This window comes from Lysinibacillus alkalisoli, from assembly GCF_014643595.1.
GTDB lineage: Bacteria > Bacillota > Bacilli > Bacillales_A > Planococcaceae > Metalysinibacillus > Metalysinibacillus alkalisoli.
Window position 1 is genome coordinate 1 of sequence record NZ_BMJT01000005.1, and the last position, 230,686, is coordinate 230,686.

At 36.3% G+C, this 230,686-nt stretch carries 220 protein-coding genes, 18 tRNA genes, 1 rRNA gene, 1 other RNA gene, 2 pseudogenes, 1 riboswitch and 1 other annotated feature (1 of these 244 cut by a window edge); of the genes and pseudogenes, 178 read left to right on the forward strand and 64 right to left on the reverse strand.

All coding sequences use genetic code 11. The features are described from left to right. Positions 1–160 precede the first annotated feature (160 nt). From rrf to nagB, 18 genes are all read left to right on the forward strand, one after another. Positions 161–275 (forward strand): 5S ribosomal RNA (gene rrf, locus IEW44_RS08115). Between the two features lie 11 nt (positions 276–286). Continuing rightward, positions 287–361: transfer RNA gene (locus IEW44_RS08120), tRNA-Asn, on the forward strand. A gap of 5 nt (positions 362–366) precedes the next feature. Next, a tRNA-Ser gene (locus tag IEW44_RS08125) sits at positions 367–459 on the forward strand. A 22-nt stretch (positions 460–481) separates the two neighbouring features. Then, positions 482–556 (forward strand) — tRNA-Glu (locus IEW44_RS08130). A 17-nt stretch (positions 557–573) separates the two neighbouring features. Beyond that, positions 574–649, forward strand: a tRNA-Val gene (locus tag IEW44_RS08135). A gap of 20 nt (positions 650–669) precedes the next feature. Continuing rightward, positions 670–744: transfer RNA gene (locus IEW44_RS08140), tRNA-Met, on the forward strand. 3 nt (positions 745–747) lie between these two features. Continuing rightward, a tRNA-Asp gene (locus tag IEW44_RS08145) sits at positions 748–823 on the forward strand. Between the two features lie 12 nt (positions 824–835). Beyond that, positions 836–911, forward strand: a tRNA-Phe gene (locus tag IEW44_RS08150). A gap of 25 nt (positions 912–936) precedes the next feature. After that, positions 937–1,012 (forward strand) — tRNA-Thr (locus IEW44_RS08155). Between the two features lie 6 nt (positions 1,013–1,018). After that, positions 1,019–1,102: transfer RNA gene (locus IEW44_RS08160), tRNA-Tyr, on the forward strand. A 7-nt stretch (positions 1,103–1,109) separates the two neighbouring features. Beyond that, positions 1,110–1,183: transfer RNA gene (locus IEW44_RS08165), tRNA-Trp, on the forward strand. Between the two features lie 20 nt (positions 1,184–1,203). After that, a tRNA-His gene (locus tag IEW44_RS08170) sits at positions 1,204–1,279 on the forward strand. 34 nt (positions 1,280–1,313) lie between these two features. After that, positions 1,314–1,389 (forward strand) — tRNA-His (locus tag IEW44_RS08175). 7 nt (positions 1,390–1,396) lie between these two features. Beyond that, positions 1,397–1,469, forward strand: a tRNA-Gln gene (locus IEW44_RS08180). Between the two features lie 4 nt (positions 1,470–1,473). Then, positions 1,474–1,548: transfer RNA gene (locus tag IEW44_RS08185), tRNA-Gly, on the forward strand. Positions 1,549–1,556: 8 nt separating this feature from the next. Further along, positions 1,557–1,630 (forward strand) — tRNA-Cys (locus IEW44_RS08190). Positions 1,631–1,668: 38 nt separating this feature from the next. Then, a tRNA-Leu gene (locus tag IEW44_RS08195) sits at positions 1,669–1,750 on the forward strand. A 180-nt stretch (positions 1,751–1,930) separates the two neighbouring features. Continuing rightward, positions 1,931–2,647: a glucosamine-6-phosphate deaminase gene (nagB, locus tag IEW44_RS08200; RefSeq protein WP_188614567.1), complete on the forward strand. Its 717-nt coding sequence runs from the start codon at positions 1,931–1,933 to the stop codon at positions 2,645–2,647. Between the two features lie 210 nt (positions 2,648–2,857). On the opposite strand, the gene IEW44_RS08205 is transcribed toward nagB, so the two are convergent. Together IEW44_RS08205 and IEW44_RS08210 are read right to left on the reverse strand one after the other, a co-directional pair. Continuing rightward, positions 2,858–3,361, reverse strand: coding sequence for a DIP1984 family protein (locus tag IEW44_RS08205; RefSeq protein WP_229704195.1), 504 nt, complete (start codon positions 3,359–3,361; stop codon positions 2,858–2,860). After that, positions 3,358–3,888 carry a hypothetical protein gene (locus IEW44_RS08210; RefSeq protein ID WP_188614568.1) on the reverse strand — a complete coding sequence of 177 codons (531 nt, stop codon included), beginning with the start codon at positions 3,886–3,888 and terminating at the stop codon, positions 3,358–3,360. Before IEW44_RS08210 ends, IEW44_RS08205 begins: the two co-directional genes overlap by 4 nt. 53 nt (positions 3,889–3,941) lie before the next feature. On the opposite strand from IEW44_RS08210, the gene queG reads away from it, so the two are divergent. Continuing rightward, the gene (gene queG / locus IEW44_RS08215) at positions 3,942–5,066 is read left to right on the forward strand and encodes a tRNA epoxyqueuosine(34) reductase QueG (protein WP_188614569.1); all 1,125 of its coding nucleotides are present in this window, start codon (positions 3,942–3,944) and stop codon (positions 5,064–5,066) included. Next, on the forward strand, positions 5,063–5,533 hold the full coding sequence (trmL, locus tag IEW44_RS08220) for a tRNA (uridine(34)/cytosine(34)/5-carboxymethylaminomethyluridine(34)-2'-O)-methyltransferase TrmL (protein WP_188614570.1): 471 nt from the start codon (positions 5,063–5,065) through the stop codon (positions 5,531–5,533). Before queG ends, trmL begins: the two co-directional genes overlap by 4 nt. 89 nt (positions 5,534–5,622) lie before the next feature. Here the strand turns inward: trmL and IEW44_RS08225 are convergent, their stop codons facing one another. Then, positions 5,623–6,471, reverse strand: coding sequence for a VOC family protein (locus tag IEW44_RS08225; RefSeq protein WP_188614571.1), 849 nt, complete (start codon positions 6,469–6,471; stop codon positions 5,623–5,625). A gap of 359 nt (positions 6,472–6,830) precedes the next feature. Here IEW44_RS08225 and IEW44_RS08230 point away from each other — a divergent pair, with 359 nt between their 5' ends. Together IEW44_RS08230 and IEW44_RS08235 are read left to right on the forward strand one after the other, a co-directional pair. Further along, positions 6,831–6,995: a hypothetical protein gene (locus IEW44_RS08230; protein ID WP_229704196.1), complete on the forward strand. Its 165-nt coding sequence runs from the start codon at positions 6,831–6,833 to the stop codon at positions 6,993–6,995. A gap of 38 nt (positions 6,996–7,033) precedes the next feature. Beyond that, positions 7,034–7,864 (forward strand): aldo/keto reductase, encoded by an 831-nt coding sequence (locus IEW44_RS08235; protein WP_188614573.1) that lies wholly within the window; start codon positions 7,034–7,036, stop codon positions 7,862–7,864. A 51-nt stretch (positions 7,865–7,915) separates the two neighbouring features. Here IEW44_RS08235 and IEW44_RS08240 read toward each other — a convergent pair whose 3' ends face one another. Then, entirely contained in the window at positions 7,916–8,725 is an 810-nt protein-coding gene (locus IEW44_RS08240) for an RluA family pseudouridine synthase (protein ID WP_188614574.1), read from the reverse strand. After that, positions 8,725–9,141, reverse strand: coding sequence for a disulfide oxidoreductase (locus IEW44_RS08245; RefSeq protein WP_188614575.1), 417 nt, complete (start codon positions 9,139–9,141; stop codon positions 8,725–8,727). The genes IEW44_RS08240 and IEW44_RS08245 overlap by 1 nt, the downstream gene beginning before the upstream one ends. Before the next feature lie 160 nt (positions 9,142–9,301). Here IEW44_RS08245 and IEW44_RS08250 point away from each other — a divergent pair, with 160 nt between their 5' ends. Next, positions 9,302–10,414, forward strand: a complete 1,113-nt coding sequence (locus IEW44_RS08250; RefSeq protein ID WP_373286136.1) for a GAF domain-containing sensor histidine kinase — start codon at positions 9,302–9,304, stop codon at positions 10,412–10,414. 11 nt (positions 10,415–10,425) lie between these two features. Continuing rightward, the gene (locus IEW44_RS08255) at positions 10,426–11,070 is read left to right on the forward strand and encodes a response regulator (RefSeq protein ID WP_188614577.1); all 645 of its coding nucleotides are present in this window, start codon (positions 10,426–10,428) and stop codon (positions 11,068–11,070) included. Between the two features lie 205 nt (positions 11,071–11,275). Here IEW44_RS08255 and IEW44_RS08260 read toward each other — a convergent pair whose 3' ends face one another. The 3 genes from IEW44_RS08260 to IEW44_RS08270 all read right to left on the reverse strand — a co-directional run bounded on the left by IEW44_RS08260 (position 11,276) and on the right by IEW44_RS08270 (position 13,905). After that, complete coding sequence (locus tag IEW44_RS08260) at positions 11,276–12,139, reverse strand: cation diffusion facilitator family transporter (protein WP_188614578.1); 864 nt, start codon at positions 12,137–12,139, stop codon at positions 11,276–11,278. A gap of 94 nt (positions 12,140–12,233) precedes the next feature. Continuing rightward, positions 12,234–13,622, reverse strand: a complete 1,389-nt coding sequence (locus IEW44_RS08265; RefSeq protein WP_188614579.1) for a hemolysin family protein — start codon at positions 13,620–13,622, stop codon at positions 12,234–12,236. Between the two features lie 79 nt (positions 13,623–13,701). Further along, complete coding sequence (locus IEW44_RS08270) at positions 13,702–13,905, reverse strand: YheE family protein (RefSeq protein ID WP_188614580.1); 204 nt, start codon at positions 13,903–13,905, stop codon at positions 13,702–13,704. 134 nt (positions 13,906–14,039) lie between these two features. Here IEW44_RS08270 and IEW44_RS08275 point away from each other — a divergent pair, with 134 nt between their 5' ends. The 8 genes from IEW44_RS08275 (at position 14,040) to IEW44_RS08310 (ending at position 21,913) form a co-directional block, all read left to right on the forward strand. After that, complete coding sequence (locus IEW44_RS08275) at positions 14,040–15,182, forward strand: DUF445 domain-containing protein (protein ID WP_229704197.1); 1,143 nt, start codon at positions 14,040–14,042, stop codon at positions 15,180–15,182. A gap of 18 nt (positions 15,183–15,200) precedes the next feature. Next, complete coding sequence (locus tag IEW44_RS08280; protein ID WP_188614582.1) at positions 15,201–15,545, forward strand: YlbF family regulator; 345 nt, start codon at positions 15,201–15,203, stop codon at positions 15,543–15,545. A gap of 97 nt (positions 15,546–15,642) precedes the next feature. After that, a complete protein-coding gene (locus tag IEW44_RS08285) occupies positions 15,643–17,142 on the forward strand; it encodes a coproporphyrinogen III oxidase (protein WP_188614583.1) in 1,500 nt (499 codons plus the stop codon). Next, on the forward strand, positions 17,142–18,311 hold the full coding sequence (locus tag IEW44_RS08290) for an MBL fold metallo-hydrolase (protein ID WP_188614584.1): 1,170 nt from the start codon (positions 17,142–17,144) through the stop codon (positions 18,309–18,311). The genes IEW44_RS08285 and IEW44_RS08290 overlap by 1 nt, the downstream gene beginning before the upstream one ends. Further along, complete coding sequence (locus IEW44_RS08295) at positions 18,298–18,549, forward strand: DUF3006 domain-containing protein (protein WP_188614585.1); 252 nt, start codon at positions 18,298–18,300, stop codon at positions 18,547–18,549. Before IEW44_RS08290 ends, IEW44_RS08295 begins: the two co-directional genes overlap by 14 nt. Before the next feature lie 57 nt (positions 18,550–18,606). Next, positions 18,607–19,395 (forward strand): HAD family hydrolase, encoded by a 789-nt coding sequence (locus IEW44_RS08300; protein ID WP_188614586.1) that lies wholly within the window; start codon positions 18,607–18,609, stop codon positions 19,393–19,395. 163 nt (positions 19,396–19,558) lie between these two features. Continuing rightward, positions 19,559–20,497, forward strand: coding sequence for an ABC transporter substrate-binding protein (locus IEW44_RS08305; protein WP_188614587.1), 939 nt, complete (start codon positions 19,559–19,561; stop codon positions 20,495–20,497). A 6-nt stretch (positions 20,498–20,503) separates the two neighbouring features. Beyond that, positions 20,504–21,913, forward strand: a complete 1,410-nt coding sequence (locus IEW44_RS08310) for an AraC family transcriptional regulator (protein WP_188614588.1) — start codon at positions 20,504–20,506, stop codon at positions 21,911–21,913. A gap of 93 nt (positions 21,914–22,006) precedes the next feature. Here the strand turns inward: IEW44_RS08310 and IEW44_RS08315 are convergent, their stop codons facing one another. The 6 genes from IEW44_RS08315 to IEW44_RS08340 form a co-directional block, all read right to left on the reverse strand. Next, entirely contained in the window at positions 22,007–22,972 is a 966-nt protein-coding gene (locus tag IEW44_RS08315; protein ID WP_188614589.1) for a metal ABC transporter solute-binding protein, Zn/Mn family, read from the reverse strand. Between the two features lie 24 nt (positions 22,973–22,996). Continuing rightward, entirely contained in the window at positions 22,997–23,857 is an 861-nt protein-coding gene (locus IEW44_RS08320) for a metal ABC transporter permease (protein WP_188614590.1), read from the reverse strand. Continuing rightward, the gene (locus IEW44_RS08325; protein ID WP_188614591.1) at positions 23,854–24,600 is read right to left on the reverse strand and encodes a metal ABC transporter ATP-binding protein; all 747 of its coding nucleotides are present in this window, start codon (positions 24,598–24,600) and stop codon (positions 23,854–23,856) included. Before IEW44_RS08325 ends, IEW44_RS08320 begins: the two co-directional genes overlap by 4 nt. 210 nt (positions 24,601–24,810) lie before the next feature. Continuing rightward, the gene (locus tag IEW44_RS08330) at positions 24,811–25,653 is read right to left on the reverse strand and encodes a hypothetical protein (RefSeq protein ID WP_188614592.1); all 843 of its coding nucleotides are present in this window, start codon (positions 25,651–25,653) and stop codon (positions 24,811–24,813) included. Then, on the reverse strand, positions 25,646–26,140 hold the full coding sequence (locus IEW44_RS08335) for an RNA polymerase sigma factor (protein WP_188614593.1): 495 nt from the start codon (positions 26,138–26,140) through the stop codon (positions 25,646–25,648). Before IEW44_RS08335 ends, IEW44_RS08330 begins: the two co-directional genes overlap by 8 nt. A 95-nt stretch (positions 26,141–26,235) precedes the next feature. After that, entirely contained in the window at positions 26,236–26,763 is a 528-nt protein-coding gene (locus tag IEW44_RS08340) for a DUF2179 domain-containing protein (RefSeq protein WP_188614594.1), read from the reverse strand. A gap of 153 nt (positions 26,764–26,916) precedes the next feature. Here IEW44_RS08340 and IEW44_RS08345 point away from each other — a divergent pair, with 153 nt between their 5' ends. Then, the gene (locus IEW44_RS08345) at positions 26,917–27,681 is read left to right on the forward strand and encodes a tyrosine-protein phosphatase (protein WP_188614595.1); all 765 of its coding nucleotides are present in this window, start codon (positions 26,917–26,919) and stop codon (positions 27,679–27,681) included. Between the two features lie 23 nt (positions 27,682–27,704). Then, the gene (locus IEW44_RS08350) at positions 27,705–27,923 is read left to right on the forward strand and encodes a hypothetical protein (protein ID WP_188614596.1); all 219 of its coding nucleotides are present in this window, start codon (positions 27,705–27,707) and stop codon (positions 27,921–27,923) included. A gap of 70 nt (positions 27,924–27,993) precedes the next feature. Here the strand turns inward: IEW44_RS08350 and IEW44_RS08355 are convergent, their stop codons facing one another. Continuing rightward, positions 27,994–29,145: an acyl-CoA dehydrogenase family protein gene (locus tag IEW44_RS08355; RefSeq protein ID WP_188614597.1), complete on the reverse strand. Its 1,152-nt coding sequence runs from the start codon at positions 29,143–29,145 to the stop codon at positions 27,994–27,996. 104 nt (positions 29,146–29,249) lie between these two features. Here IEW44_RS08355 and IEW44_RS08360 point away from each other — a divergent pair, with 104 nt between their 5' ends. From IEW44_RS08360 to IEW44_RS08395, 8 genes are all read left to right on the forward strand, one after another. Then, complete coding sequence (locus tag IEW44_RS08360; RefSeq protein WP_188614598.1) at positions 29,250–29,864, forward strand: lysophospholipid acyltransferase family protein; 615 nt, start codon at positions 29,250–29,252, stop codon at positions 29,862–29,864. An 86-nt stretch (positions 29,865–29,950) separates the two neighbouring features. Beyond that, a complete protein-coding gene (gene ypfJ, locus IEW44_RS08365; RefSeq protein WP_188614599.1) occupies positions 29,951–30,805 on the forward strand; it encodes a KPN_02809 family neutral zinc metallopeptidase in 855 nt (284 codons plus the stop codon). A gap of 83 nt (positions 30,806–30,888) precedes the next feature. Continuing rightward, positions 30,889–31,608, forward strand: a complete 720-nt coding sequence (locus IEW44_RS08370; RefSeq protein WP_188614600.1) for a YebC/PmpR family DNA-binding transcriptional regulator — start codon at positions 30,889–30,891, stop codon at positions 31,606–31,608. Between the two features lie 183 nt (positions 31,609–31,791). Continuing rightward, positions 31,792–33,531, forward strand: a complete 1,740-nt coding sequence (locus tag IEW44_RS08375) for a methyl-accepting chemotaxis protein (protein WP_188614601.1) — start codon at positions 31,792–31,794, stop codon at positions 33,529–33,531. A 97-nt stretch (positions 33,532–33,628) separates the two neighbouring features. Further along, positions 33,629–35,326 (forward strand): M3 family oligoendopeptidase, encoded by a 1,698-nt coding sequence (locus IEW44_RS08380; RefSeq protein ID WP_188614602.1) that lies wholly within the window; start codon positions 33,629–33,631, stop codon positions 35,324–35,326. A 25-nt stretch (positions 35,327–35,351) separates the two neighbouring features. Next, positions 35,352–36,431 (forward strand): AI-2E family transporter, encoded by a 1,080-nt coding sequence (locus tag IEW44_RS08385; protein WP_188614603.1) that lies wholly within the window; start codon positions 35,352–35,354, stop codon positions 36,429–36,431. 118 nt (positions 36,432–36,549) lie between these two features. Continuing rightward, positions 36,550–36,996: a hypothetical protein gene (locus IEW44_RS08390; protein WP_188614604.1), complete on the forward strand. Its 447-nt coding sequence runs from the start codon at positions 36,550–36,552 to the stop codon at positions 36,994–36,996. Positions 36,997–37,008: 12 nt separating this feature from the next. Continuing rightward, positions 37,009–37,182: a hypothetical protein gene (locus tag IEW44_RS08395; RefSeq protein ID WP_188614605.1), complete on the forward strand. Its 174-nt coding sequence runs from the start codon at positions 37,009–37,011 to the stop codon at positions 37,180–37,182. 100 nt (positions 37,183–37,282) lie between these two features. Here the strand turns inward: IEW44_RS08395 and IEW44_RS08400 are convergent, their stop codons facing one another. Continuing rightward, positions 37,283–39,400: an MMPL family transporter gene (locus IEW44_RS08400; protein ID WP_188614606.1), complete on the reverse strand. Its 2,118-nt coding sequence runs from the start codon at positions 39,398–39,400 to the stop codon at positions 37,283–37,285. 160 nt (positions 39,401–39,560) lie between these two features. Here IEW44_RS08400 and IEW44_RS08405 point away from each other — a divergent pair, with 160 nt between their 5' ends. Further along, complete coding sequence (locus IEW44_RS08405) at positions 39,561–40,244, forward strand: ABC transporter ATP-binding protein (protein WP_188614607.1); 684 nt, start codon at positions 39,561–39,563, stop codon at positions 40,242–40,244. After that, on the forward strand, positions 40,244–41,539 hold the full coding sequence (locus IEW44_RS08410) for an ABC transporter permease (protein WP_188614608.1): 1,296 nt from the start codon (positions 40,244–40,246) through the stop codon (positions 41,537–41,539). Before IEW44_RS08405 ends, IEW44_RS08410 begins: the two co-directional genes overlap by 1 nt. 71 nt (positions 41,540–41,610) lie before the next feature. Here IEW44_RS08410 and IEW44_RS08415 read toward each other — a convergent pair whose 3' ends face one another. Further along, positions 41,611–42,762: a class I SAM-dependent methyltransferase gene (locus tag IEW44_RS08415; RefSeq protein ID WP_188614609.1), complete on the reverse strand. Its 1,152-nt coding sequence runs from the start codon at positions 42,760–42,762 to the stop codon at positions 41,611–41,613. 77 nt (positions 42,763–42,839) lie between these two features. On the opposite strand from IEW44_RS08415, the gene hflX reads away from it, so the two are divergent. From hflX to IEW44_RS08460, 9 genes are all read left to right on the forward strand, one after another. After that, entirely contained in the window at positions 42,840–44,126 is a 1,287-nt protein-coding gene (gene hflX, locus IEW44_RS08420) for a GTPase HflX (RefSeq protein WP_188614610.1), read from the forward strand. 177 nt (positions 44,127–44,303) lie between these two features. Next, positions 44,304–45,467: a M20 peptidase aminoacylase family protein gene (locus IEW44_RS08425; RefSeq protein ID WP_188614611.1), complete on the forward strand. Its 1,164-nt coding sequence runs from the start codon at positions 44,304–44,306 to the stop codon at positions 45,465–45,467. Continuing rightward, a complete protein-coding gene (locus IEW44_RS08430) occupies positions 45,445–46,260 on the forward strand; it encodes a GNAT family N-acetyltransferase (protein ID WP_188614612.1) in 816 nt (271 codons plus the stop codon). Before IEW44_RS08425 ends, IEW44_RS08430 begins: the two co-directional genes overlap by 23 nt. 13 nt (positions 46,261–46,273) lie before the next feature. Beyond that, positions 46,274–47,395, forward strand: a complete 1,122-nt coding sequence (gene menC, locus IEW44_RS08435) for an o-succinylbenzoate synthase (RefSeq protein ID WP_188614613.1) — start codon at positions 46,274–46,276, stop codon at positions 47,393–47,395. 627 nt (positions 47,396–48,022) lie between these two features. Continuing rightward, positions 48,023–49,048 carry a siderophore ABC transporter substrate-binding protein gene (locus IEW44_RS08440; RefSeq protein ID WP_229704198.1) on the forward strand — a complete coding sequence of 342 codons (1,026 nt, stop codon included), beginning with the start codon at positions 48,023–48,025 and terminating at the stop codon, positions 49,046–49,048. A 19-nt stretch (positions 49,049–49,067) separates the two neighbouring features. Continuing rightward, the gene (locus tag IEW44_RS08445) at positions 49,068–50,081 is read left to right on the forward strand and encodes an ABC transporter permease (protein WP_188614614.1); all 1,014 of its coding nucleotides are present in this window, start codon (positions 49,068–49,070) and stop codon (positions 50,079–50,081) included. Next, entirely contained in the window at positions 50,081–51,145 is a 1,065-nt protein-coding gene (locus tag IEW44_RS08450; RefSeq protein ID WP_188614615.1) for an iron chelate uptake ABC transporter family permease subunit, read from the forward strand. The genes IEW44_RS08445 and IEW44_RS08450 overlap by 1 nt, the downstream gene beginning before the upstream one ends. Continuing rightward, positions 51,142–51,894, forward strand: a complete 753-nt coding sequence (locus IEW44_RS08455; RefSeq protein WP_188614616.1) for an iron ABC transporter ATP-binding protein — start codon at positions 51,142–51,144, stop codon at positions 51,892–51,894. Before IEW44_RS08450 ends, IEW44_RS08455 begins: the two co-directional genes overlap by 4 nt. 122 nt (positions 51,895–52,016) lie before the next feature. Beyond that, positions 52,017–52,628 carry a phosphatase PAP2 family protein gene (locus IEW44_RS08460; RefSeq protein WP_188614617.1) on the forward strand — a complete coding sequence of 204 codons (612 nt, stop codon included), beginning with the start codon at positions 52,017–52,019 and terminating at the stop codon, positions 52,626–52,628. 54 nt (positions 52,629–52,682) lie between these two features. Here the strand turns inward: IEW44_RS08460 and thrB are convergent, their stop codons facing one another. Together thrB and thrC are read right to left on the reverse strand one after the other, a co-directional pair. Next, positions 52,683–53,579: a homoserine kinase gene (gene thrB, locus IEW44_RS08465; protein ID WP_188614618.1), complete on the reverse strand. Its 897-nt coding sequence runs from the start codon at positions 53,577–53,579 to the stop codon at positions 52,683–52,685. After that, complete coding sequence (gene thrC, locus IEW44_RS08470) at positions 53,576–54,628, reverse strand: threonine synthase (RefSeq protein ID WP_188614619.1); 1,053 nt, start codon at positions 54,626–54,628, stop codon at positions 53,576–53,578. The genes thrB and thrC overlap by 4 nt, the downstream gene beginning before the upstream one ends. 192 nt (positions 54,629–54,820) lie before the next feature. On the opposite strand from thrC, the gene IEW44_RS08475 reads away from it, so the two are divergent. The 5 genes from IEW44_RS08475 (at position 54,821) to IEW44_RS08495 (ending at position 58,990) form a co-directional block, all read left to right on the forward strand. Beyond that, the gene (locus IEW44_RS08475; protein WP_188614620.1) at positions 54,821–56,023 is read left to right on the forward strand and encodes an MFS transporter; all 1,203 of its coding nucleotides are present in this window, start codon (positions 54,821–54,823) and stop codon (positions 56,021–56,023) included. A gap of 131 nt (positions 56,024–56,154) precedes the next feature. Then, on the forward strand, positions 56,155–56,421 hold the full coding sequence (locus IEW44_RS08480) for a MurR/RpiR family transcriptional regulator (RefSeq protein WP_188614621.1): 267 nt from the start codon (positions 56,155–56,157) through the stop codon (positions 56,419–56,421). Positions 56,422–56,494: 73 nt separating this feature from the next. Beyond that, complete coding sequence (locus IEW44_RS08485; protein WP_188614622.1) at positions 56,495–57,421, forward strand: manganese-dependent inorganic pyrophosphatase; 927 nt, start codon at positions 56,495–56,497, stop codon at positions 57,419–57,421. Positions 57,422–57,534: 113 nt separating this feature from the next. Next, positions 57,535–58,233 carry a DsbA family oxidoreductase gene (locus IEW44_RS08490; RefSeq protein WP_188614623.1) on the forward strand — a complete coding sequence of 233 codons (699 nt, stop codon included), beginning with the start codon at positions 57,535–57,537 and terminating at the stop codon, positions 58,231–58,233. 118 nt (positions 58,234–58,351) lie between these two features. Continuing rightward, positions 58,352–58,990, forward strand: coding sequence for an FMN-dependent NADH-azoreductase (locus IEW44_RS08495; RefSeq protein ID WP_188614624.1), 639 nt, complete (start codon positions 58,352–58,354; stop codon positions 58,988–58,990). A 44-nt stretch (positions 58,991–59,034) separates the two neighbouring features. Here the strand turns inward: IEW44_RS08495 and serA are convergent, their stop codons facing one another. After that, a complete protein-coding gene (gene serA, locus IEW44_RS08500) occupies positions 59,035–60,636 on the reverse strand; it encodes a phosphoglycerate dehydrogenase (RefSeq protein ID WP_188614625.1) in 1,602 nt (533 codons plus the stop codon). 71 nt (positions 60,637–60,707) lie between these two features. Further along, positions 60,708–60,915: a binding site (T-box leader), on the reverse strand. A gap of 369 nt (positions 60,916–61,284) precedes the next feature. On the opposite strand from serA, the gene IEW44_RS08505 reads away from it, so the two are divergent. Further along, the gene (locus IEW44_RS08505) at positions 61,285–62,064 is read left to right on the forward strand and encodes an enoyl-CoA hydratase (protein ID WP_188614626.1); all 780 of its coding nucleotides are present in this window, start codon (positions 61,285–61,287) and stop codon (positions 62,062–62,064) included. Between the two features lie 117 nt (positions 62,065–62,181). On the opposite strand, the gene IEW44_RS08510 is transcribed toward IEW44_RS08505, so the two are convergent. Beyond that, on the reverse strand, positions 62,182–63,096 hold the full coding sequence (locus tag IEW44_RS08510) for a PD-(D/E)XK nuclease family protein (protein ID WP_188614627.1): 915 nt from the start codon (positions 63,094–63,096) through the stop codon (positions 62,182–62,184). 87 nt (positions 63,097–63,183) lie between these two features. Here IEW44_RS08510 and IEW44_RS08515 point away from each other — a divergent pair, with 87 nt between their 5' ends. Then, complete coding sequence (locus IEW44_RS08515) at positions 63,184–63,753, forward strand: DUF1269 domain-containing protein (RefSeq protein ID WP_188614628.1); 570 nt, start codon at positions 63,184–63,186, stop codon at positions 63,751–63,753. A gap of 42 nt (positions 63,754–63,795) precedes the next feature. Here IEW44_RS08515 and IEW44_RS08520 read toward each other — a convergent pair whose 3' ends face one another. Then, positions 63,796–63,981 (reverse strand): YhzD family protein, encoded by a 186-nt coding sequence (locus IEW44_RS08520; protein ID WP_188614629.1) that lies wholly within the window; start codon positions 63,979–63,981, stop codon positions 63,796–63,798. A gap of 178 nt (positions 63,982–64,159) precedes the next feature. On the opposite strand from IEW44_RS08520, the gene IEW44_RS08525 reads away from it, so the two are divergent. From IEW44_RS08525 to yhaM, 9 genes are all read left to right on the forward strand, one after another. Continuing rightward, entirely contained in the window at positions 64,160–64,522 is a 363-nt protein-coding gene (locus IEW44_RS08525) for a hypothetical protein (RefSeq protein WP_188614630.1), read from the forward strand. A gap of 9 nt (positions 64,523–64,531) precedes the next feature. Next, the gene (locus IEW44_RS08530; protein WP_188614631.1) at positions 64,532–64,735 is read left to right on the forward strand and encodes a helix-turn-helix transcriptional regulator; all 204 of its coding nucleotides are present in this window, start codon (positions 64,532–64,534) and stop codon (positions 64,733–64,735) included. After that, on the forward strand, positions 64,735–65,040 hold the full coding sequence (locus tag IEW44_RS08535; RefSeq protein WP_188614632.1) for a DUF2178 domain-containing protein: 306 nt from the start codon (positions 64,735–64,737) through the stop codon (positions 65,038–65,040). The genes IEW44_RS08530 and IEW44_RS08535 overlap by 1 nt, the downstream gene beginning before the upstream one ends. 12 nt (positions 65,041–65,052) lie before the next feature. Continuing rightward, a complete protein-coding gene (locus IEW44_RS08540; protein WP_188614633.1) occupies positions 65,053–65,364 on the forward strand; it encodes a hypothetical protein in 312 nt (103 codons plus the stop codon). Positions 65,365–65,421: 57 nt separating this feature from the next. Then, a complete protein-coding gene (locus IEW44_RS08545; protein WP_188614634.1) occupies positions 65,422–66,321 on the forward strand; it encodes an ABC transporter ATP-binding protein in 900 nt (299 codons plus the stop codon). Beyond that, the gene (locus tag IEW44_RS08550; protein ID WP_188614635.1) at positions 66,314–67,555 is read left to right on the forward strand and encodes an ABC transporter permease; all 1,242 of its coding nucleotides are present in this window, start codon (positions 66,314–66,316) and stop codon (positions 67,553–67,555) included. Before IEW44_RS08545 ends, IEW44_RS08550 begins: the two co-directional genes overlap by 8 nt. 263 nt (positions 67,556–67,818) lie before the next feature. Then, a complete protein-coding gene (locus IEW44_RS08555; protein ID WP_188614636.1) occupies positions 67,819–69,015 on the forward strand; it encodes a metallophosphoesterase family protein in 1,197 nt (398 codons plus the stop codon). 11 nt (positions 69,016–69,026) lie between these two features. Beyond that, positions 69,027–71,690 (forward strand): ATP-binding protein, encoded by a 2,664-nt coding sequence (locus tag IEW44_RS08560; RefSeq protein WP_188614637.1) that lies wholly within the window; start codon positions 69,027–69,029, stop codon positions 71,688–71,690. Positions 71,691–71,695: 5 nt separating this feature from the next. Beyond that, positions 71,696–72,631: a 3'-5' exoribonuclease YhaM gene (gene yhaM / locus IEW44_RS08565; RefSeq protein WP_188614638.1), complete on the forward strand. Its 936-nt coding sequence runs from the start codon at positions 71,696–71,698 to the stop codon at positions 72,629–72,631. A 47-nt stretch (positions 72,632–72,678) separates the two neighbouring features. Here the strand turns inward: yhaM and IEW44_RS08570 are convergent, their stop codons facing one another. From IEW44_RS08570 to IEW44_RS08595, 6 genes are all read right to left on the reverse strand, one after another. Continuing rightward, positions 72,679–73,638, reverse strand: coding sequence for a peptidylprolyl isomerase (locus IEW44_RS08570; RefSeq protein ID WP_188614639.1), 960 nt, complete (start codon positions 73,636–73,638; stop codon positions 72,679–72,681). Between the two features lie 161 nt (positions 73,639–73,799). After that, positions 73,800–73,985 carry a hypothetical protein gene (locus IEW44_RS08575; protein ID WP_188614640.1) on the reverse strand — a complete coding sequence of 62 codons (186 nt, stop codon included), beginning with the start codon at positions 73,983–73,985 and terminating at the stop codon, positions 73,800–73,802. A gap of 69 nt (positions 73,986–74,054) precedes the next feature. After that, positions 74,055–74,600 (reverse strand): DUF3267 domain-containing protein, encoded by a 546-nt coding sequence (locus IEW44_RS08580; RefSeq protein ID WP_188614641.1) that lies wholly within the window; start codon positions 74,598–74,600, stop codon positions 74,055–74,057. Between the two features lie 74 nt (positions 74,601–74,674). Continuing rightward, positions 74,675–75,223: an HTH-type transcriptional regulator Hpr gene (locus IEW44_RS08585; RefSeq protein ID WP_188614642.1), complete on the reverse strand. Its 549-nt coding sequence runs from the start codon at positions 75,221–75,223 to the stop codon at positions 74,675–74,677. 169 nt (positions 75,224–75,392) lie between these two features. Next, the gene (locus IEW44_RS08590; protein ID WP_188614643.1) at positions 75,393–75,767 is read right to left on the reverse strand and encodes a YtxH domain-containing protein; all 375 of its coding nucleotides are present in this window, start codon (positions 75,765–75,767) and stop codon (positions 75,393–75,395) included. Positions 75,768–75,868: 101 nt separating this feature from the next. Beyond that, the gene (locus IEW44_RS08595; protein ID WP_188614644.1) at positions 75,869–76,285 is read right to left on the reverse strand and encodes an HIT family protein; all 417 of its coding nucleotides are present in this window, start codon (positions 76,283–76,285) and stop codon (positions 75,869–75,871) included. 103 nt (positions 76,286–76,388) lie between these two features. Between IEW44_RS08595 and IEW44_RS08600 the strand changes: the two genes are divergently transcribed. Both IEW44_RS08600 and IEW44_RS08605 read left to right on the forward strand, forming a co-directional pair. Then, positions 76,389–77,135, forward strand: a complete 747-nt coding sequence (locus IEW44_RS08600) for an ABC transporter ATP-binding protein (protein ID WP_188614645.1) — start codon at positions 76,389–76,391, stop codon at positions 77,133–77,135. Next, entirely contained in the window at positions 77,122–78,303 is a 1,182-nt protein-coding gene (locus IEW44_RS08605; RefSeq protein WP_188614646.1) for an ABC transporter permease, read from the forward strand. The genes IEW44_RS08600 and IEW44_RS08605 overlap by 14 nt, the downstream gene beginning before the upstream one ends. A gap of 180 nt (positions 78,304–78,483) precedes the next feature. Here IEW44_RS08605 and IEW44_RS08610 read toward each other — a convergent pair whose 3' ends face one another. Beyond that, the gene (locus IEW44_RS08610; RefSeq protein WP_188614647.1) at positions 78,484–78,996 is read right to left on the reverse strand and encodes an antibiotic biosynthesis monooxygenase family protein; all 513 of its coding nucleotides are present in this window, start codon (positions 78,994–78,996) and stop codon (positions 78,484–78,486) included. Between the two features lie 193 nt (positions 78,997–79,189). Between IEW44_RS08610 and hemE the strand changes: the two genes are divergently transcribed. The 9 genes from hemE to IEW44_RS08655 all read left to right on the forward strand — a co-directional run bounded on the left by hemE (position 79,190) and on the right by IEW44_RS08655 (position 89,286). Then, entirely contained in the window at positions 79,190–80,239 is a 1,050-nt protein-coding gene (hemE, locus tag IEW44_RS08615) for a uroporphyrinogen decarboxylase (protein ID WP_188614648.1), read from the forward strand. 20 nt (positions 80,240–80,259) lie between these two features. Next, positions 80,260–81,189 (forward strand): ferrochelatase, encoded by a 930-nt coding sequence (hemH, locus tag IEW44_RS08620; RefSeq protein ID WP_188614649.1) that lies wholly within the window; start codon positions 80,260–80,262, stop codon positions 81,187–81,189. 13 nt (positions 81,190–81,202) lie between these two features. Further along, on the forward strand, positions 81,203–82,612 hold the full coding sequence (gene hemG, locus IEW44_RS08625) for a protoporphyrinogen oxidase (RefSeq protein ID WP_229704199.1): 1,410 nt from the start codon (positions 81,203–81,205) through the stop codon (positions 82,610–82,612). A 113-nt stretch (positions 82,613–82,725) separates the two neighbouring features. Then, positions 82,726–83,709 carry a YncE family protein gene (locus tag IEW44_RS08630; protein ID WP_188614651.1) on the forward strand — a complete coding sequence of 328 codons (984 nt, stop codon included), beginning with the start codon at positions 82,726–82,728 and terminating at the stop codon, positions 83,707–83,709. After that, entirely contained in the window at positions 83,706–84,386 is a 681-nt protein-coding gene (locus IEW44_RS08635) for a response regulator transcription factor (RefSeq protein ID WP_188614652.1), read from the forward strand. The genes IEW44_RS08630 and IEW44_RS08635 overlap by 4 nt, the downstream gene beginning before the upstream one ends. Next, the gene (locus tag IEW44_RS08640) at positions 84,383–85,777 is read left to right on the forward strand and encodes a sensor histidine kinase (protein ID WP_188614653.1); all 1,395 of its coding nucleotides are present in this window, start codon (positions 84,383–84,385) and stop codon (positions 85,775–85,777) included. The genes IEW44_RS08635 and IEW44_RS08640 overlap by 4 nt, the downstream gene beginning before the upstream one ends. A 1-nt stretch (position 85,778) precedes the next feature. Then, positions 85,779–86,240, forward strand: a complete 462-nt coding sequence (locus IEW44_RS08645; RefSeq protein WP_188614654.1) for a FixH family protein — start codon at positions 85,779–85,781, stop codon at positions 86,238–86,240. Positions 86,241–86,402: 162 nt separating this feature from the next. After that, a complete protein-coding gene (locus IEW44_RS08650; protein WP_188614831.1) occupies positions 86,403–86,975 on the forward strand; it encodes a TetR/AcrR family transcriptional regulator in 573 nt (190 codons plus the stop codon). A 106-nt stretch (positions 86,976–87,081) separates the two neighbouring features. After that, on the forward strand, positions 87,082–89,286 hold the full coding sequence (locus IEW44_RS08655) for a YhgE/Pip domain-containing protein (protein WP_188614655.1): 2,205 nt from the start codon (positions 87,082–87,084) through the stop codon (positions 89,284–89,286). Positions 89,287–89,524: 238 nt separating this feature from the next. On the opposite strand, the gene yhfH is transcribed toward IEW44_RS08655, so the two are convergent. Further along, positions 89,525–89,650: a protein YhfH gene (yhfH, locus tag IEW44_RS08660; protein ID WP_188614656.1), complete on the reverse strand. Its 126-nt coding sequence runs from the start codon at positions 89,648–89,650 to the stop codon at positions 89,525–89,527. A 139-nt stretch (positions 89,651–89,789) separates the two neighbouring features. Between yhfH and lplA the strand changes: the two genes are divergently transcribed. The 8 genes from lplA (at position 89,790) to IEW44_RS08700 (ending at position 98,363) form a co-directional block, all read left to right on the forward strand. Then, positions 89,790–90,782: a lipoate--protein ligase gene (gene lplA / locus IEW44_RS08665; RefSeq protein WP_188614657.1), complete on the forward strand. Its 993-nt coding sequence runs from the start codon at positions 89,790–89,792 to the stop codon at positions 90,780–90,782. A 142-nt stretch (positions 90,783–90,924) separates the two neighbouring features. Continuing rightward, positions 90,925–91,629, forward strand: a complete 705-nt coding sequence (locus IEW44_RS08670; protein ID WP_188614658.1) for a response regulator transcription factor — start codon at positions 90,925–90,927, stop codon at positions 91,627–91,629. After that, entirely contained in the window at positions 91,629–92,627 is a 999-nt protein-coding gene (locus IEW44_RS08675) for a sensor histidine kinase (protein ID WP_188614659.1), read from the forward strand. The genes IEW44_RS08670 and IEW44_RS08675 overlap by 1 nt, the downstream gene beginning before the upstream one ends. Beyond that, positions 92,620–93,030 carry a hypothetical protein gene (locus IEW44_RS08680; RefSeq protein WP_188614660.1) on the forward strand — a complete coding sequence of 137 codons (411 nt, stop codon included), beginning with the start codon at positions 92,620–92,622 and terminating at the stop codon, positions 93,028–93,030. Before IEW44_RS08675 ends, IEW44_RS08680 begins: the two co-directional genes overlap by 8 nt. 11 nt (positions 93,031–93,041) lie before the next feature. Further along, positions 93,042–93,818, forward strand: coding sequence for an ABC transporter ATP-binding protein (locus tag IEW44_RS08685; RefSeq protein ID WP_188614661.1), 777 nt, complete (start codon positions 93,042–93,044; stop codon positions 93,816–93,818). After that, positions 93,790–95,712 (forward strand): FtsX-like permease family protein, encoded by a 1,923-nt coding sequence (locus IEW44_RS08690; protein WP_229704200.1) that lies wholly within the window; start codon positions 93,790–93,792, stop codon positions 95,710–95,712. The genes IEW44_RS08685 and IEW44_RS08690 overlap by 29 nt, the downstream gene beginning before the upstream one ends. Before the next feature lie 115 nt (positions 95,713–95,827). Further along, the gene (locus tag IEW44_RS08695) at positions 95,828–97,366 is read left to right on the forward strand and encodes a fatty acid--CoA ligase family protein (RefSeq protein ID WP_188614662.1); all 1,539 of its coding nucleotides are present in this window, start codon (positions 95,828–95,830) and stop codon (positions 97,364–97,366) included. A 346-nt stretch (positions 97,367–97,712) separates the two neighbouring features. Next, a complete protein-coding gene (locus IEW44_RS08700) occupies positions 97,713–98,363 on the forward strand; it encodes a DedA family protein (protein ID WP_188614663.1) in 651 nt (216 codons plus the stop codon). 45 nt (positions 98,364–98,408) lie between these two features. Here the strand turns inward: IEW44_RS08700 and IEW44_RS08705 are convergent, their stop codons facing one another. Genes IEW44_RS08705 through IEW44_RS08720 form a run of 4 tightly spaced genes read right to left on the reverse strand, consistent with a single transcriptional unit; the run spans position 98,409 to position 100,849 of the window. Continuing rightward, positions 98,409–98,981 (reverse strand): hypothetical protein, encoded by a 573-nt coding sequence (locus IEW44_RS08705; RefSeq protein ID WP_188614664.1) that lies wholly within the window; start codon positions 98,979–98,981, stop codon positions 98,409–98,411. 2 nt (positions 98,982–98,983) lie between these two features. Continuing rightward, positions 98,984–99,649, reverse strand: a complete 666-nt coding sequence (locus IEW44_RS08710; protein ID WP_188614665.1) for a hypothetical protein — start codon at positions 99,647–99,649, stop codon at positions 98,984–98,986. A gap of 2 nt (positions 99,650–99,651) precedes the next feature. Then, positions 99,652–100,485, reverse strand: a complete 834-nt coding sequence (locus IEW44_RS08715) for an ATP-binding cassette domain-containing protein (RefSeq protein ID WP_188614666.1) — start codon at positions 100,483–100,485, stop codon at positions 99,652–99,654. After that, positions 100,478–100,849, reverse strand: a complete 372-nt coding sequence (locus IEW44_RS08720; RefSeq protein WP_188614667.1) for a GntR family transcriptional regulator — start codon at positions 100,847–100,849, stop codon at positions 100,478–100,480. Before IEW44_RS08720 ends, IEW44_RS08715 begins: the two co-directional genes overlap by 8 nt. A gap of 178 nt (positions 100,850–101,027) precedes the next feature. Between IEW44_RS08720 and IEW44_RS08725 the strand changes: the two genes are divergently transcribed. The 6 genes from IEW44_RS08725 (at position 101,028) to IEW44_RS08750 (ending at position 105,822) form a co-directional block, all read left to right on the forward strand. Next, positions 101,028–102,257 (forward strand): EAL and HDOD domain-containing protein, encoded by a 1,230-nt coding sequence (locus IEW44_RS08725; protein ID WP_188614668.1) that lies wholly within the window; start codon positions 101,028–101,030, stop codon positions 102,255–102,257. Positions 102,258–102,377: 120 nt separating this feature from the next. Further along, positions 102,378–102,725, forward strand: coding sequence for a cytochrome c551 (cccB, locus tag IEW44_RS08730; RefSeq protein ID WP_188614669.1), 348 nt, complete (start codon positions 102,378–102,380; stop codon positions 102,723–102,725). A gap of 139 nt (positions 102,726–102,864) precedes the next feature. Then, the gene (hprK, locus tag IEW44_RS08735; protein ID WP_188614670.1) at positions 102,865–103,803 is read left to right on the forward strand and encodes an HPr(Ser) kinase/phosphatase; all 939 of its coding nucleotides are present in this window, start codon (positions 102,865–102,867) and stop codon (positions 103,801–103,803) included. Between the two features lie 17 nt (positions 103,804–103,820). Then, positions 103,821–104,639, forward strand: a complete 819-nt coding sequence (gene lgt / locus IEW44_RS08740) for a prolipoprotein diacylglyceryl transferase (RefSeq protein ID WP_188614671.1) — start codon at positions 103,821–103,823, stop codon at positions 104,637–104,639. Positions 104,640–104,651: 12 nt separating this feature from the next. After that, on the forward strand, positions 104,652–105,293 hold the full coding sequence (gene ppaX / locus IEW44_RS08745; RefSeq protein ID WP_188614672.1) for a pyrophosphatase PpaX: 642 nt from the start codon (positions 104,652–104,654) through the stop codon (positions 105,291–105,293). A 1-nt stretch (position 105,294) separates the two neighbouring features. After that, entirely contained in the window at positions 105,295–105,822 is a 528-nt protein-coding gene (locus IEW44_RS08750; protein WP_188614673.1) for an acyltransferase, read from the forward strand. Between the two features lie 36 nt (positions 105,823–105,858). Here IEW44_RS08750 and IEW44_RS08755 read toward each other — a convergent pair whose 3' ends face one another. Continuing rightward, a complete protein-coding gene (locus IEW44_RS08755; RefSeq protein ID WP_188614674.1) occupies positions 105,859–106,791 on the reverse strand; it encodes an AraC family transcriptional regulator in 933 nt (310 codons plus the stop codon). Positions 106,792–107,346: 555 nt separating this feature from the next. Between IEW44_RS08755 and IEW44_RS08760 the strand changes: the two genes are divergently transcribed. The 15 genes from IEW44_RS08760 to IEW44_RS08830 all read left to right on the forward strand — a co-directional run bounded on the left by IEW44_RS08760 (position 107,347) and on the right by IEW44_RS08830 (position 120,204). Further along, positions 107,347–108,507 carry an ATP phosphoribosyltransferase regulatory subunit gene (locus IEW44_RS08760; protein WP_188614675.1) on the forward strand — a complete coding sequence of 387 codons (1,161 nt, stop codon included), beginning with the start codon at positions 107,347–107,349 and terminating at the stop codon, positions 108,505–108,507. Then, complete coding sequence (gene hisG / locus IEW44_RS08765; protein ID WP_188614676.1) at positions 108,504–109,136, forward strand: ATP phosphoribosyltransferase; 633 nt, start codon at positions 108,504–108,506, stop codon at positions 109,134–109,136. The genes IEW44_RS08760 and hisG overlap by 4 nt, the downstream gene beginning before the upstream one ends. Further along, on the forward strand, positions 109,136–110,407 hold the full coding sequence (gene hisD / locus IEW44_RS08770) for a histidinol dehydrogenase (protein ID WP_188614677.1): 1,272 nt from the start codon (positions 109,136–109,138) through the stop codon (positions 110,405–110,407). Before hisG ends, hisD begins: the two co-directional genes overlap by 1 nt. Beyond that, entirely contained in the window at positions 110,404–110,994 is a 591-nt protein-coding gene (gene hisB, locus IEW44_RS08775) for an imidazoleglycerol-phosphate dehydratase HisB (RefSeq protein WP_188614678.1), read from the forward strand. Before hisD ends, hisB begins: the two co-directional genes overlap by 4 nt. Beyond that, positions 110,991–111,587, forward strand: a complete 597-nt coding sequence (gene hisH / locus IEW44_RS08780) for an imidazole glycerol phosphate synthase subunit HisH (protein ID WP_188614679.1) — start codon at positions 110,991–110,993, stop codon at positions 111,585–111,587. The genes hisB and hisH overlap by 4 nt, the downstream gene beginning before the upstream one ends. Then, positions 111,584–112,324 carry a 1-(5-phosphoribosyl)-5-[(5-phosphoribosylamino)methylideneamino]imidazole-4-carboxamide isomerase gene (hisA, locus tag IEW44_RS08785; RefSeq protein WP_188614680.1) on the forward strand — a complete coding sequence of 247 codons (741 nt, stop codon included), beginning with the start codon at positions 111,584–111,586 and terminating at the stop codon, positions 112,322–112,324. The genes hisH and hisA overlap by 4 nt, the downstream gene beginning before the upstream one ends. Continuing rightward, complete coding sequence (gene hisF, locus IEW44_RS08790; protein WP_188614681.1) at positions 112,318–113,079, forward strand: imidazole glycerol phosphate synthase subunit HisF; 762 nt, start codon at positions 112,318–112,320, stop codon at positions 113,077–113,079. Before hisA ends, hisF begins: the two co-directional genes overlap by 7 nt. Then, the gene (hisIE, locus tag IEW44_RS08795; protein WP_188614682.1) at positions 113,076–113,690 is read left to right on the forward strand and encodes a bifunctional phosphoribosyl-AMP cyclohydrolase/phosphoribosyl-ATP diphosphatase HisIE; all 615 of its coding nucleotides are present in this window, start codon (positions 113,076–113,078) and stop codon (positions 113,688–113,690) included. Before hisF ends, hisIE begins: the two co-directional genes overlap by 4 nt. Before the next feature lie 81 nt (positions 113,691–113,771). Beyond that, positions 113,772–115,265 (forward strand): tetratricopeptide repeat protein, encoded by a 1,494-nt coding sequence (locus IEW44_RS08800; RefSeq protein ID WP_229704201.1) that lies wholly within the window; start codon positions 113,772–113,774, stop codon positions 115,263–115,265. Between the two features lie 128 nt (positions 115,266–115,393). Further along, positions 115,394–116,347, forward strand: coding sequence for a thioredoxin-disulfide reductase (trxB, locus tag IEW44_RS08805; RefSeq protein WP_188614683.1), 954 nt, complete (start codon positions 115,394–115,396; stop codon positions 116,345–116,347). A gap of 237 nt (positions 116,348–116,584) precedes the next feature. Continuing rightward, on the forward strand, positions 116,585–117,052 hold the full coding sequence (locus IEW44_RS08810; RefSeq protein WP_188614684.1) for an 8-oxo-dGTP diphosphatase: 468 nt from the start codon (positions 116,585–116,587) through the stop codon (positions 117,050–117,052). 17 nt (positions 117,053–117,069) lie between these two features. Further along, entirely contained in the window at positions 117,070–117,954 is an 885-nt protein-coding gene (gene rapZ, locus IEW44_RS08815) for an RNase adapter RapZ (RefSeq protein WP_188614685.1), read from the forward strand. Position 117,955: 1 nt separating this feature from the next. Further along, on the forward strand, positions 117,956–118,948 hold the full coding sequence (mgfK, locus tag IEW44_RS08820) for a gluconeogenesis morphogenetic factor MgfK (RefSeq protein WP_188614686.1): 993 nt from the start codon (positions 117,956–117,958) through the stop codon (positions 118,946–118,948). Positions 118,949–118,985: 37 nt separating this feature from the next. Beyond that, positions 118,986–119,933, forward strand: coding sequence for a DNA-binding protein WhiA (gene whiA, locus IEW44_RS08825; protein WP_188614687.1), 948 nt, complete (start codon positions 118,986–118,988; stop codon positions 119,931–119,933). A 16-nt stretch (positions 119,934–119,949) separates the two neighbouring features. Next, positions 119,950–120,204 (forward strand): HPr family phosphocarrier protein, encoded by a 255-nt coding sequence (locus tag IEW44_RS08830; RefSeq protein WP_188614688.1) that lies wholly within the window; start codon positions 119,950–119,952, stop codon positions 120,202–120,204. A 106-nt stretch (positions 120,205–120,310) separates the two neighbouring features. On the opposite strand, the gene clpP is transcribed toward IEW44_RS08830, so the two are convergent. Then, complete coding sequence (clpP, locus tag IEW44_RS08835) at positions 120,311–120,895, reverse strand: ATP-dependent Clp endopeptidase proteolytic subunit ClpP (RefSeq protein ID WP_188614689.1); 585 nt, start codon at positions 120,893–120,895, stop codon at positions 120,311–120,313. Positions 120,896–121,057: 162 nt separating this feature from the next. Between clpP and IEW44_RS08840 the strand changes: the two genes are divergently transcribed. Beyond that, positions 121,058–121,129, forward strand: a tRNA-Arg gene (locus tag IEW44_RS08840). Positions 121,130–121,503: 374 nt separating this feature from the next. Here the strand turns inward: IEW44_RS08840 and IEW44_RS08845 are convergent. Next, positions 121,504–122,373, reverse strand: coding sequence for a TetR/AcrR family transcriptional regulator (locus tag IEW44_RS08845; protein ID WP_188614690.1), 870 nt, complete (start codon positions 122,371–122,373; stop codon positions 121,504–121,506). Between the two features lie 150 nt (positions 122,374–122,523). Here IEW44_RS08845 and IEW44_RS08850 point away from each other — a divergent pair, with 150 nt between their 5' ends. From IEW44_RS08850 to IEW44_RS08915, 15 genes are all read left to right on the forward strand, one after another. After that, positions 122,524–123,987, forward strand: a complete 1,464-nt coding sequence (locus IEW44_RS08850) for a DHA2 family efflux MFS transporter permease subunit (RefSeq protein ID WP_188614691.1) — start codon at positions 122,524–122,526, stop codon at positions 123,985–123,987. Positions 123,988–124,138: 151 nt separating this feature from the next. After that, positions 124,139–124,387, forward strand: a complete 249-nt coding sequence (locus IEW44_RS08855; protein WP_188614692.1) for a glutaredoxin family protein — start codon at positions 124,139–124,141, stop codon at positions 124,385–124,387. Between the two features lie 107 nt (positions 124,388–124,494). Next, positions 124,495–125,505: a type I glyceraldehyde-3-phosphate dehydrogenase gene (gap, locus tag IEW44_RS08860; RefSeq protein ID WP_188614693.1), complete on the forward strand. Its 1,011-nt coding sequence runs from the start codon at positions 124,495–124,497 to the stop codon at positions 125,503–125,505. 217 nt (positions 125,506–125,722) lie between these two features. Next, complete coding sequence (locus tag IEW44_RS08865; protein ID WP_188614694.1) at positions 125,723–126,910, forward strand: phosphoglycerate kinase; 1,188 nt, start codon at positions 125,723–125,725, stop codon at positions 126,908–126,910. Positions 126,911–126,921: 11 nt separating this feature from the next. Then, positions 126,922–127,689: a triose-phosphate isomerase gene (gene tpiA, locus IEW44_RS08870; RefSeq protein ID WP_188614695.1), complete on the forward strand. Its 768-nt coding sequence runs from the start codon at positions 126,922–126,924 to the stop codon at positions 127,687–127,689. Beyond that, positions 127,682–129,217: a 2,3-bisphosphoglycerate-independent phosphoglycerate mutase gene (gene gpmI, locus IEW44_RS08875; protein ID WP_188614696.1), complete on the forward strand. Its 1,536-nt coding sequence runs from the start codon at positions 127,682–127,684 to the stop codon at positions 129,215–129,217. The genes tpiA and gpmI overlap by 8 nt, the downstream gene beginning before the upstream one ends. 2 nt (positions 129,218–129,219) lie before the next feature. Next, on the forward strand, positions 129,220–130,515 hold the full coding sequence (gene eno / locus IEW44_RS08880) for a phosphopyruvate hydratase (RefSeq protein WP_188614697.1): 1,296 nt from the start codon (positions 129,220–129,222) through the stop codon (positions 130,513–130,515). Between the two features lie 170 nt (positions 130,516–130,685). Beyond that, the gene (secG, locus tag IEW44_RS08885; RefSeq protein ID WP_188614698.1) at positions 130,686–130,913 is read left to right on the forward strand and encodes a preprotein translocase subunit SecG; all 228 of its coding nucleotides are present in this window, start codon (positions 130,686–130,688) and stop codon (positions 130,911–130,913) included. 63 nt (positions 130,914–130,976) lie between these two features. After that, positions 130,977–131,723, forward strand: coding sequence for an alpha/beta hydrolase (locus IEW44_RS08890; protein WP_188614699.1), 747 nt, complete (start codon positions 130,977–130,979; stop codon positions 131,721–131,723). 21 nt (positions 131,724–131,744) lie between these two features. Then, on the forward strand, positions 131,745–134,135 hold the full coding sequence (rnr, locus tag IEW44_RS08895) for a ribonuclease R (protein ID WP_188614700.1): 2,391 nt from the start codon (positions 131,745–131,747) through the stop codon (positions 134,133–134,135). Positions 134,136–134,181: 46 nt separating this feature from the next. Continuing rightward, entirely contained in the window at positions 134,182–134,646 is a 465-nt protein-coding gene (gene smpB / locus IEW44_RS08900; RefSeq protein ID WP_188614701.1) for an SsrA-binding protein SmpB, read from the forward strand. A gap of 141 nt (positions 134,647–134,787) precedes the next feature. Continuing rightward, positions 134,788–135,145: a transfer-messenger RNA gene (gene ssrA / locus IEW44_RS08905) on the forward strand. A 162-nt stretch (positions 135,146–135,307) separates the two neighbouring features. After that, a complete protein-coding gene (locus IEW44_RS15895; protein ID WP_229704202.1) occupies positions 135,308–135,808 on the forward strand; it encodes a site-specific integrase in 501 nt (166 codons plus the stop codon). A gap of 46 nt (positions 135,809–135,854) precedes the next feature. After that, the gene (locus IEW44_RS15900; RefSeq protein ID WP_229704211.1) at positions 135,855–136,286 is read left to right on the forward strand and encodes a tyrosine-type recombinase/integrase; all 432 of its coding nucleotides are present in this window, start codon (positions 135,855–135,857) and stop codon (positions 136,284–136,286) included. Positions 136,287–136,340: 54 nt separating this feature from the next. Next, positions 136,341–137,078, forward strand: coding sequence for a S1 family peptidase (locus tag IEW44_RS08915; RefSeq protein ID WP_188614702.1), 738 nt, complete (start codon positions 136,341–136,343; stop codon positions 137,076–137,078). A gap of 470 nt (positions 137,079–137,548) precedes the next feature. Here IEW44_RS08915 and IEW44_RS08920 read toward each other — a convergent pair whose 3' ends face one another. Next, positions 137,549–137,797: a hypothetical protein gene (locus IEW44_RS08920; protein ID WP_188614703.1), complete on the reverse strand. Its 249-nt coding sequence runs from the start codon at positions 137,795–137,797 to the stop codon at positions 137,549–137,551. Continuing rightward, complete coding sequence (locus tag IEW44_RS08925) at positions 137,794–137,964, reverse strand: helix-turn-helix domain-containing protein (RefSeq protein WP_188614704.1); 171 nt, start codon at positions 137,962–137,964, stop codon at positions 137,794–137,796. Before IEW44_RS08925 ends, IEW44_RS08920 begins: the two co-directional genes overlap by 4 nt. A gap of 408 nt (positions 137,965–138,372) precedes the next feature. On the opposite strand from IEW44_RS08925, the gene IEW44_RS08930 reads away from it, so the two are divergent. The 3 genes from IEW44_RS08930 to IEW44_RS08940 are packed head-to-tail and all read left to right on the forward strand — an operon-like array spanning position 138,373 to position 140,299. Further along, entirely contained in the window at positions 138,373–139,209 is an 837-nt protein-coding gene (locus tag IEW44_RS08930) for a ParA family protein (protein WP_188614705.1), read from the forward strand. Between the two features lie 21 nt (positions 139,210–139,230). Further along, the gene (locus IEW44_RS08935; protein WP_188614706.1) at positions 139,231–139,608 is read left to right on the forward strand and encodes a hypothetical protein; all 378 of its coding nucleotides are present in this window, start codon (positions 139,231–139,233) and stop codon (positions 139,606–139,608) included. A gap of 4 nt (positions 139,609–139,612) precedes the next feature. After that, positions 139,613–140,299 (forward strand): hypothetical protein, encoded by a 687-nt coding sequence (locus IEW44_RS08940; RefSeq protein ID WP_188614707.1) that lies wholly within the window; start codon positions 139,613–139,615, stop codon positions 140,297–140,299. Positions 140,300–140,658: 359 nt separating this feature from the next. Here the strand turns inward: IEW44_RS08940 and IEW44_RS15905 are convergent. Both IEW44_RS15905 and IEW44_RS15910 read right to left on the reverse strand, forming a co-directional pair. Further along, a pseudogene (locus IEW44_RS15905) lies at positions 140,659–141,225 on the reverse strand (site-specific integrase). A gap of 105 nt (positions 141,226–141,330) precedes the next feature. Continuing rightward, a complete protein-coding gene (locus IEW44_RS15910) occupies positions 141,331–141,747 on the reverse strand; it encodes a tyrosine-type recombinase/integrase (protein ID WP_229704203.1) in 417 nt (138 codons plus the stop codon). 1,348 nt (positions 141,748–143,095) lie between these two features. On the opposite strand from IEW44_RS15910, the gene IEW44_RS08950 reads away from it, so the two are divergent. The 4 genes from IEW44_RS08950 to drmB are packed head-to-tail and all read left to right on the forward strand — an operon-like array spanning position 143,096 to position 150,852. Then, positions 143,096–144,064 carry a hypothetical protein gene (locus IEW44_RS08950; RefSeq protein ID WP_188614708.1) on the forward strand — a complete coding sequence of 323 codons (969 nt, stop codon included), beginning with the start codon at positions 143,096–143,098 and terminating at the stop codon, positions 144,062–144,064. Next, entirely contained in the window at positions 144,051–145,544 is a 1,494-nt protein-coding gene (locus tag IEW44_RS08955; protein WP_188614709.1) for a DISARM anti-phage system protein DrmE domain-containing protein, read from the forward strand. The genes IEW44_RS08950 and IEW44_RS08955 overlap by 14 nt, the downstream gene beginning before the upstream one ends. A gap of 2 nt (positions 145,545–145,546) precedes the next feature. After that, a complete protein-coding gene (locus tag IEW44_RS08960; RefSeq protein WP_188614710.1) occupies positions 145,547–149,017 on the forward strand; it encodes a helicase-related protein in 3,471 nt (1,156 codons plus the stop codon). Beyond that, the gene (drmB, locus tag IEW44_RS08965; RefSeq protein ID WP_188614711.1) at positions 149,014–150,852 is read left to right on the forward strand and encodes an MrfA Zn-binding domain-containing protein; all 1,839 of its coding nucleotides are present in this window, start codon (positions 149,014–149,016) and stop codon (positions 150,850–150,852) included. Before IEW44_RS08960 ends, drmB begins: the two co-directional genes overlap by 4 nt. 126 nt (positions 150,853–150,978) lie before the next feature. Here drmB and IEW44_RS08970 read toward each other — a convergent pair. The 3 genes and pseudogenes from IEW44_RS08970 to IEW44_RS08980 all read right to left on the reverse strand — a co-directional run bounded on the left by IEW44_RS08970 (position 150,979) and on the right by IEW44_RS08980 (position 155,104). After that, positions 150,979–152,111 (reverse strand): annotated as a pseudogene (locus tag IEW44_RS08970) (IS3 family transposase). 245 nt (positions 152,112–152,356) lie between these two features. After that, entirely contained in the window at positions 152,357–153,472 is a 1,116-nt protein-coding gene (locus IEW44_RS08975; RefSeq protein ID WP_188614712.1) for an HNH endonuclease, read from the reverse strand. Positions 153,473–153,622: 150 nt separating this feature from the next. Further along, positions 153,623–155,104, reverse strand: coding sequence for a Sau3AI family type II restriction endonuclease (locus IEW44_RS08980; RefSeq protein WP_188614713.1), 1,482 nt, complete (start codon positions 155,102–155,104; stop codon positions 153,623–153,625). A 136-nt stretch (positions 155,105–155,240) separates the two neighbouring features. Between IEW44_RS08980 and dcm the strand changes: the two genes are divergently transcribed. From dcm to IEW44_RS08995, 3 genes are all read left to right on the forward strand, one after another. Continuing rightward, positions 155,241–156,458, forward strand: coding sequence for a DNA (cytosine-5-)-methyltransferase (dcm, locus tag IEW44_RS08985; RefSeq protein WP_188614714.1), 1,218 nt, complete (start codon positions 155,241–155,243; stop codon positions 156,456–156,458). 195 nt (positions 156,459–156,653) lie between these two features. Continuing rightward, positions 156,654–157,028, forward strand: a complete 375-nt coding sequence (locus tag IEW44_RS08990) for a DUF3846 domain-containing protein (protein WP_188614715.1) — start codon at positions 156,654–156,656, stop codon at positions 157,026–157,028. Positions 157,029–157,032: 4 nt separating this feature from the next. After that, entirely contained in the window at positions 157,033–157,215 is a 183-nt protein-coding gene (locus tag IEW44_RS08995) for a hypothetical protein (protein WP_188614716.1), read from the forward strand. Positions 157,216–157,485: 270 nt separating this feature from the next. Here the strand turns inward: IEW44_RS08995 and IEW44_RS09000 are convergent, their stop codons facing one another. Then, entirely contained in the window at positions 157,486–157,728 is a 243-nt protein-coding gene (locus IEW44_RS09000; RefSeq protein ID WP_229704204.1) for a DNA-binding protein, read from the reverse strand. 1,515 nt (positions 157,729–159,243) lie between these two features. On the opposite strand from IEW44_RS09000, the gene IEW44_RS09005 reads away from it, so the two are divergent. The 3 genes from IEW44_RS09005 to IEW44_RS09015 all read left to right on the forward strand — a co-directional run bounded on the left by IEW44_RS09005 (position 159,244) and on the right by IEW44_RS09015 (position 162,744). Beyond that, a complete protein-coding gene (locus IEW44_RS09005) occupies positions 159,244–159,399 on the forward strand; it encodes a hypothetical protein (RefSeq protein WP_188614717.1) in 156 nt (51 codons plus the stop codon). Between the two features lie 189 nt (positions 159,400–159,588). After that, complete coding sequence (locus IEW44_RS09010) at positions 159,589–160,992, forward strand: S-layer homology domain-containing protein (RefSeq protein ID WP_188614718.1); 1,404 nt, start codon at positions 159,589–159,591, stop codon at positions 160,990–160,992. 186 nt (positions 160,993–161,178) lie between these two features. Beyond that, entirely contained in the window at positions 161,179–162,744 is a 1,566-nt protein-coding gene (locus IEW44_RS09015) for a DUF2075 domain-containing protein (protein ID WP_188614719.1), read from the forward strand. Between the two features lie 163 nt (positions 162,745–162,907). Here IEW44_RS09015 and IEW44_RS09020 read toward each other — a convergent pair whose 3' ends face one another. Genes IEW44_RS09020 through dndC form a run of 4 tightly spaced genes read right to left on the reverse strand, consistent with a single transcriptional unit; the run spans position 162,908 to position 167,997 of the window. Further along, positions 162,908–164,032 carry a cysteine desulfurase family protein gene (locus IEW44_RS09020; RefSeq protein ID WP_308421635.1) on the reverse strand — a complete coding sequence of 375 codons (1,125 nt, stop codon included), beginning with the start codon at positions 164,030–164,032 and terminating at the stop codon, positions 162,908–162,910. Beyond that, a complete protein-coding gene (dndE, locus tag IEW44_RS09025; RefSeq protein WP_188614721.1) occupies positions 164,032–164,406 on the reverse strand; it encodes a DNA sulfur modification protein DndE in 375 nt (124 codons plus the stop codon). The genes IEW44_RS09020 and dndE overlap by 1 nt, the downstream gene beginning before the upstream one ends. Then, positions 164,403–166,388, reverse strand: a complete 1,986-nt coding sequence (dndD, locus tag IEW44_RS09030; RefSeq protein WP_188614722.1) for a DNA sulfur modification protein DndD — start codon at positions 166,386–166,388, stop codon at positions 164,403–164,405. Before dndD ends, dndE begins: the two co-directional genes overlap by 4 nt. 13 nt (positions 166,389–166,401) lie before the next feature. Further along, complete coding sequence (dndC, locus tag IEW44_RS09035) at positions 166,402–167,997, reverse strand: DNA phosphorothioation system sulfurtransferase DndC (protein ID WP_188614723.1); 1,596 nt, start codon at positions 167,995–167,997, stop codon at positions 166,402–166,404. Between the two features lie 295 nt (positions 167,998–168,292). Here dndC and IEW44_RS16005 point away from each other — a divergent pair, with 295 nt between their 5' ends. Together IEW44_RS16005 and IEW44_RS09040 are read left to right on the forward strand one after the other, a co-directional pair. Beyond that, positions 168,293–168,418, forward strand: coding sequence for a hypothetical protein (locus IEW44_RS16005; RefSeq protein ID WP_268236362.1), 126 nt, complete (start codon positions 168,293–168,295; stop codon positions 168,416–168,418). 82 nt (positions 168,419–168,500) lie between these two features. Next, positions 168,501–170,438, forward strand: coding sequence for an AraC family transcriptional regulator (locus IEW44_RS09040; protein WP_229704205.1), 1,938 nt, complete (start codon positions 168,501–168,503; stop codon positions 170,436–170,438). 83 nt (positions 170,439–170,521) lie between these two features. Here IEW44_RS09040 and IEW44_RS09045 read toward each other — a convergent pair whose 3' ends face one another. Further along, a complete protein-coding gene (locus IEW44_RS09045; RefSeq protein ID WP_188614724.1) occupies positions 170,522–171,301 on the reverse strand; it encodes a class I SAM-dependent methyltransferase in 780 nt (259 codons plus the stop codon). A 145-nt stretch (positions 171,302–171,446) separates the two neighbouring features. Between IEW44_RS09045 and IEW44_RS09050 the strand changes: the two genes are divergently transcribed. From IEW44_RS09050 to IEW44_RS09070, 5 genes are all read left to right on the forward strand, one after another. Then, on the forward strand, positions 171,447–171,740 hold the full coding sequence (locus tag IEW44_RS09050) for a cupin domain-containing protein (RefSeq protein ID WP_188614725.1): 294 nt from the start codon (positions 171,447–171,449) through the stop codon (positions 171,738–171,740). Between the two features lie 100 nt (positions 171,741–171,840). Next, positions 171,841–172,503: a Crp/Fnr family transcriptional regulator gene (locus tag IEW44_RS09055; RefSeq protein WP_188614726.1), complete on the forward strand. Its 663-nt coding sequence runs from the start codon at positions 171,841–171,843 to the stop codon at positions 172,501–172,503. 95 nt (positions 172,504–172,598) lie between these two features. Beyond that, on the forward strand, positions 172,599–174,590 hold the full coding sequence (locus IEW44_RS09060; protein ID WP_188614727.1) for a DUF8426 domain-containing protein: 1,992 nt from the start codon (positions 172,599–172,601) through the stop codon (positions 174,588–174,590). Next, positions 174,587–175,840 carry an McrC family protein gene (locus tag IEW44_RS09065; RefSeq protein WP_188614728.1) on the forward strand — a complete coding sequence of 418 codons (1,254 nt, stop codon included), beginning with the start codon at positions 174,587–174,589 and terminating at the stop codon, positions 175,838–175,840. Before IEW44_RS09060 ends, IEW44_RS09065 begins: the two co-directional genes overlap by 4 nt. Before the next feature lie 13 nt (positions 175,841–175,853). Next, on the forward strand, positions 175,854–176,324 hold the full coding sequence (locus tag IEW44_RS09070; RefSeq protein WP_188614729.1) for a peptide-methionine (S)-S-oxide reductase: 471 nt from the start codon (positions 175,854–175,856) through the stop codon (positions 176,322–176,324). Positions 176,325–176,377: 53 nt separating this feature from the next. Here IEW44_RS09070 and IEW44_RS16075 read toward each other — a convergent pair whose 3' ends face one another. After that, positions 176,378–180,004 (reverse strand): S8 family serine peptidase, encoded by a 3,627-nt coding sequence (locus IEW44_RS16075; protein ID WP_188614730.1) that lies wholly within the window; start codon positions 180,002–180,004, stop codon positions 176,378–176,380. 283 nt (positions 180,005–180,287) lie between these two features. Next, entirely contained in the window at positions 180,288–180,749 is a 462-nt protein-coding gene (locus tag IEW44_RS09080) for a GNAT family N-acetyltransferase (protein WP_188614731.1), read from the reverse strand. An 85-nt stretch (positions 180,750–180,834) separates the two neighbouring features. On the opposite strand from IEW44_RS09080, the gene IEW44_RS09085 reads away from it, so the two are divergent. Then, entirely contained in the window at positions 180,835–182,547 is a 1,713-nt protein-coding gene (locus tag IEW44_RS09085; protein WP_188614732.1) for an ABC transporter ATP-binding protein, read from the forward strand. 156 nt (positions 182,548–182,703) lie between these two features. Here IEW44_RS09085 and IEW44_RS09090 read toward each other — a convergent pair whose 3' ends face one another. After that, positions 182,704–184,002: a globin-coupled sensor protein gene (locus IEW44_RS09090; protein ID WP_188614733.1), complete on the reverse strand. Its 1,299-nt coding sequence runs from the start codon at positions 184,000–184,002 to the stop codon at positions 182,704–182,706. A gap of 150 nt (positions 184,003–184,152) precedes the next feature. On the opposite strand from IEW44_RS09090, the gene IEW44_RS09095 reads away from it, so the two are divergent. From IEW44_RS09095 to IEW44_RS09105, 3 genes are all read left to right on the forward strand, one after another. After that, on the forward strand, positions 184,153–184,590 hold the full coding sequence (locus tag IEW44_RS09095; RefSeq protein ID WP_188614734.1) for an OsmC family protein: 438 nt from the start codon (positions 184,153–184,155) through the stop codon (positions 184,588–184,590). Further along, the gene (locus tag IEW44_RS09100; RefSeq protein ID WP_188614735.1) at positions 184,587–185,468 is read left to right on the forward strand and encodes a 5'-3' exonuclease; all 882 of its coding nucleotides are present in this window, start codon (positions 184,587–184,589) and stop codon (positions 185,466–185,468) included. The genes IEW44_RS09095 and IEW44_RS09100 overlap by 4 nt, the downstream gene beginning before the upstream one ends. Before the next feature lie 107 nt (positions 185,469–185,575). Then, complete coding sequence (locus IEW44_RS09105; RefSeq protein WP_188614736.1) at positions 185,576–187,729, forward strand: acyltransferase family protein; 2,154 nt, start codon at positions 185,576–185,578, stop codon at positions 187,727–187,729. Between the two features lie 117 nt (positions 187,730–187,846). Here the strand turns inward: IEW44_RS09105 and IEW44_RS09110 are convergent, their stop codons facing one another. Beyond that, positions 187,847–188,317: a C39 family peptidase gene (locus tag IEW44_RS09110; RefSeq protein ID WP_188614737.1), complete on the reverse strand. Its 471-nt coding sequence runs from the start codon at positions 188,315–188,317 to the stop codon at positions 187,847–187,849. Between the two features lie 78 nt (positions 188,318–188,395). Here IEW44_RS09110 and IEW44_RS09115 point away from each other — a divergent pair, with 78 nt between their 5' ends. Continuing rightward, positions 188,396–188,905 (forward strand): DUF4303 domain-containing protein, encoded by a 510-nt coding sequence (locus IEW44_RS09115; RefSeq protein ID WP_188614738.1) that lies wholly within the window; start codon positions 188,396–188,398, stop codon positions 188,903–188,905. A gap of 55 nt (positions 188,906–188,960) precedes the next feature. Continuing rightward, positions 188,961–189,031: transfer RNA gene (locus IEW44_RS09120), tRNA-Thr, on the forward strand. A 53-nt stretch (positions 189,032–189,084) separates the two neighbouring features. On the opposite strand, the gene IEW44_RS09125 is transcribed toward IEW44_RS09120, so the two are convergent. After that, positions 189,085–189,402 (reverse strand): thioredoxin family protein, encoded by a 318-nt coding sequence (locus IEW44_RS09125; protein WP_188614739.1) that lies wholly within the window; start codon positions 189,400–189,402, stop codon positions 189,085–189,087. A 196-nt stretch (positions 189,403–189,598) separates the two neighbouring features. Here IEW44_RS09125 and IEW44_RS09130 point away from each other — a divergent pair, with 196 nt between their 5' ends. From IEW44_RS09130 to IEW44_RS09205, 16 genes are all read left to right on the forward strand, one after another. After that, complete coding sequence (locus IEW44_RS09130) at positions 189,599–192,022, forward strand: 3-hydroxyacyl-CoA dehydrogenase/enoyl-CoA hydratase family protein (RefSeq protein WP_188614740.1); 2,424 nt, start codon at positions 189,599–189,601, stop codon at positions 192,020–192,022. Positions 192,023–192,042: 20 nt separating this feature from the next. Then, a complete protein-coding gene (locus IEW44_RS09135; RefSeq protein WP_188614741.1) occupies positions 192,043–193,215 on the forward strand; it encodes an acetyl-CoA C-acetyltransferase in 1,173 nt (390 codons plus the stop codon). Between the two features lie 21 nt (positions 193,216–193,236). Further along, on the forward strand, positions 193,237–195,009 hold the full coding sequence (locus tag IEW44_RS09140) for an acyl-CoA dehydrogenase FadE (protein WP_188614742.1): 1,773 nt from the start codon (positions 193,237–193,239) through the stop codon (positions 195,007–195,009). A 185-nt stretch (positions 195,010–195,194) separates the two neighbouring features. After that, positions 195,195–195,551: an arsenate reductase family protein gene (locus tag IEW44_RS09145; protein WP_188614836.1), complete on the forward strand. Its 357-nt coding sequence runs from the start codon at positions 195,195–195,197 to the stop codon at positions 195,549–195,551. 79 nt (positions 195,552–195,630) lie between these two features. Continuing rightward, entirely contained in the window at positions 195,631–196,011 is a 381-nt protein-coding gene (gene gcvH / locus IEW44_RS09150) for a glycine cleavage system protein GcvH (protein ID WP_188614743.1), read from the forward strand. A gap of 124 nt (positions 196,012–196,135) precedes the next feature. Then, positions 196,136–196,513 (forward strand): toprim domain-containing protein, encoded by a 378-nt coding sequence (locus IEW44_RS09155; RefSeq protein ID WP_229704206.1) that lies wholly within the window; start codon positions 196,136–196,138, stop codon positions 196,511–196,513. After that, entirely contained in the window at positions 196,485–196,784 is a 300-nt protein-coding gene (locus tag IEW44_RS09160) for a thioredoxin family protein (RefSeq protein ID WP_188614745.1), read from the forward strand. The genes IEW44_RS09155 and IEW44_RS09160 overlap by 29 nt, the downstream gene beginning before the upstream one ends. 57 nt (positions 196,785–196,841) lie before the next feature. After that, positions 196,842–196,943: riboswitch (SAM riboswitch) on the forward strand. A gap of 77 nt (positions 196,944–197,020) precedes the next feature. Further along, complete coding sequence (locus IEW44_RS09165; protein WP_188614746.1) at positions 197,021–198,049, forward strand: methionine ABC transporter ATP-binding protein; 1,029 nt, start codon at positions 197,021–197,023, stop codon at positions 198,047–198,049. Then, positions 198,039–198,707, forward strand: a complete 669-nt coding sequence (locus IEW44_RS09170; protein WP_188614747.1) for a methionine ABC transporter permease — start codon at positions 198,039–198,041, stop codon at positions 198,705–198,707. The genes IEW44_RS09165 and IEW44_RS09170 overlap by 11 nt, the downstream gene beginning before the upstream one ends. 50 nt (positions 198,708–198,757) lie before the next feature. After that, positions 198,758–199,636: a MetQ/NlpA family ABC transporter substrate-binding protein gene (locus tag IEW44_RS09175; protein ID WP_188614748.1), complete on the forward strand. Its 879-nt coding sequence runs from the start codon at positions 198,758–198,760 to the stop codon at positions 199,634–199,636. Positions 199,637–199,921: 285 nt separating this feature from the next. Next, complete coding sequence (locus tag IEW44_RS09180; protein ID WP_188614749.1) at positions 199,922–201,226, forward strand: nucleotide sugar dehydrogenase; 1,305 nt, start codon at positions 199,922–199,924, stop codon at positions 201,224–201,226. An 11-nt stretch (positions 201,227–201,237) separates the two neighbouring features. Further along, positions 201,238–202,656, forward strand: coding sequence for a polysaccharide deacetylase family protein (locus tag IEW44_RS09185; RefSeq protein WP_188614750.1), 1,419 nt, complete (start codon positions 201,238–201,240; stop codon positions 202,654–202,656). Then, positions 202,656–204,476, forward strand: coding sequence for a glycosyltransferase (locus IEW44_RS09190; RefSeq protein ID WP_188614751.1), 1,821 nt, complete (start codon positions 202,656–202,658; stop codon positions 204,474–204,476). Before IEW44_RS09185 ends, IEW44_RS09190 begins: the two co-directional genes overlap by 1 nt. Continuing rightward, the gene (locus IEW44_RS09195; protein ID WP_188614752.1) at positions 204,473–206,221 is read left to right on the forward strand and encodes a polysaccharide deacetylase family protein; all 1,749 of its coding nucleotides are present in this window, start codon (positions 204,473–204,475) and stop codon (positions 206,219–206,221) included. Before IEW44_RS09190 ends, IEW44_RS09195 begins: the two co-directional genes overlap by 4 nt. Continuing rightward, the gene (locus tag IEW44_RS09200) at positions 206,222–207,238 is read left to right on the forward strand and encodes a glycosyl hydrolase family 18 protein (protein ID WP_188614753.1); all 1,017 of its coding nucleotides are present in this window, start codon (positions 206,222–206,224) and stop codon (positions 207,236–207,238) included. Positions 207,239–207,400: 162 nt separating this feature from the next. Then, positions 207,401–208,555, forward strand: a complete 1,155-nt coding sequence (locus IEW44_RS09205) for a dicarboxylate/amino acid:cation symporter (RefSeq protein ID WP_188614754.1) — start codon at positions 207,401–207,403, stop codon at positions 208,553–208,555. Between the two features lie 212 nt (positions 208,556–208,767). On the opposite strand, the gene gltC is transcribed toward IEW44_RS09205, so the two are convergent. Genes gltC through IEW44_RS09230 form a run of 5 tightly spaced genes read right to left on the reverse strand, consistent with a single transcriptional unit; the run spans position 208,768 to position 212,636 of the window. After that, positions 208,768–209,670: a glutamate biosynthesis transcriptional regulator GltC gene (gene gltC, locus IEW44_RS09210; RefSeq protein WP_188614755.1), complete on the reverse strand. Its 903-nt coding sequence runs from the start codon at positions 209,668–209,670 to the stop codon at positions 208,768–208,770. 54 nt (positions 209,671–209,724) lie between these two features. After that, on the reverse strand, positions 209,725–210,681 hold the full coding sequence (locus tag IEW44_RS09215; RefSeq protein WP_188614756.1) for a DUF2705 family protein: 957 nt from the start codon (positions 210,679–210,681) through the stop codon (positions 209,725–209,727). Continuing rightward, on the reverse strand, positions 210,674–211,573 hold the full coding sequence (locus IEW44_RS09220) for an ABC transporter ATP-binding protein (RefSeq protein ID WP_188614757.1): 900 nt from the start codon (positions 211,571–211,573) through the stop codon (positions 210,674–210,676). The genes IEW44_RS09215 and IEW44_RS09220 overlap by 8 nt, the downstream gene beginning before the upstream one ends. Positions 211,574–211,584: 11 nt before the next feature. Further along, complete coding sequence (locus tag IEW44_RS09225) at positions 211,585–212,274, reverse strand: ATP-binding cassette domain-containing protein (protein ID WP_188614758.1); 690 nt, start codon at positions 212,272–212,274, stop codon at positions 211,585–211,587. After that, complete coding sequence (locus IEW44_RS09230; RefSeq protein WP_188614759.1) at positions 212,274–212,636, reverse strand: GntR family transcriptional regulator; 363 nt, start codon at positions 212,634–212,636, stop codon at positions 212,274–212,276. Before IEW44_RS09230 ends, IEW44_RS09225 begins: the two co-directional genes overlap by 1 nt. Positions 212,637–213,713: 1,077 nt before the next feature. Here IEW44_RS09230 and sufC point away from each other — a divergent pair. From sufC to sufB, 5 genes are read left to right on the forward strand one after another with little or no spacing between them, the layout of a single operon-like run. Continuing rightward, on the forward strand, positions 213,714–214,496 hold the full coding sequence (gene sufC, locus IEW44_RS09235) for a Fe-S cluster assembly ATPase SufC (protein WP_188614760.1): 783 nt from the start codon (positions 213,714–213,716) through the stop codon (positions 214,494–214,496). A gap of 18 nt (positions 214,497–214,514) precedes the next feature. Continuing rightward, a complete protein-coding gene (gene sufD / locus IEW44_RS09240; RefSeq protein WP_188614761.1) occupies positions 214,515–215,819 on the forward strand; it encodes a Fe-S cluster assembly protein SufD in 1,305 nt (434 codons plus the stop codon). After that, positions 215,819–217,051, forward strand: coding sequence for a cysteine desulfurase (locus IEW44_RS09245; protein ID WP_308421636.1), 1,233 nt, complete (start codon positions 215,819–215,821; stop codon positions 217,049–217,051). Before sufD ends, IEW44_RS09245 begins: the two co-directional genes overlap by 1 nt. Continuing rightward, positions 217,041–217,475, forward strand: a complete 435-nt coding sequence (gene sufU, locus IEW44_RS09250) for a Fe-S cluster assembly sulfur transfer protein SufU (RefSeq protein ID WP_188614762.1) — start codon at positions 217,041–217,043, stop codon at positions 217,473–217,475. Before IEW44_RS09245 ends, sufU begins: the two co-directional genes overlap by 11 nt. Positions 217,476–217,517: 42 nt before the next feature. Continuing rightward, complete coding sequence (gene sufB / locus IEW44_RS09255) at positions 217,518–218,915, forward strand: Fe-S cluster assembly protein SufB (RefSeq protein ID WP_188614763.1); 1,398 nt, start codon at positions 217,518–217,520, stop codon at positions 218,913–218,915. Positions 218,916–219,022: 107 nt separating this feature from the next. Here sufB and IEW44_RS09260 read toward each other — a convergent pair whose 3' ends face one another. From IEW44_RS09260 to IEW44_RS09270, 3 genes are read right to left on the reverse strand one after another with little or no spacing between them, the layout of a single operon-like run. Further along, the gene (locus tag IEW44_RS09260) at positions 219,023–220,138 is read right to left on the reverse strand and encodes a DUF418 domain-containing protein (protein ID WP_188614764.1); all 1,116 of its coding nucleotides are present in this window, start codon (positions 220,136–220,138) and stop codon (positions 219,023–219,025) included. 11 nt (positions 220,139–220,149) lie between these two features. After that, positions 220,150–221,322, reverse strand: a complete 1,173-nt coding sequence (locus tag IEW44_RS09265; protein WP_188614765.1) for a sensor histidine kinase — start codon at positions 221,320–221,322, stop codon at positions 220,150–220,152. Continuing rightward, positions 221,322–222,032 carry a response regulator transcription factor gene (locus IEW44_RS09270; protein WP_188614766.1) on the reverse strand — a complete coding sequence of 237 codons (711 nt, stop codon included), beginning with the start codon at positions 222,030–222,032 and terminating at the stop codon, positions 221,322–221,324. The genes IEW44_RS09265 and IEW44_RS09270 overlap by 1 nt, the downstream gene beginning before the upstream one ends. Positions 222,033–222,293: 261 nt before the next feature. On the opposite strand from IEW44_RS09270, the gene IEW44_RS09275 reads away from it, so the two are divergent. Further along, complete coding sequence (locus tag IEW44_RS09275; RefSeq protein ID WP_188614767.1) at positions 222,294–223,613, forward strand: S-layer homology domain-containing protein; 1,320 nt, start codon at positions 222,294–222,296, stop codon at positions 223,611–223,613. 33 nt (positions 223,614–223,646) lie between these two features. On the opposite strand, the gene IEW44_RS09280 is transcribed toward IEW44_RS09275, so the two are convergent. Further along, positions 223,647–224,231, reverse strand: coding sequence for a Cap15 family cyclic dinucleotide receptor domain-containing protein (locus IEW44_RS09280; RefSeq protein ID WP_188614768.1), 585 nt, complete (start codon positions 224,229–224,231; stop codon positions 223,647–223,649). Positions 224,232–224,726: 495 nt separating this feature from the next. Between IEW44_RS09280 and IEW44_RS09285 the strand changes: the two genes are divergently transcribed. The 5 genes from IEW44_RS09285 to IEW44_RS09305 form a co-directional block, all read left to right on the forward strand. Then, positions 224,727–226,220, forward strand: coding sequence for a peptide MFS transporter (locus tag IEW44_RS09285; RefSeq protein ID WP_188614769.1), 1,494 nt, complete (start codon positions 224,727–224,729; stop codon positions 226,218–226,220). A 146-nt stretch (positions 226,221–226,366) separates the two neighbouring features. After that, positions 226,367–227,662 (forward strand): acetamidase/formamidase family protein, encoded by a 1,296-nt coding sequence (locus IEW44_RS09290; protein ID WP_188614770.1) that lies wholly within the window; start codon positions 226,367–226,369, stop codon positions 227,660–227,662. A 123-nt stretch (positions 227,663–227,785) separates the two neighbouring features. Next, entirely contained in the window at positions 227,786–229,141 is a 1,356-nt protein-coding gene (locus IEW44_RS09295; protein WP_229704207.1) for an MATE family efflux transporter, read from the forward strand. Positions 229,142–229,510: 369 nt separating this feature from the next. Beyond that, the gene (locus IEW44_RS09300; RefSeq protein WP_188614771.1) at positions 229,511–229,951 is read left to right on the forward strand and encodes a MarR family winged helix-turn-helix transcriptional regulator; all 441 of its coding nucleotides are present in this window, start codon (positions 229,511–229,513) and stop codon (positions 229,949–229,951) included. 3 nt (positions 229,952–229,954) lie between these two features. After that, positions 229,955–230,686, forward strand: partial view of an ABC transporter substrate-binding protein gene (locus tag IEW44_RS09305; RefSeq protein WP_188614772.1) — the beginning only. Its footprint extends 804 nt past the window's final position; only the first 732 of its 1,536 coding nucleotides appear in the window; the start codon lies at positions 229,955–229,957; the stop codon falls past the right edge of the window.

Here is a 230,686-nt window from a genome sequence, read left to right on the forward strand (position 1 = left end):
AGTATGGCGACATATGCAGCTGACGAATACTAATCGGTCGAGGACTTAACCAACTTTTCAATGTGCATTTATCCAGTTTTGAAAGAATAATTCTTTCAAATTATAGCTTGTATTAATACATAAATATGCTATAATATAATTTGTCTTTACGTTAAATAAGTCTAGTGGCAATGGCAAAGAGGTCACACCTGTTCCCATACCGAACACAGTAGTTAAGCTCTTTAGCGTCGATGGTAGTTGGATGTAGGTCCTGCGAGAGTAGAACGTTGCTAGGCTATAATATTAATCCGAAGTAGCTCAGTGGTAGAGCAATCGGCTGTTAACCGATCGGTCGTAGGTTCGAGCCCTACCTTCGGAGCCATTCTTGGAGAGCTGTCCGAGTGGCCGAAGGAGCACGATTGGAAATCGTGTAGGCGGTTAATTACTGTCTCAAGGGTTCAAATCCCTTGCTCTCCGCCATATAAGATTAGCTATGTTTAAAGGCCCCTTGGTCAAGCGGTTAAGACACCGCCCTTTCACGGCGGTAACACGGGTTCGAATCCCGTAGGGGTCACCATTATATTATATATTCCCGGAGAATTAGCTCAGCTGGGAGAGCATCTGCCTTACAAGCAGAGGGTCGGCGGTTCGAGCCCGTCATTCTCCACCATTTATATTAATAAGTATTATCGCGGGGTGGAGCAGTGGTAGCTCGTCGGGCTCATAACCCGAAGGTCGTTGGTTCAAATCCGGCCCCCGCAACCAAAAGGTCCCGTGGTGTAGCGGTTAACATGCCTGCCTGTCACGCAGGAGATCGCCGGTTCGATCCCGGTCGGGACCGCCATTTTTATAAAGTGGGTCAGTAGCTCAGTTGGTAGAGCATTAGATTGAAGCTCTAAGTGTCGGCGGTTCGATTCCGTCCTGACCCACCATATTTTATCATATAAAACATCATTTGCCGGTGTAGCTCAGTTGGTAGAGCAACTGACTTGTAATCAGTAGGTCGTGGGTTCGACTCCTATCGCCGGCACCATTTGATGGAGAGGTAGCGAAGTGGCTAAACGCGGCGGACTGTAAATCCGCTCCTTAGGGTTCGGCGGTTCGAATCCGTCCCTCTCCACCAGTTTTATAGGGGCATAGTTCAACGGTAGAATAGAGGTCTCCAAAACCTTTGGTGTGGGTTCGATTCCTACTGCCCCTGCCAATTTAAATAATTAAGCTGCGGCGATTGTGGCGAAGTGGTTAACGCACCTGATTGTGGTTCAGGCATTCGTGGGTTCGATTCCCATCAGTCGCCCCATTTTTTTATTTACAATTTAATTTAGGGTATTATGGCGATTGTGGTGAAGTGGTTAACACACCTGATTGTGGTTCAGGCATTCGTGGGTTCGATTCCCATCAGTCGCCCCATTTTTATTGGGGTATAGCCAAGTGGTAAGGCAGCGGATTTTGATTCCGTCATTCCCTAGGTTCGAATCCTAGTACCCCAGTTTTGCGGAAGTAGTTCAGTGGTAGAACACCACCTTGCCAAGGTGGGGGTCGCGAGTTCGAACCTCGTCTTCCGCTCCATTAAATAAGGCGGCATAGCCAAGTGGTAAGGCACAGGTCTGCAACACCTTTATCACCGGTTCAAATCCGGTTGCCGCCTCCATTTTTAAATCGGAATACCGATTTTTTTTGTCTTTTTTAGCCGGTGTGGCGGAATTGGCAGACGCGTGCGACTCAAAATCGCATTCCTTCTGGAGTGCCGGTTCGATCCCGGCCACCGGTATTAAATTTTTTGATTTGAAAAGATTCTAACTATACAGTTAGAATCTTTTTTTGGATAAAATGTTCGCATCTGTACGAAAAAAACTGTAAAATAAAAAGAAGTGTAAATAATATGCAACTAAATATTAAAGATATACGTTATTATAAGTAAATGTTGTGTAAAAGGAAGGATACTTAACGAATGGTTAAATGGATTGAAGTAAATACATACGAAGAAATGAGTCGTATTGGCGCAGAGATATTTGTAAAACAATTAATGAATAAACCAAATAGTGTTTTAGGTTTAGCTACGGGAGGCACACCTGTTGGGCTATACGAGATCCTTGTTCAGCAGAATAAGGAGGGCAATATTAGTTTTAAAGATGTCGTGACATTTAACTTAGATGAATATGTGGGCTTATCACAGCAAAGCAAAGCAAGCTATTGGACGTATATGCATGAAAATCTATTTAATCACGTTGACATTGAAGAAGAGCATATTCATATTCCAAATGGTATCGCAGAAGATTTAATAATAGAATGTAAAGAATATGAACAGGCGATTGAAAGTGCAGGAGGTATTGACCTTCAACTTTTAGGTATTGGTGTAAATGGTCACATTGGCTTTAATGAGCCAGGTACTTCATTTAACTCTTTAACACATGTAGTGGAATTAACAGAATCAACAAGAACAGAAAATGCGATTTATTTTGAAGAAGGCGAAGAAGTGTCAACACATGCCTTGACAATGGGAATTCAAAGTATTATGAACGCTAAGGAATTAGTCTTGTTAGCATTTGGCGAACGTAAACTAGATGCCATGAAAAAGTTACAAGAAGGTGTAATCGATGAACAGTTCCCAGCAAGCCAATTAATAACACATCCTAATATTACAATTATTTATGGTGGTACAAAATAAAGTCATGATAAAAGCGCTTAGCAGTAGCCAAGCGCTTTTTTTTTGCTGTGATAAAGTAAGAGAATTTACGACAAGTATTAGTTTAAGTTCCATTGTCTCTGGATGGTCATTGGTCAATAGTAACTTAAAAAGAGGTAACAGGTCATTGGTTTTCAAGAAATCATTTATCACAGCTCACCTAGCTAAGACTCTCACCTTGCTAGGCATACATTAAAAATAGAAAGAATCATCGAAATCGATAATAATAGTATAATTTTTAGCGTTGATCGCATTTGATAAACGATGGGCTTTCTTTTCTAATACGTCTGCACGTTCCCGATATTCATCAGGCTCGTATTGAGCTACACGATATAAAATAATATCACCTGTATTATTCTCTACAGTTTGTTTAGCTTGCTCGCTGAAATGACGGAACAGGCTAGCTTCTTCACGTAGTTGACTAGCTAATTCAATTGCTTCTACTAATGCCCACTCTTTATCTTCGAATGTAACGTGGTTTTTAGTATTCGCTTCATAAACAAGACGATCTAATGTGCGAATATCTTGTCTAATGCGCGCCAAATCCTTTTCAACTTCAGACATGGAGCGAAATGTATTTGTAGCTTCTTCGCCTTTTTCTACTGTAATAAAAGCGACGCGATGAAGTTCCTCTGTATACTCATAAAATTTAGATTTTAAAATACTTTTCAATTTGACAGCTTCGGCTAAATTCATAATGTATCCTCCTTAAGCGATATAATAAACTCACCACCATTAATTTGTGTAAACATTTTTGCTGCTGCTTGTAATAACGCTTCGGCATTAGTTAATGATAGCGAAGGTGGTAAGTAAAAAACTTGCGTGATATTTGTTGTTTGCGTTGTAATAGGTGCAATTGTATTTTTATAGAGCACTTCTTGAATAGTAATTGGTGTGCTTAACTGATCGGTATCGAATACTTGAATAGGTGTCTCGTATTGGAGCATAAAGAAATGGTTAACATCTTGTACACCATTGGTCGATGGTAAAAAATTGCCTTGTTTGATTTTTTCAAAAAGTGTTATAAAATAAGGTGTTTGTACAGGTTGTAATATAGATAACCATTGTTTAATACCTTGACGCTCTTCAATGGGGGTTTGTTCCATTTCAAGAAAGAGATTTTCTTGATATAATCGAACACGTCCTTTAATCATTTGAGGGGCATCAGCGATCGTAATATTGTGATAATAAATGGTACCAACTTTAATCATAGGTTGTTGCATAATAATTATCCCCCTTTAAGTAATATTTATTATAACATATAGGAGGCGTATAAATGAGCATACAGCTGTTACAACAAGAGCTTGTTGCTTATGCCCATGAAATAGGAATTGATAAAATTGGCTTTACTACAGCAGCTTCTTTTCCTGATTTAAAAACGCGGCTTTACACACAACAAAAGTTAGGATTTGCATCTGGATTTGAAGAGAGTGATATTGAGCTTAGGACGACACCAATCAAATTATTGCCAAATGCAACAAGTATTATAGCTATTGCTGTAGCATATCCCTCAAAAATGAAAGAGAGAGTTGTAGGCAAAAAGGGCGCAAGACGAGGTATCTTTTGTCGAGCATCATGGGGTATTGATTATCATACAGCGCTTAGAGAACGTTTAGCGAAATTAGAAGTATGGCTTAAAGAAAAAGTACCAGAAGTTGATATTTTATCAATGGTAGATACAGGGGCACTCGTAGACCGAGCTGTAGCAGAACGAGCAGGTATAGGTTGGAGTGGTAAAAATTGTTCGATTATTACCCATGAGTTTGGCTCCTATGTTTATTTAGGTGAATTAGTTACTAATATTCCATTCGTTCCCGACGAGCCTATAGAAGAGGCTTGTGGGGATTGCACGTTATGTTTGGATGTTTGTCCTACAGGAGCACTTGTAAATCCTGGACAGTTGGATGCACAGCGTTGTATCGCTTTTTTAACCCAAACAAAAGGTGTAATGCCAATGGAATTTAGAAAACATATCGGTAATCGCCTATATGGTTGTGATACATGTCAAACCGTATGCCCGAAAAATAAAGGTAAGGTGAATTGGATGCATGAGGAGTTTACACCAGACCCTGAATTAGCAAAACCATTATTAGAGCCTTTATTGCATATGACAAACCGAGAATTCAAAGATAAGTTTGGTCATGTATCAGGTTCTTGGCGCGGTAAAAAGCCCATTCAACGTAATGCATTAATTGCTTTAGCTAATTTTAAAGAGGAGAGTGCTGTACCAGCCATTATTGATGTATTACACAATGACCCAAGACCCGAAATACGCGCAACAGCAGCATATGCACTTGGGGAAATCCCAAACGATAAAGTAGCTTTACAAAATGCATTGTTAAAAGAACAAGAAGATATGGTGTTACATGAAATTAAATTAGCTTTAGGAGAAGAGTTATGACGTTAAATATTGTATTGTATCAACCTGAAATACCCGCCAACACAGGTAATATTGCACGCACATGTGCAGCTACTCATACTGCCTTACATTTAATTCATCCTTTAGGTTTTTCAACGGACGACAAGATGTTAAAGCGGGCGGGATTAGATTATTGGGAGAGTGTTCATGTTATACACCATGAATCGTTAGAAGCTTTTTTAGCTTATGCGCACCAAGGTTTAATTTATTTAATTGAGACTTACAGCGATAAACCTTACTCAGCGCATGATTTTACAGGGGAAAAGGATTTGTATTTTATGTTTGGTAGAGAGACCACAGGCCTACCTAAAGATTTTGCGGAGGAGCGAAAAGAGATGTGTTTGCGCATTCCTCAAAGTGATAATGTGCGTTCGCTAAATTTATCGAATAGTGCAGCTATTATTATTTATGAAGCATTGAGACAACGACAATTTCCTCGTTTACATTAAGAAAAAATTGCAAGTAGTTAAGACAAAATAAGTGGTAAAAGGCAGCTGCCTTTTACCACTTATTTGCTTTTATCTAATAAGACGACAAATTAAGAAAACGTGATATGAATAGTATTGCCTGAAGGGTCAACAGTACTAAAACCAAATTGTAATGGTTGTATTGTTGCGCCCAACGCTAGTAAACGTTCTTTAAGCTCGTGAGCTGTTTGTTCATTGGCAGTATCAATCGTATAGCTTGCCATCCCTGTTTGATTAGGTTTTTTAGGCGGGGCGTTTAAAGACTCCCAAGTATTCATTCCGATATGATGATGGTAGTCATTTGTAGATAAGAAGAGGGCTTGATTCCCGTAACGAGTTACCACTTCATAACCTAAACCTTTTGTATAAAAGTCATGCATAGCTTGCAAGTTAGCAACAGATAAATGAATATGCCCAATCACAGTGTTAGTAGGCATACCATTCCACTCACCATTCACTTGTTGTAATAAATCTTGTACCTGTAAATAAGTTGTCCCCATTTTTACGGTATGCTGATCGGTCCATTCCCAAGTTTGTGCATCACGGTCTACATAAATTTCAATGCCATTTCCTTCAATGTCATGTAAATACAATGCTTCACTAACATCATGGTCAGAGGCACCTAAGCGAATACCTAGTTTCTCAAAGTGAACGAATATGTGAGCTAAATCGGCACGGGTGGGTAACAAGAAGGCAATATGATAGAGCCCTGTTGTGCGTGAATGATGTGCCTCAGGTGAAGGTAAGGGCACTAGTGTTAATAAAGTTTGTGTACCATCTGCACTCAAATGGACTTCATCTGCCGTTATTGTAGCTTGCATGCCAAGTACATTAGTATAAAAATTTGTCATAGCTTCTAAATCAGTGACATGTAAAGTCATATGTTTAATGAATTGAGCGGGTTTTGTATGAAAAGTCATACATATACCTCCTAAAGTATAGTTAATTACTAAGCATTATAATAGCATGTGTTTGTTAAAAGAGATATGAATTACACTCAAGAAAAAAAGAATCGCAACAAATATGCGATTCTTTTTGCTTATGACAATTAATTGTCAAGCGTAGCTTTACCTTCGTAGCCTGCAGTAAAGATGGCAGATAAGAATGCTACAGCTACACCAATAATAAGAAGTAATTTCATGGAAGTAACCTCCTCAATTAGTCAACATATAAAATAAGTATAGCGCATATATGCTCAAATGCAAACGCCATTATGCGTTAAAATATGGCGTAAATCGTTCAAAAGCGGGAATAGAAATAAAAAATGAGGAGGGGTAGCATGAATAAGAAGAATGGTGAAATGACGAATGACTTTGAGGATATTAAAAAACTAGGAAAAGAAATGGAAAATATGCATGATGAAACAGAGTTAGCAGAGGAAAATAAAATTGCAGATCCTAGACAATTTACTGAGGAAGAACATCATATTAAGCACAAAAAGTAACAATGCATTACAATGGTAACAAAGGAGTGTGAGTGACTATGGAGTTCAAAACATTAATGAATGGGGTATGCATGCCTAGAGTCGGTTTAGGTGTGTATAAAATGACAAATCGTGATGAAACTTTAGCTGCTATTGAAGAGGCAATCCGAGATGGTTATCGTGCAATCGATACAGCGTCTTTTTACAAAAATGAACGAGAAGTTGGTGAGGCAGTCCGCATAAGTGGGATACCTCGAGAAGAATTTTTCATCACAACTAAGGTGTGGAATGATGATCAAGGTTATGATGAGACGTTGCGTGCATTTGAACAGTCCTTAAAAAATTTGGACATGGATTATCTTGATTTATATTTGACACACTGGCCAATCGAAGATAAGTATACGCATACATATCGTGCGATTGAACGTCTTTATGATGAGAAATTAATACGTGTACCAGGCGTATCTAATCATCATCAAAAGCATTTAGCAACATTGGAGCAGTTTGCTAATGTCATGCCAATGGTAAATCAAATTGAAATGCATCCTTACTTACAACAACAAGAATTGCGTGCGTATTGTAATGAACGTAATATCGCATTGACAGCATGGTCTCCGTTAGGGAGAGGGGCTGTTTTAGAAGATGCAGACTTAATCCAATTAGCTGAACAATATAATAAAACACCTGCACAAATTATTTTACGTTGGCATATTCAACGCGACGTGATTGTGATACCTAAATCTGTAACGCCTTCACGTATTAAGGCAAATATTGAGCTATTTAATTTTGCACTCACTAACGAAGATATGCAACGTATTACAACATTAAATAAAAATAAACGTTTCGGTGTAAATCCCGAACATGAAGGTTTTGAAAAACATTTCGGTTAACATAGCACTAAAAAAGAACGGTTGAAAAATACATTTTCAACCGTTCTTTGTTTATAAATGATTCGTAATTGTTGTGAGCTTTTGGGTGATGGGATGATGGAAACGAACCGTTTTTGCTCTTAATTCGTAATGGTCTTGTTGGACTGTACTCCCATACAGAACATCACCTATAATAGGGTGCCCTAAGAAAGCAAGATGCACACGTATTTGGTGGGTACGGCCAGTAACTAGATTAAGCTCAATCACAGACCGCTTACCATGTTGTAGTGTCTTATAGTGTGTAATAGCAGATTGCCCTGTACGGCTTACTACACGGCGAGTATTATGATGTCGGTCACGCCCAATGGCTTGATTGATAGTGCCTTCAGCAGGCTTTAATTGCCCTTCGATAACCGCTTCATAAATACGTGTTACTTGTTGTGTAGCCAGATCATAATCAAGCTTAGCTTTCACTAGTGGGTTTTTAGCCATCAGTAATACGCCACTTGTGCCTGCATCTAAGCGTTGTACATGCTCAACATAACCTTGTACATGCCCTGCAATATGATTCATACAAGTATTTTGCTGTGTAGGCTCATTAGGGTGCGTAGGCATGTTATGAGGCTTTACAGCGACTAATACTGCATCGTCCTCATAAATAATAGGGATAGCACAGGCAACCGCTGTGTAGTTGGAATTTATGTTAGGCATGGCAATTTGTAATGTAGTGCCTATAGGGAAAGTAATATTCCAACGAGGTACCTCATCATTTATAGTAATCGCCTTTGCCATTCGCAGCTCATGTACGAGCTTTTTGCCTGCATGAAAATAATCACGTAATACTTGTTCAATTGTCATAGGAGCTTGTAAAGTAAACTGCATTATTTCGCCTCTTTAACAAGCAAAATAGAAGCCACAATAATAACTACAAATGCTACTAAAGATAAGAATGGGATTGTGATAAATCCTAACCAATTAATATACTCTGCTGTGCATGATACTGATTTACAAGCGGGTGCAGTGGATGCTAAAAAGCTTAGTTTTTGAATGCCATAATGATAAATGGCAATAGCACCACCAATAGCAGAGAATGCGAGGGTCGTCATGGCAATTTTGGCGTTTTTTTGCCAGATAGCAATGGTAGTAATAAGTAAAATTGGGTACATTAAAATACGTTGGTACCAACACATTTCACAAGGTAAATAGTGTCGTACTTCGGAAAAATAAAGCGAGCCTAAAGTGGCTACTAATGATACAACCCAAATGAGAAGTAGTAGATTTTCTGATTTCTTTGACATACGTCACCTCCGTGATATCGCTATTGATTATAAATCTTACAAAAAAGCTTGTAAATAAAAAAGATACAAGTTAAAAACTTTCGGTCGAAAGTATGAACATTTTTTTACACGTCTTAAAACAGGAAGATGATATGATTAAGACAAAGGAAAGGTGTATGTGATGCAAAAAGAACAAGCAAACGTTTTGCTATTAAAAGAGATAGCAGAGCTATTAAATGAAGGTACAGAAATGTTTGCCATGTTAGAAACAGCACTGAAAAAATTCTTAATGGGTACAAATTTTGAAACGGGCTGGATTTTTTTTATTGATGAAAAAGGCCGTACTCAACTTGTAACGCATGTGAATTTACCAGAGGCATTAAGTCATAATAATTGCCATTATTTAAAAAAAGGTGGCTGTTTCTGTGTTTCTAGTTATCGCAATGAAAAATTAGACAAGGCATCGAATATTATTGCTTGTCAGCGGATTGAAAGCGCAATAGAAGCGAATAATGGTTCTAGTAATGCGATTACCCATCATGCAACAGTGCCACTGCAATCGGGACAAGAACGCTTTGGTTTGCTCAATGTAGCATCTCCTAACACCATCCGTTTTACAGATGCAGAGCTTGCTTTATTAGAGTCTGTGGCTTTTCAAATGGGTTCTGCCATAAAACGCATCGGTTTAACTCAACAAGCACAAGAAGTAGCGCTTGCTCAAGAGCGAAATCGTCTGGCGAGAGATTTGCATGATTCTGTGAATCAGTTATTATTTTCTGTTACGTTAACAGCACGAGCTGGCGTTGAAATGAGTCAAGATGCATTGATTAAAGAAACCTTTAAAGAAATACAGCAACTTACGCAAGATGCCTTAACAGAGATGCGCGCCTTAATTTGGCAGTTGCGTCCTAAAGGGTTAGAAACAGGTTTAATGGAAGCTATTAAAGCTTATGCAGAGATTGTTGGCTTAACATTAAATGTAACAGTATCAGGCGTGTTACAATTTCCTTCACGCATTGAAGAAACATTGTTTAGAATTGCACAAGAAGCATTAAATAATGTGAGAAAGCATGCTGGAGTAACAGAGGCTAGCATTTATATTACAGTAACGGCTACAGATATTTTATTAGTTGTTCGAGATAGTGGCAGGGGATTCGACTTTGACGCTAGTGAACAATTATTATCTATGGGATTACAGTCTATACGAGACCGTGCCAAGGAGATGGGGGGCACAGCAGACTGGGTAAGTGCTATTGATAAAGGCACAGAGCTACTTATTCGGCTACCATATTAGGAGGTGTTAAGATGATTCGTGTATTAATTGCTGACGATCACCATGTCGTTCGACGAGGATTATTATTTTTTTTGAAGACACAAAAAGATATTGAAGTGATTGGCGAGGCTAGTAATGGAGCAGAGGCTGTTAAATTAGCAGCGCAACTTATGCCAGATATTGTGCTGATGGATTTAATTATGCCTCAAATGAACGGGATTGAAGCGACCATTCAAATTAAAGAGAAGTTCCCTACAATGGAAGTGTTAATGTTAACGAGCTATTCCGATCGTGACCATGTGATTCCAGCGCTAGATGCAGGCGCAGCAGGTTATCAATTGAAAGATATTGAACCAGACGACTTAGTAGACTCCATACGTAAAATTATGCGTGGTGAAAATATTTTACATCCTGAGGCGACTACTACATTAGAGCGTGAACAAGAAGAAATGGAAAACGCTCCTCATCTTTTACATCCCTTAACCCCAAGAGAACGGGATGTATTATCGGAGTTAACAAAGGGGAAAAGTAATAAAGAAATCGCAGCTTCTTTATTTGTTACAGAAAAAACGATTAAAACCCATATTTCTAATATTTTTCATAAATTAGAAGTACAAGACCGCACACAAGCGGCATTATATGCTGTTAAACATGGCTTAACAGAGGGAATGACATAAAAAAATGCCTCATCGTTAGGTGAGGCATTTTGTTTTGCATACATCGTATTATTTTGTTTCTTGTTCTTTCACTTTAGCTACTAAACGCTCCGTCATATCTTCTACTTGCATTAAAGAAGAGAGTGGGTCAGAAGTGATACATTCTATTTGCGTTACAGTAATAAAACTATGTTGCCATAAATAGTATATGTTGTTAAATCATCCTTTATTCAGGTTCAATATGGACATGCACATGGCTATAAACATATTTAGTTTGAACATGTTGTTCAATTTGTTCTGTAATATGATGGCTCTCAACGACATTTAAATGGGTAGCTACAGTAATCGTAACATCAATGAAATACATGTTGCCATGTGTACGTCCGCGTATATTTTTAACGCTACATACTCCCTCTACTTCTGCAATTAAAGCTGTAAGCTCGGCAACGTCTTTAATCTCAAACGCATCGGTTAATGCTTTCACAGCATCCCAGAAAATTTCAATCGCTGTTTTAATAATAATAGCAGCAACAAGTACGGCTGTAATACTATCAATAATCGGAAAACCTAAAATGGCTGCAATAATACCAACGGCTGCCCCTAGACTTACTAAAGCATCTGAGCGATTGTCCATAGCGGCAGCTTTTACAGCAGCACTATTAATACGTGTAGCAAGTGCTAAGTTATAGCGGTATACGAGATACATAATACCACCACTAATAAGTGCAACGTAAGCTGTTAAAGAAGAAGGTGTCGTTGTATTGCCTTGCCACATATTTTGTATGGCGCTTGATAACACTTCTAATCCTACTAATAACATAATAAAAGAAGCGACTAGTGAAGCAATAGTTTCAGCTCTTAAATGCCCATATTGATGGTTGGCATCAGGTGGTCGCTGTGAGATGCGCAAACCAATAAGTACAGCGATTGAGGCGATAATATCCGTCGTATTATTTAAACCATCTGCGCGCAATGCTTCAGAATTCCCCGTAATGCCTATAGTGAGTTTCACAGTGCTCAACACAAGATATGTAATGATAGAGAGCCATGCCCCTTTTTCACCTTGTTTTAAATTACTATATAAATCCATGGAATATTGCCTCCTTAGCAAAAAGTTTCCCCTAAACAAGACCATTAAAAACAGCGAAGGAGGAGCCCACAATGGACTCCCCCTACTTTAACAATCAGTCAATCATAACTGGGCTCTCTTCTTCTGCAGGTGGTAATTTTTTAACCTCAACGTATAAAATGTGGTGTCCGTCGAGTTCTTTAGCAGTAAAAGCATAGCCTTGTTCTTCAATTGTATCGCCTTCTAAAGCATTGAAATGATTCGTCATAAACCAACCACCAATAGTATCAACATCATCATCTTCAATGGTGATGCCTAATAAGTCATTTACATTTTCCACAATAACTTTAGCATCTAAAATATAGTGGTTAGCCCCTAGTTTACGTACTTCGGGTACTTCATCAGCATCAAATTCATCTCGGATATCACCGACAATTTCTTCAATAATATCTTCAATAGTAACTAATCCAGAAGTACCGCCGTACTCGTCAATTAAGATAGCCATGTGGATGCGTTCACGCTGGATTTTTAATAGCAACTCACTAATCGGCATTGTTTCCATAACACGAATAATGGGTTGCATATATGCTGTTATCGGTTTGTCACCATTGTTAGGATTTTTAATATATGCCGTTAAAATATGTTTCATATTAACAAGACCAATAATGTTATCTTTATCGCCATCAATAATAGGGTAACGTGTATATTGCTCTACCCCCATTAATTCAAAAACTTCTTTAATGGTTAACTCTTTTTCTAAACCGACGATTTCCGTACGAGGTACCATCGTCTCTTTGGCTAAACGTTCAGAGAATTCAAAAATACTATTTACATATTTGTATTCGGAGTTATTAATTTCGCCGCCTTTATAACTGTCTGCTAAAATCATACGTAACTCTTCTTCTGTATGTGCTGCATCATTTTCTGAAACAGCTTTAAAGCCAAATAGTCCAGTTAAAGCACGTGCAGAGCCATTCAATAATTTGATGAATGGATACATAATATTATGGAATAAAATAAGCGGGCCTGCTAATGTTAATGTTAACTTTTCAGCCTTTTGAATAGCAATTGTCTTTGGCGCTAATTCTCCAATTACAACGTGTGAGAATGTCACCAATGAGAATACGATTAAAAATGAAAGTACGGATGTAATGCGAGCATCTAAATTTAAAAAGTCAAATAATGGCTCTAAGATGATAGCAAATGTAGGTTCACCAATCCAACCTAATCCTAACGCTGTCATTGTAATACCTAACTGACAGGCAGATAAATATTCATCTAAATTTGATACAAGTTTCTGTGCCTTTAAAGCTTTTTTGTTTCCTTCAGCTGCAAGCTGGTCAATACGTGTCTTTCTTACTTTTACAATCGCAAACTCTGATGCGACAAAAAAAGCTGTTAAGGCGATTAAAGCAGCAAATACTGCCAATCTAATGGTTAACACCAATATGTCTCCGTCCAAATAATCGCTTTGCCCTCTACGTTTTGCGCAAGAACAAAGCATACACCTCCTGTAAGTGAAAAAATGTTAGCTGATATAATAATAAAATATTTATAAGTAAAATACAAATAATGAATAGCGATTACTCATAGACGTGAAACAGCATTAATTCATGAATCATTTCTTTTACCTTTTGTTCATTCGATGGCGGAGCAGTTAGCCATTTGATTGAGCCATCTTTCTCATACTCTGCCTCGTAACGTTGTCGCTCATAAAAAAATTGTAAGCGCCAACCTGGTAACTGTGCATTTGCATATAATGGTTTGTAATTAAAATGTTGGATCATAGTCATTCCCCCTTGCTTCTTTATTATGACGGATTGCTAGCTTACTGCCAACTACGTAGTGTATTTATTTTCTTTTCTAGCATATGGTTTGTTATAATGACTACAGCAAAAAGAGAAAGTGAGGCACGATGCGTGTGAAAATCCTTTTTACCATCTCCTTTATGGCATTGATTGGCGCAATCATTGGGGGTATTACGAATCACCTTGCAATAAAAATGCTATTTCGACCACACCATCCCATTTACATTAAAGGTAAGCGTTTGCCTTTTACACCAGGTCTTATACCTAAGAGACGTGATGAATTAGCCAAACAATTAGGGGACACAGTTGTAAACTATTTATTAACACCAGAAACCATTCATAAAAAGTTTTTTTCACAGGATATTAAAGATAAAGTTACTCTATTTTTGGAGGATAAGTCAGACCAACTCCTTTTTACACCTGATAAAACGATTCAAGACTGGTTAACACAAGCTGGTTTTCCACATATGGCTACTGATGTCGAACAAAAAATTGATCAAGTTATTGTACAACAATTTGGTCATTTACATCACACCTTATCGACAAAGGCAATCGAACAACTTCTTTCTGAGGATGTTAAAGCAACTATTGATCATAAAATACCAGAAGCGGTTAACCATATGTTAGATAAGGGACGAGATTATTTTGTGTCACCTGAAGGGGAATTGACGATTAAAAATATGATTGATAGCTTTTTATCTTCAAAAGGCTCGCTTGGAAATATGATTCATATGTTTGTTGGTGATTCAAATTCGCTTGTATTAAAGGTACAAAAGGAACTTGTTCATTTAATTCAGTCAGACTCGACAAGAGCTACACTAACCACAATCTTTATGACAGAGTGGCAAAATTTACAGAAGAGACCAGCAATTGATTTTATGCAAGATATTGCGTTCGAACCAATCGTAGAACGGGTGCAAAATTATGCTAAACAACAGTTAGCTATTTCATCTCGATTAGACCAACCACTTGTACATTATTGGAAAAATGGACCACAATATATGAAAACAACAATTATTCCACAGCTAGTAGAACGAGGATTTACTGAAGCAGAACATCGATTAGAAGATGTGTTACAACGCTTAAACTTAAGAGAAGTCGTGAGAGAGCAAGTTGACTCCTTCCCAGTTGCACAATTAGAAGACCTGGTGTTAGGCATTTCAAGGAGAGAATTTAAAATGATTACTGTACTCGGTGCTGTATTAGGTGGTTTAATAGGTATAGTACAAGGCGTAATCGTACATTTAATAGGGTAAAAAGAAAAGAGGCTAATTATGATTAACATTTATGATGACATCAATCGCTTAGAGGCGACAATGCGTAAGACAAACGAGTTTAAAACATTAGAAGAGGCTATTGTATTAGTAAAAGACGATGAAGAAGCGCGTACATTATTCACAAATTTCCGCGATGTACAAATGAAGTTGCAAGAAAAACAAATGGCTGGTGAAGAGATTTTAGAAGATGAATACCAACATGCGCAAAAAGTGGCTCAGCTAGCCCAACAAAACCCAAAGATTTTAACGATGTTAGAAGCAGAGATGGCCGTAAGCGGTATGCTGCAAGAGGTTAATCGTGTATTAACGAAACCGATTCAAGCAATGTATGACAATTTATAAGCAATCTTAAGATGTTCCCTAAAGCGCTTTAGGGACATCTTTTTTTTTGGTACAATAGAATATCATACTGATAAGCAAAGGAAGAACAAATAAGATTATGAAAATTATTCAAGTAGACCGTAGTTATCCAGAGGATTATATACGGGTATTTAATCATTTGGCTAATCTTTTTTTTGAAGATAGCAAGATCAAAGTAAAAGTTGAACAACCAGATATGCAAGTGACATTTACGTATCAAGTAGAAGCACAAACAATCATAACGAGTGCGCGATTAGTAGTGGCAGGGCAACAATATACTAGTCATTATCAAAAAACCTACGAGAATATGCATGACGATGTGCAAAATATTCGGATAAAACGAGCATTGTCTCATGTGTTTTTAACTGTATTAGAGGCGCACACAGGTATGATACAAGAGTGGGGGATCTTAACAGGGATTCGACCAACAAAGTTATATCATAAAATGCGTAAAGCAGGGCAAACAAAACAACAAATTGCACAAACATTACACGAAGATTTTCGTATTTCGCATGAAAAAATACGGTTGATGGAGCAAATTGTTGAGCGCCAACTTGTAACGATTCCCGATTTAGATACGCTTAATAATGAAATTAGCATTTACATAGGCATTCCATTTTGCCCAACAAAATGTGCGTACTGTACTTTCCCAGCTTATGCGATTGGGCATCATCGTAAAAAGGGTCGTGTAACAAGTTTTCTTGAAGGCTTACATTGCGAGCTACAAGCATTAGGAGAGTGGCTGACAGCGCATGATAAAAAGATCACATCAATTTATTGGGGAGGAGGTACACCAACTGCTATTGAAGCACATGAGATGGATGCGTTATATGCGACGTTACATCGCTATTTTCCCAATATGGCGGAGGTACGAGAAATAACCGTAGAGGCTGGAAGACCAGATACAATCACAAAAGAAAAGCTAGCCGTCTTACGAAAATGGCATATAGACCGTATTAGTGTGAATCCACAATCCTATACAAATGAAACATTACAAGCTATTGGAAGGCATCACACTGTGCAAGAGACAATCGACAAGTTTTGGTTAGCGCGTAATGAAGGTATGCGTAATATTAATATGGATTTAATTATTGGGTTGCCTAATGAAGGACTACCGCAGTTTGAGCACTCCTTAGCCGAGACAAAGAAAATGCAGCCAGAGTCATTGACTGTACATACGTTATCTTTTAAACGTGCTTCAGAGATGACACACAACAAAGAGAAATATCAAGTTGCTGACCGACAAACCGTAATTCAAATGATGAAAATGGCAGAAAAATTTGCGAAAGAAGAACAATATACACCGTATTATTTATATCGCCAGAAAAATATTTTAGGCAACTTAGAAAATGTTGGCTATAGTAAAAAAGGCGAGGAAAGTATTTATAATATTGTTATTATGGAAGAAGCTCAAACGATTCTAGGCATTGGGTGCGGAGCATCATCTAAGTTTATTAATAGCGAGGGGCGTATTACACAATTTCATAACCCTAAAGACCCCGCAGCTTATATGATGTCATTTGAAGAAGCGATAGAGAAAAAAATCGCATTACTAGAACAATTAGAGGGGGAGCAGTGATGAAACGATTATTATTCAGCACTGTCATGATGGTTGTGTTGTTGTTAAGTGGTTGTCAAATCGCACAACCTAAAAGCGCAGAGGGTGTTTTGAGTGGCGCCTTGTTTAATGTTCAATTTTTAGATGTAGGTCAAGGCGATAGTATCTTTTTACAATCACCAGAGGGCAAAACAATGTTAGTAGATGCAGGTACTAAAGGAGCAGGACGTAATATCGCGAACTATTTACAAGGTTTAGGTATTAAAAAAATTGATTATGTTGTAGCCACCCACCCTGATGCTGACCATATTGGTGGTTTAGTACCAATCTTAGAGCAATTTGAAGTGGGGACATTTGTAGATTCAGGTAAACCACATACCTCTCAGACGTTTATTGACATGTTGACACTAATTGATAATAAAAGCATTACGTATTATGTGCCAGCAACCGGCGACGAATGGTCCTTAGGCGATGCTAAAGTGGAAGTGTTACACGCTAACGAGAACGCTAAAGATAATAATGATGCTTCAATTGTTTTACGTGTACTGTATGATGAAGTATCCTTTTTATTGACAGGCGATGCGGGTATAAGTTTAGAAAAAGAAATGATGAAAAGTGACGTTAAGTCAACAGTTTTGAAAGCTGGGCATCACGGGTCAAATACAAGTAGCTCACCACAGTTTATCCAAGCGGTGCAACCAGAGATTGCAATATTAAGTTATGGTGAAGGCAATAAATACGGGCATCCACATGATGAAGTTATGGATGTATTAGCGCAACAAAACGTAAAGGTTTATGCTACAGCAACTCAAGGGAATATTATTGTAGAAACAGATGGTAAGCATTATAAAGTAGGGGCCGTACCATTAGAAATGATTGCACCTCAATCAGCAACAGGTGTTATTTTACAAAGTAAAGATGTAGTGAAAGAAGAAGTAGTTATTGCGAACACAAGTAATGAAGCTGTGTCATTAGAAGATTGGCAATTAGTTTCAGTTGAAGGCAATCAGATTTTCACCTTCCCTTCTGTTACTTTACAAGCGGGTGATACAATTACAGTAACAAGTGGCACAGATGCCATGGAAGACAAGACGCACATTAAATGGACTAATCAGCAAATTTGGCTTAACTCGGGTGATGCAGCACAGTTGAAGGATGCTAAAGGAGTTGTGGTAAGTGAACTCGATTAAATATACTATTGATCGCATAGAAGACGGATATGCGATCCTTTTACAACGAGATGATGAAGAACAACAGTTAGCTTTACCTGCTACACAAATTCCTTCTAGCTTAGCAGAAGGTGATATTGTGTCTATAACAACGGATGGCACTTTTTATTGTTTTGAAGCGCAACAAGATGAAACTCACCAAGCATTGCAAGATGCAATGAGTTTAATGGCGAAATTACGTAATAAGCATAAAAAATAAAAGTATAGTATGATACACTCATATTAGTAAATATACAAGGGTTAAGGAGATAGTATAGTGGCCATATCAACGATTATTTTTGATTTAGATGACACCTTATTATGGGATAAAAAGAGTATTCAAACGGCATTTGATAAAACATGTGCTTTTGCAGCTGCAAGTGTTGCTGTAAATGCTAAGCAGCTAGAAGAAGCAACACGGAAAGCAGCTCGTACGTTATATGAAGGTTATGAAACGTATGATTATACAGTCTTAATTGGTATTAACCCATTTGAAGGCATGTGGGGGACATTTGATGACCCAACACCAGCTTTTCAAAAAATGAAACATATTGTACCCCAATACCGAAAAGATGCTTGGACGGCAGGGTTAAAGGCTTGTGGTATTGACGATGCTGAATTAGGTGCAACATTAGGAGAATATTTTGTAGAAGCACGTAAAGAATCGCCATTTTTATATGAAGATACGTTTTCCGTTTTAACCCAGTTAAAAGAAAACTATCAATTGATTATGCTAACAAATGGTGCACCTAGCTTACAAAATTTAAAATTGCGCATCACGCCAGAATTAGTGCCATATTTCGATCATATTATAATTTCAGGTGATTTTGGTAAAGGAAAGCCAGATGCTTCGATATTTAAACATGTGTTGCAAACGGCTAATGTGACAGCTGATGAAGCATTAATGGTAGGTGACAATTTAAATACAGATATTTTGGGCTCATCACGTGTTAATATGCGTAATGTTTGGATTAATCGCGAAGGGCAAACACCAGATAAAGTAAAGCCCACATATGAGGTACAGTTACTATCAGAGCTTGTACAATTACTGGATACACTTAACTAAATAAAATACATCGCACATGTCCTATGAAGAAGGATATGTGCGATTTTTTTATTAGTATCACAAAAACATCGATTTCAATCACAAAAAGGTATTGTTATTATTTTAAGAATTATATACACTAATTTTGAAAATGATAATTATTATCAATAAGGAGCGTTTAATTATGTGGAGAAAAATGAGTGTTATCTTTTTATTGTTTGTGCTAACGGCTTGTAGTTCGGCATCTAATAATACTAGTAAAACAGAGGAGAAAGTGACTTCAAATAAAGAGGTTATTACGGTAGAAAGCCAATTTGGCGAGGTTGAGATACCTAAAGCGCCTAAACGTATTATGGCAATATATTTAGAAGATTATTTACAGGCCCTAGATGTTACCCCTATTATGCAATGGTATCATCCAGCGTGGGGCATACAGGAACATTTACAATTAGATGTACCAAACTTTGATATTACAGGTAGCATAGAGCCGCTAGTTGAGGCACAACCGGATGTGATTATTGTTGATGGTTGGGCGGATGAAAAAATTTATGAAAGCTTTACTAAAATCGCACCAACAGTACGTATTAAAGATGAGTATTTAGATGATCCTAAAATGGTGTTACAACAAGTAGCTAACATTGTGGGGAAAGCAGACGAAGCTGAAAAAGTCATACAAGAATATGAGCAACGTGCAACTACATTAAAACAAGAGTTAATGCCATTTAAAGATGAGACAGTAGCTGTTATTCGAGTGAATGTAGGTGAGAATGACTTAGCCTTATTTGGTACTAAAAATCGTTATATTGGCACCATTTATGAGACGTTTGGCTTAACACCAGTAGCACTTGCTTCTTCTATGAAAGAATATCACCAAATCTTATCAGAAGAATATATCCCTCAATTGGAGGCAGATCACATTATTGTATTCCCATCAAATGGAGATTGGGACACTAAAGAAAATCAAGAGGCGTTTAAGCTTTTAGAGGGGCCACTTTGGGCACATGTACCTGCTGTACAAAAAGGGCAAGTTTATCAAGCTAATCGTACGTACTGGCAATCAGGAGCCATTTTAGCGAATGGCATGAAAATGGACGATATTGAAAAATGGTTTTTAAAGAAGTGATGTATGATGTATAAATTTCAATTTCATACAATTACACAACAAGGCAAGGCGTCTATGTGTGAGGCGATTATTATCGTATTGCAAGGCAAGGTGACGCTGAATAATGATAGTGTATATGCAGGTGAGTACCGCTATTTTGCTTCAGTTGAAACCATATGTGCACAAGGACAGTATTATATTGTTTATTTTGAAACAAAAGCTGACATTAGATTTACAGAAGACATGGCATTTCACATGTCTTTTTCTGCTTGTTTGCAACATGTGAAAGATATTGCTACTGCTTTCACTAAAAAGGATCATATTCATGAATGGCAAACCGTTTTGCTCTTTGAGCAATGGTTATTTACACTGTGGCAGATGAGGCGTATGGGAGGCGATTTTTCGTATATTGAACAAAAAATAACAGGGCAAGATTTTGCTAACCTATCTGTGCAACAGCTAAGTATGGAGTTACATATGCATCGCAGTCAATTGACGAAACAGTTTAAACAGCATTATGGTATGTCGCTACAACAATATCTTGTATATCAAAAAGTGAAGGCTGTGAAACAATATTTGCATAATAACGAGAAGTTAATGACAATTGCCCATCATGTAAACTGGCCAAATGAAGGTTATGTAGGACAACAGTTTAAAAAATATACAGGTGTGACCGTATCACAATATCGACAATTGCTCTTATCACCAACGTTTTTATTTGCACCTTATCTTGAAGATTTTCTTGTTGCATTAGACATTGAGCCACAAGCACAATGCATCAATCCTATTTGGGGAAAACAAGAGTACTTAGGATTGACAGTACCTACCATTGATTTAACAAAAGATATGACAAGGCAAATAGAAAAGCTACAAATTCAGCATATGATTATGGATCATGGGGTTGAGCGCTGGTTTCATTCAAGTATAGATTTACCAGCTTCTCAAATCTATCTATCAGCTAAGGCATATCAATGGCGTCAAAATTTATTGCAATTAGGCTTATTATTTAATCGTGAAGAACAAGCACTGCAAAGAATTAAAGACTATGCAGCAACAGTTAATCATGTTAAGGAACGAATGAGACTATGGCAGAAGGCTAAAGTAGCTTGTATTCGTGTGTCAGAAAGCGGCGTGTATCTACACACTACAGCGCATAGTTATGTTACTGAAGTGTTGCACACCTTCTTTAAACCAACAAAATTTATGACAGCGAACCAACCACGTATTGCTTTATCAAGAGAAATGCAAATGCAAATGGATGCGGATTTTTTATTAATTACGTTTGAAAATGCGAAAAGCCAACAAAATCAAGCTTGGCAACATTTTGAGGCCGTGCAAAAAGGACAATATGCTATCGTGGATTTTTACACATGGATGAATTTTGGTGTCATAAGCAATCACAAAAAATTACACGATTTACAACGCATATTTTGTTAACGCATTACGTATTATGATATATAGACGACAACTAAGAAGATGAAGTAGCACTAAAAAACAGCAAACTGAAATTAGCAGTTTGCTGTTTTGCGTTTATTTTGTTAATCCTGCATGGATTTTTTCGATATTAGAGCGTAAAAACTTTGTATATGTCTCGCCATCTGTACCTGCTTTACCAAGTTCATCTGAATAGATTTCATCAGCGATTTCAACGCCTGTTTCTTTTGAAACGGTTTCCATAGGACGTTTATCAACATTAGACTCTACAAATAGCGCCTTCACCTTTTTCTCTTTAACAAATTCCACTAATGATTTAATTTGTTCAGGTGTACCATTTTCTTCTGTGTCAATTGCCCAAATATAACCTTCATCTAAGCCATAGTGGTCGTTCATATATTGGAATGCACGTTCACTTGTAACTAGAATACGGTCTTTCTCATCAATTTCAGCTATTTTTTCTTCATATAATGTGTCAATTTCTTTTAACTCTGTTAAAAATGTATCTGCATTTTTTTCATATTCATCTTTATGATCAGGGTCAATCTCTACTAAAGCATCACGTACATTTTCAACCATTTGAATACCTACAACTGGTGACAAGAAAGCATGAGGGTTCATTTCTTCATCCTTACCATCATCAGAAGATAAGAACATTGGCTCAACGCCTTTCATTACTTCAAAAATTTGCTCATCTTTTTTATTAACATTTTTCGCTAATTTGAAGAACCAGCCACTTTCGCCACCTTCAAGGTTTAAACCGTTATAGAACATAGCATCTGCATCTGTTGCTTTTTTAATATCTTCAGGAAGTGGGTCATATTCATGAGGGTCTTGCCCAATTGGCACCATACTGTGAACATCAACGCGGTCGCCACCAACTTCTAGTAAAATATCATTAATAATAGAAAATGTAGCAATGACGTGGATTTTGTCATCATCATCTTTTTTTACTGAATCATTATTACTTGTATCTTTTTTATCGTCGCCACCGCTACAAGCAGCTAGTGCGAATACTGCGACCATTGCTAATAAACTTACTTTCAACCAATTACGTAACATAATTTAAATCTCCCTTTTCTATTGCTATTGTAAAGCTGTTTTATGTTTTCGCGTTTTTAAGGAGCGCCAAACAATCCCATTACGAGGAGAGAATAGGAAAGCGACGATAAAGAACGCAGTTGTTACTAAAACGATAGCAGCACCAGAAGGCCAGTTATACACAAAGCTGATGTACAAGCCAATTGTTGCTGATAATGCACCTAAAATTGCCGAAATCGTAATCATAATAGATAGACGATTTGTTAATAAATAAGCTGTAGCTGCTGGTGTAATTAACATAGCCACTACTAAAATAATCCCTACAGTTTGTAAAGACGCTACAGTAACTAATGTGAGTAAAATCATTAGTAAGTAATGGATGATTTTATTAGGTAAGCCAAATGATGCGGCTAATGTAGGGTCAAATGTACTCACTAGTAATTCTTTGTAAAATAAAATAATGACTAAAAGAACAACAGCACCAACTCCTAATGTCATCCACATATCGGAGTCACGTACAGATAACACATTACCAAATAAAATACTCGTTAAATCAGTACTTGTATTCGCTTTGCCGATTAAAATAATCCCTACAGCAAAAAATGCTGAGAAAACAATCCCAATTGATGTATCGTTTTTTACACGGCTATTTTGCGTAATAAAGCCAATACCAAATGCCGTTAACAAACCAAAGGTAACTGCTCCATAAAAGTAGTTAATCCCAACCATATAAGACAATGCCACACCTGGTAGAACAGCATGTGATATAGCATCTCCCATTAAGGACATACCACGCAAAATAATAAATGAGCCTAAAACCCCACAAATAATACCAACAATGATGGAGGTGAATAGTGCTTTTTGCAAAAACTCATAAGTTTGAATGTCATGGATAAACGCACTCATGATGATGCCACCTCCATTGAATCCCAAAGCGCAAATTGTGTTTTAAAGGCTTTCTTCATCATATCAGGCACCATTACTTGGTTAACATCGCCTGCACCAACAATCTCACCATTTACAATGATTAAATCATTAAAGTAATCTTTGACTTTTGTTAAGTCATGATGGACAACTAATGCTGTTTTACCATTATCACGTAATTCTTTTAAGATACTAATAATAAGAGCTTCACTTGTGACATCAATCCCCACAAAAGGTTCATCTAAAAAGAAAATATCCGCTTGTTGAGCAAGCGCACGCGCTAAGAAAACACGCTGCTGTTGTCCGCCTGATAACTCACCAATTTGGCGTTTGGCGAATGTTTCCATGCCAACTTTCTCCAAGCATTGATAAGCCCATTCGCGATGTTTCTTTTTAGGGCGTTTAAATAGACCAAGGCTTGGATACGTGCCAAGTAAAACCGTATCTAATACAGTAATAGGAAAATCCCAATCAATCGTAGCACGTTGAGGTACATAAGCAATATGCTTGCGTATTTCAGCAATGGACTTGCCACCAATACTTACTGTCCCTTTATCGCGAGGAATAAGTCCTAATACAGCTTTCATTAATGTAGATTTACCAGCGCCATTTGGTCCTACAATACCAATAAGGCGTCCGGTTTCCATTGTGAAGCTTACATTTTTCAATACTTGTTTACCATAGTATGAAACATGTAAATCTTTGACTTCTATGGCATGCGCCATAACATCACCTTCTTCAATTAATATAAAAGTTTCGTGTAGGAAACTTAATGTTTAAAAAAACTCGTCTTTCCTAAAGGAAACTTTAACAGTAAAAAAATTTAAGTTTCCTTAACGCAACATTTATAGATGATGATAACGGATATCACTCGAAATGTAAAGCATAATACCTAAAAAAGATTCCACAATAGTTGTGAAATCTTTGATATGTTTTTAAAGATACACAGAGAGACCAAAGAAATAAATTCCAATAACACAAAGTGCATTACAAAGAGCAACACTTACAATGACAAGGATAGGCTCTCTAGCCAAGTATCTAAAAATGATAGAGAGTGTGGCGATCAGCAGTACAGGCCCTAGTAGTAACCATATAGAGAAAGGCTGATGCATGGTAGTCAAATACAAGACCCAACTAAAAGTAATGACACTTAACACCATTAAACAAATAACTTGTGGTAAGGTTGCAGCCCAAAAACGTGGTTTTTTGTCTAGGCGTTTTGTTAATATACGAAATAACCAAAAAGAGAGAAAAATACATGCCGTAGCTAACAAGCGATAAAGGGCACTTTGTTTTGTTGTCTCTAATAGGTCAGTAATAGGTTGCACAAATTTAAAAGTGTCTTGAGATGTTAAGTTGGTAATGAATTGTCCCGTACCATCTACACCGTAGTAAGTAAGCTCCCCGTCTTGCAGTGCAATGACTAATAAAGTACGTATTACAAAATCCTCTTCCGTTAGTTGTGCATGTGTTAGCGCTTGTTGAAGTGATGAAGTATGAGTAATCATGCGTTGATTAAAATAAAAAGGAGAATTTTTGGGCATATCTTGTGCTGTTACTGTGTCACTCCAAGTAGGGCTAAAATAAGCATGTTTAATGTCGTTAACTTGTTGTTGTGTAGAAAAAGGGAATAAAAAAATAATACTAGAACACAAAGTCAAAATGAGAAAGCTTAAGAGTAAATAAATCTGTCGCGGTTGTGTTTGATAGGTTGGCTGCATTCGCTCTTTTTGTTGTACAGACGGTTGTAATTGACGTAACTTCTCCCAGTCATTCATGATTTAGTCCCTCCATCTTTAGCGCTAGCATATGCAATGCACGACTCAATGTATTTTTTACTTTACTCTCACTCCATTGTAAAAGAGAAGCAGTTTCTTTAATGGATAAGTTCTCAATCTTGCGTAAAATAATTACCTCGCGATAACTGATTTTGAGTTGTGTTAATGTTTGATAAAGCATTTTTACCTCTTCTTGTTGTTCGAGATATGTAAGGGTATCTGTTCCGTCTGTTACTTCTTGTACGAGTGGTAGCCAATGGATAAGTCGCTGTCGCCTGTAATAATCATAAGCTAAATTACGAGCCACCTTACGCAACCAGTAAAGTGCTTCTGTATGATTGATAAAGTGCATGTTCTTTTCATAGCATTTTGTAAATGTTTCTTGTGTAAGATCTTCCGCTATCATTTGATGTTGTAACAGATAAAAGATATAACGATAAATAGGGGCATGATGTTGTTCGTAAAGCTCCTGAAAATAATTCTTCATGTAAAATCACCCTCCTCACTCTAATAACGAAGAAGTTAGGGAAAAGTCTGATATAAAAAGAGTGTCTAGTATATGTACACTAGACACTAAAGGCATTATTGGTTTTCAATTTTTCGTTTCATACGTTCCACTAAAAATCCACCTTTAAAGGACTTTGGCTCATAAGAAATAACAAATGCTTTTGGTTCGAGCTGTTCTACAATCGTAAATAACTCTTTCTCACGATTTCTTTTTGCTAATATCTCATATTTATAGCGTGCGCTGTCTCGCCCTTCGCCAACAAAGATAGTAACAGCAAACCCACTGTCACGTAGCACTTGAATGAGTTCGGCATTACGTGATTGTGTGTTAATGGTAACGTAAACATAACCAATGGCAAGTTTTTGTTCAATTCTTGTGCCAACAAACATACCTAAACCAAAACCAACAGCATAAACAATCATAGCTAGTACACTTTGGTCGCCATTAAAGACAAGCGAAAGGCCAAAAACATAAATAAACATCTCGGCTATACCAATGATCGCAGCTAATGATGTAATATTTTTCACTAAAAAGATCGTTCGTAATGTAAGTAAAGGCACATAGATTAGCTGAAGTAATAAAATTAATAAAATAGACTGCATTTCATCCCTCCACATGCATTGTACTGACAGTATAGCATTCCTATAAAAAGAAAAAACCATAAAATTGTTTACAACTTGTTAACATCGCTAAAGTGGAAAATAACAGCTTGATTCATTACTATTAAGGTAATGAGATAATAAAGGAGAAAAAACATGAATAATACAATCATATTTGATACAGTACCTAATTTTAGAGATATGGGTGGTTATAAAACAAATAGTGGTAAACAAGTAAAGAGGGGGTTATTTTATCGCTCTGCTGCATTAGGTAAAATGACAGCACAAGACCAACAGCGCTTTCAACAATTAGGCATTAAAACCATCTTTGATTATCGAGACGACTATGAAGCTGCTAAAAATCCAGACCCTATATTTGAAGGAATCGAAAATATCCGCATCCCTGCAAAACAAAATATTTTAGCCATGCCATCAACAGATAATACGCAACATTCTGCCCAGCAATTTTATCAGCAAATGACACCAACAAAGTTTGCTGATATGTACGTTGATATGGCTTTTGATAACCCTTCTTTCCAAAAATTAATGGCAGTAGCCACAACACCAGCTCAGCTCGGTTTATTACATCATTGTGCTATCGGAAAAGATCGTACAGGCATCGGTGGTGCTATGATTTTAATGGCTCTAGATGTACCAAAAGAGACAATATTTGAAGATTATTTAAAAACGAATAGCTTATTACAGGCAACGATTGATCAAATGGCAGCTAATGTTTTATCAGATGCAAGCCATGAAGAATTACAACAATTTTATGCGCTGATGGCAGCGAAGGAAGAGTACTTACAGGCTGTATTTGATGGTATTGACACAAGGTATGAGACGACAGCATCCTTTTTACTTGATCAATTTCAACTACATCCACATAACTTACAAGAGATGCATGACTTTGCGCTTGTATAACATAGTAAGGACAAATCTTAAAAATGATTTGTCCTTTTTTGAAGGTCAATCATTTAGTACAACCTATTTTTACTGAACCTAAGAAAATAGCAACAGGTGAACAATTTGTGATTGCAGCTTTTGCTATGGCAGAACAAGCTTATCGAGAGACACTTGAACAGACAACATTAGCAGATATTTTATACAATGCATTTGAAACAAAAGATATTCAACAATATAATTGGAATGCTCATCGTAGATAAAAAACTATCATAGCTAAAAGAAGAAAGACAGCTAACCATTATGCACAGGTTGGCTGTCTTTATATTGTGTTCAAAATGGTGGGAATAAAGCAGATGTTGCAAGTTTTTGAATGGTCATATCATCCATTGGCGGATTGTGTAGTCCAGCTCGTACATCACGATAATGTCGCTGTAATGGATTACTCAACTGTAAACTTTTAGCACCTACAATACGCATGGCATGGTCAACAATTTGAACAGCATGATTGGTTACAGTATATTTTGCTACAGCTAGTTCATTAGTTAATAGCAATCGTTTCTCAACATCATCGTAATAAGTAGCTACTTGATACAGTACAAACCGACTTTGATGTAGTAGCAATTCGATATGCCCGATATGTTGTTGTACGTTAGGTAATTCACTAATAGGGGTTTGTAAACTGTTTGGCTGATAATGTTGTGCGAACTGTACAGTATAATCTCGAGCCGCTTGCGCAATACCTAAGTAGACAGCTGGAATATGTAAAGACCAACCGTTAAGTTGTGACTTACGTTGCGTTAATAATTCAACCAAGTCGTCTGCCTCCACTTTAACATCACGCAATTGTAGGTTATGGCTACCAGAACTTCTCATCGCCATGACATCCCAGTTTTCTTCGATATGCACCCCTGGTATGTCGCGGTGGATTAAAAAATTACCAATCGTATCTTCTGCGGGAATATAGGCTGACACAATAAAATAATTGAGCATAGGAGCGCCTGTAGTAAATGTCTTACACCCATTAATCACCCAATAATTGCCTTGTTTAGTAGCAGTTGTTTGTGGTCGTCCACCTCGTGTAGGGCTCCCTGTAGCAGCTTCACTCACTGCTCTGTTAATAAGAGCGCCTTGTTGTAGTGCCGTAGCTAGCTCTTTTCTCTTTTCAGACGACCATAATTTACGTTCGAAAATTTCGCCCGCTACCCCTAAAGTCCAGCTCATAATGAGTGCCGTATTGGCATCATAACTAGCTAATGTTTCTTGCGTTAATAACATGTCATAGACAGAAAAACCCTCACCATGATATTGACTAGGCACTGTGACAGCGGGATAATTGATTTTTTGCAATGTGCGAATGTTTTCTATGGGAAAGCGAGATTCACGGTCATTTTTCTCTACATTCTGTAGTAAATTATCCTTAATACCATTTAGGTGCTCTTGCCATTGTTGTTGCTTTGTTGTACGAATAAATAACTTTTGCATCATTCATCCTCCTTATGTTTATTGTAACGAAACTTGTCTTGTATTGCATGAAACGCATGTAATCAGTACAATAAGATTAATCAAATATAAGGTAGGTATTGCGCGTGTATCAATTTGTAGGTAATGTAGCAAAAAGTATTTTAACATTGTCAGGTTCTAAGGCGAAGTTATATGAGACACAACATATTCCAAATGAAGGTGGTTTTATTATTGCCTGCACACATAATGGTTATGTTGATATTATTAATTTAGGTATTGCACTATTGCCACGCGAAATTCATTTTATGGCTAAAAAACAACTCTTTGATATAAAAGGCTTAGGTTGGTTAATTGATAACTTAAATGCTTTTCCTGTTGACCGAGATCATCCAGGGCCAAGTGTAATTAAAGTACCGAGAGAATTATTAAAACAAAATAAAATAGTAGGGATATTCCCTAGTGGCACACGTAATGCTGAGAGCAGTAACTTGAAGCAAGGGGCTATCTCCATTGCACAGTTAACAAAAGCGCCTATCTTGCCAGCAGCTTATATTGGTGCACGTAATGTAGGTGAGGTTTTTAAACGTAATAAAGGGTATTTAATCTTTGGTGAACCATTTTATGTGACTAGTAGAGGTAAAGAGGGTAGAGAAGAGTTCACACATATTTTAGAAGAAAAATTAGAGTCGTTAACACATGATTTAGAAGAGCGTGTTACAAAACGAAAGAAAAAATCCTGAATAACTCAGGTAGTAATGAGAGTCGCACTAAGTAAGAGGCGATTCTCGTTTTTGTTTCAAAGGCTAGGTAAATGGAGGGTGAGACGATGAAATATAAAGGCAGAAGACAAAGTAATAATGTAGAAGATCGACGTGGCATGAGCGCAGGTAAAGTAGGTGCAGGTCTAGGTGGGATTGGTCTTGTGCTAGTCATTGCCTTGACTTTGCTTAGTGGTGGTAATATCGGTGATGTTATAACCAATCTTATGGGTGGCCAAACCGCACCAACAACGAATGAACCGTATGTAAGCTCTACAGAAGAGGATGAGTTAGTGGACTTTGTTTCAGTAGTATTAGCAGACACAGAAGATATATGGACGACAATTTTTAAGGAGCAAGGTTTGACCTACAAAGAACCAACCTTAGTATTATTTACAGATAGTGTGCAATCTGCTTGTGGCGTAGCAGGCGCGTCTGTAGGCCCTTTTTATTGCCCTGGTGATCAGAAGTTATATATTGATTTAAGTTTTTATAAGGAATTAAAAACAAGATTTAAAGCACCAGGTGATTTTGCAATGGCATATGTGGTGGCACACGAGGTGGGGCATCATGTGCAAACATTACTTGGTACATCGCAAAAGGTTCACGCATTGAATGGCAAAGTGAGTGAAGCCGAGTATAATGCAGCTACCGTGAAGTTAGAGTTGCAAGCCGACTATTTTGCAGGTGTATTTGCCCATTATCAAAAACAAGCAGGCTATTTAGATATTGGTGATATTGACGAAGCACTAACAGCCGCTAATGCTATAGGAGATGATACGTTACAAATGCAAGCTAGAGGTTATGTTGTGCCTGAGAGCTTTACACATGGTACATCAGAGCAAAGAAAACGCTGGTTTAAAAAAGGTTATGATACAGGTACAATTGAAGGAGGCGATACATTTAACGCCAAGGAGTTGTAGCTTTTTATTTCACTAAAATTCATGTATACTATTACAGTAATTTTAGAGTACGACATAAAATAAAGAAAAGAGAGTGGAATCATATGGGTCGCAAATGGAATAATATTAAAGAAAAAAAAGCAGCCAAAGACCAAAGCACAAGCCGTATTAATGCTAAATTTGGACGAGAGATTTATGTTGCAGCAAAATCAGGTGAGCCTGACCCAGAAGCCAACCGCGCTTTAAAAGTAGTATTAGAACGCGCTAAAACATATAGTGTGCCTAAACATATTATTGAAAAAGCCATTGAAAAAGCCAAAGGTGGCGGCGAAGAAAACTTTGACGAATTACGTTACGAAGGTTTTGGCCCAGCAGGTACAATGGTTATTGTAGATGCATTAACGAATAATGTAAATCGTACCGCTTCAGAGGTGCGTGCTGCATTTGGTAAAAATAATGGAAATATGGGTGTGAGCGGTTCCGTTGCATATATGTTTGACTCAACAGCTGTATTTGGGTTAGAGGGCAAGACAGCAGATGATATTTTAGAAGTTTTATTAGAAGCTGATGTTGATGCACGTGATGTATTTGAAGAGGAAGATCACGTAATTGTTTATGCAGAGCCTGATCAATTTTTTGCGACACAGGAGGCATTGAAAGGTGCTGGCGTCGAAGAGTTCACCGTAGCGGAGTTAGCTATGTTACCACAAACTGAAGTAACATTAACAGGTGAAGATGTTGCGAAATTTGAAAAACTAATTGATGCATTAGAAGATTTAGAAGATGTACAATCGGTGTATCATAATGCTTCATTTGATGAATAATATGAGTAAAAACATGGACTACCCTTTTGGAAGTTCATGTTTTTTTATTGAAGAATTTTTTGATTTTTCGAGTGAAAAAGGAGAAGTATAGAGAAATTGTTAATAAATAGGTTGATTAAACCGCTTGTTAGGCGATAATATAATTATATTGTGATAAAAGGCTCATAGACAAGGGGGAGGAAGATGAGGTATTTTCAAACAATTCGAGGGAAGTTAGCTGTTATTTGTTTAGCATTATTATTAGTACCTAGTATGATTATTGCATTTATTAGTTACAGTCAAGCGAAAAATAGTTTAGAAGATTTGGGGAGTAAAGTATTACAAAACAGTGTTGAAACATCATTGCAATTAATTGAAGTAGCTAAAAGAGAATTTTATGCTGGTAATATGACATTGGATGAGGCACAAGAATTTGTAAAAGAAGAACTATTAGGGCCTAAAGCAGCAGATGGTACGAGAGAGATTACACATCCAGCTGATTTAGGAGAGTCAGGCTATTTATATATTATTAATAGTAAAGGTGTACTATTGATGCATCCTTCGCGCGAAGGCGATAGCCTTTGGGAAGAGAAAGATAGTGAGGGTAAGTATTTTATTAGAGAAGTGGCTGAAAAAGGAGAACAAGGTGGCTTCACACGTTACTATTTTAAGTTACCATATGAAGATCGAATAGCAGAAAAGATTACATATGCTAAAAAAGACCCTGATTGGGGTTGGACAGTTGCGGCAGGTACATATATGCAAGATTTCAATGCAGCAGCAGATGCATTATTTAAAACAGAGATGGTGATGTTAGTGATAGCTGTAGTTGTTGGCATTGTTGTAGTACGATTATTAGCTGAGCATATTGCTAAGCCATTGGCTCATTTAACAGCGCGTGTGAGGACAGTTGCTCATGGTGATTTAACCGTACCTTTAGCGCATATGACAAGAAAAGATGAGGTGGGGTCGCTCAATCGAGGGTTTAATCAGATGGTTATTCAGTTGAAAGATTTAATTGTAGATGTTGAGCAATCGATTACAATTATTAAAGACACTTCAACCAACTTATCAGCAGTGGCTGAGGAGACCACAGCATTTGGTGATGATATTGTGTATGCAGTTACAGAGGTGGCAAGTCGAGCAGAAGAGCAAGCGCAAAATGCAGAAGACACTCAAGAAACATCTCAAGATTTTACACAGCAATTGCAAATATTACAAGATAAAAATCAAGTGATGTATGAGGCTTCTACAGCTATGCAGTATTCCAATCAAACGGGTCAAAAAAGTGTGATAATTCTGAAAGAAAAATCAGAGGAAACATTTATTACTATTGAACATATGCGTTCGTTATTTGAACAATTAACGCATCAAGTGCAAGAGATCGAGTTAGTTGTGAACACGATTAATACGATCTCAGAACAAACAAATTTACTTGCATTAAATGCTTCTATAGAGGCGGCTAGAGCAGGAGAGCATGGCAAAGGCTTTGCTGTAGTCGCAGAAGAAGTACGAAAACTAGCAGAAGAAACCGTTATAGCTACAGAGGTAGTGCGCCAAACGCTTAGGGGAATTAGTGATGAAACAAATGCTGTGACCAAGGAGATGGAAAAAACATATGGAATTGTACAACAACAGCAGACATCTGTGACAAAGACTGAAAAAACATTTGATGAATTAACACAGTCTGTACGTGCTATTACAGAAGCTATAGAAGCCGTTTTATCAACGGTTACTTTATTGAGTGATTCTAAAAAAGTGATGGCAGATGCTATTGTTGGCATTGCTCAGCTGAGTGATATGAATGCAGCTGCATCAGAAGAAGTGACCGCTTCTGTGGAAGAACAGCAAAAAGCAGTGCAAATTGTCACCCAGTCTGCTACGCATTTAAGTGATGAAATTAGCGATTTAAGTGAGGCAATTAAGCGTTTTAAAATACGATAGTTTCCGTTTTAATTGAGTTAAGGTTGCAAAAGTGGGAGGATTCATAAATAATAAAAAAGTAGGAATATTCACGATATACGAAAGAGAGTGGTACAACATGCAAACATTTCAACAGTTTACGTATGAACGTCCAAACATGGACGAAATTAAAACAAAATTTGAGCAACTTATGCAAGATTTCGAGGTAGCTCAAACAAAAGAAATTCAAAGTGATGTTATTAATGCGTGGAACACTTTAGCTAATCATTATGCCACGCAGCAAAATTTAGCATATGTGAGAGCTACGATTGATACAACAGATGCGTTTTATCAAGCAGAGCGCGATTTCTTTGACGAACAAGGCCCAAATTTTGAAGAGATGCAGAGCATCTATTATAAACATTTAGTTGCGTCGAAATTCCGCACTCAATTAGAAGAGGAGTGGGGCAGTCAATTATTTGATCTTGCTCAAAATGCTGTGAAAGCTTTTTCACCAGCCATATTGCCGTTAATGCAACGTGAAAATAAATTAACATCAGCCTATCAAAAATTAGTGGCATCTGCTCAAATTGAATTTGATGGTCAAACCTTAACATTAGCGCAATTAGGCCCTTATGTAGAGTCAACGGATCGACAAGTACGTGAGGCGGCTAATAAAGCACGCTTTGGTTTTTATGAGCAACACCAAGCGGAGTTTGACCGCATCTATGATGAATTAGTCAAAACACGTGATGAGATGGCTAAAACACTAGGATATCAAAATTTCGTTGAGCTTGGGTATGTACGTATGAATCGCATTGATTATGATGCAGCTATGGTTAAAAAATTCCGTGACCAAGTGCGTGATGAAATTGTACCTGTAGCAACTAAATTATACGAGCGCCAAGCAAAGCGCATTGGTGTGGATGCACTAAAATATCATGATGAAGGATTATCTTTCTTAACAGGCAATGCTACGCCACAAGGCGATGCTGAGTGGATTGTAGAGAATGCCCAAAAAATGTACCACGAGCTATCGCCTGAAACGGCAGCGTTCTTTGATGTGATGGTCAATCAACAGTTAATGGACTTAGTAGCTAAAAAAGGTAAGGAGGGTGGTGGATATTGTACTTTTATTGAAGACTACAATGTGCCTTTCATCTTCTCTAACTTCAATGGTACATCAGGGGATATTGATGTTTTAACACATGAAGCAGGTCATGCCTTCCAAGTATACTCAAGTCGTAACATTGGCATACCAGAATATTTGTGGCCAACGTATGAGTCATGCGAAATTCACTCTATGAGTATGGAGTTCTTTACATGGCCATGGATGGAACTATTCTTTAAAGAACAGACAGAAAAATATAAGTTTGCGCATTTAAGTGGCGCCTTATTATTTTTACCATACGGTGTGGCAGTGGATGAGTTCCAACATGCCGTATATGAAAATCCAACGATGACACCAGCAGAGCGACATGCAAAATGGAAGGAAATCGAGGCGATTTATTTACCGCATCGTGACTACGATGGTGTAGATTATCTTGAACAAGGGGCCTTTTGGCAACGTCAGCAACATATTTATGCAAGCCCATTTTATTATATTGACTACACATTAGCTCAAATTTGTGCGTTCCAATTTTGGAAACGTTCACGTGAAAACTTTGAAGAGGCATGGAAAGATTATTTACATCTTTGCGGTTTAGGTGGCTCTATGTCCTTTACAAAGCTTGTAGCAGCGGCGAATTTAAACTCACCATTTGAAGATGGTACGGTTGCAGGTGTAATTGATTCCATTGAAACGTACTTAAATGCTGTGGAAGATGATAAAATGTAATCACTAAACGAAAGCAGGTGATTGCGTGACAAAGAAATTATGGTTCCAGGCAGGTGTAGGCATATTATTAGCCTTACTTATTATTAAATACTTTGTAGAAATCCAATGGATTTTTTCACCAGCCATTATTATTTTAAAAACAATTTTTGTACCGCTTTTACTCGGTGGTGTACTGTTTTATGTAACCGTACCATTCCAACGTTTTTTAGAGAATCGTAAATTCCCACGTTGGGCAAGTATTATTACCATTTTATTAACGATTGCAGGATTAATTACCGCTTTCATTATGATTGTAGGTAAGCCAATCAGTGATCAGGTAAATGCTTTAGTAAAAAATGCACCAAAGATTGGCAAACAATTAGAAGATGCTACACATTATGTGCTACGTAATAAAGACAATTTGCCGCCACAAGTGATTGATGTTTTTAATAGCCTTGTTGATTCGATTCAAGATATTGCGATTGCAGCAAGTGGCTGGTTAGTAACGTTTTTACAATCTGTTGTGCAAGTTTCCTTATTAGCTGTGCTTGTACCATTCTTCTTAATCTTTATGTTAAAAGATCATGAAAAATTAGCACCAAGCATTTATCGTTTTTTCAGTGGGCCACGTCAAGAATGGGTGAAAAAAACATTACAGGATATTGATCGTGTATTGCGTACGTATATTCAAGGTCAATTATTAATTAGTTTTTTATTAGCATTGATTATGTATATTGGTTATTTAATGATCGGGTTAAACTATGCCCTATTGCTCGTAATATTTGCTTTCTTTATGAACGTCATACCGTTTATCGGGCCTTGGATTGCTTTTACACCAGCACTCATAGTAGGTATTACACAAGACCCTGCCTTAGTGCTTTGGGTTTGTGTAGTAACATTAGTTGCTCAGCAGACAGATAGTAATTTTATTACGCCAAAAGTGATGGGAAAATCATTAGATATCCATCCATTAACTGTAATAACTGTCATTTTAGCTTCAGGCAAAATTGCGGGTTTCATCGGCATTGTGATTGCTGTACCGTTCTATGCTGTAATGAAGGTATTACTGACAAATATTTATCATGCACGTGAGTCGATCAAAAAATCTGCAACTAAATCGGTGTAGTAAAGTGGAGTTTGTCGTATTTCTGACAAACTCCTTTTAATTTATCTAAAAAAGATGTCTAGGCTCGAATAAGGTACGCTATACTATAAGAAATAAGTGAGAAAAAGGAGTTGGCAATTTGCTAACATTTGAGCAGAAAAAAGCAATTATTGAAACATTTCCCGAGTTAACCAAAAAAGAGATTTCCTTAAAACGTTTAAATTATCATTTTGAAGATAGTTTATATGAAAAAACAATTGTTGTTGAAAAACTACACCCGAATGGTAATGGATTTGTCTTCGTAGGGGATATGCCAAGTTATAGTGATGTAGCTGTAAAGGGCTTAGTTAATATTAGAGCGTTTAATGAGCAAGCCTTAAAAGAAATTATTGCGAAAGCTGTAGCTTATTTATCAGAAGATACTACTGTAGAAGAGCAGTGGGAAGATGCTAAAGGGCAAAAAGTTACGTTATTATTTGAGCAGCGTTCGTGGGTCGTTTATTTTGAAGGGAACTTTGAAGAAGCGTTTGGGACATATGAAGATGCTGTGCGTTACTTAAAAGACGATGGCTTTGATAAAAAGTAAAGGGGTTTTATAATGAACGGTAAGAAAATGGCAACTATTATTATTGCATTGATGCTTACAGTAGCTATTGTATGTGCACTCAGCATATACTTATTCTTTAAATATTACGAACCTAAAAAAGTAGACGATAGTGAAAATGTGAATGAACAAGCAACACAATTTGTTCAGCCACTCTATCATTACTAATAAAAGAGGCTAAGACATCACTTGTATACCTCAATGTGTTAATTATGTTTCCTAGATGAGAAAAAGCTAGACCGACATTATGCTGGTCTAGCTTTTTTATTTATTTTGTTGTACGACGTTTGAAGGGATACCACCAATTCCAGTCGCCTAGTAGCTTCATTAAACTTGGTACTAACATGAGGCGAATAATGGTAGCGTCAATAGCAATGGCAATAGCAATGCCAACACCAATTTGTTTAACAGGCATGACGTCTGTAAAAGCAAAGGCACCTGTTAAAACAATCATAATTAAAGCAGCCGATGTTATAATGCGACTCGTGGCAGTTAAGCCGTCAATCGTTGCCATCGTATTAGAGGCACCTTTTTCATATTCTTCTTGAATGCGAGAAATTAAAAATACTTCATAATCCATACTTAAACCAAAGACTAAACAAAAGACAATGACAGGGATAATCAAGACAATTGGACTTTGCTCCATGCCAAAGTGTCCATATTGGAAAATGTAAACGAGTATGCCAAAGGCAGAAGTTAACCCAATAATGTTCATTAAAATCGCTTTCAACGGAATTAAAATAGAACGGAAAGCTACCATTAATATAATAAAAGTAGAAATCATAATAATAAGTAAAGCATAGCCAATATTATCATAAATTTCGTCAAAAATTTCTTGGTTGAATTTTGGCACGCCACCTAGTGTGAAATCCACACCTAAATCCGCACGCATTAAATTACGCGTATACGTTTGTGCTTCACTAGATGCCCCTTCAACATTTAGTGTGATAGGGATGAATAATTGATTACCTTGTACAAATTGTTGCCACGCAGGCGCTAATTGTGCCTTCATTTCAGGTATGTTTAGCGCTTGTTCAAGCGCAGCAGCATCTTCTATATTAGCTACAGAATAAATAGTGTCTACTTTATCTACTAGTTGATCTTTTAGTAATGTCTCCTCTAATGCAGCGATTTTTTCATAACCACTGTCATGATCCCAACCGTCAGGACGTTCAGCGAGTAGATATAAGGTAGATGTTTTGCCAAAATCAAATTCGTCACTTAATTTCTCAAAGGCGAGACGAGAGTCGTAGGTTTTTGGTAGTGAATCTACTTTTGGTATGACAAGTTCCATATCCTTAATCGGAATCATACCAATACCTAATAAAACAAAAGCTACAATCGTAATCATGACAGGGAAGCGCATCACAAAGCCTGCAAATGTACGCCAACCTTTTGCACCACCTGCTTTAGGGCGGAAGATACGGCCTTTATTTAAGCGGTCACCAAGCATAACGAGAGTAGCTGGTAATAATGTTAAGCCTACAAAGACAGCTAAAAAGACAACTAGTGAACCACCAACAGCGATATTACGGAAAATCTCAACATCAATGACAGCCATTGCACCTAAACCAATCATCACACAAATTGCTGAGAATATAATAGAGCGTCCAGCCGTTTGAATGGCAATGCCAACAGCAGTAGCAATGTTATGTTGTTCACGTTCTTCGCGATAACGATTAATGAATAAGAGAGAGAAATCAATGCTGAGTGCTAAACCAAGCATCGGTACAATATTTAACACGAAAATGGAGAGTGATAAATAGTCGCTAAAAATCGTCAGCAAGCCAAGTGCGGTCACAACAGCGATAATACCTACAAAGATAGGGAGTACAGATGCCATAATGGTGCCAAAAGCTAGCAGTAAAACAATAATCGCAATAGGTAAACCGATAGCTTCCGCTTGGGCTAAATCTTTTTGACTGGCCATATTTACATCATAAGCAAATACAGGCTCACCTGTGAGCGTTGTATCCTTCTCATTTTTGAGAATGTCACGTATTTCAACAACTAGAGGATTGTAGTCAGTAATGTTATGCGTAAAGTGTAGCATGGCATAACTGGTCTTACCTTTTACTAACGCAGGATCACCAACAGGTGACACAATCGTGTCAATGTCCTTGACATCTTTCAATAATGCTAAAGTATGTTCAATTTCTTGATTAGTACGATTTTCAAAAACGACAAAAATTGTTTTTGCAGGTAAGTCAAAGTTTTTTGCTAATTCGTCCGTTACATAGACATGTTCATCATCTACAAAAAAACCATCACCTTCGAGTTTACTGGGCAACTGTACAGCGAAAATAGCCATCGCAATAAAAATGACAATCCACACAGCGAAAATAGCTTTAGCATACGTGGTAATAAAATGTGCAAATGCCTTCAAAGAATTGCCTCCTTTATGTTTCAGTTTAAGTATAGTGTATAGTATTTCGCCAAAATATGTATGGCTTAATCATGGATTCTTCATAAATTCTTCAGAAAGTTGTAGGTGTAATGTTAAGAAATGTTTTTTACACTTAGTATAACGAGAAAGGAGTTATACAATGATTGAGATTAAACATGTATCACATACTTTTAAAATAGGTAAAAAGGATAATGAGCAGGAGATTCCAGTGTTAACTGATGTGGCCTTACATGTACATAAAGGTGAAGTAGTTGCTATTGTCGGAAAAAGTGGCTCAGGTAAATCAACATTACTACAAACCATAGCAGGTTTTCTCCATGCGGATGTCGGTTCTATTCAAATTAATGGTCAAGAGACCATGCATTTTACAGAGGAGCAGCATGCAGCATTTCGCCTCGACAATTTCGGGTTTGTTTTTCAAAATTTTCAACTGATGCCTGGTTTAACAGCGTTTGAAAATATTGAGTTGCCTTTAATACTACAAGGCGTTCCTTCTAACGAAAGAAAGCAGCGTGTACAAAAGTTGATGGAGCAAATTGGCTTAACAGAAGTCGCAAAGCATTATCCGAATGAATTGTCTGGTGGGCAACAACAAAGGGTAAGTATCGGACGCTCTCTTATTACCAACCCTCCTATTATTTTAGCAGATGAACCTACGGGTAGTTTAGATTCTGAAACGGAGCAAGAGATTTTAGCTTTAATTAAAGATTTGAATGAGGCATTGGGCATTACATTTATTATTATTACGCATGATGACGAAGTGGCAAATGTAGCACATCGTCGCTTCCGCATGCATGATGGCATATTAAAGGAGGAAGCCTAATGTTATTTAAAGACCAAATTGCATTTGTTAGACAACATATACGAAAAAACAAAATGCGTGTTTTTATGACGGTATTAGCAGCAACAATTGGTTGTGCCTTTTTAATCGTTTTAGCTTCTGTCGGTTTTGGTATTCAACAAACCATGAATAATGAAATTTTACAAGATGAGCAAGTTACACGTATTCAATTTTATGACCAAAATGCAACAACAGAAGACTTGGACAAAATAAAACAACAAGACCATGTAAAAGCGGTACTTAAACATACAACCGTTCATTATGATGTAACAGCTTCTTTAAAAGACCGTGACGTTTACACAACCAATAGTTTTTATGATATGAAAGATTATCAAGCAGTAAAAGGCAAATTATTTGCAGGCACGTATCCTAAAAATGATAAAGAAGTTATTGTAGGTTACCATTTTGCACAAGGCTTATTGAATGAAAAAGAGCGTAATGCTATTAGTGACGCCGAACTCAATGTGAAAGAAGGCGAACAAGTTGATTACAGTAAATACGGTTATCAAGGAGACATTATTGGACAAACGATTAGCGTAGCCTTTAAAGATCAAGGGGAGGAAGGACAAACTCTTACTGAAACATTTAAAGTTGTAGGTGTCACAGACAAGCCAAGTTACGACTGGCAAAGAGATACCTCTCTTATTTTTAGTGACCAGGCATTGCCAATGATTGAGAAAACCTTCACTAAGACAGAGGACAATATCTCTGCAGAATATGTCATCCATGTCGACCATATGGAAAATGTTATGCCATTATTAAAGAAATTAAAAGATGATGGGTATCACGTATATTCTGTATTAGAGCAAATGGACCAAATTAATATGTTCTTCTTTGTATTTAAAGCAGGATTAATTTTTGTCGGGACAATAGCTGTACTAATTTCTTCAATTGGTATTTTTAATACAATGACGATGGCAGTCACAGAGCGCACACGTGAAATTGGTGTGTTAAAGGCAATCGGTGCAAGCCCTAAATTAATTCAACGTTTATTTTTAATGGAAAGTGCGTTTATTGGAATTTTAGGTACTGTACTAGCTGTTATTTTATCGTATATTATTAGTATCATTGTGAATATTACAATGCCCCTTATTTTACAAGCAGCAACAAACGAAGACACTTTTACAAAACAAGCATTTGTTTTCTCCGTTATCCCGTGGCAATTAGTTGTCATCGCTGCTACCATTAGTATTGGAGTAGCTATGATTTCAGGTTGGCGTCCAGCTCGTAAAGCGACAAAGATTGATGTGATTCAAGCATTACGACAAGAGTTATAATAAAAGAAATGAAACATATGGTTTATAGAAAACAGGCACTGACGATATATTACTCGTCAGTGCCTGTCTGTTTATAATTGTAATTCTTTAGCAAGAAAAGGTTCGGCATGTAATAAAGTAATAAAAGCTTCATAACGTTCGCGCTGTTGCAATGAGGGCTGTTTACCAGTATGGTAAGCTCGAATTAAGATGTTTTTGGGCGTATGTGCCATATCAATGAATTCTAATAATTGGGCATCGTAACCTACAAGCCCTAATATTTCCGCACGAATACTGTCTGTTGCAAGAGCCGCAAAACGTTCTTTCACTAGACCATGTTGTAACATAATGTCTAGTGCAGGAGCTTGTAGTTGGCGATTTAATTCATGTTGGCAACAAGGCACGCTCAAAATGACTTTAGCCCCCCAACGAACAGCCCTTGCTAATGCCATATCTGTCGCTACATCGCAAGCATGTAAAGTCACAACCATATCAATAGTTGTTGCCTCATTATAATCATTAATATCACCTACTAAAAATTCAAGTTGGTCATAATGCAAATCTTGGGCAATTTGTTGGCACTCTTCAATGACTTCTTTTTTTAAATCCAAACCTGTGACGTGAATGTCTAAACCTTTTTCGATTTTTAAATAGTGGTATAGTGCAAATGTTAAATAAGATTTGCCTGAGCCAAAATCTAAAATACGAATTGTACGGTCTTGAGGTAGATGGTGCAGCGTATCATCTATAAATTCAATAAAGCGATTAATTTGTTTGAACTTATCATATTTTTGTTGTTTGATTTTGCCATCCGTCGTTTGTACACCAAGACGAACTAAAAAAGGATGTATTTTGTGCTCATCTAAGAGATATTTTTTTTGACGATTATGTGTGAGGTTCGCTATCGTTTTTTGTGCGGGAGTGGCTTTCCATAACACTTTATTTTTTTTGGATAATTGCACGTGCACTTGCTCTTCTGTAAAGCGAATTTGAGCTTGTTTGAATTGTGCAAAATACATCGCTATTTTATCATCGAATTGCGATGCAGTAATATTCTCATGTTTTAATATACGCTCATATTGATACTCGGCTTGAATCATATATTCATTACGAATCGTAATAGGTTTTAATTTAATTCTTTTAATGGCAGAGGATTTTAGTCTAGGTTGACTAATTGTAGCATTAATAAAGTCATGCGCATGCACTCTTGATGTAATATGTTTTAGCATTTCAGCAAATTCCATGCTTACTCGCTCCTTTCTTCATGGGGATAAGTATAACATGTGTTAAGATGAATTTATATTGAGTTTGAGGTGAGCGTATGAAAACTACACAGCAAGTGGAACAATTACAGGAGTATGCCATTATTGTAGGTGTTCATTTACCAAAGGATGAACAATTTGACTATGGTATGGAAGAATTAAAAAACTTAGCACAAGCATTACATGTAGAAGTGGTTGGCACTATTACACAAAATTTAGAGAGAGCGAATAGTGCACATTATGTAGGCAAGGGGAAAATCGACGAGATTCAAGCATTGTATGAAGAGACAGGTGCAAATCTTGTGATTTTTAATGATGAGTTATCACCATCACAAATCCGCAATTTAGAAGCTGAGTTGATGTGTAAAGTGATTGATCGTACAATGCTCATTTTAGATATTTTTGCGCGTCGTGCTAAAACACGAGAAGCACAACTACAAGTGCAACTTGCGCAACTACAATATATGTTACCAAGATTAGTAGGCTTGCATGCTTCGCTAAGTCGCCAAGGTGGCGGGACGGGTGGAGGCTTTAAAAATCGTGGTGCTGGTGAGACAAAGTTAGAGCTTGACCGACGTAAAATAGAAAGCCGAATTAGTAAAATAAAAAAAGAGCTTGAACAAGTAAGTGCACAGCGAGAGACACAGCGTAAACAACGTGAGAAAAATGCAATACCTGTTGTATCATTAGTAGGCTATACTAACGCAGGTAAATCAACGATTATGAATCAACTGCTGTTAAAAACAGGACAGGATGAACATAAGCAAGTATTTGAAAAAGATATGTTATTTGCCACATTAGAAACGTCCGTCAGACAATTAGCGCTAGACGATCAAAAAAGTTTTTTATTAACGGATACTGTAGGGTTTGTTAGCAAATTGCCTCATCATTTAGTCAAGGCGTTTCGCTCTACGCTAGAAGAGGCAAGAAATGCAGATTTATTATTGCATGTAGTAGATGTATCACATGAACAATATCGTTATATGATGGAAGTGACAGAGCAAACACTACAAGCAGTAGGGGTAGAAAATATTCCAACCATCTATGTGTATAATAAGTGTGACCAAACTTCTTTGCCATATCCTGTGATGAGTGGTGAGCATATTTGGTTAGCAGCTAAAGAGGATAAAGGATTAACAGAACTTTTACAGATGATTCGCGGACAGGTTTTTACAGACTATGTTAAAGCTACTTTTGTCATTCCTTATCATGAAGGACATGTTGTTTCATATTTAAATGAGCATGCAACGATATTAAATACAACTTATGAAGAGCAAGGAACAATTATTAAAGCGGAGTTACGTAAAGCAGATGCTGAGCGTTTCGCTCTATTTCAGCAACTATAAACACAAAAATCGAACAAATCCTGTTCGATTTTTGTGTTTATAGTAAAAAGTATCGGGTAATCGTATATGAATTTTTGAATAACAAACATTTTTTAGTAAAAATAAGAGGCTACACTACATAATGTCATAATATTTTGTATATAATAAGCATACCATTACTTTGAAGGGATTGATGTTATGATTGAGGATTTGCACAAGTTACGACCGAGAATTATGAAAATATTTGAACATTTACACACACATCCAGAAGTGAGCTTTGAAGAATATAAAACAACAGATTATATTTTTAGATTGCTAGAAGAAGAAGGGTATCAACCAAAGCGTTTTAAAAATTGCACAGGTTTATATGTAGATGTAGGCTCTGGTGCACCTTATATTGGTTTGCGCGCCGATTTGGATGCACTATGGCAAGAGGTAGATGGTGTGTTCAAAGCGAATCATTCTTGTGGACATGATGGTCACATGACAATGGCGATTGGCACTTTATTATTACTGAAAGAGTTGCCTCATGACTGGGAGGGAACAATCCGTGTTATTTTTCAGCCAGCAGAAGAGAAGGGACTAGGTGCACTTGCTGTATTAAAGGAGGGCGTGATTGATGATTTAGATTATTTATTTGGCGTTCACTTGCGCCCCGTTCAAGAGCTTGGCGATGGTTCATACTGTGCCGCTTTATATCATGGTGCTTCTGTAACAATAGAGGGTGAGATTGTAGGGGAGGATGCGCATGCAGCACGGCCCCATCTTGGGCAAAATGCTATTGAAGTAGGTGCAGCCATTATTGAAGATTTACGCTCTACTTATACAAACCCTATGGTGCCTACATCAGTTAAGATGACAAAATTCCAAGCGGGTGGTACAGCCGCTAATATTATTCCTGGGCATGCAGCGTTTACGTTAGATGTACGCGCACAACAAAATGATGTAATGAAAGAATTAAAAGATAATATACAACGAGTGATGGACTCTGAACAATTGCTGTACCACATTAAGATTAATACAAAAGTTATTTCGGATATTGTAGCAGCTGAAGTGAGTGAAGAAGCAAAACAACTGATGGAGCAAGCCATCATTGCATCTGTTGGGCAAGAGCGTTTACGAGAGCCTGTTCATACACCAGGTGGTGAAGATTTCCACCACTATGCTGTGCAAAGACCTAAATTAAAAACAACGATGCTTGGCTTAGGTTGTGGGCTAGAGCCAGGATTACATCATCCCCATATGAAATTTAATCATGCTCGTTTAATTACGGGTGTCGAGATTTTGACAAATGTCGTACTACTCGCTTTAAAACAAGCGCAAAAGGAGAGAGAAGTTTATGTTACAAGAGGTGGAAATTAGAGAGATTACAACATCTGAACAGCTTCAACAATTACAAGCACTTGATTTAAAGATTTGGGAAGGGCAAGCTTTACCAACTCATCAAACATTAGGTGCTGCACGTAATGGTGGTATTTTATTAGGCGCTTATTTTCAAGAGGAGTTAATTGGCTTTAGTTATAGTTTTGTTGGCTATGAAGAAGAACAGATGTATTTATATTCGCATATGTTAGGTGTCGAGCAAACAAAACGAGAACATGGTGTAGGGGAGTTACTCAAGCATAAACAAAAAGAAATCGCGAAAGAAAAAGGGTATCGTTTAATTAAATGGAACTTTGACCCGCTACAGTCAAGCAATGCTATGCTAAGCTTTACAAAATTGGGTGCGATTAGTCAAACGTACGTGAATGATTATTATGGCAACTTATCAGATTTCTTTAATGCGGGTCTACCATCAGACCGTTTAACAGTGGATTGGTGGATTCAACGCGGTGAACTAACGAGTGTCATAGAAGAGTTAGTAGAGGAAGCAAAACCGATTGTTGACTGGCAGTTAACACCCGCAGGTTTACCAGCATTACAGGCATTCGACACTACCATCGACTATTTACAAGATGCTTATACTGTGCCAATCCCACAATATTTTCAAAAATTAAAAGTAGAAAGTGACACATTGGCTGAAGATTGGCGCTATAAAATGCGTGCTATTTTAACGACATTGTTCAATCAAGGTTATGCGATTGTTCATGTTATTAGAGGTAAGGAGCATGTGAATGAATATTTAGTTGTAAAGAAATCGATTTTAGCTTTATAAGGAAGTGTAACAATTGAAGATTCAAAAAGTCACGATTCATCACATTAAAATGCCATTGCAGTTTACCTTTGCGACAAGCTTTGGTGTGATGACAGAAAAAGAATTTCTTATTATAGAAGCAACAGCTAATGATGGCACTATAGGTTACGGGGAATGTGTAGCGTTTGCCGCTCCTTGGTATACGGAAGAAACTATTCAAACTTGTTGGCATATGTTAGAAGATTTTTTATTGCCATTATTACAAGATCAAGAAATTAATCATCCTGATGAGCTCCAAGCAATCTTTGCACCTATACGTTTAAATCATATGGCGAAGTCAGCTATAGAGGGCGCCATTTGGGATATTTATGCGCAACAACAAGGGATGAGTTTAGCACAAGCATTAGGCGCAACTCAAAATGAAATCCGTGTAGGTGTAGCCATTGGTTTACAACCTACAAAGCAAGCTTTATTACAACAAGTAGGTAAAGCAATCGCTATGGGTTACGGACGCATTAAAGTAAAAATCAAACCTGGTCACGATCTTGAAGTGATTTCAACAATTAGAGAGCAGTTTCCAGATGTGCCATTAATGGCAGATGCAAATGCAGCATATACATTAGATGATATGGCAAGATTACAAGCTTTAGATGCCTATAATCTCTTGATGATTGAGCAACCTTTGGCATTTGATGATTTAATTGAGCATGCCACATTACAAAGACAATTACAAACAGCCATTTGCCTTGATGAGAGTATACATTCATTAGAAGATGTAAAAAAAGCCATTCAAATCGGAAGTTGTCGTATTATTAATATTAAGATTGGTCGAGTAGGTGGTTTGACTGTCGCTAAACAAATTCATGATTATTGTAGACAACATGACGTGGGGGTTTGGTGTGGTGGTATGTTAGAGACAGGCATTGGACGCTTGCATAACATCGCATTAAACGCCTTACCACATTTTGTGTTACCTGGCGATTTGAGTGGCTCTCACCATTATTGGCAGCGAGATATTGTGAAGCCGCCTATTATGATGGCGCATGGTAAAATTCAAGTACCTATGGATAAAGAAACATATCCTGTTATTGATCATCAAGCATTGGCACAATATACTCTCACTAAAAAAGAATATGATGTAACAGGCTTAGTCTAGGAAGCATTGTTACACCACTCTAACAGGCACTGACGAGATTATTTTCGTTACTGCCTGTTTCTTTGTCATACGTAATAATAGAAAAGTAGAGCGTGTTGTACTTTCTCATTTACGTGATAATGTATTCGCAAATGCTACGATAGATGATGAGTTTGCCACAATGTTAAAATAGTATAGACTTTATATGAGGCAATTTTAGAATGACATGATAAAATTTATTAGATATGGTTACATCAAAAAAAATTACAAAAGTCCATAAATGTTATAAATGTATCAATATTAATACATATCAGATGTTTTTAAAATATAAAGGATAAAATTATCAATTTAATAAGGAATTAAGCTCAGTATATTTATATTATTATGTTATATTTTCTGTTTTTAAATCTATAATATAAAAAAAGTTTTACAAATAAATTATAAAAAAAGCAAATTAGCGGTTGATATTATAACTTAAGTTGCTATAATGAATATTAGTTGATGGAATTGATAATCATTATCATCTTGTGAAAGCAATTAGCATTGTACTATGTTAGACTTTGTCTCCGCTTATGGAGAAGAGTCACTACTCTATTATCATTCCAACAAATGTTACACCACACTATATATTTAGGAGAGATAAAGTATATGAAGAACTTTAAGTTACTAGTCATTATGGCTGTTTTTGCATTACTATTAGCGGCTTGTTCGAATTCAGGCGACGATAAAGCTGACACAAAGGAAGAACCAAAAGAAAAAGATAACGAGAAAACAGAAGAAGTTGCAACAACAGTAGATGTTACAGATGCGCATGGTACCGTTACAGTACCTGTTAACCCTGAGAAAGTAGTAGCGCTTGATAATCGTACATTTGAAACATTATCAGATTGGGGTATTGAGTTAGCGGCAGCACCAAAACCTGTAATGCCAGCAGACTCACCATATGTAGCAGATGAAAAAGTTGTGGATATCGGTAACCACCGTGAGCCAAAACTTGAAGAACTTGCAGCAGTAGATCCAGATTTAGTTATCGTAGGTCAACGTTTTGGTAGCTACTATGAAGACATTAAAAAACTAGTGCCAAATGCAGTCGTAGTAGACCTTAGTTTTGATGTTTCAGAAGATGCAGAAACACCAGGAGAGAACTTAGTAAACGGACTTAAAGATTCAACAACTATGTTAGGTCAAATCTTCGATAAAGAAGAAGATGCTAAGAAGTTAAATGAAGAGTTTGATCAGTCAATTGCAGATGCTAAAGAAGCATACAATGGCGAAGACACAGTTATGGGTGTTATTGTTTCAGGTGGAGATATTGGCTTCTCAGCACCAAGTCATGGACGTGTATGGGGCCCAATGTTCGATATTTTTGGATGGAAACCAGCTTTAGAAGTAAATAATACAAGTGCAGACCACCAAGGTGATGAAGTTTCTGTAGAAGCGATTGCACAAAGTAATCCAGACTGGATTTTTGTATTAGACCGTGATGCAGCAGTAAGTTCTACAGAAGATGCTGTTCCAGCACAAGATGTTATTGATAATGCACCAGCATTACAAAACACAAAAGCAATTACTGAAAAACAAGTAATTTATGCACCAGCTGACACGTATACAAACGAATCAATCCAAACGTTTATGGAGATTTTCCAAAACATGGCGAAAACTTTAGCTAAGTAGGGCAAAGGAGTTTAACATAGTGCAAAAGAATGCTACTACTGGAGTTGGGCTAGATCCCCAGCTCCAGCTTTCTAACCAAAATAAAATATGGACAAAATCATTCATACTAGCCATTTTTGTGGTTGGTATTTTGGCAGTTGTTTCGCTATTTACAGGTGTATATGATATCAGAGGACAAGATGACGGTTGGGAAATGTTCTTTATTACGCGGGTACCAAGAACTATTGCGCTAATGTTAACAGGCGCAGCCATGGCTATGACGGGTCTTGTGATGCAATTAATTACCCAAAACCGCTTTGTTGAACCGACAACAACTGGTACGATAGAATGGGCAGGTTTGGGCTTATTAATTGTGTACTTATTAGTACCTGCACCAAGCTTAACACTACGTATGCTAGGTGCTATTGTATTTTCCTTTATTGGTACTATGATTTTCTTTTTATTTTTACGAAAAGTAAAATTAAGATCGTCATTGATTGTGCCTATTATCGGTTTAATGCTAGGTGCTGTTATTTCAGCTGTCTCTACTTTTATGGGCTTATTTTTCCAAATGTCTCAAGTTGTAGAAAGTTGGTTTGTTGGTTCTTTTACATCTGTTCAAGCCGGTCGTTATGAATATTTATGGATTATTGTTATTGTCACTGTTCTCATCTTTATGTATGCGAATAAACTAACACTTGCAGGACTAGGTGAAGATGTAGCCAAGAGTTTAGGTGTTAATTATAATATGTTAATCCTATTGGCTAACGGTTTAATCGCGATAGCAGTAGGTATTGTAGCAGCCGTTATTGGGAATTTACCATTCTTAGGCTTGATTGTACCAAATATCGTCTCCATGTTTAGAGGCGATGATTTAAGGAGTAATTTACCTTGGGTTTGCGTCATAGGTATGGGGACGATTATGGTATCTGATATTATTTCACGTGCCATTATTATGCCATTTGAAGTACCTGTATCGTTAATTCTAGGCACATTTGGCGCAATCGTATTTATTGTGATTTTATTAAGACAAAGAAAAACGAGGAGGCTATAATGAAGGTATTAGATTATCAAAACAAAGAGCAGATTCAAACCGATACTAGCCTTCATGAGCGTTCAAGGTCTTCAAAAGCTTTCCGATCTAAAAAAGATGAGAAACGTTATTGGATCATATTAGTATCATTGATTGGTTTAGGGCTATTATCCTCGTATGGTTTATTAGTGTATAATAATCCAGTTCCTATAGACTCACCATCATTCATACCTGTAGTAACACGCAGAATTGATGCTTTAATTGCGATGTTAATTGCAGCTGTTTGTCACAGTTTAGCAACCGTAGCTTTCCAATCTGTGACAAATAATAAGATTATTACACCTTCACTATTAGGCTTTGAATCGTTGTACTCTGTTATTCAAACAAGTACAATGTTCTTCTTTGGTGCAGGGGCATTAATTAGCTTTACAGGCATTGGGCCATATCTTTTCCAAGTGGCTATTATGGTTGTGATGAGCTTGCTGTTATACGGTTGGTTATTGTCTGGAAAATATGGTGACCTGCAATTAATGCTATTAGTAGGTATTATTATCGGCACAGGTTTAAGCGCTGTATCAACGTTTATGCGTAAATTATTGGCGCCTTCTGAGTTTGATTTATTACAGGCACGTTTATTAGGGTCAGTAAATAATGCGGATTCGTCTTACTTCCCTATTGTTATCCCAATTATTATTGTGATTGCTATCTTATTATTCCTGTTTTCGAGAAAATTAAACGTTTTATCATTAGGTAGAGATGTAGCAACGACATTTGGTGTTAACTACAAACGAAGTATTATTTATACGCTTGTACTAGTTGCTGTATTAATGTCAATTTCAACTTCTTTAATTGGTCCATTAACCTTCTATGGTTTTTTAGTAGCTACTTTAAGTTATCAAGCAGCACCTACATATGATCATCGTTATATTTTCCCAATGGCATTAGCGATTGCATTTTGTATATTAACAACTGCTTATTTCTTAATGTATCATGTATTTGACTCTCAGGCTGTTGTTGGTGTAATTATTGAATTATTTGGTGGAATAATCTTTTTACTTGTTATATTAAGGAAGAGGTCGCTATGATAAAAATTACGGATGTAAAAAAAGCATATACAGAAAAAGTGAAGATTGGCCCTTTAAATATTGAGATTCCAAAAGCAGGGTTTACATCATTAATTGGTCCCAATGGTGCAGGTAAATCAACGACATTAATGATGATTGGGCGCCTATTAGATATTGACGAAGGACATATCGCTGTAGCAAATATGGACGTTACTTCTACTAAATCAAAAGATTTAGCGAAGGTCATTACGATTTTACGTCAAGAAAATCATTTTGTCACAAGATTAACAGTAAGACAACTAGTAGGTTTTGGGCGTTTCCCTTATTCGAATGGTCGTTTAACGAAGGAAGATGAAGTCATTATTTCGAAATATATTGATTTCTTAGACTTAACATCATTAGAAGGTCGCTACTTAGATGAGTTATCAGGCGGACAAAGGCAACGTGCTTATGTAGCTATGGTGCTATGTCAAGAGACGGAGTATGTATTGTTAGATGAGCCATTAAATAATTTGGATATTGCACGCTCAGTACAAATGATGGAGCATTTAAGACACGCTGCAGAATCTTTCGGACGAACAATTGTAACAGTCATGCATGATATCAATTTTGCGGCTAAATATTCTGATCGGATTTGTGCGATGAAAAATGGACAAATTGCTGCGTTTGGTACAGTCGAAGAAATTATGGATGCAGAGACATTAACAAATATTTTTGAAACGAATATTGAAATTTTAGAAGGGCCTTATGGTCCCATTGCGATCTATTAAATTGTATTATTTTTTGTATAAAAGAGGGTAAAGAGTATGTAAATGTTGTGTAATTGCAACATTTACATACTTTTTGCGTTATATGTCATGAGCATAGCACACGAATGAAAAGGAGAGGTATTATGGTTCGTAAGACAGCTTATTCACTAGCAATAGTGACTTTTTTTATTTTTTGTTTCATGTGGGTGAATTTAAATCATACAGTAGTACAAAATATTGATCGTATAGCCGTAGATTGGTTTAAAGATAATTCTTTTTTAGCTATCTTTCATTATTTTGGTGAACCTTGGTTTGTAGTGACAGTAGGTATTATTATTATGGTAGTATTATGGCTGAGAATGCGTGATTATCGTTTAATGTTATTTTTATTAGCTACATTTGGTGGTGGGGCAGCCTTAAATCAAATCCTAAAAAATATTATTGAACGTCCACGACCAGAGCGCATTGAGCAATTAATGTCTTATAGTTTTCCATCAGGGCATTCTATGTCCGGCATGATTTATTTGTTAGCAACAGTCTATATCGTTACAAAATACATAAATTTTGAACGTAAAGAATGGATGGTTTGGTTAGGTGCTTTTATTTTAGCTATTCTTATTGGTATTTCTCGAGTGGCAGAAAGTCGTCACTTTGGGTCAGATGTGATTGCAGGTTTAAGTTTAGGTTTTACATGGTTTATGCTTTGTGTATATTGGTATGAATTGCGTGATAAGGCGATAAAGCACACCACCTAATCTCATATGAAAATAGAAAAGTACAGCTGAAAAATCATTTTTCAGCTGTACTTTTTATTGTTGATTCACGCGAATACCATGCTCATCAGCTTTTGTTAAAATAACACGTAACTGAGGAAAAGCTTGTTGCATTTGTGTGGTAAAGGATTCAGCGATGGTATGTGGTACGAGTGAAATCATAGTAGGACCAGCACCGCTTAAAGCTGTACCATAGGCACCACTTTGTTTAGCATACTCTTTTAAAGCTGTAAAGTGAGGAATTAGCTGTGCACGGAAAGGTTCATGTAATAAATCACTTTCCATATAGTAACCAGCCCGTTCATAGTCTTTGATAAGTAAAGAAGCAGCTAGCATATTGGCATGTGCACTTGCTTCGACACTATATGTACGATCCAATTTATTAGGCAATACAGCCCGTGCATCAGCTGTCTTTAACTCAAAATTAGGAATATAAATAACAAAGGCAGCGTTAATGTCTGTTAAATGAATAGTATCTGTTGTTTGAATTGTAGGCATAGATGAGATAGTTAACCCACCTAAAACGGAAGCTGTTGCATTATCAGGGTGACCTTCAATCGCAGAAGATAAATTTAATTTATCTTGTAAAGTAAGCTGTAAGTTACATAATTGATTAGCTACTTCAATACCAGCTACAATAGCAGCTGCACTGCTTCCTAGTCCACGAGCTAATGGAAGTTCACTCGCCATTTCAATCCGACAAGCTGGCAACTCATGCCCGTATTGTTGAGCTGTACGTGTGGCAATTTGATAAATCAAATGTTCTTCCAAAATAACATCGGTAGGCCCATTTTGATCAAGATGAATAATCTCCCATTGGTCTTGTAGGGTAACGTCCAGCGTTAAGTACAAAGCAAGGCCAAGCCCAATGGAATCAAAGCCTGGCCCTAAGTTTGCTGTACTACCTGGCACAATGATGCGCCATTTACTCATAATACGCCCTCGATATAAGCACGAATCTCAGCTTCATCATTTTTTAAAGATTTTACTTCTACAGTAGATACATCCATAGCGGTATCGGGGTCTTTTAAACCATTACCAGTGAAAACGGTAACAACTTGTGATCCTTTTTCGATTTTACCAGACTTCACCGATTTAATAACACCTGCTAGAGATGCAGCTGAACCAGGCTCTACAAAGATACCTTCACGAGAAGCAATCAGTTGATAAGCAGCTAAAATTTCTTCATCTGTTACAGCATCAATAATGCCACCTGATTCATCACGTGCCGCTTCTGCCAACTTCCAACTAGCAGGGTTGCCAATACGGATAGCGGTTGCTACTGTTTCAGGCTGTGCAATAGGTGTGCCTGTAACGATTGCTGCAGCACCTTCTGCCTCGAACCCATACATTTTTGGTGTGCCACATTGTTTAGCTTCATGATATTCTTTAAAGCCCTTCCAGTAAGCTGTAATATTACCAGCGTTACCTACAGGAATACATAAGTAGTCAGGCGATTTTCCTAAAGCATCTACAATCTCAAAAGAAGCTGTTTTTTGACCTTCAATACGATAAGGGTTAACCGAGTTGACAAGGGCTACTGGTGAAGTTTCGCTTACTTGACGAACAATATTTAAGGCATCATCAAAGTTGCCATCAATTTCAATAATTTTTGCACCATACATTGTAGCTTGTGCTAGTTTACCTAGAGCCACTTTACCTTTTGGAATCACCACAATTGATTGAATACCAGCACGAGCTGCATATGCAGCAGCCGCAGCAGAAGTGTTGCCCGTAGAAGCACAGATTACACATTTACTGCCATCTTCAATGGCTTTAGCTACAGCAAATACCATACCTCGGTCTTTAAATGACCCTGTAGGATTAGCGCCTTCAATTTTACCGTAAAGTTCAATACCAAGTTCTTTTGATAAATTCACAAGGTGAATTAAAGGTGTATTTCCTTCATTGAGTGTCAATGCGGGTGTTTTTTCTGTTACTGGTAAAAATGATTTATATTCTTCAATTAAGCCTTTCCACATAACTAACGAGCTCCTTTTGTTCTTTTAGAAAGAACAGTTGTATTTGTATAAAGGACATTTTATCGCAAATAGCTTATATATTCAATAGGAAAAGATAAATTGTCGAAACAATGCGATAAATCGATTTGATATTGTCATGAAATTGAAACAGGTGTATAGTGTAAACAATACTGACAAGACAGGTGGAACGATATGAAAGAACAAAGTATTTCACGTAATAAATTATTAGGTATCGCAGGTATTGGATGGATGTTTGATGCTATGGATGTCGGCATTCTATCATTTGTTATTGCTGCTTTAACTGTGGACTGGGGATTAACACCTACACAGGCTGGCTGGATTGGTAGCGTCAATTCTATAGGTATGGCAGTAGGCGCCGTTGTATTTGGTGTATTTGCTGACAAAGTGGGGCGCAAACAAGTATTTATGGCAACTTTGATTTTATTTTCTGTTGCAAGTGGCTTATCAGCCTTTACGACAACACTGACCTTCTTTTTAATGTTACGTTTTTTCGTTGGGATGGGGCTAGGTGGTGAGCTACCTGTGGCTTCTACGTTAGTAGCAGAAAGTGTTGCAGCAAAGGAACGTGGTAGGGTAGTAGTTTTATTAGAAAGCTTTTGGGCAGCTGGCTGGTTAGTAGCAGCGCTCATCTCCTATTTTGTAATACCAAGTTATGGCTGGAGAGTTGCTTTGATTTTAACAGCTTTACCTGCTTTTTATGCCATTTATTTACGTTGGAGTTTGCCAGACTCACCACAATTTACAAAAAAGGTGCAGCATGCTAAACGTAGCATTTGGCAAAACGTAAAAGATGTTTGGGCAAAACCTTATACTAAATCGACTGTAATGTTATGGATTGTTTGGTTTACGGTAGTGTTTTCTTATTATGGCATGTTTCTTTGGCTACCGAGTGTAATGATGGGTAAAGGTTTTGATTTAATTTCTAGCTTTAAATATGTACTCATTATGACACTAGCACAATTACCAGGCTATTTTACTGCCGCTTGGTTGATTGAGCGTATGGGACGCAAATTTGTACTTGTTACCTATTTAATAGGCACTGCTATAAGCGCTATTATTTTTGGTAATGCAGAAACAGCCGCTACATTATTAATTGCAGGTATGTTTTTATCATTCTTTAATTTAGGCGCATGGGGCGCATTATATGCCTATACACCTGAGCAATATCCAGCCGTTATTAGAGGTACAGGTGCAGGGCTTGCCGCTGCGAGTGGGCGAGTTGGTGGTATTTTTGGACCGCTACTAGTCGGTACGCTAATGGCAAGAGGCTATGATATTAGCATTGTATTTACAATTTTTTGTATTGCTATCTTAATTGGTGTTATAGCTATTCTATTATTAGGTAAAGAAACGAAACAAATCGAATTAGAGTGAGTAAGCTAGCGCTTATTCACTTTTTTTCTTTATCTAATAGTCATTTTCTTTAATTATCAGAAAAATCATTGTTTTCAGATAAATAAAATGATATGGTGTTACATGAATATAAACAAGGAAGGACGTTTGACGTGACAGTCGAAGAAACTATTAAACAAAAATATCTTCGTTTATCGAAAGGTCAAAAGATTGTTGCCCAGTATGTGCTGAGTTATCCTAATCTCGTAGTAGAGAGCACCATTGCGAAATTGAGTGGTCGTATTGGTGTAAGTGAATCTACCATTGTTCGTTTTTGTTATGCAATTGATTTACAAGGATTTGCTACATTACAACAAGCATTAAAAGTTGATTTTGAGCGCCCTAAAAAAAAATCGACTTCAGAGAGTGTCCTTTGGTAGTCGAGCATTTCAAAGCTTTATAATTAATGATACTATATAGAAGAAATATAGATATTATTTAGGAGGCAATGAAATGAGCAAGATTTTAGTTTTCGGTCATAAAAACCCTGATACAGATACAATTACATCAGCAATTGTGCATGCTTACTTAAAACAACAGCTAGGTGTAGATGCAGAGGCAGTACGTCTAGGTGAAATTAATGGTGAAACACAATTTGCTTTAGATAAGTTTGGTTTTGAAGCACCTCGTTTAGTTGAAAAAGTATCCACAGAAACACAACAAGTGATGTTAGTAGACCATAACGAGTTTCAACAATCTGCAGATGATATTAGAGATGTAACTATTCTAGAAGTAATTGACCACCATCGTATTGCAAATTTTGAAACAGCAGACCCTTTATACTTCCGTGTAGAGCCTGTTGGTTGTACGGCAACGATTTTAAACAAATTGTTTAAAGAGCATAATATTGATATTCCAGCAAATATTGCAGGTTTAATGGTGTCAGCAATTGTATCTGATACATTATTATTTAAGTCACCAACATGTACAGAACAAGATGTAGCAGCGGCAAAAGAATTAGCTAAAGTGGCAGGTATTGACGTTAATGAGTACGGTCTAGCTATGCTAAAAGCAGGTGCAGATTTAAGTGCTAAAAAAACAGAGGATTTACTAACACTAGATGCAAAAGAATTTACATTTGGTAACTATAAAGCTATCGTTGCACAAGTGAATGCTGTTGATGTTAATGATGTTTTAGTGCGTCAGTCAGAAGTTGAAACATTAGGTCAAGCATTGATTGAAAAAGAACAGTTAGGTTTATACTTCTTTGTTATTACAGATATTTTAAATAACGATTCTGTAGCCATCGCATTAGGTGAGGCAAGTGAGGCAGCGGCAACCGCATTCCAAACAACGCTAAAAGATAACCGTGTTGTCTTACCAGGCATTGTATCGCGTAAAAAACAAATTGTACCTGCTCTAACAGAAGGTTTGCAATAATAAAGTAAGGCGGCCATCATAAGCCGTCTTTTTTATATGAAGAAAACACATGATTTGCTAAGTTGTATCTCACATGGTTACAATTAGCGTAATAATTAGAGGAGGTAATGGTAATGAAGATTGAGGTATGGTCAGATTATGTTTGTCCATTTTGTTATATTGGCAAAAAGCAATTAGAGATGGCAATTCAAGAGACTGGTATTAAAGATGTAGAGGTGGAGTATAAAAGCTATATGTTAGATCCCAACACGCCTGAGGATTCATCTGTTCACGTATATGATAGTTTGGCTAAAAAATATCAAACTTCAGTAGACCAAGCAAAAAACATGACGTCTAGTGTAGTAGCTCGAGCACAAGAGGTAGGTCTAGCATATGATTTCACCAATTTAATGGAAGAAAACACCTTAAAAGCGCACCGTTTAACAAAATGGGCTGCTCAGTATAATAAAGGTCAAGCCTTAACAGAAGCAATACTCCATGCTCATTTCATTAAGGGGCAACGCATTGGGCAAGATGCAGTTTTATTAGCAATTGTTAAAGAGGTAGGGTTAGATACAGCAGCGGCACAGCAAATAATAACTACCGATGCATTTACTGAAGAAGTGCACGCAGATATTGCGGAAAGTAGAGAGCTTGGTGTACAAGGTGTGCCATTTTTTGTGATTGATCGTAAATATGGTATTTCAGGTGCACAACCAGCAGAAGTATTTGAACAGACCTTGCGTAAAGTAGCTAATGAAAAGGCTAGTTCGTTACAAATGCAAGGGGATGGCAGTGCCGCTTGTGATGACGAAAAATGTGATTTATCATAACTCAGTCAAAAGTATGAAGTGTAACGCGTTGACTTTTCAACGCGTTTTTTTTATGATTAAGTTATTAATCTTGAATTCAAGATAAAAATGAGCTTTATGAAAAGGAGCAACAAAACAAATGAACGTATTAGTAATTAAAGCAAATAACAGACCCGCATCAGAGGCTATTTCAACACGCATGTTTGAAACATTTATGGAAAATGTAGAAGTAGAGAATATTAAAGTCTATGATGTGTTTGAAGAATATACACCTTACTTTGGTCAAGACTTCTTTACGATCTTTGGTAAACTTCAACAAGGTGAAACACTAACAGAGGAAGAACAGGCGATGTTAGCTGCGCAACAAAAAGCACAAGAGTTATTTAAAGAAGCAGATGTGATTGTTTATGCTTTCCCTTTGTGGAACTTAACAATCCCTTCAAAAATGCATACATTAATTGATTACTTATATCAAGCAGGATTTACCTTCCGCTACAATGCAGAAGGGCAATCAGTACCGCAATTACCAGGTAAAAAGTCAATTATTTTAAGTGCACGTGGAGGCTTCTATTCAACTCCTGAAACAGCACCTTTAGAAATGGGTGTGAATTATATGCGCAATGTTATCACAGGGGTATTTGCTCATGATATTCTTGAAGAAGTTATTATTGAAGGTCATAATGCAGACCCACAAAATGCAGAGAAAATTATCGCAGATGGTTTAGAACGTGTGAAAGAAGTAGCAAAGACAGTTTCACAACTACAAATCAACGCATAATAAAAAGCAGTAGCGAACGATAGTTCGCTACTGCTTTTATCATTTTATAATGTTAATGCTTTTACTTCATCAATATTCGTTAATTCGGCTACAAATGCTAAATCTTCATCTGTTACTTGGTTATCCACTGATAACATCATAACAGCTTTACCACCAACTTGCGCACGACCTACTTGCATCGTAGCAATATTGATATCTTTTTCTGCTAGTTTTGTTGCAACACGTCCGATGGCACCAGGTTTATCTGTGTTACGAATATATAATAAGTGCCCTTCTGGAATTACGTCTACTACATAGTCCTCTACTTTTACAATACGAGCACCTAATCCATTTAACAATGTACCTGCAACAGAGTGAACTTCATTAGCTGTTTTAATTTCTAATGTTAAAAGACTCGTAAATCCTTTAGCTGTTGTTGTTTTGTGTTCATTAATTTTAACGCCAATACGTTCTGTGAGGTAGCGTGCGTTAACATCATTAACATGGTTACCATGATTTTTAGATAATAACCCTTTTAACGCGTTAGATGTTAAGGGACGTACATCGTAGTTGGCTACATCTCCAGCGTAGAATAAATTGATTTCTTTGATTGGCTCAACTGTTAATTGTGTAACGAATGTACCTAACTTCTCTGCTAATTCAAAGAAAGGCTCTACTTGAGCTAATAGTTCTTTAGGAATAGAAGGCATATTAACAGGATTGGTTACTGTGCCTGTTTTAAAGAATTTAATAATGTCATTTGATACATCTACTGCTACAGACTCTTGCGCTTCAATAGTTGAAGCACCTAAGTGAGGTGTTGCAATAACTTGAGGTAATGTCAATAATTTATTGTCTGTTGCTGGCTCTTCAACGAATACGTCTAGAGCAGCTCCAGCTACTTTACCTTCTGTTACAGCATCATATAAATCATCCTCGTTAATAATACCACCGCGAGCACAGTTAATGATGCGAACGCCATCTTTCATCATAGCGAATTTCTCTTTATTAATTAAATTACGTGTTTCAGGTAACAGTGGTGTATGTACTGTGATAAAGTCAGCTGCCTCACAAATTTCATCAACTGTTGCTTTTGTTACACCTAATTCTTTAGCTCGCTCATCTGTTAAAAATGGGTCATAAGCAAGTACTTGCATACGTTGCCCTTTAGCGCGGAAAGCGACCTCCACACCAATACGACCAAAACCAACAACACCTAATGTTTTATTTTTCAGCTCTACACCAACATACGATTTACGGTCCCACTTGCCATTTTTTAGAGAGTTATAAGCTTGTGGAATGTAACGCGCTAAAGATGTCATCATAGCAATCGTATGCTCAGCAGCAGAGTTTGTATTACCGTCTGGCGCATTGACAACGATAATGCCGTGTTCAGTAGCAGCTTGTAAGTCAATATTATCAACACCAACACCAGCACGACCAATTAATTTTAAGTTTTTGGCTGCTTTAATTACTTCCGGTGTTACAGTAGTTTGACTTCGCACTAATAGGACATGGAAATCACCAATTTTTTCGATAAGTTGTTCTGGCGTTAGTCCAGTATCAACAACCACATTTAAATTTAATTCCGTTTCTTGACGTAATGGAAAAATACCATCCTCACTTAATGGGTCAGCAATTAAAATATTGATTTGTTCTGTAGTCATAATAGACGCTCCTTTTAATAATGTGATGAATAAAAAGCCTTCCACTCCTTACAGCACAAAAAAGTCGTGTTGTAAGGGGCGAAAGGCTATAAAATCGCGGTACCACCCTTATTTACCATAAAAGGTCTTAGCAATATGCGTAACGTGCATGCGACGAATCAGCATTTCCGCTGATCTACTCCAGAGTGGAACAACCTTAATCTTCATTGCTGATTTGCACCAACCATCAGCTCTCTGCGTATGAAAAAGTAAGATGTATGTCTCTTTCACTGTATTTTTTAGCTTGTTTTAAATTTTTATTAACAACTACATCATAAATGGTATCGTTCAGTTTTGTCAATGTTTTTTATAAAAAAATAAATATTTCTTTTTAATGTCAATCTTATAACGACTTAAAAGCGAATTATATATCTGTTTAAAGTTGTTATAATTCGTCTTTTTGGAGAGGACATGAAAGCGTTATCTCTTTTTAATAGAGAAGAAATGTACTTTAATACACTAAAAGGATGAAATTAAGAGAAGGGTATTCTTTCTGGAAAAATGAATAAACATTCAACTAAATAACAGTCATAATGCTATAATAAAATTAATATGCGCTTACGTGCGAAATATGCTCTTTTAAGCGTGTAATTGAAAAGGGGTGGGTGTATGTATAAGACAATTCAATTAGAGAAATTTGATCGAAGTGCCGTATTGCGTTTAAATCGTCCAGATGCTATGAACGCAATGGATGCTGTTATGATGCAAGAACTAACAGCATGTTTTGAACACCTTAAACAAGAATCTGCGATACAAGTATTGTTAATTCAAGGTGAGGGTAAGGTATTCTCAGCAGGTGGCGATATTAAAGCAATGTTAGATGCAGAGAATATATTTGATATTGATGAAGTTATGGGGTATCTATCACGTATGGTAGAGGCGTACTATACATTACCTATGATTACAATAGCCTCCATACATGGAGCTTCCGCTGGCTTAGGCTTTAGTTTGGCGCTTGGTGCAGATATTGTTATTGCAGAAGAAGATAGTAAATTAGCAATGAATTTCATAGGCATTGGGCTTGTGCCAGATGGTGGCGGGCACTTCTTTATGGCTGAACGCTTAGGTACAATGAAAGCTAAACAAATAATTTGGCAAGGTGAGCTATTAACAGCTAAGAAAGCATTGGCATTAGGTTTGATTGATTATATAGCAGATCCAGGGACAGGGCTCGCTATGGCAGACCAAATGATTGGTCAATTATTAGCTTCACCTATTTTAGCAATGATTGAAACTAAACAATTATTGCATGCTCAAAAATTACCGACTTTACAGGCTGTATTACAAGGAGAAGCTGCTGCACAATCACGTATGCGTAAAACAGCAGATCACAAAGAAGGTATTGAAGCATTTGTAGCCAAAAGACCACCTAAATTTGAAGGAAAATAACAGCCAACAGTAATAAAAAAGGGGTAGAGGGATAGTATATCTCTCTACCATTTTTACTTGAAGCGATATAATGTCTCTTGCAACCGTCTATACTTGTAAATACGTAATTAGATGCTGTTAATAACATAATTCATAATAGTTGCAATGCTGACATTGTGTTGTTTTCGTTTGTTCAAAATCGATTACGTCTAACGGTTCGTTTTGGATAATATCAGCCATATAACCTTTCATATGTTGACTGCTTTGTTTAAACGTATATAAGATATTATTTAACAAATAAGCATCGACATGAAAGGATGTAGTAGTGCCTTGTGCTAAGTATTCAATATGTAGTTGTATATTATCATAAGGGACACCGTAATGCAGATGTACATAATGCGCATATAACATCAATTGCTCGCGGTCATCTTCAGATGGTTTGCCTGTTTTCCAGTCTGTAATATGCCAAATATGATCTTTAACAGAGAGAAAATCAAGCACTACATAAACTTTAATGTCTTGTAACATCATGTAATTGAAATCTTCTAGCTGTTTGACTTCAACGATCTGTGTTGCACAATCTTTCACTGTAGGACTCATCATAAAGTGATGGATAATACGTGGTAGTAATGTATTGTAATAGTGGATAGCTGCAGTATCTAATTGTTTAAAATAATAAAGCTCTTGAAAAATAGGATGTTTTGAGGGACGTTTTATCCATAAATGTTGTTGTTTCGTACTTGTTTGGTATTTGATATTCAATGCCTTTTTTGCATATTGTATCATTTCTTCTGTTTGCGGAAGTTCACCGTATTTTATGAGAAATGTCATGGCTTTAGCTAAAATATCATGTAAGATTTCGCCAAAGGCTAATGGTAACGTCTGCATTTTCTTGAGCCGAAATAATAATTTTGCAGTAGCATCACTATTTTGTAGCCAGCCATTATGACTTCCATAGTATGTGTAATAATATTGACGTTTACAATGAATAAATGTTTTGTGACGGGAATATGACCAAGAAAAATCAGGAAAAGGTCGATAGTCAAAAGCCATAATTAGTAACCTCCTAACAATTTATGCTAAAATAATTGTAACCTCAAATCAATGGAGAGGCAAAATGAATGTTGGGAGATGCTATACATGGAAAAACGCGTAATTATCATGACATTTAAAGAAAATAGCCAAGCATATGAGGCTTTTTCGAAACTAAAAGTATTGCACGCTGAAGGTAAAGTAGAGATCGAACAATTAGCAGTAGTTGAAAATGCTAAAGACCAAGGTTTTCTCGTTCAAGATGCTATTGATTTAACAGGTAGTGACCGTTTCTTTGCAGGTGGTTTAATTGGGGCGTTTGTAGGGATTTTAGGTGGTCCATTAGGTATGTTATTAGGGTGGACAACAGGTTCAATTATTGGGAATATTAGTGATATTGATGAAGTGAAAGGTGCTATTTCAACATTTAAACAAACATCTAGTGTTTTAACAGAAGAGACAGTCGGTGTATTAGCTATTGCCTCAGAGTTTACAGAACATGTGATTGATGAATTAGTAAAAGAAGAGTTTGGTGGCGAGGTTGTAAGATTCTCAGCAGCAGCAGTTGAAGCTGAAATTGAAGAAGCGCGACAAGCCGAGAAAGCTTTGAAACGCGAAGCGCGTAAGCACTGGATTAAAGATAAATTTACACATAATGATGAAGAAAAGGAAGCCTAATATAAAAAGCGATACGACATATTGTCGTATCGCTTTTTATATTTAAACGTGGAATAAAATAAGTTTGCCTCGTGGTGAAACAACACGATGAGTTGATTCAAGCACGCCTAAATCAGCAAGTTTACGTTCTCCAACATCTTTTGCTGCGTCATCATTTTCAGCCTCAAAACTCTCGTCTACTACTAATTCCCCTGATGGCTTAAATGCTGTAATTTTGTATACATCCATAATGCTCACCCTTTCTCCCTTGATGTATTTAGTATACTAGATTTTTTACAAAAGATAAGTAAAGTTTCCTTGACATTATGTGAAATGTAAAGTAAGCTTTACGTAAAGTTTCCTTTACAATAATTTGTACATAAGTTTTTGATACGCAGTGTTAATTATTTAAAAAGGAGGAAGAAGAATGAAGAAAAAAAATTATCTGTTTTCTCTGCTAGGTAGTATATTTTTAGCAGTAGTTATAATAAAAATGTTGGCGGGCTCTATCGATCAAGAGTTATACACTTTGTTTTTGTTACTTGTGATCTGTGGTACTATGCCACTTTTAAATGACCACCTAGCTAAAAAAGATGAGCGAAGTCGTTACATACGCTGGAAGAGTTTAGGGATTACATGTATCGCAATGATGGTGATTTTATTTATCAGCCAAATCGCTTTCACACTTGAAGTCGTTACCATGCGCTTACAAACTTTTATTTCTTTGTTTATGACAACTTCTATGTTGATTATGTATGTGGCATTGTTAGTGTTAACACGTAGAATGTGAGGTGGCACAGTGAAGAATCATATTAAAGAGAAGCGTACAATCTATAAAATGACGCAAGATGAATTGGCAGAGTTAGTAGATGTATCAAGGCAAACGATCATCTCTATCGAAAAAGGGCGCTATAATCCTTCTTTACTTTTAGCTTATCAACTTGCCAAGATTTTTGAATGTACAATAGAAGAATTATTTGATTTTGAAGAGGGTGAAGCATAATGGAAATGAGCAGCTTTTATGGCGGCTTACTAGTAGGTATTATAGTGAGTTCGATTATAGTAGTAGTATGGTATTATATGGGTAAAAGAAAACGGAGATTTGATGAGCGCTATCAACAAATCAATCAAAAAGCAAATGCTATCACATATGGCATTACTATTATACTGCTGATCATGGCAGCACTGTATGCTATTATCCACCATAAAACATTACATAATGAAGCATTTATGTTAATTGCTACGGTGTATGTTGTTAGTATTTTAATTAAAGGTATTATTTTCGCGATTATGAAAAGAGAGGTATAAGGAGGTATTGTGATGTATGAAGGTTTTAATTGGTTAACATTTATAATAGGTTTGCCTTTAGGTTTACTCATCGTTTTCGCTGCGTTATTTATCCAAAAGCGCATACTACAAAAGAAGCGTGCTTATGACGAGAGGTACATAACGATACAAGTGTATGCACGTTCTACAGGTTGGCAAGTGACAACAGGCGCTATTATTATAGCGTGGATTTATATTCTTTTAACAGAACCTATTGGTAGTGCCTTCTTTGTCATTACATTTCTCTGGATTGCACACCAAATGGGCTATCTAATTGGCGCTATCCGTGCTAATGCAAAAAATTAGGAAAAAATGAAACAAAAGTATGAGTCGTTCGTATATGAATTAAAGGAGTGAATAACTATGACGTTAGAAATAAAATCCGTGACGAAAAGATTCGGTGATTTTACCGCTGTAGATAATTTAAATATCACCATTGGTGAGGGAAAGATGTATGGTTTATTAGGTGCAAACGGGGCAGGCAAAACGACAACCTTTCGTATGATACTAGGCTTATTAACGCCAAATGAAGGCGCTATAGGTTGGCATGGTAAAACAATTTCCTATGCTACTAGTTCTCAAATTGGTTACTTACCTGAGGAACGTGGTCTGTATCCTAAGATGAAAGTGGAAGACCAATTAATTTTTTTAGGTAAGTTACGTGGTATGAATGTGGCAGATGCTAAACAACAAATTACGTATTGGTTAGACCGCTTTGATATCCCTCAATACCGCAAAAAAAAGGTTGAAGAATTATCTAAAGGGAATCAGCAAAAGATTCAAGTCATTGCGTCTTTATTACATAAGCCTAAATTGTTAATTTTAGATGAGCCATTCTCAGGGCTGGATCCTGTAAATGTCGAAATGTTAAAATCAGCTATTTTAGACTTTAGAAACGATGGGGCTACGATTTTATTTTCTAGTCACCGCATGGACCATGTCGAAGAATTATGTGAAGAATTATCCATCATGACACATGGTCAACAAATTGTACAAGGTAGTTTGCGTGATGTGAAGCGTGGTTTTGGCAAACAAAATGTACGTATTAAATCCGATTTTGATTTAACAGAGTTAGGGCAAGTGCCAGGGGTATCTCATATGACAAAGTCTGTTGAAGGAGCCGTATTCCAAATTGAACAAGAAGCCGTAGCTAATGAATTATTAACACGTGCTTTACATTATGGGCCTATTCGACATTTTGAAATTGAAGAACCTTCATTGCACGATATTTTTGTAGCAAAGGTGGGGAAAGAACATGCGTGATTTTTGGATAATTGTTCAACAAACTTTTATGTCAAAAGTGAAGACTAAGCCGTTTATTATTACATCCATTGTTATGATACTAGCGGTGTTCGTAATGGCAAACTTATCTAAGATTGTGGATACTTTTTCAAACATGGGTGGAGATACAGCGAATGAATTAGTCGTGGTGATGGCAGATGATACTCTTTATCAAACGTTAGTGGAGCAAGTAAAGGATAAAGATATTGAAATAAAACGTAGTGAAAAATCAAATGAAGCATTAATAAAAGAAGTGAAAGACGAGAAGATTGAAGCATTTGCTACTATTACAGTAGATGAAAATGATATGATAGCCGTCACTTATCAAACGAATAAAATGATGGATGATAATGCCGTAGTATTAGAAGAAGCGTTAAATGTTATACAAACAGCAAAACAAACAGAAAAATTATCATTAACACCTGCAGAAGTGCAAACACTCTTTACGCCAATTGCATTTGATGAAAAGAATATTTCAACATCCGTTAAATCAGATGAAGAATTAGGGCAAGCCAGTGTATTAGTATATATTTTAACCTTTTTAATTTATATGACTGTTATTATGTATTCTGGCATGATTATGACAGATGTAGCCAATGAAAAGTCTTCGCGTGTTATGGAGATCTTAATTTCAAGTGTATCGCCAGTAAAGCATATGTTTGCCAAAGTATTTGGTATGGGTCTATTAGGGATGATGCAAATGAGTGTATTAGGTATAGCAGCATATATTGCCTTTACAACAAATAAAAGTGTAGGCACCATAGGAGAATTGTTTAAGTTTGACAATGTCAGCCCAATGACACTCGTATATTGTGTGATCTTCTTTATTTTAGGTTATTTCTTATATGCTATGTTAGCGGCTTTACTAGGCTCAATTATTAGCCGTACAGAAGACGCATCGCAAATGATGATGCCAATGACAATATTAATTGTAATTGCTTTTATCATTACGATGTCTGGTTTAGGAAACCCAGAGTTGGCATATATCAAATGGGCTTCTTATTTCCCATTCTTCACACCATTAGTGATGTTTTTACGTGTTGGCTTATTAGACTTACCCGTTTGGGAGCCACTATTAGCTATTGCTATTATGGTTGTGACAATCGGTTTACTAGGTTGGATAGGTGCACGTGTTTACCGTGGTGGCGTACTGATGTATGGGCCATCTCGCTCATTAAAAGATATTAAAAAAGCCATTCAATTAGGGAAGGAATAACCACTTTATAAGTGAAAGCGGCAAACTAACATCTGTTAGTTTGTCGTTTTTTAATGAATGTAACGAGTTGCTATCGTTTCTACTAGAGTGCTAATTATAAAGTATCTAAGCTATTTTGCGGATTTTATAAAGAAACATACTTCTTAAATGAATACCTCATATATTTAAAATCATGTCACCCCCTCTCCTTTTAGTACACCTTAGTGGAACTTTTAACACCAGCTTGTACGTCTTTTGTATAATAAGAAAGAGGAGTGATAAAGATGGTACGATTTTTGCATGCGGCAGACTTGCATTTGGACAGCCCATTTAAAGGGCTGAGCAATTTACCAGATCATCTAGTAAAAATGATTCGGAATAGCACATTTGAAGCGTTTAATAATATGATAACGTATGCTATTGAGCAACAAGTGGATATGGTGTTAATTGTTGGCGATATTTATGATGGTGAAAATCGTAGTTTACAAGCGCAAAAATACTTTGTAGATGGTATGCAACGATTACAAAAAGCGAATATTAGAGCTGTTATTAGCTATGGCAATCATGACCATCTAGGTGGGAAATGGGTGCGCTTTAACTTGCCATCAAATGTAGATGTGTTAGGAAACGAAGTAGAGACTAAGAAATTACATATTAATGATGAGGTCATTTATATTCATGGCTTTAGTTATCCAGAGCGCCATATTAAGCAGAAAATGATTGACGAGTACCCCGTAGCACAACAAAATGGACTTCATATTGGCATGTTGCATGGTAGTTTGGCAGGAGATGAATCACATGATGTATATGCACCTTTCACCAAACAAAGCTTATTAAATAAAAAATACCATTACTGGGCATTAGGGCATATCCATAAGCGACAAATTTTACATGAAACACCACCTATTATTTATCCAGGTAATATTCAAAGTCGGCATAGAAAAGAACAAGGTGAAAAAGGATTTTACGATGTACATTTACAAGATGACGAGTGCCACTATCAATTTATACGTGCAGATGTGGTACGTTATGAACAAGTGGTGATGGATGGTACACCAATAAGATATGCTAATGATGTTACGGCTATTTGTCATAAGGCATTACAAACAGTACGTTCACAAGGTGCAGCAATTGTAGAGTTACGGATTACTAATTTAACAGAGGAAGGTCATGCGTTATGGCAGCAAACTTCTCCTATGGAATGGTTAGCGTTACTAAGAGAGAGTGAGGCAGATGAGACGCCGATGGTTTGGGTTGCGAGTGTAACATGTGACGCTCCTAAAGAAGCTTTAACTAAAGCATCTGAACAAGTTCTTGCACTCATTGACGATTGGGATGAGGAGCGTTGGCAAGAAGTACTAGGTGAACTTTATCAACAAGCCAACGTCACACGCTTTTTACCACAGTATCAAACCATTCAAATAGATGAGATGAAAGCACAAGTAAAAGAAACCTTTTTACAAACAATGCGCAATAAGTGAGGTGAGTGAAGGTGCAATTATTAGCATTAACTATTTATGGGTTTGGCAAACATCAAGATAAACAAATCACATTAACAGATGGATTGAATGTATTTTATGGGGAGAATGAAGCAGGGAAAACGACTTTACAACAATTTATTTTACACATATTTTATGGTTTCCCTACTAAAAATCAAAAGCAACAAAATTATGAGCCTAAAAATGGACATAAATATGGTGGCACCATTACGATTAAACATCCCGATTATGGTGTTTGTACAATTGCACGTGTAAGAGGAACGAAAGTGACTGGTGATGTAACGATTACCTTACAAGATGGGACAATCTGTGATGAAGATTTTTTAGCGCAATTATTATATGGATACAATAAAGCGAGTTTATTAGCTATCTTTGCCTTTTCGTCACAAGAGTTACAAGGTATTGAGGCCTTATCCGAAGAGGCGCTGACACAAGTGCTATTAGCCTCTGGTACAACAGGTGTTAGCCAGCTAACACGAGCGACAAGTATATTAGAAAAACAGGCGCAAGAACGGTATAAAAAAAGTGGCAAGACCCCTATTATGAATCGCCAATTAGACCAATTGAAAGAGCTTGAACAAAATATTAAACAATATAAACGGAAAATTGAACAATATGCAACAGAAGAAGCACAGCTACAAGTTATAAGTGAAGAGATTGCTACACAGCAAGTAACCAAACAGACATTACAGCGACAATGGCAGGATTACACCTTATTACAACAACAGTTGCCATTATTGATTGAACAGCAAAAACTGCAACAAAATCTAGAAAAACTCCCTCAATATGATTTTACATTAGAAGATGAAAAACGTTATACCCATATAAGAGATGATGTTTTTACAATGCAGTTACGTATTAAACAATTACAAGAAGAACGTGCTATTAAGTCAACCGATTTACAATTTGATGAAGACCTCTATGAAAGAGCTAAAGAATTATTAGCTAAGGAGTCAACATGGCATCAAAACACAAGTGCCATTACACGACTAGAAGAAGAGATTTATACACTAGAACGTGAGAATGCAAAGCAATTTCGATTGTTAGGTATTCAGGACTTTGATACACAACAGCAATTGTTAAGTCAAAATGTGTCACTGCAACAAGAAGAACAATTCTCGCAAATGCTACAAGATGTAAAAAAGGTAGATGACCAAGTTTCTTTAAAGCTACACAGTCTAAATGATTTGCATAAGGAACTAGAGAAGTTAGAAGCGACAACGGATACAGAAGGCATTCGCAAGCGACGCAATCAAGAGCGAGAACAACGTACACGTCAAATACAATTTGTAAAATTTGTGGCTGCATTTGGTGCTATTTTATTTTTTATTATGTCAGCACTATGGCAAAATATATTTACGTTTATCGCAGGTGTAGCCTGTGTACTTGTATTCATTTATTTATTTTTACAGCGCTTAAAGGCAACACCTGAGCAGTTTGTTGAACAGCAAATTGAAATGACCAAACAGCGTTACGTGAATATGCAAGAAGAGATTAAACAGCTAGAGCAACAACAATTAACTTATGAAAATGCCTTACAAGAAGTCTTACAACGATTTTTTATTACACCTATTACAGACCGCGGGCTAATGAGTGATTTATTTAAACGTGTGAGGGCTTTGCAAGAAGCAGCAGAAACATTACACACAAAAGATATATGGTTAGCACAAAAGCGTCAAGAACAAGCACAGTTAATCGCAGAAATTGAAGAAGTAATCGATCAAGCGTTAATTAAAGAGTACAGTTATGCTCAACTGCGCACACAAGTGGAAGAATGGCAGAGAAAATATGTGTTATTTACAGAGGCAAAAGCACGTATTAAGGCGATTGATCAGGAGCTTGAACAGTTATCACAAACTATTACCGATCATGAAGCATGGCAAAGGGAATGGCTTCGCATGAAACAATTGAATGCTGATGAAGTCTTTCAAGCTTTTGAAATATGGCATAAAACTGAGCAAATAAACACACGTTTATTCGAAATTGATCAACAAATTACAATAACAGAGCCACCTACACTAGATTATGTCACCATTCAAGCAAAGCTAGAGCAATTAGCAGAAGAGCAAGCGCAGTTAGATGATGCTATGCAAGTGGCATTAGAAGAGCAAGCACAATTAAAAATATGGCTCGAACATACAATCAATGATGAGACGTATGGCGAGTTGTTACAACAGTATGAAGATAAGCTTGCAGCATTCACCGAACAAGCTAAAGCATATATGGCTGAGCGTGCCGTGCAAATCGCCATCGAAGAAACCTTCACCAAGCTACGTGAAGAGAAATTGCCACAAGTATTACGAGATGCTACAAAATATTTTACGTACTTAACTAATACACAATATACAAAGCTATTTGTTAATAATAGTGGGTATTTCGAAGTTGAGGGTGCACATGGTCGCTTTCATATGTCAGAGTTATCACAAGCTACTAAACAACAAGCATATGTGGCATTGCGCTTTGCATTAGCTAATACATTAACGAATGCCCCATTACCTTTTATTATGGATGATCCATTTGTTCATTTTGATCGAAACCGCTACGAACACATGTTACAATTAATACGAGAATTGAGTCAAAAACGCCAAGTTATTTACTTTACTTGTCAGTCAACATCATGGCAAGATACAGAAATGATTAAGCTAGGAGAGGAGTAAGTGTTATGACAGGTATAACAACATTACAAGTAGGCGAAGCTGTAAATCAACATCTTTTAATTAAGCAAGCAAGTTCAGGTGTTACAACAGTAGGTAAGCCATTTATGTCACTACTTTTACAAGATAAGAGTGGTGATATTGAAGCTAAACTTTGGGATACAAAAGAGGAACAAGAGCAGATGTATCAAGCAGGGACCATTGTTTTTGTTGGGGGTGAAATCCACGACTACCGCGGTAAGAAGCAATTGCGTGTAAAAGCGATACGTGTAGCAGAAGATGAAGGGGTAACGATTACTGATTTAGTACCATCATCAGCGACACCAAAAGAACAATTATATGAGATGGTAATTCAATACTTATTCGAAATTAAAAACCCTAAAATTGCACGCATTACGCGTTATATTTTAGAAGCACATAAGGACAAATTCCTTGTTTATCCAGCAGCTATGCGTAATCATCATGACTATGCGTCAGGATTAATTGATCATGTCGTATCTATGTTGAATTTAGGTAAATCCATCGCCACATTATATCCAACATTAAATACCGACTTATTGTATGCAGGTATTATTTTACACGATGTTGGTAAAGTTACGGAATTATCAGGCCCTGTAGGCACGCATTATACTGTAGAAGGTAATTTAATTGGCCATATTACTATTATGGTATCAGAAATTGCTGAAGCCGCGAAAAATCTTGGCATTGAGGGAGAAGAAGTTGTTTTACTCCAACATATGGTGTTATCGCATCACGGTAAAGAAGAATGGGGAAGCCCTAAAAAACCAATGTTAATGGAAGCAGAAATCTTACATTATATTGATAACATTGATGCAAAGATGAATATGTTAAATCGCGTGATGCGTCAAACGGAAGCAGGAAGCTTTACAGAGCGCCTCTTTGCATTTGAAAACCGTTCATTTTATAAGCCAACAATTGAATAATATACAAAAAGCGTAAGAAGAGCCCAGCTCTTCTTACGCTTTTATTATTATTTTTCTTCTTTATCTTTTTCATCGGCTTTAGGTTCTTCTTTATCATCTGATTTCTTATCATCAGCTTTGTCTTCTTCGCCAACAGTATTATAGATGTTTAAAGACTCTTTTAATAGCTTATCATCTGTTTTAAAGCCAGCCTCTTTTAATAGCTCACCTTGAAGCTCTTCAAGAAGTGCACCAGCTTCACCAGATTGTGTTAAACCGGCTAAGATGCCTTCACGGATTTCTTTTTCTTTATCTTCAAATTTAGGGTAGTCTTTTACTTCACGTTTATCAGTGATTTCAATGATATGGAAACCGAATGAAGATTGAACAGGTTCACTTACTTTATTTAATTCCAATTCGTAAGCTGCGTCATTAAACTCAGGTACCATTGTGCCTTGTTGGAACCAATCCAAGTCGCCACCTTTATCTTTTGAGCCTGGGTCTGTAGAGTATTCTTTCGCTACATCTTCAAACTTTTTACCATCTTTTAATTCTTTCATTACTTTGTCAGCTGTTTCTTGGTCTTCCACCAAAATATGGCGACCTTTTAACTCATATTTACCTTGCTCATATGTTTTTTTCACTTCTGCTTCGTCAACAGCTTTATCTTGTAATAATTTTTCTTGCATTAATTGTAAACGTAATGTCTTTTTGAAGCCTTCAACAGTAAGACCGTTTTTAGCCAGTTCAGCTTCAAAATCATCACCATACTGCTCTTTTACAGGTTTCATTGCTTCGTCAAGATCTTTATCTTCAACTTTATATTTTTCACCCAATACTTTTTCTAACATTAACTGTTTAAGTACGTAAGGGCCAGTTAATTCGTGTGAAGCCTCGTTAAATTCAGCAGTTGTAATATTCCCGTAGTCCTTTGAAGTAACGAGATTTGTTTTATCGTCGCCACCACTACATGCTGCTAAACCTAATACTGAAGCTGCTAAAGTAACGGACAAAATGGTTTTTTTCATAAACTTTTTTCTCTCCCAACTGTTCATTTCATGCAATTTACACTATAACATAAACGATATCAAAACTAAAATAGTTCCCTCGTAAAAAATGGAAATATAAAAGGGTAGATACACATAATAATAGAGCTATTAAGAAAATGCCTTAAATAGCTCTTACATGTTTACATTGCTGTAACAACCTCTAAGTAAAAATTCAACAATAAAATAGTGATAAGTACGTTAATCGTACGATAAATTTTAGGTTGTTTTTCCTCAGGGATTTCTTTACGTTCACACAACGTATGTGTTAAACGATTAATTTGGAACAAATAAATAATTGAGAATAGAATTATAGAAGCAATTAACAAATCTATTCCTCCCCTCTTCTACTTGTTATAGAATATCAAATATAGGAATTAAAAAACAAGTATGTTCTACTATTTTACATGTGGTGGTACTAAAATTTCAAAGCCACGTGGTGTTTCTTCAATTTGTGCCTCTTTTGGCGAATGGATGACATTTTTTACATATAAAATGTCAATCACACACATGCTCATATGTGTAGCGAGTAAAATAGAGCCATAATGAATAAACTGGGGAAAGAAACACATCGTTATCACTAAGACTAGATTAATGACGATAAAAGGTGCTAGTCGTGTGCGTAAATATACTTGCTTAGGTAATATTTCTTTTATTTGTAAATGAATAGTTGGCACATAACCATACATTTTTTTAAATTGCAATTCAATATCATCTCTATGTTGAATTAAGGTAAGATAATGAATGAATTTATGAATGGGATATAAAAAAATAAATAGCGTTGCAAATACTATAAAATAATGGTCAGTAAAGGATGGTCTAAAAATAAACCCAAGTGTTAAATAGCTAACACAAAGCGTTAATACAAACGCAATAGCAGACCACAAAACGATGCGTGGCGAGCCGTATTGTTTATAAATATTTAAAATTTTCCAGCAGTGCATGTCATCACCTCTTCACTATTATAGAAAAGAAAAAAAGGAATGTTAAGCGTAGATCGCGTTACATTCCTTTTTTATTATTGATTCTCTTCTAAACGGTCAAAGGATTCTCTAAAGTTTTGGAAGGAACGTTCAAAAATATCGATGAAATCTTCGCCATAAATATTACGAATGACAGCCATGACATCTAAAAATTCTGGGAAGCGTCCATATAAATCTTTTAAAGCTAAAGAGCCATTTAATACAGCATGTTGTGTATTATGATAATTTGCATTCAGTTCTAAAATTAAGTTTTTCCCCTCAGTGGTCAACTCCACATACGTGTTGCGTTTATCATCATCACGTTTGGAAAACGATAATAACCCACGTTCTTCAAGTTTTTTTGAGAAGTTAAAGGCTGTAGACACATGCATTACGCCAAATTTCGCTACATCGGAAATAGAGGCTCCTTGCAAATGATAGGAAATCCATAAAATATGGTGTTCATTAATATTTAAGTCATATGGTTTAATCCAATGCTGCCAATCTTTCTCCACTGCTTTCCACAGCGCTTTTGATAGTTGTGCAATGCGCTGACTGTAAAGCATTGCCTCTTTTTTTGTATATAACTCATCTGACATAGCCATCACCTACTACTTTCTTAAATGCATTTTAAAATATTATAGCAATAAAGGAAAAAAGTTTAAAGTTAGAAAAATAAAAAAAATGAATGACGCTATAAAAATATCAATTATAACGGCATTCAAATCATTTAAATACTATATACATGTGGTTTGTGGGTACAAAGTTTTATTTTTATTTTTGTGTTTTTTCTTTTAATTCACTAACATTTTTCTCGATTTCGCCTATAGATTGTTGCAACACGCTAATTTCTTGTTGTAAATTTTGTTTTGAAGGTTCAATCTCTTTTTGGAAACGTTGTAAAGTTTCTTTTAATTCATTTACTATTTGAGGGATATTATTCTTTGCAACGGAAGTGAACTCATTAATGGACTGCTTAACATTGTTCGCTTCAAAACGTGTATCAGCAATACGTTCACGTAAATGAGTAGAATTTGTTTTTAATGTGTTACGTAACTGTTGTCCAGATTGTGGAGCGGTTAGAGACGCAACGGCTAAACCTCCTACAATACCAGCTGTTAAACCAAAAATAAATTTTGATACTTTCATGTGACATTCCTCCATAAATTCGATTATCTCTATCATACCGATATTTCTATGAAGAGAAAAGAAAAACACTGATAAAGTTTATTGCTTTATCAGTGCAATGATTATGCATTTAATTGGGCTGTAATAGCTTGTGCAGCTGCTTGGAGTTGTTCTTGAGAAGGCTGTGTTGTTTCCCAAACCCATTTTAGACCTTCTTCACCGTAGCGAGGAATAAAGTGTAAATGATAATGGAATACAGTTTGACCTGCTGCTGCTCCGTTATTATTTAAGGTATTCATGCCGTCTGGTGTAAAAGCATTATATATAGCTTTAGCTACGATCGGTGCGACACGGTATAGATGACTGGCTAATTCAGCAGGCATATCTAGTAAGTCTTGAACATGTTGTTTTGGGATAAGTAAAGTATGACCTTTTGATAAAGGGGTAATATCCATAAAAGCATAGACTTGTTCATCTTCATATACTTTAATACTTGGGATGTCACCATTTATAATTTTACAAAAAATACAATCATTCATAAAAAAATCCCTCCTCCAATTAATTATTTACATTCTAACATATAAATAACTGAACACTTCGGCTAATTTTGTTAAAATGAACAAAGAACAGGAGATGAATAGCATGGCGATTTTGGAATTAACAAAAGTTACAGGTGGTTATACAAGAAAACCAGTAATTCAAGATGTCAGTTTCTCATTAAATAAAGGCGAACTTGTTGGCTTAATTGGGCTAAATGGCGCTGGAAAGAGTACAACAATTAAACATATTATTGGCACATTACTCGCTAAAAGTGGCGACGTACATTTAAACGGTGTGACTTTACAGGAAAATATGGAGAAGTATCGCACCTCTTTCTCTTATATACCAGAGACTCCCGTTTTGTACGATGAATTAACATTAAAAGAACATCTTGAGTTAACGGCAATGGCATATGGTTTAGATGAGTTAACATTAAAAGAGCGTTCCGCCTTACTATTAAAAGAATTTAGAATGGAACGCCGCCTCAATTGGTTTCCTTCCCATTTTTCTAAAGGTATGCGTCAAAAAGTGATGATTATGTGTGCATTTTTAGTAGACCCACCACTCTATATTATTGATGAGCCATTTGTAGGCCTTGACCCATTAGGTATACAGTCTTTACTTGATCAAATGAATGTTAAAAAGCAAGAAGGTGCAAGTATTTTAATGTCTACGCATATTTTGTCAACAGCAGAGCGCTATTGTGACCGAATTATCCTTTTGCATGAGGGGCGTGTACGTGCACAAGGAACGATGGACGAGTTACGAGCTATATTTCATATGCCAGATGCAACGCTTGATGATATTTATATTGTGATGGCTAAGGAGCAGGACCATGCAACACATTAAACAGATATGGCAATTGCGCCTTGCCCATTATAGTAGTGAACTACAAAAATACATGCGTTTTATTTTTACAGGGCATATTGCTATAGTGATTGTCTTTTTATTGGGAGCTGGCGGTTATCAATACAGCGAATGGCTAAAAGTAGTAACATCTGATTTTCCAGTGGCATGGGTGATGGGCGGCATACTCGGTTTTGCGATTGCATGGAGCCATCCAGTCACCTTATTAAAGGAGCCAGATGCTGTTTATTTATTACCATTAGAAGAAAAGATGCCTAGCTACTTCTCAGCAGCAAATCAGTTTACCTTCTTCTCAAAGATTATGATTAGCATTGCTTTGTATATAGCAGCTATTCCACTTTTGAAAGTTGTTTCTCCCATAACGATTCAAATGATTTGGTTAGGTTTAGGTATTGTAATTGTTTTAAAATATCTTCATGTACAAATAGAGTTCGCTTACCGTTATGTGACAAGAGGAGATTTGATTTGGCTAGACCGTTTATTGCGTTTTATAGGTAGTGGATTTACCGTAATGACATATTTAAATGGCTGGTATTATGTGACAGTTTGTCTATTTTTACTACAGCTAGTTTATCTCATATGGCTAAAAAAGAAGATGTATGGTTTGCCTGTGCCTTATGAGCATTTTATTACGATTGAACAGAATCGTATGATGCGTTTTTATCGCTTTGCCAATTATTTTACGGATGTCCCACATCTGAGAGGTGCTGTACGTCGACGTCAATGGTTAGATATGAGCTATCGCCTTGTACCATACCAACAAAAAAAGGCACAACACTATCTCGTGTGGCGTACATTTATCCGCACAAATGATCACTTTTATTTATGGCTCCGTTTAACAGTCATCTCAGCTTTGGTTGCGGCCTTTGTCGATATTACGATGGTGCGTTTTATTATGGCGGGTGCTTTAGCTTTTGCTACAGCCATTCAATTGCAACAGGCGCTCACAAAAGCAGGGGCATTTCGTATGGATATGTTATATCCTTTACCAGACTGGGCACGTAAACAAGCAGCAACAAGTGTGGTAAGGCTCATTATCATCTTACAAGCGGTTATTGTCATGGTAAGTCATATGTGGCAACCTTATTTTTATATTACAGGTATTATTATAGTAACAGTAGGGTTCGTTACGCAAAAAATGATGAAATAATAAAGAAAAATGAAGCTGGGACATAACTCGATTTTTTGAGAAAATATAAAACTCGCTTATTAATTTCCTTAGCTATTTTATTAATTAAATGCGTTGAAAACCAAAAAAATGTGAGAGGATTTTTAAAATCTTCTCACATTTTTTCTTTTGTCCCAGCCTCGTTTTTTGAATGTTAGCGATTTATTCTTCTTCAGGTTTTGCAGTAGTATAAGTTGTTACATAAGAAGCAGCTGCAAAAATATTAGTCGGTGGTGCAGCGTTAGCAGGTTTTTCGCCATGCGACTTTTTAAATGACTGAGATGTGCGCCATGCGTTAAATGACTCAGGGCCAGCCCATTCAGTTAAAACGATATAAGTCTCATCATCAAGCGGGCGCAATAAGCGGAAGGCAACGAAGCCAGGCTCATTCTCTACAACGCCTTTACGATTTAAGAAGCGGTGTTCAAAAGTAGGGCGGCCTTCATCTGTTACAGGAATATTATTTAAAACGTAATAGCCCGTACCCTCTAATGAACCAATACTGTCAATCACTTCAAATTTGCGCGGTGTTTGAAAAACGGTATCGCCTGTTGTTTCATGCACAAGTACAGCATTACCTTCACCGTATAAAACGACCATATCTTCATTTGGATAACGATTGCGTAACTGTTCCATAAAATCAGGCGTACCTGACGTTAAATAAATATTTGTCATTCGATCTCCTCCATTTTTAAAGCTAACTCTATTAAAGAGGATAGGACTAGATTTTGTCAAAAGAACCGCGCATAACGAACAATTCTATGACAATTAAGCGCTTGCACTATACAATCAGGTAGTAAAGTGTTTATATTGATAGCGGACTGTATTTTGTCGTTACTAGTAAATACAAAACGAAGGGATGAAAGACATGACAAAATTTAATGATACATTGTTGCGTGCAGCACGTGGTGAGTCTGTCACACACACGCCAGTATGGTATATGCGTCAGGCAGGGCGTTCACAAGCGGAGTATCGTGAAATTAAAAAGAAGTACTCCTTAGAAGAAATTACAAAGCAACCTGAGTTATGTGCTTATGTAACACGTTTACCTGTAGATAATTACAATGTAGATGCGGCTATTTTATATAAAGATATTGTGACACCTCTACCAGGCATGGGGATTGATGTTGAAATTAAAGCAGGGATTGGTCCTGTGATTTCTAATCCTATTCGCTCAGTGGCTGATATCGAAAAATTACGTGACTTTGATGCACAAGAGCATACACCGTTTGTGTTAGAGACGATTAAAATGCTAACAGAAGAGCAATTACAAGTACCGTTAATTGGTTTTGGCGGCGCACCATTCACATTAGCAAGTTATATGATTGAAGGCGGTCCTTCAAAAAACTATAATAAAACAAAGTCATTTATGGTATCAGAGCCTAAAGCTTGGTTTGCATTAATGGATAAATTAGCAGATATGATTATTGCTGATATTACAGCACAAGTCGGTGCAGGTGCAAAAGCGATCCAAATCTTTGACTCTTGGGTAGGGGCATTGAATGTGGAAGATTATCGTGTATTCATTAAACCTGTAATGACACGTATTTTTGGCGAGTTACGCAAATTAAACGTACCACTTATTCAATTTGGTGTAGGGGCGAGTCATTTAGCTAATGAATGGTATGACTTACCAATCGATGTTGTTGGTTTAGATTGGCGTTTACCTATTAAAGAAGCATTAGCTAGAGGCATTGATAAGCCTGTTCAAGGGAACTTAGACCCAGCGTTATTATTAGCGGATTGGTCTGTTATTGAGGCACGTGCAAAAGATATTATTGACCAAGGTTTATTAGCAACAGGTCATATTTTTAATCTAGGGCATGGCGTATTCCCAGAAGTGAACCCAGATACTTTAAAACGACTAACAACATTTATTCATGAGTATAGTGCACAACAAATCGCAACGCGCGGTTAAACTTATAATGAGGTGAAACTATGAAACAAGTAAGAGGCTTATTAGTTATGGCGTATGGTACGCCTTACAAAGAAGAGGATATTGAACGTTATTACACACACATCCGTCGCGGGCGCAAACCGTCAACAGAACATTTAGAGGACTTGCGTAGTCGCTATGAGTTTATTGGTGGTATATCGCCATTAGCAAAAGCGACAGAAGCACAAGCAGAGGCACTTTGTGCTCATTTAAATACGGTACAAGATGAAGTGGAATATAAACTATACATTGGTTTAAAACATATCGAACCTTTTATTGAAGACGCTGTAAAACAAATGCACGAAGATGGTATTACAGAAGCGGTTTCTATTGTATTAGCGCCTCATTTTTCAACTTTCTCGATCAAATCGTATAATGGCCGTGTGTTAGAAGAGGCTGAAAAAGTAGGTAATTTAAAAGTAACTTGTGTAGAGTCATGGTACAATGAACCAACTTTTATTGAGTATTGGAAAAATAAAGTGAATGAAACATTCGATGCAATGTCTAATGAAGAACGTGAAAAGGCGTGCTTGATTGTATCGGCTCACTCACTACCAGAAAAAATAAAAGAGTTAGGCGACCCATATGAACAACAACTTCATGAAACTGCTAAATTGATTCAAGAAGCAACAGGCGTTAAAAATGTAGAAGTAGGTTGGCAATCAGAAGGACAAACACCAGACCCATGGCTTGGACCAGATGTACAAGATTTGACGCGCACGCTATATGAACAAAAAGGCTATCGCTCTTTTGTTTATACACCAGTAGGCTTTGTTACAGAGCATTTAGAAGTGTTATATGATAATGACTACGAATGTAAAGTCGTATGTGATGAGTTAGGGGCAAAATATTACCGCCCTGCAATGCCAAATACAGACCCACTATTTATTGAAGCTATGGTGAATGCCATTCATAAAAAGCTTACAAATTAAGGTGGTTTAAGTGATGGCAGATCAAGAGCAACGACGCAAAATTGTAGTCGTAGGTGGGGGTATTACAGGTTTGACCACTGCCTATTACTTACAAAAGCAAATACGTGAGCAATGTTTGCCTATTGACGTCTTGTTAATTGAAGCCTCTCTTCGCTTAGGTGGCAAGATCCAAACCTATCGTAAAAACAATGTCATTATGGAGAGAGGACCAGAGTCTTTTTTTGACCGTGAAGGGCATATACATCAGTTAGCAAAAGAGTTGAAAATTGATTCGCAGCTAACTGCAAATAAACTGGGGCCTACTTATGTTGCAGTAGGCTCTCAGCTTTATCCCATACCTGAACGATTAATGGCTGGCGATGCTCCGCATGTCTCATCTTTTATTACATCAGGGTTATTTTCAATTAGTGGCAAGATACGTGCTTCAGGCGATTTTGTAATTTCTCGTACAAAAGAGAAAATTGATCAACCTGTAGGCCCATTCTTCCGTCGTCGTTTTGGTGCTGAAATTGTAGAAAATTTAGTTGAACCATTACTAGCTAGTGTTTATGCAGGTGATGTAGAGCAATTAAGTTTACAATCCACTTTCCCGCAGCTTTATCATCTAGAGCAACAACACCGTAGCTTATTACTAGGGATGCGTAAAGAGCAATCAAGTATTTTTTATGGCTCTCCGTCTAAAAACGAAGATGAGGGTATATTTGAAACTTTTACAAACGGTTTAGAAACATTAGTAGAAGCGATGGAACATGCTCTACTGCCTCAAACCGTGATGAAAGGCATAAAAGTAGAGCGAATTGAAACAACAACAACGAAAACAGCAGTTGTTTTAAGTCATACAGCACCCGTCATGGCAGACCAAGTTGTAGTAGCAACACCCTTTTACGTAACAGAACAATTGTTAGCCGCCTATCATATAAAACCGTTACAGCAAATGACAGCAGCTACCATGGCGACCGTGAATATGATTTTCCATAAAGACCAAGCGCTAGATTGGAATGCACTAGCCTTTTTTGTATCTCGTAATAGTGATTTTGCGATTACATCATGTACGTGGAGCAATTTAAAATGGCCTTTAACTGCTAATAAAGAGCAAGTATTATTGCGAATTTATATTGGTCGTGTTGGCGATGAGACTATTGTGGAGTTATCAGATAAGGAGATTGAAGAGACGGTTCTTCAAGACCTTAAAAAGACAACAGACATCACAGGTAGACCGCAGCAAACCGTTATTACAAGATGGAAAAAAGGCATGCCACAGTATACAGTAGGTCATCAGCAACGTGTAGCAGAAATAAAGCAAATATTACAAAAAGAATGCCCTAGCATCCATGTGGCTGGCAGCTCATTTGAAGGGATATCTATTCCTGAGTGTATTGCGCAAGGAAAGCAAGTAGCACAGCAACTTTTAATGAAGGAATGATCGAAGTGTAAATAGCACTTCGATTTTTTTATGTTTAAAAAATGTGAACGAATTATGAGCATATAAGGAGATTTTTAAATTCACTTATGGTCTTTCATGGAAACTTCACATTTATGAAGTATGATAAAGATGAAGAGGTGAAAATGGTGCAAAGACTCCTATTTATTGCAGTAGTAAGTGGATTATTACTATTATTAAGCGGTTGCAATAAAGCTTCATTTGATGCAGTACCAGATAAGGACGTTATGGCTACCGTAAATATTCAAGAGCCGTCGCTTACTTTTTTTGATATAGAGGGTAATAATGTGGCAACATGGCCATTAAAAAAATCATATACGGGCGCAACATTGTGGCAAGATAATACGGTTGTGTTATATGGTTTTGGCTTAGCAAAAGCAAATGTATATGGCTTAGATGGTGAGCATTTATATGACCTTAAAACAGGTACAGGTGTTACTAATATATATGTGAAAAATCATAAGGCTTACGTAGCTAATGGCGAAACAAATCAAGTGCAAGTATATGATGCCAATGGTGAACTGATTGCTGAACATAAAGTAGGTAATTATCCCATGTCTATGTATGAATATGAGGGTAATTTATATGTGATTAATTATAAAGATACGACATTATCCGTTCTCGATGCAGAACACTTACAAATCCAGCAAGAGTGGTCAATTGATAAATCAGCCAATGGTTTAATCGTACCCGAAAAAACAAATGAATTATGGATTGGTGGGCATGGTGAAGGCGCTAAACCAAACCGTTATGTTAAAAAATATGATCTTAAAATAGGCGAATTAATCGGTACGATAGAGATGCCTCTTATGCCTATTGAGTTTGCACAAGACCAAAAGCTTATTTATACCGTAAGTCATGGTACCAATGATATTTATGCTGTGAATCATAAAGGTGAAGTAAGTTGGCGTATGCATGTAGGTGCTAATCCATTTGCGATTGCCACTTTTAAAGACTATGTCATTGTGGCAGGTTATGATGATCATACTTTATATATGATACAAAACGGGGAAATAATAAGAGAGATACCTGTCGATAAAGGACCATTTAAGTTATTGGTGAGGGAGGGGTCAATGTGACCAAAGTGTTGATTGTGGACGATGAGCGTGATATGCGCAATTTAATTGAAATGATGCTAAAAAATTCGAGGTTTGAAACATTGACAGCAAGTAATGGTAGTGAGGCATATACATTACTACAACATCATAAGGTAGATTTAATCTTATTAGACGTAATGATGCCGCATGAAAATGGTTTTGAAGTATGTGCTCGCATTCGTCAAATGTCAAAAGTACCTATTATATTTTTAACAGCACGCGATGCTAATGATGATAAGGTGAAAGGCTTAACACTAGGAGCGGATGATTACATTGTCAAACCATTTACGATTGATGAGCTTGTAGCACGTATTAATGCGGTATTGCGTCGTTCTGGTACACCGTTAGAAATGCAACAAAAATATATTGCCATAGACCCTATTAAAATAGATGAAGCCTCTCGTAAAGTGTATGTAGAAGAAAAAGTTGTGCCATTAACGCTTAAAGAATTTGAGTTATTGTATTTATTTATGCAAAATCCTGGTACAGCTTATTCAAGAGAGCAACTGTTAGAACGCATTTGGGATTTAGATTATGCAGGTGGCACACGCACAGTGGATACACATATTAAAACATTGCGCTTAAAATTAGGTAAACAAGCAAGCGAATACATACAGACCGTATGGGGCGTAGGTTATCGCTTTGAGCCAAAACGATGAAGCGCATTGCAACACGTATTTGGCTTCTTATTGTGACATTTATTGTGCTCACAGTGTTATTTATGTATTTTCTAACGCAATTTCTATATTTACAATTATATGTAGCTGATGCTGAGCGCTCGATGGAAGAAATCGGTGTCAAATTACAAACAATGTATAAGGGCGGCCGAGTAGAAGATCAGTTAATTGATGATATCGAAATCTATAATAGTCATTCTAACTATAATGTTTTTGCGGTGCGTAACCCGCGTGAATTAAGTGCGTGTGTACCATTTGATATTGACTATGATGCATTAATTGGTGTGGAGCAAAGAGAACAATTATTAGCAAATGAAAATGTTTCAACCATTGGGTATGAGCCTCGATTTGAGCGACAGGTAATTTCTGTTATGGTGCCTTTAGTTGACCAAAATCGCTTAGAGGGTATTATTTATTTGTACTTCCCACTAGCAAAAATCAGTGAATTAACAAATAAAGAAATATTAGCTTTACTCAGCAGTGCATTTGGCTTCTCATTAGTTATGGCTTATTTAGTGTCGAAGGGGCTACGTCATATTATGCGGCCTTTAAGAGATTTACAAAAAGCAGTGGATCAAATGGCAGGGGGGAATTACGATATCCATGTTCCTGTTACCTCGATTGATGAGATTGGCAAGTTATCACAAACATTTAATGATATGGCAGTTTCTATTCACAAGGAAGATGAAGCGCGTAAAAACTTCTTAGCAACAGTATCTCATGAGTTACGTACCCCTATTAGTTATGTAAAAGGGTATAGTGAAGCGATGCAAAATGGTTTGATTAAGGACGAAGATAAAGAAGAGACGGTGCGATTAATCGTACGTGAAACAAATCGCATGGAGCGGTTAACAAATGAATTATTACAATTAGCACGCATGGAAAATGAAGCTACAGAAAAAGTAAACTGCTATCCTATCCCATTAGCAGAGACGTTACGGGAGGTAGAATACTTAATCCAACCTGCCTTAGCTAAAAAGAATATCTCTTTACATCTACAAGTAGAAGAAGACAGCATTGTGATGGCAGATGAAGAAAAATTGAAACAAATTTTTATTAATCTAATTGAAAATGCTATTAATTATTCAGAAGCGGGGCAAGCTATTCACCTGACAATGTTGACAACAGCAACTCATGTGACTGTTCAAATTAAGGATTTTGGACAAGGGATACCAGCAGAGGATTTACCTCATATTACGGAGCGCTTTTATCGAGTGAATAAAGCGCGTAGTCGTATTGATGGTGGAAGTGGCTTAGGATTATCCATTGTTGAACAATTAGTGAAGCAATTAAATGCAACAATGCGTTTTGAAAGTGAACTTGGAATTGGTACAATAGTTTTTGTAGACATACCTTTAATGGAGGAATTATAAAATGAAAAAATGGTTACTAGCAGCAATAGCAACAAGTGCTTTACTAGCAGGATGCAATGATAATTCACAATCAAAAGAACCAGAAGTACCTACGATTGTGGAAGTTGACATTCAGACGCCAGACAAAGCGCCAGTTGAAACGTTAACGCTAAAATCAAAAGTAACACAAGGCGATAAAAATATAGAAGATGCAGATGTACAGTTTGAATTTTGGGAGTCAGGTATGAAAGATCAAGGACAAATGCTTGACGGGGAGCATAAAGGCGATGGTGTGTACGAAGCAACTGTTGATGTAGAGCATGCGGGTGTGTATTATATGTTTGCTCATACTACAGCACAAGGTATGCACGTTATGCCTAAGCAGGAAATTATCATAGGTGAGCCAGATATGAGTAAGGTGTTGCCAGAAGATGATAATCAACACGATAGTATGGATATGAATATGGATGAGGAAACAAAATAAATGTAAGAAGCGGCGATTGATTATGCAATGAGGTAATCAATCGTTTTTCTTATGCATTTGTAAGAAAAAAGCTTGCAAAATAAAAAGAGATGCTGTATTGTAATGACTAGTTGACTGAAATCGTTTTATGGTCACAACGTTATAAGAGGAGGTGTGATGATGATTGACCGTAGACAAGAAATTATAGCAGCCGCTACAAAATCTTTTACATTGTTTGGTTATAAAGCTACTACAATGGATCAAGTTGCTAAAATTGCAAATGTCGGAAAAGGTACGATTTACACATTCTTCTCCAATAAAGAAGAACTTTTTCAAGAGATTGCGATGACATTAATTAGAGAGATGCGCATACAAACAAGCGAAGTAATCACAGATGAGGCAAACTTTATGGACAATGCGCATGCAGCTTTAATGAAGTTACTCGAATTTCGTGAAGAACATTTATTGTTTGCCAAATTAATTGAAGAAGAAAAAGAATTGCGTACACCTATTGTGAGGCAGGTACTTATTGATATTGAGTCAGCAATTATTGTTTATATTGCGGCTTATATTCAAAAGGCGATTGACCGAGATGAAATTTATCCATGTGATACAGAACTGGTGAGTTACTTATTATTTAAAGGTTATTTGGCATTTGTGGTGGACTGGAGCGAGTTGCACGATGAAATTTTGCCAGAAGGGCGCATTTTAAATTTATTTAAAGATACGATTTTTAAAGGGTTGATAAAAGCATGAGTACTCATGCTTTTCCAACGCTATAAAAATAAACGTCAAATCATAATTTTTTTAGCTAGATTTGACCAATTGACCTAAATGGTCATATATTCAAGGAGGTAAAAGTATGATAAAGGCAGAATGGGCTAAAATATTAACAACCCGAAAAATGCTGATATCGGTAATTGCGGTATTGTTCATCCCTGTAATGTATGCAGGCATGTTTTTATGGGCATTCTGGGACCCTTATAAAGGGCTAGAAGATTTGCCAGTAGCTGTTGTCAATGAAGACAAGGGCGCTGAAATGGATGGCAAAAAGTTAAAAATTGGTGAGGAATTAATAGATAAACTCGTCGATAGTAAAGAATTTGATTTTATTGAAGTATCTAAAAAAGATGCAGAAAAAGGTTTACATGGTCGTACGTATTATATGATGATTGAGATTCCAGAAAACTTTTCGGAACATGCGACTACATTATTAGATGACCATCCATCAAAGTTAACGATTAATTATGTACCCAATGAAGGGCTTAATTTCTTAGGTGGACAAATTGGTGAGACAGCGATGGAATTAATTCGAGCTGAGGTAAATACAAAAGTAGCTTCAACCTATGCTGAAACGCTGTTTGATTCTATTTCAGAGGCTGGAGAGGGCTTAGCTAAAGCAGCTGATGGCTCAACAGAATTAGACGAAGGTGCTAAAAAATTAGCAGATGGTACAGGTGACTTAAAAGGTTACTTAGAACAATTAGCTTCAGGTACTGTCCAATTATCTGATGGTACAAATCAACTAGCACAAGGGGTGCAAAAAGCACAAACTGGCGCTAATGAATTAGCTGGAGGTATGGGCAAATTACAAGACGGTGCAGCTCAATTGCAACAAGGTGCACAATCCGCAAGTGAAGGTGCAGGTAACTTACATCAAGGTGTATCAGATTACACAGCAGGTGTAGGGCAAGTTGCAGCAGGTTTAGCCACAATAAATGAAAAGAGCGGTGCACTAGTATCAGGTGCAGATCAATTAGCATCTAGTGCAGGTCAATTAAGTGGTGCAGCAGAGCAATTGTCAGGTGGTGCAAGTCAAGTAACAAATGGTATTGGTGCATTATCACAGCAATTAGAGGCTGTTATGGGCGCTCTACCAGAAGAACAAGCAGGTGCATTACGTCAATCTTTGGCTCAGCTACAACAAGGTAGTGCTCAAGTTAGTGGTGGCTTAGGTGAGTTAGCAGGCGGTGCAGCGCAGTTACAACAAGGTGCACAGCAATTAAATGGAGGCGTTCAACAACTAAGCCAAGGTAATGCGCAAGCTTTAGGGGGCGCACAACAATTAGCAGAAAAGAGCGGCGCATTAGTAGCAGGCGCAGCACAATTGCAACAAGGGAATGCTACGTTAGCTAGTAAACTAGGCGAATTTAATGCAGGCGTGCAATCAGCAGCAGCAGGTACACAACAACTCGCTTCTGGTTTAAACCAATTAGCAGGCGGTACTTCTACGTTGCAATCAGGTACTTCTGAGTTAGCTTCTAAGTCTGGTGAATTGGCAAATGGTTCAGATGCTTTAGTTGATGGCTCCAAAAAATTATCAGATGGTACAGGTGAGTTATCAAATAAATTAGGTGAAGCTAGTGAAAAAGCTAATGATGTTAAATCAACAGATGAAACATATGACATGATGGCGAATCCTGTAACTGTAGAGAAAGAGTCATTAAATCCAGTTAAAAACTATGGTACAGGTTTCTCACCTTACTTTATTTCATTAGGTTTATTCGTTGGTGCATTATTAATTTCCATTGTGTTCCCATTTGTAGAGCCAGCTGTTCGTCCTACTTCAGCAACAGCTTGGTACACAAGTAAAGTATTTGTATTAATTGTTGTTGGATTTATCCAATCTATTATTACTGTACTTGTAGTAAAATATGCGCTAGGTTTAGAAGTGGTAAGTATGCCTTACTTTATTTTAACAGCATTGATTACAAGTTATACGTACTTGTTTATGATTCAAATGCTCGTATCAATTGCAGGAGACCCTGGACGTTTCATTGCGATTATCGTGTTAATTTTACAATTAACGACAAGTGCGGGTACATTCCCATTAGAGTTAATTCCAAAACCATTACAAATCTTTAACACAGTATTGCCTATGACATATACTGTTTCAGCATTTAAGGCGAGTATCTCAACAGGAGATTATTCATTCTTATGGACAAATTACACCGTCTTGCTTAGCATGATGGCAGGTTTCCTAGTTATTACATTTGGTTACTTCTTATTGTTATACAAGAAACGTTATTCAAAAATTGCCGAAGAAAACGAAACTGCAAAAGCGTAATAACGTTGTGTAACATCATAACGCAAAAATAAGTGGTAAAGGGAGAGGTTACGTTCCCTTTACCACTTTTCTATCTGTATGTACAAATAAAAACCCCTCTTCATTTGAGCGAATGAAGAGGGGTTTAAGTGTAAGAGATTTAATTAAACATTCACCAGCTGTAAAGGGTACAGCTTATGAAGGGGTCTATTGTTTTAGGGAAGAACAACAGACATGAATCAGTTAATAGACAAATGCCTTATAGAGAATTACATTTCTCACAAGTGTTGCTGTAGCATTCGCTTTGTTCTTCAATTTTTTCACCGCACTCTGTGCACTGTTTTGATGGTAAGTTTTTGAAAAATTCTACAACGTTTTCTAGCATAATGTTTGCCTCCTTTAAGGTTATCTGTACTATTACTGTTTTGATAATTCTCATTGTATTATAACAGTTTGCATTCGTCAACAATAAATTGCTATTTTGTTGTAAAATAAAAGAGATTAACCAAAAAGGAGCCGATTTCATGCTATTTGTAGACAATAATAAAAATTATGATCCTCGTATCAATTTAGCGATAGAAGAATATTTACTAAAAACAATGGATGTAGAACAAGAGCCCATCTTACTGTTCTATATTAACCAACCATCTATTATTATTGGTAAAAACCAAAATACAATCGAGGAAATTAATACAGATTATGTGGAGGACAATGATATTATTGTTGTTCGTCGTTTATCGGGTGGTGGCGCAGTGTATCACGACCATGGGAATTTAAACTTTAGTTTTATTACAAAAGATGATGGCGAAAGTTTTTTAAATTATAAAAAGTTTACACAACCTGTAGTAGATGCGCTTGCTAAAATGGGTGTGAATGCCGAATTATCTGGTCGTAATGATATTTTAGCTGAAGGACGTAAAGTATCAGGGAATGCCCAATTTTCAACAAGAGGCCGCATGTTCAGCCATGGTACACTGATGTATAACACAGAAATTGATGCTGTAGTATCAGCATTAAAAGTAAAAAAAGAAAAAATCGAATCAAAAGGCATCAAGTCAATTCGTTCACGTGTGGCTAATATTGCAGAGTTTATTGACAATCCTATGGATGTTGAAGCATTCCGTATGGAGATTTTAAAGTCTATATTTGGTGGTGAAGAAAAGATTCGCTATTATGAATTAACAGATCAAGATTGGCAAAATATTTATGCCTTGTCAGAGGAGCGCTATCAAAAATGGGAGTGGAATTATGGCAAGTCGCCTCGTTTTAATACACAACGTACGAAGCGTTTTCCATCGGGGAGCATTGATATTCGATTAGAAGTAAACAAAGGTATGATTGAAGATATCACAATCTTTGGGGACTTCTTTGGTGTGGGTGATGTAGGTGAAATTGCACGTGCATTACAAGGAATTCCGTATAGCCGTCAAGCTATTGCGACAGCCATTGCACCTTTTGATATTGCCACATATTTTGGCGGTGTAACGACCGAAGAGTTTTTGCAATTGATGTATTAAATAGAGATGGATTGATGGGTGATAGTATTCTAACGGGAATGCTATCACTTTTTATATTGTATTTTATGGTAAGAGATAGGGTTAAACATGTAAGGTACATCATTAGTTTGCTATAATGTAAAAGAGAGAAGGAGGCGTTGTTGTGGATAAGCATCGCATTTTTATCGTAGAAGATGATACAAAAATCGCTTCATTACTTGCAGATACTTTACGCAAGTATCAATATGATGTCGAAGTTGTACAAAACTTTGAAAACTTAGTGAATGAATTTTTGGCCTTTCAACCACATTTGGTGTTATTAGATATAAACTTACCTGCCTATGATGGCTATTATTGGTGTCGTCAATTACGTCAACATACAACATGTCCCATTATTTTTATTTCCGCTCGTTCAGGCGAGATGGATCAAGTTTTTGCATTAGAAAATGGTGGCGATGATTTTATTACAAAACCTTTTAATTATGAGATTGTGTTAGCTAAAATTAAAAGTCATTTGCGCCGTACATATGGTGAATATGCTTCTAGACAAGAAGAACGCACAATTAAGCAAGGACAGTTAACGTTACACTTAGAGCGCATGGAGTTACATACAAAGCAAGAAGAAATACCGCTCCAAAAGAAAGAGTGTGTTATTTTAGGCTTGTTAATGGGGCAAGCCCCTAAAGTAGTGTCGCGTGAACAATTGTTAGAAGAGCTTTGGGATGACCAAGCCTTTGTGGATGAGAACACATTAAATGTTAACATGACGCGTGTGCGTAAAAAATTAGCAGATTATGATGTGCAATCAACTATTGAGACAGTGCGTGGAGCGGGATATCGCTTTTTACTGCATGAGGAAGAAATCTGATGAATAGTGTGAAGTTATTTTTACGAGACCATGTTTCGTTTATTATTTTTGAATTATTACTTGTCGGATTTATCGTGATTTTATATTGGTTAGATGGCTTACGCAATATTGATACAGCCATTTACTCTATCGTAATTAGCTTAGTATTATTAACGTCATTTTTAGTCTTTCGTTGTATGTTAAGACAGCGTTATTATAAAAAGATTGTACAATTGCCAACTGCAATGGAAGATGCGTTACAGAAAAATGCGAAGACAGCAGAGGCTAGAAGTGTTGAGGCTTATTTGCAAACCTTATACAAGCTTTATCAAAGAGAAGTGCAATCTTTATATGCTAGTCAAAAAAGACATGACCAATTTATGAATCAATGGGTACATCAAATGAAAACACCCATCTCCGTTATGGAGCTTTTATTGCAAGAGGATGAGGTTTTAGATAAGAAAAATGTACAAGAGGAAATCGACCGCTTAAAACGCGGTTTAGAGATGGTACTTGTCAATGCTCGCTTGGAGAGTTTTGAAGATGATATGCATGTAGAACAAGTCGATTTGAAACAATTAGTGACGATGGTCGTCAATGAAAACAAACGTTTATTTATTGCAAAAAGAGTGTATCCCGCTATCGAAATAGAAGATAATTTGCAAATTGCCAGTGACTCGAAATGGTTGCGGTTTGTCATAGGACAGTTCGTAACAAATGCGGTGAAATATACATTTGAAGCAAACAAGAAAATTGTGTTACGTGCTTATACAGAAGAGCAGCAAGTTATTTTACATGTTATTGACGAAGGGATTGGCATACCTAAATCCGATTTAAGCCGTGTCACTAAAGCTTTTTTTACAGGCGAAAATGGGCGCAAAACAGGTGAGTCAACAGGGATGGGTTTATATTTAGCAGAGGAGATTTGCGAAAAGCTAGGTCATACCTTAACAATCACATCAGAAGTGGGAAAAGGCACAGATGTAATGATTACTTTTAAGGGGGAATTGTATGACTGATGTTACAATCCAACATTGGCATTTGAAAGTTGACCATGAAGCAACAAAAAAAGCGTATCAAGAGGCTGACGAACAATGTATTTGTTTAGAATGTCAAAATTTCAGAGAGGCAAGTGCACAATTAGATGATGCTATTTTACAATTCGCAACGCAATTAGGCATTGATCTTATGAATCCTTGTCGTTTAAGCGCATTTGAAGTAGAAGGTGATGCAGTGATGTATGCAGGCCATTATTGTGTGCAAGGTGAAATTATACAAGGTGAGATTGATGCGTGGGATATTATTGTAGGCCAACATTGTTTTGCTTTAACACAAGAAGGCGATGTGACAAAAGAATTTTCTGGAGAAACTTTTGAGATTTCATTTGAAGTTGTTTTTCCTAAAGTATTAGTAACGAAGTGAGGTTTTACACTATGCCAATTTTAGAAATCGATAATATGACGAAGGTTTATGAAGGAAAGGTAACACATCGCGCGATTAATCAATTGAGTTTTACAGTTGAGGAAGGCGAGTTTTTAGCGATTATGGGACCATCAGGAAGTGGCAAAACAACCTTATTAAATATGATTTCGACCGTAGATGAGCCAACGTCAGGTACGATTTTAATGAAAGGCGTAGACCCTCATCAGTTGCCCGAAAATGAATTAGCGTATTTTAGAAGACGAGAGTTAGGTTTTGTTTTTCAAAACTTTAATTTATTACAAACGTTAACAGTAGAAGAAAATATTGTTCTCCCATTAACATTAGATAATCAGTCTGTCGATGAGATGGAGAAGCGTTTAACAATGATTACAGAGCGCTTAAGTTTAACACAAATTTTGCATAAGCGCCCCAATGAAATCTCTGGTGGGCAAGCTCAGCGCACAGCTATTGGGCGTGCATTAATCCATCGCCCAAGTTTAATTTTAGCGGATGAACCAACAGGTAATTTAGATTCTAATACGTCTAAAGATGTGTTGGAATTACTAATGCAAGTTAATCAAGAGCAGAAAACAACGATTGTGATGGTAACCCATGACCCCATCGCTGCAAGTTATTGTGACCGCGTATTGTTTATTAAAGATGGCGAATTCTTTAATGAGATCCATAAAGATGATCGCCGCCAGATGTTTTTCCAGCGCATTTTAAATGTGCTAAGTTTACTTGGAGGAGGACAAGTCGGTGACCTTTCGACAATTCGCTTACCGTAATGTAATAAGAAACGGTCGCATATATGCCGCATTTTTTATGGCGAGTTGTTTTTCTGTATCTGTATTTTTTATTTATTCTATGTTGATGTTCCATCCGGATTTAGGCAAGGGGATTTTAGGTGATGTCTCGATTGTAGGTATGGCTGGTGCAGAAGTTATTCTTGTACTGTTTACCTTATTCTTTTTATTTTACTCGATGAGTGCATTTCTAGCTGCCCGTTCACGAGAATTTGGCATTTTATTGCACCTTGGTATGGAAAGACGCCAGTTAAATCGTCTTATTTTTAGAGAAACGATGTTAATCGGTGTGACGTCTATTATTATAGGTATGATATTTGGTTTCTCATTCTCTAAATTTTTCTTTATGATTGTTCGAGAGATGCTACAGTTAGATAGCTTGCCACTTTATTTAGCGTGGCAACCTTTTTTATTAACATTAGGTGTATTTTTTAGCGCTTTTATGATGATATCTTATGTCAGTGTCTCATTTTCAAAAGAGCATAAAGTATTAGACTTACTACGCGGTGTAGACCAAGTAGAAGCTGTGACACCTTATTCTAAAGCGAGGGGTATTAAAGGGTTTGTCTATATTATACTCGCTTATTTGTTAGCTATGTTAGCCCCACATGTTAACTTTCTTGTCACGTTAATCGTTTTTATACCTATTTTAGTAACATTCGGTACGTATTACTTTTTTAGTGACACTATTTTATTAATTTTAGCGATAATTCGCAAACAGCGAAAACTGAATTGGAAACGTTACCGCTTACTCGCTATAGCTGAACAGACGCATATTATGAAAAATAATGCAAAGATGTTTTTTGTGGTCACTATGGTATCAACATTGGCATTTTTATCTGTAGGTGTACTTGCTGCGATGTCATCATATACGACGCAGTACAATTTAGTAAATCCGATGGGTTTGATTTATAAAGGAGATGCCAATAATCCTTATGAAAAAGAGCATATTAATTCGTTACTTAATCAACTAGAAGAACGAGGGTTATCTTACCACTTGACGCGCTTTGATGTGGTTAAACAAACATCAACAGCGACTAATCGTCAAGTAGAAGTGCTGAGAGAGTCCGATATTAATCGCCTTTTATATTCGAATAATTATCCCATTGTTAGCCTAGCAAAAGGTGAAGGGATGTTTATTCCTAACACAGAAGAAGATTTAAAGATTTTAAAGAATAAAAGAGTAGAGACCGTATTACAAGAAAATGATATTCCTATAACGATTGACCGCGTGTATCCAAGAGTGATTTTTCCCAAAGCGATTATTAGCGTCAATGCGATTATCATTAGCGATGAGGATTTTGAAAAGCTTTGGTATATCACATCAAACCCCCATATTAAACAGCCTGTGTATCATTTGTTCACATTTGATATTAATCGCTGGGTAGAGACAAAAGATATTCGATTAGAGCCTGACCCTTATGAAGGCGTATTTAACGAAGAAGCACCTTATTATTTAGAAAATGCAGGTTTAAATTATTCCTACATTGTAGCCACTTACTCTTTATTTACTTTAGTTGGCTTACTTGTAGCTACTGTATTTTTATTAGCCTCTGGAAGTTTTATTTATTTTAAATTACATGCTGCTTTAGAGCGTAATCAGCAGCAATTTGAAGTACTGCAACGTATGGGGTTATCTGATTACGAAATGAAAAAATTAGTGAATCGCTATTTATTCCCCCAATTTTTTGTGCCATGGGGATTAGCGCTATTACATTGCACATTCGTTTTTGCAGCCTTACAAGTTTTCCTAAAAGATTTGATTAATATTTCTATTGCTAAAGAAGTTATTTTAGCCTTTAGTTTTTTAGTATTAATTCAAGTAGTGTATTTTTATTTGATTAGATGGCGTTATTTATCCCATATGCGTCCTTGAATTACGGAATAAAGCAGAAAAAAACAACCTAAAACACAAATTTAGGTTGTTTTTATTTGATTATTTTTATATAATATTTGTGAACGGTGATTCATTTACAAAGGGGATGGTAGCCATGAATTTAGTATCAAGCTTAACGGAGAAAGCGCAACAACAACCAAATAAAGTTGCTTATCATTTTATGGGGAAAGATACGAGTTATGGAGAGTTGGAAGTAACAATCGCACGCTTTGCAACAGCTATGCATGAAGCAGGCATACGAAAAGGTGACCATGTGGCATTGTTGTTAGGTAATACGCCACACTTTATTGTAGGCTTATACGCCACCATGCGATTAGGGGCAACAGCAATTCCAATTAATCCAATATATACACCAAATGAAATTGCCTATATCGTTAATAATGGCGATGTCAAAATGGTCATTGCACTCGATATGTTGATACCACTTATTACAGAAGGGCAAACATTATTCCCAAAAGTAGAACGTTACGTAATTTGTGAGACAACGCCTGATGTGCAAGACAAATTCCATGCGTTACCAGAAGAGGTTAAGGCAAAAAGTACACTCTTTATGCCCATGTTACAACAGGCACAACAAGCATGGCCAGCTGAAGCAGTAGCGCCTGATGACACGGCAGTTATTTTATATACATCAGGGACTACAGGTGTGCCTAAAGGCGCCATGTTAACCCATGAAAATATGTACTCTAATGCAAGGGATATCGGTGCTTATTTATTATATACATCAGAAGATAAAGTGATCGCTACTTTACCAGTTTTTCATGTATTTGCACTAACAGTAGTAGTGAACGCACCTTTAATTAGCGGTGCAACGGTATTGTTAGTACCTAAGTTTAGTCCAGCAGGCATTTTTGAGTTGGCACGTGAACAAGGTGCAACAGTATTTGCAGGGGTGCCTACTATGTATAATTTCTTATACCAATTACCAGATAGTAATCCCGAAGACTTCTCGACAATTCGTGTGTCTATTTCTGGAGGCGCCTCCTTACCTGTATCATTATTGCATAATTTTGAAAATAAATTTAACGTGCGTGTATCAGAGGGCTATGGTTTATCCGAAGCCTCACCTGTTACTTGTTTTAACCCTTTAAATCGTGAACGCAAAGCAGGCTCCATTGGCATGTCCATTAATAATGTAGAAAATAAAGTAGTAGATGAAAATGGTGAGGAAGTGCCAGTAGGTGAAGTTGGGGAGTTAATCGTACGTGGACCAAACGTTATGAAGGGCTATTATAAAATGCCAGAAGATACAGCCGTAGCGTTACGTGATGGTTGGTTATATACTGGTGATTTGGCTCGTATGGATGAGGAAGCCTATTTTTATATTGTGGATCGTAAAAAAGATATGATTATTGTAGGCGGGTATAATGTATATCCGCGTGAAGTAGAAGAAGTATTCTATGCCCATCCGGCAGTGGTAGAGGCAGCAGTAGTAGGGTATCCAGACCCTGACTTTGGAGAGGCTGTCCATGCTTATGTTGTAGTGAAAGATAAGACAGTAACAGCGGAAGATTTAATGGCATACTGTAAAGAACATCTAGCTAAGTACCGTGTGCCAAAAGAGATTGAGTTAATTGACGAATTACCTAAAAATACAACAGGTAAAATATTAAGACGCTCACTCAAAAAATAAGGTATTCCTAAGTTAAGTGAAAAATGTTAGACTGATGCATTTCGGTCTAGCATTTTTTTATTGAATAAGCCATATACTATAGACTTAAAGTGGGAATAAGAGACGTTGTTTTTCAAGGAAATGTGGTTAGATTCTCTTTCTTTTCAATAGGAGCCATATGCGTTTATTTTTAGATGTGTTAATTTCGTGAAATTCGCTTGAACAATGTGCATACGGGTATACAATAAAGGCATTATTTTTACAAATGTATGCCAAAAAATATGCTATGATGATGAAGCGAAACCTTTTGTGTTAAGAAAGCGTTTTACATGTAAACAGACGGATTTTAAATGAAAGTGAGAGAGTTATGGAGATTATAAAAAGTTTATTCGATTTTATTATGCATATTGATGTGCACTTAGGCGAGATTATTCGCGACTTTGGCGCCTGGTCATATGGGATTTTATTCGCTATTGTATTTGTTGAGACAGGTGTAGTTATATTTCCATTTTTACCAGGTGACTCTTTATTATTTGCAAGTGGTACATTTGCCGCTTTAGGTCATTTTAATTTACCATTACTCATCATTGTATTTTTAGTAGCCGCAATTTTAGGGGATACAGTAAACTATCATATTGGGCATAAGGTGGGTTTATCCATACCTGAAAATAGCTTTATTGGTCGTGTGATTAATCGTGAACGACTAAAAATTGCCGAGGACTTCTTTAATAAACATGGTGGAAAAACGATTGTTATTGCACGTTTCATGCCATTTATTCGTACGTTCATTCCATTTGTAGCCGGCGCAAGCCGTATGAATTACCGCTATTTTTTAATGTACAATGTAGTAGGTGCATTTTTATGGGTATTCATTTGTACCTTCCTAGGCTACTTCTTTGGAAATATCCCAATTGTTAAAGATAACTTTTCAACAGTATTATTAATTATCATTTTCTTATCGGTATTACCCGCAATCTTTGGTATTCTTCAAGCAAAGTTTGGAAAGAAAAATAAATAATAAAAATTGCGAATTTGAACTGCACCCCAATTAGAGGTGCAGTTTTTATTTTGGCAATACAAAGCTACCGAGATTAACCGTTATATTTTCTGGTACAGTGATGATAACTTCAATTGAAGATGCTGAGATAGTAGGTGATATAATAGCCGTATTGAGAGGGGCTACAATAATTTTTTTATCATAAATAAATTGATGTTGAGAGAACGTTAATTGATTATCCTGAAATGAAGTGGAGAATACATTGTCAGTTAAAGGAATAAAATCATTTTCTTGATTGAGAGCGGTATTATAAACTTCAATAGTCCCTTCATCGATTAAAGTGTTAGATTTTTTAACAGCAGTATCAGAGTAAAACATCCCCATATTGACGTCCAAGGTACGATCTTGTAAAGGAAATGTTTCTTTCATCACGAGTTGTTTCCCATGCTGGCTAATTGCTTGATAAGGCTGTGTAACACTATGGACAGCAATAATACTTGCTAAACCAAATACGACAAAAAGTGTTGTAATCCCTGTAATAAGACGAGCAGGAATGCGATTGGTCGTATACTTTTTAGTCACAATAAAAGCAGCTAAAAATAATAAAAGAATAACACTACTAATAACAGCAGAAAGCATGGTCACGTAACCTCCAAACGTTGACTAAGTGTAAATAAGATATACATTAAAAAGATACTAGCAATAACAACGATGCTACTTAACCAAAATAACGATGAAATATAAGTGAAGCAGAGATAGCCACACATTATGCTCAACATTAAAAATAATAAACGATATTTTTTAGGTAGCAATTGTTTAATGTAAATAATTGTAGGTAAAGTAATGAATAAGATAAGTGGCAAAGCAATATTGTGAGCAAGCGTAAAAGGATATAAAAATAAAGGATATCCCGCAACAAAATATAATAAAGCTGTCACAATATACATCGAAAAAATGGCAAATAATATGCTGATTATAGCGAAAACCATAATAATTATCATATTCACTTTCAGTAATAGTATCGGAGTCATCACGTGATTAAAGTAAACTTGAGTAGCATGTGAATTCGTTATTCTATTTGTTAAAAATAGAAGCCAAATTAAACTGAAAATAAGAAAAAGTATAGGGCTTATCGCATGCACACTCACTTGTAAATTTGTCATTGTAAAGGAAAAAACCGTATCAAAACTGCCGATTAACAAAGCACAAATCAACAATGAATGAATGAGTAGCAAAGAGAGTAAACTAACACGATATTGTTGATATTGCCATTTTACATGTGCACGTAATAATTGAAATTCAGTCATAGTTATTGCAGCGCTCCTTTACTAATGTAGTAATAGATTTCGTGGAGATCTAAAGTTTCATACGCCCACGTCTCCAGCCAGTCTTTATGTTGTAGATCAATAATAGAGAAACTTTGTATCGGGTGCTCCTCCATATAAATTACAGGGTACTGGTGTTGCAAGGGGGGGTGATGTGATACTTTTACAAAACGCTGTTGTAAGATATGAATATTTTCATGCAAATAAATAGTATGTTGTTTTAAGATAATCAGTTCTTCTAATAAATGTTCGATCTCTTGTAAATGGTGACTTGCAATAACAAAAGTTCTAGGGTGTTGTATGTAGTCTTTTAATAATATTTCGTAAAGTTGTTTACGAGAGATTTCATCCACACCATCTAACGGTTCATCTAATAAAGTGTAAGTGGCGCGTGTACAAAGCGCATAAATAAAGCTAAAGATTGCAGCTTGACCTTTTGATAATTCATAGTAAAAATAGCTAGGTTGTAATTTTACTTGTTGTAGCAAATGATTAGCTTGCACCCAATTAAAATGAGGGAACACATCATTGCCATATTGAAGAATCTGTGCCAAGTTGAAATGATCAGAGAATGTAGGTTGCTGGGATAGTAAAAAAATATGCTGTGCTGCATGCACATTATGACGCACCGGTTGACCTTCATAAAGTACATGTGTACTAATCGTTAACCTTCCAGCTATGGCTTGCAATAATGTTGATTTCCCCACACCATTTTGCCCTACTAATCCAATAATTTTTTCGTTAAGGATTTCGAGTTGTATGTTGTCTAATACGGGCTGATGACGGCTTGTTTTTGACAAATTACAAATTTTAATCACGTGCTCCCTCCTCTTGTAACGTTTTAATTAATTGAATGAGTGCCTCGTCTGTTAATTCCACTCGTCTCGCTTCTGTAATTAAAGCTTGTGCTAACTCAGTTAATGTCACATGTTGCCTTTTATACTGTAGGCGTTGCTGTGCGTCCTCTACCACAAACATACCTAACCCTCTTTTTTTATATAAGATGTTTTGTTCGAGTAATAACGTCAACCCTTTTCCAGCCGTGGCAGGATTAATTGTAAACAATTCAGCTAATTGATATTGTGAAGGCACGCGAGCATGCGCTTGATAATGCCCGGTTAGGATTTCGTTTTCTAACCAGTCGGCCACTTGTTGATAGATTGGTGTATGATTAACGGTCATATTTTCACATCCATTTAAGTGCATTAGTTATGTAATGTACTATAGTTGTTAGTTAAAATGAAGTCAAGTGTTATTTCAGCGTTAAAATTGTAAAATGTAAGCAGATAAACGATAAGTAATTTATACTGATAAATGCTATAATAAAGGGAGTATCATGTAAAAAAGTGAGGAACAAGACGTGGAAGTTTTTATCGGTAGACAACCTATTTTAGACTTAAATGAGAAAGTAGTTGCATATGAACTTTTATATCGCAACAAAAGTACTAACTTTTTTCCAGAAGTAAATTCCGATATTGCAACAGTTGATGTGCTCATTAATACATTTATGTCTATGGGCATTAATGAAGTAACGAAAGGTAGACCAGCCTTCATTAATTTTACTGAAAAGTTATTGATGAGTGATATGACAGATTTTTTAGACCCATCTAAAATTGTTATTGAGATTTTAGAAGATGTTGCCATTACTGAGGAATTGATTCAACGCGTCATACAATTAAAGCGTCTAGGTTATAAAGTAGCTTTAGATGATTTTATTCTCGATGAAAATATCACGATTTATGATAAGTTATTTGCCCACGTTGATTATATTAAGGTGGATTTTTTGTTAGCTTCTTTAAAGCAGCGCTTAGAAATTGAACACCGTATTAAGAGCACTTTTCCACATATTAAATTATTAGCTGAAAAAGTGGAAACGCGAGAGGAATTTGAGATCGCTAAAGTGTCAGGTTATGAATTGTTCCAAGGGTACTTTTTTGAACAACCACAAGTATTAAAAACAACAGAGATCCCTGTGAATACAATACAATATTTGCAGTTAATGACGTTATTACGGGATGGAGAACCGAATATGACGAGTGTAGCAGAGAATATTGAACGCGATATTTCTCTCAGCTATAAATTATTGCAATTAATTAATACCTCACCACGTAGACGAGCAAAAGTACGCTCGATTAAGCAAGCTGTCATGATGCTAGGTATCGCCCAGTTGCGTAATTGGGTATCTTTATTAGCGATTCGAGAAACAAATAAAAACCATGATACTGATGTTTTCTCTGAAGTCATGCACTCCGCATTATATCGTGCCAAAGTATGCGAAATCTTAGCTAAAAATCAACAGCAAGCCAATTATTCTGAGTATTTTTTGATTGGTATGTTTTCACTAATGGATGCATTACTACAACGACCAATGTCTCTCGTACTACAGCAAATCCCATTCTCTGATGAAATATGCCAAACACTATCTGGTGGTGATACAGTCATGACACCTTATTTAAATTTGGCAATAGCAATGGATAAAGTAGATTGGAAAAATATTGATGAAGGTGTGACATATTTTGAGATGACCACACAACAACTAGAAACCATTCATAGAGAGGCTTACGAGTGGGCTGAGCATGCATTTATGTGACGAATTTGAGACGGTTTGGTTACTAGCTTGTGAATAATAAGCGCTTTCACAACACCTAAAATTTTTTGTTTGTTATAATGTCCTATGTACACTAAATAAAATCATTTTGGAGGGGTTCAAATGAAAAAAGTACTTTTAACAGCTGTATTTGGTTCTGCATTATTTTTAGCTGCATGTGGCGGTGGAGACGATAAAGCTGATGACGCTACAAAAGACACAGACACAGGTTCAGAGACAGCTTCTGTAGATGTAGGCGAAGGCGAGAAAATCGCTAAGCAAAAATGTATCTCTTGCCATGGCGGTGATTTAACTGGTGGTTCTGCACCGGCAATCGATAAAATCGGTGGCACATTAAAAGAAGATGAAATTTTAGATATTCTTGAAAATGGTAAAGGTGGCATGCCAAAAGGTATCGTTTCAGGCCAAGATGCTGAAAACGTTGCTGCTTGGTTAGCAACACAAGAATAAAATAATGGCGTAATGCGCATACTAAACGAAGGTTCTTTTTATAGAACCTTCGTTTTTTTATGGAAAGATGAAAAATTTTTCGTCATACTATAGAGGCATGTTAAAATAAAGCATATTCGGTAAGTAAGGAGATGAAGAGGTGGTAGTAGTATCAGTAAAAGATGTAATGGAAAAATTCAATCTTACACTCGTGAGCGGGGAAGAAGGAATAGGGCGTTACATTGGCACAAGTGATATTTCAAGACCTGGTTTAGAAATGGCAGGCTATTTTACGCATTATCCTGCAGACCGTATTCAATTGTTAGGGAAATCCGAAATTTCCTTTTTTGAAATGTTAGAAGAGCGTGTTAAAAAGGAGCGTATGATCAAATTATGTGCACCTGATACACCTGCGATTGTTGTATCAAGAGATATGCATGTACCAACAGCATTAATAGATGCCTCTAATCAAAATCAAGTACCTGTGTTAACCACAACTATGACAACAACGCGCTTCTCGAGTAAATTAACGAATTACTTGGAGAGCCAGCTAGCACCAACTACAGCCATCCATGGTGTATTAGTAGATGTGTATGGGATTGGCATGTTAATTATTGGTCAAAGTGGTGTTGGTAAAAGTGAGACAGCGCTAGAATTAGTAAAGAAAGGCCACCGCTTAGTCGCAGATGACAGTGTGGAAATCCGGCAAGAAGCAGAGGACTTTTTAGTAGGTAATCCCCCACCTTTATTGGAGCATTTATTAGAAATTAGAGGGATTGGCATTATTAATATTATGACGTTATTTGGTGCGAGTGCAGTAAGACCTTATAAACGTATTACATTGATTGTGGAGTTAGAAAATTGGGATGAAACGAAAATGTACGATAGACTAGGGTTAGAAGAAGAGAAGATGAAAATCATCGATACAGAGCTTACTAAGCTTACAATCCCTGTACGCCCTGGACGAAATGTCTCTGTGCTATTGGAAGTGGCAGCTATGAATTATCGTTTAAAACGTTTAGGCGTTAATGCAGCAGAAGAATTTTCACAGCGTTTAGATGATGTGATAAATGCAAATGGCGACCGAGATGATTTTTGATTTGAGAGGAGAACATCATGGATTTTATTTTGTTAACAATTAATCGTACAGCATTTCATATTGGCTCACTACCTGTGCAGTGGTACGGTATCTTAATCGTTACAGGTATTATTATTGCGTATGTAGTAGCGCAAAAAGAAGCCGTGAAACTGGGCTTTAAAGATGATTTAATTGCTGATTTATTACTATGGGCAATCCCTATTTCTATTATTTCAGCACGTGCATACTATGTGATTATGCGCTGGGATTATTATAGTCAACATCCAGATCGTATCATAAAAATTTGGGAAGGTGGTATTGCCATCCATGGTGCATTGATTGGCGCATTTGTAACAGCGTATATTTTTACGCGTATGCGTAAAATTAGTTTCTTTAAATTAGCTGATATTGCTGCACCTAGTATTTTGATCGGGCAAATTATTGGTCGTTGGGGTAACTTTATTAACCAAGAAGCTTATGGTGGGCCTGTATCACGTACATTTTTAGAGAATTTACATTTGCCTAATTGGCTGATTGAACAAATGTATGTTGAAGCATCATCTACATATGTGCACCCTACATTTTTATATGAGTCGATGTGGAATGTAATTGGTTTAATTATTGTATTAGTCTTACGAAAAGTAAATCCATTACGTGGTGAGTTGTTTATTTTCTATCTTGTATGGTATTCAATAGGACGTTTTTATATTGAAGGTTTGCGCACAGATAGCTTATATTTAGTAGGCGAACTACGCTCTGCACAAGTCGTATCAATTATCGCTATTGTGGTGGGTATTGCCTTCTTGATTTACCGTCGTAAAACAATGAAGCCACAAGTGCGATATAAAGATAAATAAGAGGTGTAAATTATGAAGTATGAAGCTTTATTATTTGATTTTGATGGCACATTACTTAATACAAACGAATTGATTCTTCAAACATTTGAACATGTCTTATCTAAACGTTTTCCCGGGAAATATACAAAACAAGACTATGCTCAATTTATTGGGCCTTCTCTAACACAAACGTTTTTAACTATAGCACCAAATGAAGTAGATGAACTCACACAGCAGTATCGCGAGTTTAATTTGGCTCATCATGATGAGCTTGTGACGCAATATGATGATGTGGTCACCACATTGCAACAACTAAAAACGATGGGTGTTAAGTTAGCCATTGTGTCCACTAAACGCAATGATATGCTGGCGAGAGGGCTGCGTGTGTTAGATGCAGCACATTTATTTGATGTAGTAATTGGCACAGATGATGTCACACATGTGAAGCCGCATCCAGAGCCTGTACAAGTAGCATTGAAAAAGTTACAAGTAGCGCCCAATAAAGCGCTCATGATTGGTGATAATTCGCATGATATTGAGGCAGGGCATAATGCAGGTACTGATACAGCGGGTGTTGCATGGGCTTTAAAAGGAGAGGCGTATTTACAACAATTTAAGCCAACCTATATCGTCCAGCATATGCAAACATTTATTGACTTAGTAAAGGGTGAATAAATTGGCACGAAAAACTGAGCGTTATCGTGTAAAGGGGTCTAACTCTTTATGGCAATTATATAAAACCGTATCTTTCTTTAAAGTGATGAAATGCTTTACCATTATTCAAATAGGACGTTTTACACCATCATTGCGCGTGAAAAACTGGTTATATCGTACTTTTTTAAAGATGAAGATTGGTAAACAAACCTCGCTCGCTCTAATGGTAATGCCTGATACAATGTTTCCAGAACGGATTTCAGTAGGCGATAATACCGTGATTGGCTTTAATACTACTATTTTAGCACATGAATATTTGATTGATGAGTATCGTTTAGGTGATGTGAAGATTGGTAAAGATGTTATGGTTGGAGCAAATTCAACCATTTTACCAGGTGTTACAATTGGTGATGGTGCTATTGTATCTGCCATGACACTTGTGCATAAAGATGTACCAGCAGGTTGCCTTGCTGGTGGTAATCCTATGCAAGTGATTTATACAAAAGAGCAAATGGACAAACGACGTGAACAAGATACATTTTTACAATAAAGAAACGCGAATTCCTTCTGGAGTTCGCGTTTTTTATTAACGACAAAGTTGCATATTTTGTGTACGAAACTGCAATGGTGTAATGCCTAGCTCTAATTTAAAACGTTTAATGAAACTGCTCACATTAGGATAACCAACATAATCTGCAATCTCAGCTACAGAGTGGTTAGTGTGAAGTAGAGCCTGTTGTGCTAAAATAATACGCTTTTTTGTAATATAATTGGCAATGGATAAACCCGTTTGCGCTTTAAATTTAGTTGTTAATGTGCTTTTGCTAACAGCACAATGGTCAGCGATATCTTGTAAATTAATACTTTGTGCGATATTGGTGTGTATATAATGAAGTGCTTCGTTGATTTCATTATACTCAGGATGTACAATAGTTGTTTTTTCATGAAGCATTAAAGCTACAACTTCAAATATCTTACTCTCATAATACTGCTTTGCAATGCTGTTATGTGGTTTAAAGTGCTTTAGTTGATGGAAAAACTGAGCTACACTTGGCGCATAAATCGCACCATTAAAGTAGCGGAATAAATCATGTAAGTCACTTACTCTTACACCAAATTGTTGCGCAATCTTTTTAGCTAAGGCAGGTTGCAGCGCGATGCTAGTGCAACGGGCACGCAAGTTAGGATGAAAGTGACTAGAAAAATTTTGCTTAATACCAGAATAGCCAATAATTTGTTGCCCTTTAGTAAATACCATTTCACGATCTTTAGTGCGCTGAATAGCAGCACAGTGATATAAGCCAACACTTAAAAAAGAAGGTGCATGATAATGAATTGAAATAAACTGATGAAATTGTAAGTCAAATTGACATATAACAAAATCATCTTCTTCAATATATAACCAAAAATCTCCCATGCCAATTGCAGGGTTCATTGTATAAAAGTAGCCTAGTCCTTTGGAGAGTCTTTTTTGTAAACCAAGCTTTGTTAGGTAGTTGTCATAATAGTGTTGTAGCATTAAAAATCCTCCAAAAGGTGAAATATTTGAACGATAGCTTATGTATCTCTATCTTCCTTTTTACAATACCATTATTGATAATAATTCTCAATTAAAGAGAGGTTAGATGAAAGCTCAAAAGAAAAACAATTTATTTTAACAGGTTCATTATGGAAAGTGATGTGGCAACTATCATGACCGCTATTATTGCTATAGTATTGTATGGATGAAATGCTGTATTTGATGGTGTTTTTGTAGGTTATTATGTTGGTGCCATTGCTTTAGCAGGTATTTATTATGGATGTTATTATTTTAGCTTGGCTCGTTTTCCTTATGCGAAAAGTGAGTATACAACTACATTAAACTATTAGAGAGAGTGCCCATTCGTTAGGGGATTCTTTTTATGTCTTTCATGAATTGGACAACAATTGGCAATCTCAAAATGAGAAATTTATGCGATAATGAATTTACAGAATAATCATACGTTTGTCATTGACTAAATGTAGTTTTTCATTTAAAATTACTTTAACGTTCTAATTCTCTAGTGAACTAAAGTAAAAAGTAAGGATGAGTGCAATGTCTTCAATTAAAATGTTTGAAAAACCGTTAGGAATGCGTGATACATTCCCACAAATCTTTAATAAAACAGAAAAAATAAGAGAAGTGACAAAACATTTTCTACAAATAAGAGGTTATGATTTTATTAAAACGCCTAGTGTCGAATATTACGACACGATTGGGCGAGCATCTGCCATTCAAGATGCTTCACTATTTAAATTATTTGATAATCAAGGTAATACATTAGTATTGCGACCTGATATGACAACACCTATTATTCGTGTTGCCTCTTCAAAATTATTAAAAGAAAAAACACCGTTACGTCTTGCATATTTTGCTAATGTTTTTCGTGCACAAGAGTTTGAAGGAGGGCGCCCCGCTGAGTTTGAACAAATGGGGATTGAGTTAATCGGTGATACTACTGTATTTGCAGATGCAGAAGTAATTGCGACAGCGATAGAGTTGTTACAAGCCATTGGATTACAGGAATTTAAAATTACAATTGGCCATGCAGGTATTTTACAATGTGTATTAACAGATTATACAGAAAGTGCTGAAGAAGCCGCACAATTACGTGAATTACTAGTAAAGCGTAATTATGTAGGTTTTGAAGAAGCGGTGGAATCATTCGACTTACCGAAGGCCAAATCGGATGCTTTGATGCAATTTATTAACGAAGCAACGAATCTGACTCGATTAGAAGAGATTGAAAAATATGTACGTAAAAATGAAGCATTGCAATATATGCGAGAACTAGCCAATTTACTAGACGTGGCAGAGCTAGCTGATTATATTGATTTTGATTTTACCTTATCAAGTCATATGAATTATTACACAGGTATGTTATTTGAAGTATTTGCGAGTGGTAGCGGCTTTGCTCTTGGTAATGGTGGGCGTTATGATGGCTTATTACATGAATTTGGCGTTGCTACAGGAGCAACAGGGTTTGGCATTCGTGTGGACAGATTATTAGAAATTTTACCCCTTCCGACTATAGAAAAGCAAAATGTGCTCGTTCTTTTTGACGCTGAAGCATTTGGAGCAGCTCTACAACAAACTAAGCAATTAAGAGCACAAGGCTATCACACGACATTACAAAATAAAAGTGAAGTATGCGAAGACATGCATGCCTTATATGAACGCGTTATTGTAGTAACAAAGGATGGTGAAATACAATGAGCGAACTAACGATTGCGATGCCTAAAGGGCGTATTTTTGAAGAGGCCTATCAAATGCTCATTGAAGCTGGCTTTAATCTACCAGCAGAAGTTGAAATGTCACGCAAGTTGATGATTGAAATTCCAGAGGAGCATATCCGCTTTATTTTAGCTAAACCGATGGATGTACCTGTTTATGTTGAACATGGTGTTGCGGATATTGGCATTGCAGGGAAAGATGTTTTACTAGAGCAACAAAGAGAAGTGCATGAGTTGCTAGATTTAAAAATTAGCAGTTGCTATATTGCATCGGCTGGGCTACCGCAGACGACAATGGATGAAGTTGCACCACGTATCGCCACTAAATACCCACATATTGCGATGAAATATTATAAAGGTATTGGTGAGCAAGTGGAGATTATCGAGTTAAATGGCTCAATTGAACTTGCGCCAATGATTGGCTTGGCTGACCGCATTGTTGATATTGTTTCTACAGGGCGTACATTAAAAGAAAATGGGCTTGTAGAATATGAACATATTGCGGATATTTCGTCTAGACTTATTGCCAACCCAGTGAGTTATCGTATGAAAGCTTCTCGAATTTTAGATTTAGCGGCGCGTTTAAAACAAACCGTAAAGGAGAATGATTAATGAAAATTGAACAATTACAACAAGATATTTCTCTAAAGCGGGCATTAGAAAAAGGTAATGAAGCACAGTTGCAAACGGTGCGCCAAGTAATAGAAGATGTGCGTACACAGGGTGATGTAGCGGTACGTATGTATACGAAAAAATGGGATGGTTTCACACTTAATAACTTAAAAGTCACAACAGAGGAGATTGCAACAGCAGTTGATACATTTGATCGTGAGTTGTATCAAGACTTACAAGAAGCTGCTAAAAATATTCGTGCGTACCATGAGCAACAAGTGCGTCAAGGTTTTACAATGCCGTTAGCGGACGGCTCTTACCTTGCACAAAAAGTGACGGCATTAGATGCTGTTGGTTTATATGTGCCAGGTGGGACAGCAGCCTATCCTTCAAGTGTGTTAATGAATGTGATACCTGCACAAGTTGCTGGTGTTGAACGTATTGTTATTACGTCACCAGCTAATCAAGAAGGGCTGTTACCACAAGGTGTATTAGTTGCTGCACATTTACTCGGTATTACAGAGATTTATAAAGTTGGTGGGGCACAAGCGATTGCAGCACTCGCTTATGGTACAGAGAGCATACAAGCCGTTGACAAAATCACAGGTCCAGGCAATATTTTTGTAGCATTAGCTAAGCGTGAGGTGTTTGGTGAGGTAGCCATTGATATGATTGCTGGTCCAAGTGAGATTGCTATTATTGCAGATGAAACAGCTTATGCTGATGAAGTAGCAGCGGATTTACTTTCACAGGCAGAACATGACCCGCTATCCTGTGCGATTTTAGTTACTACGAGCATAAAGTTAGCGCAAGAAGTTGTGCAACAAGTAGAACAACAACTTACACAATTGCCACGTGAAGCAATTGCACGTCAAGCTATCGAGCAATTAGGCAAGGTATATGTGACAGCAACAATAGAAGAAGCGATTAAAGCGGTCAATAGTTTAGCACCAGAACATTTAGAAATTATGACAGAGCATGCCGAAGAGGTCGCAGCCAAAATTAAACATGCTGGTGGTATTTTTATAGGGCGTTATAGTTCAGAGCCAGTGGGTGATTATTTTGCTGGTACAAATCATGTATTGCCTACTAATAGCACAGCACGTTTTGCAAGTGGCTTGAGTGTGGATGATTTTATTAAAAAATCCAGTGTAGTTTATTATTCTCAAAAAACATGGCAAGAAAATGCACCTAAAATTGCACGTCTAGCACGTCTAGAAGGGCTAGAGGGGCATGCTAGAGCAGTAGAATCGAGAGGATGGAAAAAATGACACGTTCAGCTAAAATATCACGTACAACAAGTGAAACACAAGTAGCCATTGAGCTTAACCTTGACGGTGAAGGTGTGGCAAAGATTGAGACAGGCGTGCCTTTCATGGATCACATGCTTGATTTGTTTATTAAACACGGGGTAATGGATGGCACAATCGTGGCCAACGGTGATGTACATATTGATGACCACCACACAACCGAGGACTTAGGGATTGTGTTAGGGCAGGCAGTGCGTGAAGCACTTGGTGATAAAAAAGGGATTAAACGTTATGGTAATGCCTTTGTACCAATGGATGATGCATTAGCACAAGTTGTTGTTGATTTTTCAAATCGCCCACATTTAGAATATCGTGTACCAGAGTTAAAACAAAAAGTTGGCACATTTGATACGGAGTTAGTACATGAATTTTTATGGAAGTTTGCACTTGAAGCGCGTATGAATGTCCACGTTATCGTTCCATACGGTCATAATACACATCATATTATTGAAGCTGTTTTTAAAGCTTTAGCACGTGCAATTGATATGGCTATTCAAATTGACCCTCGAGTGAAAGGTGTACCATCAACAAAGGGGTTGTTGGGATGAATATAGGCATTATCGATTATGGACTGGGTAACTTATTTAGTGTGGCCGAGGCATTAAAGCGCCTTGGTTGCACACCTGTGATCTCGGATGATATCGCAGTTTTACAGCAAACAGATGCTTTGATTTTGCCTGGTGTTGGTGCATTTCCTGATGCAATGAAACAGTTATCTAACAAAAACTTTGTAACGTTTTTGCAAGTGCAAAAGAAACCATTACTAGGAATTTGTTTAGGTATGCAGTTATTGTTTGAGAGTAGTAATGAAGGGCAGTTAACAGAAGGGTTAGGCTTATTACAAGGAATCATTCAAAAATTTGATGTGACGCAATCACGCATTCCTCACATGGGGTGGAATCAATTACAATGGCATAAATCGTACGTAGAAAGTGAGACGGATTATGTCTACTTTGTACATTCATTTTATGCATCACACATAAATGAGCAAGATTTAATGGCAAGTGCAGATTATGCAAATATTCAAGTACCTGCAATTGTGCAACATAAACATATTACAGGTATGCAATTTCACCCTGAAAAATCAGGTGATTTAGGCACCGCTTTATTGAAACAATGGCTAAAGGAAGTGGCAAAATGACAATTGAAATTTATCCAGCAATTGATATGCGCGGAGGCAAATGTGTCCGTCTATTTAAAGGCGATTATGAACAAGAAACGATTTATGGTGACTCGCCTTTTGAGATGGCTAAGCAATTTGCTGAAGCAGGCGCAACATATATTCATATGGTTGATTTAGACGGGGCTAAGGATGGGCAACGTGTACATGCGGAGGAGGTTATTCGTGTAGCTAAAGAATTACCTATGCAAGTACAGATTGGCGGTGGCATTCGAGATGAGGCGGATGTCGCCTATTACTTGGCGCATGGCGTAGCACGCGTTATCATTGGTAGCTTGGCTATTCGTGAGCCAGAGCGGGTAGCTAAAATGATCCAAACATTTGGAGCTGACCGTATTGTAATTGGTTTAGATGCGAAGGATGGCATGGTAGCAACACATGGCTGGCTAGAAACATCAAATAAAACAGCGATTGAAATGGGGCAATACTTCGCACAACAAGGAGCTAAACATTTTATATTTACAGATATTGCGACAGATGGTACGTTACAAGGCCCTAATATCGCCGCTAACATCGCGCTAGCCGAGGCAACAAATGCTTCTATCATTGTATCAGGTGGCATTAGCTCGTTAGCCGATATCACAGCTGTAAAAGAGGCAGCGAACCATGCTACAGTGAGCGGTGTTATTATTGGTAAAGCCTTATATGCTAATCGCTTTACATTGAAAGCTGCGCTTGAGGAGGCACAGACATGTTAACTAAGAGAATTATTCCATGTTTAGATGTAAAAGATGGCCGTGTTGTAAAAGGTATTCAGTTTGTTGGTCTCCGTGATGCTGGTGACCCTGTAGCATTAGCAAAATATTATGATGAACAAGGTGCCGATGAGCTTGTTTTTCTTGATATTTCAGCCTCACATGAGGGGCGCGCAACAATGGTAGAGGTAGTGAAACAAACCGCAAAGACGTTAACGATCCCATTCACAGTAGGTGGTGGTATTCGTACAGTAGATGATATTGAACGTATTTTACGTGCAGGCGCAGATAAAGTGTCTATGAATACAGCAGCCTTAGATAACCCTAATGTAATTAAAGATGGTGCTGAAAAGTTTGGCAATCAATGTATAGTGATTGCTATTGATGCAAAATACAGTGAAGATGACCAAACATGGATGGTATATACACATGGTGGACGCAATAAAACACAATGGGCTGTTGTTGACTGGGCAATAGAAGCAACTAAATTAGGTGCGGGTGAAATTTTATTAACAAGCATGAATCGTGACGGAGAAAAATCAGGATTTGATTTACATGTAACAAAAGCAGTGCGTGAAGCAGTAAACGTGCCTGTCATTGCTAGTGGTGGTGCAGGTAATGCACAAGATTTTTATGACGTGTTAACAGGAGAGGTTGATGCAGATGCCGCATTAGCTGCGTCTATATTCCACTACAAGGAAACAAGCGTGCGAGAGGTAAAACAGTTTTTACGTGATAAAGGAGTTAATATACGATGATAGCTATTACATTTGACGAAACAGGGCTTGTCCCAGCAGTTGTACAAGATGCAAGAACAAAAGAGGTATTAACAGTAGCCTATATGAATGAAGCGTCTTTGAATAAAACATTAGAAACGGGTGAGACGTGGTTTTATAGCCGTTCAAGACAGGAGCTTTGGCATAAAGGAGCAACAAGTGGTCACACCCAACAAGTGGTGAGTGTACGTACAGACTGTGACCAAGATGCCATTGTTGTGGAAGTGATGCCAAAAGGGCCTGCTTGTCATAAAGGAACAACGTCTTGTTTTACTGAAACATTACAAGAGAACAGCGATGTTGGTTCAGTTGGTATTTTACCTTATTTAATGACAGTTATTGAAAAACGTGAGAAAGAGATGCCAGCGGGTGCCTACACAACCTATTTATTTACAGAAGGTATTGATAAGATTTGTAAAAAAGTGGGGGAGGAAGCTACAGAAGTAGTGATTGGCGCTAAAAATCGCGATGCTGAAGAAGTAAAGTGGGAAGCAGCAGATTTGATTTATCATTTATTAGTGCTTTTACAAGAGCAAAAGGTGAGTTTCTTTGATGTATTACAAGTATTAGAAAAACGTCATGAGGAAAAATAATAAACGTATGGTATAATGAAGATTAACTTTTAAAGGAACGTGTTGCACGTTCCTTATTTCTTGTTTTCGGAGGAAAAATGATTGGAAAATAAAAAACCAACAATAAAAAATAATGTCATTTCATTTCTTCCAAGCAGTGACCTTTACTATACAAAAGCGATGGATGCCTTATTATTTGGGCAAAATGAAAAGGCACATACGTATTTATTACGTGCGCATCATTTAGCGCCAGACGATGCACAAATTTTATTACAATTAAGTATTTTATGTTTAGGTTCTCAACAATTTAAAGAAGCTTATGATTATATTTCACAAGCCTATACATTAGATTCGGCACATGCTGATATTGTGTTTTTCAAAGCAGAGAGCGCAGGCTGTTTAGGCTTGATGCAAGAAGCTAAACAATATGCAGAGCTTTATTTAGATATGTCACCGGATGGCATCTATGCGGAAGATGCCTTAGATATTTTAGCTTTCTTCGACTTTGAAGCAGAGCAGGAAGAACAATCAACAGAAGAATTGCGTGCGCAAGAAAAAGCGAGAGTCTTAATGGAGCAAGGGGATTTTGAGCAGGCAATTAATGTGTTAGAAGATATTATCGCAGCATTTCCAACCTTTTGGTCGGCTTATAACAATTTAGCGTTAGCTTACTTTTATGTAGGTGCTACAGAGGATGCCAAAGAAGCGTTGCAAACCGTATTGCGTAATGATGCTGGAAATATTCATGCGATTTGTAATCAAACGGTCATTGCTTATTATGATAAAGACATGGAACAATTACGTCATCACATTGCCTTATTAAAGAAAATCCAGCCATATGCGTTTGAGAATCGTTATAAGTTAGGAGCTACGTTAGCACTGATTGGTGAGTATGATGAGGCTTATCATTGGTTATATAGTATGCAAAAGCATCATTTTGAAGGGGATACAGGGTATTATTTTTGGTTAGCTTATGCTGCATACCATACGGGGCATGAAAGACAAGCTAAAAAAGCCTGGGAAATGCTTGTAGAACTAGATCCTACTAAAGAGGCATTAGCACCATGGGAAGTTGCCGAAGATAAAGAACAATTGACAACCGAACATCTTACTTTTATTGAAGAAAAGCTAAGTAGTCAGTTTTCAAGTGATCGTTTATTAGGGTTGTTTTTAGCAAGTAAATCACCGTTTAAGATAGAGCTATTAGGAGATCCGTCTAATGTTAATATTGAACAATATGATGAATTAGAAAAAATGTATCTCGCACACTTACTAGGGCATACCTTTGATCAAAGTCCATTAGAAAAAGCTTTTTTACGTGCAACAGAAGTAGCAGAGATTTTATATGAGCATCAAGACACTATGAATTTTAGTGTGTTACCTATGTTTCAATTATGGTTTGCTGTGTATGAGCATGCCTTACATCAAGGTTATGCCTTTAAAAATGCTACAGCAATAGCAGCCGCTAATGAATATTTATTTTTATTAGCTCATGATGAAGCAGTAACGAAAAAAGCGATTGCTTTAAAGTATGGTATTAGTCCAGCTACGTTAAATAAATATATTGACGAACTATTATCTTACTTACCACATTAAATACCCCTATAGGCATATTATTTGAATTACTTCCCACAATGAATTAAAGTGAAAGTATCAAGTAAATGACTTAATAAGATGGTTGCGTTAAAATGTATGCATGACCATTTGAAAGGGGCAAAATTAATATGTCAACAGAAGAAAAAATTTATGATGTAATCATTATTGGTGCAGGTCCAGCAGGTATGACAGCAGCGGTATATACATCTCGAGCAAACTTAACTACATTAATGCTTGAAAGAGGTATGCCAGGTGGACAAATGGCAAGCACAGAGGAAGTAGAGAACTACCCCGGCTATGACCATATTTTAGGGCCAGACCTTTCAACTAAAATGTTTGAACACGCTAAAAAATTCGGTGCAGAGTATGCTTACGGTGACGTAACAGAAATCATTGATGGTGAAGAATATAAAACAATTAAATCAGGCGGTAAAGCATATAAAACACGCACGATTATTATCTCAACAGGTGCAGAGTACAAAAAAATGGGTGTACCTGGTGAACAAGAACTTACAGGACGTGGCGTAAGTTACTGTGCAGTATGTGATGGTGCATTCTTTAAAGATAAAGAATTAATCGTGGTAGGTGGCGGTGACTCAGCCGTTGAAGAAGGTATGTATTTAACACGTTTTGCAAGTAAAGTAACAGTTGTACACAGACGTGATAAATTACGCGCTCAAAAAATCCTTCAAGACCGCGCATTTGCTAATGAAAAAATGAGTTTTATTTGGAATAAAACAGTAAAACAAGTAAATGGTAATGCAGAGGATAAAGTAGAGAGCTTGACCGTGGTAGATACACAAGATGGTTCAGAAACAGAACTAAAAACAGATGGTATTTTTGTTTATGTGGGGATGTTACCACTTACAAAACCATTTGCAAGCTTAGGCATTTTAAATGAAAATGGCTACATCGAAACGAACGAAAATATGGAGACTACTGTACCAGGTATTTATGCAGCTGGCGACGTGCGCGAAAAAATGTTACGTCAAATTGTTACAGCAACAGGTGATGGTAGTATTGCTGCACAAGCTGCACAAGGTTATGTTGAAGAGTTAAAAGAAAAGTACAGTTTAGTATAAATAACAGTATTTTCAAGTTTTAACTGATGTAAATGTAAAAAATGTAATATAATATTTACGTTATTGTAATTCGTTTGTAACGAAGAACCATTATAATAAAGGGGTAACGAATTATCCCCCTTTTGTTTTAAGTAATTTTTTAGGTCACTACCAATAAGCGGTAGTGACCTCTTTTTTGGTATCATCTAAAAAACTTGGTATAATGAAATGTATGAAATTGTTAGGAGGTGTCTTATTATGCAACGCATTGCAAATTTGCTTGCTATAAAAGATCAACAAGTACTATTATTACAAAAACCACGCAGAGGATGGTACGTAGCACCAGGAGGAAAAATGGAGAATGGCGAATCGATTTATGAGGCGGCTACGCGTGAATTTTTTGAGGAGACAAATTTAACAGCAAAAGATGCACATCTTAAAGGCACCTACACAATGGTTATTAAAGATGGTGATGATGTTATAGACGAATGGATGCTTTATACATTTGTCGCTTATGATATTGAAGGTGAGCCTTTCACTGAAACAAGGGAAGGTACACTAGCCTGGCATCCCATACAAGACTTAAATGAGCTACCTATGGCAGAAGGAGATCGTACAAATTTATGCTTTGCTGCAACGCAAGAAGGTATGCAATATGGCACATTCGAATATACAGAAGCATTTGATTTACTGAGTGAACGTATTCAACTATCAAAGGAAAAGTAAAAGGAGATGTAGCAAAGTTGGAAGCCCAATATACATCAAATGAATTAGTAATTATTACAGGTATGTCAGGTGCGGGTCGTACAGTAGCTATTCAAAGTTTTGAAGATTTAGGTTATTACTGTATTGATAATTTACCACCTGTATTACTGCCTACTTTTTTAACACTATTGCGCAGCTCAGATAAATATAATTTTAGGATTGCAGCTGTGATGGATATGCGTGGCGGCGTTTTTTTTGATGAACTTATTGCAGCATTAGACGAATTATTAAGCGATGAAGATATTGAAGTACGTATTTTATACTTAGATGCGACAAATGCTACATTAGTGCGTCGCTACAAAGAGACAAGGCGTTCGCATCCGTTAGCACCAAATGGGTTGCCATTAGAAGGAATTGAAAAAGAACGTGAGTTATTAGCTGAAGTTAAAGGACGAGCAGATTCTGTTTACAATACTTCGCATATGAAACCTAGAGAATTAAGAGAAAAAATTACACATGAGTTTGCCAGTTTAACGACACCTGTTTTTACGATTAATGTGATGTCATTCGGTTTTAAACATGGAATGCCGATAGATGCTGACTTAGTTTTTGACGTACGTTTTTTAAAAAATCCCTATTATGTGGAAGAGTTGCGTCATAAAACAGGTTTACAAACTGAAGTATCCTCCTACGTGCTAGCATTAGCCGAAACGGAAGAGTTGATTGCCAAACTTAAAGATCTATTTCATTTTATGATTCCCTTATATAAGGAGGAAGGTAAGTCACAGTTAGTCATTGCTTTTGGCTGTACGGGTGGTCAACATCGTTCGGTTACATTAGCCGAGTATTTTGGCAAGGTGTTAGCTACTGATGAGCATACTGTGGTTACCCATCGTGATATTGAACGCAGAAAGAAGGTGTAAGATGAGAAAAAACCCGATTCGTATTGTTGTAATCGGTGGCGGCACAGGGCTATCTACGTTACTTAGAGGTTTGAAGAATTTCCCGTTTGATATTACAGCGATTGTTACCGTAGCTGATGATGGTGGTTCTTCAGGACGTTTACGTGATAATTATGATATTCCGCCTCCAGGAGATGTACGCAATGTCATTGCTGCGCTCTCAGATGTAGAACCTTTAATTGAAGAAATGTTCCAATATCGTTTTGAGCAATCGGATGATTTAAAAGGACATTCTTTAGGTAACCTTATGTTGGCTGCGCTTACAGATATTACGGGCGATTTTAGTTATGCTATTAGTGAGATGAGTCGTGTCTTTCAAGTCAATGGTCATGTAGTACCAGCAGCTAATAAAAAGGTAACGTTACATGCAGAGTTAATAGATGGTACTACCATCGTAGGGGAATCAAAAATCCCGGATGCACAAGTACCTATCAAACGCATTACATTAGAGCCGGAAAATGTGAAACCGCTACCAGCAGCTATTCGTGCCATTGAGCGAGCGGAGTTAATTGTGCTAGGTCCAGGGAGTTTGTATACAAGCATTATCCCTAATCTCTTAGTAAAAGAAATAAGAGAGGCCATCCTTTGTGCAAAGGCACCTAAACTATATATTTGCAATCTTATGACACAATTGGGTGAAACGATTGGTTATAATGCGGAAGCCCATATTAAAGCGGTACATGACCATGTGGGTAAGCCTTTTATTGATGCTGTGTTAGTCAATGACTTAGAGCAATCCCAATTATTAAAAACATTGTGTTCAATCGGACAAGTGAAGCCTGTGACCTATGATGAACACAGGCTAGAAGATTTAGGGATTAAAGTGATTAAAAAGGATATCGCTATGATTCGAGAGGGGACACTTTGCCACCAAGCTACTGTTGTTGCACAGTGGATGTATGAATATATGATTAGAGAAAATAAAATATCGCGTAATAAAAGCCGCGTTTTATGATAAACTAAAAGGTAAAATGTTGAGAGGAGGGTTACTCATGTCATTCGCTTCTGAAACAAAGAAGGAACTCACGTTAATTGAAACAGATTTAACGTGTACAAAGGCAGAAATATCTGCACTCATTCGCATGAACGGCTCACTCTCTTTTTCTAATCGTCAATTAAGTTTGGATGTACAAACTGAAAATGCAGCGATTGCAAGACGCTTATACAGTAGTATGAAAAAGTTATATCCTTATAATGTAGAGTTACTAGTTAGAAGGAAAATGCGACTGAAAAAAAATAATGTTTATATTTGTCGAGTGCGTGAAGGTGCACGTGAATTATTGGCAGATTTGTATATTTTAACAGATGATTTTCAGTTTAATAATAGTATCGAACCAGCTTTAATACCAAAGACAATGCAAAAAAGAGCCTATTTACGAGGTGCATTTTTAGCAGGTGGTTCCGTTAATAATCCTGAAACAAGTGCGTATCATTTAGAGGTATATTCACTTTATAAAGAACATAGTGAAGCGTTAATGAATTTGATGAATACATTTCATTTGAATGCCAAAACAATCGAGCGTAAAAAAGGATTTGTTACGTATTTAAAGGAAGCCGAAAAAATATCCGACTTTTTAAGCTTAGTGGGTGCACACCAGGCTATGATGAAGTTTGAGGATGTACGCATTTTACGAGATGTGAGAAACAGTGTTAACCGCATCGTAAATTGTGAGACAGCGAATCTAAATAAAACAATTGGTGCAGCATTGCGTCAAGTGGAAAACATTCGCTATATTGATGAAACAATTGGCATTGATCAATTACCAGAACGTTTACGAGAGATTGCACGTTTACGTGTTGAACATCAGGAGGTAACATTAAAAGAGTTAGGTGATATGCTATCAACAGGTGCAGTAAGTAAGTCAGGTGTTAATCATCGTTTACGTAAATTGGATGAAATAGCAGATTCATTACGCCGCGGGGAAGGCACATATCGTTAGAAGGGAGTAATAACAAATGTATGAAAAGCAAGTACAAGTAAAGTTAAAATTAGGGCTTCAGGCTCGTCAAGCCGCTCATTTTGTGCAAGAAGCTAACCGTTTTCGTTCAGAAGTATATTTAGAAAAAGAAGGAAAACGTGTAAATGCTAAGTCAATTATGGGTGTGATGAGTTTAGCCATTGCAAAAAACACCACGATTACATTAGCAGCAGATGGTGATGATGAGCAAGCAGCAGTAGAAGCTTTAACCGCTTTAATTGTTGTTGAATAAAAAGAGCGCGCTAGAATCACAGATGGTTTTAGCGTATTTTTATTACCACCTACTAGGATACATAATAAAAAGGGAGTCGCACATATGCGACTCCCTTTTTGTATTATTATTGATCTGCTTCCATTACGTGGTCAATTAAGCCATAGTTCTTTGCTTGCTCAGCTGTCATATAATTGTCGCGATCTGTATCACGTGCAATAGTTTCTAAGTCTTGACCTGTACGTTCAGCTAAAATTTTATTTAATTTTTCACGCGTTGCTAAAATATGTTTAGCAGCGATTTCAATTTCAGTTGCTTGCCCTTGAGCACCACCTAAAGGTTGGTGAATCATAACTTCGGCGTTTGGTAATGCATAGCGCATACCTTTTTCACCAGCAGCTAACAAGAATGAACCCATTGATGCTGCCATACCGATACAAATCGTTTGTACTTTTGGTTTAATAAATTGCATGGTATCATAAATGGCCATACCTGCTGTTACAGAGCCACCTGGTGAGTTAATGTAAAGAGAAATATCTTTGTCTGGGTCTTCTGCTTGTAAGAATAGTAATTGTGCTACAATAGAGTTCGCTACATTATCATCAATAGCGCTACCTAATAAAATAATACGGTCTTTAAGTAGACGTGAGTAAATATCGTAGGCACGTTCACCACGGTTTGTTTGTTCGATTACTGTAGGAATTAAATTCATGTTAAATCCTCCTTAAATTAACTGAAATATGAAGCTTAAAAGGGATACACCTTTAAGCGGTACATTTATCATACACGCAATAGTCAATGAAGGTCAAATAATTAACCCATTAAATCACTATTGAATATGCATGAGATGTTTTGCTATACTAAATAGTGCTTTGCCCTCGTGGTGTAATGGATAACACATAAGATTCCGGTTCTTATACTGGGGGTTCGATTCCCTCCGAGGGCGTAATTTTTTATTCAATGTGTACAAAATATTTACAATCTTTATGTTATACATCATCGTAAAAAACATGTTACAATAAAAAATATGACAGAAGTGTGACATATACGAAAAAAATCACACAAAATCATTGCATTTTAGATGTAGATTGCCTATTATTAATTATGTCCGAATTGCGGACACCATTTTACTGTTTCAATCAATATATTTTTTGAATAATGAATGAGGTCTTAACAGTTTAGCAGCCTGTTAAGGTCTAGTAGCGAATAGTGCTGGGCAGGCGGAATAGCCTGCTCTGCAACCTATTCCCCTGTTATTACGAAAATACACTTCATATAAAAAAGCGAGGCTAACAAATCATGTTAACCTCGCTTTTTATGTTAACTTTCTTCTAAGTAACGCCATAATAAATTAGTGATGGTAGCACTATCGTTATAATAAGAGGTGTTGCGAAAAGAATTAGCAAAGCTCGGAATCAATGCTCTTATGATGGCTGCGCTAGGTTGTGTCTTAATTAACTCCTCATAAATTCCCTTAGTCAAATCAAAGCTCTCTGTTGATAAGCTGCGCTGCTCATCTAATAATTCTTGTAAGGCGTGCAATAGTTCTTGCTTATCAATACCTTCATTTGCAATATATTGTTTCATATAGTGTTCAATTTCTCTTGTCATAAAACCTTCTTCAATATGTGGGATGCAAGCATCAAGTTGTTGAAATAAGAAGCGTAATGCCCTTGCAATATTAAAAGGCTCTTGAGAAGCAGCTCGCCACATTTTTTGAAAGCTTTGCAAGCTCCCAAATAACATAATGGTAATATCATATTTAAAAGGTTCGATCTGAACCCCGTATACATCTACTAAACGCTGCGCTAGCCATTTTAACTCACGTAAATGATAACTGCGCAAAGCTTCTTTTAACTCCGTATTACTAGATTGGAATACACTCTCTAAAATCGGTAATATAGTTTGATTTGAGCTATATTGAATCCCTGTTGCAATTTGGCGCAATAATACTGCTTTATCACTGGGTGATTTCCCAACGAGTAATTCGCTACGTAGCATAGACGTTTGCTCACGAGCAATGTCAATAATCGCAATTAAACAATCATCTTTGGAAGAAAAATAATTATAAAACGTACCTTTTGAGATATTTGCTTGGTCAATAATATCTTGAATAGATGTTTGCACATAGCCACGCTCTAAAAATAATTGTAAAGCTACTTGAATGACTTTTCTTTTTCGCGCATTCATGTGAGCGCTCCTTTCTCATCACTAACTAGTTGTATTATGCCATAAATAAAAAGGGAAATATAGCTAGTTGAACTATAAGTACAAAAACATTGATTTTTTTATACTAGATGTATAGAATAGTGGAGTACTTGAGATGTGGGGGAATTTATCATGGAGCAAAAAGAACAACAACCCATCCCTTATTTTATGATAGGGATTTTATTTGTTGGTGCATTTATTTCAATATTAAATAACACATTATTAAATATTGCGTTACCAACAATCATGGAAGAATTTTCAATAACACCATCAACAGGGCAATGGCTAATTACAGGTTATATGCTCACGAGTGGTGTACTAATTCCTGTTAGTGCGTTTTTAGTGACACGTTTTACAAACCGTAAATTATTTATTACAGCGATGACTTTGTTTACTGTCGGTACAGCTGTAGCTATTGTTGCACCGAGCTTTTGGGTGTTATTAACAGGTCGATTTTTACAAGCAGCTGGTTCTGCTGTAATGATGCCGCTGTTAATGAATGTCATGTTAATGGCATTTCCTATCGAGCGTCGTGGGACAGCGATGGGATTCTTTGGTATGGTAATGATTGTTGCGCCAGCGATTGGGCCAACATTATCAGGTTGGATTGTTGAACATTATACATGGCGTACATTATTCACAGTGGTTTTACCATTTGCCGTATTATGTTTAGTGTTTGCTTTCTTTAAACTAAAAAACTTTACACCAAATCGTAAAGTCTCATTGGATGTACTGTCTGTTATTTTATCAAGTCTTGGTTTTGGCGGGATTTTATATGGATTTAGCTCAGCAGGTGACAAGGGTTGGTCTAACTTCTGGGTGGCAACAACAATTATTGTGGGTGCAATTTCTTTAGTACTCTTTGTGATTCGACAATTAAAGCTCAAGGAGCCACTACTAAATTTAAATGTGTATCGCTATAATATGTTTTCATTGTCATCAATCATAATAAGTGTGAACTCAATGGCAATGTTTTCAGGCATGATTTTAACACCGTTATATGTGCAAACTGTGCGTGGCATATCGCCATTTGATGCAGGGCTCTTAATGTTGCCAGGTGCTGTTGTGATGGGCTTAATGTCCCCAATTACAGGTAAAATATTTGACAAATATGGCGCAAGATTAATGGCGATGATTGGTTTAGGCATTATGGTGGCAGCTACGTATATGTTGTCTACACTTAAAATAGACACAGGCTACTTTTATATTATGGCTGTTTATACTATTCGTATGTTTGGCATGTCGATGGTAATGATGCCAATCTCAACAAATGGACTGAATCAATTGCCACGTGAGCTTAACCCGCATGGCGCGGCAATTAATAATACATTACAACAAGTTACTGGTGCGATTGGTACAGCGTTACTCTTAACGATTATGCATAACCGTACAGAATCAAATCTGACAAGCTTTATGCAGGATGCTGTAGCATCAGGTGCACAAATGACAGAAGCATTACAAGCAAAGATTGGTATGGAGGCATTGTTAGATGCTATTAACCATTCCTTTTATATTTCGATGTGGATTACTGTAATTGCGTTATGTTTAACGGTATTTATTAAACGTGTGCGACCGAATATGGAGGAGCATGAGTAAAGCATAAGTCATTTACTATGACGTAAGGTAGCCAAAGCTATGACAAACAAAAAAGTGATAAAGGAAATTACAATTTCCTTTATCACTTTTTTTATGGATGGCGTTGTAAGTGTAAAAAACAAGGTAAAATAATTGTAGGGAGGTAGTTCATATGACATTGATTTATTATGGTAGACCAAATTGTGCTCTTTGTGATGAGGGGAAACAAATTGTTCAACTCATACAGGAGGAGATTGATATTGAAGTGGTCTATCGCAATATAGAAGATAATGATGCATGGCATGAACAATTTCTTTTGATGATACCTGTGATTGAATATCAAAATGAAATTATTATGTTCGGTCATATTGATTATGTAGACCTTTTAACGCAACTAACAGAAGCAGAGCAAAGGAAGTAAGGAGTCTTATACTTCCTTTTTATAGTGAATGGATTTATAATTAAAGTAAGAGGTCTGACATATTGGTCCTTGTTACACAAAACATAGCTGAAATTGGAGGAATTTACATGGCACTACAATTAGCAATCAACGGGTTTGGTCGTATTGGCCGCTTAGTATTTCGTGAAGCAATGAAGCATGACGAGTTTGAAGTAGTAGCAGTAAACGATTTAACAGATGCTCACCAATTAGCACATTTATTAAAATATGACTCTGTACATGGTGTATATGAAGAGGATGTGCAAGCTGAGGATGACGCTTTTATCGTAAATGGTAAACGCGTACAAGTACTTGCAGAGAAAGACCCTGCAAAACTACCATGGCGGGACTTAGGTGTTGATGTTGTTTTAGAGTGTACAGGTAAGTTTCGTTCAATGGAAGATGTGCAAAAGCATATTGAAGCAGGGGCAAAGAAAGCGATCTTATCTGCGCCAGCAAAAGGAGATATGCCAACTTTTGTGATGGGAGTTAACCATGAGGATTACAATCCAGATACAGACCATGTGATTTCAAATGCTTCATGTACAACCAATTGTTTAGCACCAGTAGCTAAAGTGTTAGACGAAAAATTTGGTATTGAACGTGGTATGATGACAACTATTCATGCTTATACGAACGACCAACGTATTTTAGATTTCCCTCACGCTGACCCACGTCGTGCGCGTGCAGGAGCGGTTTCTATGATTCCAACAACAACAGGTGCGGCAGTAGCTGTGTCAAAAGTACTGCCACAATTAAAAGGTAAACTAGATGGCTTTTCGATGCGTGTGCCAACACCAAATGTCTCTTGTGTGGACTTAGTTGTACAATTAAATACAAGTGTTACAAAAGATGATGTAAACCAAGCATTAAAAGAAGCAGCAGCTGGCGAACTTAAAGGCATTTTAGATTACAATGAGTTACCATTAGTATCAATCGATTATAATGGCAATCATGCTTCTTCAACAGTAGATGGTTTATCTACTATGGTATTAGAAAATAGTATGGTAAAAGTATTAGCCTGGTACGATAATGAAATAGGCTACTCTACAAGATTAATGGACTTAGCCCTTTATTTAGTAGAGCGTGGCTTAAAATAATTGTGTGATACGCTAATCTTGATAAAGTGTGACATATTAATGTTAAATAGCATAAAAAGTATAGCCTTTATAAAATCAAACAGCTATAATGTATAAGGGTAAAAAAGAGTAGGGAATTTACCCTGCTCTTTTTTGTATGACAAGACAAATAACAACGATATTTGTTACGATACAATTGAACGGTTAATCTAGGAAAAATTTCAAGGAGGTTTTCTTTGTGTACAATAAGAAAACAATTAATGATATTGATGTAAAAGGCAAGCGTGTAGTGATACGCGTAGATTTTAATACACCAATGGAGCAAGGTGAAATCACAGATGATACACGTATTCGTGGTTCACTACCAACATTAAAACAGCTGACAGATGCGGGTGCAAAATTAGTGATTTTAACACACTTAGGACGCCCCAAAGGTGAAGTGAAAGAGGAGTTGCGCTTAACAGCTGTTGCACAACGTTTAGCTGAGCTTATTGGCAAGCCTGTAAAGAAGTTAGATGAATGGAAAGGCAAGGCCGTAACAGCCGCTGTAAATGCTATGCAAGATGGCGATATCATTATGTTAGAAAATGTGCGCTTCGATGCTGGCGAAGAAAAAAATGACGCATCATTATCACAATTTTTTGCTAGTTTAGCTGATGTGTATGTCAATGATGCATTTGGTACAGCTCACCGTGCGCATGCTTCAACAGCAGGGATCGCAGAGTTTGTACCTGTTGCTGTTTCGGGCTTATTAATGGAGCAAGAAATTAAAGTGTTAGGTCAAGCATTAGCCGAGCCATCTCATCCGTATACGGCGATTATTGGTGGTGCTAAAGTAAAAGATAAAATCGGCGTTATTGATAAATTACTCGATGAAGTTGACCATTTAATTTTAGGTGGGGGTTTATCTTTCACTTTTATTAAGGCATTAGGTTATGATATCGGTAAATCATTATTAGAAGAAGATAAAATTGAATTAGCAAAAACATTCATTGAAAAAGCAAAGGCAAAAAATGTGCAATTGCATATGCCAATTGATGCAGTAGTAGCGGATGCATTTGCAGCAGATGCGAATACGGAAGTAATAGCGATTGACGCGATTCCATCAAATATGATGGGATTAGATATTGGTCCAAAAACAGCTGCACAATATGCAAATGTGATTAAAGATTCAAAATTAGTCGTATGGAACGGACCAATGGGTGTATTTGAGATGGATGCGTTTGCAAATGGCACAAAAACTGTCGCACAAGCGATGGCTGAAACAGAAGGCTACACAGTAATCGGTGGTGGCGACTCAGCGGCAGCCGTAGAGAAGTTTAATGTAACAGATAAGATGAACCACATTTCAACAGGTGGCGGTGCATCATTAGAGTTAATGGAAGGTAAAGTGTTACCAGGCATCGCCGTTTTAAACGATAAATAAGGAGGATACGCATGCGTAAACCAATTATTGCAGGAAACTGGAAGATGTATAAAACATTTGATGAGGCAGTGGCATTTATAGAGGAAGTAAGTGATAAAGTGCCTGCTCAAGATAAAGTAGACGCTGTGATTTGTTCACCGGCTTTATATATTCCTACATTAAAAGCAATGGCAGATGATACAGCATTAGCCATTGGGGCTCAGACAATGCATGAGGCAGAAGAAGGAGCCTTCACAGGCGAGATTAGCCCAGCACAATTAGAGAGTGTAGGCACAGATTATGTTGTATTAGGGCATTCAGAACGTCGTGAATACTATAATGAAACAGATGAAGCTGTGAATCGCAAAGTAGCAGCAGCACTAGCTCATAACATCGTCCCAATTATTTGCTGTGGTGAGACATTAAGTGAGCGCGAGGCAGATGCAACAAATGAGAAAGTAACAACACAAATTACAAAGGCATTAACAGGTTTCACAGCTGAGGAAGTGAAACATATGGTAATTGCTTATGAACCAATTTGGGCAATTGGCACGGGTAAAACAGCAACAGCTGACCAAGCCAATGAAGTATGTGGTGTGATACGTCAAGTAGTAACAGAATTATATGACGAGGCAACGGCACAAGCGATTCGTATTCAATATGGCGGTAGTGTAAAGCCTGAAAATATTGATGAATTGTTAGCAAAAGAGCATATCGATGGTGCTCTAGTAGGTGGCGCTAGCTTACAACCGGCATCTTACCTAGCTTTAGTAGAAGCGGGGGCGCGTATTTATGGTTAAACCAGTAGCCTTAATTATACTGGATGGCTTTGCCTTTCGTGACGAAACATTTGGTAATGCAGTAGCACAAGCACATAAACCAAATTTTGACCGTTATTATGAGCAATTCCCACATAATATGTTAGGCGCAAGCGGAGCTAGTGTTGGTCTACCTGATGGCCAAATGGGTAACTCGGAAGTGGGACACTTAAATATCGGTGCAGGACGTGTGGTGTACCAAAGCTTAACACGTGTTAATAAATCAATTGCTGATGGGGACTTCTTTACAAATGAAGCCTTTTTGAGCGCTGTACAACATGCCAAAAATAACGGCGGTAAGTTGCATATTATGGGTTTATTGTCTGACGGTGGTGTACACAGTCATCAAGCGCATATGTTTGCTCTATTACAATTAGCAAAACAACATGATTTACAAGAAGTATATGTCCATGGCTTCTTAGATGGACGTGATGTAGGGCCAAAAACAGCACTGACATATATCGAGCAAACCGAAACAGAAATGAAAGCAGCAGGCGTGGGTAAATTTGCATCCATCCACGGTCGTTACTATGCTATGGACCGTGATAAACGCTGGGAGCGAGTAAAGTTAACTTATGATGCATTAGTCGATGGTATTGGTGAATATGCGACTTCAGCACAAGCAGGTGTGAAAGCTTCTTATGAGCAAGAAGTCACAGATGAGTTTGTCTTGCCATTTGTGATACAAGAAGAAGGCAAACCAGTTGCTACTATTGATACGAATGATGCCATTATTTTCTTTAACTTCCGACCAGACCGAGCGATTCAATTATCTTATGTTTTCACAAATGATGAATTTGACGGTTTCCCATTATCACAAAAACACCCTCAAAATCTGAAGTTTGTTAGCTTTATGCATTATAGCGATATGGTACATGCTGATGTGGCATATCAAAACGAAGATTTAAAAAACACGATTGGTGAAGTATTGGCGAATCATAATTTGCGTCAATTACGCATTGCCGAAACAGAGAAGTACCCACACGTTACATTCTTTATGAGCGGTGGTAGAGAAGCTACTTTTGAAGGTGAGGAACGCATTCTAATTGCGTCACCTAAAGTAGCCACGTATGACTTAAAACCAGAAATGAGCGCTTATGAGGTAACAGAAGCTTTAGTGAATAAAATTGAAGCCGATGCCTTTGATGCGATTATTTTAAATTTTGCTAACCCTGATATGGTTGGGCATAGTGGTATGTTAGAACCTACAATTAAAGCCATTGAAGCTGTCGATGAATGTCTAGGTAAAGTAGTGGATGCCTTGCTTGCTAAAGGCGGTGCAGCGATTATTACAGCTGACCACGGTAACTCAGATGAAGTAGTCACAATCAAAGGTAACCCAATGACAGCTCATACGACTAATCCAGTGCCTGTTATTGTAACGAAGCAAGGTGTTACCGTACGCGATGGTGGAATTTTAGCTGACCTTGCACCAACAATGTTAGATTTATTAGCAGTTGAACAACCTGCCGAAATGACGGGTACATCATTAATTAAAGAGGAGAATTAATCATGCCATTTATTACACAAGTACATGCACGCGAAGTTATGGACTCTCGCGGAAACCCAACAGTAGAAGTTGAAGTATTCACAGAATCAGGTGCATTTGGACGCGCAATCGTTCCATCAGGCGCATCAACAGGTGAGTATGAAGCAGTAGAACTACGTGATGGTGACAAATCACGCTACTTAGGCAAAGGTGTATTAAAAGCTGTAGAAAATGTAAATACGGTAATTGCTGAAGAATTAGAAGGGCAATATTCTGTATTAGATCAAGTTGTTATTGATGAGGCTTTAATTGAGCTTGATGGCACAGAAAATAAAGGTAAATTAGGGGCTAATGCGATTTTAGGCGTATCAATGGCAGTAGCACACGCAGCAGCAGATTATTTAGATGTTCCACTTTATCAGTATTTAGGTGGTTTTAATGCTAAACAACTACCAGTACCAATGATGAACATTTTAAACGGCGGCGAACATGCGGATAACAACGTAGATATTCAAGAGTTTATGGTTATGCCTGTAGGTGCAGAATCATTCCGTCATGCTTTACGCATGGGTGCTGAAATTTTCCATAGTTTAAAAGCGGTATTACACGCTAAAGGTTTAAACACAGCAGTAGGTGATGAAGGTGGCTTCGCACCAAACTTAGCATCTAACGAAGAGGCACTATCAACGATTATTGAAGCAATTGAAAAAGCAGGCTACAAACCAGGTGAAGAAGTGCGCCTTGCAATGGATGCAGCATCTTCTGAGTTTTATGATAAAGAAAAAGGTGTGTACAATTTAGCAGGTGAAGGCGTTGTGAAAACATCAGCTGAAATGGTAGATTGGTATGCTGAAATGTGCGAGAAATACCCAATCATTTCGATTGAAGATGGCTTAGACGAAAACGACTGGGAAGGTCATAAACTATTAACGGAGCGCATTGGTAACAAAGTGCAATTAGTAGGCGATGATTTATTCGTAACGAATACGAAAAAATTAGCAGCAGGTATCGCACAAGGCGTTGGTAACTCAATCCTAATCAAAGTAAACCAAATTGGTACACTAACAGAAACATTTGATGCTATTGAAATGGCAAAGCGTGCAGGTTATACAGCTGTTATCTCACACCGTTCAGGTGAGTCTGAAGATACAACAATTGCAGATATTGCCGTAGCAACAAATGCGGGTCAAATTAAAACGGGTGCACCATCTCGTACAGACCGCGTAGCAAAATACAATCAATTATTACGTATTGAAGACCAATTAGATAAAACAGCGCAATACCACGGTCTACAATCTTTCTACAACATTACTAAATAATAGATTGACCATAAGAGAATGTTTAGGGTGAGATTTATTCTAGACATTCTCTTTATTGTGGTGTGGCTTGTTATCGTATTTTCCGTTTTTTACTTTAACATTGTCAGCACTTTTAATTTTTGTTATACTTATTTCATTGTGAAGTTTCATTTATTGGGAGGTGCAGTAGTTTGCATACAGTTCTTTTAGTATTACTTACGGTAGTTTCATTAGGCTTAATTGCGATTGTTTTATTACAATCAGGGAAGAGTGCAGGTTTATCAGGTGCTATCTCAGGTGGAGCGGAACAATTATTCGGTAAGCAAAAAGCGCGCGGGATGGATTTAGTTCTCCACCGCATTACGATTGTTTTAGCAGTACTATTTTTTGTGTTATCATTAGCAATTTCAATAGTTTAAGCATAATCGCCTAACCATAAGTTGTGGTTGGGCGTTTTCTTTTATCGTAAAGGAGCGTTCCATATGAAAAAACTTTTATTAGAGCCGTTTTTCTTTCAAGCAGGCAAGCGTGCCGTATTGTTGCTACATGGCTTTACAGGGAGTTCAGCAGATGTGCGACAACTTGGGCGTTATTTAGAAAAGAAAGGATACACCTCCATTGCCCCGCATTATAAAGGGCATGGTGTAGCACCAGAGCAACTCATTACAACAGGGCCAAAAGATTGGTGGCAAAGTGTGCAACAAGCGTATCAAACATTAAAAGACGAAGGGTACGAACAAATTGCTGTAGTAGGCTTGTCTTTAGGTGGCGTGTTATCGCTAAAATTGTCAATGAATGAGCCGATACTAGGCGTGGTTACGATGTGTGCCCCGATGACGATGCGTTCAACAGACGTTATGTTTGAAGGCGTAGTGGAATACGCAGAGCATTATAAAAAGTTTGAAGGTAAAGATGAGGCAACGATTCAGCAAGAGATCGCTGTGATAAAACAACAAGGTATGCCAACTTTAGCCGACTTACGCAATGAAATTTTACAAGTGAATCATGAATTAGATATGGTTTATGCACCTATTTTTGTTGTACAAGCTACACAGGATGAGGTGATTAATCCACAATCTGCTACTATGATCTATGAAGGGGTTGCTTCAGATGATAAACGCATAAAGTGGTATGAACAGTCTAAACATGTCATCACATTAGGACCAGAGAAAGAACAATTACACGAAGATATTTATGCCTTTTTAGAAAAGTTACCGTGGCATATGTAATTGTTTAAAGGAGGGGAAAAAATGAATTTAGAAACAAAGATACTAGAAAAGATGCAAGAGCCTACGTACAAACCGATGAATGTTAGCGAACTTGAAGATAGCTTTGCTATGATTGAGGCAGAAGAATTCAGAGAGTTAGTTAAAACATTAGTACGTATGGAAGCACAAGGTAAAATTGTGCGATCAGACCATAATCGTTATGGCTTGCCAGAACAAATGAATTTTTTACGAGGGCGCTTTATTGGGCATGCTAAAGGCTTTGGCTTTGTAGCGCCAGATGAAGAAGGCTCAGCCGATATTTTTATTCCACCACATGAAGTGAACGGTGCGTTAAATGGAGATATTGTTTTAGTACAATTACTAAAAGAATCATTTGGCGACCGTAAAGAAGGTACGATTACTAAAATTGTAGAACGTTCACAAACCACATTTGTTGGTACATTCCAAGATAATCGTGGCTTTGGCTTTGTTATTTTAGATGACAAAAAGCTACCTATGGACATCTTTATCGCGAAAGAGGATACATTGCGTGCCATGGATGGTCATAAAGTAGTTGTCGAGATTAAAGAGTGGCCAACAGATGAGAAATCGGCCACAGGCTATATTACTAAAATTTTAGGGCATAAAAATGACCCAGGTGTCGATATTTTATCCATTATTCATAAACATGGCATCATCGTCGACTTCAAACAAGAAGTAATGCAAGAGGTTGAACAAATCCCTGATACGGTACAACCCCATGAGTACAAAGGGCGACGTGATTTACGAGACGAGCTTATCGTAACCATTGATGGTGCAGACGCTAAAGATTTAGATGATGCTGTTACAGTGACTAAAAATGCAGATGGCACGTATAAATTAGGTGTGCATATTGCCGATGTCAGCCATTATGTACGACCGGGTACCGCTCTAAATGAAGAAGCTTATGACCGTGCAACGAGTGTGTATTTAACAGACCGTGTTATTCCTATGTTGCCACACCGTTTATCTAATGGGATTTGCTCGTTAAACCCACAAGTAGACCGTTTAACAATGTCTTGTGAAATGGTCATTGACCAAAATGGTAAAGTAGTATCACATGAGATTTTTGAAGGTGTTATTAATACGACAGAACGTATGACATACCGCGATGTATATGCTATTTTAGAAGAACAGGATGAGGCGTTAATACAACGTTATGAGCCACTTGTACCAATGTTTAAGCATATGGCAGAACTGGCGCAAATTTTACGTACGAAACGCTTTGACCGTGGCGCTATTGATTTTGACTTTAAAGAATCAAAAGTGCTTGTGGATGAGGATGGTTGGCCAACAGCTATTGAGTTGCGCGAACGCACTGTGGCAGAGCGCTTGATTGAAGAGTTTATGTTAGCTGCGAATGAAACAATAGCTGAGCATTTCCACTGGATGAACGTGCCGTTTTTATACCGTATTCATGAAGACCCAAAACCAGAGAAGTTACAGCGATTTTTTGAATTTGTCACAAACTTTGGCTTATTGATTAAGGGTACAGGTAATACTGTACATCCAAAAGCGATGCAAAAGATTATTCGCGAGATTGAAGGTATGCCAGAAGAACCTGTAATTTCCACTATGATGTTACGCTCATTACAACAAGCTAAATATTATCCTGAGTCATTAGGTCACTTTGGTTTATCGACGGACTTTTATACCCATTTTACATCGCCAATTCGTCGTTATCCTGACTTAATTGTGCATCGCTTAATTCGCACATATTTAATCAATGGTGATACATCACGCGAGACATTGCAAAGATGGCATGATGCCTTAGACGAAATTGCCGACCATACGTCAGGTAGAGAGCGCCGAGCAGTAGAGGCAGAGCGAGATACAGATGCGATGAAGAAAGCACAGTATATGGCGGATAAAATTGGTGAAGAGTTTGTTGGTATTATTTCGTCCATTACGAACTTTGGCATGTTCATTGAATTGCCAAATACGGTTGAAGGGCTTGTGCATATTAGTAATATGCGTGATGATTATTATAACTTTAACGACCGTCAAATGATTATGGTAGGCGAGCGTACAAATCGTCAATATCGCATTGGTGATGAAGTAAAAGTAATCGTGACAAACGTCAATTTAGATGAGTCAGCTATTGATTTTGAGATTGTTATTGAAGGCGTGGCACCAACATTTAAGCGCACACGCAAAGCATCACCACGTGTGATTCAAGCAGGTCAATCTAATCGTCGTAAAGCGAGCGGGAATGACCGCCAACGTTCAAACAAGCGCAAAGCAGATGGCGAAAAGAAACAACGTAATGGTGAGCGTCGCACGAGCGAACGTGACCCAAGAGGTAAGCGCCGAGATGGCAAAGACCAACCTAAGTTTTATGAAGGCATTGCGAAAAAGAGCAAGCGTAAAAACAAAAAGAAACGTCGCTCATAATGATAGGGGCTGCTTTACGCAGCCCTAAGCAAGGGAGTTAGATACGATGGCAAAAGGAACAGGCAAAGTATTAGCCCAAAATAAAAAAGCAGGGCATGATTATTTTATTGAAGAAACGATTGAGGCAGGTATTGTACTACAAGGTACAGAAATCAAATCCATTCGTGCAGGTAAAGTACAATTGAAAGATTCTTTCGTGCGTATTCGCAATAATGAGGCATGGATTTCTAATATGCATATTAGCCCCTACGACCAAGGCAATCGCTTTAACCATGACCCATTGCGCTCACGCAAATTATTATTGCACAAAAAGCAAATCAGCCAACTCATTGGTCGCATTAAGCAAGATGGTTATACGATTGTGCCATTGAAAATGTATGTGAAAGATGGCTATGCTAAAGTGCTAATTGGTGTGGGTAAAGGTAAAAAGAATTATGATAAACGTGATGATTTACGTAAGAAAGATGCGAAACGTGAAATCGAACGTGCTTTCAAAGCAAGACAACAATAGCTACGCACTGTAGGCGTTTACTAGAGTAAACGCTTGTATTTATGTATAAAAATAGGTATACTAATAACAGTCGCCAGTGAGTGAAGCAATTCACCGTACTAGTCGTGTTACTAGCTCCTCGAGTATTGAGGCAATTTTTGAGGGGGCGTTACGGATTCGACAGGGATGGTTCGGGCTTTAACCGCGCGTCGGAGGTCTCGTCTTCGTCATCAACGGAAGTTATATAATAACTGGCAAAACAAACAACAACTTAGCATTCGCAGCGTAAGCTCGGATCTGCCTTCCTACACTATCGCCCATGTAGTATAGTAAGGCTCACTTATAGTGGGATACGCTTTACGGTGCAACTAGAGTCGTAAAGAAGAGATTTCCTAGTTAGCGCACAGGACGCCAGTTTGTCGGCATAATGCTGCGTGATTTCCAAATAGGCAAACTACACGCGTAGACGTTGGAGTAACGGAGTCTCTGGACGCGGGTTCGACTCCCGCCGCCTCCATAAAATTTTAACGTAAAACGTTGATATATCAGCGTTTATAGGACTAGGGATATTGAACGGGAGTTGAACTCTTGGACAATATCCCTTTTCTTATCCCTATGGAAAATTAGCATATTTGAGCTTGTTTAAAGACCTTCTAAGTAAACATATTAGGAGGTTTTTTTTATGTCTAATAGAAAGCGGAAACACGGTATATTCGCTGTGAATAGTGAAGTAGTAATGCTATCAAGTAGTAAAGGTGAAGAAAGAGAAGGTACGCACAATAGTATTGCACTTGAAACAGTCTTTAAACAAATGCGTATAGCAGGTAACAGACCGCGCACGATTGAAAGCTATGAGTATATCTTTAAACAGTTTGTAGAGGTTTGTGGAATTGTAGTAGTAGAGGATATTGATTTAGATAAGCTCTATCATTACTTAGATGTTTTACAAGTTACTCCCGCGACTAAACTAATACGCTTAAAGTCGATTAAAGCGGTACTAAGCAAGCTTTATAATAACGGTTGGTTAAAAGACCGCTTCTGGAGCAATATTCAAATTAAGATTGATAAGGAAGTAAAGAAGGGAGCGCGCGAGTCTGATATAGAGAAGCTCCTGCAACTAATAGATCAAACTACTTTTATAGGCTTTAGAGACGCCGCTGCGATTAAAGTAATGTATATATAAGACAGGTATTCGTATTCGTACGTTAGGAGAGCTTAGAGAGCGTCATATTGACTTTGAAAACCTATGTTTAAATTTAGACGGCTCTACGTTAAAGAATCACAAATTCTTAAAGCTCCCTATTGATACAGAACTAGTGGAAATGTTAAAGCTGCTTATTCAGTTAAACAATGGTATCCGCGCTCATTTTGGAACAGACAACCACCATATCTTTATTACTCAAAACGGTACACCGATGAATAATAGTAAATCGTCTAATTGTGCTATCTCAAAACAATTAAGCAAGTATTCGAAGCGGTTCGGCTTAGAGAATATCAATGCACACGCGATTCGCCGTGCATATGCGAAGAATTTGCTAGAGAAGGGAGCTAGTATTGCTTTAATCAGTAAAGCTCTAGGACACAGTGATTTAGCCGTTACAACACAGTACCTTGAGCTGGACGTTGAAGAAGTGGCAAAGGACTTGAGAGAGCATTTATAGTTGAATATTATATGGTATGATATTCATATTAAGGTAGGATAAGGGGAAGTGCGAATGTATAAAGATTTAGCAAATGCAACAGTACAAATTATAAGTGGTTCGAGTAGTGGAAGTGGTTTTCATTTTGTTAAAGAGAATATTGTAATAACTAATCATCATGTGATAGAACCCTCTTTAATTAGTGGAGATATCCCAATTTATGGGCAATATGAAGATGGTTCAATATGTACATTAAAAATAATTGATTACTCTGATAAAACAGAGTATGATTATGCAATTTTAGAAGTAACCCAAACTCAAAACTTCAATCCATTTATACTAAACCCTAAAGTGTTAGAAAAATTTGAAAGAGGAACAGAGATTATATTTTCAGGTTTCCCCCATGGGATTCCTCATCTATTAACACATAAGGCAATAATTTCTGCTCCAGTATCTAAAGGATTTTATATAGATGGTTCGGTAAATGGGGGAAATTCTGGAGGACCGATTATAGATGCGTATGATGGAAATGTAATAGGTATTGTTACTCAAAGAAGATATGTTGGTAGTGTGGATTTACAACATATATTACAGGAGTCGAGACAACTAGAATCCCACTTTTTAAATCTTTCTAAAGGTGGAAGTGTATTCATAATGGGAGTTGATTTTAAAGATTTTGCTATGAAAATGGCGAAAACGAATAACATTGTATCCGATGTATTAACACATAATGCAAATAGTGGTATCGGAATTGGATTTAGTATATGTTTTGTTTACAAAAAATTACAAGAACTAGGTATAATCAGTGAATAGTATATTGAAAGTAATTAAATATTATTACTTGTATTTTATACTCAATGCTCGCTTCGCTCGCCGCGTCAGCTCGTTCCTCGCTGCGCGGATTTTTTATTAATTTTTTATTTAGCAAGCTATGTAATTCGAGGACACAGACCACCCCTTATAAAAGGGATGGCGATACGGATACGTAATCCTGAGGTATCTTCATAACATTCAACGTGCCCAGGTGTAGCTTTACCACGTATATTCTCAATAACTCTGTTATGCCACCTAGCCAAAAGGCTACTACGACGGTGTGTTCTGGGAAAAGATAACACCATCTAACGGTGAATCACTGCTAAGGAAGGCGGGCTAGTTTTTAAAGTGTTCTCCTAGATAACCACTTTTGAAACGTATTAAAATTTTCATTTTCGTCTTACAATTATAGTACCTAAGGGAACGCGAATGTTAACTAACGATTTAAACATTCTCTACTTACTCCTGTGTTATTGACTTCTTGCACCATATACCGCTTCGTAAACTACATTAGTATCTAAGCCCACCTCATTAATTAAATATTCCTCTAAAGATTTCACATATACTAAGTAGTTGTAAGAAGTGTTATAGCGACTATTTGGTCTTTCCACTCGCTTTAATTTGCTATCTACTAATCGTTTAGCTGAATCGTTAGAAAACCCAAGTCCTAGCCTTGAAAGAATTCTACTTACCTGCTCTACTGTATAACTCATATTCATTTTTTACCCGCTCCTTTAATGTGATTCATTACTTCTTGATAATTAAATCTACGCGCTCCACCTATTAAGCAACTTGGGATTTTATTCTCCATTACCCAACGTCTTACGGTTGTTTCTGTAACTCCGAATAGCTCGCTTACTTCACGAACTGATAAGAATCTTTCCACTGTATCTCCTCCTGTTCTTCTGTTTACTATTAGTATAAGAACACTAATGTAATGAATTAACATAGCGTGGTAGCGATTTTTACTGTATTTTTTGAATTGATATAGAAAATTATTTTGCTATTAGACAGGGAGAGAAGGCGCGACTAAGTAAAAAGCTAGTTTTAGTGAAGGTGCCTAAACATTTGCGAAAATTTCATGCGCGTATTACGAGGGTTACCCGTCTTTAAAAGTACTTCAATCGTTCATTCGACACGGGGTTACCCTTTAAAAGTTTATTTGTTCCCTATAATTCCCTATGATTCTATGTATCTATGAATAAATTGGGTATATTTATTTAATTTTATTGTAATAAAAGAGAATAATAGTTAATATTTAGTTGTGATAATATAATTGGGAGTTGAATATGAAGTGAAAAAAAATGTAGTGTCATTTATAAATATGAAGGGTGGCGTAGGGAAAACAACATTATGCGTAAATATGGCATATTGTTTAGCTACTCACTTTAATAAAACTGTTTTATTAATTGATATGGACCCACAATTTAATGCAACTCAATATTTAGTAAAAGATGAAGTTTATATGAATGAGATATTAAAGAATAATTTAACAGTATATTCTATAATGAAGAATAAGGTGGAAATGGGAGATATTTTAATCGGAGCTGAAGAGGAACCTGAAACAGAGCCTGAAACACCAGATTTAAGATATAATGTAGCAAAAAATTTAGATATTATTGCCGGAGATTTAAAAATGTTAAATTTAGAGGGTCCTACGGGTGGATTAGATGACAGACCATATAGGCTCTTAAACTATATTGAAGATTTAGATTTTAGAAATGACTATGATTTTATATTTATTGATTGCCCGCCAACACATTCTATATATACTACAACAGCTTTAAATGCAACTAACTACTATATTATGCCGGTTAAACCAGACTTTTTATCTACGCTAGGTTTAGATTTGTTTGAGAAGATGGTAAAACAATTTAATAAAAATGCTCCTAATAAAGTAAATGCTTTAGGAATTATTTTTACTTTAGTTCAGCATTATAATCATCCTGAAATACATATGAAGAGAGTAAGAGATAAATTTAAATTTAATACATTTACAAATATTTTAAAACAGTCTATTAGAATTCCTGAAAATGCGGAAAGTCGAACGATGATTTATGATATACCTAATGAAAGAGAATTAAAAAAATCTATAATTGATTTGTCAGAGGAGTTCTTGTCAAAATTTTAATTTAAGAGGAAGTGAGATAGCGTGGAAAAAGAATATAGTGAATTGATTGAAGTAGCGAAAAAATTTAATTCAGCTTATGAGATATTTAAAGTTAATGATGAAAGTTTAGCATACAGTTTTATGTTAAGTAATGGTTTAACAGGACTCGTTTTGTCTAAAAAACATTTTAAAAGAAATAGTGATGTATTAAATTTTTTAAACGAAGAATTGCAGATGGATTTACCTGAGTATTTACAACATAATAGAACTTTATTGTTAGGGAGAGTTCTTAAATGGATTAGTGAACTAGAAGATATAAATCAAATAAAAAGCTACTTAAATACTGTTTATAACGAACTGTCAGGAAATAATGAATCAGATTGGTCATCTGTAATTAAATCAATAAATTTAGAAGGGTGATTTAATGGAAAACCTTGTAGAAGAGAGTTTTAATTCTATTTTAGACTTATTTAAGCAAAATATTTTTAACACTGTTATGTTTAATAATCAATCTGAAAAGCAATTGAGAAAAATCCACGATGGGGCATACAGTATAGCAATATGGAAAAACGAAATAAATAGTGATGAACAAATAAATGAAATACTTTCTAATTCTATACAAATTTTACATATAGGTGTTTTTAAAGATGGTAAAGTTACTGCTATTTTAACTAGAAATATAATAGATAACTTTTTGAAGTATTTAAAGCGAACTTGTGAAATTGTAGGTGTAAACTATACAACAGATTTATATACAAAATTAAAAAAATACTTCGATGAAAAAAATCTGAAAATAGTGAAAGATAAGTTAATCGAGATTTGGGGAGTATATCAAAGCAGTTCAGATTATGTACACTCTACCAATAGTAATAACTTATCCTTATTTAATAATGTAAAGTCATATAGTACTAAGCAAGTGGATTTAAATTATAAAAGTGAAGTAACTAATTTAGAGAAGGTATTAAAGGCTATAAATTTTATACTTATAATACTAGAACCGAATAAATACGATAAAATGGATAAGAGTATTAGGGAATTTATTTTCAGTTATAATAGTGAAGATAGTAAGGCTATAATTAGAGAACATTTTTATAAAGTTAAAATTAGATAATAATGCTTATTCATTGTATAATCAATTTTAATAGGTCTTTAAACTGAGTTCGTAAATATGTAATACTCCCTAGTGGATAAAATAGTTGAAATGAGCGCGGCTTTAAAGCGTGTAAATCCTTGTGGTTCTAAGTGTCGGCATAAGGAATCGCGAATTGCAAATAGGTAGACTACACGCGTAGAAGCCGGTGTATTGGAGCTTCTGGACGCGGGTTCGACTCCCGCCACCTCCATAATTGAATTTTCTAGAGTTGTCTAGAGTTGTCAAAACCCTTGTATATCAAGGGTTTTTTCTTTTGTCTATGTCATTGAGTGGCATTTGTTTTCAATCAATGGCATTTAAAGTGGCATTTATTAGTGTTAAAAATCCATATATTTTGCAAACTTTTTGGCAGCAACTTCTTTTGCTTTTTCCGTTACGTGTGTATAAATGTTCATAGTGGTTTGTACATCCGTATGTCCTAAACGGTCTTGTACTTCTTTAATAGTTGCACCAGCTTCAAATAACAATGAACAATGGGTATGATGTAATCCGTGTGTAGTGATTTTTTCTAAATTATATTTTTCTTGTACTTGCACAATCCATTTTCGTGTTTTGGTTGGCTGGTGATATTCATTGCGTTCATTACTGAAAACAAGTTGATTAGGTTTTAATGTATTAATCCCTAACTTTAAATACTCTTGCTTCTGCTGCTTTTTCCAAACGTCTAAAATATCCATCGTTACTTTATCCATTTAAATTGTACGGATAGAGCCTTTTGTTTTAGTTGCCTTTATATATAGTTGATTATCTTCACCACGTGCTAATGCCTTGTTAATACGGATTTCCCCATCCTTAAAATTGAGGTTATTCCATTGTAACGCTAGTGCTTCACCTTTACGCATACCAGAGAACGCGAGTAACCGAAAAAGTGCATGTACTTTCATATTATTTTCTTTCTCAAAGCAAGTTAGTAATTCGATAAGTTGCTCACGGTCATAAAAGATCTCGTCTTCTTCATGCTAATGCATTGTTGTCTGTAGGGGATTCCACTAAAATAAAAGTGTTACTTTGTAAATACCTCCTTTAATTGAAAGATCTAATACTTTAGCAGCATAAGATTTAACCATTCGAAACCGCTGTAGCTTTTTAGCCCATTCATCTACATGCATTTGGCAGATTGCAACATCAATTTTATCTATTCTATACTCGCTCATTGCAGGTAAGATATGATTTTTGAAAATGGCAGTAGTCTTCACGAATGTACTTTCTTCTACAGTATTCTCGTAATGGTTAACCCATAAATCATAAAGGTCTTGATACGTTTCTATTTGACGTTTTTTGTACGTACCATTATTAATTTCTAGTTTTAAACATGAAAAGGCTAATTCCGCTTCTTTCTTTGTTTTAAAATCACGGCGAGTGGTTCCAAGTTCTTTCCCTGTAAGCGAATCAACGCCAATATACAATAGCGTTTTTCATTATTTTTTAGCGTATAGCTAATAATAGATGTTCTTTTACTCAAAATTTAATATCTTCCTAATGCTTACGGAGACAAGAGGATATAGCATATTTTGCTACATCTAAATTGTATAATAAATATTGACAAATGCCTAATGTATTTATTAATTTCCTCTTGCTCTGTTTCTTCCAAATTTAGTGGATACATATAGTTTAAAAAAGAAAAAAATAATCCTTTTCATTTTGAGATAAAATTCTGATTAATAAAATGAGGCAGTTTTTTAAATGCTGTTTTCGTATTAATTGTTGTTTCTTGACCGTATCTATAAAAAGGTAGGATGGAACGGTACAAAGAAGTTGGTAATTGTTATTTGGGCAACCATTAAAGTATATAATAAAACGTTTTCGCCTACATTTTTAATTTCATGCTTTCCCTCATTCTGATAAGGAAGAATGAGGAGTTAGTTGACATTTGTAGAGGGTAAATAAAGCATGTAGATTATCAGACTACCAGGTGCCAGCTACTTATTATTTAGAAGCTATAGCTCTGTTAAATCGAGAAAAAGGCCAACAAGGAAAGGAGTTTTCTTCATTGCTTGCAGTTAATTAGTTTAAAGAATTGAATTGTATTTTTAAAATGGTATTTATATACCGATAAATGTAATTGTCGAAAAAACTGAAAATCATTATAAGGTCCTGAAAAACGTGATTTTTAATAGGAATTTTATAAAGAAAAACAGATGAATTTTCTATTGAAAAAGATGTGAACATAAGAGGTGATACCATCTGAAAAAAGTAATAATTGAAAAAACTAGTAACTTTAATGATTTTGTTATTTTATAAACTGATTAAAAATATTAATTATCTATTATTTTACAATAATTGTTAAGTGTTTGGAACTATTTAAACGTTGGGTTATTAATGATTTTATTTGGGAATAAAGGGGTTTTAAATTGATTGGATGTTAAATCAAAAATTGCGATGCAATAGAAAGATATATTCTTATTATTTCAATATTTTTAGAAAACGTTATAATATTAGTGATACTATTTTATCACTATAAATAATTTATAAAAAATCAAGTGTGTTGATTAGGGAATTATTAGAACGGTTTTTATCTCTATTCCTCAGTTTTTCTGTAAAAATTCTCTATTTGTATGAGTGTGTTTTTATTGATTTTAGAGGAAGGCTACCCGACTCCCGCGGGACAGCGAGACAGGCGTGACCAGTGCACGGAGCAACGCTGAGGAAGCGGCTCGACGCTCGCCCACAGAAAAGCTCGTAGCTCTTTTTAGGATAGGATAAAATTGGTTAATTAACACGTCTGATAAAAAATAATACATACGAGGACATGGGGTGAGTAAAGTGGAATTTGAAGAAATATACTATAGATTTGATAAAAAAATAGAACCTTGGATGATTTTTTCTATGAAACTGGGAAGTTTTTTAAATAAATATAGTCGAGCTAATAAATCAACCTTTAATATTTATTTATCATTACCAAACTCGTTAACTTTCTCGTATTTCTTATTACATGGTATTTTTGATGCTCATATGGAACAGACGATTAATCGTTCAATGGTTGCAAAACGATTCCAACAGTTAGAGAATGGAGCGATTGTTTATTATTTAGATGGAACTAAATGGAAGAGGTGTTCTGTTCAAGGAGTTTTAAAAGATTATACGGAAATTAGCCCATGGCATTTACTTATTGCTAATAATGCGGGGGTGACTGAATATGTCCCCTATTATAAATGGGAAACACATATCATTATTAAAAATCGAAAATTAGATCGAATTTTAAATGCACGTGTAGTAAATAATATTGAGAAAATTTCGGGTCCATTAACAGAAATCTATTCATCTCAAAAAATAAATAAGCGTGAGATGCTTAATATCCCAAGTGCTTATATTATTGGAAACAGAACGGAGTTTGATAAGTATTCGAATTATTTTTGGTTAAAATACCGAGATGTCGAATTTTATCATGAGGATATTTTAAAAGATGGATCTACGCAAATATTTCGCAATATTCAATGGATTAAGAAAGATGATGAAGATACACATTATTTATCTGATAATAACTGGTTATTGATGATTGGTGCTGCAAAAGCCGTTGCGAGAATGGAAGAGTTTAAAGGGATAGGTAAAATTATTTTAGACGATCAATTTGAAAACGTAGACACTTCTGAAATGCTACGAGATACTATTGAGCAAGATATTATTTTGAATAAAAAATCGATTATTACCACTGAAATTGTTGAGCAACTACAAGATACACAAATAGAAATTCCAAAGGGGGTGAGCTTCCTTGCTTGGAAATAATAAAAAATTAAATTTACAAATGATAAATTTTGTATATGGAGAGAGTAAAAAAGTTAATTTCAAGCATGTGCAACAGCAAGAAATAACTACATTATATGAATGTATGAAGCAATTTAGTCATGAAATTAGAAATCGATATGAATATGAAGATTATTTAAATGAAATGTTTGGAGATATTAGAAAGAGTATAAATCGCTTTTTTACTAGCTTTGATGAATATAACATTTTGTTTGAAAAATATTTTACTCAAATTATCGAGCGATTTAAAGAGCTCCGTGTACAATATCCACAGTTATTTAATACGTATGGGCGTCCCCTTTTAAATTCTTTAAAAGACATTAGAGATAATTATATTAATGATAATTTTTTGCAGATTGAAGTGAAAAAACATATTAATAGTCACTTGAATCAATGTATTGTAACTCGCTATGACAGCACCATTAAAGACGTAGATGGTGTGCCTATTTTACGTGCTTCGGAATATTTGAAAGGCGGAAAGATATATGATGAAGTATTTATTATTGGTTCACCAGAGTTTTATGATGAGCGCTTTTCGAGAGTCTTTTTAGCGAGAATAACATATTTTATTAGCTATGATATCTTTCAAAATAAAATTCGTAAAACAAAGCCGTTTAAAAATATAAAGAAAAGCGATGTAATAGATAATATGTATGAAAATGTCCGAATATCCAAAGGGATAGATGGACAGTTGTTTGAAGTAGACTTTGGAAAAGCACTAGAAGAACAATTTCAAAAGGATGAAATTATTGCGCGTCATGAAGGAAATTCACAAAAGTTAAATGCTATTGATAGAGTGGAAGCGAATTTAATCGTGCTACATAACAATTATTATACTTTTATTCCTATTGATTCGAAATTACGTAAAATCGATTCTAAAACATTACATTTGTCAAGTGCAAAAATAAAAGATTTAGAGCCAGGAGATTGGTTACTATTCCGTAATAATACTAATACTGATTTAATCATCGAAGTAGCCAATAAGTTGCTTGGAGAAGAGCATGTTAACCATCGAAAGTGGCAAAAAATATGGAAAAGAAAGCTTCGACATCTTATTGAAAAAAACGGTGAGGAAAAAATGATTCGTTATTTAAAGAAAAATGGTATTACTACAGCTAATCCTCAGAACTTACGTAACTGGATAAAAGAAGAAAGTATTTCGATGAAATCGTTTGATAATTTACTTGTTGCATTAAAGTTTGATGAAGAGACACAGAAAGAAATTCAGGAATCTTCCAGAATATTGAATTCAAAACATATTCAAGCGGGGCGTTTTATTACAAATCAGTTATTAAATGAACTTGATGAAACAATCGTTGAAAACTTGATTGATAACGGTTATGCAACCTTTACATCTCCTTTAGTAGAAGGAGCATCCTTCAACATAGAGGTTGTAGATGAAATCGACTATACACCGATTTTGGTAGATTATTGTGATGTATTTACTATTTGGAGGTATTAATAATGAGCTTAACAATGGAGAAGTCACTTCAAAATCGTGAAAGAATGATTGATGCAGCAAAGGTAGAAATTGTGGGACCAAGTGCAATACATGAATTTTCGTTACCGTTAAATGTGATTGGTAATACAGAACTGGCAGCTGACGAAGCATATAAAAATTATTATTGGGTGAATGGTGGAGTAAAAGAGGAAGTTTTACAGTATGAATATCCTTCACGCCGTTATGCAGCAGGTGTACTATTCCCAATTGATGCAAAAATAGGAGATACTGTAGGTAATGAAGTAGTATTGGATAATGCTACTGAAGAAAAGAAGCCTGTTGAACGAGATGCAGTAGTGGAAGAAGATTCGGAAGAGGTTCCGATTCAAAATGATGAGCGACTACCATCTTCTTTAGGTGTGACATGTAATATTAGCAATGATACCAAAGTTCTGACTGTTACTTTTGAAGGTGCACGTTACAAATCGCATATGGTTATCATTAAAGGAAAAGGAAATCGGAAATGGTGGCTTCGTGAGACGGTCGGTTCGAAAGTGGACCTGCAAATGGAAGACTTGTTAAAGAAGCGTGTATTTAAACAGCGACTACCGATTTTTAATAAGCTAAATGAAGAGATAACTAGTATTCATATGGAGCTTCATATCCAATGTCGTGAAGTTTATGGTCAACATTTAACGACTGTAACAGTAACGAATCGTTCGAAAATAGGTAAAAAGGAAAGCAGTCAATCAGATGAAGTGATGTTATTTCAGGCAGGGGTTATTTTACAAACGGATAAACAAGGCAGGTTTATTAGCTATCCTAAGCATTATCAGCGAAATTTACCGATGACAGCTGATGAAGCAAATGACGAGCTGTTATATCGTAATAAAATTAATTATGCGTTTGGCCACGGTTGTTCTATGACCTGGGATGATACTGAAGTTGTTAGAGAGATTCAATCAACATTTATTCCAACTTATGAAACGACAAGTATGACACCTGATGTAGAAGTGATAATTGACGGGAAGTTAGAAAAAATCAATATTAAAATGATAGATTTGGTTAATGCGAAATCTTTTGAACAATTGAAAATGATTTTAATGCCACTTATTCATGGTTATCGTCAGTGGATTGAGGAAAGAGAGGCGGAAATTCCTAAACTGGATGCCAAGTTATATAATGTTGCAATGTGTAACTTGAATTTATGTAAAGAAAGTTTGTTACGAATGGAAAATGGACTGCAGCATTTAAATAAAAAACAAGTGAAAGATGCGTTCATTCTTGCTAATAAAGCAATTTTATTGCAACAAGTAAATGGTAAAAAAACTCGCACAGCATCAATAAATGATACAGAGATTACATTTGATATATCGTATGAAGATACGGTATTTAAGTTAGATAAGTTGCAAACAAGTACAAATAGTTGGCGTGCATTCCAAATAGCGTTTTTTTTAATGTCGCTGGATTCAATTGTAAATGATGAATCACTTGAAAGAGAAATTGTCGATTTAATTTGGTTCCCAACAGGTGGTGGTAAAACAGAGGCTTATTTAGGTGTTGCAGCATTTGAAATGTTCTATCGCCGTATTCTAAATCCGAAAGATGCTGGCGTGGATGTTATAATGCGTTACACATTACGTTTACTTACAGCAGATCAATTCCAACGTTCATCGCGTTTAATGTGTGCAATGGAAGTAATTCGAAGAGAACAACCTCGATATTTAGGAGAAACGCCATACTCGATTGGGATGTGGGTTGGGGGAAGTACGTCACCAAATAGTTATACCGTTGCACTTGAGAAGCTGCGTGGATTAAAGCAAGGTAAGAGAGATAGTGAATTCGTTGTAGCGAAATGTCCTTGGTGCGGTTGTACACTTGGGAAAATAAGCAATGGTAAAAATACGTTAATTGTAGGTTATAAAAAGGTAGAAAATCGATTCGTGACGTTTTGCCCTGATACAGCATGTGATTTCTCTGCAGAAATTCCAGTATATTTTATCGATGAAGCTATTTATAAGAAAAAACCAACATTTTTAATCGGTACGGTTGACAAATTTGTACAGCTAACATGGAATCCGAAAGCAAGAGCTATTTTCGGTATTGATGAAAACGGGCAGCAACGGGTAACACCCCCAAATTTAATTATTCAAGATGAGCTTCATCTTATATCTGGGCCTCTTGGAACATTAGCAGGGCTATTTGAAACAGTGATTGAGGAATTATGTACAAAAATGGTAAAAGGCAAGCACATAAAACCGAAAATTATTTCAGCGACAGCTACGATTAAAGAGTTTGGGATACAGACAAAATGTTTATTTGGTCGTAATCAAGCAAAACTATTTCCAAGTCCAGGGCTAGATATTGACGATTCCTTTTTCGCAAAAGTGGCTGTTGATGAAAATGGGGAGCCGTTGCCTGGACGAAAATATGCGGGGATTTTCACAACTAATGTTGGATTGTTAATGGCTCAAGTTAAAGTATTTTCAGGTGTTTTACAAGAAGGAAATCAAATTCTGATGGATGAACGAGATCCATATTGGACATTATTATCATTTTATAATAGTTTACGTGACCTAGGTGCGGGAATTAATTTATGTTCAATGGACATACCAACCTATATGCGATCTATTCAAAATCGAGAAGGATACAAAGAAAATCGTTTTATAAAAGATCCTCTTGAACTAACTTCGCGTATGCAAAGTGATGAAGTGACAAAAACTATTGATAAATTGAAAGTTGAACTAACTGCGAAAAATCAAAAACAAGTGTTAGATGTATGTCTCGCTTCCAATATTATTGAAGTAGGTGTCGATATAGACCGGTTATCGATGATGGCAGTTGTGGGACAACCGAAAACGACAGCTCAGTACATTCAAGTAACAGGTCGTGTGGGACGACGCTGGATGGAAAGACCGGGGCTTATTTTTACAGTATACTCCAACCGAAATTCACGTGATAAGTCACATTTTGAACATTTTATCGAATATCATCAACGTCTCTATGCACAAGTTGAAACGACAAGCGTGACTCCGTTTTCAGATGCCAGTTTAGATCGTGCTCTATATGCAGTGATTATAGCATTTTTAAGACAGCGTTTTTCAAGAGTAATGGCTATGGAACCGAATGTAGATGAATATATTAAGATAAAAAAAGATGAGAGTTTTAGAGATTTTGTGAAAAATCTTATTGCGCGTGTAAAGTTGGTTGATGAAGAGCAAGTGAAATCGTTTAAAAGCGCATTTTTAAAGTTTGATAAATTAATGCAAAGTGCTAAATTCACTTGTTGGAAAGCAAGTGATAAGGATGCTCAAGGTATGATGTATATGAGTGGCGACCCGATTGCCTCAAAGGTATATCCGAATGCCATTCCTATGATAAACTCACTTCGAAGTGTAGATGCAACAAGTCTAGGGAAAATAACTATGGATATCTCGAATGTAGATGCAACAACTACAAGTATAGATGACGATTTGGAGGATTTATTATCATGAGAAGGTTGCCTTTAAGAAGAAGTCAGCTAGTAGGGGCGAATGGTCCAGGCTCTTTAATTGTAAGCCCTGAAGGTGAGACAGCGATTGTAGGTGCATTAGATTATTGGTTTACAAAAGAAACGAAGGATGAAAAAAATCGAGCGGAATTTGAAGTGTTTGAACCTCGCCTTAAAGGGTTTTTAGGTGTTAATAAACTTTATATGCCTCCTGACTACCGTAAGGCTCATGAAGATACATCAAATTCCAATTTAATGATACCTTTATTACGTTTTCCATTATGGCACTATTGCCCATTCTGTAAGGAGCTGCATCGTTTAAATTATAGTGCGGAAAGTTCATGTAAATTTTGTAGAACGTGTAACGAGAATCGTTATATGAAGCAAGTACCATTTATCACTATTTGTAAGCAAGGACATATTTCTGATTTCCCTTGGGGTGAATGGGTTCATAGCGGACAGGAATGTAATGGCACAATGACACTAAATACAAGCGGTGGAGCAACTCTTGATTCTTGGTCTATTAAATGTTCATGCGGAAAAAATCGTTCCTTACGTGGTATTACCGCAAAGCGTGAGAATAGTTCGGTAATAACAGAAGAATTATATGGAGATGCACTCAAATATACTTGTAAAGGTCATAAGGCATGGTGCTCAGATGAATTTGAGCCATGTAATGAGCCTACTGTTGCTATTTTACGAAACTCTATCAATGTCTATTTGCAACAAAAGGTAAGTGTTATTTCATTACCTGGTGAAAAAAATCAAAATGTCGATAAGTTATTAGATTTTTTACAACGTCAAACAGTTGTACATGGATTAGTACAGTCTCAGACGAATATAGTAGGTAAGGTAGAGATGCTGTATAATGCAGCAAGTTCACAGTTAAATGTATCGAAAGAAGACTGTGAAAAGACCATTCTTTATATGGAATCGAGTATTAGTGTTGATGAAGGTAATGGTGATTTATCTTCACCTATGATTTTACGTGAAAAAGAATTTGATGTTTTACAGTCAGCTCAAAATGAAGAGTGTTTAAAAATTTTTGAAGAGTGGTCTAATGAAGATGCAGATGCCAAAGATTATGCAGGTGCATATACAAAGTTCATCAAAAAGATAAATCGTGTTACTAAGCTTCGTGAGACGACAGCTCTAGCAGGTTTTAAAAGATTAAGTTCTGTTGAAGAAGATGGCTCTTACAAATTTAAACCAAGTTATGATTTAATGTACCATAAAGAAGTACCGAACGAGAAAAAGTGGTTACCAGCGTATAGCGTTTTTGGTGAAGGGATTTTCATCCAATTTGATTTGGAGGAAATTCGTAAATGGGAGCAAAAAGTTGAAGTTCAACAATATTTTGAAGAATACCTAAGTCGTATTTCAAAAATGAAGCATTATATGCCGGAAATTATTAATAATCCACGAAATATTATGATGCATTCACTGGCCCATTTAATTATGGAGGAAATTGCAAATACAAGTGGTTATAATATGGCCTCTATCCGTGAGCGTCTATATATGAATGAAAATCAAGCGGGTATGCTTATATATACATCTGCTGGTGATATCGAAGGGACGTTCGGTGGTCTTGTTCGTTTAGGACATAAAATGAAATTTTTCCACATGATAGACAAGGCTCTTGGGAAATCACATTGGTGTAGTTCAGATCCAGTTTGTACAGAGCTAGGTATGACAATGGGTCAAGGCTTACAGGGGGCGAACGGCTCAGCTTGTTATAATTGTATCTACATTCCTGAAACGTCCTGTGAGTGTGGGAATATGTATTTAGATAGAACATTATTGAGTCATTCAAATTTAGGTTTTTTCAACTTGAATTAAATATGGGTTACGTTAGTTCTTTGTTGTCATTAAGAACCGCTCAAGTTGTAGAAAAAAGAATTGGTAACTTATGGGATTTACTCCGTATATAAGACAGGGATCAAAAAAGCATTATTCAACCAGTTGTCAGTATTGAACTGGCGACTGGTTATTTAGTTTCGTTTGAATTCGGTTATTGTTATAATAAGTGATATCGTCTTTGACGGTTTGTTCTACGATGGCTGTCGTAGTATTTTTCAAATCGTCTAAGTAGAATGTTTCAGACTTTAATACAGAATGAAACGATTCAATGGGGCATTATCAGCGGGCGTTACTTTATGGGCATGCTCATGTAATGCCTTTTGCTTTTACAGCTTGTTGATAGTGATAAGATGTATACACCGCACCTTGATTACTATGTAGTGTACACCCTTCGGGCAAATGATGAAGTTGGGCTAACGTATGCAACACAAAATTAGTATCTTGGCAGTCACTAATGGAATAAGCAATAATTTCACCATTATATATAAATCCTTAATACTTGAAAGATACAACGGTTTTTGACCAAATGGTAGGTATGTGATATCCGTTACGAGCTTCTGTAACGGTGCTGTTGCTTTAAAATTACGATGGAATAAATTATTCGCAATGGCATAAGGTTGTCCCGTTCGTTTCCATTTTTTTGCTTTTACACGATATTGCCAACCCTATTTTGCGTGATACGTTGAACGACTTTATGATTGATCGCTATTTCTTGTCGTAGTAACGCTGTGATTTTTCTGTAGCCATATCGAAACTTATACGCATGACAGAGTTCACCAATTCTTCTCTCTATAGCTTGATGAGACTTTGCATCGATAGATGCTTTCTTCCAACGATAGTAGGTAAATCGTGAAATCCCTAAGTGAATACAGATAGCCTTTACAGGCATCAGACTTCTCAGTGAGGCAACTAACTGTATAGCTACTTCTCCAACCACTTCCTTTCCAATTCTGCGTACTTTTTTAAAACCTCAAATTGTTGCTTTGAAAATCGATTTTTCATAGCTAATCTCATTTGTTCATTATCGGGTTCAGGACCTTTATTAAACGTATATTGCTTACCAACAGGTTGTTTTACACGATTTATTTCACCATGGCGATACCAACGCATCCAGGTTTAGACTTGTGTTTTATTTCGTATATTTAAGTCCGTTATATCTGTTTAATTGGTACACTTGCTAATCGCATCTCTATTACTTTTATCTTTACTTCATAGGGATAACTCACTCTTGTTCCCATAAAAAAACACCTCCAAATTGAAATTTAAGTAGCTATACCCGAATTTCAATCGAAGATGCTTTTTTTATTTGTCTACACTGTTGGGGTCAGTCCCCATCACAACTCGATGCTTTTTATTATTTATTTTTTAAAAGGGTTAAACTTAAATGTTTCATTTTGGCGAATGCTAGTTGATTGGTGTTCAAGACGGGGAAGAAGTTCAAATAGCCTTATAGAGAAAAAGAAAAAAACGATTTTTAAAAATATTACTCAGAAAAAAAGGATTGAGTTAGGATTGTAGCTCGATGAAAACGTAAGTATTTTTCTTGTTCAGGAAGTATATTTATAGTCATATGTTCATTAATATGAAGCCGCTCATACTCAGAGTACTGCAGTTCATCTGATATGATAATTTGCCCATTTTCATTAAAGCTAATATAACCTTTATCAAATAAGGCATCATGGAAGACGCAAAGAAGTAACCCATTATTATGATCTGCTTTTTGAGATTCGTCAGCAATAGCCCAAGGAACAATATGGCTTGCTACCAACAATGAAGGTATAGACAGATTGCACAATTGGCAACCAGATTCACGTTCAAATAGTCGACTACGAAATTTCGCTTGAGTTTTACGATATGCTGTCATACGATACCCTGTGTTTCTAGGAGGATTAGTTATATCTGAGTTAGGAATAATATCACTAACTTCATTATTGGGAGGCAATTTTCTTGTTTGCAAATAATTATGCCAAATGGTTGGTATATATTCGCTTTCAAAATTACCAACTTTCAAGTCGTACAGCCATTTACGAGGAATAGAAACCTCAAGAATTGTAAAATTAGCTACATAATTTTCGTATTCACCCTTGCCTAATTTGGTGAATGTTCGTAACTCTAATGCCTTATTCAAAGGTATCTCTTCAACAAAGGGTACTGCGATTCCAATAAATCGTGCATCCTTTCCATTTACACGTTCAAAGTAAAAGAAGGGAGCTATATGTTCATTCGTATTACTATAAGCCCTACGGAAGTATTTTTCAAAAGCTGCATTACCTCTTTGTTTCGTATCTAAATAATGTTTCTTACAATCTTTGTTGTCACCATAATAATTCAGAGTTTTGGTTGAACTATTATATTTATTTGGCCAGTCTGTATCACCTTTTGTATCTAATAGAATTACAAAGGCTTCTTCATTACTAAAAGAAGGATTGTTTTCAACCATAGTTCGACGAATTCCACCTTGATTAGCAATACCTCTCAAGTTATCAAATTTAAAAATATTACTAATTACTTCATCTGCAAAAAAGCCACCAGTTAGGCCAGCTTCATATATTTCTCCAGGTATTAAATCAGAGTTCTTTAATTTGTTAAATACCACCATAGTTAACACCCCATTTTTTATTGGTACTGGTCTTGATAATACAATAGGAACATTTGGTAATTATATATAGAAGTCTATCCTTAGAGATTTTTTTGATAAAATACAATTTTTTTATTATAGTCAAAACCATTTTGAAAGTATGTTTATTGTTTAAAGTTTCAATTCTTCATTTAATATACTAAGAATATAAGTATTATTTAACCAAAAACTTTGCTTCGTCATTATACGCCCATCTGGTAACTCGTCCCCATAAGTAGGGTTGTTGCCAATGATTTCGCTTGTTTCTAATACATAATAGCGTTTCGTTGTGTGTGGACGGATATGAATTACATTATTATCGCCTTTCTTAGGGAAATTGTTTTTTATTTCAAAGTTAGTACCGCTTTTTTTGAACTTTTTATATAGGATAGGCCCTTCATTTACGACTTTTTGTATGTTTTCCCATCCTTTTCGTGCTTCTTTTAAATCTTTATAAGGCATATTCCAAAGTTGACATCCTCTTAGCACATATTTGTTCCCTAATTTTTTATATACAACAAATAAATAACGTTTCGAACTTAAATCATTATAGAAAACAGATTCTTCCCATTCTTCGTTTATAAGTTCTTTAAATTTAAAAGAAGGAAACGAAATGCTTTCATCCATTTTTCCGTTCTCTTCAATTCGTATCGCCTTTACTTCAATATTTGCTTTAATAAATTCTTCAGCACGGTTCGATTTTATACCTAACATACGATAAGCTAGAGAGCTATAGAAGTTTTTGGATCCAGGCTTTACACCAAATTCTTTACTTAGTTGAATACTTGTTTTTCCTTTATACTCATTTATGGTATTAACAATAAGAGTTTCGAAAGTTTGATTGTCGGATTGGCTTACATTAACCAAAATAGACTCATACGTATTAACTTGATTAAGAACATATTTATTTAACAGGTAGGTCATATAAGACTGTTTAAAACAAAATGCCCGTTTTGGTGCTTTAATATGAGGTGCGTAAAACTCTTGTGGAACTAAGCTTTTAATAGCGGTAGAACCTTTTGTACAGGCTCCCAAATACATCGTCTCACCTTCTGACAATTCATGAGCTCGCCCTTCTCTTACTTTCGTAATGATTTTCTCATAGTCTTGCTGAATTATTTCCAGGTCCTCTTTAGGTGGAGAAAAAAGCGTTACAAAATCGATAGGGTATTCAGTTCTTTGTAGTTCCCGGTTCCGTAAATAATGAATTAACAGTGTTAAACGAAATTTATTATAGGCATGAGAGTAAAAAAAGTTTTCTTCGACTGGTTCAGTGTAGCTAATCATCGTGATAACTAAACGTTCTCCAGCTGAATAACCCCCCTTTTTTCCTATTTCATAAGGAGTTACTTTTAGTTCTACACCGGCTTTAGGGAAATCAGGCTCTTGTTCATTATTAATCTCATATTCAAAGTGATATTTTTCAATTAAGTGACCCATTCCACCTTTATATTTGGGATTATTTACTTTTGTTATAGTTTCCTGTTTTAAATCTTCATCAATAGCTGCATCATTTATTACGTCAGAAAAAATTTTTCCAATTAGTTTTTCACCATAGTTCTTAATACTTAATGGATTTGCATCATCGTATTTTAAAATAGTAATACCTCCCATAATTTAGGTCTATAATCAATGATAGCTTAAATAGCAAAATTTAAATACAAGAAAATGATTATTTGCAAAAACTTTAAAGTTGATCTTTTTATAAACATGATTTATAATACGATTATATAGAAAGGATGTTCGTAATATGAATAAAAACCTAAATGTTGTGGAATTATTCGCAGGTGTCGGTGGGTTTCGTCTTGGTTTAGAAAAGGCTGACAAAGAATTTTTTCAAACAGTATGGGCAAATCAATGGGAACCTTCAAGAAAGACTCAAGATGCGTATGAATGTTATCAAAGTCATTTTATTGAAGGTGAAGCAAGTAATGAGGATATTACAACTGTAGCTGATAGTAAGTTCAGCTCATTGCATATAGATTTATTAGTTGGAGGATTTCCATGTCAAGACTACAGCGTGAGTCGTTCGTTGAATAATGAGCAGGGTATAAACGGTAAAAAAGGTGTTCTATTTTGGGAGATAAAACGTGTCCTTGAAAATAGTCATCCGAAATATGTTTTACTAGAAAATGTGGATCGCTTGATTAAATCTCCATCTAAGCAGCGTGGGCGAGATTTCTCTATCATGTTAGCTGTATTCCGCGATTTAGATTATATCGTTGAATGGCGAGTAATTAATGCGAGTGAATATGGGTATGCACAACGTAGACGTCGAGTTTTTATCTTTGCATATAAAAAAAACTTAAGCTTTGCTAAACAGCAAATGAAGTTGAACAAGGAAGTTATTTTATTTAAAGAAGGCTTCTTTGCACGTACATTCCCGGTAACGAATGAACCGTATAAAAATCGTCGGGCATCAGTTGAATTACCTAAAGATATTGTAGAAATCTCGGATAATTTTGCTTTTGGTTTCCATACAGCTGGTGTTATGATTGACGGGAGCGTTCATACCGTTCAACCGGAGCCGATTGTAAAGAATCCTATCCCTTTAAAGGACAATTTACTTCCAGAAGATATGGTTGATGAAGAATATTATTTAAATGAAGCAGCCATTGAAAAGTTTAGCTATTTACGAGGACCCAAAAAAATTGAACGAACTTCTGCTGAAGGGCATAAATACATTTATTCTGAGGGTGGTATGTCACCTACAGATGATTTAGAATTACCTGGTCGAACAATGCTTACTAGTGAAGGAACTGTAAATCGAAGTTCACATATAGTTGAAGTCAATGGACGAAAACGTTTCCTAACTCCGCTCGAATGTGAGCGATTAAATGGATTTGATGATAACTGGACAGAAGGCATGCCGAAACGTATGCGTTACTTTTGTATGGGGAATGCCCTGGTAGTGGATTTGATTAAAGACATGGGTGTGAAGATTAAGGAAATTGATTTATTAGATTAAGAAAATGCGACTCAAATAACTTTAGGGATTTAATACACAGAGTTTACTCTGTGTATTTTTTAAAAGATAAGAAAGTATAACTTTTTATAGATGTCTAGGCATTCGCGCCGCACGTTCGAGATTGCTTCGGGCTCTCCAGCGCTTGTCGCGTGCGAACGGGTGCGAATGCGCTTTTCTTATAGAGGTGGGATAAAAATGAAGTTCTATGTAATATCGTTTGATACGAAGCTTTTTAAAATGAATGCTGAAGTAATTAAGATAGAATGGGCAATACATGATATCTACTATGAATTGAGTAGTATTTTAGGCAGCGATTCATTAGAATTTGTCGATTTTAATGACGAAGTCGTAATGGTTATTGACGAGGACGGTAAATTTAAAAAGAATAATCCTATATTTAGAGTAATAACAGATGATGGTATTACTCTAGATTTAGCAGGTAAGATATTGTTTGCACGTAATGTCGAAAATGAATTTAGCACAGACATTGGTAGTATTATGGCTGAAGATATTTTCTATTTAAGAAACAATTTAAACATTCAATTATTAGGTGTAGTTAAGGGAGAGTAACTATATGTTCTGCCCAAAATACAAAGGAATCCAGGATGTAATAAAGGTTCATGAAGCGAAAGATTTAGCAACTCCTCGCTTATGTGATGTTCAATGTTTAGAGTGTGGACATATTGTGTATTATCAGCCCTACGATTTAGGTTCTACTTTAAATGCTATTCCTAAAAAGGATTTGGAGAGTGAATAGTTTTTTCTTGCAGAGCTTACTATTCAATTAAACTATGCTGTTAGATTAGTTTGCACTCAATGTGCGTAGATTAAGTTACAAAAAGAGCTTTCTAGAGATTATGGAGGGCTGCTTCATATAAATTGTTGCTTTGATCTCGTAGTATTTAACATCCTGCAAGGTATTGAGGGATAAAATATTACATGCTATAATTGAATTGTTTCAAAGGCGATTTGCAAAGGAGAAAGTAAACCACTCACATGCTAGGTGCAAGGGGTGGTTTACTTTTCTTTAATAAGAATGAGTATTTAAAAAGTTATCGATTTCAGTTTTTGAAATACGTTTTACTCCATCAATCTCACATACTTTTAACCCCATTAACCTAAACTTAATGAATGTGTTAAAAGAAATACCTGCGTAAGAAGATCCTTCCTTTAAAGTCATCCATTCTTTTGATTGTTGTGAATGCAAATGTCCAAACTCTCTTTTTATAGTAATGGAAATGAGATTTTCTGAATCAGAACTGTACTGCAATGTTATTCCTCCTTATACATTAATTAATACGATATGGATATGCAATTGGGTTAATGTCATTTAAACTAACAAATTTAGTAGTTAACTTGGGATGACTAATTTCAAAATTAAAGTTTTTAGAGACCATTAACAAAAATAGTAATTCCGCTTCTGCGTTGAATCGAGTAATATTATATGGTCTTTTAGTCAACTTAGGAAAGTATTCGATTTGTTGAAAAGTGTTTTTCCAACCGTCTTGTAGAGCATTGATTAATGGACCTTTTGAAATGAAGTCCTCTATAAAATTCATAACATCTTAAGGAGACTCAAAACTAGAATTTTCATAAGAATCAAAAGTGATTTTAAAAGAACCTAATAGTTTTTCGAGGTCAATTGATTCTATTGTGGGGTATTTTTCTAAAACATAAGATAAGTCAAATTCACAAAAAGGAGAGTGACCCATACTGTTTATGTTTGATATAAAATATTTTACTTAGCACTTAAAAAGAATATATATGAAAAAGTATTGCCTTAGCCGCGCAAGGGCAATGTAAAGAGTGGAGATTATTTTTCAAGTCTTTGCTAGTGGTAAATAAAGACTTTATTATAGGCTTTTTACGTATAAAATGTTGCTTCTACAAAGTAGATTAGTGTTTGATATCAAAATAGTAATAGAGCGTATAAGGATGCTATTGCTAATTTTTATGATGCTTAATATAATAATATTTTTTGATACTCACATATAACATGTTGAAAATCCTACTTTATACATACAGTTCCAAATTAGAACTCTTTTCATCATTTTCATTAGTGCCTCTACTTCTTTGCCTAATATATATTAATTAACTAAAATAAGAAGAAGGGGATTTTTTATTTTATTAAAACTCCTGTATGAACTAACTATCTAGTAAGTTGAATAAAAACAATCTTTTCTTAAAAAATTTTAAAAAAAGGATTAATGATAAATATTAATTAACTATATGTATATAACTGCAAGCAAAGAATCTATTTTGTTATAGACATAATGGAGCATGACCAAACTACACTATCATTTCGAGTGCCAGCTACATATCCTCCAGAACTAGTAGTGCTATTAAACCATGAAAAAGTTTTCTTCATTTCTAGCGACAAACTTACTAAAAGGAATTGAATTGCAATTTTTTGACGGTATTTATATACCAATTAATAGTATTGAGAATACAACAAAAAAATGGCTAGAAACGCCTTAAAACATTGAGATTCTAATAGGATTTTTACAACAAAAAACAAATGAATTCTCTATAGAAAAAATGAGAATTTAAGAAGTATTACATCATCTAAAGAAATAGAAACAATAAGTAAAAAAACTAATAAATCTATTGATATAGGATTTTTAGAGGGAATCTTAAGTCCAATGTAAAGTTAAATAATGTTAAACGCGTAATTTTATTTTAGTAAAAATTACGTGTTTTTTTGATAATAAATTTATAAAGATACTTAAGTTTTATAGAAATTTTATATGAAATATTTTTTTGAAAAACTGAAAATAATAATTAAATGATTATTAGTATTATCGTAAACGTAGCAGCGACACGTGCAAAAGAAGAGTTTTATATTATTGGGGACAAACAACTCTATGCATCGCTCGGAAGTAGGGTAGCGGATGAAACAATCAAGAATATTGAACAATATAATACCGTGAAATTGTCATAATTTATTTTAAATACTTACAACATGATATTTTTACCTGGTACTTTTAATATTTGTTTTGATCTTCAATTAATAATTATCAATGTAACTCGTTGATTTCTTACATCTTTTAAAATAAATGATGAGTAGGTCGTTAAATGACCATGGGGTTTATTATACTAAAGGTATAAAAAATAATGAGGTGAGGATGAATTGAAAAAGATTTTTGTAGCTGTGTTGGCTTTAGTAGGTAGTATTATGCTGTTATCGAACCCAGTGAAAGCCTATTTTGATTTTAAAGATGTGCCAAAATCGGCAGAGTTTTATCCAGCAATTAGTTGGTCGGCGTCATCGGGTTTGATTAAGGGTTATAATTATGAAACATTTAAGCCGAAAAATTATTTAACAGAGGCTCATTTTGCTTTAATGTTTGCAAGGTTTATTGATGCGGATGCTTTTGCGAAAAATCCTTCAATGAATGAGAGAGAGGTAGCTTATCAAGTTGTCTTGAAAAAACATAATATTATATTAAAAGGGCAAAATGATAAAAAACAACGAGAACAAATTTTTACACGTTTAGATTTAGCTAAGGCGTTTTATACGTATGTGGAAGGTAAAGCGCCTACATCTGATAAACAAGCCATTGATTGGATGTATCAATATAATATTACAAAAGGTAAAAATAGTAGTGCGGATAAATATGTGAATTTTGGAGGTTCAGACCGATTAAAACGTGAGCATATGGCACAGTTTTTAAAAAATTTATATACGAATTGGTATTTTGAAGCTCATGTATTAAAGAAAAGCTTCAAAGAAACAGCACTATTTCAAGATAATGCACCGTTCCATAGTCCTACATTAGTTGATTTAAATGGTGATGGCAAACAAGAGCTTGTTGTGACGTATGAAACATACAAGAGTGAATATAGTATTCGAATGGAAGGTTATCGTTATTATGGCGTTTACACATATAATGATGCAACGAATATGTGGGATTTCATTGATGGTGGCTTCTTGTTCACACCAGGTAAAGATGGTGGGCTAACGTATGAAGTAAAATCGTTAACAGGAGATAACACAGAGCAGTTGTTAATTTATTATTATGCGTATCGTTCATTGAGTGTTGCAGCGATTACAGGTAAAGATTTGAATGATATTAAATTATCGTTACCAGATTTATATGCACATCCTTCATTTGAATGGGCTTATAGAGGAAATGGTATTGTTGTAGGCTCTCCAGGTCATTATACAGGATTTTATCGTATTGAAAATGGTATGTTAACACGCAAATCACTCACACAAATCCCAACTGAGGATATGCCAACCAATATTATTGAGATGAACTATATGATTAATGAAAATGGCTATGTGGATTCGGCATATCGCTACGGGGATACTATTCAGGCTAAAGTAGGGCAAAAACTAGTATTCACACAAGGAAAATACAATTGGCAAGAAAAACCGGTACGAATTATGGCATCTGTAATTGAAGGTGTTTATGATGAAGATGATGCGGAGATGGCTATTTATCAATACCCAGGGCTTATCAAATATCAAATTTTACCTTACAATGATTGGAATAAAGAATTTACGATTTATGTACGAGTAAGCTACTAAGCTCATAATTTCAAAAGCGTATCCATCTCCGTTAGGTGGATACGCTTTTGCATGATTATTATGCGGTTTGCAGTATGACATAACTCTCATGTATCCTACATATAAGATGAAAAGTTAAAGAGGGTGTTTATAATTTCAGAAATTGAAATTTTATCGTGGCCTTTTACGAAGGAAACGATACAGCAAATGAATCAACAAGTAACGTATGCTAATTATCCTGTCATTTATTTATTAAATGGTGATAAAGAGGCGTACATTGGAGAGACGGTTTACTTTAAACGACGTATGCGTGAACATTTGCGTACACGTAAACACGTAAATCGAATGCATGTTATTCAACATGAAAAGTTTAATCGCTCTGCCACTTTTCACTTAGAGACAAAGCTAATTAACTATTTTCTTGGTGACGAAAAATATATTTTGCAAAATAAAAGTAAGGTCGTTAATGATTTTACACATAACTATTATAATAAATCGTATTATGACCAAACTTTGTTTCAAGCGTTATGGCAAACATTATATGAGAAAAAGTTAGTTGATCATCCCTTACATGTGATTGAGAACAAAGATATTTTTAAGTTATCTCCTTTTAAAGAGTTGTCATTAGAACAGATAGAGTTAAAGGAAAATATTTTAGCCTTTTGTGAGCAATACATACAAGAAGAAACAAAGGAATATGGCAATCTTTTGGTGATAGAAGGCGAAGCGGGTGTAGGTAAAAGTGTGGTGTTAAGTTCGATATTTAATACGATGCAAGCACAAGTGGGAGAGCCGTCATCCCCTCTTTATAATACAGAGAATTATTTAGTTGTGAACCATGAGGAAATGTTTAAAACATATAAGGCGATTGCCAAACAAGTCCAACATTTGAAGGTAAAACATTTTGCTAAGCCAACCCCGTTAATCAATCGTTTAAAAAAGAAGAATGACAAAGTGGATATTATTCTAGTGGATGAAGCGCACTTATTGTTAACTAAATCAGATGCCTATAATAATTTTAAGGAAGATAATCATTTAGAAGAGTTATTGAAGTTAGCAAAAATTGTTATTGTCATTTATGACCAAGATCAAGTGTTGAAAATGAAGAGTTTATGGGATACGATTAAACTTGAACAGCTTAAAGCACTAAGCCAACATTGTGAAACGTATCAACTAACAAACCAGTTTAGAATGCAGGCGAATGATGATGTGCTAGCTTGGATCAATGCGTTTAAAAATAAACAATTGCTACCGCTGCCAACAGACGCACAATATGATTTTCGTGTGTTTGATACACTCGAAGCGATGCATGCTGCCATCAAAAATTGTAATCAAACATTTGGTTTGAGCCGTGTGGTAGCAACATTTGACTATTTGCATAAAAAAGATGGTGGCACTTATTATGTTAATGAATCCAATGGCGAATACAAAATGCCATGGAACACTACAAACCCGATATACACGTGGGCGGAAAATCCCTCTACTATTAATGAGGCAGGTTCGATTTATACTATTCAAGGTTTTGATTTGAATTATGTAGGTGTGGTGCTTGGGCCATCCATACAATATCGTAATGGGCAATTAGTTATTGATACCAGTTTGTATATGGATAAAGGTGCATACGCAGGTGCAGAAGGTATTGATCAAGTGGCATTGGCAAAGGAAAAGATCATACTTAACTCAATTAACATTTTAATGAAACGTGGCATTAAAGGTTTGTATATTTATGCGAGTGATAAGGCGTTGCGTCAAACGTTATTGGGCGTGCAATAATGAAAATACTTTAACAAAAGAAGCGGTAAAGGGAATCATATTATCTCCCTTTACTGCTTTTTACATTCACATAATTAATAATAAAGTAAGTGTTATTTATACTTTTAATCCTAGCTTATTTATAAAGTAATTCTCCATTTGCTGTTTGACCATAACATAGTATTTACAATGTTTTGAAGAGGTCGAGCGCTTCTTTGTCGAGATAAGGTGACAAGGAGATGCGAATGGTTTGTCTAATTTCATCTAAGGATAATCCAATAGCAGCTAGCACATGAGAAGGTTGTGATGAGCTGCAAGCAGAGCCGGTTGATACGGCTATAATAGGCGCAAGTTTTTTGACGAGTAGTTCATTGTTTATGCCACTGAAACGGACGCTAATAATGCCAGGTATTTTATGCTTTGAGTGATGATTAAAGTGAATATGTTCACCAAAAGTGTCACGTAACAGTGTGATGAGATATTGCTCTAATACATCTAACTTATGTTGGTGTTGAGCTAAGTGTTGTAAGGCAATTTCACTTGCCTTGCCTAACCCTACAATATTATGCACAGCTAATGTGCCACTGCGCAAACCTTGTTCTTGCCCGCCACCATGAATCAATGGCGTGATAGTAGGGAAGATACCATATTGGTCTTTACGTAAAAAGGTTGCGCCAACACCTTTTGGCCCGAAAAATTTATGTGCAGATAAAGATAACGCATTAATTCCTTGTAATTGTGTAACATCAACAGGCAATTTGCCCACGACTTGTGTGGCATCGCAATGAAGGAAAATGTTATGACGTAAACAAATGTTTGCAATCGCTTCAATAGGATGTAAAGTACCAATCTCATTATTGCCCCATTGAATGGAAGCGAAAATGGTTTGTGGTGTTAATGCTTCTTGAAATTGTTGTGTTGTAATACAACCTTCTTCGTTAACAGGGAGTATGGTAACAGTAAAGCCAATTTCTTGAAGATAGTGAAACGTAGCTAATACAGAAGGGTGCTCCACATTTGTTGTAATTATATGCTTGCCTAAGGATGAGCGTGCTGCTGTAATGCCTTTAATAATAAAATTATTGCTCTCCGTTGCACCACTAGTAAAGATGATTTCATCTGGTTGGCAGTTAATAAGCTTTGCGACATGTTGCCGTGCCTCACTAGTAGCGAGTTGTGCATCGGTAGCGAGCTCATAATATTTACTAGAAGGGTTGCCAAATGCATCGACTAAGTAAGGGAGCATTGCTTGTTTTACTTCAGGGTGAATCGGTGTTGTTGCAGCGTTATCTAAATACAACAAAGTCATTATCTCCCTTCCACATTTAATAGGCTGATGAGTAATTTATCATAGCTACCTAACAGCTGGTATTCACTTTCAAGTAAACGTATACCACGTTCAATATGCTGATTAAATAAGTCAGGGAAGTAGTCTTCCTCTCGTATCGTTTGCAGAGCGTGCTGTTGTATGAGTGCTTTGTAGACAGCATCGTGCTCGCCTGTTAATGTATTGCGATGAATCTCTACCCCAAACGTGTTAGTGACCACTGGTGGCATGTCCGCCTCCTTTAAAGAAAGGGCAATTGCTAAGCGGCACAGCACATTCCAAGTGAGTCCCGTGTGGCTTTGTAGAGTTTTAAGTTTTTCAGCCGTTTCTCGAGATGTTTTTAATCTAAAGTTCATGTTAGCACCTCGTTGTTTGTATCAATTTGTTGTTTTGTTGTAATGGTTGTCCGTTGCTCAGCTACGGTAAAGTGCAATGTATAGTGTTGCGCGATATGAGGTTGTAAAAGGGCATAATACGACTCATTCATTTCGCTATCAGTTGTTAACAGTATAGTTTGTGTGCCCATGTAAGGAATAAAATTTTGTAACAATATCGTTTTATGTGTTTGGTCTAAACGACTTAATAATGTATCAAAAACAAAGGGCACTTGACGCCCTGAACAACTAAAAATCGCCCAAATAATGGCCAATAGTAGCATTTGTTTTTCACCTGCTGAGAGCATCTCTTTATCTAGCACTTGTTGTTTAGCATCTCGTAAAGTAATATCAAACGTTTCAGGATTAATTGTGAGTGATGTAATATAATCCGTCTTACGAAATAATAGTGTAATATTTTGTATCGCTTGCTGTTGTATGACTTGTATATGTTTTTTGACTTGCGCCTCACGATAAAGTTGACTGACAGTTATAACTTTTTGTGCTTCGGCTAAAGAGCCTGTTGCTTTATGTGTTTGGTGCAGTTGTGCTGTGATTTTTGTTTTTTTATGCAGGACATCATTTAATGTGTTTTGTAACTCGTCAAGGGAGGTTTCTTGTGTTGCCATTTGTTGTTGTAACGTCAGCATTTGTGTATTATAGTCGTCCATTTGCTCGATAAGTTCACTAAATTCATTTGTTTGGTCATGTGTATTAAGTTGGTCTTTTAAATGTTGTAGCCGAGTGAGTTCGACCTGATTTTGCTTGAATAAATTGGCGTAATGTTCAGGCAATGGCTTTTGTATGAGTGTGTGAATGTGTTCGACTTTAGCAACTTCTGTCCACGTATAATTTTGGATGATGGTTACTTCATCATTAGGCTGAATTAATTGTAATAACTTTGCCTTTAATGTAATGCCTTGTTCTTGAGATGGTGGTAGATTTAAAGCTGTGAGTAGCGTCAGCATTGCCTCATCAGAGAACTTATCCTCCACTTGTTTGGCAAGTAAGGTGTCTTGTTCTTTTTGGAGTTGATGATAGGTATCATTGACTAAATTAGTCATTAAAAAGAAAGGCAATGATTCCGCTACAAAGTTTTTAATTTCTTCAGCTCGTTGTTTACGCTGCATATCTATCGTTGTAATTTGCTGAATGATGGCTTCTCGCTGCTGTTTATGAAGCCCACCGTGTTTTTCAAAGGTGGCCTTCATATTGTGGTATGCCTCAGTAATGTACTCTAAGGTTTGTGTCGTATGTAGTAAGCCAGCTTTTGTTGTAGCAAGTTGTGTACGCAATTGTTGTTCTACTTGTGTGATTTGTATTAGTTCTTGTTCACTAATATCCTTTTTAGGTTGTTGATCTTGCTGTTTAATATACGCTGATAAGTCGCTTTCTAATGTTTCGAACAAGTCTAAGTGAAAGACCGTTTTTGTGAGCCGTTCAATATAATGGGGCAGCTGGTTATGTGTAATGATTTGAGTAATCTCCTCACCATCAATGAAACAACAATCTAATAATTGTGGTGGCATAATCTCTTTAAGTTTAGATTGAAACAAGTCAAATTGCGCCTCGTTTACATACACATCATTTTCTTTTAATGATACTTGTTCTACAATGGTGTCTGTTGATTTCTTCCATTCACGGTGCAATTCGTAATGATGCTCTTTATATTGTTCAGTCAATGTAAATTGTATGGTGATACTGTAACAATTAGCGTCGTCGAGCTGTGCCTTACGATGTAGTATTTGTTCGATTTTTTTTAAATAGTCTTTATTATCCGTCTTATAACCAAAGCTATAAGCGCCAAATAAACCTAACTTAATGGCATGGAGTAATGTGGTTTTACCCGCGCCATTCTCACCACTAATCAATAACACATTTTGATTAGGTGATGTTTCAAAGCTAAATGTGTTATAGCCCTCGTAAGCGCCAATATTAACAAGTGCGATATTTTTGATATACATCTCATAACCTCATTTATAAATGTAAATAATCTTGTTTTAAAATCTTTGCAATCTCATCTTGAATGCCACGCCGAATTTTATAACCGGCATAATCTTTTTCTAAGTTAAGTAATTTACGCATAACAGTGCTATCCACATGGTGTGTTTGGCATAGTGCTTCAAGTTGCTGTGCATCGTCATGATGTAAAATAGGGTTGTCATCACGCTCCCACAGGATGGAAGGGAGATGAGGTATACGGGCATAAATATTGGGTACATTGTCTTCCCAGTCACCTTGTTGTAACCAAATCCTACGAATCTCTTTTAACTCAGCTTCTGTTATGACTTGATAGTTAGCATCATTAGGATGTTGGATTGTGGCTTGCAATTGCAAAAGTCTAGTTAAAATTTCTTGGCGTGTTGCCATAGTGTAAGGGCCTAAACCAAGTTGTGCATATTTTTGCATCTGTGTACCATCCAGTGCAGTCTCCTCATAATTAATAAGAATTAAAGGGTCATCAGCAGTGCGTAAGTCAATCTGATGCTGCGCTAAATAACTGGGGATGTCTTGTTTTTGTAAAATTGTAAAATGAGAGAACGGAATTTTAGCAGCTTCACGTCCTGCTTTTTTTGCAATCATGACATATGGCTCATTATTTTCTGTTTCAATTCTGACAGTATTAAAATAGATTTGCCCATTCATGCGATATTTCATACGTTTAGTGCGGTCATCACGGATGGTTGTTAACCAATTACGAAAGTCGAGTAAGGGTTTCATCCAATCATGCCCACTTTGAATAAAACCTGTTAGTGCTTTATCTTCCGTGACAACTGTGCAAACCCAACAACCAAAACGGCTGTTGCCACACGAACCTGCACTTTCTTTAATTTGTTTATCAATAATTAAAGGGCACTCACCACTTGTAGCATCTTGATAAAGCCGATGTAATGCATGGTTATCGTCTCCCCAAGGTGATGGTGTTTGTAATAAATAATGCCAAACATCATCTACTGTAAATGTACGAATGGGTGCATAAACAAAGGCATTTGTTAAGGTTGAGTGACGCATGAATAATTGACCATCAATGCTATGTTCTTGAATGCTTGTATTGCGTGATGTACTTTCATCCTCTCTCACGCCTAAAATCATAACCACCTTACCAAAGGAAGAAACTTTATTCATAATAAAGGCATTAGCAGGCTCAATTTTTAAACGGTCTGTACACCAACGAAACTTTTGATTAGGTGATGGATAACCTCGCCCAATTAAATTAACCCAAAAAGAATTTTGAGGGGTAGGCTGTACTTTATGTGTTTCAATAGGGAGTTGATAGGTGTGAGCAGCCTTTTGAATATGAGCTAAAGTTTGATTAATGGTATTCATAATAAGTGGCGTTTCAATTAATGTATCAGATGAGATAATATATACTTTCTTATGTAGTGACTGAGGAGGCAATTCGTAAAGTGCTTCAAAGATAAGTTGAACGACCACAGTGGAGTCTTTGCCGCCACTATAACCTACAATCCAAGGTCGCTCGTCAGCAAGATAAGCTGTTTTGATTTGTTCTTTTGTACTTGTAATCAATGTATTTTCATTAGCCAATAAATCCGAAATAATATTTTTAGGCATCTCAATATTTCAGCTCCTAAAATGGAATAATTTTTAGTAACATACTATCCCATCATATAGTTCAAATGATAGGGAAATCAAGGAGATTATGTTTTTATGTATCATACTTTAGGATGGGTAATATCACTAAAGTATAGCATTAGCTTATTTCTTTTAAAAGTATTCAAGGCCTTACATTACAGTGAAATTGTTTTTCTAATGTAATAAGTGGACAGGCAATGGTGCTTGTGATGGTGGTGATATTGGGAGCAGGGCGATTGCTATTTACTCTAATGTGATGGATGTTTGGCAGGCGTTGCAGGCAACATTAACAGCTTTAGCAGAGGAAGGCGCTTTAGATGGTGCTATTATTGCATTTTGTGATGAAGAGGATAATTATCAAACATTAAATCTTGCTAATACAAGATTTACATTACTATAGAAAGTTGCTAACAGGCAGCTTTTTTATTTATTTTAATTTCAATTGATAATAATTATCATTGAGGAAAGGAGGCATCATCATAATGTATGAACAGCTTCAATTATGGAATCAAGTTACTTTACATGTTTTAGATATTCAAGTATTACATCTTCATAGTGAGCATGAATTACGGAAATATATTGCACCTAGCAGCATGTTTGTATTTATTGCTAACGGCCAAACAGAGATATGGTTGGAGGGAGAAGTATCATTTAGTGAACATTTTCAATTGATACACGTTGCTAAAGGGCAACAACTTACAGTGGAGTCAGCAAAGGCAGATGTCTATCTTGTAATGTACCATGCTGTTTTACCCTCATCAGCGTTAAAAGAATTTCATATCATGATGCAAAAGAATAATCCTTTTATGAAAAATTGGTCAATCATTCCTAAGCAACCTTTAGAGCTACTTAATCAATATAAAGAGTTAGCAATGACTTGGGAGAGGTTGTTGAATGAGAAGGAACATAAAACTAGTTTGGCAAGGAGTATGGAAAGTCTTACACGTTTAAAAATTCAAGGTGACTTTCTTCGGCTTGTACAGTTGATGTTAGAAGAACGTGTGATACAAAATACTAAACCAACCCTAGTAGAACAGGTTTTGCGTTATATTACACAACATTTTAGAGAGCCTATTTCGATTGCACGATTAGCTAGTCAGTTAAATTATACGCCACAATATATTACTCGCACATTTAAAGCACAGATGGGGTGTAGTCCTAGTGAGTATATGATGCGTTTGCGAATGGAAGTAGCTAAACAAATATTAGTAAACAGCGCAGCGAGTTTACAAGAGATAGCAAGTTATATTGGGTATAATGATTCACTGTATTTTACTCGCATATTTAAAAAGCAAGTTGGGATTGCACCAGGAGAATATCGGAAGAACCATGCGAATGTTGTTTCGAAAAATACAATGAATGAGTATGAATCATCCATTGTTGCAACACAAAACGCCATGTATGATTTGAATATAAATGAGATTAATTATCATTTGATAAGTGATGGAGGAAGAGACATGGCAATGAGTAAAAGTTTAGTTACAGCAGCTTTATTATGTTTAACAATGGTTACAACAGGTTGTAGTACAGCAAGTGAGACAAATAAAGGTGGCACATCAATAAAAGAAGAAAAACAACAAACAGCAACAGCATCACAAAGTGATATGCGAACAATCACCACATCAATGGGTGATGTGGAAGTGGCTGTAGAGCCAAAACGTGTGGCAGCACCAGGTTATTTAGGCACAGTGTTAGCTTTAGGTGTGGAGCCGATTGCCTCTGATAAGTTTTTAATGGACAGCCCTTATTTAGAAGGAATGATAGATGATGTGACGAATGTTGATGATTCTCTAGAAGCACTGACAGAGTTAGAACCAGACGTTATTATCACTCATTTAAATCAACCAGAAACAGTGGATAAATACAAAATGATAGCCCCTACGATAGCGATGCCTTATAACAGTTTTGAAAGCATCCAAGAGGAAATTCGCTATTTTGGTGATCTACTGAATAAAAAAGAAGAAGCAGAAAAATGGATTGCACAGTTTGAAGCACATACTAATGAATTAAAACAACAAGTGCAAGATGCGCTAGGTAATAATGAAACCGTATCGATTATGCAAGAATATGATGGCAAAGTCTTTTTATTTGGTTCGAAATCAGGTCGAGGTGGACGCATTATGTACGAAATTTTAGGAGCTAATCCACCAGCAGATGTGCCAGAGCATATGTTAAAAGAATCCTATTACGAGTTTTCATTAGAGATGTTGCCACAATATACAGGCGATTATTTAGTATTAACAACAAAATCTACGCTTGAAGAGTTACAAGCAGACCCAATTTGGGGGCAACTACCAGCCGTTCAACAAGGGAATGTATACTTATGGACAGAAAGTGAGTCGTGGTTTAGAGATCCGATTGCTGTAGAGGCACAAATTGATGATTTAGCAAAATGGATCATAGATGTAGCTAAAAAATAATAAGAGGCTAAGATAAAACAAGCGGTAAAGGGAAATATTGATTTCTCTTTACCACTTGTTTTATTCCGTGTTTTTCTAGCTATTTATAATCGACGTGCTACAATACAAATTCCCTGTAAATAAGGTTCATATTTTGTAAATGTATTTTTCATTTTTATGACTCGTTTACGTGCCTTAGGATTAATGATAACATTTTTAGCAATTTTCATAACACCAAACATTCCTTCATCTTGGACTAATCTTTTAGGTTGTAAAAGATGCATAGGTACTTGTTTAACATAGAGGATTTCAAAACCTTGTGCAATTAAAATGTTTTGCCATTCGTCAGCTAATAATGGTGTTGCATTAACACGTATGGCATCAATTAAATCTTTGCGAATGACATCAGCTACATTATCTTCTATTGTTTTAGTTGTCAAACTCATTTCATGAATGCCATATAAGCCACCTGGTTGTAGAATGCGATGTGCTTCTTGTATAATCGTTGTTTTTTGTTTAGCAGACTGCATAGTTAACATGGCCTCGCCGTATACAATTGTAGCGGAGTTGCTTGGTAGATTTATGTTCTCGGCTGTGCCAATTAAACATTGTTCCTTTGGTGCTTGTAAATAAGTGCGTACTTGTTTGGCAGCCTCCTCATTTTGTTCAATTGCTGTATAAGTAGGGTTTTGCTGTAACGTTAATTTTGCTGTAACGCCTAGACCAGGGGCAAACTCCACTACATGGTCGTTTGCTGTGATGTGTAGTTGGGTTAACATATCTTTTGTTAATTCAATACCACCAGGGCGCAATACGGTTTTACCCAACTGAGCAAGCAACCAATGTCCAGGCATTTTTTCATAATCTGTGTGTAAACTCACCATGAATCGCTCCTTCTATTGATAATGATTATCAATTTGTTTTCTATTATAGCTTATGTTTCATGTGCAAAAGTGTGATATGCATCACAAAAAAATTAAAAATGCGCCGTATAATACAAGTAGGGCGTAATGTATAGGGGGTATTTAGATGAAAAAAATATCAAATGACTATGTATTAAATGAACAACAAAAAAATGTCCAGCGATTAATCGCAACAGACAAGGCTACTATTGTTAATATCCAATTACAGCAAGGACAAACCGTTGCAGAGCATGCAGTAGATAAAGAGGTTGTGATTGTAGTGAGAAAAGGTGAAGTAAGTTTTACAGTTGAGGGCAAAGATATTATTTTAACAAGACAAGATTTACTTGTTATGGAGCCATTAGAAAAACACGCATTACAAGCGATCACAGATGTTGAATTAGTAGTCATTCAAATGTAACTGTCCTTTAGGGGCAGTTTTTTTGATTGTTTAATTGATAATCGTTTTCAATTTGAGTATGATAAGATTACGATTATTATGAAATATTGAGGTGGATGATATGGTATGTCAAAATAAATATTGTTTCTCTCATGTGCCTATTTTTCAAAATTTACAAGAGGAAGAGTTCGCACAAATTGCACAAATGATTACACGTCGCACGTATCGTAAAGGTGAATATATTTTGCTTGCTGGTGATGAACGAAAAACATTATGTATTATACGGTCTGGCTGTGTCAAAATTGTAAAACCTCTCATTGATGGTAGTGAACAATTAATACGTATTTCACAAGATGGTGATTTTTTTGGAGATGCTATGTTGTTTCAAGATGCACCATTAGCTGTAAATGTAGAAGCGATGGAGCCAACCGAAATTTGTGTATTAGACGGGGAAGAATTGAAAAAACTATTGGCTAAAACACCTACTATTTTATTTAAAATTGTAGCGCAATTAACGTCTCGGCTTGATGCAATGGAAACAAACTTAAGTGAGATTTGTCATAAAGAAGTAGGGCCACGTGTTGCTTCATTTTTACTGAAAAATTATGATAAAGCAGAGACAACGCATTTATTACCTAAAAAAGATATGGCTTCATTGTTAGGTACTACACGTGAGTCAGTTAGCCGTAAGCTTTCTGAATTTCAGCGAGCAGGATATATTGAGATGGATAATAATATGATTCGGCTCGTTAATGTAACTGCTTTATCTCAAATTGCACAATAAACATCTCACGGATCCTATCATCTGTGAGATGTTTTATATTGCCTCGAACAATATTATATAATGAAAGTAATAATAACGATTAAGGGGGAAAATGTATGCAGTGGTTAGTGGAGGCCATGACAGATTATATGACGGATGAGCGCCAAACACATGTAAATAATATGATAGCTTTACATGAAGAATTTTTAAAACAATTTCCCTACGATAAAGTAGAGCAAATGGCAGTGATAGATTATGCACTTGGTTGGCAAGTACAAAGCTCATTTTGTTGGTGGCTTGAATATAATACAAATGGTTTAGGCAGCATTAAAGGAGGCGCTGCTACGAAGCATGTAATTTACTATAAACGTAAAGAGCAACAATGGTCGTATCCTGCACAATTTAGCTCAGTTGACTTAGCATGGCAACAATTACGCACGCATATTATTAATTGGATTGATATAGTGAAACAAGGTGGCAGTGAATTGCCAACAACGCATTTATTGCATAATAAAATTAGTCGTGTGAAGATTGCCTATTTATATGTAAAAGAAGGGCTGATGCCGATTTATAAGGCAGAGCACCTTCTATTGTTTTTAACAAAATGTCAAGTAGAGACAACAGAAACGGATGCCCTACGTTTAAATCGTTTACTTTACGACACCATTTATCAGCACGAAAAAATGCGACCATTCCATCCCATTGCCGTGATGAATTATTTATACGAACGTTTTATGAAAAATGATACTGTAGTTAAAATTTCACCTGGAGCTAACGCAATAAGTTGGGAGCGTTGTTTTATAAATGATGAAATATGTATTGGGTGGAATGAGCTAGGTGATTTAACGCAATATGAAACATTTGAAGAATTACGCCATGCTATTGAAGCACAAGGTTATTATACAAATGCTTCTACTATTACAAAAAAAGCGAATGAGATTTGGGATTTTTATAACTTAGAAGCAGGAGATATTATTGTTGCAAATAAAGGTATTAGCCAATTAATTGGTGTAGGCATTGTAAGTGAACGAGGCTATCAATATCAACCAAATTATCCAGATTATCAACACACGGTAGGCGTACATTGGACGCAAGATTATTCTAAAGAGCACTACAGTATACCTGTACAAAAGCGTTGGCGCACAATGACAATTGAAAAGTTCCCGCGTGTCGAATTAAAGCGCTGGATGGAGCAACAACCTTCAAAACAAGTATTTGATAGTGAAATGATGGCAAGTATTGAAGCAGGCTTGCAACGTAAAGGGCAATGTATTTTAATGGGGCCACCTGGTACAGGTAAAACATTTCAGGCACAGCAATTTTTAAAGTGGAAACAACAATACATGGATGTGGTTTATGAATTTGTCACGTTCCATCCTTCTTACCAGTACGAAGATTTTATAGAAGGGTATAAACCAGTCGCTACTGACAATGGTTTAGTGAATTTTCAATTAGATGAAGGGGTGTTTAAACGTTTTATTAAGCAAGCACATCAACAACCAAACACGTTATTTATTTTAGTCATAGACGAGTTAAATAGAGGTAATGTACCTAAAATATTTGGTGAATTATTAACGATTATAGAAAAGGATAAGCGTGACTTCTCTATACGTTTAGCTCAAAGTAAGGAAAGTTTTTCCATCCCTAAAAATGTATGGTTAATTGCTACAATGAATAATGCTGACCGCAGTGTCAAAGGTTTGGATGCCGCATTTAAACGTCGCTTTGCACTTATTGAGTGTATGCCAGACTATGCATTACTAGATGTAACGATTGATGGGTTAACGATGACATTAACTCAAATCGTTCAGCGAATGAATGGTGAGCTTATGCGTTTACAGGGGCGTGATTTACAAATTGGTCATGCCTATTTTATCGAGGACCAGCAAGTGATTACTACCATAGCGCAATTAAAGGCGATATTTGAGTATGATATTATCCCGTTATTACAAGATTATTGTTTCGAACAATATGATGTATTGGCGCAGATTATTGGCGAGTCATTTGTTGATTTAACGATACAAGACATTAATCGTGGCATATTTAATTCGTCAAATATGGCGTTTATAGATGCCATCGAAACACATTTTGCAGGACAAAATAAATGAAGAAAACATACTATGTGCAAGAATATGAAACATTATATATGACAGAACAGTTGTCAGAAATAGACCTGCAACAACTCACTCAATTAGCTCGTACTAAAGAAGATGGTGAGCAATATCGTTTTATGGTAGACGAATTAAAAGAACAAATGCGATTACAATTTACAAGTTATGTAGGTGTTATTGAACTTGAGACCATCCGTATTGTGATTCAGCCTAAGTTCGATGCAACTTTTGAGCGGCTAACAAATATGATTGCCTTTTCACAAACAGGAATTGTTTTGCAAATGAATGGTGGGCAAGGTCAAATCGGTGAAAATACATTATTTACACGCCTTATCCATTACTATGTTCAAGAAGTACAAAAAGTGATGCGTAAAGGGTTAAAAAAAGAATACGTCGAGCAAACAAGCAATCAATATCAGCTCAGAGGTCGCATAAAGATAACGGAGAATATGCGTTATAACTATCATGTACCAACAAAATTATACTGTGAATATGATGAATTGACGTATGATATTACAGAAAATCAACAGATTGTAACGGTGCTACAAAAGATTTTTGCTTATCCATTGCCAATAGATGTACGACGTTCCATTTCGCAGCTACTTACCCATTTACAAGGCATTCGCCAGTTAGCGAGTAATACAATTGCTATAACGTATGATCGTACAAATCAACACTACAAACGTGCACATCAATTAGGCAACTTCATTATGCACCATTTATTTATCACAAATCCATTAACGACTAAACAAACACCATTCGCTTTTTTAGTGAATATGAATGCGGTATTTGAGCACTTTATTAGGCAACTTTGTCAGTCATTTTTACCTAAAACATACACTGTACATTACACAAAGCGTATTCGAAATGCGATCATGTTAAATCAACAAACATATCGTCAAATCGAGCCAGATTTGCTGATTCAGCATCATCCGACTAACGAGTATGTGGTCATTGATGCAAAATATAAAGGCTATGGTCAGCAAAAAGTAGTCAATACAGACATTTATCAACTTGTTTTTTATGCACAATATTTTCAAATAGATAAATTATATTATGAGGCAACTATAATTTATCCTGCATATTCAAAAGATGAGGAAAACAGTAAAACGATTGATATTAATGCGAAAAATCAGCCATTAGGCAAGATACATGTGAAAAGCATTGCTATTGAACAAGTAGTAGAGTGGCTACAACAAGATAATCAGAAAGCATTAACAGCTTATGTGCTAGCATGGGTTGTATAAAGGGGAGTTAAAAATGGAGATTGTATACGTAGCAGGCGGTTGTTTATGGGGAGTACAAGCATTTATGCAAACATTGCCTGGTGTTTTGCTGACAGAAGCGGGGCGAGCTAATGGGACAACACAAACCTTAAACAGCAAGTACGACGGTTATGTGGAATGTGTTAAAGTAGGCTTTGACGCTGAGATAGTAACTGTTAAAGCATTAATGCATTATTTATTTGAAATCATTGCACCTTATAGTGAGAATAAACAAGGAATTGATGTTGGCAAGAAATATCGAACAGGTATATATAGTGAGCAATCTAAGCATCTAGCACAAGCTCAGCAATTTATTGATGCAAGGCAAGACAAAGCACTTGTGACAGTTGAAGTATTGCCATTACGTAATTATGTACGTAGTGCTGACGAACATCAAGACAGGTTGCGTAAGCACCCTAATGATTATTGCCATATTCCCTATGCGTTATTAAATAAATATAGCTAATTAAAAAACATTATTTTTCTCACTTTACGGAGAAAAATAATGTTTTTATTAGGTTAAGCAGCTTCGTCCATGTCGATATTCATTTTTTGTTGTTGCTGTTGATAATTTACCACAATGTTGCGGGTTGTTTTATTACCAGCACCATCTTCTAAAATTAATTCAATATTATTTTTGCCTTCAACAAGCGTTACATCAACAGTAATGAGTTGTGAAAAATGGGTCATTTGATATGGAGAAGACATGCTATGTTTAAATCTTTCATCGCCATTAACTGTAAGGCGTAAATCATCGAAATTATCAGCTAGCATTAATTGAAGGCTCAATGTATCTGATTTTGTACGACTTGGATAGTTTTGACGAATAGATAGTTTAGGTGCTGCTGTGTCTACAATAATTTGTCGACCAACTTCCATCTCATTCCCTTGAATATTAACGGCTTTTGCTTGTACACGATGTACACCATCGTTAAATGTGAGCTGTTTTTTAAAGGTAGTACCATCAAAGTCAGCAAAGCTATCATTGACATAAACGGCTTTTATTTTTGTAGTGTCTGTAACTGTGCCAATAACATCAATAGTACTTTTATTGAATACTTCTAATACATCTGGCGTTTGAAGAGTAACAATAGGTTTTGTTTGTTCACCTACGGATGTATTAATAATCTCATAACTTGTTGAGTTACGAGCGACATCATATACAATAACTTCAATTTGTTGTGCATTGTTAGGCACTTTATAGGTGCGCGTTGTTGCAGGGATTTCTTCACTTGCTTCACCATCTACAAGTACTTGCCAATATTCTACACCAGTACCTACATCGGAGAAGGAAGCTCGTACTGTCTCCGTACTGGCATCATAGGTTGCTTTTAATTTTGGTGCAACCGTGTCTACTCTAACGGGGAAGTCAAGCGTTTGCCAACCTGCATTAGCATAAGGTAATTTGCCACTGACACGCAATACATAACGGCCATCTTTAACGAGTGTTTGATTTACTTTGCCATCCCAACCAAATGCCTTGTTATAAAGGTAAGCTGGATTCGTCTCTGTATGTTCGTAATGTTTACGTAAATCTTCTGCTGTATGGATGGTACGTAAAATCTTACCTTTAGAATCAAGTACTTCTACTTTTAGTTTTTCTACATTGCGCATGAGAGAGAACACAGGGATAGCCATATCTCGAGCGCCATCACCATTTGGTGAGAAACCAAAACGATTAGGGTCAACCTCTTCCCCACCAGTAATGAAATAGCTTTTTTCATCAGCTAGCATCGTATACCCCCAAAATGTCTCATCTTGCCAACCAAAGTCATCAAAAATCGGTGCGGCTTTCCAATCACCATGGAAGGCTGTAAATGGCACAGATAAAGCTACAGTCCCTGTAACCTCTTCATTACGGTCTTTTAATAAAACAAAACCATCAACAAAGAAACCATTGGTAAAAGTTTTTTCGTACTTTTTTAACCCTTTTGTATTAAGGGAAATTGTAATTTCTTTTGTACTATTAGCAGGGATTTTGAGCTGTTTGGGCGCTTTTACTTTAGCTTCTTTTGTCACATCAATTTGCCCTAGCTCATTCGGCGCAGTCACTGTTATGCCTTCCATTTCTGTTGTTGCATCTATTTGAACAGGCACTGTAATATCGAATGTTTTAGCCTTTGTACTGTAGTTTGTAGCGACTAAGGTAAAGGCTGTTTTACCATTCACTTCTTTTAAAGATACTTTAGCTTCTTGGTCAGCTTTGTTTACTACAGTTACATCTGTTTGAAGTGCATTGGCAATTTGCATTAAACCACTACCTTGGCGTCTAGGTGATACATATTGTCCTTCAGGGTGTACTACAGGTTTTGCTGTATTCATTAATAATGTTTTAGCAAATTGTGTGCGTTTCTCGCCTTTTAACTTTAAGGATTGATCTATGCGCTCTAGCACCAATGCAGCTGCACCAGCCACATGGGGTGCTGCCATTGACGTACCACTATTTGTCCCATACTCATTGCTATTAAGTGTGGAATAAATATTACCACCAGGTGCTGTAATTTCAGGTTTTAATTCTAGAGATGGTGTCACACCCCAAGAGGTGAAATTACTCATCGTACCTGCTAAATCATTAGGTGTACTAATATGTTTATTCGGGAAAGTGATGCTCACTTTCTTACCTGCAGTTAATAATGCTTTCATCTCATTCCCTGTAGATTGCAAAGCAAATAGTTGAGGGATTGTAATACTTGGCTCGGAAGCCATATTTAAAGTACCAGGTGCATTATTATAAATAATCGCTGCTACAGCACCTGCATCTTGTGCAAATTGTGCTTTTTCGACAAAGCCAATCTCACCTCGTTGGATGAGGGCTACTTTACCTTTGGCATTTATTTTAGCAAATTCATCTTGTGTACCTAAACCAGCATCTACTACATCATATTGGTTAGGTAACGTCTTCACCGCTAGCACATCATTAGCATTTAAGTAAAAGGCAGCAGCTGTTGAGCCATCCGCAACATAGTCAAAAGCATAAGATGTGATTTGTTCATTTTCAATGGAGGCAACACTCGTCGCTTGAGCAGTGACAGATGGTGAGCCCACTAAACCATAATCTTGATTACTAGCGTGAGGATAACCTGCACCTGAGCCAAATAAATCAGAGTTACCTGCTGAAATTGCAACAAATACACCATTATTATTTGCTCGTTCAATGGCTTGTGATTCAGGATTATTTGCATCTACGGTACCAGCCGTAGCGCCAAGTGACATATTAATAATATCAGCTCCTAATGCGATGGCATCATCAATCGCTTTAATATAAATATCTCCATAAGTCGTTGTGTTATTAACATCATTACTAAATACTTTGAGGGCAAGTAATTGTGCTTCTGGCGCAATACCTTCTACCCGAAACTCATCATCATTGCCATTAGCAGCAACAGTACCTGCAACATGCATGCCATGCATGCCTACTTTAGGGTTATAATCCACGATTTCTTTAGTTTCGTCCATATAGTTATAACCAAAAGGTACTTTCTCTGTAAAGTATTTACCAGCACTAATGGTGCCATCTGTAAGTAATTGTTTGACCGTTGGTGCTGTTAATTTCGCTTTAGCGCCGTTAGTTAGTACCATATCTTGATGTGAAGGGTCAATGCCACTATCAATGACACCGACTATCATACCCTCACCTTTAAAACCAAATTCGCGCCAAGCTTGTTGGGCTTGTACAAGGTCTTTAGAGTACATCATTTGTGGTACGTCTTTAGGTGCTTCATATTCGGTTGATTCGTAAATCGCTTTAACATTTGTATAAGTAGCGATCTTTTCGATTTCACTAGCATCTACTTCAACCACAATCCCATTAAATACAGTTGTTAAATGGTCTACTATTTCTGCGTTAGGCGTTGATGTAATCATCTTTTCTGTTGTAGTTTGTTGTTTTTGTGCCTGTTGTTGGAGTTGCTTTTTTTCTGTAGGTTGCAAATCTTTAAAGCGCTTTCCTTTTTTTGTAGCAGCTTCAACGGCAGAGTCTTCATTCAGCTCTACAATAATACGTACTTTCTTGTTTCCATCCACTTCTTTTAAAGATTGTGAAATGTACGGATTCACCTTTGGGTTAGCAGGTGCTGCTAACGAAAGTGTGCCGAAACTTAGGACAAAAACGACAGTTAATAATAGAATTTTCTTAAATTGTTGCAAAATCTCGCCTCCTTTTTTGATAATTCTATTATAAGTATGAATATTCTGAAATGTAAATCCCTTAAAGTGAATTAATTTCAATAAAAAAGAAATAATATATGGAAATGGGAATAAATGAGGGGAATAATAAAAAAATAAGGGAGTAAAGTGGGAGTGAATAAGCCTTTTTTATGATGAAAGCACGATTTGCTATAGTAATGTGATAATACATTACTATGGAAGAAAGTCGTATTTGACCAAAAAGCACTTGCAATAACATGAATAGCAAGTGCGTTAATCTCAATTAGTGGAATGTTAGCAGCATGTGCAAATAATCATACATCGTACCTTCTATTTCCACCGTATAATCAAATTGCTTGATAAAGCCAACACGCTCATACGTAATGATGGCACGTTGATTAAAGGCAGCAACCGCTAATGTAACCGTAGTGAAATTTGTTTCATGCTTAATATAATGTAGGATTGCTTGCAAAAATGTAATGCCAATGCCTTGTCCTGTTAGGCTAGGTTTTAAACCTAACCCAATCTCCACGACATGCTGATTTACAGGTTGTAATTGTACAAAACCAATTAGCTGGTCATACTGGGTTACTGCTAATACATGATGAGCCCGTTTTTTCTTATGTAAAAAATCTTGTAAATTTTCAAGGTTAGCTGTCATATTATAGAAAGAATAAATCCCTTCATAACGCCAATTATAGGCAATGTCTTCCGATTGATGTTGTGTTAAAATTGAGAATTCCATCTTGTCCTCCGTCATAAGTCGTAGTATGGTATATGTCTAAAAAGTGTATAATGAGAATGGTTATTAATGAGTAAAGGGGTATGACATGTTACAGAAATTTTTCAGCTACTACAAACCACACCGCAGGCTATTTATGATTGATTTTGGCAGTGCCATTATTGTAGCCTTGTTAGAGCTTTTCTTCCCTGTGGCTGTACAATGGTTTATTGATACGTTGTTACCAACAGGAGAGTGGGGCATGATTGTCAAAGTAAGTGCATTATTATTACTTGTTTATATTGTAAGTACAATATTAAACTATATTGTTAACTATTTAGGTCACAAACTAGGTACAAATATTGAAACGGATATGCGTGAGCAATTATTCCACCACGTGCAACGCCAATCGTTTCGATTTTTTGATAATACAAAGACAGGCCATATTATGAGCCGTATTACCAATGATTTATTTGATATTGGTGAGTTTGCTCACCATGGTCCTGAAGATTTCTTTATTGCGATTATGACCTTTATAGGTGCGTTTTTAATTATGTTTAATGTTAATCCGATGCTAGCAACCATTGCATTAGTGATGGTACCTATTTTATTATTAGTTGTCATTTATAGCAATAAACGTATGAATCAAGCTTGGAGCTCAATGTATGTCAAGATTGCGGATGTTAATGGGCGCGTGGAAGATAGTGTGTCAGGCTCTCGTGTTGTAAAATCATTTACAAACGAAGACTTTGAGTTAGCCCGTTTTAAAGAACAAAATAACTTATACCGTACAGCCAAATTATTTGGTTATCGTGTAATGGCGGCGACATTATCAAGTATTCATTTTATGACACGTTTAATGACATTGGTCATTTTAGTCGTGGGCGCATGGTTAACTTATAATGGCCAATTACTACCAGGTGAGTTAGTTGCATTTGTGTTATATACGAATGTATTAATCAAACCAATTGATAAGATAGCTGCTTTATTGGAGCTTTATCCAAAAGGTATGGCAGGTTTTAAACGTTATCAAGAAATTATTGATGAAGAGCCTGAAATTCAAGATCGCAAAGATGCAATTGCTGTCACTCACTTAAAAGGTGACATTACATTTGATCATGTATCATTTGGTTATGATACAGGTAAAGAAGTGTTAGATGATATTAACTTCTCCTTACATGCTGGAGAGACGATTGCATTTGTAGGGCCTTCAGGAGCAGGCAAAACAACCATTTGTTCATTGATTCCACGCTTTTATGAAGTGACAGAAGGTCGCATTATGATAGATGGTATGGATATTCGTGATATGACGCAACAATCCTTACGTAAACAAATTGGTATTGTTCAGCAAGATGTATTTTTATTTACAGGCACCATTCGAGAAAATATTGCTTATGGCAATTTACAAGCAACAGACGCTGAAATTGAATCGGCTGCAGAGAAAGCCCATTTAGCTGATTTAATTGCTTCAATGCCAGATGGCTATGAAACACAAATTGGTGAACGTGGCTTAAAATTATCAGGTGGGCAAAAGCAACGACTAGCAATTGCGCGTATGTTTTTAAAAAATCCACCTATTTTGATTTTAGATGAAGCAACATCTGCATTAGATACGGAAACGGAAAAGATGATTCAACAATCATTAAATGAATTGGCAGCTAATCGCACAACATTAGTCATTGCCCATCGTCTAGCAACGATTCGCAATGCAGATCGTGTGTTGGTAGTGACAAAAGATGGCATTGCGGAAGATGGTAGTTATGAAGAACTTGTAGAACAAAATGGCATTTTAGCGCGTCTTCATAATATTCAATTCAGTTAATAAAACGAGGCTGGGACAAAAGAAAAAATGTGAGAGGATTTTTAAAATCCTCTCACATTTTTTTGGTTTTCAACGAAATTAATAAAATAGCTAAGGAAATTAATAAGCGAGTTTTATATTTTCTCAAAAAATCGAGTTATGTCCCAGCTTCGTCTTTTATAGCTTTGATGCTGTTTGATGTAAAGCGTCAGCTGTACTGGCTACTTTTGTTGTTTCAATACCAATCGAGCGAATAGTTGAGCCTAATTTATCAATGTCTTTAGCCACATCACCAATTTGCGTGCGATTATTCGATAAATCAGTCGCAATTTTCGAAAAACGATTTCGTGCTTCATTTGATGTTTGATGACTAGTTGTTACGCTGTCTTCTACATGATGAATACGGTCTACAGCTGCTGCTGTGAGGGATGTAGATGTTTGAACAAGTGTTGTAATTTGTTCAACAGCTTCTGTAGATTGCTCGGCTAGTTTCCGTACTTCTTGGGCAACAACCGCAAACCCTTTACCATGTTCACCCGCACGAGCCGCTTCAATCGATGCATTTAATGCGAGTAAATTAGTTTGGTCTGCAATGGATTTTACTAATGCAATAATCGAGATAATCTCTGTGGATGAAGTATCTAACTGTGAAATAAGTTGAGCCATTTCATTGGTATGTTCAGTAATCGTAGCCATCATTGTTTCAAGTTGCGAAAGGTCGTCTTGTCCATGTTGTGCGTTATGATGAATATGTGCTACAGCTTGTACATTTTTTTGTATAGCAGTATTAATACGATATGTATAGCGGTCAATTTTTTCGATCGATTGTGATGTACCTTCTGTTAATGTAGCGAGCTCATGACTAATGGCTGATATTTTTTCTTTAAGATCGTCTTTTGTTAATAAATGTTCAGCTGTACGTAAGCGTAAGTTTTCTTTCTCATACTCTTCTAGGACAATTTGAATTTCTAGACTAATGAGTTTGCCTACAGTTTTATAAACAGCGACACATTCATCACGATTAGAGTCAGGTTCTGTTAAAATATAAATCATAGCTTGTTGAAGCTGATGAAAAGTACCCATATACCACTTAGGTTCAAGACCAATATTGTAATGAATTTTAGCGATTTTTTGTTTGTGCGCTAACGATTGTTCATCAATGACACCATCAAATAATGACACTAAATATTTTGATAGTGATGCTTTTAAACGTTCTACAGTCGTTCGTTCAGCGATTATGGGGCTTAATGCAGGTATCGCCATGATGTTGTTATAAAAGACATCTGTAATTTCCTGAATATGAGCTTTTATTCTTGGTTGATAGGATTTTAGTGTAGCTAAATCTTGTTTAGTAAAATCAATTAAGCGAAGTTGATGTAATAATGTGTCATTATGGACAGCTAAAATCCCTTCTCCAGTGTGTGCAATAGGCGGAACAGTATCTGTTTTATCATGTTTTTTCCAAAAGCGTAACAAGTCTTACCCCTCCATTTTCAATATATTGTCTATACAATTGTATAATAACTACAACTGAATGAGTATGTTTTTAGTTATTTTGTTTTGTTTTTTTTATAAATCAGCATAAAAAGTAAGTAATAAGGCTTATTTTAAAAAGGAGGTAAAAGTATGCATGCGTTTTCAATTGCGTTAGATTGGCAAGGTGGGCGTAATGGTGATGGTGAGATAACAACACGTCATTTGACGGTACCCATCTCGATCCCAAAAGAGATGAGAGGACCAGATATTGGTACAAATCCAGACGAAATGTTAGTAGGTGCAGCAGCAACATGTTATTTAATTACGTTAGCGGCAATGTTAGAGGCCTCTCGAATTGTCTCACGGATTGATATGCGCTCTACAGCTTTTATTGATGAAGCAAAAGGGATATTAACGTATCGACGTATTGTACATGCACCGTGCATTTATATTGCACAAGAGCAAGACTATGAAAAGGTGGCGAAACTAGCTCATCGTGCCGAAAAATCATGTATGATTAGTAGGGCATTAAAAGGTAATGTAGAGATTGCCTTACAAATTACAATAGTTAAAGAGGAGAAATTATGAGACCACATTTAGTAATCATTGACGGAATGGCATTATTATTCCGTTCTTATTTTGCATCTGCAGCGATGGGACATTTTGTTCGTTTACCTGATGGCACACCGTCAAATGGTGCGCAAGGTTTTGTCCGCCATGTATTAACTGCCGAAACAATTATGAAGCCGACACATCTAGCCATTTGTTGGGATATGGGAGCTACTACTTTTCGCAATGAGATTTATGATGGGTATAAAGCAAATCGACCAGCACCACCAGAAGAAATGTTACCTCAATTTGCTATGGCTAAACAGTTAGCTGCTCGTATAGGCTGGAAAAATTATGGAATAGCAGGTTATGAGGCAGATGATATTATTAGTGTGATGGCCAAAAAATGGGAAGATGATGCCCATATTACGATTATTAGTGGTGATAAAGATTTACTACAATTGTTAACACCAACAACACGTATTGCCTTAACACAAAAGGGCTATTCCCAATACAATATTTATACAGCTCATCGGTTTGTTGAAGAGTATGGCATTCAACCTCAGCAATTTGCTGCTGTTAAAGCATTTATGGGAGATACAAGCGACGGTTATCCTGGTGTAAAAGGAATTGGTGAAAAAACCGCTTTGCAATTAATTCAAAAGTATCATTCTATTGATGGTGTACTAGCCTCTTTATCTCAACTAACACCAGCACAACAAAGAAAAATTCAAGCAGACGAAGCTATGCTACACATGTCCTATGAATTAGCACAGCTCACTGCAGAAGCGCCCTTAACCGCTGATTTATCAGAGTTGATGGTTACACCTTATGAAGCAGCCACCTTTGAACAATTGGCACAAGATGGTTATACATTAATTGCAAAACATGCACGGAGTTTATATCCTTTTAGTTAATGTGAAAAAGAAATTTCTTTTTCACATTTTTTTTGATTATGCTACTCTTATAGAGATGGATTTTTTGACGAAATGTAATAAAGTGTAGTGAATTAAGAGGTGATAATTTGAGATTTAAACAAGCTGAAAAACGCTTTCGCCTAGAGATTGAAGGTTTGAGAGCGGTAGCGGCTATGTTAGTCGCCATCTACCATATTTGGTTTAATCGTGTATCTGGTGGCGTAGATGTATTTTTTGTAGTATCAGGTTTTTTAATAACAACTTCGCTTATGAGCACTTATCGTAAAGAGCGGACCATTAATCCATTTAGTTATATTGTAAAATTATTAAAACGCCTTATGCCTACTGCATGGACAATTGCTATTATGACATTAATTGCATCCTTATTTATTATGCCAATTACTATCAGAGCCGATATTGTCCAAAACTTTGTATCATCTGTGTTATATTTTGAAAACTGGCATTTAGCCTTAAATGCCGTTGATTATCTAGCAGATAATGCTTCTGCTTCGCCTTATCAACATTTTTGGGCTTTGAGTATTCAATTCCAGTTTTACGTTATTTGGGCTTTATTATTTTTCTTGGCGGTACAAACAGAGAAGAAAATTAATACATTCCGTTTTGTACCCATTCTAAGTGCACTTATATTTATATTAGTTGTGAGCTCATTTGGCTATTCAATTTATTTAACAGAGATTAATCAACCGTTTGCATATTACCACACCTTTACACGATTGTGGGAGTTTGGTGTAGGTGGCTTATTAGCACTGGGCATTACGCGTTTACAACCTAAAAAATGGTTTGCTAATATGATAGGCTGGTTAGGCTTAATTGGTTTGATTTTATGTGGTATGGTGTTACAAGTATCGACGATGTTCCCTGGTTATGCAGCGTTATGGCCAGTATTATGTGCGGTATTTATTATCGTAGCAGGCAATAAATCATTGCGTGTGAGTGCTTATGAGGTACTAAGTACAAGTGTGTTTGTGAAATTTGGTAAAATCTCATATGCCTTTTATTTATGGCATTGGCCGTTATTAATTTTTTATTATCAGATTTTCAATGTCGAAAAAGTATCCATTACTGGCGGGCTAGCCATTATTACACTAGCTACTATTTTGGCATACTTAACCATCACCTTAATTGAAAGTCCGTTAAGAAAGGTTCGTACACGTACTATGCCTACAGCAATTGTAATTGGTATCTTAGTCATAACGGTTGTATCAGGCTACAGTGTATGGGATAAACAAGAGCAAGAGCGTCTTGAAGCATTAGAACAAGAGATGCAACAACGCTTACTAGCCGAACAGAAAAAAGCAGAAGCACAAGCAAAAGAAGAACAACGTATTCAAAACGAATATAATGCTAACATGTTAAAGGGCCAGTCATTAGTGAACCCTGGAGCATTGGTGGCATTTACAGATCAAGCTATGGAAGAGTCCGATGAATTCCTTATCCCTTCTATAGAAATTGCAAAACGAGATGAGTCTGCTGTGTATGCAGATGAGTGTATTACGAAGATTACGGAAACAGAGGTTGTCATTTGTGAGTATGGGGATACAGACCAACCAAGTTACACGATTGCGTTAATTGGTGGCTCACATTCGGCTCATTGGCAACCAATGTTGGATGCATATGGCAAGAAAAATAATGTAAAAATCCGCACGTATTTAAAGCCGCGTTGTCGCACATTATTTAACAGTGATGAGGATGGTGGTAATTGTGCTCCGTGGTTTGATGATGCGATTGCACAACTCGTCGCTGACCAGCCTGATTTAGTATTTGCAACAGCAGATATTGGTAAACAGCAAGAGCCTACTGTGCCAAAAGGTTTTGTTGAGGTATGGGAGTATTTAAATAAGCGTGACATTCCGATATTTGTGGTCAGGGACAATGTGTGGTTTCCGTTCAATGTTGTTGACTGTGTAGCAAATAATGAAGCAGACCCTACAAAATGTAAAGTGAAGCGCAGTGATGTGATTGCTGAGCCAAGCCCATTTAGTTTATTAAAAAAGGTGCCTGAAAATGTGACATACATGGATGTGACGGATTATTATTGTGATGATAATTTCTGTTATCCAGTTGTAGGGAATATTATTACTCATTTTGATTCCAATCACTTTACAGCTACATTCTCGCGCACATTTGAACCTATCATTGGTGAAAAGTTAAATGAAACGTTACAAACTTTAAAAGACAAAGCACCGACTGAAGAAGAGAAAAAACCTCAAGAAGCATCAATATCAAAAGTAGAGGAATAACAGCAAGTTAGCCCCTATATGATTTTCAAGAAAATAAAGATTAGGTTAATACGCTTTGAACTAACAAAAAAGTGGTGAAGGAGAAGACAGATTTCTCTTTCCCACTTTTTTATAGTGTTACTTTTTACGAGGTGAAACTTGCACAAAACTTAACGCATGCGCATTAGTGCCGTAATGAATCCATTGTTCCTTGCCATTATTTATAATGAGAAGGTAAAGTTCATCTTGATCAATTTGATAATCTACAAGAACTACCCAGTGATAACGAAAAGTGGCACTTTTATAAAACTGCCAAGAGAAATATTGGTCAAATTTCATCAGCACAGGTCGTTTGATTTGCACATCGTGTAATGCATTACCTAATGTGGCACGTTCAATGTACCAATCATTGCCGAGTAGTTTCCTTAAATTGTGCAGTAATAATGGAGTGAATAAGCCGATCACACTAGTTTGCAAGTGACGGTATAAATCATTAATAGTATAGTGAATATGATAATGTGATAATAAAATATGGACAGCTGTAGGGCCACAGGCAGAATTACGAAAAGATGCGTGAACTGTTTCATCATATTGTGAAGCGCTTTTCATAAGATAACCTCCTTTTATCATGTTAAAATTATTGTAACAAATAAAAGGCCTATAATACTTTTATGAGGTGAAGGTAATATGAAAGAACAAATGAAAAACGCCATTAAAGAAATCTATCGGATCGCTAGTCAAGCGTTGTCAACAGAACAAATTTATAGTGTGGTGCTTGCAACAGATGATGATTGTGGGAGCCTTTATTTAGCATTTGGCACAGAGCAAGCTTTAGAAGAGATTAATCAGCGTTATCAAGACTTAGAAGGGGACTTTAATTTCCGTTATATGTATACAGAATACTTGCGTACAGATGATGATTACACAGAAATAATGAATGAAATAAGTCGGCAATTATTTGATCGAATGATGGCAACGAATGAAGCCACATACGAAAAACATCGTGCCGATACCTTACATACAATGGCAGAAGTGATGTATGAACTAAAGCAAGAAAATAGTATACCAGCCACTGTTTTCACGTATATTTCTATTACAGATAGTGATGTAGAACAATTAGAGAAGTCAGTAGCTATTCGTTGTAACCCCCATCATCCAGAACTAGATGCCTTTTTAAAAAGTTGGGATATCACATAATAAGGGCTTGCCAGTATCACTAGTATTCTGTTAAAATTATCGGTGACGATAAAACGCCGATTTAGTTTAGTGGTAAAACAAGTGCATGGTAAGCACTAGAGGACAGTTCAATTCTGTCATTCGGCATATAAAAAACATCCCCTGTACCAACTTGGTGCAGGGGATGTTTTTTATGCTTTTTATGCTTGTGCCTGTAAAAATGTGGTGACTTGTTCAGATGATTTGGCATTGGCACTATGTAAGTGTGCCAGTTTTTCGCCATCTTTAAAAATTAATAAACTAGGGATGCCCATTACATCATATTTTTCTGCAAGCTCTGGTAAGTCGTCACGATTCGCTTCATACCACTCATAACGATTATACTCTTCAATAATAGGGTCAATAAACATATCCATACGTGTGCAGTCTGGGCACCAACCTGCATAAAATTTAACTAAAATTTCTTTGCCACTATTAATAATAGTATTAAATTGTTCGACTGTTGTAATTTTCTCCATTACATTCACTCTCCTCTACATACTAGTAGTGTACACATTATTTTAAATTTCAAAAAGAAATCTGCTTACCTCTAAGGTTTAAAAGTTTTTAAAAAGGAAATAATTGAATTGTATGACAAAAAAGATTGCGTAATTTGTAGAAATAAACTACACTAATAACAGAAACGGTGTTTATATTTTTTTACCACAAAAATGAATGACTATTCATTCAAATGGGATTAAGGGGGAATTGCTTGTGACGTATAAAATTCAAAAAGCAGCAGTTTTAGGCTCAGGGGTAATGGGGTCAGGTATTGCTGCACACTTAGCAAACATTGGTATTCCAACATTATTGCTTGATATTGTACCAAAAGATGTAACGCCTGAAGAACAAGCAAAGGGGTTAACTTTAGCACATCCAGCTGTGCGTAATAAATTTGCAACAACAGCTTTACAAAAGCTAACCAAACAGAAGCCAGCACCTTTAACATCAAAAAATAATTTAGCGTTAATTACAGCTGGTAATCTTGAAGATGATTTAGACAAACTAAAAGATGTTGACTGGATTATTGAAGTTGTTGTTGAGAACTTAGCGATTAAACAAAATTTATATCAAAAAATAGATGCTGTGCGTGCACCACATACTATTGTGAGTTCTAATACTTCAGGTATTAGTATTAACGCTATGGCAGAAGGGCGTTCAGAAGGGTTTCAAAAGCATTTCTTAGGCACTCACTTCTTTAACCCGCCACGTTACTTAAAATTATTAGAAGTCATTCCAGCACATACTACGGATGAAGAAGTCGTTCAATTTATGAAAAAATTTGGTGAAGATGAATTAGGTAAAGGGGTTGTTTTAGCTAAAGACACACCAAACTTTATCGGTAACCGCATCGGCACATATGGATTATTAGTTACAGTGCAAGAGATGTTAAAACGTGGCTATTCTGTAGGTGAAGTTGATGCTGTTACAGGGCCATTGATTGGTCGTCCGAAATCTGCAACTTTCCGCACATTAGACGTTGTAGGATTAGATACATTTTTACATGTTGCTAAAAATGTGTATGACCAAACAACAGGTGACGAGCAACAAGTATTTGCTGTGCCAGACTTTATTAGCAAAATGGTAGAAAACGGTTGGTTAGGTGCTAAGTCTGGTCAAGGTTTCTTTGTAAAAAAAGGCAAAGAAATTTTTGAAATCAATCCAGAGACGCTAGAATATAGTGAAGTGAAGAAGTTAAAAACACCTTCCATGGCCCAAGCTAAACAAGTGAAAGGTTTAGCTAATCGGGTGAAACTACTTACTTATACAGAAGACCGTACAGGAGAATTATTATGGCATATTTTAGCGCCAACGCTATTATATGCAGCACAATTACACGGTGAGATCGCAGATGATATTGTGGCGATTGATAATGCAATGAAATGGGGCTTTGGTTGGGCACAAGGACCATTTGAAATTTGGGATGCGTTAGATGTGGCGCAATCTGTTGAAAAAATGAGAGCAGAGGGTCATACGATCCCAACATTTGTTGAAGACATGTTAGCAAAAGGTTTCACAAGTTTCTACAGTGAAATTGATGGTGATGTAGCTTATTATGACGGTTCACAATATACAAAAGTGCCAGTCAATGAAAAAGAAATTGATTTAAAGCGCTATAAAAAGAAACATGGCGTCATTAAATCCAACTCAGGCGCAAGTTTAATAGATTTAGGTGATGGCGTTGCTTTGTTAGAATTCCATTCACAATCTAATGCCATTGGTTTAGACATTATCCAAATGATTAATTATGCAGTAGATGAAGTGGAAAAGAACTATAAAGGTTTAGTCATTGGTAACCAAGGCAAAAACTTCTGCGTAGGTGCTAACCTCGGAATGATTTTAATGGAAGCGCAAGATGATAATATTTTTGAACTTGATTTTACGATCAAAGCGTTCCAAGATGCCATGATGCGCATTAAGTATGCTAATAAACCTGTAGTGGCAGCGCCATTTGCCATGACATTAGGTGGCGGTGCAGAAGTATGTTTACCAGCAGCACATATTCAAGCTTCAATGGAGACGTATATGGGCCTTGTTGAAGTGGGTGTAGGTTTAATTCCTGGTGGTGGAGGTAACAAAGGGCTTTATGAAAAGTTCTTAAAAGGGTTACCAACAGGTGTTGAAGTAGATTATCAATATATTGCGAATAAAGTGTTTGAAACTATTGCTATGGCGAAAGTTTCAACGTCGGGAGAAGAAGCGCGTGATAATAATTTCTTAGACTTTGCAGATGGCATTTCGGTGAATCCAGACCATCAAATCTATGATGCGAAACAAGCAGCTCTCTCACTATATGAGTCAGGCTATGTGACGCCAAAGCGCGAGAAAGTAATCGTCACAGGTGCATCAGGTTACGGTACTTTATTTATGGGAGCAAGAGGATTGTATGAGTCAGGCTTTATTAGCGAACATGATTTATTTATTGCTAAAAAATTAGCTTATGTTATTGCAGGTGGCGAGGTGCCATATGGTACAGCAGTTGATGAGCAATACTTATTAAATTTAGAGCGCCAAGCATTTTTAGAGTTAGTTGCGCATCCATTATCACAACAACGTATGCAACATATGTTAGTAAAAGGCAAGCCATTACGTAACTAAGTTGAAGGGGGAAATGATTTATGCGTGAAGCGGTTATTGTAGCAGGTGCACGTACACCAATAGGTAAAGCAAAAAAGGGGTCACTAGCAACAGTGAGACCAGATGATTATGGTGCACTTGTAGTTAGAGAAACATTAAAGCGAGCAAATTATAATGGGCCAGTGGAAGATTTGATTATGGGGTGTGCGATGCCAGAAGCTGAACAAGGCATGAATGTGGCACGCAACATTGGTGCATTAGCAGGATTACCAGATACAACACCAGCTTTAACAGTCAATCGTTTTTGTTCTTCAGGGTTACAAACGATTGCTTATGCAGCAGAGCGCATTATGCTTGGTCATTCAAAAGCGATTATTGCAGGTGGCGTAGAGTCAATGTCAATGATTCCGATGACAGGGAATACAGTGCGTTTAAATCCTAAAATTGTAGAAGATATGCCTGAATACTATATGAGCATGGGGCATACAGCTGAACAAGTTGCTACAAAGTATGGGGTTACGCGTGAAGATCAAGATGCTTTTGCAGTACGTTCACATGAGTTAGCGGAAAAAGCGATTAAAGCAGGTAAATTTAAAGATGAAATTGTACCTGTTGAAGTAACACAACATTATGTAGACCAAGATCACAAGCCGCAAACACGTACGTTTACGTTTGACACAGATGAAGGCGTGCGTCCAGGTACATCTGTTGAAGGCTTAGCCAAATTACGTCCAGCATTTAATGTGAAGGGGAGCGTGACAGCAGGGAATGCTTCTCAAACATCGGATGGTGCAGCAGCAGTGTTAGTTATGGATCGTGAAGAAGCAGAAAAGCAAGGCCTACAACCAATGGCAAAATTTTTAGGCTTTGCAGTGGGCGGTGTACCACCAGAAGTTATGGGGATTGGGCCAATTGTAGCTGTGCCAAAAGCGCTTGAAATTGCAGGATTAAGTATAGAAGATATTGATTTATGGGAAATTAATGAAGCATTCGCTTCTCAGTCACTACAAGTTGTGCGTGAGTTAGGCATTAATCAGGACAAAGTAAATGTTAATGGTGGCGCTATTGCTTTAGGGCATCCTTTAGGGGCGACAGGTGCTATTTTAACATTAAAGCTTATTCATGAATTAAAACGACAAGGTAAGAAGTATGGCGTTGTCACAATGTGTATTGGTGGCGGTATGGGAGCAGCAGGGGTATTTGAAATTTTATAAAACATTGGGGAGGTCATTACTATGACAGAAATGATTAAAGGCGGCGGATTTTTAATTGAAGAGGCAGATGTAAATCGTGTATTTACACCAGAAGATTTTTCAGATGAGCATAAAATGATTGCTAAAACAACAGAAGATTATATTACAAACGAAGTATTACCTTATGTTGAAAACTTAGAGAATCATGAGTTTGAGCATTCTGTACGCTTACTAAAGAGTGCTGGGGAGTTAGGTTTGTTAGGAGCAGATGTGCCAGAAGAGTATGACGGTTTAGGTTTAGATAAGATTTCATCAGCATTAATTGCTGAAAAGATGTCAGTAGCTGGTGGCTTTTCTATCACACATGGTGCTCATGTTGGTATTGGGTCATTACCGATTGTTTTATTTGGTAACGAAGCACAAAAAAAACACTACTTACCTAAATTAGCGACAGGCGAATTAATTGCAGCTTATGCCTTAACAGAGCCAGGCTCAGGGTCTGATGCATTAGGTGCTAAGACAACAGCTAAATTAAGTGAAGATGGTAAGCATTATATTTTAAATGGTGAGAAACAATGGATTACAAATGCGGGCTTTGCAGATGTGTTTGTTGTCTATGCAAAAGTAGATGGCGATAAGTTCTCAGCATTTATTGTTGAACGTAAATATGACGGGGTTTCTGTAGGGCCTGAAGAGAAGAAGATGGGGATTAAATCGTCATCAACACGTACATTAATTTTAGAAGATGCCAAAGTGCCTGTAGAAAATTTATTAGGTGAAGTTGGTCGTGGGCATATTATTGCATTTAATATTTTAAATATTGGGCGTTATAAATTAGGTGTAGGTACAGTAGGTAGCTCTAAGCGTGGTCTAGAGTTAGCAATTAAATATACGAATCAGCGTCAACAATTTAAAACAAAACTATCTGACTTTGCGTTAACTAAAAATAAGTTAGCGACAATGGCTGCACATATTTATGCCTCAGAGTCACTAAATTACCGCACAGTAGGTTTATTTGAAGACCGCCTTGGTGGTATGGAAGAAGGGGCGCATAAAGATGGTAAGGCAATTGCAGCTGCCATTGCAGAATATGCGATTGAGTGTTCCATTGCAAAAGTAGTAGGTTCTGAAACATTAGATTATATTGTAGATGAAGCAGTTCAATTACATGGTGGCTATGGCTTTATGGCAGAGTATGAAGTAGAGCGCATGTATCGTGACTCACGTATTAATCGTATTTTTGAAGGAACAAATGAAATTAATCGCATGATTGTGCCAGGCACTTTTATGAAAAAAGCATTAAAAGGTGAATTGCCATTATTACAAGTGGCACAACAATTACAGCAAGAATTGTTAATGATGATGCCAGAGCAAGTAGGTAACGAGCCATTAGAAAAAGAGCAAATGTTAGTGAAGAATGCTAAAAAAATTGGTGTGTTAGCAGCAGGATTAGCAGCACAACGTTATGGCGCTAAATTAGACAATGAACAAGAGGTATTAGTGAGTATTGCTAATATTGCGAACCAATTATACGCGATGGAGTCTGCAGTAGTGCGCACAGCTAAAGCGATTGAGCGTGATGGTGCAGAAAAATCACAACAAAAGATTTTATATACAGAAATCTTTGCACAAGAAGCGTTTGCCATTATTGAACAAGAGGCGAAACAAGTATTGTTAGCGTCAGTTGAAGGAGACCAAGCACGTATGATGTTATCTGCTTTACGCAAGTTAACACGCCATGACGCTTATGATATTATTGCGAAGAAACGTGAAGCGGCAGTTAAATTAATTGAAGCTGAAAAATATATTGTATAATTTATCCTTTAAGTAGAGGCTGATAAAAGCAGCCTCTCTTTGTTATGTTAGAAAACACTATCCCTATTTGTGAAGCGTTCTGCATAATGTAGTCAAGAGATTGCCACGGATTCAGTCTTTCAGATGATGTGCAATAAAAAGTAATTCTGTTATACTCTATGCGTAATTGCAAATAAGGAGGGAACATTTTGCTTAATATCATACAATATCCCTCTTGTTCCTCATGCCGTAAAGCACAAAAATGGTTAGAGTCACAAGAGATTCCGTTTACATCAACACATATTGTAGAGGCAACACCTACAGCAGAAGAAATAAAAACGTTATGGAAAAATAGCGGTTTACCATTAAAGAAATTTTTCAATACATCTGGTAAAAAATATCGCGAGCTAGCATTAAAAGATAAATTGCTAACGATGACAGAAGATGAGCAACTAGCTTTATTAGCTTCAGATGGCATGTTAATTAAACGCCCAATCGTTACAGATGGTAAAAAGGTGACAGTAGGTTTTAAAGAAGAAACCTTCGATGAAACGTGGAAATAAGCGTTCGTATGCTTGTTTTTCATACAGAAATATGGCAAACTAAAATGGCAAAGCATTACATAAATTTGGAGGGGTTAAAATGACTACACCTAAAGATTTACGCTACTCAGATGAACATGAATGGGTAAAAGTTGAAGATGGTAAAGCACGTATTGGTATTACACATTTTGCACAATCAGAGCTTGGTGATATCGTATTTGTTGAATTGCCAGAAGTAGGCGATGAAATTACAGCAGATGAGCCATTTGGTAACGTAGAATCAGTAAAAACAGTTTCAGAACTTTATGCACCGATTTCAGGTAAAGTAGTAGAAGTTAACGCTGATTTAGATGATAGCCCAGAATTCGTTAATGAATCACCATATGAAAAAGCATGGATGATTGTTGTTGAAGTTGCAGATGCTGCACAAATTGATGCATTAATGACAGCTGAACAATATGAAGAAATGACACAAGAATAACAGATATGCCAACGAAGTGTTTGTGCTTTGTTGGCTTTTTTTATCGACAATATGTTTACACTTTTTTATAAGGGTAAGTGAAAAGGTAAGAAAATCTTAATGACTAAAAGTTGAGGTGGCTACTATGAAGTGTTTAATCGTTGAAGGGCGTTCTGACAAATTGCAAGTAGCACAAGTATTAACAGAAGAGGATGTTGTTATACTTTGCACAAATGGCACGATTAGTGTAACCTCATTAGAGGAATTACTTGCACCGTTTGAAATGTATGAGTTATATACCTTTTTTGATGCAGACGCATCAGGCGATAAATTGCGCCAAATTATGGACCGAGTTTATCCTGAAGCAATGCATTTGAATACAACGAGGCTTTATAAAGAAGTTGCTTTAACACCGCTACGCTTCATTGCAGCCGTGTTATCACGTGCACATTTTACGGTGCGTACACCAAGTATAGAAGGTTGTGGCATTAAGAATGAAGGAATGGACAGAAGAACAGTTTGAATGGGCTAAAAAACGTTCGAGTGCTTTATATGTTTATACGCCAATGTGTGGTACTTGTCTCGTAGCGAGTAAGATGATGGAAGTCGTTGTACATCTTGTGCCAAAGCGTAATATTGGACAGATGAATGTCAATTACCATTCACAATTAGCATTAGATTATGAAATAGAGAGTGTACCTTGTTTGTTGATTTTTGATGAAGGGGAGTTAACGAAAAAAGTGTATGCTTTCCAATCTGTACCTTTTTTATATGAATTACTAAAAATAAATTGACGGCAAGTGATGAGCATGTTAGAGTATCAATTAACAACAAAATACATTTTATCGAAACTCTTATGAAGAGTGGCGGAGGGAAGTGCCCTATGAAGCCCAGCAACCACCATTATGGAAAGGTGCCAAATCACACAAAGAAAAATCTTTGACAGATGAGAGATCGGTTTTACGTGATACGTTCAGCCCTTCTACTTTATCTATTAAAGTAGAAGGGTTTTTGAGGTGGAGGAGATCATATGATTGCATTGAAAAATATAATAAAAAAATACACAACTAAAAACGGCCCCCTCACAGCAGTGGATAATGTGAACCTAACAATTAATCAAAGTGAGATTTTTGGCATTATAGGTTATAGTGGCGCAGGTAAAAGTACATTAATTCGTTTGTTAAATGGTTTGGAGCAACCTACGGAAGGTGAAGTCATTGTGAATGACTTAAAGTTTTCTCATATTAAAGGTAAGGAATTACGAGAAGCTCGCCAAAAAGTGAGCATGATTTTCCAGCATTTTAATTTGCTATGGTCACGCACAGTAGCAGAGAATATTGCTTTTCCACTTGAAATTGCAGGCATGTCAAAAGTGGAGCGTGAACAGCGCGTACAAGAGTTGATTACACTGGTGGGATTAGAAGGTAGAGAACAAGCCTATCCTTCACAATTATCAGGTGGTCAAAAGCAGCGTGTTGGGATTGCGAGAGCATTAGCAAACAATCCACAAGTACTTCTATGTGACGAAGCAACTTCAGCATTAGACCCTGAAACAACAGATAATATATTAGATTTACTAGTAGATATTAATGAGCGATTAGGTTTAACGATTATATTAATCACACACGAAATGCATGTGATTCAAAAAATATGCCATCGTGTTGCTGTTATGGAGCAAGGTAGAGTCGTTGAGATGGGAGATGTGCTAGAGGTATTCCAAAAGCCACAAGCGCCTATTACAAAGCGCTTCGTGTCACAATTGACAGGTACAGAAGATACAAATGCTATCTTCCAAAATGTGAAGGAGCATTATCCAACTGGCAAGTTAGTAAAGCTCGTTTTTGTTGGTGAACGCACAGAAGAACCTGTAATCTCACAACTGGTTAAACAATTTGATGTTTCAGTCAGTGTCGTGCATGGGAATATTTCTCAAACTAAGTCAGGTCCATATGGCACTTTAGTCGTCCATATTGATGGAGCGTCTGAAAATATTAAAAAAGCGCTACAATTTTTACATCAAGTAGATGTGCAGACGGAGGTAATATCGTATGCTAACTGAGTTATTTCCGAATGTAAAAGCAGACCGATTAGGGCAAGCTATTTATGAAACGGTTTATATGACAAGTATTTCCACAATAGCTACATTTATTTTAGGATTAGCTATTGGTATTCTCTTATTTTTAACATCCCCACACAATTTATGGGCTAATAAAATTGTTCATTTCTTAACAGGGGCATTAGTGAATATTTTTAGGTCAATTCCATTTTTAATTTTATTAGTGTTGCTCTTACCATTCACTAAGATGTTATTTGACTCTATCCGAGGGCCTAATGCAGCGTTACCCGCATTAATTATTGGTGCCGCACCATTCTATGCACGTATGGTGTTGATTGCCTTACGTGAAATTGACAAAGGGGTAATTGAAGCCTCTCGTTCAATGGGAGCTAAAACATCAACGATTATTTTTAAAGTACTAATCCCTGAATCACTGCCCGCATTAATCTCTGGTATTACTGTGACAGCTATTGCGCTTGTCGGTTACACAGCTGTAGCAGGTGTTATAGGTGCAGGTGGGTTAGGTGACCTAGCTTATATGCACGGTTTCCAGCGTAATCGTTTAGATGTTACGTTTGTGGCTACTGTTATTGTATTAGTGATTGTGTTTATTATTCAAATTATAGGTGATGTTTTAACTAGTAAGGTCGATAAACGATAGGTTATTTTGGCTACCGCCATTAACATATAAACTTTAAGGAGTGTCGAATTATGAAGAAGTGGCTTTCTGCATTAGTATTAGTTGTGCTTGTTTTAGCTTTAGCAGCTTGTGGTGCTAACGATAAAAAAGAAGAGACAACAAAATCATCAGGTAATGACAACAAAGAAGAAAAAACAGAAGAACAAACATCAGAGAATACAACATTAGTGGTAGGGGCATCAATTAACCCACATGCAGTCATTTTAGAACAAGCAAAACCGATTCTTGAAAAAGAAGGCATTGATTTACAAATTGAAGAATATACGGAATATGTATTAGCTAACAAAGATTTAAGCAATGGCGATTTAGATGCTAACTTTTATCAACACATCCCATATTTTGAAGGGCAAATTGCAGAGAATGATTATGACTTTGCAAACGCAGGTGGTGTACATATCGAACCAATCGGTATTTACTCAAATAAATATAAAAAGTTAGAAGAATTACCTGAAGGTGCAACGATTTTATTAAGTAATTCAGTCTCAGATCATGGACGTATGTTGTCATTACTAGAAGCAAAAGGTTTAATTAAACTTGAAGAAGGTATTGATAAAACAAAAGCTGAAATCAAAGATATTAAAGAAAATCCGAAAAACTTTACATTTGATGATGGCACAGCACCAGAAATGTTAGTACAAATGTACAATAACGATGAAGGCGATGCAGTATTAATTAATTCAAACTTTGCACTAGATCACAATATTAACCCATTAGAAGAAGCGATTGCGCTAGAAGCTTCAGATGAATCACCATATGTTAATATTGTAGCTGTTCGTTCGGAAGATAAAGATAGTGAAGCGATTAAAAAATTGATGGAAGTATTAACTTCAAAAGAGATTCAAGACTTCATTATTGAAGAGTGGAATGGTTCTGTAGTGCCAGTAAAATAAAATATAATTAACAAAGGCTGTGAGAAAAGTTATACTTTTCTCACAGCCTTTTTTTCAGAATCCGTTTAGTGTTCGTCTTTTATACTATAGAGGAAATGTTTTATAGGAGGGAATATGAAGAAAGTATGTTATTTATATAAATAGTATTAATTTTTTTATGTTTATTTATCTATAATAGTGAGAAAAGAATATTGAATAAACATACAATGATTAATAAATAGCTTATGAGCAAAATGTTATTCACACAGATAAGAAATAAATAAACGATAGGTAAGGAGATTCAATATGAAGGATGTATTACTGGAACAAAAAATACTAAATAAAGAAGCTATAATTGGAGTCGTTGGTTTAGGTTATGTTGGACTAACGTTGTCTATTACAGCCAATAATTGTGGTTTTCACACAATAGGTATTGATGTAGATCAAGATAAAATAGACCAACTTAATGAGGGACAATCCTATTTATTTGATGTAACAGAGGAGGAATTATCCTACGCTTTACAACAAAGGTTAAGTGTTACTAGTAATTTTGGTGCATTAGCATTAGCTAATGTTATTGTGTTATGTTTACCAACACCTATTGATGAATTTCAACAGCCAGATCTTACATATATTGAACAAGCAATGTTAGAAGTTAGCGCAATAGTACAACCTCATACATTATTGATTTTAGAAAGTACCTCATATCCTGGTACAACAGTAGATTATATTGTAGAACCCTTAGTGAAAAAAGGCTTTGTTGTAGGTGAAAATATATGGGTAGCTTATTCTCCTGAGAGAATAGACCCTGGTAATCAACAATTTCAAACCAATAATACACCGAAAATTGTTGGTGGCATGAGTTTAACATGTCAAAAACTAGCGACATCTTTTTATGAAAATATTATTAAAGCCCCTATTCATAAAGTTAGTTCGCCACAAACAGCAGAAATGGCAAAGTTAGTAGAAAATGTATTCAGAAATGTTAATATCGCACTTGTTAATGAGTTAGCTATAATTTGTAATAGTATGGATATTGATGTTTGGGAAGTTATTGATGCAGCAAGTACAAAGCCATATGGTTATATGCCATTTTATCCGGGACCAGGTATCGGAGGACATTGTATACCTGTAGACCCTCAGTATTTAATTTGGAAGGCTAAACAACATACAACAGAAATTGCTTTTATTGAACAAGCTATGCAAACTAATATAAAAATGAGTCAGTATGTATTTAGTCGTTTACTACAAGTTTGTAATCATAATAAAATTATACCTAAAGAAGCTCATGTGTTATTTGTAGGTGTGGCTTATAAAAAAAATAGTAATGATTATAGGGAAACACCCTTGTTCCCACTTCTTGCACTAGCAGAACAGTATGGAATGAATTATATCGTAGCAGATCCACATATTACAGAGTATATGTATAAAGGCAAAGTATATGAAACAGTAACGTTGACAGCTGAGTTAGTACAAGCAGCAAGTATTGTTGTCATTGTTACAGATCATGACGCTGTTGATTATCAATTACTGGATATATATAGCCAAGTAATATTTGATACACGACGTGTACAGTATCCATTTGTAAATAAACAATATATTGTATTGTAGGAGGTAAGCATTTGAAAAAGTATTTTGTATTTATTATGGTTATGGCACTGTTTTTGATAAGTGGTTGTCAAAAAGAACAGCAAGTTGATCAAGGTGAGAAAATAGAGACAAAGACAGTGAAAGTATATAAAGGAGAGGTGAATGAACCTATTAATTTAGTTCCTACAACTAAGCCATATATTAGTTTGACTTTCAATGGTATGGGTGATGAACAGTTTACGACTCAATTATTGGAAGGACTAGCACAGCAAAAAATTAAAGCAACTTTCTTCTTGCCTGCAATGCGGGTTGCCGAAAATCCTGAGATTGCTAAAAAAATTCAAGATGCAGGTCATGAAATTGAAAGCAACTTATTAAATGATATTGATTATGAACAATTAAGTTACACGGCTTTATATAAGGAAGTAAGTTTAGCTAATCAGGTTTTTGAGGAGCATTTAGGTATTACACCACAATTTGTTAGAACAAGGTCTGGTGAAGTGAATAAAGACTTACTGAAAATTGTAGCGCAATTAAATATGAAGCGAGCGGTAGAAGCCTTTATTAATCCATTAGACCGGAATATGCAGGGAGCTGAAGAAATAGCGAATTATGTGAATAAATATGTGACAAGAGGCAGTGTTATTATGTTGAATAATGGCATCAATCCAGCCGTTATTGAAGCGATTCCATTGATTGCAGACAATGCTAAACAATACCAATATGAATTTGTCACAATTGAACAGTTAAATCAGGAGTTAGGAGAAATTATTAATCCAAACGACATTGAGAGTTACAATGATATTAAAGTAAATGCGAATTATGAAAATGTGACACCACGTATTTTTACAACAGCAGATGTTGAACAAAAGGAAATTGCTTTAACATTCGATGATTGGGCAAGTGAACATACTATAATCAATATTTTAGATATTTTAGATAAGTATCAAATTAAATCTACTTTTTTTTTAATAGGTAAGGGTGTTGAACAGAATCCAGCGTTAGCTAAATTGATTGTAGAGCGTGGACATGAAGTAGCGAGTCATTCTTATTATCATAAAAATGTAACAACAATGACGACACAAGAAGTACAAGAAGATGTTGTGAAAGCACATAAGGCGATTACGAATGCTATTCAACAAAAACCAAAGTTATATTTTAGACCAGCAGAAGGAATTATGACAAATGAAATCGCAAAAATGATCATTGCAACAGGTTATGAAGTAGTCGCATTATATGATATTGCGTCATTTGACTGGAATCCAGAGCTAACCACGAATGAAATTGTAGAACGTGTAATGACAAGAGCAAAGCCCGGCAGTGTTGTAGTGATGCATATTATGGACAACCGTAAAACAGCAGAAGCATTACCTATTATTATTGAAAAATTAACAGCAGAAGGTTATGATTTTAAAAAAATGTCAGATTGGATTGAATCAGAGGTGCAGTGATGGCGAAAAAGAAAAAAGAAGAGGTTTTATTAAAACCTAAGCAAGAGCGACGATTATTGCCTTATGTCATTGACCCTTCGCATGTACGTACATTGTCTGACAGACGTGGCGATGATACTAAATTAACAACAGCAGAAGAAGATATTCAACTATTAGGTATTCGTTACGAAGTAGCATTTGATGTGTTAACTAAATTTGATAAACAACAACTAATAGGAAGTGCTGTAGATATTTCTACCACAGGTATTTTAGTAAAATATGATGAAGTATGGAGTAATCTTGAAATAGGTAATACCTTAAAATTAAAATTTAAAATTCCGCCAGGTACAATGCCTGAGGGGTATGAGTCAAAAGTTATTATTGAAGGCAAAGTAGTGCGTATGTTTGAAAAAGAAGATGGTTATTACATTGCGTATCAATTTGACTATCCTATCACACATTATTTAAAGCGTAAACGTTGGGGATATTCTATTGCTGTAGCTAGTTTATTTATGCTATTTGTAACATTTGTTGTTGTATTAATGCGTACAGAAAGTGTTATTTACTTTAAATATAATAAATTTTTGTATGCATATAGTATTATTGCAGCCACTTTTTTACTTAGTCGCTATTTGTTTGGTGTATTGTACAAACCTGTGAAAGTTAATCCTAATTTTGAGCCAGGTGTCACTGTTATCATACCTTGCTTTAATGAAGAAGAGTGGATTCAACGTACAATATTAAGTTGTATGAATCAAAAGTATCCCATTGACCAATTAGAAGTAATTGTAGTAGATGATTGTTCAACAGATGCTAGTGTACAAAAAGCACAAGATATTATTGCAAGAATACATGCTGAGGGTGAGCGATTTAAAACTAAAGAACGTTTAAGTTTGCATGTTTTTGAGCAGAATAAAGGTAAACGAGAGGCTATGGTTAAAGGTGTCGAGCATGCTAAGCATGATCTTGTAGTTTTTGTTGACTCAGATAGTTTTTTGGATCCTAATGCTATTCGTCAAATTGTACAACCATTCCAAGATACAAAAATGGGAGGAGTCGCAGGACGTACAGATGTAGAAAATAAATTTACCAATGCATTAACGAAATTACAGACAGTACGTTATTATATCGCTTTTCGTATTATGAAGGCAGCCGAGTCATGGTTTGATAGTGTGACTTGTTTATCTGGGCCATTATCTTGTTATCGTAAAGATTTAATTATTAAAAATCAAGAAGCATGGTTAACACAAACATTTTTAGGGCAGCCTGCTACATTTGGTGATGATCGTAGCATGACAAACTATATTTTAAAAACTCACCGCACAAGTTATCAAGACACAGCGATTTGTACAACAGTTGTACCATCAGATATGAGCGTTTTTTTGAAACAACAAATGCGTTGGAAGCGTTCTTGGTTGCGTGAATCATTGCGTGCTCTAGGTTTTATATTTAGAAAAGAACCTTTTATGGCATTGTTCTTCATTGTAGGCTTAATTGTTCCAATTGCAGCACCTATTATTGTCGTATACAACTTATTATATGTACCATTAGTACACCATGTATTTCCAACAACATTTTTATTAGGGCTACTATTAATGGCATTATTAATGAGCTTTGCACATCTCTTTTATAAAAAGAGTACATTATGGGCGTTTGGCATTATATTTGTGTTGTACTATGAATTTATTTTGCTATGGCAAATGCCTGTTGCATGGGTGACATTTTGGAAGTCTACTTGGGGTACACGTGAGACCCCTCAAGATATAGAGGCGCGTTTAAAAAAAGAGGAGCGACGCAAGAATCGAAAGTTTTTTAAAAGAAATGGACGTGATGAACAATGACGAAATCTACAGTTACGTTAAATGAAAAGAAAAAAAACAGACGTAAAGTGTATCGTGTCATTATTCAGCTCATCATTATTATGGCAGCTATTATCTTTTTTGCATCTAAAGTATTAAATTTAAAGCAATACGAAGAACCTGCTAAAGAAAAATGGATTAATCATGACGATTTCATTGCTATTTCATATTTTGGTGTAGGACGTATAGACTCACCTAAACTATTATCAAAAGAGCGATTACAAGACCAATTAAATGTGTTACACAAGGCGGGGTATGAAACGGTCTCACAGCAAGATATTAAAAATTTTTATGATAAGTCACAGCCATTACCTGATAAAGCTTTATTCTTAAGTTTTGAAGATGGACGTAATGACTCTGCATTATTTTCACAGCCATTGCTAGAGAACTATAATTACAAGGCCTCAATGCTCACATATGCCAATCGTTTAGGTGATAAGGATCATAAATTCCTTCAACCTAAAGATTTAAAAGAAATGGAGAAAACAGGTTACTGGGAAATGGGGACAAATGGTTATCGTTTAAGTTACATTAATATTGTGACAGATAAAAAACGTTATCTAGGTGAAAAGGCAGAAAAGGAAATTCCAAATAAGATGGCAATCGAATATTATAATCACTATTTAATGGATTTTATTCGAGATAAAGATATGATACCTAAAGAAAATTATGATGAAATGGCACAACGCATTACAAAAGACTACGATTTAATGCAAAAAGAGTACAAAGAGCAAATGGACGAAGTGCCACAACTCTATATGATTATGCATGCTAATACGATGTATAATTCCATGCATGAACTTGTAGAAAAAGTAAATGATAAGAATATTAAACGTTTATTTAGCTTGCATTTTAATCGTGATGGTTATGCAAAGAATACGAAAAGAACATCTCCATACAATTTAACACGATTACAAGTAAATCCAAGTTGGTCGATGAATCAATTTATTATGCGTGTGAATGATGGGCTTAAGCATAAGATTGAATATGAGCATGGAGATATTGAGCAGTATAAGCAGTGGCAAGAGAAAAATGGTGTGGCACAATTTGATGGGAACCAAGTTATTTTAACAACAAAACCAAACAAGGTAGGCAGTCTTACTTGGAAGGAAGAAAAACTAAAAGATGTACAAATTGAAGCCACAGTAAAAGGGAAAGTGATGGGTGAACAATCTATTATCTTACGTCAACAAAATGATGATGAGTATATTCGTGTAGCTATAAAGAATAATAAATTACAGATCTATGAGAGTGTGCAAGCTAAAGAGCGATTATTAAAGGAAGAAAAATTAAATAAAATAAAATGGCAAGGTGAAGATTACGCTTTCTCAAAAGCACGTACGTATTCACAAATCGAAACTTTACAAGGATCATCTATTGATAAAGACGAGTATCCAAGTGGTATTGATGGTAGTCGTAAATTAAGTATCACATTACAAGGTGAAAGTTTGAGTGTGAAAGTAGATGATTTATCGCCTTTGACAACACTAGTAACAGTCCAAGATGCAGGTCAGATTAGATTAAGTGCAGCGCCTTACCAGAAGAAAACAGCCAAAGAAACAAAACATGAAGAAAAATTAATTTATGATGGTGTGTTTGAAGATTTGGTAATTAAAAGTAAGGAACAAGAAAAATATACGATGAAGTATTCAGGTACAGATTTAATAACGAACGAAATAAAAAAGGCTTGGAATGGTACTTTAACAAAAATAATGGAGTGGTTTTAAATGAAACGATTTGGCTTCATTCTTATGATAAGCTCATTACTTTTTTGTGTATCATGTATGAGCTTTGAGGAGTCAGCTACTCAAAACGTCAGTGCAAAGACATCTCAGTTATCAGCATGGGTAGTGGACTGGGATTATGAAAAAAGCTATACAGAAGCTATGCAAATGAATCAATTAAGTAGTATACAATTATTTGGTTTGTATTTTGATCATAAAAATAAATTTTATGAAACCGAAGATTTTAAACATTTAAAAAAACGTGCCTTTGAAGATCAAATGCAACAGGTATCTTTATACCTTACCGTTATTAATGACCGTTTTTTACCGAATGGTGAAGCAGTTCAAAAAGATTCAGCTATTGTATCTACAATTGTTAAAACGAAAAAAACAAGAATGGCTTACATTCAACAACTTGTTGATATTGCAATAGAACAAAATTATGCAGGTATTGAAATTGACTTTGAAAAAGTAAAAGATAGTGACTCACACAAACTAAAACTCTTTTATCGTGACTTATATAAGAAACTACAAGAACATAATAAAGCATTACGTATTGTACTAGAACCATCAACGATATCAAAACAAAAAGACTATGTGAAAGGGCCTGAATATGTCATTATGGCATATAATTTGTATGGTTATCATAGTGGACCAGGCCCAAAAGCAGATTATGAATTTATTGAAAAATTAATGAAAGATAGCAATCATATACCTGGTAAAGTTACTGTTGCATTTGCTACAGGAGGATTTGATTGGTCGCAAGGTGAAATAACAGGTATTACAGAGCAAGAAGCGATTAATAGAACAGGTAAACATAAAGTAACTCGTGATGCCAAAAGTGGTGCTTTACACTTTACTTACAAAGACGAGTATAATAACAATCATGAAATATGGTATGCGGATGAGGAAACGTTAAAGGGCTGGATGTTACATGCTAAGCAATTAGAAGCTGTTAATATTGCCATTTGGCGCACTGGTGGTTTAAGTGAAAGCACATTGAAAAACATCACAAAATGATATTGGCAGGGGCGTAAATCATACGTAAATCGCGTATGGTTTACGCTTTTTATATTGTGAGAAAATAAAGACTTTTTAAATAGACTAGGATCTATGGGAGAAGTATGGTAAATTACTACTTACAGTTTATGTACAGTTGTTTTTTTCGGGAGGACATTTAAAGTGAAGAAGATTGGCTTACTCGGTCGTATTATTATAGCGATTGCATTAGCAGCAGCATTAGGCACATTTATGCCAGTATTTATTGTACGATTATTTGCGACCTTCAATAGTATTTTTGGTCAATTTATTGGCTTTGCGGTGCCATTAATTATTATTGCATTTATTGCACCAGGCATTGCTGAGTTAGGTAAAGGAGCTGGCCGATTATTAGGGATATCCACGCTACTCGCTTATATATCTACTATTGTGGCAGGTTTCTTAGCCTATTTTGCAGCAAGTACTTTTTTACCACGCTTTTTTGAAGGGACAAATGAAAAAGTAGCTGAACCTGGTGAAGGGTTAGTTACAGCATTTTTTGATTTTGGTATTGAACCTTTAATGGGTGTGATGACCGCTTTAGTATTTGCTTTTGTTATTGGTATTGGCATGGCAGCAATCAAAGGAGATGTTATGCAGCGTGGCTTTAATGAGTTAAAAGAGATTGTAGAGAAAATTATCTCAGTTGTCATAATTCCATTATTGCCTATTCATATTTTCGGCATCTTTTTAAATATGACATATGCGGGTGAAGTAGCGCGTATTTTATCGATATTTGCTGTTGTATTTGTTTTAATTATTTTATTACATTGGTTGATGTTATCAGCGCAATATACAGTGGCTGGTGTAATGACAAAACGCAATCCCCTTTTATTGCTTAAAACGATGTTACCTGCTTATTTTACAGCGATTGGAACACAGTCGTCAGCGGCAGCAATCCCTGTAACTTTACAACAAGCGAAAGAAGCAGGTGCAAGTGATAAAGTAGCAGGTTTTACAGTGCCATTATTTGCAACGATTCATTTATCAGGTAGTATGATTACGTTAGTGACATGTTCGATTGGTGTTTTAATGATGAATGATTTACCGATTACGCTAGGCGTGTATACTCAATTTATTTTTATGCTAGCTGTCACAATGATCGCCGCACCAGGCGTACCAGGTGGTGCAGTAATGGCAGCGCTAGGTGTATTAGGTAGCATATTAGGTTTTGACGAAACGATATTAGCTTTAATGATGGCTCTTTATTTAGCACAAGATAGTTTTGGTACTGCCACAAATGTAACAGGTGATGGTGCATTAACATTAATAGTAGATCGTATTGCTAAGAAGGCGTAATCTGTAAATATAAAAAGAGGCTGGGACATAACTCAATGTTGAGGAGAAATATAAAATTTAAGTAATAATTTTTCGGCTAAATGAATCACTTAATGTACTTGAAAGCAAAAAATGTGAGGCGATTTTAAAAATCGCCTCACATTTTTTCTTTTGTCCTAGCTTCTTTTTTGCTTTAGAAAGAACGGCATAATAAAGGTAGCATATTTGCTATTTTAGCGTCTAAATTGGGCAAGGTGTGTAAAGAATTCTTGGACAAATTGTAAGAACACTTGCTCTGACGGGGCTAACTCCCGATTATTAGGTGCAATAATACCAACAGAGCGCTCAATAATAGGCTGGGTAATATTTAATTTACTCGTTAGTGGGTCATTGCCAACAATTGAACTCTCAGGGAGCAATGTAACGCCCATACCTGCAGCAACAATGCCTTTTAAGGCATCTAAATCTTCACCTTCTGAAGTAATATTAGGTATAAAGCCAGCTTGTTTACAACTATCCGTAGCTAGTTGTCTTAAAACATAACCTTCTGGAAATAATACAAAGTCCTCATTATGCAGAGCCATTAAAGGGATTTGCTTATTTTTGGCTAAAGAATGCTGAGACGATACTAAAGCACAAATTTTTTCGCTAAAGAGTACAGTGGAAGCAATATCAGGTTCGTGTTTTGGTAGTGGGCCTAAAAAAGCTAAGTTGAGCTCTCGATTTTTCACAGCATCAATTAAAAATTTATAAGAGCCTTGGCGTAATTGAAATGTAATGTCTGGATATTGTTTTTTAAAAGCAGAGATGACACTTGGCATCACATTGCTAGCCAAACTAGTTGGGAAACCAACTTTAATAGCACCTTGCGTGGGGTCTAAAAATTCATCCACTTGCTTTACGGCAACATCAATAGCTTTTAGTGCATGGACAGCATGTTCATAAAATATTTTGCCAATCACCGTAAGACGGACATTACGCCCTACCCTCTCTAATAAAGCTGCACCTAACTCAGCCTCTAAATTTGCGATTTGTCGACTAACAGCAGACTGCGCTACTTGAAGTGCTGTAGCCGCATCTGAAATATGCTCACGCTCAGCCACAGCTACAAAGTAACGCAATTGACGTAACTCCATACTTTCACCTCTTTACTATTATCGTAAAAGGAAAGAAGGATTTTGTCGAATCATTTATGCTGTTACATCACGCTTGATAAAGTCAAAGAAGCTAATAGCGATAAAGATAGCACCCGTAATAAGTAAAATCATTACAGAAAAAGTGGTACTTGTATCAACTAAAGGGTTACGTACATCAAGATGCGCTAACCAAATAAATTTAGCAAAACTATATTTTGAAATAAAGAGCATGATCGTAGTGCCAATGAAGGTGATAAACATTGTAATACCAATAGCAAGTGCACTAGAACGAAAGACACTACCTAATAAGAAAGCTAATAATGTAGACATGATAACACTAATATAAGCATAGGCGGTATTGAGTAATGCTGTTGTCCAAGGATTTGTCTTTACTACCTCATCATCTACAACCGCTAACATAGCACCGTCACTTGACGAAAAGAAAGCATAAGCACAAATGACAACAGTCACAAAAGAAATAACACTTAAAAATATACTATATAAAAAAGTGATGCTTAATTTAGCTAATAAAATTTTAGCGCGGCTAACAGGGCGTGTTAAAAGCATCTTGATGGTGCCTTGTGTAAATTCACTTGATACAATGCCACCTGCGACAATCGCCGTAAATAATAAAATCATCATTGTCATAGAAGCGTTCGTATCTAAGAAGCTTTCTGTTGTCATTGTTGTGGTTGGAGGAGCAACGTCGTGATCTAAGCGATATTGTGCAACCATAATGCTGTCTTGTATTTCTTTGTTATGTGGTTCTTCATTTAAATTGGCTTTTAAAGCGACTAAGTCTTCCTGAACGCGTTCACGCCAATCTCCAGTATCTTTTTCTGTTGTTGTTACTGTGACGCCATTAGCATCAGGTTGTGAGGCGGGCATATTATTTAAGCCTCTAGACAATGCAGCCACAGCTACAATACTTAAAATTAAAATACATGTCATAATCCATGTTGATTTTTTGCGCCAGATTTTCATCCATTCATTTCTCATTAAATTAAACAATTGCGCCACCTCCTGTTAATGCTAAAAACTCATCTTCTAATGTTGTGTGTTGCATACTAATGCTATAAATCGCTATACCTTTAGCAACGAGGTTAGCTATTAATGTTGGCACCTCTTGTTTTGTAATCGCTAAAATGTATTGGTCATTTACTTTTGTGAACTCAATCTGTAAATCATGCAGTGCTGTGTCAGCATCAACGGCTTCAAGCACATAATGTGTAGCAGTCTCTTGCTGTTGTAACTCACGAATATCAATGATTTTTCCCGCTTGAATAACAGCAATGCGGTCACACATTAATTCCATCTCAGCTAATAAATGGCTAGAAACAAGTATGGCAACACCTTCTTGCTCTGCAATGAAGCGTAAATAATTACGGAACTCATGAATTCCAGCGGGGTCTAAACCATTCGTTGGCTCATCTAAAATAAGGAAATTAGGACGATGTAATAATGCTTGGGCCAAACCTAAGCGTTGACGCATACCTAACGAATAGGTACTCACTTTTTCGTGAATGCGATTTTCTAAACCCATTTGTTGAATGACTTCATCAATGCGTTCTTTTGTGATGTTTTTATGCATACGTGCAAAGTGCTCTAGGTTTTTATAGCCACTTAAAAATTTGTACATTTCAGGATTTTCAACAATAACGCCAACTTGACTAATTGCCTCCTCGTACTGGCGATTTAAATCATGCCCATTAATGATGATGTCACCACTTGTTGGTTTCATTAATCCTACAATCATACGAATAGTGGTTGTCTTACCAGCGCCATTAGGCCCTAAAAAACCTGTTATAGTGCCAGGATATAAATCAAGATTAACGTTGTCGATAATTTTCTTGTTTTTAATTGTTTTAGATAAGTTTTTTAATTGAACGATAGGTTCTGTCATCGTATTTCCTCCTATTGATGTTGTGATTTCAACCATGCTACAGCATCTTTTTGTAATTCATCTCGGATATCTTCTAATGTTTCATAAGCAATAATTTGTTGATCCTTAATCACCATCAATGCATCTAATACTGGCTCAACTTCGTATATTTCATGTGTGGACAGGATAATGGTTTGTGTGTCAGGTTCAATAAACTGAATTAACCCCCGTATCAAGGATTCTCTAACCATAGGATCAAGTCCAGAGAATGGTTCATCCATTATATAATAAGGAACATTTCTGCCTAGTGTGGCTGCCATTTTAACAAGTGCTCGTTTACCTTTCGACAGCTTTTGTAACTTCGCAGTGGTGCTTACTTGTAAGTAATCAGCCGCCTGTCTCGCTTTTTCGATTGAGAAGTCTGCGAATTGTGATTGATAAAAGGTAAATACCTCTTCTCCCGTATTATCTGCATAAAATAAATCAATATCCGGCAAATAGGCAAATTGTTTGCAACTTGTGCGAGTTACACGGTCTTCATACAATAAAATCTCCCCCGTATCTGGTTGAAGCATGCCTGTTAATAAACGAATAAAGGTTGATTTGCCACAGCCATTTGCTCCAGCAATGCCAATAATTTTACCAATAGGGAACTGTGCAGTAATATCTTTAAAAATAAGTTGTTTGCGATAAGAGAAGCTTACATTTCTAACGTGTAACACTATTTTGTCACCTCTTTTTGAATGGCTTCAATCATTTCGTCTTTTGTAAAGCCTAATGCTGTAATATCCGTGAAAAATTGCTCGATTAAACGTAGCTTCATATTTTCTCGTAATGTAACAATAGCGGCATGGTTTTCTGTTACAAAAGTACCTTGCCCTCTTTTCGTCTCTGTTAACGCCATCATTTCAAGCTCCTTATAAACGCGTTGTATTGTATTAACATTTACACCTGTTGTAACAGCATATTCGCGTACCGAAGGCAATTTATCACCAGGTTGTAATGTACCTTCGATTAACTCTCCACATAATTTATCCGTGATTTGTAAATAAATAGGACGGTCGCGTACAAAATCCATAGTCATCTCACAAGCACCCTCTCTAAGCATCTTGTCCCTATAATAAAGAGCACAACGGGCACAACGATACTTTCTATAAGAGAGCCCATATACATGTGAGTGCCAAATGCGATCACGTCATTTGAAGAAGTATTGAGTTTTTGCAACAGAGTAGAATGTTTAATTAACCAAGGTTGGATATCCCAAAACTCTGTGAGCCCAGCAAAGAAAGAGCTATATAAGTAAATGAAAAACAGAAAAATGATTAAAGTGAACACAAGAGATAAAAATTTATTCATATAACGCAAAATAAACAAATAACATATGTACGCCACCAAAAAAAAGGGAAGTGAGCTCATAAAAATGAGTGTCAATAAAGCTAAACAAATAATGGTCATAGTGATACTTTCACTTATTGTCAAAGAGACAATATGAAAGAGAGCATAATTGATAACTACTGTTGGCAATAAAATGACACAGAGAAAAAATAAACTGTTAGCTGTTATTTTTGGTAATACAAGCTGTGTAATAGTAGCAGGTGTATGCAACCAAATATCTTTTTGACGTGTATCCCGATTAAATGATTGTATAAACAATACAGTAGCGATAAGAAACAATGTAAAAAGTATAAGAAATGATAAAGGTAATAGCCCAAACGAAGCGCCCTTTTCAATGGAGATATTTTCGTTAGTAATGATTTTAAAAGTTGCGAAAAATAATATCGCTGATATGGCAACTGTTATCATAATGGGCCATTTATAATGTTGAAAATCCTTTTTAAACAAAGCATGAAGCAATGAATTCTCCTCCCGTTCGAGTGTTATAGTTAGATAGTACACTGTTACACGATAATGTGTCAAATGATTTTAAATGAAATTTATTCTCAATTAGAAATTTAATAATGAAAATCATAAGCGTATTTTCTCAGTATTGCGATTACAAGTAAAACTGACAAAAATCTCGTAAAAGTATTTGAAATTCTTATTTTTATTCATTTTTTTTATGTAAAAAGCAATGGTTTGCAACTGAGAGTGTTTTCAGTTAGAATTAGAATGATAATAATTTAGGGATGGGAAACCATTTCATGAACAGACTATGGAGGTATTGTTAATGTCAACTTTAGTAATTACAGATCTTCACGTTGCAATTGACGGAAAAGAGATTTTAAAAGGCGTAAACTTAACCATTAATACAAACGAAATTCACGCAATTATGGGACCAAACGGAACAGGTAAATCTACACTTGCTTCAGCAATTATGGGTCACCCTAAATATGAAGTAACATCAGGTTCAATTGAACTAGATGGCGAAGATGTGTTAGAAATGGAAGTTGATGAGCGTGCTAAAGCAGGGTTATTTTTAGCGATGCAGTACCCATCAGAAATTGCAGGCGTAACGAATGCCGACTTCTTACGTTCAGCAATTAATGCTCGTCGTGAAGAGGGCGATGAGATTTCACTAATGAAGTTTATCCGCGAATTAGATAAAACAATGGCATTCCTTGAAATGGATGAGGATATGGCACAACGTTACCTGAATGAAGGTTTCTCAGGCGGTGAGAAAAAACGTAACGAGATTTTACAATTAATGATGATTAAACCTACTTTCGCTATTTTAGACGAAATTGACTCAGGACTAGATATTGATGCGTTAAAAGTAGTATCAAAAGGTATTAACGAAATGCGTGGCGAAGGTTTCGGTTGCTTAATGATTACTCACTATCAACGTTTATTAAATTATATTACACCAGACCACGTTCACGTGATGATGCAAGGTAAAGTTGTAAAATCAGGTGGGGCAGAACTAGCACAACGCTTAGAGACAGATGGTTACGAATGGATTAAAGAAGAATTAGGTATTGAAGACGAAGTAGAACAAGAAGCTTAATAAGGAGGACGAAAGAGCATGACAGTTGAAACGAAATTAGCTGTAACAGCAAACGATGTGCGCTCGTTCTCTGAAGCAAATAGCGAGCCAACATGGTTTACTACGTTACGTGAATCGGCGTTCGCACAAGCAGCTGACTTAGCAATGCCAACACCAGATAAAACCAATATTTCTAAATGGGACTTCACGACTTTCCCAACATGGACAGTAGATAGCGAAGCAGTAGCCGCTGTAAGTGAATTACCAGAAGATATTTCCGCGTTAATTGATGACAATCAAGAAAACGTTTATGTACAACGTAATAACACACCAGCATTTATTAAAGTCTCTCAACGTCTAGTAGACCAAGGTGTTATTTTTACAGATATTTTTACCGCAGTTCGCGAGCATAGTGATTTAGTACAAAAATATTATATGAGAGAAGCAGTAAAAGTAGATGAGCATAAATTAACAGCTCTTCATACAGCATTATTAAATGGCGGCGTATTTGTGTATGTGCCACGTAATGTCGTTGTTGAGCAGCCACTTCAAGCTGTGTTTTTACACGATAATGATCAAGCATCATTATTTAACCATGTATTAGTTGTAGCTGAAGAAAGCGCAGCTGTAACGTATGTTGAAAACTACGTATCAACAGTAGAAGAAGCTAAAGGTCAAGCCAACATTATCGCAGAAGTAATAGTAGGCGACAACGCACAAGTAACTTATGGTGCTGTAGACGTTTTAGCAAAAGGCTTTAACACATATGTTAACCGTCGTGCACATGTTAAACGTGATGGTAAAATGGACTGGGCATTAGGTTTAATGAACGATTCAAATACAATTGCAGAAAACATTACACATCTTGTAGGGGACAACTCTAACGGTGAAACGAAGATGGTAGTAGTGGGCCGCGGAGAACAAAAGCAAAACTTTACAACGGAAGTACGCCACTGGGGTAAAGATTCTGCAGGGCATATTTTAAAGCATGGTGTAATGAAAGAAAGTGCACAATCCATCTTTAACGGTATTGGTAAAATTGAGCACGGTGCAACACGTGCAGATGCACAACAAGAGTCACGTGTATTAATGCTTTCTGAAAAAGCACGTGGTGATGCTAACCCGATTTTATTAATCGATGAAGATGATGTAACAGCAGGTCACGCAGCTTCAGTTGGTCGCGTAGACCCCCTACAGCTTTATTATTTAATGAGCCGTGGTATTACAAAAGAAGAAGCAGAACGTTTAGTTATTCATGGATTCCTTGCGCCAGTTGTAACACAACTGCCAATTGAAGGCGTTAAAAAGCAGCTGACGGAGGTTATTGAAAGGAAAGTGCGCTAATGTTGAATCATAAAGAGATACGAAGCTATTTCCCTATTCTTGACCAAGAAATTAATGGACATCCACTTGTCTATTTGGATAGTGCAGCTACAGCACAAAAGCCAAGACAAGTAATAGAAGCCATCGAGCATTATTATAAAACAAATAATGCTAATGTTCACCGTGGCGTACACACATTAGGTAATCGTGCTACAGATGATTATGAAGGAGCACGTGATAAAGTACGTAAATTTATCAATGCGGCATCCACAAAAGAAATTATTTTTATGCGCGGGACAACAACAGCTTTAAATACAGTGGCATCTGGTTATGGTCGCCAAAATATTCAAGAGGGTGACGAGATTGTCATCACATATATGGAGCACCATTCTAACATTATTCCATGGCAACAATTGGCTAAGGAAAAAGGCGCTGTATTAAAATATATTGATTTAGAAGCCGATGGTACGATTTCTTTAGAGAAAGTACGCGCTACCATTACTGCTAAAACCAAAATTGTTTCAATGATGATGGTATCTAATGTGCTAGGTACCATTAATCCAATTAAAGAAGTAACGAAGATTGCGCATGAAAATGGTGCTATTATGGTTGTGGATGCTGCACAAACAGCGCCACACTTAGTGATTGATGTACAGGATTTAGATTGTGATTTCCTTGCATTTTCAGGCCATAAAATGTGTGCACCAACAGGCATTGGTGTTCTTTATGGTAAACAAACTTTACTCGAGAATATGGAGCCAGTAGAATTTGGCGGTGAGATGATTGACTTTGTAGGTTTATATGAGTCAACATGGAAAGAGCTCCCTTGGAAGTTTGAAGGGGGCACACCAATTATCGCTGGTGCCATCGGTTTAGGTGCAGCTATTGACTTCTTAGAAGAAATCGGGCTTGATAACATTGCACAACATGAACACCAATTAGCTCGTTATGCCATGGATGAATTAGCTACAATTGATGGCTTAACGATATTTGGACCACAAGACGAAATGAAACGTTGTGGGCTTGTGACATTTAACTTAGATGATGTGCATCCACATGACGTTGCGACGGTTTTAGATATGAATGGCATTGCTGTTAGAGCAGGGCACCACTGTGCACAACCATTAATGAAATGGTTAGATGTTACAGCAACAGCACGAGCAAGTTTCTATTTATACAATAATGAAGAAGATATTGACGCGTTAGTTAAAGGCCTGCGTGTAGCGAAGGAGTATTTTAACGATGTCTTTTAATAATTTAGACCAATTGTATCGTTCGGTTATTATGGATCACTACAAAAATCCACGTAATAAAGGCGAGATTGATGAGGGCGCCGTAACGATAGATATGAATAATCCAACATGTGGTGACCGTATTCATTTAACTTTGCAAGTAGAAGATGGTATCGTTAAAGATGCCAAGTTTGATGGCGAGGGATGTTCAATCTCTATGTCATCAGCTTCTATGATGACACAAATTGTTAAAGGTAAGACGGTTGAAGAAGCGGAAGAACTAGCAGATATCTTTTCAAAGATGATGCTAGGTGAAGAGTTTGATGAAGATAAATATGACCTTGGTGATGTTGAAGCATTGCAAGGGGTAGCGAAATTTCCTGCACGTATTAAATGTGCTACCTTAGCTTGGAAAGCAATGGAAAAAGGAGTTAAAGCAGAGTAATAATACTGCATTCGCACTTTCTAAATGGACGGAGGAGAAACAATGGCTAAACAAATGCCTGATATAGGCGATTACAAGTATGGATTCCATGATAAGGACGTGTCAGTATTCCGTTCAAAACGTGGGCTTACTGAAGAAATTGTCCGTGAGATTTCTAACATGAAAGAAGAGCCAGAGTGGATGTTAAACTATCGCTTAAAAGCGTTAGAAACATTCTATGCAAAACCTATGCCACAGTGGGGTGGCGATTTAAATTCCCTAGACTTTGATGAAATTACGTATTACGTAAAGCCATCAGAAGCTACACAGCGTTCATGGGATGAAGTACCTGAAGAAATCAAAGCTACATTTGATAAATTAGGTATTCCAGAAGCAGAACAAAAATACCTTGCAGGTGTTTCTGCACAATATGAGTCTGAAGTTGTTTATCATAACATGAAAGAAGATTTAGAGGATATGGGTATCGTCTTCAAAGATACTGACTCAGCACTTCGTGAAAATGAAGATATCTTCAAGCAGTATTGGGGTACCGTTATTCCTTCTACAGATAATAAGTTTGCTGCACTAAACTCAGCTGTATGGTCAGGTGGCTCATTTATTTATGTACCACCAGGTGTTAAAGTAGAGACACCTTTACAAGCCTACTTCCGTATTAACTCGGAAAATATGGGGCAATTTGAGCGTACGTTAATTATTGTAGATGAAGGTGCAAGTGTTCACTATGTAGAGGGCTGTACAGCACCAGTATATACAACAAACTCACTGCACTCAGCAGTAGTAGAAATTATCGTTAAAAAGGATGCCTACTGCCGTTATACAACGATTCAAAACTGGGCGAACAACGTATATAATCTTGTTACAAAACGTACAGTAGTTGAAGAGAATGGTACGATGGAATGGGTTGATGGTAACATTGGCTCTAAATTAACAATGAAATATCCTGCATGTATTTTAAAAGGTGAAGGCGCACGCGGTATGACACTTTCAATTGCACTTGCAGGCAATGGTCAACATCAAGATGCAGGCGCTAAAATGATTCACTTAGCACCAAATACATCTTCAACAATCGTATCAAAATCAATCTCACACCATGGTGGTAAAGTTTCTTATCGTGGTATCGTACGCTTTGGCCCTAAAGCAAAAGGTGCACGTGCAAACATTGAGTGTGATACATTGATTATGGATAACGAGTCAACTTCTGATACGATTCCGTACAACGAAATTTTAAACGATGACGTGTCATTAGAGCACGAAGCAAAAGTTTCAAAAGTTTCAGAAGAGCAATTATTCTATTTAATGAGCCGAGGTATTTCAGAGCAAGAAGCTACCGAAATGATCGTAATGGGCTTCATTGAACCATTCACAAAAGAACTACCAATGGAATACGCTGTCGAAATGAACCGCCTAATCAACTACGAGATGGAAGGTTCAATCGGTTAATCAGTTTCAAAGCACCCAAAACATTGTTTTGGGTGCTTTTTTGGTATGTGGCTTAAGAGGGAGTGGGATTTATCATCAGTAGTAACATACTTTTATATTTATTATTGTTAAGCTTTAGGATAAACGAGAAACTCAATTTTTTTCCATAGGCTTTCGATAGGGCCACGTTTAAAGAAGCGGAGCCAAATACTAGAGCCGATGATTAAGAAAGTGCTAATACTAAGCCAAGCTATTGCTGTTAAATAGTCATGCGCTAATGGTGCTAAACCAATGCCCCAACTATAAAATAAAATAGAAGCTATTATATTTTGCCCAATATAACAAGTTAAAGCCATTTTACCAACATTACTAAGCCCTTTTTGCAAATGTTTAGCAAATGAGGTGCGACTCCAAATGAAGATGACGCCTAAATAAAAAATAGAAACAAAGGGAGCAATCACGTAACGGTCTAGCCTGGCAAGCTCATCAATAAATTGTGAAGCAATTAGTAATGGGATACCAATAAATAACCCTACAAATAATAATCTTCTTTGTATCCTTCTTGCTTTTTGATCATTGCCAATCAAGCCAGATTGTACAAGTAAGGCACCTAATAAAAATAAAGCTAAATTCATAGGAAGAATCATAATGGCTTCGCTTCGATTTTCCCAAAAGTATTCTAATCGCAATTGCACTTGTGCCCAGTAAGGTGTAGTATCTGTCATAAAAGTATCATCACGGAATCTTAGTAACTCTTCTTCTGTGAATTCACGCTCGTTATGTAGTTCATCATAAATAGCATCATCAGAAGAAAAGAAGGTAGAGCCGCCAAGTTGTCCATATACATGAATGCTTAATGCTAATAATAATACAATGATGATGCATTTCTTTGACCGTGTAATAATGATTGACGCTAAAATCCCTACGAGAGAGTAACTCATTAACACATCAAATTCAAAGACAAAAATAAAATGTAATAAACCATCAACAAATAAAATCAGCATGGACCACCAATAAATACGATACCAAGGCAAGCCTCGTTTTTGTAAACTATTGTACTTGAGTTGCATACCAATACCAAACATTAACGTCAGTAGTCCAAGAAATTTTCCATTCGTTAGGATTGTAAAAGCTTGTGAAATCCATGTGTTATCCATGGACATTGTAAAAATCCAAATATTTGTGCCTAATGTGCCTAAAATAGCTACACCGCGCGCAATATCTAATGTAGTAAATCGATCCATATATTAACTCCTTAAGATGCAGGTAGTATCATGGTAAAACTAGCACCACCGCTTTTTGTGTTTTTCGCAAGGAGTTCGCCATTATGAAGCTCAACAATCTCTTTAGTTAAAGCCAAACCAATCCCCATATTACCTTTAGCTCCTTTATAAAAGCGCTCAAAAATATGAGGTAAATCTTTAGCTGCGATGCCATCGCCGTCATCTGAAACGATAATTTGTACATGTTGTATGGAGGTTTGAATGTCAATAAAAATTTGGTGATATGCATAAGTTAATGCATTGCGTAATAAATTAGATAGTGCTTTATATAATTGCTTTTCATCTCCAATAATAACAGGTGATTTTATAGCAGCGTTCATACGAATATGGATGTTGTTTTTTTTCGTTAACCATTCTAATGAACGCAGTACATCAAATACTAACTCATTAACATCTACACGCTCCTGATTTAATTGTAGCTGCCCACTATTTAACTTAGCTAAAAATAATAATTCTTCAATTAACTCCGACATATTTTGACTTTCTTTCATAATGACTTGTGCCGCTTGTGGATGATTTGGCAAAATATCCGTTTCAATCCCCTCAGCATAACCTTGGATTGCCATGATGGGCGTTTGTAATTCATGTGAGATATTTTGAAAGAATTGCTGTGTTTTTTCTTCCGCATTTTCAATTTTTTTGCCTAAATAGATGCCGACAAGAATAGCCAATGCGGTAAAGATGATTAATACAGTCAAAAAGATGATGTTAAGTGTTTTAGCAAGTGTTGTTAAGGCAGAAACATTCACATATAATACAATATTTTCGCTCGTTGGTATAAGATCCTGAGCAACTGTAATTTGTGCAAGGTAAAATTTTTCACCATGTATTGTTGTGGAGATAATATCGTCATCTAATAAAGGCTGTTGTTGCATGTATTGGATAAGGCGTTTTTCTCGCTCTGTATAATAGGGAAATGACAACATATCCTCTTCTAAAAACAGTGTATTTACTTGCATGGAGCGTGTTTCTTCTATATCAATATCCTCATCAGTAGCCGTTTGGAAAAATATAATTTCTTCTTGTAAAGCTTTTTTTGCCTCATGTTCAATAAAGTTTGTCATAGCAAAATTAAACACAATAATGAAGGAGACAAGCGCTAAAAAAAGCAATGAGAGTATACCGAGCACAATTTGTCTTTTCACTATGCCTCACTTCCTCTAGCGATTAGTTTATAACCAAAGCCCCAAATAGAAGAAATCGAAGCGGTGCTGTTCACTGCTAATAATTTTTTACGTATTCGTCGAATGGTCTCATCTGTTACACGTGTCTCTACTTCAGCTGTAAAGCCCCAGACTTCTTGTAATAATGTTTCACGATGAATCGCCTTATTCGCATGTTGCATAAAGTAGACAAGCACTTGCAATTCGGTCATCGTTAACGTAATCGGCTGCTGTTGGCATAATACAACCATTGCTTCTGCATCATAAATAAGGTCAAAAGTCTGTATAGATTGGGCTAGTCTCGTTTGTTTAGAAGCAGCTTGCTCCATTTCTACACGTCGTAGTAAAGCTTTAACACGCATTAATAAAATTGTAGGACGAAAAGGTTTTGTTAAATAATCATCGCTTCCCAATGTAATCCCACGTACAAAATCAAGTTCACTCTCTTTAGCAGTCAATATAATAATCGGCACTGTTGATTTGTCTCGAATACGCTCACAAATAGTTAGTCCATCAGTACCTGGCATCATAATATCTAAAATAACAAGGTCACAAGTTTGTCGCTGGAAAGCTTGCCATAAATCATCACCATTTGTAAACGCTTGTACATGATAGTGAGCAGCAGTTAAAAATGAAACGAGTACTTCTCTGATTGATTGGTCATCTTCGGCAATATAAATGGTTGCAGACATGATAAAAACTCCATTCATTAAAAGTTTATAGTTAATAGCATAGAAAGAGAATGAAGGAATGTATGGCGAAAACCTAATGATTATGAAGTATATAAAATTATCGCCATCAAAATCTCCATATGTATGTAAAAGAAGTGTCACAAAAAAAACAATAAAAACCAGAATATTCGAGCTGTTTATATAGGAGAATTAACATTCCTCAATAGTGAGACAGCTATGTATCCTTTACAATAAGCAAGTATAGATAAGGAGGAGTAAATAATGAAAAAGCAATGGCTATTATGGATGATGACATTAGTAGTATTATTAGTCATCGCCCCGACAGTACAAGCAACAGAGCGAGACATTAACTATACCGCTTTAGGTGATTCGTTAGCAGAGGGTATGAACGAACAAGGCAAAATAGGTAAAGGTTATGCAGACTTTATTGCCGCATTTTTACAACAAGAAGGTACACTTAATACCTTCACAAAAGAATTTGCTCATTCAGGCTACACATCCTCACAAGTTTTAGCAGATCTTGTGCAAGATGTGACAGGAACAAAACAAAGCATTACAACAACATTAGGACAATCTCAAATGGTTACTCTTAGTGTAGGGGCTAATGATTTATTTGAGACATTACGTCACTTACAAGTAGACATGAGTAAAGGGATTCCAAATGAGGCATTACCACAGGTTATGCAAACCATTCAACAAATGACGATTAACATCAAAGCGATTGTTCAAGAGATTGAACGTATTAATCCTGACGCACAAATTTACGTAATGGGTTATTATAATCCGTTCCCTTATGTCGAGTCGATTAAGCCGCAAATCGAGCCAATGATTGAACAAATGGATGTTGTAGTGCAACAAGCTTTACAAGGCACATCTGCTGTATTTGTGCCTGTTAATGAGCAAATTGCCTCAAATTATCCCAATTACTTGCCAAACCCTGAAAATGTCCATTTAAGTGAAGCAGGTTATGAGTTAGTTGCTCAACACATGTTAGAAGCCATGACAAATAACAATCAGCGTTTCAATGATATTGCTTCACACTGGGCTAAGCCATACATTGAACAAGCTGCAACATTAGGGTTAATTAAAGGATATGATGATGGTACGTATCGTCCGAATAAAGGGTTAACACGTGCTCAAACCGCTATTATTCTTGCGCGTGCCTTACAAGTAAAGGCGACATCAACAGCCCCGTTTACGGATATTCAACAACTTGCGCCTGAAACACAGCACATGATTCATGCTGTTTATGGAGCGGGGATTGTTCAAGGTAAAGAAGGCAAGTTTAGACCAAATGATAACGTTACGAGAAGCCAGTTTGCTTTAATGATTCATCGTAGTTATACCGCTCTTACAGGTAACGTTTATAAAGCTCAGCAGCCAGCCCCCTTTACGGACTTAACAAATACATCACAAGAAGTAAAAGAGGCTGTAGCTATGTTAGCCGAATTAGGCATTGCTGAAGGCAATAACAATCAATATCAACCATCAGCAACAGTAACACGTGCACATGCAGCAAAAATGATAACTAAAGCTGTTACTATTTTAATGCAGCACAATACTAACAAGCATTTAAAATAGGCAGATGTTTAGTTTATGCAATACAAAAGTGGTCTAATCCTCTATTTTAGTAAGTGTGATGAGACCATAGTGAGAAGAAGTGTGAGGGTTTGTATAAAACTGCCCTTGCATTTCTTTTTTATTGTCTTTGACAATGAGGTCAATAAAACCATCGTTACGTTTCACAGGCAATGCAGCGTTTTGACTTTCAAAGATTTGAAAAGCGATACTGACACGTGTACCTAACGGAAAATTAGTTTGCATAGCTGTAGCATAGCTTACCGCAATATATGTACGTTCATGATATTCAAAGCGTATTTTATTCCAGTTTTGTTTAATATGCAGCGTGACCGGATAAGTTTCACCGGTTTTCTCTTCGATGCGTGTACCTTGCCATTGCCCGCTTAAATGAGGTGTTTTCACTAACCCGATTTTATGCAACCCTTGTTTTTTCCATAAAACAAGCGCAAAAATACGCGTAAATAATAAAAAAATAGTAAATGACGTAATAGGAATAGTAATGGGAGAAAAGGGTAATTGTTTTAATAACGCACTAAATAAACTAGCTGTAGCAATCGCTAATAACGATAAATAAAATAAAATTTTATTTCTTTTTGCATCAATACTGTACTCATGCATGGCATTCACCTCATCGTTATTTTACATGTTTTGCATAAATATTGCTAAAAAATAACCGATTTGAAAAACCTGAATATTTCGTTAAAAATAATTTTATAAATACATAGCAAAAAATAATATTGTACTTTTTTGCTATGTATTTAATTGTAAATTGAAATAGAGTAGTGAAATAGAATGTTTTATTACAATAAAAACATTTAGAAAAAACCTATAAATAAAGCGTTTTCAAACATAAAATTAAAGATAGTTCTTATAGCAATAAAATGAAAAAGAATAAAGCGTCTGCTCAAAGGATACATAAAAATAACATTTAAAAAGCAAATTATGTATGTTTTTAGCAATAAAATTAATGTCAGAAAGTTATTAATTTTAAGATTACATTGAAAGTACTTATCAGTTAGTGGCGATTGTAATATAATAAAAACATCTTAAAATGAAACATAGATTAATCGTTTTAAGAATAATAGATAAAAAGAAGAAAAGGAGGGAGCCATTATGTCGAAATATACAGAAGAAGAAATTGTACAATCGGTACCCCAAAAAGGTTTCTTTGGACACCCTAGAGGTCTTATGACATTATTCTTTACAGAATTCTGGGAGCGTTTCTCTTACTATGGTATGCGAGCTATTTTACTTTACTATATGTATACTTCAGTTAAAGACGGTGGTTTAGGGATTGATAATGGTACAGCTAAGTCTGTTTTAGCTATTTATGGATCACTCGTTTATATGTCAGGGATTATTGGTGGTTGGTTAGCTGATCGAATTTTAGGTAAGCAAAAGTCCATATTCTATGGTGGTATTTTGATTATGTTCGGTCATATTGTCTTAGCATTACCAATGGGAGCTACGGCACTCTTTGTCTCAATGGCTTTAATTATTATTGGTACAGGTTTATTAAAACCAAACGCATCAAGTGTTGTAGGGGATATGTACAGCCCACAAGATATGCGTCGTGACTCAGGCTTTAGTTTATTCTATATGGGGATCAACTTAGGGGCGTTCATTTCACCATTAATCGTTGGTGCATTGAGTACTTCTTATAATTATCATGTTGGTTTTGGTACGGCTGCTGTTGGTATGTTTATTGGTTTAATTGTGTACTGGGTGACAGCTAAAAAGAATTTAGCATTAGCAGGTTTAGAACCTCAAAACCCACTTTCTGCAACCGAAAAGAAAGCATACACAAAATACTTTACCATCGGGGCAATTGTACTTCTTGTATTAGGCTTCATCAGTATTAAATTTGGTTGGTTAACAATCAATAGCTTTATTATGTTAGTGAGTTTATTAGGTATTGTTATTCCAACAATTTACTTCATTGTGATGTATCGTAGCCCTAAGACAGATAAAGTAGAGCAATCTCGCTTATTAGCGTATATTCCTCTATTTATTACAGCTGTAGTGTTCTGGGCGATTTATGAGCAAAGTTCAACAACATTAGCTGAATATGCAGATAAACGTACAAACCTTGATATTTTTGGTTTTACCATTAATCCTGCATGGTTCCAGTCTTTACCTGCCTTATTTGTTATCACACTAGCGCCATTATTCGCACTATTGTGGATGAAGCTTGGCAGTCGTCAACCATCAACACCTAAAAAATTCGCATTTGGTTTAATGTTTGCTGGTTTCTCATTCTTAATTATGTTAGTACCAGCTTTAACATCAGGACCAAATGAACTAGTAAGCCCTATTTGGTTAACATTATGTTTCTTATTTGCTGTTATTGGAGAATTGATGTTATCACCTGTTGGCTTATCAGCTACAACAAAATTAGCACCAAAAGCTTTCTCAGCACAAACGATGAGCTTATGGTTCTTATCAAATGCAGCGGCTCAGGCTTTAAACGCACAGATTGTTCGTTTTTACAATCCAGGTAATGAAGCCATGTACTTTGGTATTTTAGGTGGGATTGCGGTCCTATTAAGTTTAGTATTATTAATGTTCTCAAAAGTGGTAGAACGATTAATGCAAGGCGTACAATAATAACAAGCGATGTATTCCAATTGAGGGATATATCGCTTTTTTATTATAAGAATGCTTTGTTATCAGCTTTTGTAGCACAATATCTTTGAAACTTAATGCAATTATCGTTACACTTACGATAATTAATAAAAAGGGGTGGACAGCATATGAAAGCATTACAAACAGTTTATGTAAATGAATTTACTAACGGAATACTCGACCCAAATGAAAAAATGCAATATGTCGTTAAGGATGGGGGGCATATTATTGCAAATACAGCACCTGGTTGTTGGGGGCCAATGATTACACCTGCTTTGAAAGGTGGCCATGAAGTAACGAAACCTGTGTATGTAGAAGGGGCAGAGGTGGGGGATGCTATTGCGATTTATATTGAATCCATCGGTGTGACATCTATGGTAACAGCATCAGGTAATGATGAGCCAATAGAAGGTTATTTTAATGGCGACCCCTTTGTAGCAGCTAAATGTCCAAAGTGTGATGAGGTAAATCCTGAAACAGTGGTAAAAGGCGTTGGAGAAGAGGCAATACGTTGTAAAAAATGTGATACGCCAATCATGCCTTTTACATTAACACATGCCTATACGATGGCATTCGATTCTAAACGTAAGTTAGGCATTACATTACCTAAAAAACAAGCTAAGGAAGTAGCGAAAAAGGCGCGTTACTTTATGGCAACGCCTGAAAACGCCATTCAAAATCCTATTGTACATTTAGCACCAAGTGATATGCCAGGCACATTGGCTCGTTTACGTCCTTTTTTAGGACAATTAGGTACAACTCCAGCTCGTGCATTCCCTGATTCACATAATGCAGGTGATTTTGGACAAGCGTTAATAAATGCGCCTCATGATTATGCTATGACAGAAGCACAATTAGAAGATCGTACAGATGGCCATATGGATATTAATCGTGTGCGAGAAGGTGCGATTTTAATTTGCCCTGTTAAAGTTGAGGGTGGCGGGGTATATTTAGGTGATATGCATGCGATGCAAGGTGATGGTGAGATAGCAGGGCATACAACAGATGTTGCAGGTATTGTAAAATTGCGTGTTGACGTATTAAAAGACGTTACAATACAAGGCCCTCTCTTACTGCCTGTCGCAGAAGATTTACCTTATTTAGCAAAGCCCTTTACGAAAGAAGAATTGGAGATTGCTAAACAACTAGTAGATAGCAGTAACGTGACACAAGTTGAAGATATGTTACCGATCTCCTTTATTGGTACAGGCGCAAACTTAAATATAGCGACAGACAACGGATTAGAAAGAGCTGCAACATTTTTTGATGTGACTGTACCTGAAATTAAAAATCGTGCTACGATTAATGGTTCGATTGAGATTGGGCGTCATCCTGGTGTTGTAACGGTAACCTTCTTAGCACCAGTGCGTTATTTAGAAGCTAAGAAACTAGGACAAATCGTTAAAACACATTATTTACTATAATATTGTTTCACCTTAAACATATGGGTCAAGCTCACACTTGATGCATATGTTTTTATTTTGTGTATTGTGTATGAAGTGAGAAATTATTATAATCATTCTGTTAAACAGAAAGAAGGGGATGACTTGCATAAGAAAGAACTTAAACTATTTTCATTAACATGGCCTATATTTTTAGAAATCTTTTTATTTATGTTGATGGGGATTGCAGACACCATTATGTTGAGTCGAGTATCGGATGATGCAGTAGCAGGTGTAGGAGCGGCTAATCAATATGTGCAAATTGCTATTCTTGTATTAGAAGTAGTAGGTATTGGCGCAAGTGTTGTTGTGAGCCAATATATTGGCAGTAAGCGATACAAGGAAGCAACTAAAATCGCGGCATTAGCTATCACACTCAACACGATTAATGGAATAGGCATTAGCATTATCTTTATTCTATTTAGTAAATACATGATGACTTTTATGAATTTACAAGGAGAGGTATTGGCGCATGCCACCACTTATTTAGCCATTGTGGGGGGCGCTATATTTTTACAAGGTGTGATTAATGCCATTGCAGCCATAATACGCGTATATGGATACACTAAAGAAACGATGTTTGTGTCGCTAGGTATGAATGTTTTTCACGTAGCATTAAATTATATTTTAATTTTTGGTAATTTAGGTGCGCCAAAGTTAGGTGTAACAGGTGCAGCAATTTCTTCTGTTACAAGTCGAGGGTTAGCCTTAATCGTATTCTTTATTTTACTGTATCGTTTATTAGATGATCGCATGGAGTGGCGCGATTATTTTACATGGCATCAAGTGTATATTAAGAAAATTTTACAAGTAGGGATACCAGCTGCCTTTGAGCAAGTCATTTATCAAGGTTGTCAAATTGTTTTTGTTTACTATGTTACATACGTAGGGGCCACTTCACTAGCAGCTAGACAATATGCCATGAACATTTCAATGTTTACGTACTTATTTGCTATCGCGATTGGCATGAGTACAGCTATATTAGTAGGGCGTCTCGTCGGTGCAGGTAATAAAGATCAAGCATATAAAACTTTGTGGCGTAGCGTGCGTTATGCCGTGGTATTTACCTTAGTTGCTGTAGTGATTGTGACAACATACCGTTATCCATTTATGCGCTTTTTTACAACAAACGAAGAGATCATAGAAATTGGCGCCAGTGTATTAGCGCTCGCTATTATTCTTGAGACAGGTAGAACAATGAATATTACCATTATTGCTTCGTTAAGGGCATCCGGTGATGCAAGATTTCCTGTTATGATGGCTGTCATTTCTATGTTGGGTATTAGTTTGCCATTAGGCTATTACTTTGTTTTTATCCTAGATTTAGGCTTAGTTGGTATATGGTTAGCCATTAGTGTGGATGAATGGATTAGAGCTATCATGATGACATGGCGCTGGAAGTCACGTGTATGGGAGCGTTATGCATTAGTTGAGCCAGATAAAACAAAAGGCACAAAATAAATATAATATTAGACCTAATAAATGGAAAAGAGATAACGATGTAAGTATCTCTTTTTTTATTTTAATAATAATTGTAAAAATCAAGTATTAAGGATATAAAAAAGTAAAAAAATAGCGAAATATAACAAAGTTGGTGAGTGAAAATAAAATTTTTTATTTGATATATTTCAATAATATCAATAGTTGAATTATTCAACTAAAATGAATATAATGCAGTAATACCTTTAGAAGAATAAGTAAATATCATTATAGGTAAGAAAATAATACTATTCAGAAAATTAAGATTAGTATTTATTTTATAAAAAAACTAGTTGACGATTTCAACTAGTTTGCATTAAATTAAACTTTATAAATCGAAAGGGATGCTTTATGACAAATCAACAACACATTAATCAGATTAAACAATTTAACCGTTTTTACACAAGAGTTATGGGGATTTTTAAAGATAAGAGTGAATACACAGCTACGGAAGCGATGGTATTATACGAAATCAAAAATAAGGAGAGATGTACAGCAGCTTATTTAACTGAATATTTCGATTTGGATAAAAGTACAATAAGTAAAGTGATTAAAAAGCTGACAAACAAGAAACTACTAGGAAAAAGCATAGCAGAGGAAGACAAACGTATGCATATTTTGCATTTAACGTTTTTAGGGGAAGAAGTTTTGAATCAGTTGTTAGCGAGAGCGAGCAACGTTGTTGATCAAGTAATTAAGCCTATTCCAGAAGATGAGATGAAAAAGCTACTACAAGCAATGTCACAAATTGAGGAGATTCTTCAAAAAAATATTAAAATCGAAGGGGATTAAGGTATGAAAAAATTAGCCGTTCTTTTAGTTTTAATGGTAATGGCATTAGTAGGGTGTACAAAAGGGACATCTGAAAGCGGAGGAGACACAGCGCCACAAGGGGAAAGTAAAGATAAAGTCATTATTGGTTTTGAAGCGGATGCAGGTACATTAATGGCAAATACAGATGTAAACTATGCGACAGATGCACAAATTCGTAATATTTATGACCCGTTAATTGGACGTGATGCAGATACGGGCGAATATATCCCAGTGTTGGCTGAGAGTTGGGCGTCTGTGGACGAGCATACATGGCGTATTAAGTTGAAAGATAATGTGAAATTCCACAATGACAAAATGTTTAATGCAGAAGCTGTGAAATTTAGTATTGATTATATGTTAGATGAGAAAAATAATTCATTTTATCGCTCGCGTTGGGAGAATATTAAAGAAGTAAAAGTATTATCTGATACAGAAGTAGAGATTACAACGAAAGAGCCTTTCCCAGGCTTGATTGAACGCATTACTGTTGACTTATTAATTATGGAGCCAAGCTATGTAAAAGAAGTTGGTAATGAAGAGGCAGGTAAAAAGCCTATAGGAACAGGTGCTTATAAGTTTGAAGAATGGTCACGAGATAATTACTTAAAACTTGTAGCATTTGATGATTATTGGCAAGGTGCACCTAAGATTAAAGCTATAGAGTTCCGTTACATTCCAGAATTTAGTTCTCGTTTATCAACATTTTTAAGTGGT

Coding starts and splice junctions, on each gene's coding strand:
- nagB (WP_188614567.1), top strand. CDS start 1,931: ATGGTTAAATGGATTGAAGTAAATACATACGAAGAAATGAGTCGTATT.
- IEW44_RS08205 (WP_229704195.1), bottom strand. CDS start 3,361: ATGAATTTAGCCGAAGCTGTCAAATTGAAAAGTATTTTAAAATCTAAA.
- IEW44_RS08210 (WP_188614568.1), bottom strand. CDS start 3,888: ATGCAACAACCTATGATTAAAGTTGGTACCATTTATTATCACAATATT.
- queG (WP_188614569.1), top strand. CDS start 3,942: ATGAGCATACAGCTGTTACAACAAGAGCTTGTTGCTTATGCCCATGAA.
- trmL (WP_188614570.1), top strand. CDS start 5,063: ATGACGTTAAATATTGTATTGTATCAACCTGAAATACCCGCCAACACA.
- IEW44_RS08225 (WP_188614571.1), bottom strand. CDS start 6,471: ATGACTTTTCATACAAAACCCGCTCAATTCATTAAACATATGACTTTA.
- IEW44_RS08230 (WP_229704196.1), top strand. CDS start 6,831: ATGAATAAGAAGAATGGTGAAATGACGAATGACTTTGAGGATATTAAA.
- IEW44_RS08235 (WP_188614573.1), top strand. CDS start 7,034: ATGGAGTTCAAAACATTAATGAATGGGGTATGCATGCCTAGAGTCGGT.
- IEW44_RS08240 (WP_188614574.1), bottom strand. CDS start 8,725: ATGCAGTTTACTTTACAAGCTCCTATGACAATTGAACAAGTATTACGT.
- IEW44_RS08245 (WP_188614575.1), bottom strand. CDS start 9,141: ATGTCAAAGAAATCAGAAAATCTACTACTTCTCATTTGGGTTGTATCA.
- IEW44_RS08250 (WP_373286136.1), top strand. CDS start 9,302: ATGCAAAAAGAACAAGCAAACGTTTTGCTATTAAAAGAGATAGCAGAG.
- IEW44_RS08255 (WP_188614577.1), top strand. CDS start 10,426: ATGATTCGTGTATTAATTGCTGACGATCACCATGTCGTTCGACGAGGA.
- IEW44_RS08260 (WP_188614578.1), bottom strand. CDS start 12,139: ATGGATTTATATAGTAATTTAAAACAAGGTGAAAAAGGGGCATGGCTC.
- IEW44_RS08265 (WP_188614579.1), bottom strand. CDS start 13,622: ATGCTTTGTTCTTGCGCAAAACGTAGAGGGCAAAGCGATTATTTGGAC.
- IEW44_RS08270 (WP_188614580.1), bottom strand. CDS start 13,905: ATGATCCAACATTTTAATTACAAACCATTATATGCAAATGCACAGTTA.
- IEW44_RS08280 (WP_188614582.1), top strand. CDS start 15,201: ATGATTAACATTTATGATGACATCAATCGCTTAGAGGCGACAATGCGT.
- IEW44_RS08285 (WP_188614583.1), top strand. CDS start 15,643: ATGAAAATTATTCAAGTAGACCGTAGTTATCCAGAGGATTATATACGG.
- IEW44_RS08290 (WP_188614584.1), top strand. CDS start 17,142: ATGAAACGATTATTATTCAGCACTGTCATGATGGTTGTGTTGTTGTTA.
- IEW44_RS08305 (WP_188614587.1), top strand. CDS start 19,559: ATGTGGAGAAAAATGAGTGTTATCTTTTTATTGTTTGTGCTAACGGCT.
- IEW44_RS08310 (WP_188614588.1), top strand. CDS start 20,504: ATGTATAAATTTCAATTTCATACAATTACACAACAAGGCAAGGCGTCT.
- IEW44_RS08315 (WP_188614589.1), bottom strand. CDS start 22,972: ATGTTACGTAATTGGTTGAAAGTAAGTTTATTAGCAATGGTCGCAGTA.
- IEW44_RS08320 (WP_188614590.1), bottom strand. CDS start 23,857: ATGAGTGCGTTTATCCATGACATTCAAACTTATGAGTTTTTGCAAAAA.
- IEW44_RS08325 (WP_188614591.1), bottom strand. CDS start 24,600: ATGGCGCATGCCATAGAAGTCAAAGATTTACATGTTTCATACTATGGT.
- IEW44_RS08330 (WP_188614592.1), bottom strand. CDS start 25,653: ATGAATGACTGGGAGAAGTTACGTCAATTACAACCGTCTGTACAACAA.
- IEW44_RS08335 (WP_188614593.1), bottom strand. CDS start 26,140: ATGAAGAATTATTTTCAGGAGCTTTACGAACAACATCATGCCCCTATT.
- IEW44_RS08340 (WP_188614594.1), bottom strand. CDS start 26,763: ATGCAGTCTATTTTATTAATTTTATTACTTCAGCTAATCTATGTGCCT.
- IEW44_RS08345 (WP_188614595.1), top strand. CDS start 26,917: ATGAATAATACAATCATATTTGATACAGTACCTAATTTTAGAGATATG.
- IEW44_RS08350 (WP_188614596.1), top strand. CDS start 27,705: ATGATTTGTCCTTTTTTGAAGGTCAATCATTTAGTACAACCTATTTTT.
- IEW44_RS08355 (WP_188614597.1), bottom strand. CDS start 29,145: ATGCAAAAGTTATTTATTCGTACAACAAAGCAACAACAATGGCAAGAG.
- ypfJ (WP_188614599.1), top strand. CDS start 29,951: ATGAAATATAAAGGCAGAAGACAAAGTAATAATGTAGAAGATCGACGT.
- IEW44_RS08370 (WP_188614600.1), top strand. CDS start 30,889: ATGGGTCGCAAATGGAATAATATTAAAGAAAAAAAAGCAGCCAAAGAC.
- IEW44_RS08375 (WP_188614601.1), top strand. CDS start 31,792: ATGAGGTATTTTCAAACAATTCGAGGGAAGTTAGCTGTTATTTGTTTA.
- IEW44_RS08380 (WP_188614602.1), top strand. CDS start 33,629: ATGCAAACATTTCAACAGTTTACGTATGAACGTCCAAACATGGACGAA.
- IEW44_RS08395 (WP_188614605.1), top strand. CDS start 37,009: ATGAACGGTAAGAAAATGGCAACTATTATTATTGCATTGATGCTTACA.
- IEW44_RS08405 (WP_188614607.1), top strand. CDS start 39,561: ATGATTGAGATTAAACATGTATCACATACTTTTAAAATAGGTAAAAAG.
- IEW44_RS08410 (WP_188614608.1), top strand. CDS start 40,244: ATGTTATTTAAAGACCAAATTGCATTTGTTAGACAACATATACGAAAA.
- IEW44_RS08415 (WP_188614609.1), bottom strand. CDS start 42,762: ATGGAATTTGCTGAAATGCTAAAACATATTACATCAAGAGTGCATGCG.
- hflX (WP_188614610.1), top strand. CDS start 42,840: ATGAAAACTACACAGCAAGTGGAACAATTACAGGAGTATGCCATTATT.
- IEW44_RS08425 (WP_188614611.1), top strand. CDS start 44,304: ATGATTGAGGATTTGCACAAGTTACGACCGAGAATTATGAAAATATTT.
- IEW44_RS08430 (WP_188614612.1), top strand. CDS start 45,445: ATGTTACAAGAGGTGGAAATTAGAGAGATTACAACATCTGAACAGCTT.
- IEW44_RS08440 (WP_229704198.1), top strand. CDS start 48,023: ATGAAGAACTTTAAGTTACTAGTCATTATGGCTGTTTTTGCATTACTA.
- IEW44_RS08450 (WP_188614615.1), top strand. CDS start 50,081: ATGAAGGTATTAGATTATCAAAACAAAGAGCAGATTCAAACCGATACT.
- IEW44_RS08455 (WP_188614616.1), top strand. CDS start 51,142: ATGATAAAAATTACGGATGTAAAAAAAGCATATACAGAAAAAGTGAAG.
- IEW44_RS08460 (WP_188614617.1), top strand. CDS start 52,017: ATGGTTCGTAAGACAGCTTATTCACTAGCAATAGTGACTTTTTTTATT.
- thrB (WP_188614618.1), bottom strand. CDS start 53,579: ATGAGTAAATGGCGCATCATTGTGCCAGGTAGTACAGCAAACTTAGGG.
- thrC (WP_188614619.1), bottom strand. CDS start 54,628: ATGTGGAAAGGCTTAATTGAAGAATATAAATCATTTTTACCAGTAACA.
- IEW44_RS08475 (WP_188614620.1), top strand. CDS start 54,821: ATGAAAGAACAAAGTATTTCACGTAATAAATTATTAGGTATCGCAGGT.
- IEW44_RS08485 (WP_188614622.1), top strand. CDS start 56,495: ATGAGCAAGATTTTAGTTTTCGGTCATAAAAACCCTGATACAGATACA.
- IEW44_RS08490 (WP_188614623.1), top strand. CDS start 57,535: ATGAAGATTGAGGTATGGTCAGATTATGTTTGTCCATTTTGTTATATT.
- IEW44_RS08495 (WP_188614624.1), top strand. CDS start 58,352: ATGAACGTATTAGTAATTAAAGCAAATAACAGACCCGCATCAGAGGCT.
- serA (WP_188614625.1), bottom strand. CDS start 60,636: ATGACTACAGAACAAATCAATATTTTAATTGCTGACCCATTAAGTGAG.
- IEW44_RS08505 (WP_188614626.1), top strand. CDS start 61,285: ATGTATAAGACAATTCAATTAGAGAAATTTGATCGAAGTGCCGTATTG.
- IEW44_RS08510 (WP_188614627.1), bottom strand. CDS start 63,096: ATGGCTTTTGACTATCGACCTTTTCCTGATTTTTCTTGGTCATATTCC.
- IEW44_RS08515 (WP_188614628.1), top strand. CDS start 63,184: ATGGAAAAACGCGTAATTATCATGACATTTAAAGAAAATAGCCAAGCA.
- IEW44_RS08520 (WP_188614629.1), bottom strand. CDS start 63,981: ATGGATGTATACAAAATTACAGCATTTAAGCCATCAGGGGAATTAGTA.
- IEW44_RS08525 (WP_188614630.1), top strand. CDS start 64,160: ATGAAGAAAAAAAATTATCTGTTTTCTCTGCTAGGTAGTATATTTTTA.
- IEW44_RS08535 (WP_188614632.1), top strand. CDS start 64,735: ATGGAAATGAGCAGCTTTTATGGCGGCTTACTAGTAGGTATTATAGTG.
- IEW44_RS08540 (WP_188614633.1), top strand. CDS start 65,053: ATGTATGAAGGTTTTAATTGGTTAACATTTATAATAGGTTTGCCTTTA.
- IEW44_RS08545 (WP_188614634.1), top strand. CDS start 65,422: ATGACGTTAGAAATAAAATCCGTGACGAAAAGATTCGGTGATTTTACC.
- IEW44_RS08550 (WP_188614635.1), top strand. CDS start 66,314: ATGCGTGATTTTTGGATAATTGTTCAACAAACTTTTATGTCAAAAGTG.
- IEW44_RS08555 (WP_188614636.1), top strand. CDS start 67,819: ATGGTACGATTTTTGCATGCGGCAGACTTGCATTTGGACAGCCCATTT.
- yhaM (WP_188614638.1), top strand. CDS start 71,696: ATGACAGGTATAACAACATTACAAGTAGGCGAAGCTGTAAATCAACAT.
- IEW44_RS08570 (WP_188614639.1), bottom strand. CDS start 73,638: ATGAAAAAAACCATTTTGTCCGTTACTTTAGCAGCTTCAGTATTAGGT.
- IEW44_RS08580 (WP_188614641.1), bottom strand. CDS start 74,600: ATGCACTGCTGGAAAATTTTAAATATTTATAAACAATACGGCTCGCCA.
- IEW44_RS08585 (WP_188614642.1), bottom strand. CDS start 75,223: ATGGCTATGTCAGATGAGTTATATACAAAAAAAGAGGCAATGCTTTAC.
- IEW44_RS08590 (WP_188614643.1), bottom strand. CDS start 75,767: ATGAAAGTATCAAAATTTATTTTTGGTTTAACAGCTGGTATTGTAGGA.
- IEW44_RS08595 (WP_188614644.1), bottom strand. CDS start 76,285: ATGAATGATTGTATTTTTTGTAAAATTATAAATGGTGACATCCCAAGT.
- IEW44_RS08600 (WP_188614645.1), top strand. CDS start 76,389: ATGGCGATTTTGGAATTAACAAAAGTTACAGGTGGTTATACAAGAAAA.
- IEW44_RS08605 (WP_188614646.1), top strand. CDS start 77,122: ATGCAACACATTAAACAGATATGGCAATTGCGCCTTGCCCATTATAGT.
- IEW44_RS08610 (WP_188614647.1), bottom strand. CDS start 78,996: ATGACAAATATTTATTTAACGTCAGGTACGCCTGATTTTATGGAACAG.
- hemE (WP_188614648.1), top strand. CDS start 79,190: ATGACAAAATTTAATGATACATTGTTGCGTGCAGCACGTGGTGAGTCT.
- hemH (WP_188614649.1), top strand. CDS start 80,260: ATGAAACAAGTAAGAGGCTTATTAGTTATGGCGTATGGTACGCCTTAC.
- hemG (WP_229704199.1), top strand. CDS start 81,203: ATGGCAGATCAAGAGCAACGACGCAAAATTGTAGTCGTAGGTGGGGGT.
- IEW44_RS08630 (WP_188614651.1), top strand. CDS start 82,726: ATGAAGTATGATAAAGATGAAGAGGTGAAAATGGTGCAAAGACTCCTA.
- IEW44_RS08640 (WP_188614653.1), top strand. CDS start 84,383: ATGAAGCGCATTGCAACACGTATTTGGCTTCTTATTGTGACATTTATT.
- IEW44_RS08645 (WP_188614654.1), top strand. CDS start 85,779: ATGAAAAAATGGTTACTAGCAGCAATAGCAACAAGTGCTTTACTAGCA.
- IEW44_RS08655 (WP_188614655.1), top strand. CDS start 87,082: ATGATAAAGGCAGAATGGGCTAAAATATTAACAACCCGAAAAATGCTG.
- yhfH (WP_188614656.1), bottom strand. CDS start 89,650: ATGCTAGAAAACGTTGTAGAATTTTTCAAAAACTTACCATCAAAACAG.
- lplA (WP_188614657.1), top strand. CDS start 89,790: ATGCTATTTGTAGACAATAATAAAAATTATGATCCTCGTATCAATTTA.
- IEW44_RS08675 (WP_188614659.1), top strand. CDS start 91,629: ATGAATAGTGTGAAGTTATTTTTACGAGACCATGTTTCGTTTATTATT.
- IEW44_RS08680 (WP_188614660.1), top strand. CDS start 92,620: ATGACTGATGTTACAATCCAACATTGGCATTTGAAAGTTGACCATGAA.
- IEW44_RS08685 (WP_188614661.1), top strand. CDS start 93,042: ATGCCAATTTTAGAAATCGATAATATGACGAAGGTTTATGAAGGAAAG.
- IEW44_RS08695 (WP_188614662.1), top strand. CDS start 95,828: ATGAATTTAGTATCAAGCTTAACGGAGAAAGCGCAACAACAACCAAAT.
- IEW44_RS08700 (WP_188614663.1), top strand. CDS start 97,713: ATGGAGATTATAAAAAGTTTATTCGATTTTATTATGCATATTGATGTG.
- IEW44_RS08705 (WP_188614664.1), bottom strand. CDS start 98,981: ATGCTTTCTGCTGTTATTAGTAGTGTTATTCTTTTATTATTTTTAGCT.
- IEW44_RS08710 (WP_188614665.1), bottom strand. CDS start 99,649: ATGACTGAATTTCAATTATTACGTGCACATGTAAAATGGCAATATCAA.
- IEW44_RS08720 (WP_188614667.1), bottom strand. CDS start 100,849: ATGACCGTTAATCATACACCAATCTATCAACAAGTGGCCGACTGGTTA.
- cccB (WP_188614669.1), top strand. CDS start 102,378: ATGAAAAAAGTACTTTTAACAGCTGTATTTGGTTCTGCATTATTTTTA.
- lgt (WP_188614671.1), top strand. CDS start 103,821: ATGGATTTTATTTTGTTAACAATTAATCGTACAGCATTTCATATTGGC.
- ppaX (WP_188614672.1), top strand. CDS start 104,652: ATGAAGTATGAAGCTTTATTATTTGATTTTGATGGCACATTACTTAAT.
- IEW44_RS08755 (WP_188614674.1), bottom strand. CDS start 106,791: ATGCTACAACACTATTATGACAACTACCTAACAAAGCTTGGTTTACAA.
- IEW44_RS08760 (WP_188614675.1), top strand. CDS start 107,347: ATGTCTTCAATTAAAATGTTTGAAAAACCGTTAGGAATGCGTGATACA.
- hisG (WP_188614676.1), top strand. CDS start 108,504: ATGAGCGAACTAACGATTGCGATGCCTAAAGGGCGTATTTTTGAAGAG.
- hisD (WP_188614677.1), top strand. CDS start 109,136: ATGAAAATTGAACAATTACAACAAGATATTTCTCTAAAGCGGGCATTA.
- hisB (WP_188614678.1), top strand. CDS start 110,404: ATGACACGTTCAGCTAAAATATCACGTACAACAAGTGAAACACAAGTA.
- hisH (WP_188614679.1), top strand. CDS start 110,991: ATGAATATAGGCATTATCGATTATGGACTGGGTAACTTATTTAGTGTG.
- hisA (WP_188614680.1), top strand. CDS start 111,584: ATGACAATTGAAATTTATCCAGCAATTGATATGCGCGGAGGCAAATGT.
- hisF (WP_188614681.1), top strand. CDS start 112,318: ATGTTAACTAAGAGAATTATTCCATGTTTAGATGTAAAAGATGGCCGT.
- hisIE (WP_188614682.1), top strand. CDS start 113,076: ATGATAGCTATTACATTTGACGAAACAGGGCTTGTCCCAGCAGTTGTA.
- trxB (WP_188614683.1), top strand. CDS start 115,394: ATGTCAACAGAAGAAAAAATTTATGATGTAATCATTATTGGTGCAGGT.
- IEW44_RS08810 (WP_188614684.1), top strand. CDS start 116,585: ATGCAACGCATTGCAAATTTGCTTGCTATAAAAGATCAACAAGTACTA.
- mgfK (WP_188614686.1), top strand. CDS start 117,956: ATGAGAAAAAACCCGATTCGTATTGTTGTAATCGGTGGCGGCACAGGG.
- whiA (WP_188614687.1), top strand. CDS start 118,986: ATGTCATTCGCTTCTGAAACAAAGAAGGAACTCACGTTAATTGAAACA.
- IEW44_RS08830 (WP_188614688.1), top strand. CDS start 119,950: ATGTATGAAAAGCAAGTACAAGTAAAGTTAAAATTAGGGCTTCAGGCT.
- clpP (WP_188614689.1), bottom strand. CDS start 120,895: ATGAATTTAATTCCTACAGTAATCGAACAAACAAACCGTGGTGAACGT.
- IEW44_RS08845 (WP_188614690.1), bottom strand. CDS start 122,373: ATGAATGCGCGAAAAAGAAAAGTCATTCAAGTAGCTTTACAATTATTT.
- IEW44_RS08850 (WP_188614691.1), top strand. CDS start 122,524: ATGGAGCAAAAAGAACAACAACCCATCCCTTATTTTATGATAGGGATT.
- IEW44_RS08855 (WP_188614692.1), top strand. CDS start 124,139: ATGACATTGATTTATTATGGTAGACCAAATTGTGCTCTTTGTGATGAG.
- gap (WP_188614693.1), top strand. CDS start 124,495: ATGGCACTACAATTAGCAATCAACGGGTTTGGTCGTATTGGCCGCTTA.
- tpiA (WP_188614695.1), top strand. CDS start 126,922: ATGCGTAAACCAATTATTGCAGGAAACTGGAAGATGTATAAAACATTT.
- gpmI (WP_188614696.1), top strand. CDS start 127,682: ATGGTTAAACCAGTAGCCTTAATTATACTGGATGGCTTTGCCTTTCGT.
- eno (WP_188614697.1), top strand. CDS start 129,220: ATGCCATTTATTACACAAGTACATGCACGCGAAGTTATGGACTCTCGC.
- IEW44_RS08890 (WP_188614699.1), top strand. CDS start 130,977: ATGAAAAAACTTTTATTAGAGCCGTTTTTCTTTCAAGCAGGCAAGCGT.
- rnr (WP_188614700.1), top strand. CDS start 131,745: ATGAATTTAGAAACAAAGATACTAGAAAAGATGCAAGAGCCTACGTAC.
- smpB (WP_188614701.1), top strand. CDS start 134,182: ATGGCAAAAGGAACAGGCAAAGTATTAGCCCAAAATAAAAAAGCAGGG.
- IEW44_RS15895 (WP_229704202.1), top strand. CDS start 135,308: ATGTCTAATAGAAAGCGGAAACACGGTATATTCGCTGTGAATAGTGAA.
- IEW44_RS08915 (WP_188614702.1), top strand. CDS start 136,341: ATGTATAAAGATTTAGCAAATGCAACAGTACAAATTATAAGTGGTTCG.
- IEW44_RS08920 (WP_188614703.1), bottom strand. CDS start 137,797: ATGAATATGAGTTATACAGTAGAGCAGGTAAGTAGAATTCTTTCAAGG.
- IEW44_RS08940 (WP_188614707.1), top strand. CDS start 139,613: ATGGAAAACCTTGTAGAAGAGAGTTTTAATTCTATTTTAGACTTATTT.
- IEW44_RS08960 (WP_188614710.1), top strand. CDS start 145,547: ATGAGCTTAACAATGGAGAAGTCACTTCAAAATCGTGAAAGAATGATT.
- drmB (WP_188614711.1), top strand. CDS start 149,014: ATGAGAAGGTTGCCTTTAAGAAGAAGTCAGCTAGTAGGGGCGAATGGT.
- IEW44_RS08975 (WP_188614712.1), bottom strand. CDS start 153,472: ATGGTGGTATTTAACAAATTAAAGAACTCTGATTTAATACCTGGAGAA.
- IEW44_RS08980 (WP_188614713.1), bottom strand. CDS start 155,104: ATGGGAGGTATTACTATTTTAAAATACGATGATGCAAATCCATTAAGT.
- dcm (WP_188614714.1), top strand. CDS start 155,241: ATGAATAAAAACCTAAATGTTGTGGAATTATTCGCAGGTGTCGGTGGG.
- IEW44_RS08990 (WP_188614715.1), top strand. CDS start 156,654: ATGAAGTTCTATGTAATATCGTTTGATACGAAGCTTTTTAAAATGAAT.
- IEW44_RS08995 (WP_188614716.1), top strand. CDS start 157,033: ATGTTCTGCCCAAAATACAAAGGAATCCAGGATGTAATAAAGGTTCAT.
- IEW44_RS09005 (WP_188614717.1), top strand. CDS start 159,244: ATGATTATTAGTATTATCGTAAACGTAGCAGCGACACGTGCAAAAGAA.
- IEW44_RS09015 (WP_188614719.1), top strand. CDS start 161,179: ATGAATCAACAAGTAACGTATGCTAATTATCCTGTCATTTATTTATTA.
- IEW44_RS09020 (WP_308421635.1), bottom strand. CDS start 164,032: ATGACTTTGTTGTATTTAGATAACGCTGCAACAACACCGATTCACCCT.
- dndE (WP_188614721.1), bottom strand. CDS start 164,406: ATGAACTTTAGATTAAAAACATCTCGAGAAACGGCTGAAAAACTTAAA.
- dndD (WP_188614722.1), bottom strand. CDS start 166,388: ATGTATATCAAAAATATCGCACTTGTTAATATTGGCGCTTACGAGGGC.
- dndC (WP_188614723.1), bottom strand. CDS start 167,997: ATGCCTAAAAATATTATTTCGGATTTATTGGCTAATGAAAATACATTG.
- IEW44_RS09040 (WP_229704205.1), top strand. CDS start 168,501: ATGTATGAACAGCTTCAATTATGGAATCAAGTTACTTTACATGTTTTA.
- IEW44_RS09045 (WP_188614724.1), bottom strand. CDS start 171,301: ATGGTGAGTTTACACACAGATTATGAAAAAATGCCTGGACATTGGTTG.
- IEW44_RS09050 (WP_188614725.1), top strand. CDS start 171,447: ATGAAAAAAATATCAAATGACTATGTATTAAATGAACAACAAAAAAAT.
- IEW44_RS09055 (WP_188614726.1), top strand. CDS start 171,841: ATGGTATGTCAAAATAAATATTGTTTCTCTCATGTGCCTATTTTTCAA.
- IEW44_RS09060 (WP_188614727.1), top strand. CDS start 172,599: ATGCAGTGGTTAGTGGAGGCCATGACAGATTATATGACGGATGAGCGC.
- IEW44_RS09065 (WP_188614728.1), top strand. CDS start 174,587: ATGAAGAAAACATACTATGTGCAAGAATATGAAACATTATATATGACA.
- IEW44_RS09070 (WP_188614729.1), top strand. CDS start 175,854: ATGGAGATTGTATACGTAGCAGGCGGTTGTTTATGGGGAGTACAAGCA.
- IEW44_RS09080 (WP_188614731.1), bottom strand. CDS start 180,749: ATGGAATTCTCAATTTTAACACAACATCAATCGGAAGACATTGCCTAT.
- IEW44_RS09085 (WP_188614732.1), top strand. CDS start 180,835: ATGTTACAGAAATTTTTCAGCTACTACAAACCACACCGCAGGCTATTT.
- IEW44_RS09095 (WP_188614734.1), top strand. CDS start 184,153: ATGCATGCGTTTTCAATTGCGTTAGATTGGCAAGGTGGGCGTAATGGT.
- IEW44_RS09100 (WP_188614735.1), top strand. CDS start 184,587: ATGAGACCACATTTAGTAATCATTGACGGAATGGCATTATTATTCCGT.
- IEW44_RS09110 (WP_188614737.1), bottom strand. CDS start 188,317: ATGAAAAGCGCTTCACAATATGATGAAACAGTTCACGCATCTTTTCGT.
- IEW44_RS09115 (WP_188614738.1), top strand. CDS start 188,396: ATGAAAGAACAAATGAAAAACGCCATTAAAGAAATCTATCGGATCGCT.
- IEW44_RS09125 (WP_188614739.1), bottom strand. CDS start 189,402: ATGGAGAAAATTACAACAGTCGAACAATTTAATACTATTATTAATAGT.
- IEW44_RS09130 (WP_188614740.1), top strand. CDS start 189,599: ATGACTATTCATTCAAATGGGATTAAGGGGGAATTGCTTGTGACGTAT.
- IEW44_RS09135 (WP_188614741.1), top strand. CDS start 192,043: ATGCGTGAAGCGGTTATTGTAGCAGGTGCACGTACACCAATAGGTAAA.
- IEW44_RS09140 (WP_188614742.1), top strand. CDS start 193,237: ATGACAGAAATGATTAAAGGCGGCGGATTTTTAATTGAAGAGGCAGAT.
- gcvH (WP_188614743.1), top strand. CDS start 195,631: ATGACTACACCTAAAGATTTACGCTACTCAGATGAACATGAATGGGTA.
- IEW44_RS09155 (WP_229704206.1), top strand. CDS start 196,136: ATGAAGTGTTTAATCGTTGAAGGGCGTTCTGACAAATTGCAAGTAGCA.
- IEW44_RS09160 (WP_188614745.1), top strand. CDS start 196,485: ATGAAGGAATGGACAGAAGAACAGTTTGAATGGGCTAAAAAACGTTCG.
- IEW44_RS09165 (WP_188614746.1), top strand. CDS start 197,021: ATGATTGCATTGAAAAATATAATAAAAAAATACACAACTAAAAACGGC.
- IEW44_RS09170 (WP_188614747.1), top strand. CDS start 198,039: ATGCTAACTGAGTTATTTCCGAATGTAAAAGCAGACCGATTAGGGCAA.
- IEW44_RS09175 (WP_188614748.1), top strand. CDS start 198,758: ATGAAGAAGTGGCTTTCTGCATTAGTATTAGTTGTGCTTGTTTTAGCT.
- IEW44_RS09180 (WP_188614749.1), top strand. CDS start 199,922: ATGAAGGATGTATTACTGGAACAAAAAATACTAAATAAAGAAGCTATA.
- IEW44_RS09190 (WP_188614751.1), top strand. CDS start 202,656: ATGGCGAAAAAGAAAAAAGAAGAGGTTTTATTAAAACCTAAGCAAGAG.
- IEW44_RS09195 (WP_188614752.1), top strand. CDS start 204,473: ATGACGAAATCTACAGTTACGTTAAATGAAAAGAAAAAAAACAGACGT.
- IEW44_RS09200 (WP_188614753.1), top strand. CDS start 206,222: ATGAAACGATTTGGCTTCATTCTTATGATAAGCTCATTACTTTTTTGT.
- gltC (WP_188614755.1), bottom strand. CDS start 209,670: ATGGAGTTACGTCAATTGCGTTACTTTGTAGCTGTGGCTGAGCGTGAG.
- IEW44_RS09220 (WP_188614757.1), bottom strand. CDS start 211,573: ATGACAGAACCTATCGTTCAATTAAAAAACTTATCTAAAACAATTAAA.
- IEW44_RS09230 (WP_188614759.1), bottom strand. CDS start 212,636: ATGACTATGGATTTTGTACGCGACCGTCCTATTTATTTACAAATCACG.
- sufD (WP_188614761.1), top strand. CDS start 214,515: ATGACAGTTGAAACGAAATTAGCTGTAACAGCAAACGATGTGCGCTCG.
- IEW44_RS09245 (WP_308421636.1), top strand. CDS start 215,819: ATGTTGAATCATAAAGAGATACGAAGCTATTTCCCTATTCTTGACCAA.
- sufU (WP_188614762.1), top strand. CDS start 217,041: ATGTCTTTTAATAATTTAGACCAATTGTATCGTTCGGTTATTATGGAT.
- sufB (WP_188614763.1), top strand. CDS start 217,518: ATGGCTAAACAAATGCCTGATATAGGCGATTACAAGTATGGATTCCAT.
- IEW44_RS09260 (WP_188614764.1), bottom strand. CDS start 220,138: ATGGATCGATTTACTACATTAGATATTGCGCGCGGTGTAGCTATTTTA.
- IEW44_RS09270 (WP_188614766.1), bottom strand. CDS start 222,032: ATGTCTGCAACCATTTATATTGCCGAAGATGACCAATCAATCAGAGAA.
- IEW44_RS09275 (WP_188614767.1), top strand. CDS start 222,294: ATGAAAAAGCAATGGCTATTATGGATGATGACATTAGTAGTATTATTA.
- IEW44_RS09280 (WP_188614768.1), bottom strand. CDS start 224,231: ATGCATGAGTACAGTATTGATGCAAAAAGAAATAAAATTTTATTTTAT.
- IEW44_RS09285 (WP_188614769.1), top strand. CDS start 224,727: ATGTCGAAATATACAGAAGAAGAAATTGTACAATCGGTACCCCAAAAA.
- IEW44_RS09290 (WP_188614770.1), top strand. CDS start 226,367: ATGAAAGCATTACAAACAGTTTATGTAAATGAATTTACTAACGGAATA.
- IEW44_RS09300 (WP_188614771.1), top strand. CDS start 229,511: ATGACAAATCAACAACACATTAATCAGATTAAACAATTTAACCGTTTT.